Annotated in this window: 195 protein-coding genes, 3 tRNA genes and 1 pseudogene (1 of these 199 running past the window's edge); 74 read left to right on the forward strand and 125 right to left on the reverse strand. The window is 74.6% G+C overall.

The annotated features are described in order from the left end of the window. A protein-coding gene (gene nhaA / locus WJX68_RS04615; protein ID WP_340286328.1) for a Na+/H+ antiporter NhaA crosses the window boundary here: on the reverse strand, nt 1-1279 show its 5' portion. 62 nt of this gene lie to the left of the window's left edge; 1279 of the gene's 1341 nt are visible here — the first part of the coding sequence; its start codon is at nt 1277-1279; its stop codon lies off the left edge, out of view. Between the two features lie 22 nt (nt 1280-1301). On the opposite strand from nhaA, the gene WJX68_RS04620 reads away from it, so the two are divergent. Next, complete coding sequence (locus WJX68_RS04620) at nt 1302-1850, forward strand: DsbA family protein (RefSeq protein WP_340286329.1); 549 nt, start codon at nt 1302-1304, stop codon at nt 1848-1850. On the opposite strand, the gene WJX68_RS04625 is transcribed toward WJX68_RS04620, so the two are convergent. Then, nucleotides 1840-2697, reverse strand: a complete 858-nt coding sequence (locus WJX68_RS04625) for a universal stress protein (protein WP_340286330.1) — start codon at nt 2695-2697, stop codon at nt 1840-1842. The two genes, WJX68_RS04620 and WJX68_RS04625, sit on opposite strands and share 11 nt — an antisense overlap. Nucleotides 2698-2889: 192 nt before the next feature. On the opposite strand from WJX68_RS04625, the gene WJX68_RS04630 reads away from it, so the two are divergent. Further along, nucleotides 2890-4338 carry a flavin-containing monooxygenase gene (locus WJX68_RS04630; protein ID WP_340286331.1) on the forward strand — a complete coding sequence of 483 codons (1449 nt, stop codon included), beginning with the start codon at nt 2890-2892 and terminating at the stop codon, nt 4336-4338. 72 nt (nt 4339-4410) lie between these two features. Here the strand turns inward: WJX68_RS04630 and WJX68_RS04635 are convergent, their stop codons facing one another. Both WJX68_RS04635 and WJX68_RS04640 read right to left on the reverse strand, forming a co-directional pair. Next, on the reverse strand, nt 4411-4701 hold the full coding sequence (locus tag WJX68_RS04635) for a hypothetical protein (protein ID WP_340286332.1): 291 nt from the start codon (nt 4699-4701) through the stop codon (nt 4411-4413). Nucleotides 4702-5068: 367 nt separating this feature from the next. Continuing rightward, complete coding sequence (locus WJX68_RS04640; protein WP_340286333.1) at nt 5069-5992, reverse strand: LysR family transcriptional regulator; 924 nt, start codon at nt 5990-5992, stop codon at nt 5069-5071. A gap of 141 nt (nt 5993-6133) precedes the next feature. Here WJX68_RS04640 and WJX68_RS04645 point away from each other — a divergent pair, with 141 nt between their 5' ends. The 3 genes from WJX68_RS04645 to WJX68_RS04655 are packed head-to-tail and all read left to right on the forward strand — an operon-like array spanning nt 6134 to nt 9599. Next, nucleotides 6134-7471, forward strand: coding sequence for an MFS transporter (locus WJX68_RS04645; RefSeq protein WP_340286334.1), 1338 nt, complete (start codon nt 6134-6136; stop codon nt 7469-7471). Continuing rightward, nucleotides 7468-8940, forward strand: a complete 1473-nt coding sequence (locus WJX68_RS04650; RefSeq protein WP_340286335.1) for an AMP-binding protein — start codon at nt 7468-7470, stop codon at nt 8938-8940. Before WJX68_RS04645 ends, WJX68_RS04650 begins: the two co-directional genes overlap by 4 nt. A 5-nt stretch (nt 8941-8945) precedes the next feature. Further along, the gene (locus WJX68_RS04655; protein ID WP_340286336.1) at nt 8946-9599 is read left to right on the forward strand and encodes an RraA family protein; all 654 of its coding nucleotides are present in this window, start codon (nt 8946-8948) and stop codon (nt 9597-9599) included. A 7-nt stretch (nt 9600-9606) separates the two neighbouring features. Here WJX68_RS04655 and WJX68_RS04660 read toward each other — a convergent pair whose 3' ends face one another. From WJX68_RS04660 to WJX68_RS04675, 4 genes are read right to left on the reverse strand one after another with little or no spacing between them, the layout of a single operon-like run. Further along, nucleotides 9607-9756, reverse strand: a complete 150-nt coding sequence (locus WJX68_RS04660) for a hypothetical protein (protein WP_340286337.1) — start codon at nt 9754-9756, stop codon at nt 9607-9609. 45 nt (nt 9757-9801) lie between these two features. Continuing rightward, complete coding sequence (locus tag WJX68_RS04665) at nt 9802-10542, reverse strand: HAD-IIA family hydrolase (RefSeq protein ID WP_422785658.1); 741 nt, start codon at nt 10540-10542, stop codon at nt 9802-9804. A gap of 48 nt (nt 10543-10590) precedes the next feature. Further along, nucleotides 10591-11406 carry an Fpg/Nei family DNA glycosylase gene (locus WJX68_RS04670; protein WP_340286338.1) on the reverse strand — a complete coding sequence of 272 codons (816 nt, stop codon included), beginning with the start codon at nt 11404-11406 and terminating at the stop codon, nt 10591-10593. 9 nt (nt 11407-11415) lie between these two features. After that, entirely contained in the window at nt 11416-11886 is a 471-nt protein-coding gene (locus tag WJX68_RS04675) for a ribose-5-phosphate isomerase (protein WP_340286339.1), read from the reverse strand. Between the two features lie 18 nt (nt 11887-11904). On the opposite strand from WJX68_RS04675, the gene WJX68_RS04680 reads away from it, so the two are divergent. Both WJX68_RS04680 and WJX68_RS04685 read left to right on the forward strand, forming a co-directional pair. Next, the gene (locus WJX68_RS04680; protein WP_340286340.1) at nt 11905-12579 is read left to right on the forward strand and encodes a DUF429 domain-containing protein; all 675 of its coding nucleotides are present in this window, start codon (nt 11905-11907) and stop codon (nt 12577-12579) included. Nucleotides 12580-12596: 17 nt separating this feature from the next. Next, on the forward strand, nt 12597-13328 hold the full coding sequence (locus WJX68_RS04685; RefSeq protein ID WP_340286341.1) for an MBL fold metallo-hydrolase: 732 nt from the start codon (nt 12597-12599) through the stop codon (nt 13326-13328). Between the two features lie 17 nt (nt 13329-13345). On the opposite strand, the gene WJX68_RS04690 is transcribed toward WJX68_RS04685, so the two are convergent. Next, the gene (locus WJX68_RS04690) at nt 13346-14794 is read right to left on the reverse strand and encodes an MFS transporter (RefSeq protein ID WP_340286342.1); all 1449 of its coding nucleotides are present in this window, start codon (nt 14792-14794) and stop codon (nt 13346-13348) included. Nucleotides 14795-14963: 169 nt separating this feature from the next. On the opposite strand from WJX68_RS04690, the gene WJX68_RS04695 reads away from it, so the two are divergent. Then, a complete protein-coding gene (locus WJX68_RS04695; RefSeq protein WP_340286343.1) occupies nt 14964-17537 on the forward strand; it encodes a glutamate--cysteine ligase in 2574 nt (857 codons plus the stop codon). A 7-nt stretch (nt 17538-17544) separates the two neighbouring features. On the opposite strand, the gene WJX68_RS04700 is transcribed toward WJX68_RS04695, so the two are convergent. Continuing rightward, a complete protein-coding gene (locus WJX68_RS04700; protein ID WP_340286344.1) occupies nt 17545-18705 on the reverse strand; it encodes an ROK family protein in 1161 nt (386 codons plus the stop codon). 4 nt (nt 18706-18709) lie between these two features. Continuing rightward, nucleotides 18710-19879 carry a xylose isomerase gene (gene xylA / locus WJX68_RS04705; RefSeq protein ID WP_340286345.1) on the reverse strand — a complete coding sequence of 390 codons (1170 nt, stop codon included), beginning with the start codon at nt 19877-19879 and terminating at the stop codon, nt 18710-18712. A 165-nt stretch (nt 19880-20044) separates the two neighbouring features. Here xylA and WJX68_RS04710 point away from each other — a divergent pair, with 165 nt between their 5' ends. The 3 genes from WJX68_RS04710 to WJX68_RS04720 are packed head-to-tail and all read left to right on the forward strand — an operon-like array spanning nt 20045 to nt 24616. After that, nucleotides 20045-21823 carry an N-acetylglutaminylglutamine amidotransferase gene (locus WJX68_RS04710; RefSeq protein ID WP_340286346.1) on the forward strand — a complete coding sequence of 593 codons (1779 nt, stop codon included), beginning with the start codon at nt 20045-20047 and terminating at the stop codon, nt 21821-21823. A gap of 2 nt (nt 21824-21825) precedes the next feature. Further along, a complete protein-coding gene (locus WJX68_RS04715) occupies nt 21826-23688 on the forward strand; it encodes a S9 family peptidase (RefSeq protein WP_340286347.1) in 1863 nt (620 codons plus the stop codon). Next, entirely contained in the window at nt 23681-24616 is a 936-nt protein-coding gene (locus WJX68_RS04720; RefSeq protein WP_340286348.1) for an alpha/beta hydrolase, read from the forward strand. Before WJX68_RS04715 ends, WJX68_RS04720 begins: the two co-directional genes overlap by 8 nt. Here WJX68_RS04720 and WJX68_RS04725 read toward each other — a convergent pair. The 3 genes from WJX68_RS04725 to WJX68_RS04735 all read right to left on the reverse strand — a co-directional run bounded on the left by WJX68_RS04725 (nt 24603) and on the right by WJX68_RS04735 (nt 28149). Beyond that, complete coding sequence (locus tag WJX68_RS04725) at nt 24603-26129, reverse strand: serine/threonine-protein kinase (RefSeq protein ID WP_340286349.1); 1527 nt, start codon at nt 26127-26129, stop codon at nt 24603-24605. The two genes, WJX68_RS04720 and WJX68_RS04725, sit on opposite strands and share 14 nt — an antisense overlap. A 139-nt stretch (nt 26130-26268) precedes the next feature. Further along, nucleotides 26269-27429 carry a transglycosylase family protein gene (locus WJX68_RS04730; protein ID WP_340286350.1) on the reverse strand — a complete coding sequence of 387 codons (1161 nt, stop codon included), beginning with the start codon at nt 27427-27429 and terminating at the stop codon, nt 26269-26271. Between the two features lie 93 nt (nt 27430-27522). Further along, a complete protein-coding gene (locus tag WJX68_RS04735) occupies nt 27523-28149 on the reverse strand; it encodes a mycothiol-dependent nitroreductase Rv2466c family protein (protein WP_340286351.1) in 627 nt (208 codons plus the stop codon). A 98-nt stretch (nt 28150-28247) separates the two neighbouring features. Here WJX68_RS04735 and pepN point away from each other — a divergent pair, with 98 nt between their 5' ends. Further along, nucleotides 28248-30950 (forward strand): aminopeptidase N, encoded by a 2703-nt coding sequence (pepN, locus tag WJX68_RS04740; protein WP_340286352.1) that lies wholly within the window; start codon nt 28248-28250, stop codon nt 30948-30950. A gap of 351 nt (nt 30951-31301) precedes the next feature. Here pepN and WJX68_RS04745 read toward each other — a convergent pair whose 3' ends face one another. The 6 genes from WJX68_RS04745 to WJX68_RS04770 all read right to left on the reverse strand — a co-directional run bounded on the left by WJX68_RS04745 (nt 31302) and on the right by WJX68_RS04770 (nt 37300). Beyond that, a complete protein-coding gene (locus WJX68_RS04745; protein ID WP_340286353.1) occupies nt 31302-32858 on the reverse strand; it encodes a sensor histidine kinase in 1557 nt (518 codons plus the stop codon). Between the two features lie 100 nt (nt 32859-32958). Beyond that, complete coding sequence (locus WJX68_RS04750) at nt 32959-33630, reverse strand: response regulator transcription factor (RefSeq protein ID WP_340286354.1); 672 nt, start codon at nt 33628-33630, stop codon at nt 32959-32961. Between the two features lie 154 nt (nt 33631-33784). Continuing rightward, entirely contained in the window at nt 33785-34264 is a 480-nt protein-coding gene (locus WJX68_RS04755; protein WP_340286355.1) for a DUF5130 family protein, read from the reverse strand. Further along, on the reverse strand, nt 34251-34505 hold the full coding sequence (gene ctaJ, locus WJX68_RS04760; protein ID WP_340286356.1) for an aa3-type cytochrome oxidase subunit CtaJ: 255 nt from the start codon (nt 34503-34505) through the stop codon (nt 34251-34253). Before ctaJ ends, WJX68_RS04755 begins: the two co-directional genes overlap by 14 nt. Before the next feature lie 11 nt (nt 34506-34516). Next, entirely contained in the window at nt 34517-35947 is a 1431-nt protein-coding gene (locus WJX68_RS04765; RefSeq protein WP_340286357.1) for a DUF2252 domain-containing protein, read from the reverse strand. 9 nt (nt 35948-35956) lie between these two features. Beyond that, on the reverse strand, nt 35957-37300 hold the full coding sequence (locus WJX68_RS04770) for a UDP-glucose dehydrogenase family protein (protein WP_340286358.1): 1344 nt from the start codon (nt 37298-37300) through the stop codon (nt 35957-35959). A gap of 115 nt (nt 37301-37415) precedes the next feature. On the opposite strand from WJX68_RS04770, the gene WJX68_RS04775 reads away from it, so the two are divergent. Further along, a complete protein-coding gene (locus WJX68_RS04775) occupies nt 37416-38087 on the forward strand; it encodes a GPP34 family phosphoprotein (protein ID WP_340286359.1) in 672 nt (223 codons plus the stop codon). A gap of 13 nt (nt 38088-38100) precedes the next feature. Here the strand turns inward: WJX68_RS04775 and WJX68_RS04780 are convergent, their stop codons facing one another. After that, nucleotides 38101-38700 carry a dTDP-4-dehydrorhamnose 3,5-epimerase family protein gene (locus tag WJX68_RS04780; RefSeq protein WP_340286360.1) on the reverse strand — a complete coding sequence of 200 codons (600 nt, stop codon included), beginning with the start codon at nt 38698-38700 and terminating at the stop codon, nt 38101-38103. Continuing rightward, entirely contained in the window at nt 38697-39671 is a 975-nt protein-coding gene (rfbB, locus tag WJX68_RS04785; RefSeq protein WP_340286361.1) for a dTDP-glucose 4,6-dehydratase, read from the reverse strand. The genes WJX68_RS04780 and rfbB overlap by 4 nt, the downstream gene beginning before the upstream one ends. Nucleotides 39672-39758: 87 nt before the next feature. Here rfbB and rfbD point away from each other — a divergent pair, with 87 nt between their 5' ends. Both rfbD and rfbA read left to right on the forward strand, forming a co-directional pair. Continuing rightward, on the forward strand, nt 39759-40592 hold the full coding sequence (gene rfbD / locus WJX68_RS04790; RefSeq protein ID WP_340286362.1) for a dTDP-4-dehydrorhamnose reductase: 834 nt from the start codon (nt 39759-39761) through the stop codon (nt 40590-40592). Continuing rightward, entirely contained in the window at nt 40589-41476 is an 888-nt protein-coding gene (gene rfbA, locus WJX68_RS04795; protein ID WP_340286363.1) for a glucose-1-phosphate thymidylyltransferase RfbA, read from the forward strand. The genes rfbD and rfbA overlap by 4 nt, the downstream gene beginning before the upstream one ends. Here rfbA and WJX68_RS04800 read toward each other — a convergent pair. Then, the gene (locus WJX68_RS04800; RefSeq protein ID WP_340286364.1) at nt 41461-42294 is read right to left on the reverse strand and encodes a glycoside hydrolase family 16 protein; all 834 of its coding nucleotides are present in this window, start codon (nt 42292-42294) and stop codon (nt 41461-41463) included. The genes rfbA and WJX68_RS04800 overlap by 16 nt on opposite strands. A 204-nt stretch (nt 42295-42498) precedes the next feature. Here WJX68_RS04800 and WJX68_RS04805 point away from each other — a divergent pair, with 204 nt between their 5' ends. Further along, nucleotides 42499-43176 carry a GOLPH3/VPS74 family protein gene (locus WJX68_RS04805; RefSeq protein ID WP_340286365.1) on the forward strand — a complete coding sequence of 226 codons (678 nt, stop codon included), beginning with the start codon at nt 42499-42501 and terminating at the stop codon, nt 43174-43176. Here WJX68_RS04805 and WJX68_RS04810 read toward each other — a convergent pair. The 3 genes from WJX68_RS04810 to WJX68_RS04820 are packed head-to-tail and all read right to left on the reverse strand — an operon-like array spanning nt 43173 to nt 47967. Further along, nucleotides 43173-44180 (reverse strand): glycoside hydrolase family 6 protein, encoded by a 1008-nt coding sequence (locus tag WJX68_RS04810; RefSeq protein WP_340286366.1) that lies wholly within the window; start codon nt 44178-44180, stop codon nt 43173-43175. The two genes, WJX68_RS04805 and WJX68_RS04810, sit on opposite strands and share 4 nt — an antisense overlap. A gap of 14 nt (nt 44181-44194) precedes the next feature. Further along, nucleotides 44195-46144 carry a radical copper oxidase GlxA gene (glxA, locus tag WJX68_RS04815; RefSeq protein ID WP_340286367.1) on the reverse strand — a complete coding sequence of 650 codons (1950 nt, stop codon included), beginning with the start codon at nt 46142-46144 and terminating at the stop codon, nt 44195-44197. Then, nucleotides 46141-47967 carry a glycosyltransferase family 2 protein gene (locus WJX68_RS04820; protein WP_340286368.1) on the reverse strand — a complete coding sequence of 609 codons (1827 nt, stop codon included), beginning with the start codon at nt 47965-47967 and terminating at the stop codon, nt 46141-46143. The genes glxA and WJX68_RS04820 overlap by 4 nt, the downstream gene beginning before the upstream one ends. A 522-nt stretch (nt 47968-48489) precedes the next feature. Here WJX68_RS04820 and WJX68_RS04825 point away from each other — a divergent pair. From WJX68_RS04825 to WJX68_RS04870, 10 genes are all read left to right on the forward strand, one after another. Further along, nucleotides 48490-49599, forward strand: a complete 1110-nt coding sequence (locus WJX68_RS04825; protein WP_340286370.1) for a glycosyltransferase — start codon at nt 48490-48492, stop codon at nt 49597-49599. A gap of 407 nt (nt 49600-50006) precedes the next feature. After that, complete coding sequence (locus tag WJX68_RS04830; protein WP_340286372.1) at nt 50007-51455, forward strand: sugar transferase; 1449 nt, start codon at nt 50007-50009, stop codon at nt 51453-51455. A gap of 38 nt (nt 51456-51493) precedes the next feature. Then, the gene (locus WJX68_RS04835; protein WP_340286374.1) at nt 51494-52342 is read left to right on the forward strand and encodes a glycosyltransferase; all 849 of its coding nucleotides are present in this window, start codon (nt 51494-51496) and stop codon (nt 52340-52342) included. After that, complete coding sequence (locus tag WJX68_RS04840; RefSeq protein WP_340286376.1) at nt 52339-53463, forward strand: glycosyltransferase family 4 protein; 1125 nt, start codon at nt 52339-52341, stop codon at nt 53461-53463. The genes WJX68_RS04835 and WJX68_RS04840 overlap by 4 nt, the downstream gene beginning before the upstream one ends. Next, the gene (locus WJX68_RS04845; RefSeq protein ID WP_340286378.1) at nt 53460-54608 is read left to right on the forward strand and encodes a glycosyltransferase family 4 protein; all 1149 of its coding nucleotides are present in this window, start codon (nt 53460-53462) and stop codon (nt 54606-54608) included. The genes WJX68_RS04840 and WJX68_RS04845 overlap by 4 nt, the downstream gene beginning before the upstream one ends. Further along, complete coding sequence (locus WJX68_RS04850; RefSeq protein WP_340286380.1) at nt 54605-55942, forward strand: lipopolysaccharide biosynthesis protein; 1338 nt, start codon at nt 54605-54607, stop codon at nt 55940-55942. Before WJX68_RS04845 ends, WJX68_RS04850 begins: the two co-directional genes overlap by 4 nt. Continuing rightward, entirely contained in the window at nt 55939-56943 is a 1005-nt protein-coding gene (locus tag WJX68_RS04855) for a CgeB family protein (protein ID WP_340286382.1), read from the forward strand. Before WJX68_RS04850 ends, WJX68_RS04855 begins: the two co-directional genes overlap by 4 nt. Before the next feature lie 48 nt (nt 56944-56991). Beyond that, nucleotides 56992-58383 (forward strand): hypothetical protein, encoded by a 1392-nt coding sequence (locus WJX68_RS04860; RefSeq protein ID WP_340286384.1) that lies wholly within the window; start codon nt 56992-56994, stop codon nt 58381-58383. Continuing rightward, the gene (locus WJX68_RS04865) at nt 58380-60038 is read left to right on the forward strand and encodes a Wzz/FepE/Etk N-terminal domain-containing protein (protein WP_340286386.1); all 1659 of its coding nucleotides are present in this window, start codon (nt 58380-58382) and stop codon (nt 60036-60038) included. The genes WJX68_RS04860 and WJX68_RS04865 overlap by 4 nt, the downstream gene beginning before the upstream one ends. A 32-nt stretch (nt 60039-60070) precedes the next feature. Continuing rightward, complete coding sequence (locus WJX68_RS04870; protein ID WP_340286388.1) at nt 60071-61420, forward strand: glycosyl hydrolase family 28-related protein; 1350 nt, start codon at nt 60071-60073, stop codon at nt 61418-61420. 16 nt (nt 61421-61436) lie between these two features. Here the strand turns inward: WJX68_RS04870 and WJX68_RS04875 are convergent, their stop codons facing one another. Continuing rightward, nucleotides 61437-61886 carry a hypothetical protein gene (locus tag WJX68_RS04875; protein ID WP_340286389.1) on the reverse strand — a complete coding sequence of 150 codons (450 nt, stop codon included), beginning with the start codon at nt 61884-61886 and terminating at the stop codon, nt 61437-61439. A gap of 289 nt (nt 61887-62175) precedes the next feature. Between WJX68_RS04875 and WJX68_RS04880 the strand changes: the two genes are divergently transcribed. Next, the gene (locus WJX68_RS04880; protein ID WP_340286391.1) at nt 62176-63678 is read left to right on the forward strand and encodes a sugar transferase; all 1503 of its coding nucleotides are present in this window, start codon (nt 62176-62178) and stop codon (nt 63676-63678) included. Nucleotides 63679-63696: 18 nt separating this feature from the next. On the opposite strand, the gene WJX68_RS04885 is transcribed toward WJX68_RS04880, so the two are convergent. From WJX68_RS04885 to WJX68_RS04910, 6 genes are all read right to left on the reverse strand, one after another. Then, nucleotides 63697-64980, reverse strand: a complete 1284-nt coding sequence (locus tag WJX68_RS04885; RefSeq protein WP_340286392.1) for an NAD(P)H-dependent oxidoreductase — start codon at nt 64978-64980, stop codon at nt 63697-63699. Continuing rightward, the gene (rfbC, locus tag WJX68_RS04890; RefSeq protein WP_340286394.1) at nt 64980-65552 is read right to left on the reverse strand and encodes a dTDP-4-dehydrorhamnose 3,5-epimerase; all 573 of its coding nucleotides are present in this window, start codon (nt 65550-65552) and stop codon (nt 64980-64982) included. The genes WJX68_RS04885 and rfbC overlap by 1 nt, the downstream gene beginning before the upstream one ends. A 57-nt stretch (nt 65553-65609) precedes the next feature. Then, a complete protein-coding gene (locus WJX68_RS04895; protein WP_340286396.1) occupies nt 65610-66149 on the reverse strand; it encodes a DUF4232 domain-containing protein in 540 nt (179 codons plus the stop codon). 67 nt (nt 66150-66216) lie between these two features. Then, on the reverse strand, nt 66217-66852 hold the full coding sequence (locus WJX68_RS04900) for an arsenate reductase/protein-tyrosine-phosphatase family protein (protein ID WP_340286398.1): 636 nt from the start codon (nt 66850-66852) through the stop codon (nt 66217-66219). A 166-nt stretch (nt 66853-67018) separates the two neighbouring features. Further along, nucleotides 67019-68371, reverse strand: coding sequence for an HNH endonuclease signature motif containing protein (locus WJX68_RS04905; RefSeq protein WP_340286400.1), 1353 nt, complete (start codon nt 68369-68371; stop codon nt 67019-67021). Between the two features lie 74 nt (nt 68372-68445). After that, a complete protein-coding gene (locus WJX68_RS04910; protein ID WP_340286402.1) occupies nt 68446-68958 on the reverse strand; it encodes a hypothetical protein in 513 nt (170 codons plus the stop codon). Between the two features lie 416 nt (nt 68959-69374). Between WJX68_RS04910 and WJX68_RS04915 the strand changes: the two are divergent. Then, nucleotides 69375-69935, forward strand: a pseudogene (locus WJX68_RS04915) (sugar transferase); the annotation flags it as partial. A 233-nt stretch (nt 69936-70168) separates the two neighbouring features. On the opposite strand, the gene WJX68_RS04920 reads toward WJX68_RS04915, so the two are convergent. The 8 genes from WJX68_RS04920 to WJX68_RS04955 form a co-directional block, all read right to left on the reverse strand. Continuing rightward, nucleotides 70169-71182 carry a hypothetical protein gene (locus tag WJX68_RS04920; protein ID WP_340286404.1) on the reverse strand — a complete coding sequence of 338 codons (1014 nt, stop codon included), beginning with the start codon at nt 71180-71182 and terminating at the stop codon, nt 70169-70171. Between the two features lie 1060 nt (nt 71183-72242). Beyond that, nucleotides 72243-72998, reverse strand: a complete 756-nt coding sequence (locus WJX68_RS04925; protein WP_340286406.1) for a hypothetical protein — start codon at nt 72996-72998, stop codon at nt 72243-72245. Nucleotides 72999-73738: 740 nt separating this feature from the next. Beyond that, the gene (locus WJX68_RS04930; protein ID WP_340286408.1) at nt 73739-74524 is read right to left on the reverse strand and encodes a glycosyltransferase family 4 protein; all 786 of its coding nucleotides are present in this window, start codon (nt 74522-74524) and stop codon (nt 73739-73741) included. Between the two features lie 271 nt (nt 74525-74795). Then, on the reverse strand, nt 74796-75854 hold the full coding sequence (locus WJX68_RS04935) for a glycosyltransferase (RefSeq protein ID WP_340286654.1): 1059 nt from the start codon (nt 75852-75854) through the stop codon (nt 74796-74798). A gap of 11 nt (nt 75855-75865) precedes the next feature. Next, complete coding sequence (locus WJX68_RS04940) at nt 75866-77035, reverse strand: glycosyltransferase (RefSeq protein WP_340286410.1); 1170 nt, start codon at nt 77033-77035, stop codon at nt 75866-75868. Continuing rightward, entirely contained in the window at nt 77028-78119 is a 1092-nt protein-coding gene (locus WJX68_RS04945) for a hypothetical protein (RefSeq protein WP_340286412.1), read from the reverse strand. The genes WJX68_RS04940 and WJX68_RS04945 overlap by 8 nt, the downstream gene beginning before the upstream one ends. Before the next feature lie 248 nt (nt 78120-78367). Then, nucleotides 78368-79681, reverse strand: coding sequence for an oligosaccharide flippase family protein (locus WJX68_RS04950; protein WP_340286656.1), 1314 nt, complete (start codon nt 79679-79681; stop codon nt 78368-78370). Between the two features lie 22 nt (nt 79682-79703). After that, nucleotides 79704-81245 (reverse strand): tyrosine-protein kinase domain-containing protein, encoded by a 1542-nt coding sequence (locus tag WJX68_RS04955; RefSeq protein WP_340286414.1) that lies wholly within the window; start codon nt 81243-81245, stop codon nt 79704-79706. A gap of 265 nt (nt 81246-81510) precedes the next feature. Here WJX68_RS04955 and WJX68_RS04960 point away from each other — a divergent pair, with 265 nt between their 5' ends. From WJX68_RS04960 to WJX68_RS04975, 4 genes are all read left to right on the forward strand, one after another. Continuing rightward, complete coding sequence (locus tag WJX68_RS04960) at nt 81511-81804, forward strand: hypothetical protein (protein WP_340286416.1); 294 nt, start codon at nt 81511-81513, stop codon at nt 81802-81804. 277 nt (nt 81805-82081) lie between these two features. Beyond that, a complete protein-coding gene (locus tag WJX68_RS04965) occupies nt 82082-83095 on the forward strand; it encodes a cupin domain-containing protein (protein ID WP_340286418.1) in 1014 nt (337 codons plus the stop codon). After that, on the forward strand, nt 83092-83976 hold the full coding sequence (locus WJX68_RS04970) for a sucrase ferredoxin (RefSeq protein WP_340286420.1): 885 nt from the start codon (nt 83092-83094) through the stop codon (nt 83974-83976). The genes WJX68_RS04965 and WJX68_RS04970 overlap by 4 nt, the downstream gene beginning before the upstream one ends. 116 nt (nt 83977-84092) lie before the next feature. Beyond that, on the forward strand, nt 84093-84839 hold the full coding sequence (locus tag WJX68_RS04975; protein ID WP_422785654.1) for a sugar transferase: 747 nt from the start codon (nt 84093-84095) through the stop codon (nt 84837-84839). Here the strand turns inward: WJX68_RS04975 and WJX68_RS04980 are convergent. Genes WJX68_RS04980 through WJX68_RS04990 form a run of 3 tightly spaced genes read right to left on the reverse strand, consistent with a single transcriptional unit; the run spans nt 84833 to nt 87923 of the window. Continuing rightward, nucleotides 84833-85966 (reverse strand): lipid II:glycine glycyltransferase FemX, encoded by a 1134-nt coding sequence (locus WJX68_RS04980; RefSeq protein ID WP_340286422.1) that lies wholly within the window; start codon nt 85964-85966, stop codon nt 84833-84835. The two genes, WJX68_RS04975 and WJX68_RS04980, sit on opposite strands and share 7 nt — an antisense overlap. Further along, the gene (locus WJX68_RS04985; RefSeq protein WP_340286424.1) at nt 85963-86652 is read right to left on the reverse strand and encodes a class I SAM-dependent methyltransferase; all 690 of its coding nucleotides are present in this window, start codon (nt 86650-86652) and stop codon (nt 85963-85965) included. Before WJX68_RS04985 ends, WJX68_RS04980 begins: the two co-directional genes overlap by 4 nt. Next, the gene (locus tag WJX68_RS04990) at nt 86649-87923 is read right to left on the reverse strand and encodes a nucleotide sugar dehydrogenase (RefSeq protein ID WP_340286425.1); all 1275 of its coding nucleotides are present in this window, start codon (nt 87921-87923) and stop codon (nt 86649-86651) included. The genes WJX68_RS04985 and WJX68_RS04990 overlap by 4 nt, the downstream gene beginning before the upstream one ends. 90 nt (nt 87924-88013) lie before the next feature. Between WJX68_RS04990 and WJX68_RS04995 the strand changes: the two genes are divergently transcribed. Continuing rightward, entirely contained in the window at nt 88014-89042 is a 1029-nt protein-coding gene (locus WJX68_RS04995) for a right-handed parallel beta-helix repeat-containing protein (protein ID WP_340286427.1), read from the forward strand. A 24-nt stretch (nt 89043-89066) separates the two neighbouring features. On the opposite strand, the gene WJX68_RS05000 is transcribed toward WJX68_RS04995, so the two are convergent. From WJX68_RS05000 to WJX68_RS05035, 8 genes are read right to left on the reverse strand one after another with little or no spacing between them, the layout of a single operon-like run. After that, the gene (locus WJX68_RS05000; protein WP_340286428.1) at nt 89067-90125 is read right to left on the reverse strand and encodes a GNAT family N-acetyltransferase; all 1059 of its coding nucleotides are present in this window, start codon (nt 90123-90125) and stop codon (nt 89067-89069) included. Next, nucleotides 90122-91096 (reverse strand): glycosyltransferase, encoded by a 975-nt coding sequence (locus WJX68_RS05005; RefSeq protein ID WP_340286430.1) that lies wholly within the window; start codon nt 91094-91096, stop codon nt 90122-90124. Before WJX68_RS05005 ends, WJX68_RS05000 begins: the two co-directional genes overlap by 4 nt. Further along, nucleotides 91093-91734: a sugar transferase gene (locus WJX68_RS05010; protein WP_340286432.1), complete on the reverse strand. Its 642-nt coding sequence runs from the start codon at nt 91732-91734 to the stop codon at nt 91093-91095. Before WJX68_RS05010 ends, WJX68_RS05005 begins: the two co-directional genes overlap by 4 nt. Then, nucleotides 91712-93121, reverse strand: coding sequence for a hypothetical protein (locus tag WJX68_RS05015; protein ID WP_340286434.1), 1410 nt, complete (start codon nt 93119-93121; stop codon nt 91712-91714). The genes WJX68_RS05010 and WJX68_RS05015 overlap by 23 nt, the downstream gene beginning before the upstream one ends. Next, complete coding sequence (locus WJX68_RS05020; RefSeq protein ID WP_340286436.1) at nt 93118-94656, reverse strand: lipid II flippase MurJ; 1539 nt, start codon at nt 94654-94656, stop codon at nt 93118-93120. The genes WJX68_RS05015 and WJX68_RS05020 overlap by 4 nt, the downstream gene beginning before the upstream one ends. A 41-nt stretch (nt 94657-94697) precedes the next feature. Next, complete coding sequence (locus WJX68_RS05025; protein ID WP_340286438.1) at nt 94698-95507, reverse strand: YveK family protein; 810 nt, start codon at nt 95505-95507, stop codon at nt 94698-94700. Continuing rightward, the gene (locus WJX68_RS05030) at nt 95504-96652 is read right to left on the reverse strand and encodes a DegT/DnrJ/EryC1/StrS family aminotransferase (RefSeq protein ID WP_340286440.1); all 1149 of its coding nucleotides are present in this window, start codon (nt 96650-96652) and stop codon (nt 95504-95506) included. The genes WJX68_RS05025 and WJX68_RS05030 overlap by 4 nt, the downstream gene beginning before the upstream one ends. After that, nucleotides 96649-97704 carry a Gfo/Idh/MocA family protein gene (locus WJX68_RS05035; protein ID WP_340286442.1) on the reverse strand — a complete coding sequence of 352 codons (1056 nt, stop codon included), beginning with the start codon at nt 97702-97704 and terminating at the stop codon, nt 96649-96651. Before WJX68_RS05035 ends, WJX68_RS05030 begins: the two co-directional genes overlap by 4 nt. A gap of 659 nt (nt 97705-98363) precedes the next feature. Here WJX68_RS05035 and WJX68_RS05040 point away from each other — a divergent pair. Beyond that, nucleotides 98364-99161 carry a glucose-1-phosphate cytidylyltransferase gene (locus WJX68_RS05040; RefSeq protein WP_340286444.1) on the forward strand — a complete coding sequence of 266 codons (798 nt, stop codon included), beginning with the start codon at nt 98364-98366 and terminating at the stop codon, nt 99159-99161. Nucleotides 99162-99350: 189 nt separating this feature from the next. Then, nucleotides 99351-99644 carry a hypothetical protein gene (locus tag WJX68_RS05045; RefSeq protein ID WP_340286446.1) on the forward strand — a complete coding sequence of 98 codons (294 nt, stop codon included), beginning with the start codon at nt 99351-99353 and terminating at the stop codon, nt 99642-99644. 99 nt (nt 99645-99743) lie between these two features. Here the strand turns inward: WJX68_RS05045 and WJX68_RS05050 are convergent, their stop codons facing one another. The 9 genes from WJX68_RS05050 to WJX68_RS05090 all read right to left on the reverse strand — a co-directional run bounded on the left by WJX68_RS05050 (nt 99744) and on the right by WJX68_RS05090 (nt 109422). After that, a complete protein-coding gene (locus WJX68_RS05050; protein WP_340286448.1) occupies nt 99744-100844 on the reverse strand; it encodes a class I SAM-dependent methyltransferase in 1101 nt (366 codons plus the stop codon). Beyond that, nucleotides 100841-101437, reverse strand: a complete 597-nt coding sequence (locus tag WJX68_RS05055) for a dTDP-4-dehydrorhamnose 3,5-epimerase family protein (protein ID WP_340286450.1) — start codon at nt 101435-101437, stop codon at nt 100841-100843. Before WJX68_RS05055 ends, WJX68_RS05050 begins: the two co-directional genes overlap by 4 nt. An 88-nt stretch (nt 101438-101525) precedes the next feature. Continuing rightward, nucleotides 101526-102596: an LCP family protein gene (locus WJX68_RS05060; protein ID WP_340286452.1), complete on the reverse strand. Its 1071-nt coding sequence runs from the start codon at nt 102594-102596 to the stop codon at nt 101526-101528. A gap of 62 nt (nt 102597-102658) precedes the next feature. Then, nucleotides 102659-103990 (reverse strand): AAA family ATPase, encoded by a 1332-nt coding sequence (locus tag WJX68_RS05065; RefSeq protein WP_340286454.1) that lies wholly within the window; start codon nt 103988-103990, stop codon nt 102659-102661. Nucleotides 103991-104109: 119 nt separating this feature from the next. Then, entirely contained in the window at nt 104110-105111 is a 1002-nt protein-coding gene (locus tag WJX68_RS05070; RefSeq protein ID WP_340286456.1) for a hypothetical protein, read from the reverse strand. A 1030-nt stretch (nt 105112-106141) separates the two neighbouring features. Then, nucleotides 106142-106888 carry a class F sortase gene (locus tag WJX68_RS05075; RefSeq protein ID WP_340286458.1) on the reverse strand — a complete coding sequence of 249 codons (747 nt, stop codon included), beginning with the start codon at nt 106886-106888 and terminating at the stop codon, nt 106142-106144. 12 nt (nt 106889-106900) lie between these two features. Beyond that, nucleotides 106901-107821, reverse strand: coding sequence for a DUF4397 domain-containing protein (locus WJX68_RS05080; protein WP_340286460.1), 921 nt, complete (start codon nt 107819-107821; stop codon nt 106901-106903). 268 nt (nt 107822-108089) lie between these two features. Further along, nucleotides 108090-108836 carry an SDR family NAD(P)-dependent oxidoreductase gene (locus tag WJX68_RS05085; protein WP_340286462.1) on the reverse strand — a complete coding sequence of 249 codons (747 nt, stop codon included), beginning with the start codon at nt 108834-108836 and terminating at the stop codon, nt 108090-108092. 91 nt (nt 108837-108927) lie between these two features. After that, nucleotides 108928-109422, reverse strand: coding sequence for an HNH endonuclease (locus tag WJX68_RS05090; protein ID WP_340286464.1), 495 nt, complete (start codon nt 109420-109422; stop codon nt 108928-108930). Between the two features lie 299 nt (nt 109423-109721). Here WJX68_RS05090 and WJX68_RS05095 point away from each other — a divergent pair, with 299 nt between their 5' ends. Beyond that, nucleotides 109722-110720 (forward strand): glycosyltransferase family 2 protein, encoded by a 999-nt coding sequence (locus WJX68_RS05095; RefSeq protein WP_340286466.1) that lies wholly within the window; start codon nt 109722-109724, stop codon nt 110718-110720. On the opposite strand, the gene WJX68_RS05100 is transcribed toward WJX68_RS05095, so the two are convergent. The 3 genes from WJX68_RS05100 to WJX68_RS05110 are packed head-to-tail and all read right to left on the reverse strand — an operon-like array spanning nt 110707 to nt 113603. Continuing rightward, nucleotides 110707-111822 carry a cystathionine gamma-lyase gene (locus WJX68_RS05100; protein WP_340286468.1) on the reverse strand — a complete coding sequence of 372 codons (1116 nt, stop codon included), beginning with the start codon at nt 111820-111822 and terminating at the stop codon, nt 110707-110709. The two genes, WJX68_RS05095 and WJX68_RS05100, sit on opposite strands and share 14 nt — an antisense overlap. A 9-nt stretch (nt 111823-111831) precedes the next feature. Next, on the reverse strand, nt 111832-112887 hold the full coding sequence (locus tag WJX68_RS05105; RefSeq protein ID WP_340286470.1) for an NAD(P)H-dependent glycerol-3-phosphate dehydrogenase: 1056 nt from the start codon (nt 112885-112887) through the stop codon (nt 111832-111834). Continuing rightward, nucleotides 112884-113603, reverse strand: coding sequence for a lysophospholipid acyltransferase family protein (locus WJX68_RS05110; RefSeq protein ID WP_340286471.1), 720 nt, complete (start codon nt 113601-113603; stop codon nt 112884-112886). The genes WJX68_RS05105 and WJX68_RS05110 overlap by 4 nt, the downstream gene beginning before the upstream one ends. Nucleotides 113604-113739: 136 nt before the next feature. On the opposite strand from WJX68_RS05110, the gene cofC reads away from it, so the two are divergent. The 3 genes from cofC to WJX68_RS05125 all read left to right on the forward strand — a co-directional run bounded on the left by cofC (nt 113740) and on the right by WJX68_RS05125 (nt 117846). Continuing rightward, complete coding sequence (gene cofC, locus WJX68_RS05115) at nt 113740-114468, forward strand: 2-phospho-L-lactate guanylyltransferase (RefSeq protein WP_340286658.1); 729 nt, start codon at nt 113740-113742, stop codon at nt 114466-114468. Between the two features lie 63 nt (nt 114469-114531). Next, nucleotides 114532-116904: an RNA degradosome polyphosphate kinase gene (locus tag WJX68_RS05120; RefSeq protein ID WP_422785655.1), complete on the forward strand. Its 2373-nt coding sequence runs from the start codon at nt 114532-114534 to the stop codon at nt 116902-116904. Then, nucleotides 116905-117846 (forward strand): NUDIX hydrolase, encoded by a 942-nt coding sequence (locus WJX68_RS05125; protein WP_340286473.1) that lies wholly within the window; start codon nt 116905-116907, stop codon nt 117844-117846. It abuts the gene before it with no gap. A 43-nt stretch (nt 117847-117889) separates the two neighbouring features. Here the strand turns inward: WJX68_RS05125 and WJX68_RS05130 are convergent, their stop codons facing one another. From WJX68_RS05130 to leuC, 3 genes are all read right to left on the reverse strand, one after another. Then, entirely contained in the window at nt 117890-118312 is a 423-nt protein-coding gene (locus WJX68_RS05130) for an HU family DNA-binding protein (protein WP_340286475.1), read from the reverse strand. A gap of 138 nt (nt 118313-118450) precedes the next feature. Then, the gene (gene leuD, locus WJX68_RS05135; protein ID WP_340286477.1) at nt 118451-119041 is read right to left on the reverse strand and encodes a 3-isopropylmalate dehydratase small subunit; all 591 of its coding nucleotides are present in this window, start codon (nt 119039-119041) and stop codon (nt 118451-118453) included. Further along, entirely contained in the window at nt 119041-120468 is a 1428-nt protein-coding gene (gene leuC, locus WJX68_RS05140) for a 3-isopropylmalate dehydratase large subunit (protein ID WP_340286479.1), read from the reverse strand. The genes leuD and leuC overlap by 1 nt, the downstream gene beginning before the upstream one ends. A gap of 53 nt (nt 120469-120521) precedes the next feature. On the opposite strand from leuC, the gene WJX68_RS05145 reads away from it, so the two are divergent. Together WJX68_RS05145 and WJX68_RS05150 are read left to right on the forward strand one after the other, a co-directional pair. After that, complete coding sequence (locus WJX68_RS05145; protein WP_340286481.1) at nt 120522-121226, forward strand: IclR family transcriptional regulator; 705 nt, start codon at nt 120522-120524, stop codon at nt 121224-121226. An 85-nt stretch (nt 121227-121311) separates the two neighbouring features. After that, nucleotides 121312-123066: an Hsp70 family protein gene (locus WJX68_RS05150; protein ID WP_340286483.1), complete on the forward strand. Its 1755-nt coding sequence runs from the start codon at nt 121312-121314 to the stop codon at nt 123064-123066. Nucleotides 123067-123212: 146 nt separating this feature from the next. On the opposite strand, the gene WJX68_RS05155 is transcribed toward WJX68_RS05150, so the two are convergent. The 4 genes from WJX68_RS05155 to gltX all read right to left on the reverse strand — a co-directional run bounded on the left by WJX68_RS05155 (nt 123213) and on the right by gltX (nt 125069). After that, a tRNA-Glu gene (locus WJX68_RS05155) sits at nt 123213-123285 on the reverse strand. Between the two features lie 45 nt (nt 123286-123330). Beyond that, nucleotides 123331-123406: transfer RNA gene (locus WJX68_RS05160), tRNA-Glu, on the reverse strand. A 57-nt stretch (nt 123407-123463) separates the two neighbouring features. Further along, nucleotides 123464-123535: transfer RNA gene (locus tag WJX68_RS05165), tRNA-Gln, on the reverse strand. A gap of 55 nt (nt 123536-123590) precedes the next feature. Continuing rightward, a complete protein-coding gene (gene gltX, locus WJX68_RS05170) occupies nt 123591-125069 on the reverse strand; it encodes a glutamate--tRNA ligase (RefSeq protein ID WP_340286484.1) in 1479 nt (492 codons plus the stop codon). 131 nt (nt 125070-125200) lie between these two features. Between gltX and WJX68_RS05175 the strand changes: the two genes are divergently transcribed. After that, entirely contained in the window at nt 125201-125509 is a 309-nt protein-coding gene (locus WJX68_RS05175; protein ID WP_340286485.1) for an EthD family reductase, read from the forward strand. A gap of 59 nt (nt 125510-125568) precedes the next feature. Here WJX68_RS05175 and WJX68_RS05180 read toward each other — a convergent pair whose 3' ends face one another. Continuing rightward, on the reverse strand, nt 125569-126609 hold the full coding sequence (locus tag WJX68_RS05180; protein ID WP_340286486.1) for a 3-isopropylmalate dehydrogenase: 1041 nt from the start codon (nt 126607-126609) through the stop codon (nt 125569-125571). Between the two features lie 245 nt (nt 126610-126854). Between WJX68_RS05180 and WJX68_RS05185 the strand changes: the two genes are divergently transcribed. Beyond that, a complete protein-coding gene (locus tag WJX68_RS05185) occupies nt 126855-127889 on the forward strand; it encodes an LLM class flavin-dependent oxidoreductase (RefSeq protein ID WP_340286488.1) in 1035 nt (344 codons plus the stop codon). A gap of 13 nt (nt 127890-127902) precedes the next feature. Here the strand turns inward: WJX68_RS05185 and WJX68_RS05190 are convergent, their stop codons facing one another. The 5 genes from WJX68_RS05190 to WJX68_RS05210 form a co-directional block, all read right to left on the reverse strand. Further along, entirely contained in the window at nt 127903-128163 is a 261-nt protein-coding gene (locus tag WJX68_RS05190; protein ID WP_340286489.1) for a hypothetical protein, read from the reverse strand. Between the two features lie 80 nt (nt 128164-128243). Further along, entirely contained in the window at nt 128244-129854 is a 1611-nt protein-coding gene (serA, locus tag WJX68_RS05195; RefSeq protein ID WP_340286491.1) for a phosphoglycerate dehydrogenase, read from the reverse strand. Between the two features lie 267 nt (nt 129855-130121). Beyond that, the gene (gene ilvC / locus WJX68_RS05200) at nt 130122-131126 is read right to left on the reverse strand and encodes a ketol-acid reductoisomerase (RefSeq protein WP_340286493.1); all 1005 of its coding nucleotides are present in this window, start codon (nt 131124-131126) and stop codon (nt 130122-130124) included. Between the two features lie 52 nt (nt 131127-131178). Further along, a complete protein-coding gene (gene ilvN, locus WJX68_RS05205) occupies nt 131179-131688 on the reverse strand; it encodes an acetolactate synthase small subunit (RefSeq protein ID WP_062397155.1) in 510 nt (169 codons plus the stop codon). Beyond that, the gene (locus tag WJX68_RS05210; protein WP_422785659.1) at nt 131685-133481 is read right to left on the reverse strand and encodes an acetolactate synthase large subunit; all 1797 of its coding nucleotides are present in this window, start codon (nt 133479-133481) and stop codon (nt 131685-131687) included. Before WJX68_RS05210 ends, ilvN begins: the two co-directional genes overlap by 4 nt. 416 nt (nt 133482-133897) lie before the next feature. Here WJX68_RS05210 and WJX68_RS05215 point away from each other — a divergent pair, with 416 nt between their 5' ends. From WJX68_RS05215 to WJX68_RS05235, 5 genes are all read left to right on the forward strand, one after another. Next, entirely contained in the window at nt 133898-134452 is a 555-nt protein-coding gene (locus WJX68_RS05215) for a PH domain-containing protein (protein WP_340286505.1), read from the forward strand. A 193-nt stretch (nt 134453-134645) separates the two neighbouring features. Continuing rightward, on the forward strand, nt 134646-136487 hold the full coding sequence (gene ilvD, locus WJX68_RS05220; RefSeq protein ID WP_340286507.1) for a dihydroxy-acid dehydratase: 1842 nt from the start codon (nt 134646-134648) through the stop codon (nt 136485-136487). After that, a complete protein-coding gene (locus WJX68_RS05225) occupies nt 136484-136954 on the forward strand; it encodes an SRPBCC family protein (RefSeq protein ID WP_340286509.1) in 471 nt (156 codons plus the stop codon). Before ilvD ends, WJX68_RS05225 begins: the two co-directional genes overlap by 4 nt. A gap of 21 nt (nt 136955-136975) precedes the next feature. Next, a complete protein-coding gene (locus WJX68_RS05230) occupies nt 136976-137971 on the forward strand; it encodes an aldo/keto reductase (protein WP_340286511.1) in 996 nt (331 codons plus the stop codon). Nucleotides 137972-138015: 44 nt separating this feature from the next. Beyond that, the gene (locus tag WJX68_RS05235) at nt 138016-139398 is read left to right on the forward strand and encodes an NAD-dependent succinate-semialdehyde dehydrogenase (protein ID WP_340286513.1); all 1383 of its coding nucleotides are present in this window, start codon (nt 138016-138018) and stop codon (nt 139396-139398) included. Here the strand turns inward: WJX68_RS05235 and WJX68_RS05240 are convergent. Further along, nucleotides 139358-139999 (reverse strand): VC0807 family protein, encoded by a 642-nt coding sequence (locus tag WJX68_RS05240; protein WP_340286515.1) that lies wholly within the window; start codon nt 139997-139999, stop codon nt 139358-139360. The genes WJX68_RS05235 and WJX68_RS05240 overlap by 41 nt on opposite strands. Before the next feature lie 93 nt (nt 140000-140092). Here WJX68_RS05240 and WJX68_RS05245 point away from each other — a divergent pair, with 93 nt between their 5' ends. Beyond that, nucleotides 140093-140956 (forward strand): hypothetical protein, encoded by an 864-nt coding sequence (locus WJX68_RS05245; RefSeq protein WP_340286517.1) that lies wholly within the window; start codon nt 140093-140095, stop codon nt 140954-140956. On the opposite strand, the gene WJX68_RS05250 is transcribed toward WJX68_RS05245, so the two are convergent. From WJX68_RS05250 to WJX68_RS05260, 3 genes are read right to left on the reverse strand one after another with little or no spacing between them, the layout of a single operon-like run. Then, entirely contained in the window at nt 140934-141833 is a 900-nt protein-coding gene (locus WJX68_RS05250) for an aminoglycoside phosphotransferase family protein (protein ID WP_340286518.1), read from the reverse strand. The two genes, WJX68_RS05245 and WJX68_RS05250, sit on opposite strands and share 23 nt — an antisense overlap. Further along, nucleotides 141830-142432: a DoxX family membrane protein gene (locus WJX68_RS05255; RefSeq protein WP_340286520.1), complete on the reverse strand. Its 603-nt coding sequence runs from the start codon at nt 142430-142432 to the stop codon at nt 141830-141832. Before WJX68_RS05255 ends, WJX68_RS05250 begins: the two co-directional genes overlap by 4 nt. 25 nt (nt 142433-142457) lie before the next feature. After that, entirely contained in the window at nt 142458-143378 is a 921-nt protein-coding gene (locus WJX68_RS05260) for a 2-hydroxyacid dehydrogenase (RefSeq protein ID WP_340286521.1), read from the reverse strand. A 55-nt stretch (nt 143379-143433) separates the two neighbouring features. On the opposite strand from WJX68_RS05260, the gene WJX68_RS05265 reads away from it, so the two are divergent. Then, a complete protein-coding gene (locus WJX68_RS05265; RefSeq protein WP_340286523.1) occupies nt 143434-144528 on the forward strand; it encodes a PQQ-dependent sugar dehydrogenase in 1095 nt (364 codons plus the stop codon). A 52-nt stretch (nt 144529-144580) separates the two neighbouring features. Here WJX68_RS05265 and gatB read toward each other — a convergent pair whose 3' ends face one another. The 3 genes from gatB to gatC are packed head-to-tail and all read right to left on the reverse strand — an operon-like array spanning nt 144581 to nt 147908. Continuing rightward, entirely contained in the window at nt 144581-146086 is a 1506-nt protein-coding gene (gene gatB, locus WJX68_RS05270) for an Asp-tRNA(Asn)/Glu-tRNA(Gln) amidotransferase subunit GatB (protein WP_340286525.1), read from the reverse strand. Beyond that, nucleotides 146083-147582, reverse strand: coding sequence for an Asp-tRNA(Asn)/Glu-tRNA(Gln) amidotransferase subunit GatA (gene gatA / locus WJX68_RS05275; protein WP_340286527.1), 1500 nt, complete (start codon nt 147580-147582; stop codon nt 146083-146085). The genes gatB and gatA overlap by 4 nt, the downstream gene beginning before the upstream one ends. After that, complete coding sequence (gatC, locus tag WJX68_RS05280; protein WP_340286528.1) at nt 147579-147908, reverse strand: Asp-tRNA(Asn)/Glu-tRNA(Gln) amidotransferase subunit GatC; 330 nt, start codon at nt 147906-147908, stop codon at nt 147579-147581. Before gatC ends, gatA begins: the two co-directional genes overlap by 4 nt. Before the next feature lie 320 nt (nt 147909-148228). On the opposite strand from gatC, the gene WJX68_RS05285 reads away from it, so the two are divergent. Then, nucleotides 148229-148885, forward strand: a complete 657-nt coding sequence (locus WJX68_RS05285) for an ACT domain-containing protein (protein ID WP_340286529.1) — start codon at nt 148229-148231, stop codon at nt 148883-148885. Nucleotides 148886-149033: 148 nt separating this feature from the next. Here the strand turns inward: WJX68_RS05285 and WJX68_RS05290 are convergent, their stop codons facing one another. Then, nucleotides 149034-149753 carry a 3-keto-5-aminohexanoate cleavage protein gene (locus tag WJX68_RS05290; RefSeq protein WP_340286531.1) on the reverse strand — a complete coding sequence of 240 codons (720 nt, stop codon included), beginning with the start codon at nt 149751-149753 and terminating at the stop codon, nt 149034-149036. Between the two features lie 259 nt (nt 149754-150012). After that, on the reverse strand, nt 150013-152445 hold the full coding sequence (gene ligA / locus WJX68_RS05295) for an NAD-dependent DNA ligase LigA (protein ID WP_422785656.1): 2433 nt from the start codon (nt 152443-152445) through the stop codon (nt 150013-150015). Between the two features lie 118 nt (nt 152446-152563). Here ligA and WJX68_RS05300 point away from each other — a divergent pair, with 118 nt between their 5' ends. From WJX68_RS05300 to WJX68_RS05310, 3 genes are read left to right on the forward strand one after another with little or no spacing between them, the layout of a single operon-like run. Then, nucleotides 152564-154195, forward strand: coding sequence for a peptide chain release factor 3 (locus WJX68_RS05300; RefSeq protein ID WP_340286535.1), 1632 nt, complete (start codon nt 152564-152566; stop codon nt 154193-154195). A gap of 4 nt (nt 154196-154199) precedes the next feature. Beyond that, on the forward strand, nt 154200-155078 hold the full coding sequence (locus WJX68_RS05305; protein WP_340286662.1) for a DMT family transporter: 879 nt from the start codon (nt 154200-154202) through the stop codon (nt 155076-155078). Nucleotides 155079-155106: 28 nt separating this feature from the next. Beyond that, nucleotides 155107-155343, forward strand: a complete 237-nt coding sequence (locus tag WJX68_RS05310) for an SRPBCC family protein (protein WP_340286537.1) — start codon at nt 155107-155109, stop codon at nt 155341-155343. 162 nt (nt 155344-155505) lie between these two features. Here the strand turns inward: WJX68_RS05310 and WJX68_RS05315 are convergent, their stop codons facing one another. The 4 genes from WJX68_RS05315 to WJX68_RS05330 all read right to left on the reverse strand — a co-directional run bounded on the left by WJX68_RS05315 (nt 155506) and on the right by WJX68_RS05330 (nt 157502). Beyond that, the gene (locus WJX68_RS05315) at nt 155506-155901 is read right to left on the reverse strand and encodes a VOC family protein (protein ID WP_340286539.1); all 396 of its coding nucleotides are present in this window, start codon (nt 155899-155901) and stop codon (nt 155506-155508) included. Between the two features lie 106 nt (nt 155902-156007). Continuing rightward, nucleotides 156008-156565 (reverse strand): FumA C-terminus/TtdB family hydratase beta subunit, encoded by a 558-nt coding sequence (locus WJX68_RS05320; protein ID WP_340286541.1) that lies wholly within the window; start codon nt 156563-156565, stop codon nt 156008-156010. Further along, nucleotides 156562-156909, reverse strand: coding sequence for a fumarate hydratase (locus WJX68_RS05325; protein ID WP_340286543.1), 348 nt, complete (start codon nt 156907-156909; stop codon nt 156562-156564). Before WJX68_RS05325 ends, WJX68_RS05320 begins: the two co-directional genes overlap by 4 nt. 191 nt (nt 156910-157100) lie before the next feature. Next, a complete protein-coding gene (locus tag WJX68_RS05330; RefSeq protein ID WP_340286545.1) occupies nt 157101-157502 on the reverse strand; it encodes a hypothetical protein in 402 nt (133 codons plus the stop codon). A gap of 104 nt (nt 157503-157606) precedes the next feature. Here WJX68_RS05330 and WJX68_RS05335 point away from each other — a divergent pair, with 104 nt between their 5' ends. Continuing rightward, nucleotides 157607-158386 (forward strand): isocitrate lyase/PEP mutase family protein, encoded by a 780-nt coding sequence (locus tag WJX68_RS05335; RefSeq protein WP_340286547.1) that lies wholly within the window; start codon nt 157607-157609, stop codon nt 158384-158386. Nucleotides 158387-158441: 55 nt separating this feature from the next. Here WJX68_RS05335 and WJX68_RS05340 read toward each other — a convergent pair whose 3' ends face one another. Genes WJX68_RS05340 through WJX68_RS05360 form a run of 5 tightly spaced genes read right to left on the reverse strand, consistent with a single transcriptional unit; the run spans nt 158442 to nt 165448 of the window. Further along, nucleotides 158442-160094: a GMC family oxidoreductase gene (locus tag WJX68_RS05340; RefSeq protein WP_340286549.1), complete on the reverse strand. Its 1653-nt coding sequence runs from the start codon at nt 160092-160094 to the stop codon at nt 158442-158444. An 11-nt stretch (nt 160095-160105) separates the two neighbouring features. Then, on the reverse strand, nt 160106-160735 hold the full coding sequence (locus tag WJX68_RS05345; protein ID WP_340286551.1) for a gluconate 2-dehydrogenase subunit 3 family protein: 630 nt from the start codon (nt 160733-160735) through the stop codon (nt 160106-160108). Nucleotides 160736-160765: 30 nt separating this feature from the next. Continuing rightward, nucleotides 160766-162289 (reverse strand): aldehyde dehydrogenase family protein, encoded by a 1524-nt coding sequence (locus tag WJX68_RS05350; RefSeq protein ID WP_340286553.1) that lies wholly within the window; start codon nt 162287-162289, stop codon nt 160766-160768. A gap of 46 nt (nt 162290-162335) precedes the next feature. Next, complete coding sequence (locus tag WJX68_RS05355) at nt 162336-163730, reverse strand: phenylacetate--CoA ligase family protein (protein ID WP_340286555.1); 1395 nt, start codon at nt 163728-163730, stop codon at nt 162336-162338. Beyond that, nucleotides 163730-165448, reverse strand: a complete 1719-nt coding sequence (locus WJX68_RS05360; RefSeq protein WP_340286557.1) for a thiamine pyrophosphate-binding protein — start codon at nt 165446-165448, stop codon at nt 163730-163732. Before WJX68_RS05360 ends, WJX68_RS05355 begins: the two co-directional genes overlap by 1 nt. Before the next feature lie 160 nt (nt 165449-165608). Here WJX68_RS05360 and WJX68_RS05365 point away from each other — a divergent pair, with 160 nt between their 5' ends. Next, on the forward strand, nt 165609-166295 hold the full coding sequence (locus tag WJX68_RS05365; protein WP_340286559.1) for a GntR family transcriptional regulator: 687 nt from the start codon (nt 165609-165611) through the stop codon (nt 166293-166295). Between the two features lie 103 nt (nt 166296-166398). Next, on the forward strand, nt 166399-167727 hold the full coding sequence (locus WJX68_RS05370; protein ID WP_340286561.1) for an MFS transporter: 1329 nt from the start codon (nt 166399-166401) through the stop codon (nt 167725-167727). A 185-nt stretch (nt 167728-167912) separates the two neighbouring features. On the opposite strand, the gene WJX68_RS05375 is transcribed toward WJX68_RS05370, so the two are convergent. The 9 genes from WJX68_RS05375 to WJX68_RS05415 form a co-directional block, all read right to left on the reverse strand. Beyond that, complete coding sequence (locus WJX68_RS05375; protein WP_340286664.1) at nt 167913-168947, reverse strand: uroporphyrinogen decarboxylase/cobalamine-independent methonine synthase family protein; 1035 nt, start codon at nt 168945-168947, stop codon at nt 167913-167915. Nucleotides 168948-169147: 200 nt separating this feature from the next. After that, complete coding sequence (locus WJX68_RS05380) at nt 169148-169591, reverse strand: nitroreductase/quinone reductase family protein (protein ID WP_340286563.1); 444 nt, start codon at nt 169589-169591, stop codon at nt 169148-169150. A 44-nt stretch (nt 169592-169635) separates the two neighbouring features. Then, nucleotides 169636-170091, reverse strand: a complete 456-nt coding sequence (locus tag WJX68_RS05385; protein ID WP_340286565.1) for a nitroreductase family deazaflavin-dependent oxidoreductase — start codon at nt 170089-170091, stop codon at nt 169636-169638. 95 nt (nt 170092-170186) lie between these two features. Further along, on the reverse strand, nt 170187-171269 hold the full coding sequence (gene mnmA / locus WJX68_RS05390; RefSeq protein WP_340286567.1) for a tRNA 2-thiouridine(34) synthase MnmA: 1083 nt from the start codon (nt 171267-171269) through the stop codon (nt 170187-170189). Nucleotides 171270-171272: 3 nt separating this feature from the next. Next, nucleotides 171273-172481 (reverse strand): cysteine desulfurase family protein, encoded by a 1209-nt coding sequence (locus WJX68_RS05395; protein WP_340286569.1) that lies wholly within the window; start codon nt 172479-172481, stop codon nt 171273-171275. A 67-nt stretch (nt 172482-172548) separates the two neighbouring features. Then, nucleotides 172549-173550: a lysophospholipid acyltransferase family protein gene (locus WJX68_RS05400; protein ID WP_340286571.1), complete on the reverse strand. Its 1002-nt coding sequence runs from the start codon at nt 173548-173550 to the stop codon at nt 172549-172551. Beyond that, the gene (locus WJX68_RS05405; protein WP_340286666.1) at nt 173547-174314 is read right to left on the reverse strand and encodes a GNAT family N-acetyltransferase; all 768 of its coding nucleotides are present in this window, start codon (nt 174312-174314) and stop codon (nt 173547-173549) included. The genes WJX68_RS05400 and WJX68_RS05405 overlap by 4 nt, the downstream gene beginning before the upstream one ends. Nucleotides 174315-174509: 195 nt before the next feature. Then, nucleotides 174510-175457: an electron transfer flavoprotein subunit alpha/FixB family protein gene (locus WJX68_RS05410; RefSeq protein ID WP_340286573.1), complete on the reverse strand. Its 948-nt coding sequence runs from the start codon at nt 175455-175457 to the stop codon at nt 174510-174512. Nucleotides 175458-175502: 45 nt separating this feature from the next. After that, nucleotides 175503-176288, reverse strand: coding sequence for an electron transfer flavoprotein subunit beta/FixA family protein (locus WJX68_RS05415; RefSeq protein WP_340286575.1), 786 nt, complete (start codon nt 176286-176288; stop codon nt 175503-175505). A gap of 397 nt (nt 176289-176685) precedes the next feature. Between WJX68_RS05415 and WJX68_RS05420 the strand changes: the two genes are divergently transcribed. Continuing rightward, nucleotides 176686-176976, forward strand: coding sequence for a hypothetical protein (locus WJX68_RS05420; RefSeq protein WP_340286577.1), 291 nt, complete (start codon nt 176686-176688; stop codon nt 176974-176976). Between the two features lies 1 nt (nt 176977). On the opposite strand, the gene WJX68_RS05425 is transcribed toward WJX68_RS05420, so the two are convergent. From WJX68_RS05425 to WJX68_RS05435, 3 genes are all read right to left on the reverse strand, one after another. Next, nucleotides 176978-178390: a phytoene desaturase family protein gene (locus tag WJX68_RS05425; protein ID WP_340286579.1), complete on the reverse strand. Its 1413-nt coding sequence runs from the start codon at nt 178388-178390 to the stop codon at nt 176978-176980. Between the two features lie 48 nt (nt 178391-178438). Next, complete coding sequence (locus tag WJX68_RS05430; protein ID WP_340286581.1) at nt 178439-179209, reverse strand: SDR family NAD(P)-dependent oxidoreductase; 771 nt, start codon at nt 179207-179209, stop codon at nt 178439-178441. A 100-nt stretch (nt 179210-179309) separates the two neighbouring features. Next, entirely contained in the window at nt 179310-181130 is a 1821-nt protein-coding gene (locus tag WJX68_RS05435; RefSeq protein WP_340286583.1) for a DUF3556 domain-containing protein, read from the reverse strand. A 278-nt stretch (nt 181131-181408) separates the two neighbouring features. On the opposite strand from WJX68_RS05435, the gene WJX68_RS05440 reads away from it, so the two are divergent. Continuing rightward, entirely contained in the window at nt 181409-182632 is a 1224-nt protein-coding gene (locus WJX68_RS05440; RefSeq protein ID WP_340286585.1) for a PucR family transcriptional regulator, read from the forward strand. 9 nt (nt 182633-182641) lie between these two features. Here WJX68_RS05440 and WJX68_RS05445 read toward each other — a convergent pair whose 3' ends face one another. Together WJX68_RS05445 and WJX68_RS05450 are read right to left on the reverse strand one after the other, a co-directional pair. Next, the gene (locus WJX68_RS05445) at nt 182642-182854 is read right to left on the reverse strand and encodes a hypothetical protein (RefSeq protein ID WP_340286587.1); all 213 of its coding nucleotides are present in this window, start codon (nt 182852-182854) and stop codon (nt 182642-182644) included. A 172-nt stretch (nt 182855-183026) separates the two neighbouring features. Then, complete coding sequence (locus WJX68_RS05450; RefSeq protein ID WP_340286589.1) at nt 183027-183230, reverse strand: hypothetical protein; 204 nt, start codon at nt 183228-183230, stop codon at nt 183027-183029. A gap of 131 nt (nt 183231-183361) precedes the next feature. Between WJX68_RS05450 and WJX68_RS05455 the strand changes: the two genes are divergently transcribed. From WJX68_RS05455 to WJX68_RS05465, 3 genes are all read left to right on the forward strand, one after another. Beyond that, a complete protein-coding gene (locus WJX68_RS05455; protein ID WP_340286591.1) occupies nt 183362-184102 on the forward strand; it encodes a class I SAM-dependent methyltransferase in 741 nt (246 codons plus the stop codon). After that, complete coding sequence (locus WJX68_RS05460) at nt 184099-185598, forward strand: 1,4-alpha-glucan branching protein domain-containing protein (RefSeq protein ID WP_340286593.1); 1500 nt, start codon at nt 184099-184101, stop codon at nt 185596-185598. The genes WJX68_RS05455 and WJX68_RS05460 overlap by 4 nt, the downstream gene beginning before the upstream one ends. A gap of 67 nt (nt 185599-185665) precedes the next feature. Continuing rightward, the gene (locus WJX68_RS05465) at nt 185666-186934 is read left to right on the forward strand and encodes a glycosyltransferase family 4 protein (RefSeq protein ID WP_340286595.1); all 1269 of its coding nucleotides are present in this window, start codon (nt 185666-185668) and stop codon (nt 186932-186934) included. A 122-nt stretch (nt 186935-187056) separates the two neighbouring features. Here WJX68_RS05465 and WJX68_RS05470 read toward each other — a convergent pair whose 3' ends face one another. Further along, on the reverse strand, nt 187057-187776 hold the full coding sequence (locus WJX68_RS05470; protein WP_340286597.1) for an acyltransferase: 720 nt from the start codon (nt 187774-187776) through the stop codon (nt 187057-187059). Between the two features lie 81 nt (nt 187777-187857). Between WJX68_RS05470 and WJX68_RS05475 the strand changes: the two genes are divergently transcribed. Together WJX68_RS05475 and WJX68_RS05480 are read left to right on the forward strand one after the other, a co-directional pair. Next, nucleotides 187858-188058, forward strand: a complete 201-nt coding sequence (locus tag WJX68_RS05475) for a hypothetical protein (protein WP_340286599.1) — start codon at nt 187858-187860, stop codon at nt 188056-188058. Between the two features lie 34 nt (nt 188059-188092). Continuing rightward, nucleotides 188093-189025 (forward strand): nucleoside hydrolase, encoded by a 933-nt coding sequence (locus WJX68_RS05480; RefSeq protein ID WP_340286601.1) that lies wholly within the window; start codon nt 188093-188095, stop codon nt 189023-189025. 13 nt (nt 189026-189038) lie between these two features. Here the strand turns inward: WJX68_RS05480 and WJX68_RS05485 are convergent, their stop codons facing one another. The 9 genes from WJX68_RS05485 to WJX68_RS05525 all read right to left on the reverse strand — a co-directional run bounded on the left by WJX68_RS05485 (nt 189039) and on the right by WJX68_RS05525 (nt 196982). Beyond that, entirely contained in the window at nt 189039-190517 is a 1479-nt protein-coding gene (locus WJX68_RS05485) for a serine hydrolase domain-containing protein (RefSeq protein ID WP_340286603.1), read from the reverse strand. 11 nt (nt 190518-190528) lie between these two features. After that, a complete protein-coding gene (locus WJX68_RS05490; RefSeq protein ID WP_340286605.1) occupies nt 190529-191023 on the reverse strand; it encodes an ArsR/SmtB family transcription factor in 495 nt (164 codons plus the stop codon). Nucleotides 191024-191065: 42 nt separating this feature from the next. Next, complete coding sequence (locus WJX68_RS05495) at nt 191066-191728, reverse strand: helix-turn-helix transcriptional regulator (RefSeq protein WP_340286607.1); 663 nt, start codon at nt 191726-191728, stop codon at nt 191066-191068. An 89-nt stretch (nt 191729-191817) separates the two neighbouring features. Further along, on the reverse strand, nt 191818-192423 hold the full coding sequence (locus WJX68_RS05500) for a DedA family protein (protein ID WP_340286609.1): 606 nt from the start codon (nt 192421-192423) through the stop codon (nt 191818-191820). Between the two features lie 130 nt (nt 192424-192553). Continuing rightward, nucleotides 192554-193207, reverse strand: a complete 654-nt coding sequence (locus tag WJX68_RS05505) for a response regulator (protein ID WP_340286611.1) — start codon at nt 193205-193207, stop codon at nt 192554-192556. Beyond that, nucleotides 193204-194379 carry a MacS family sensor histidine kinase gene (gene macS / locus WJX68_RS05510; protein ID WP_340286613.1) on the reverse strand — a complete coding sequence of 392 codons (1176 nt, stop codon included), beginning with the start codon at nt 194377-194379 and terminating at the stop codon, nt 193204-193206. The genes WJX68_RS05505 and macS overlap by 4 nt, the downstream gene beginning before the upstream one ends. Beyond that, nucleotides 194376-195332 (reverse strand): class I SAM-dependent methyltransferase, encoded by a 957-nt coding sequence (locus WJX68_RS05515; RefSeq protein WP_340286615.1) that lies wholly within the window; start codon nt 195330-195332, stop codon nt 194376-194378. The genes macS and WJX68_RS05515 overlap by 4 nt, the downstream gene beginning before the upstream one ends. Nucleotides 195333-195412: 80 nt before the next feature. Further along, nucleotides 195413-196192 (reverse strand): enoyl-CoA hydratase/isomerase family protein, encoded by a 780-nt coding sequence (locus WJX68_RS05520; RefSeq protein WP_340286617.1) that lies wholly within the window; start codon nt 196190-196192, stop codon nt 195413-195415. Between the two features lie 19 nt (nt 196193-196211). Next, entirely contained in the window at nt 196212-196982 is a 771-nt protein-coding gene (locus WJX68_RS05525) for an ABC transporter ATP-binding protein (RefSeq protein WP_340286668.1), read from the reverse strand. Between the two features lie 100 nt (nt 196983-197082). Here WJX68_RS05525 and glgX point away from each other — a divergent pair, with 100 nt between their 5' ends. Genes glgX through WJX68_RS05540 form a run of 3 tightly spaced genes read left to right on the forward strand, consistent with a single transcriptional unit; the run spans nt 197083 to nt 199881 of the window. Continuing rightward, nucleotides 197083-199101, forward strand: coding sequence for a glycogen debranching protein GlgX (glgX, locus tag WJX68_RS05530; protein ID WP_340286619.1), 2019 nt, complete (start codon nt 197083-197085; stop codon nt 199099-199101). A gap of 31 nt (nt 199102-199132) precedes the next feature. Continuing rightward, nucleotides 199133-199366: an FmdB family zinc ribbon protein gene (locus WJX68_RS05535; protein WP_340286621.1), complete on the forward strand. Its 234-nt coding sequence runs from the start codon at nt 199133-199135 to the stop codon at nt 199364-199366. Continuing rightward, complete coding sequence (locus tag WJX68_RS05540; RefSeq protein WP_340286623.1) at nt 199363-199881, forward strand: hypothetical protein; 519 nt, start codon at nt 199363-199365, stop codon at nt 199879-199881. Before WJX68_RS05535 ends, WJX68_RS05540 begins: the two co-directional genes overlap by 4 nt. A gap of 10 nt (nt 199882-199891) precedes the next feature. Here the strand turns inward: WJX68_RS05540 and glgP are convergent, their stop codons facing one another. Continuing rightward, complete coding sequence (gene glgP / locus WJX68_RS05545) at nt 199892-202423, reverse strand: alpha-glucan family phosphorylase (RefSeq protein ID WP_340286625.1); 2532 nt, start codon at nt 202421-202423, stop codon at nt 199892-199894. A 269-nt stretch (nt 202424-202692) separates the two neighbouring features. Here glgP and WJX68_RS05550 point away from each other — a divergent pair, with 269 nt between their 5' ends. Continuing rightward, nucleotides 202693-204684: an alpha-1,4-glucan--maltose-1-phosphate maltosyltransferase gene (locus WJX68_RS05550; protein WP_340286627.1), complete on the forward strand. Its 1992-nt coding sequence runs from the start codon at nt 202693-202695 to the stop codon at nt 204682-204684. Between the two features lie 81 nt (nt 204685-204765). On the opposite strand, the gene treS is transcribed toward WJX68_RS05550, so the two are convergent. Next, nucleotides 204766-207099 (reverse strand): maltose alpha-D-glucosyltransferase, encoded by a 2334-nt coding sequence (treS, locus tag WJX68_RS05555; RefSeq protein ID WP_340286629.1) that lies wholly within the window; start codon nt 207097-207099, stop codon nt 204766-204768. A gap of 335 nt (nt 207100-207434) precedes the next feature. On the opposite strand from treS, the gene WJX68_RS05560 reads away from it, so the two are divergent. The 6 genes from WJX68_RS05560 (at nt 207435) to glgB (ending at nt 215453) form a co-directional block, all read left to right on the forward strand. Then, the gene (locus WJX68_RS05560) at nt 207435-208802 is read left to right on the forward strand and encodes a maltokinase N-terminal cap-like domain-containing protein (protein WP_340286631.1); all 1368 of its coding nucleotides are present in this window, start codon (nt 207435-207437) and stop codon (nt 208800-208802) included. A gap of 163 nt (nt 208803-208965) precedes the next feature. Beyond that, nucleotides 208966-209613 carry a DedA family protein gene (locus tag WJX68_RS05565; RefSeq protein ID WP_340286633.1) on the forward strand — a complete coding sequence of 216 codons (648 nt, stop codon included), beginning with the start codon at nt 208966-208968 and terminating at the stop codon, nt 209611-209613. Continuing rightward, entirely contained in the window at nt 209601-210848 is a 1248-nt protein-coding gene (locus WJX68_RS05570) for a glycosyltransferase (RefSeq protein WP_340286635.1), read from the forward strand. The genes WJX68_RS05565 and WJX68_RS05570 overlap by 13 nt, the downstream gene beginning before the upstream one ends. After that, the gene (locus WJX68_RS05575; protein ID WP_340286637.1) at nt 210845-211693 is read left to right on the forward strand and encodes an alpha/beta fold hydrolase; all 849 of its coding nucleotides are present in this window, start codon (nt 210845-210847) and stop codon (nt 211691-211693) included. The genes WJX68_RS05570 and WJX68_RS05575 overlap by 4 nt, the downstream gene beginning before the upstream one ends. Beyond that, nucleotides 211690-212790, forward strand: coding sequence for a glycosyltransferase family 4 protein (locus WJX68_RS05580; protein ID WP_340286639.1), 1101 nt, complete (start codon nt 211690-211692; stop codon nt 212788-212790). The genes WJX68_RS05575 and WJX68_RS05580 overlap by 4 nt, the downstream gene beginning before the upstream one ends. Nucleotides 212791-212891: 101 nt before the next feature. Then, nucleotides 212892-215453, forward strand: a complete 2562-nt coding sequence (glgB, locus tag WJX68_RS05585; RefSeq protein ID WP_340286670.1) for a 1,4-alpha-glucan branching protein GlgB — start codon at nt 212892-212894, stop codon at nt 215451-215453. 41 nt (nt 215454-215494) lie between these two features. On the opposite strand, the gene WJX68_RS05590 is transcribed toward glgB, so the two are convergent. From WJX68_RS05590 to WJX68_RS05605, 4 genes are all read right to left on the reverse strand, one after another. Then, a complete protein-coding gene (locus WJX68_RS05590; RefSeq protein WP_340286640.1) occupies nt 215495-215626 on the reverse strand; it encodes a hypothetical protein in 132 nt (43 codons plus the stop codon). 6 nt (nt 215627-215632) lie between these two features. Continuing rightward, nucleotides 215633-216892: an MFS transporter gene (locus tag WJX68_RS05595; protein WP_340286642.1), complete on the reverse strand. Its 1260-nt coding sequence runs from the start codon at nt 216890-216892 to the stop codon at nt 215633-215635. Nucleotides 216893-216935: 43 nt separating this feature from the next. Continuing rightward, nucleotides 216936-218144 carry a glycosyltransferase family 87 protein gene (locus tag WJX68_RS05600; protein WP_340286644.1) on the reverse strand — a complete coding sequence of 403 codons (1209 nt, stop codon included), beginning with the start codon at nt 218142-218144 and terminating at the stop codon, nt 216936-216938. Nucleotides 218145-218211: 67 nt separating this feature from the next. Further along, the coding region (locus WJX68_RS05605; RefSeq protein WP_340286646.1) for a tetratricopeptide repeat protein at nt 218212-218610 on the reverse strand (399 nt) is incomplete at its 5' end.

Below are 218610 nucleotides of genomic sequence, written 5' to 3' on the forward strand. Positions count from 1 at the left end.
CGCCCCGCTCCCCCGCCAGCCGGAACACGAGCCACCCCGACACGGCCGCGAGCACCGACCCCGTCAGGATCCCGATCTTCGCCTCGGCGATCAGCAGCTCGTCGGTCAGCGCCAGCTCGGTCACGAACAGCGCCACGGTGAACCCGATGCCCGACAGCGCCGACCCGCCCAGCAGCTGGCCCCAGCGCAGCGTGTCCGGGACCCGGCCGAGCCCCGTGCGCAGGGCCACCCACGTCCCGGCGGCGACGCCGATCGGCTTGCCGACCACCAGGCCCAGCACGATCCCCCAGGTCAGCACGGAGGTCGCCGCGGCGGACAGGGTCTGGGCCGACAGCACCACGCCGGCGTTGGCGAGCACGAACAGCGGCACGATGACGTAGCTGCTCCACGGCTGGATCGCCTGCTGCAGCCGCTCGTTCGGCGACACGGCGGCGACGGCGACGGCGCGGGCGGTGCGGGCCCGCTCGGGGGTCGGGTCGAGCAGGAAGTTCTTCCCGATCCGCACGGCCTCGACCATCTCGGTGCGCCGCGGGGCGTAGGCGTTGACCAGCAGCCCGAGCGCGACGCCGACGACGCTGGGGTGGATGCCCGACCGCAGCACGGCGAGCCAGCAGAGCACGCCGACCACGGCGTAGAACGGCGTCCGCCAGAAGCGCACCCAGCGCAGCGCCAGCAGCCCCGCGAGCAGCACGAGCGCGACGACCATCGCCACGACGTCGACCTCGTCGGTGTAGAACAGCGCGATCGCGGCGACGGCGCCGATGTCGTCGACGATGGCCAGCGCCAGCAGGAACACGCGCAGCTGGTCCGGGCAGCGCGGGCCGAGCAGCGCCAGCACCCCGAGCATCACCGCGGTGTCGGTGGAGATCGCGATGCCCCAGGCGTTCGCCGCCTCGCCGCCGGCGTTGAGGGCCAGGAACACGAGCGCGGGGGCGACGAGCCCGCCGACCGCCGCGGCGGCCGGAGCGGCGAGCGCACGGAACCCGCGCAGCTCCCCGAGCGTCGTCTCGCGCGCGATCTCCAGGCCGACCGACAGGAAGAACAGCACCATGAGGCCGTCGTTGACCCAGTGACGCAGGTCCAGGTCGAGCGCGGTGCCGCCGAGGGAGACGGCGAGCCCGGTGTGCCAGAACGACTCGTAGCCACCGCCCAGGTTGGCCCACACCAGGGCGACGACGGCCGCGCCCACCAGCAGGACCGCCGATCCCGACTCGGTGCCGAGGAACCGCCGCGCGGCATCGGAGAGGTCGCCGCGCTCGGCTAGGGTCACCACCGCCATGCGCTGATCCTGCCCGGTCCCCGTGGCCCACGAGAAGGAGGCCGCCATCAGCCTCGATCCGCCGGTCGGACCGTACGACCACGTCCTGGGCCCGCCCGAGGCGGAGCTGACGCTGGTGGAGTACGGCGACTACGAGTGCCCGTACTGCCGCGACGCCGCGCCCGTCCTCGGTGCGGTCCGGGAACGCTTCGGCGACCGGCTGCGGTTCGTGTTCCGGCACTTCCCGCTGCACGAGGTGCACCCGCACGCGATCGCCGCCGCGCTCGCCGCGGAGATGGCGGGCTTCGAGGGGCGGTTCTGGGAGATGCACGAGTCCCTCTTCGCCCCCGGGCCGCCGCGGCTGGGCCAGGACGACCTGCGCGCGCACGCCGCCACCGCCGGGGTGCGCCCGGAGCGGGTCGTGTGGCCGGCGACGCGGCTGGCCGAGGACCGGGTGGAGGCCGGGTTCAACGCGGCCGTCCGCTCGGGCGTGCGCGGCACGCCGACGCTGTTCGTGGGCGGCGAGCGCTACCGCGGCGACGTCTCGGTGGAGGCGCTGAGCGCGGCGCTCGATCCGGCGCTCAGGCCGTGACGGACGGGCCGACCAGCATCACCGGGCACCCGGCGCGCTGGATCAGGCCCAGCCCCGTCGAGCCGAGCAGCAGACCGGAGAAGCCGCCCCGGCCCCGCGTCGCGACGACGACCAGGCGCGCCCGGGCGCTCGCCGCGGCCAGTGCCCGGCCGGGCTCGTCCCGTTCGACCGTCCGCTGCACGGCGACGTCGGGATAGCGCTCCGACCAGCCCGCGAGCCGCTCGGCCAGCGCCCGCTCCTCGGCCGCGCGCAGCCGCTCGAACGCGCCGGCCGCGGCGAGCGCCGGGGAGCGGCCGTCGTGCCAGGCGGACAGGGCGTGCAGGCCGGTGCCGTGCTCGGCGGCCGCGGCGAAGGCGTGCTCGAGCGCGACGTCGGACAGCGGGCCGCCGTCGACGCCGACCAGCACCGGCCCGTCCGACGCGGTCCCGCGCACCACGACGACCGGACACGCGGCGTGCGAGGCGACCGACAGCGTCACCGACCCGAGCGCGGTGCCCAGCGCGCCCCGCCCGGCCGAGCCGAGCACCAGCAGTTCGGCCGTACGCGACCGCTCGACGAGCGCGAGCGACGGCGCCCGCCGGTCCTCGGCGACGTCCACCGCGACCCCGGGGGCGGACTGCGCGGCGACCGTGCGGGCCGCCTCGAGGATCTCGCGGGCCTCGGCCCGGATCGACTCCTCGACGTCGTCGAGCAGGGGTGCGACGGCGGCGTCGGCGTAGAGCCCGGCGACGTCGAAGGCCTGCAGGATCATCAGGTCGGCGCCACGGGCGGCGGCCTCGCGGGCCGCCCACGCGACGGCGTCGCGCGCCGCGTCCGAACCGTCCACGCCGACGACGACGGTGCTCATCGTCCCGCTCCCTCCCCGGCCGGCCCCGTGTCGGCCGTGCACCCTCCACTGTGCTCCCGGCCGGGCCGCGTCGCGGCGTCGTCGGGGTGTGAGATGGGAGACCGCCGGCGGCCGTCGGCCCGCGCGGGCCGGGACGGGCACCCGGGGCCCCGGCGGTGATCGCTACGGTGACGCCGGCGACAGGGAGGTCCCATGCACGCACCGAGCGTTCTCATCGTCGGCGCCGGCTTCGGCGGGATCGCCGCGGCCATCGAGCTGCGCGCCCACGGCATCCGCGACGTCACGATCGTCGACGCCGCCGACGGCATCGGCGGCACCTGGCTGCACAACACCTATCCCGGTGCGGCCTGCGACGTACCGAGCCACCTGTACTCGTTCTCCTTCGCCCAGCGCACCGACTGGTCACGGCTGTGCTCCCCGCAGCCGGAGATCCTGGCCTACCTGCGCGGCGTCGCGGCCGAGTACGGCGTCGACGAGCTCGTCACGACCGGCGTCCGCATCGTCGACGCCCGCCGCGACAGCGCCGACGGGCCGTGGACGGTCACCGCCGAGGACGGCCGCACCTGGACCCCGGACGTGCTGGTCGTGGCCACCGGGCAGCTCAACCGGCCGGTGACCCCGGACATCCCCGGCGCGGACACCTTCGCCGGGCACGCGTTCCACTCCGCGCGCTGGGACCACGACCACGACCTCGACGGCCGTCGTGTCGCCGTGATCGGGACCGGGGCCAGCGCGGTCCAGTTCGTCCCGGCCATCGCGCCGCGCGTCGGGCGCATGACGGTGTTCCAGCGCTCGGGCAACTGGTTCCTGCCGCGGCGCAACCGCGAGTTCCCGGCCTGGTGGCGCACGGCGATCGCGCGCGTGCCCGGCCTGCAGCGGTGGCGGCGGCGCTTCATCACCGAGTACTGCGAGTCGCTGACGCTGATGATCCGCCACCCCGCCACCTGGGGACGGCTCGGACGGCTCTACGCGACGCTGTTCATGCGGGCGCAGCTGCGCGACCCCGAGGTCCGGCGCAAGGTCTGGCCGGACTACACCTTCGGCTGCAAGCGCATCCTGTTCAGCTCGCACTGGCTGCCGGCGCTGCAGCGCCCGAACGTCGAGGTCGAGACGTCGCGGATCGCGGCGATCGAGCCGCAGGGCGTGCGCACGCAGGACGGCACGCTGCACGAGGTCGACACGATCATCTGGGGCACGGGTTTCGCGACGACCGACTTCATGTTCCCGATGGAGATCACCGGGCCGGGCGGGCGCTCGCTGCGCGCGGAGTGGTCCGGCGGCGCGCACGCCTACCTGGGCATGACCGTGCCCGGCTTCCCGTCGCTGTTCGTGCTCTACGGCCCGAACACCAACACCTCCGGCGGCTCGATCATCCGCTACCTCGAACACCAGGTCCGCTACGTCCGCGAGGCGCTGCAGGAGGCGGCCCGGCGCGGCGCGACCGGGGTGGAGGTGCGCCCGGAGGTCGAGAAGGCCTACGACGAGCAGCTGCAGGCCCGCTTCCCCGGCACGGCCTGGACCCGGTGCGACTCCTGGTACAAGGACGAGAGCGGGCGGATCGTCACCAACTGGCCCGGCTACATGCGCGAGTACGACGAGCGCACCCGCCGGGTCGAGCCGTCGGAGTACGTCTTCCACTGAGCCCGCACGCGGAACCGCCCTCCGCAGCCCGTGGCGGCGGGGTGCGGAGGGCGGAGGTCACCGCGGGCGGTGTCAGTCGCAGCTGGTGGGGTTGTCGCGGTTCTGCGCCGCCCCGCCACCGAGGATGCCGAGCACGTTGCCGAGGGCGGCGTTGACGCCCGGGCAGATGTTGGCGTTGTTGAGCACGTTGACGTCGTCGAGGTTCACCAGGCCGAACTGGTCCCCGCGGGTGTTGCCGACGTCCTGGACGAACGAGTCACCGTCGTCGTCGATGTCCGGCGCCGGCGCTGCCGAGGCCAGCGGGCTGAAGGCGAGCATGGTCGCGACGACGGCGGCGCCGGTGACGGCGAGCTTCCTGCGCATGTCTTTCTCCCCGATCGTGTCCGGTGGGACGGACGTGCCTCACGAGTCTCGTGTGCACCACCGGGACGCCTGTGCGTCGCGGCAAGCGGACAGTAGGCAGTCGCTCACCAGCGGGGATACGCGGACGACACCAAAGGGTGACGTCGTGACCGCCGGTACCGAACGGGTGGTGTGAAACGGGTGCGGCCGGTTCCCGCAGGACACCGGACACCGAGCGTGGACGTCCCCGGGGCGACGGTCGCGATGCGTCACCGGTCGACCGGACGGGCACCGGGGGCCGACCACCCGCCGGAGTGAAACCGTGACCGGCGTGTCGCGGGTCGCGGCGTGTCGCGCCGGCACCGGACGGTCCGGGGACCGCGGCCCATCATGCCGTCGCGCCCCCGCCGGGCGGCGACGGGACCCGGCCGTCCGGCCCGTCGACCCCCGCCGCCTCCAGCAGCGCCGGCAGCACCGGGTTGGCCGCATCGCGCTTCCACGCCAGCGCCAGCGGCACGACCGGCGGGTCGCTCAGCGGCACCAGCACCACCCCGGGGGTGCGCAGCTCCGCGGTCGCCTCCAGGGCCAGCCCCACCCCCACCCCGGCGCCCACCAGCGACAGCAGCGTGTGCGTCTCGGGCGCCTCCTGCTCGATCCGGGGCAGGAACCCCGACCGCAGGCAGGCGGCGTCGACCGAGGTCCGCATGACGGCCATCCGCTGGGACGGGTAGGCGACGAACGGGTCGTGCGCGAGCTCGGCGAGGCCGATCTCCGTACGCCCGGCGAGCGGGTGCTCCTCGGGCAGGGCGGCCACCAGCCGGTGCCGCGCGATCTCGCGGACGGCCAGCCCGTCGTCGTCGACGGGGGTGCGGATCAGGGCCGCGTCGACGCGGTCGGCCCGCAGGTCCTCGGCCAGCTCCCCGGAGAACCGCCCGGTGACCAGCACCAGCCGCGCCCGCGGACGGCGGGCCCGGAACCGGCGGGCCGTGCGGTACAGGAACGTGTTCGAGCTCGGCCCGGCGAACCCGAGCCGGACCGAGCCGGTGCTGCCCTCGGCGGCCTCGCGGGCCGCGACGGCGGCGTCGGCCGCCGCGGCGAGTGCGCGCCGGGCCCGCGGCAGGAACGCCTCCCCCGCCGCGGTCAGGGCGACGGCGCGGGTGTGCCGGTCGAACAGCGTCGCGCCGACCTCGCGTTCGAGGCGGCGGATCTGCTGGGACAGCGGGGGCCCGGACACCTGCAACCGGGCGGCGGCCCGGCCGAAGTGCAGCTCCTCCGCGACGACCACGAACGACTCCAGCTGCCGCAGCTCCACCGCCACATCATGTCGCCCGTCCGACAGGAACGGAAGCAGATGCGTCCCGATGACGACACGATGTTGTTCTACCGTTGCGTGGTGGCGGTCACGACAGCGTCGTCGGGGCCGCCCTCTCCGATCGTGCAAGGGAGCACCGGGTTGACCACGAGCACCCCCATCAGCACACCGTCGATGCGGCGCAAGGCCGGGATCGCCTCGTTCGTCGGCACCACCATCGAGTGGTACGACTTCTACATCTACGGCACCGCCGCCGCGCTGGTGCTGGGCCCGCTGTTCTTCCCGAACGCCTCCCCCGCCGCGGGCGTGCTGGCGTCGTTCGCGACGTTCTGGGTCGGGTTCCTCGCCCGCCCGATCGGCGGCATCGTCTTCGGGCACCTGGGCGACCGGCTCGGCCGCAAGACCGCCCTGGTCGCGACGCTGCTGCTGATGGGCGTGTCCACGCTGGCCATCGGCCTGCTCCCGGTCTACGACGACATCGGCGTCCTCGCGCCGGTGCTGCTCGTCGTCGCGCGGCTGGTGCAGGGCCTGGCCGTCGGCGGCGAGTGGGGCGGCGCGGTGCTCATCGCGTCCGAGCACGCGTCGAAGAACCGCCGGATCCTCTACGGCGCGTTCGCCCAGCAGGGCAGCCCGGCCGGGCAGATGCTCGCCACCGGCTCGTTCGCGCTCGTCGCGATGCTGCCGGAGGAGGCGTTCCTGTCGTGGGGCTGGCGGGTGCCGTTCCTGGTGTCCGCGGCGCTGGTCGTCGTCGGCCTGGTGATCCGGCTGCGGATCGAGGAGAGCCCCGCTGTGGTCGCGATGCGCTCGCGCGGCACCACGTCCCGCTTCCCGCTCGCCGAGCTCTTCCGGGAGCGGACGATGCTGGTCGTGGTCTCGGTCGGGGCGTGCGCGCTCGTCGCCGCCGCCGCGTACTTCAAGAACACCTTCGCGCTGTCCTGGGCGGTCAACGACCTGGGCTTCGACCGCCAGGTGTTCCTCAACGTGGTGCTGATCAGCTCCACCGTGCAGTTCTTCACCCAGCCGCTCGGTGCGTTCATGGCGACCTGGTGGAACCCGCGCAAGGTCGTCACGGCCCTGCTGCTGATCGAGCTGCCGCTGTTCCCGGTGATGTTCTGGCTGATCTCCAGCGGCAGCTTCGGGCTGGCCGCGCTGGGCATGGCGCTCGCGACGCTGCCGCACACCATGTACTACGCGATCCTGGCCGGGATGCTGGCCGAGGCGTTCCCGGCGCGGATGCGCTACACCGCGATCTCGCTGTCCTACGCGCTGGCCGGGACCCTGTTCGGCGGCACGGCCCCGCTGATCGGGCAGTCGCTGCTGGCCGCGACCGGGTCGATCGTGCCGGTCGTCGCGTACTCGCTGCTCATCGTGGTGGTCTCGCTGCTCTCGGCCCGCTGGGTGCTCGCCCGCGGCCCGGTGCCCGACGACGAGCGCGTCCCCGCCCCGGCCGGCAGCGCCGCCACCGGGAGCACCGCATGAGCCTGCCCGAGCCCGAGGTCCCCGCCGTCGCGACCGCGCTCGCGGCGCGGCTGCGCGAGCTCGTCGCGGCGGACCCGCACCGGCCGATGGTCACCGAGGACCCGGGCGGCGCCACCGCGACCCGTGCGGAGTTCGACGCCCGCACGAACCGGCTGGCCCGCGCGTTCGCCGCACGCGGGGTGGGCCGCGGCGACCTCGTGTCCATCGCGCTGCCGAACACCGCCGCGCACCTGGAGTGCTCGGTCGCGGCGTGGAAGCTGGGCGCCGTGCCGGCGCCGCTCTCGGCGCGGCTGCCCGCCGCCGAGCGGGACGCGGTGCTCGCCGTCGCGGCGCCGGCGCTCGTCGTCGACGGCGCGCTCCCCGACACCTCCGGGTTCGGCGACGGCCCGCTGCCCGACGTCGTCGGGCCGTCCTGGAAGGCCCCGACCTCCGGCGGGTCCACCGGCACGCCGAAGGTGATCGTCGCGGGCCAGGCCGGCTGCGTCGAGCACGTGCTGGCCCGGGCCGACGGGCTGCGCATCGACCGCGACGGCGTCTTCCTGTGCACCGCGCCGCTGCACCACAACGCGCCCTACATGTTCTCGCTGATGGCGCTGCTGCAGGGCCACCACGTGGTGCTGATGGGCCGCTTCGACGCCGCCCGCACCCTCGAGCTGGTCGGCGCGTACGGCGCCACCTGGCTCTACGCGGTGCCGACGATGATGGGCCGGATGCTGCGCCTGCCCGAGCAGGACTGGGCCGCGGCCGACGTGTCGAGCCTGCGCACCGTCCTGCACGTCGGGGCGCCGTGCCCGCCGCAGGTCAAGCGCGGCTGGATCGAGCGGGTCGGCGCCGAGACGGTGTTCGAGATCTACTCCGGCACCGAGTCCCAGTCCGGCACGGCGATCGACGGCCGCGACTGGCTGGCCCGCCCCGGGTCGGTCGGGCGCGTCGTGCGCGGCGAGATGCGGGTGTGCGACGACGACGGGCGCGAGCTCGGCCCCGGCGAGACCGGCGAGATCTGGATGCGCTCGGGCGGCGCGCCCACCTACCACTACCTCGGCGCCGAACCCCGCGAGCGCGACGGCTGGGAGTCACTGGGCGACATGGGCTCCTTCGACTCCGACGGCTACCTCTACCTGGCCGACCGCCGCTCGGACATGATCCTCGTCGGGGGCGCGAACGTGTACCCGGCCGAGGTGGAGGCCGCGCTGACCGCGCACCCGGGGGTCCGCGACGCCGTCGTCGTCGGGCTGCCGGACGCCGACTACGGCTCGGTGGTGCACGCGGTGGTGCAGGGCGACCCGGACGTCGCGGCCCGGCTGCCCGCGTTCCTCGACGACCGCCTCGCCCGGGCCAAGCAGCCGCGCAGCATCGAGGTCGTCGACCACCCGCTGCGCGACGACGCCGGGAAGGTCCGCCGCTCGGAGATCGCCGCGCGTGCCGCCGACGCCGCACGGCGCGCGACGACCGGGCGTGCGACAGGATGATCCCCATGACCGAGCTCCTGGCCCGCCTGCGGGACCTGCAGGTGTCCTCCCTCTGCGACGCCGACAAGTCGCTGCCCGTCGTCGACCCGCGGATCCGGGCACTGGTCCCGGACGTGTCGATGGCCGGCCCAGCGGTCACGGTGTCCTGCGTGGACGACCACCTGCCGATGTTCGCGGCGCTGGCCGCGGCCGGGCCGGGGTCGGTGCTCGTCGTCGCGGGGGCCGGGGGTCACCGCGCGGTGTCCGGTGAGCTGTTCGCGACCGAGGCGCACCGGCGCGGTCTGGCCGGGATCGTCGTCGACGGGCTGGTCCGCGACGTGCGCGGGCTGCGCGCCATCGGGCTGCCGGTCTTCGCCCGCGGCACCTGCCCGGCGTCGGGCAGCACCCGCGACCCGGGGACCGTGGACGAGCCGGTGTCCTTCGGCGGGCTGGTCGTGAGCCCGGGCGACCTCGTCTGCGGCGACGACGACGGCCTGCTCATCGCCCCGCCGGACCGGCTCGCCGGGATCGTCGACACCGCCGAGGGCATCGAGGCCGCCGAGCGGGCGCTGGTCTCGGCCATGCGCAACGGCCACGACCTGCACTCGCTGACCACGGTGGCCGAGCACGTCGCCGCGCTGCGCCGGGGCGAGCCCAGCGCGCTCGGCTTCAAGGTCTAAACGGCGCTCAGGCCGCGGACTCCCAGCTGAACTCCTCGGCCATCGCGCCGGCGCAGTCCGGGCACGGCACCGCGACGCCCGCGGTCTCGTCCCCGGGGAGCTCGGCCTGCGCGCCGCAGCCGGCGCACCGCTGCCAGGACACCAGTTCTCCGTCCATGTAATCGAGGGTGAACCACAACCGTGTAGTTCGCAACCCCGCAGGTCAGACGTCGTCGACGAGGTCCGCGACCGAGGAGACCACCCGGGTGGGGCGGAACGGGAACCGGTCGATCTCGTGCTCCTTGGTGATGCCGGAGAGCACGAGGACGGTGCGCATGCCGGCCTCGAGCCCGGCGAGGATGTCGGTGTCCATCCGGTCGCCGATCATCACCGTGGACTCCGAGTGCGCCCCGAGCCGGTTGAGCGCGGCCCGCATCATCAGCGGGTTCGGCTTGCCGACGAAGTAGGGCTCCACCCCGGTGGCCTTCGAGATCATCGCCGCGACCGAGCCGGTGGCGGGCAGGATCCCCTCCGGCGACGGGCCGGTGGCGTCGGGGTTGGTCGCGACGAACCGCGCACCCTGCTCGACCAGGCGCATCGCCGTCGCGATCGAGGAGAAGCTGTAGGTGCGGGTCTCGCCGAGCACGACGTAGTCGGGGTTGCGGTCGGTGATGACGTAGCCGATGTCGTGCAGCGCGGTCGTCAGCCCGGCCTCGCCGATGACGTAGGCGCTGCCCTGCGGCCGCTGCTCGCCCAGGAACGCCGCCGTCGCCAGCGCGGAGGTCCAGATGGCCTCCTCCGGCACGTCCAGCCCGGTCGCCTGCAGGCGGTGGCGCAGGTCGCGCGGGGTGTGGATGCTGTTGTTGGTCAGCACCAGGAACGGGATGCCCTTCTCCCGCAGGCGCGAGAGCAGCGCGTCCGCGCCCGGGACGATGCTGCCCTCCCGGACGAGGACGCCGTCCATGTCGGTCATCCAGCACGCGATCGGCTTCTGATCCACCACGCCGCGACCCTATCCCCGCGACGGTTGGCAGGCCGGGCACCAGAACAGGTTGCGCGCCGCGTGCTCGCGGTGGCGCACCCCGGTGCCGCAGACCAGGCAGGGCAGGCCGGCGCGCCGGTAGACGTAGACCTCGCCGCCGTGCCGGTCACGGCGTGCGGCCTGCCCGCGCCGGCGCGGGTCGTGCTCGGGCGCGACGGTGTCGATCCGGTTGCGCCGCACGCCGTCGCGCATGAGGACGACGAGGTCGGCCCACATCGCGTCCCAGGTGGCGCGGTCGAGCTCGCGGCCCGGCAGCTGCGGGTCGAGACCGTGGCGGAACAGCAGCTCCGCGCGGTACACGTTCCCGACCCCGGCCAGCACCTTCTGGTCCATCAGCAGCGTCGCCAGCGGGCTGCGCGAGCGCGACACCCGCTCCCACACCCGCTCCGGCTCGGCGTCGGGGCGCAGCGGGTCCTCCCCGAGCCGGGCCCGCAGCGCGCGGGCCTCGGCCGGGGTGATGAGCTCGCACGCCGTCGGGCCGCGCAGGTCGGCGTAGTGGGTCTCGCCGACCAGCCGCATCCGCAGCTGCCCGACCGGCTCCGGGGCCGGCAGCGGGTGCTCGACGAACGTGCCGTACAGCCCCAGGTGGACGTGCACGACGCGGTCGCGGCCGTAGCGGTGGAACAGGTGCTTGCCGTGGGCCTCGGCCCGGGTGAGCACCGCGCCGTCGAGCAGCGCCGCGGACTCGGCGAAGCGGCCCTGCGGGCTGGACACGCCGACCGGCCGGCGGGCGAACAGCTTCTGGTGCAGCCGCGCCAGCCGGTGCAGCGTGTGCCCCTCGGGCATGTCAGGCCGTCACTGCTTCGGCAGCTCGATCTCGCCGGTCCGCTCGTAGTCCAGCATCTGGTCGATGCGCCGCTGGTGGCGCTCGTCGCCGGAGAACGGGGTGGCCAGGAAGGCGTCGACGATCGCGACGACCTCGGTGAACGAGTGCTGCCGCGCGCCGACGCCGATGACCTGGGCGTCGTTGTGCTCGCGGGCAAGCTTCGCGGTGGCCTCGTTCCACGCCAGCGCGGCGCGGATGCCGGCCACCTTGTTCGCGGCGATCTGCTCGCCGTTGCCGGATCCGCCCAGCACGATGCCCAGCGAGTCCGGGTCGGCGACGACGCGCCGCGCCGTCTCGATGCACCAGGCGGGGTAGTCGTCGAGGGCGTCGTAGGTCGGAGCCCCGACGTCGACCGCCTCGACACCCTGCTCGGTCAGGTACTCGACGAGCTTGCCCTTGACCTCGAAACCGGCGTGGTCACTGCCCAGGTAGACGCGCACGGGGCACGATCCTCCCCCATGCGGATCAGCGGCGTGGACGGGGTCCCGGGTGGCTGGGTGGTGTGCGTGCTCTCCGGCACCGGACGGGCACGCGAGGTGAGCTGGACCGTGGTGCCCGACGCGGCCGCGGTGCTGGTCGCGACCGCCGGGTGCGACGCCGTCGGGGTCGACGTCCCGCTGTCGGTCCCGGCCGGTGCGGACCGGCGCGAGGCCGAGCGGCTCGCCGCCGCGCGCCTCGGCCGGGCCCGGTCGTCGCTGTTCCCGACCCCGCCCGCGGCCGTGCTCGGCGCCGGGTCCTACGCCGAGGCCTGCGCCGCCGCGCAGGCCGTCACCGGGAGGAGGATCAGCCTGCAGACCTGGTACATCGTGCCGAAGATCGCCGAGTTCCAGCGGGTGGCGCTGCCGGCGTCGGTGGTCGAGGCGCACCCGGAGCTGACCTTCCGCACGATGGCGCCCGGCGTCGCGTTCGCGTCGAAGAAGACCGCGCGCGGGGCCGGGCAGCGGGTCGCGGCGCTGTCGGGCTGGGTCGCGGTCGACGGGCTGCTCGGCGACCTGCCCGCCGCGGCCCGCCTCGACGACGTCCTGGACGCCGCCGCGTGCGCCTGGACCGCGGAGCGGGTGGCCCGCGGCACCGCCGAGCTGCTGGGCCCCGGGACCGACCGGCTCGGCCGGTCGACCGCGATCGCGGTCTGACCGGCACCCTGGTCGTCGTGGACGGACGCTGGACCGGGCTCGCCGACGGGGTGCTGGCCCGCCGGCACGACGAGCTGGACCTGACCACCGGGCTGGTCCTGGGCTGCACGCGGGCGCTGGTCGTCGACACCCGCGGCGACGAGGTGCAGGGCGCCGAGCTCGCGGCGGCCGTGCGCGCGGTGACGGACCTGCCGGTGACGGTCGTGCTCACCCACGCCCACTTCGACCACTGCTTCGGGACGGCGGCGTTCCCCGGCGCGCCGGTGTACGCCCAGGCCGGCTGCGCGGGCGCCCTGCTCGCGACGACGGCGGCGCAGCGCGCGTACTGGGTGCGGCACTACCGCGACGCCGGCACGACCGCCACCGCCGCCGCGCTCGCCGCGACCACCCCGGTGCTCCCCGACCGCCCGGTCTGCCCCCGCCCGGGCGACCGGCACGTGCTCGACCTGGGCGGGCGCACCGTCGAGCTCGTCCACCCCGGCCCCGGGCACACCGGCCACGACCTCGCCGTGCGGGTGCCCGACGCCGGCGTCCTGTTCGCCGGGGACCTGCTGGAGAACGGTGCGCCGCCCTCGGCGGGCCCGGACGCCTGGCCGCGGCGCTGGCCGGACGCGGTCGCGCTGCTGCTCGGCACCGGACCGCGGGTGCTCGTGCCCGGGCACGGCGACCCGATGACGGCCGGGCAGGCGGCGGACCAGCACGCGGAGCTGGCGCGCGCGGCCGGCGGCGCCGGGCGGGACCGGCCCTGACCCGCCCGCGCGGCCCCTCACCGGGCCGGCCGGTCGGTCGGTCCGTACGCCGGGCGGGCCGGGGCACCGGGCGCCCGTGCGGGCAGCGCGCGGGCGACGCGGTCGGCGAAGCCGGACGGGTCCGGGCCGGGCCGCGCCGCCCGGCGCAGCCGGTAGAGCTCCACGGTGGGCGCGCCGTCGCGGGCCGGGAGCGCGAGCGGGGCGGTCCGGGCGTCGTCCGGCGCGGCCCGCCGCAGCTCGACCGTCGGCGGGTCCACCGGTCCGGGCCCCCGACCGGCCGCGACGGCCGCGGCCACCGCGGGAGCGGGCAGGTGGCGGCGCAGCGCGAGGACCGCGGGCAGGCCCAGTGCCGGCCCGGCCGCCAGCACGACCAGGGCGCCCCGCCACCCGGCCAGGTCCGCGACGAGCGGGACCGTCGCGATCGCGGCGACGGTGAGCAGGAAGCCCAGCGCCGTCTGCACGGTCAGGGCGGTCCCGGTGTAGCGCGGGTCGGCGATCTCGATGGTCGCCGTCGTCAGGACCGCGGAGTCGGCGACCGCGGCCGCGCCCCAGAGCGCGCAGAACGCCGTCGTCACCGCCGGGGCCGCGCCCAGCAGCAGCGGCGACACCGCGCAGCACAGACCGCTCAGCGCCAGTGCCGCGGCGACGACCGGGACGCGGCCGACGCGGTCGGCGGCCCGGCCGCCGAGCACGCAGCCCGCCGCGCCGCCGAGCCCGGCCGCGACGAACACCGTGAGGTGCTCCGCCGGGCCGGGGTCGCCGCCGGCGAGCGCGGCGCCGAGCCAGGTCCACAGCGCGTACAGCTCCCACATGTGCCCGAGGTAGCCCAGCACGACCAGCCGGGGCCCGGGCTCGCGCAGCAGCCGCAGCGCGTAGCCGGTGTCCGGCGGCGGGGCGGGCGCGAGGGCCGGGCCGGGTCGCACGCACCACCACGCCAGTGCCGCGGCGACGGCGCCGCACAGCGCGGCCCCGGCCAGCACGCCGCGCCACGGCAGCCCCGGCAGGCCCCCGATCAGGTGCGGCAGCGCCGAGCCGACGGTCAGCGCGCCGACCAGCACGCCGAGGTCGCGCGCGCGGCGCGACCCGTCCGACCACGACGTCATGATCTTCATGCCGACCGGGTAGACCAGCGCCAGGAACACCCCGGTCAGGGTGCGCAGCACCAGCGCCGCGACCGGGCCGTCGGCCACCGCGGCCAGTGCCAGCGTGCAGGCCGCCGCGGCGGCGGCCCCGCCCGCGAGCAGGCGGTGCGGCGCGACCCGGTCGGCGAGGGTCAGCACCGCCGACACGACCGCGCCGGCGGCGAAGCCGAGCTGCACCGACGTCGTGAGCCACACCCCGGTGGCCGTGCCGAGACCCCACCGGGCGCGCAGCTCCGGCTGCACCGCGGACGCGGAGAACCACACAGCGAGCCCGAGCACCTGGACGAGCGCGACCAGGGCCCGCGCCCGGCGGCCGGCGGACATGGGCGGCTCCCGGGGTCGAGGGTCGGGAGACCGTAGCGGGAACACCAGGTGGGAACCGGTCCGGACAGACGCAGGGATGCCGCCGTACGGCGCAGCGACGGGTGTGGGCTCGGCAGGCGGGCGCTGCGCGACACGTGGGCGTAACAGCGGGCACCTAGCGTCACCGCGCGTGGGGGACGTGCCGCTGGTGGGTGTCGAGGAGGAGTTCCACGTGGTCGGCCTGGCCGACCGCCGGGCCGCGCCGGACGCGGAACGGCTGCTGGAGCACCTGGACGGTGAGGAGTTCTTCCCCGAGCTGCAGCGCTCGCTGGTCGAGACCAACTCACCGGCGACCGCGTCGCTCGACGAGCTCCGCACCCACGTGCGACGGCTGCGTGCCCGGCTCCGCGAGGCCGCGCAGCCGCTGGGGCTCGGCGTCGTCGCGTCCGGGACGGTGCCGCTGGTCGACCTGACCGGCGACGACGTCTCCGCGGGCGCCCGCTACGAGCGGATGCAGCACGAGTACCAGATGCTGGTGCGCGAACAGCACATCTGCGGGGTGCAGGTGCACGTCGACGTCCCCGACCGGGACACCGCCGTGCAGGTCGCGCGCCGGGTCGCCCCCGCGCTGCCGACGCTGCTCGCGATCACCGCCAGCTCGCCGTACTGGCGCGGGCACGACACCGGCTACGCCAGCTACCGCAGCATGATCTGGCAGCGCTGGCCCACCGCGGGCCCGCCCGGCGCCGTCACGACGGCCGCCGAGTACGACGCGATGGTCGAGGAGCTGATCGCGTCCGGGACCATCAGCGACGCCGGGATGCTCTACTTCGACGTCCGGCCCAGCGCGCACCTGCCGACCGTCGAGCTGCGGGTGTGCGACGCCTGCCCCGAGGTCGACGACGTCGTGCTCGTCGCGGGCCTGTTCCGGGCACTGGTCGGGCGGGCCCGCGCCGACACCGAGGCGGGACGCCCGCTGCCGCGGGCCCGGCACGAGCTGCTGCGCGCCGCCGGGTGGCGGGCCGCGCGCTCCGGGCTGGAGGGCGACCTCGTCGACGTCGGCGGCGCGCCGACGCTGGCGCCGCCCGCGGTGCAGCTGCGCGCCCTGGTCGAGGACCTGCGCCCGTGGCTGGAGGAGGTCGGGGACCACGAGCAGGTCGCCGAGCTCACCGAGGCCGTGCTGGCCCGCGGGTCCGGCGCGGCGGCCCAGCGGCGCGCGTTCGGGCGCCGCGGGCAGCTGACCGACGTCGTCGACGACCTGCTGGCCCGCACCCAGGGCGAGGAGCCCGCGACCACCCCGCCGCTGACGGTGCCGGTCGCGCCGGAGCTGCTGCGCGGCTACGCCCCGCCCCGCTACGACGAGGCCGTCGGCGACGACGGCTCCGTCCGGCCCGCCTACGGCTGGCTGTTCCGCTCGCTGGACCGGCTCGGGCCGCGCGGCCTGGCCGCCGCGCAGAACGCGCTGCGCACCGAGCAGCGTGCCCGCGGGGTCACCTTCCCGGTGCCCGGCGTCGAGCCCGGACCGGACGGCGAGCGCCTGTTCCCGCTGGACCTGGTCCCGCGGATCATCGAGGCGCACGACTGGGCCCACCTCTCCGCCGGGCTGGCGCAGCGGATCCGGGCGCTGGAGTGCTTCGTCCGCGACGTCTACGGCCGCCGCGAGATCGTGCGCGACCGCGTCGTGCCCGCGCCGGTCGTCGACCGGGCCCCGGGCCGCACCCGCTCCGGCGCGCTCGTCCCGCCCGACGCGGTCCGCATCGCCGTCGGCGGCATCGACCTGGTCCGCGACGCGGGTGACGGCTGGGTCGTGCTGGAGGACAACCTGCGGGTGCCGTCGGGGATCGGGTTCTCGATGATGAGCCGGCGGCTGATCCGCAGCGTGCTGCCCGACCTGGAGTCGCCCGCGGAGGTGCACAACCTCGACGACGTGCCCGAGCGGCTGCGGGCCGCGCTGGCCGCCGGGGACCCGGACGGCCCCGACGGGGAGGCCGCGCTGCTGTCGGCGGGCGAGGCCGACCCGGCGTACTTCGAGCACCGGCTGCTGGCCGAGGCCATGGAGGTGCCGCTGGTGACCCCGGCCCGGCTGCAGGTCACCGACGGCGCGCTGTTCCTGGTCGGGGGCGGGCGCCGGCGCCGGATCACCACGCTCTACCGGCGGATGGACGAGCACGAGCTCGCCACCGCCCGGGGTGCCGACCACCGCCCGCTGGGACGGGCGCTGTGGGCGGCGATGGCCCGCGGGCGGGTCGCGCTGCGCAACGCGCCCGGCAACGGCGTCGCCGACGACAAGCTCGTCTACGCCTACGTGCCCGAGATGATCCGCTACTACCTGGACGAGAAGCCGCTGCTCGCGTCGGTGCCGACGCTGCCCTGCGTCGACCCGGCGGCCCGCGAGCAGGTGCTGGACCGCCTGGGCGAGCTCGTGCTCAAACCGGTCGACGGGTACGGCGGCGCGGGCATCGTCATCGGCCCGCACGCCGCGCCCGCCGAGCTCGACCGCCTCGCCGCGGAGGTCCGCGACCGGCCCGCGGCGTGGGTCGCGCAGGACCTCGTCGGGATCTCCACCCACCCCACGTTCACCGACGGCGCGCTGCAGCCCCAGGCCGTGGACCTGCGCGTCTTCGCGGTGCAGTCCCCCGGCCACGGCCCGGCACCCGAGGTCGACGTGCTGCCCTCGGCGCTGTCGCGGGTCGCCCCGCCCGGCGGGATGATCGTGAACTCCTCGCGGGGCGGCGGCGCGAAGGACACCTGGGTGCTGGCCTGAGCGGGGCTCAGCCGGCGAGCAGCAGGTCCGGCTCGGCGAGCGCCCGGTCGGCGACGGCGCGGGCGGTCCCGGTGACGGTGGCCGCCCGGCCGTGCGGGGACACCAGCACGCTGCGCCGCGCGCCGGCCGTGAGCCCGCGCCGGTCCATCTCGGCGTGCACCGCGGGGACCAGCCAGGTGCCCAGCCCGGCGTAGCCGCCGCCGAGCACGACGGTGCCGACGTCGACGACGTGCACGACCGAGGCCAGCGCGGTCCCGAGCGCGGACCCGGCCCTGGCCAGCGCGCCGGTCGCGGCGGTGTCCCCGGCCAGGGCCGCGGCCCGCAGGGCGGCGACGTCGGGCAGCCCGGCGTCGGCGAGCAGCGCGGTGAGCCCGGCGTAGGCCTCGACGCAGCCGGTGCCGCCGCAGCCGCAGGGCCGCCCGTCGCGCTCGATGACGACGTGCCCGACCTCCCCGGCGACGCCGCGCGCGCCGGGCAGCACCCGCCCGTCCACGACGATCCCGCCGCCGATCCCGACGTCGGCGGAGACGTAGACGAAGTCCTCGGCCTGCCCGAGGTGCGCGAGCGCGCCGAGCGAGGCCTCGTTGCCGACCAGCAGCGGCACGTCCGCGAGGGCGGCCGCGTGCTCGGCGGGGCGGCAGCCGTCGAGGCGGGGCAGGTTCGGCGCCTGCAGCAGCACCGCGCCGGCGTCGGAACCGCGCACCGGGCCGGGGACGGCGATCCCCGCCCCGGCGAGCGGGCGGCCGGTGCCCGCGGCCAGCGACCGTGCGGTACGAGCCGCCCGGCCGAACACCTCGGCCGGGTCCCGGTCGCGGTGCACGCGCCGGTGCCGCGCGCGGCGCACCACGCGGCCGTCGAGGCCGGTCACCAGCGCGGCCAGCCCGTCCACCTCGACCGAGACGGCGACGACGACCGGCCCGCTCCCGGCGAACCCCAGCGGGGTGCCCGGCCGGCCCACCCCGCCGCGGTCCGGCTCGCCCTCGGCGAGCACCCCGGCCGCGACGAGCGGGTCGAGCAGCCCCGCCACGGTCCCGCGGGTCAGCCCGGTCGACGCGGACAGCGCCGCCCGCGACGACGGCCCGTCGCGCAGCGCGCCGAGCAGCAGGGCGAGGTTGTGCCGGCGCACCTCCGGGGCGCGCGCCGGCGTCACCGGCGGACGGGGGGCCACCGCGTCATCGTGCCCCGGTGAGGTGCTCCAGGGCGAGCTGGTGCAGCCGGACGTAGCCGAGCCCGCGGCGCCCGAGCGCGTCCGGGTCGACGGCGTCGAGCGCGGGGTCGGCGAGCAGGGAGGCGGCCGTCTCACCGGGCGACAGGGTCGGCTCGGCGAGCGCGGGCACCCCCGCCTCGGCCAGCACGGCGACGACCTCGGGGTCGGCCCGGAACGCGGCGGCCCGCTCGCGCAGCAGCAGGTAGGTGCGCATGTTCGCCGCGGCGCTGTCCCACACCCCGCGCCGGTCCTCGGTGCGCGAGGGCTTGTAGTCGAAGTGGCGGGGACCGTCGTACCCGGCGGTCTCGAGCAGGTCGACCAGCGCGAGGGCGTTGAGCAGGTCGCCGTGGCCGAACACCAGGTCCTGGTCGTACTTGACGCCGCGCTGGCCGTTGAGGTCGATGTGGAACAGCTTGCCCGCCCACAGGGCCTGCGCGACGCCGTGCGCCACGTTCAGCCCGGCCATCTGCTCGTGGCCGACCTCGGGGTTCACCCCGACCAGCTCCGGGTGCGCGAGCCGCTCGACGAAGGCCAGCGCGTGCCCGACGGTGGGCAGCAGGATGTCGCCGCGGGGCTCGTTCGGCTTGGGCTCGATGGCGAACCGCAGGTCGTGGCCCTGTTCCAGGACGTGCGCGCAGAGCAGGTCCATCGCCTCGCGGTAGCGGTCCAGCGCGGCGCGGACGTCCTTGGCGGAGTCGTACTCCGAGCCCTCGCGCCCGCCCCACAGCACGAACGTGCGGGCACCGAGCTCGGCGGCCAGCTCGATGTTGCGCAGCACCTTGCGCAGCGCGAGGCGCCGCACGGTGCGGTCGTTGGAGGTGAACCCGCCGTCCTTGAACACCGGGTGCGAGAACAGGTTCGTGGTGACCATCGGGACGGTCGTGCCGGTCGCGTCGCACACCGCCCGCAGGCGCGCGACCTGCCGGTCGCGGTGGGCCGGGTCGGGGTCGAAGCCGAACAGGTCGTCGTCGTGGAAGGTCAGGCCCCACGCGCCGCGCGCGGCGAGCTCCTCGACGGCCTCGACGACGTCGAGCGGCTCGCGGGTGGGGGCGCCGAACGGGTCGGCGGCGGTCCAGCCGACCGTCCACAGCCCGAAGGAGAACCGGTCGGCGGGGGTGGGGGCGGGCACGGTCATCGGGCGCACTCCTGTCGGGTCGGACGGACCTGTCCGACCCTGCCCGACGGGAGGTAGTTTGTTCGTCTTCCGAACGAATGAATCCGCGCGGGCGCCCGTCGCATGTCACCTCGCGGAAACGCCCCGGGTCTTGCGGGCGGGCCCGCGTCCACGTGAGGTGGATCCATGTGCGGCATCGCGGGCGAGATCCGGTTCGACGGCCGTGGGGTCGACGCCGCCGCCCTCGCCGCGATGACCGACGCCCAGCACTCGCGCGGCCCCGACGGGCACGGCCTGCACGTCGCCGGCGCGGTCGGGCTGGGCCACCGGCGGCTGCGGGTCATCGACCTGTCCGAGCGCGCCGCGCAGCCGATGAGCGACCCCGAGCTCGGTCTGACGCTCGTCTACAACGGATGTCTGTACGACCACCGCGCGCTGCGCGCCGAGCTGACCGGGCTGGGCTACCGGTTCTTCTCCACCTCCGACAGCGAGGTGGTGCTCAAGGCCTACCACCGGTGGGGGACGGCCGCGGTGCACCGCCTGACCGGCATGTTCGCCTTCGCCGTGCACGAGCGCGACACCGGCCGGGTCGTGCTCGTCCGCGACCGGCTCGGGATCAAGCCGCTGTACTGGACGCGCGACGCGCACCGGCTGCGGTTCGCCTCGACCCTGCCCGCGCTGCTGGCCGGGGGCGGGGTGGACACCGCGCTGGACCCGGTGGCGCTGCACCACTACTTCACCTTCCACGCCGTCGTGCCGCCGCCGCGGACCGTGCTCGCCGGGGTGCACAAGCTCCCGCCCGCGACGGTCCGCGTCGTCGAGCCGGACGGGCGCCACACCGACACCGTCTACTGGCGACCGTCCTGGACGCGGCGTCCCGAGCTCGCCGGGCTCGACGCCGGCGGGTGGGCCGAGCTGCTGCGCGCGCGGCTGCGCACCGCGGTCCGCCGGCGCACCGTCGCCGACGTGCCGGTCGGGGTGCTGCTCTCGGGCGGTCTGGACTCCTCGATGGTCGTCGCCCTGCTCGCCGAGCTCGGCGCGGCGCCGGCCACGTTCTCCGTCGGCTTCCCCGACGCCGGCGGCGAGTCCGGCGACGAGTTCGCCTTCTCCGACCTGGTCGCGCGCGAGTTCGGCACCGACCACCACCGCATCACCGTCGACGCCGCACGGCTGCTGCCCGCCGTCGACGCCTGCGTCGCGGCCATGCCCGAGCCGATGACCAGCCACGACTGCGTCGCCTTCCACCTGCTCGCCGAGGACGTGTCCGCGCACGTGCCGGTGGTGCTCACCGGCCAGGGCGCCGACGAGGTGCTCGCCGGGTACTCCTGGTACCCGCCGCTGCGCGACGTGCCGCGCGCCGACGCCGCCGCGGCCTACGCCCGGGTGTTCTGCGACCGCTCCCACCACGACCTCACCGCGCTGCTCTCGCCCGCCCACCTCCCGGCGGGCGACCCGTCGCGGGCGCTGGTCGCGGAGCACATGGCCGCGCCCGGCGCGGACACCGCGCTGGACGCGGCGCTGCGCCTGGACACCCGGGTGATGCTGGTCGACGACCCGGTGAAGCGGGTCGACGCGATGACGATGGCGTGGGGCGTGGAGGCGCGCGTGCCGTTCCTCGACCACGAGCTCGTCGAGACGATGGCGGCCTGCCCGCCCGGGCTCGCACTGGCCGGCGGCGGCAAGGGCGTGCTGAAGGCGGCGGCCCGCGGGCTGGTCCCGGACGCCGTGATCGACCGGCCCAAGGGGTACTTTCCCGTACCGGCCGTGCGGCACCTCTCCGGAGGGCTGCTCGACCGGGTCCGCGACGCGGTGACCGACCCGAGGGCCCGCGCGCGCGGCCTGCTCCGGCACGGCGTCGCCGACCGGATGCTCGCGGCGCCGTCCGCGGGCCGCACCGCGCTCGGCGCGAACGCGTTGTGGCAGGTGGCGGTGCTGGAGATGTGGCTGCAGGAACGGGGGATGTGAGGGTGGACGGCGCACGGGCCGAGCGGACACTGCCCGCCCCCGGCCACGACACGCACGACACGCACGGCGCCGACCCCGGGGACCACTCGCCCGCCGTCTCCCCCGACGGCACCCGGCTCGCCTGGATCTCCGACCGCACCGGGCGGCCGCAGGTGCACCTCGCCGCCCTGCCCGCCGACGGGCCGGTCGACCCGGACTCCGCGACGGTGCTGCCCGCGCCCGGCCGGCACGCCGACGTGACCGCGCTGTCCTGGTCGCCGGACGGGAGCCGGATCGCGGTCGAGATCGCGCCGTGCGGCGGTGACCGCACCCGCGTCGCGCTGCTCGACCCGGCGGGCGGGCCCGCCACCGGCATCGCGACGCACGCCACGGCCGTCGTGCTCGGGGCGTGGGCGCCGAGCGGGCGCGCGCTCGGCGTCACCGTGCTGTCCGGCGCGCGCGGCCCCGGCACGCCGGGCGACGGCACCGCCTGCCTGGTCGACGTCCGCGACGGCTCCTCCACCGTCCTCGGCGCCGGGCAGTCCGCGGTCGTGCAGGCCGTCTCCGCCGACGGCCGGCGCGTCGTGCTGCGCACCGGGCGGCGCGGCGAGCGCGCCCTGGAGCTGGTGGACCTGCACCGCGGCACCCGGGACCGGGTCGTCGGCGGGCCCGGCGGCGCGCTCACCGCCGCCGCCCGCTTCGGCACCTCCCCCGGCACGCTGTGGGTGCACACCGACGCCGACCGGGAGCACGCCGCGCTGCTCGCCGTCGCGCTCGGCCCCGCCGGGGAGGGCCGGATCGCCCCGGCCCGCCCGGTCGCCGTGCGCCCGGGTGCGGACCTGGAGCTCGTCGCCCTCGACCCGGCCGGCCCGCGGGCGGCGCTGGTGTGGAACTCCGGCGGGCGCAGCCAGCTGGAGATCGCCGACCTGCGCGGCGGCCGCCCGCAGCGGCTGCCCGCGCCGTGCGACGTCGTCACCGGGGTGTCCTTCGCCCGCGACGGCGCGTCGCTGCTGGTCGCGGGCCACTCGCCGGGCACCGCGCCGTTCGTGGCGCGGATGCCGCTCGACGGCAGGCCCGCGACCCCGCTGCTCGGCGGCACCCCGGTGACGCCGCGGCCGCCGCGCCCGGAGGCCGTGACCTTCCCCGCCGAGGACGGGCTGCGCCTGGGCGGGTGGCTGCACCGGCCGGCGTCGCCGTCGGGGGTGGGGTTCCTGTGGCTGCACGGCGGCCCGGAGTCCGAGGAGCGGCCCGGCTGGGCGCCGTTGCTGCACGCGCTGGTCGCGGCGGGCGTCACCGTCCTGACGCCGAACGTGCGCGGGTCCTCCGGGCGCGGGCGGGCCTTCGCCCGCCTCGACGACGGCCCGCTGCGCCCGTCCTCGATCACCGACGTCCGGGCCGCGACGCGGCTGCTGGCCGGGGTCCCCGAGGTCGACCCGCGCCGGGTGGTGGTCGGCGGCCGCTCCTACGGCGGCTTCCTCACCCTGGCCGCGCTGACCCGCTTCCCCGAGATGTTCGCCGCGGGCGTCGACGTGTGCGGCATGTCGGACCTGACCGCGTTCTACGCCGACTCCGAGCCGTGGATCGCCGGCCCCGCCGTCACCGAGTACGGCGACCCGGTGCGCGACCGCGCCCTGCTCGAGGAGCTGTCCCCGCTGCGCGCCGCCGACCGGGTCGAGGCGCCGCTGCTGGTGGTGCACGGCGAGCACGACACGAACGTCCCGCTGTCGCAGGCGCTGGCGATCCACGCCGCGCTGGCCGCGCGGGGCGCCCCGGTGGAGCTGCTGCGCATCCCCGACGAGGGGCACGAGGTGCGCGACCGGCACACCCGGGCCGCGGCGAACGGCCGGATCGTGCGGTTCGTGAGCGGGGTGGCGCGCCGTGGCTGACCGGGTCCCCCGGCCGGGACTGTCGGTGGCCGCGCGGGCGCTGCTCGGCGTCGTCGCCGCGGTCGTCGCGGGCGCGATCGCGGTGGTGGACGGCGCGGTGCTCGCCGCCGGGCACCCGGCGCTGCCGGTGCTGCTGGCGGTCCTGGGCGTGGCCGGGCTGGTGCTCGCGGTCCGCTCGGCCCGCCCGGCGCGGCGCGGCCGGCTGCGCACCGCGGGCCGCTGTGCCGCGGCGCTGCTGCTCGTGGCGCTGGTCGCGGCCGCGGTCTGGCTGCGCCCCTACCCGGCCGGCGCGACGGCCGTCGCCGCCGCGGACACGACGGCGCCGGGCCCGGTCGCGGTGGTGCACACGGCGACGACGTGGGAGCTGCGCCCGGCGTCGCCGTCCGGGACCGGGTTCGTGTTCGTCCCCGGCGCGCTGGTGGACCCGCGCGCCTACCTGCCGCTGCTGCAGCCGCTGGCCGAGCGGGGCGTGCGGGTGGTCGTCACCGCCCCGCCGCTGGGGTTCGCCCTGGCCGACCCGGGCGCCGTGGCCCGCGCGGTCGCATCGGCCCCCGAGGTCCGGACGTGGGCGGTCGGCGGGCACAGCCTCGGCGGCGTCGCCGCGGCGCAGGCGCTGGACGTACCCGGGGTGCGGGGCCTGGTGCTGTGGGCGTCCTATCCGGCCGGTGACGTGTCGGGGGCACCGGTGACGGCGCTGTCGGTGTCGGGCTCGGACGACGGGCTGGCCACACCGGACGCGATCGCCGAGTCCTGGACGCGGCTGCCGCCGGGCAGCCGGTTCGTCGTCGTCCAGGGCGGGGTGCACGCCTTCTTCGGCGACTACGGACCGCAGGCCGGCGACGGCGTGCCCGGTGTGGACCGGGCGAGCGCGCAGCGGCAGATCACCGGCGCGACGGTGCTCTTCGTGACCGGGCTCAGGCCGGGCTGAACGACTGCAGTATCTGGCGGCCGCCGTCGTCGGTGCCGACGACGAACCGGTAGTTCTCCCGGCTGGTCGACCCGTCGGTGCGCATGAACACGATCGTCGCGGTGACGGTGTCCGGGCCGGCGTTGCGCAGGTTCTCCGCGTAGACGGTGCGCATGCCGCCGTAGAACTCGCGGTAGCCGCTGATCCCGCGGGACTGGGCCTGGGCCTGCGGGCTGAGCATCGCGAACGCGCCGTCGATGTCGCCGGGCAGCATCCGGTAGTAGTTCTGCACGAACGCCACCGGGTCCTGCACCTCACCCGCCCCGGAGCTCGGGGTGGGGGTGGTGGTCGGGGCCGCCGACGTGGTCGGCGCCGTGCTGGTCGCGGGGGCCTGCGTGGTCGTCGGTGCGGCCACCGCGGGCGGGGTCTCCTGCTGCTGGTTGCTCGACAGCACCCCGAACGCGACGCCGCCGCCCACGACGAGCAGCACCGCCACCGCGCCGAGGACGACCGGGGTGCGCCGCCCGCGCCCGCCGCCCGCGGGGCGGCCGTTGCGCCCGCCGCCACCGGGGATGACCTGCGGCGCGGGCACGGCCGGTGCGTCGACGACGGTCCCGCCGTCCTGCGCCGCGCCGACCTCGGCCGCGTCCCCGGCGTCCATCACCGCGGTCGCCGTCGCCGGGGTCGCCAGGCCGGCGACGGACCGGCCGGCGGCGATCCGGGCGAGCGCGTCGCGGGCCTGGGCGGCGCTGGGGCGCTCGGCGGGCTCGTTCGCGAGCAGCCGCATGAGCAGCGCGGTCAGCGGCCCGGCCTCCGACGGCGGCGTGATCGCGCCGGTGGCGACCTTGTGCAGCAGCGCGTAGGCGTTGTCGTCGAGCCCGAAGGGCGGCTCGCCCTCGACGGAGGCGTAGAGCATCGCGCCGAGCGCGAACACGTCCGAGGCGGCGGTCGGCTCCTGGCCGCGCGCGACCTCGGGGGCGAGGAACGCCGGGGTGCCCGCGATGACGCCGGTGCGGGTGAGCTGCACGTCGTCCACGGCGCGGGAGACGCCGAAGTCGGTGATCTTGGCCCGGCCGTCCTCGGCGATCAGGACGTTGCCCGGCTTGATGTCGCGGTGCACGACGCCCGCGGTGTGCGCGGCGGCCAGCCCGTCGGCGACCTGGCGGCCGATCGCGGCGGCCTCCCGCGGGGGGATCGGGCCCTTCTCCGCGAGCACCGCGGCCAGCGAGCGCGACGGCAGGTACTCCATGACCAGCCACGGACGGTCGTCGTGCACGACGACGTCGAACATGCTGATCACGTGCGCGTGCTGCAGCCGAGCCCCGATGCGGCCCTCGCGCAGGATCCGCTGCCGGGACTCCTCGAGCTGGTCGGCGGACGGCAGCGCCGCCGCGAGCAGCTCCTTCACCGCGACCGTGCGGTTGAGCAGCTCGTCCGTCCCGCGCCACACGGCACCCATCGCACCGGCACCGATCCGCTCGTCGAGACGGTAGCGGTTCCCGATCCGGTGGGCGTCGGGGGTGGGCGAACTCATGAGGTCCAAGGGTAGGGAATCGGGGCGGGAGGGCCGTCGGCAGGGCACCTGCCCCGGGGGGCCGGGAGAGGGACCACGAACCCTACGCGACCACCCGTTGCGCAGCCAGGCACAGTACGCCACACCACAGGCCCGACGATCACCTCGGAAGGCCCAGCTTGGTGGCACACGCCGGCCACGATCCGTAACCGCCGCGGGCGTCGCGGACCTTGGTGGCGATCTCGATCTGCTCCTCGCGGGTGGCCCCGTCGGCCGTGGGCGCGTACTCGGTGCCGCCGAAGTCGCTCCAGGTGCCCTTGTCGAACTGCAGTCCTCCGTAGTAGCCGTTGCCGGTCGAGATGCCCCAGTCCCCCGAGGACTCGCACTGCGCCAGCCGGTCCCACGCGGGGTCGGCCGACCCGCCGGACGATCGGTCCGGTCCGGACGACGGGGTGGGCTCCTTCTTCTCCTCGGAGGTGGGCGGGTCGGCCGTGGGGGCGTCGTCCCCGGAGCCGCCGGTGTCGGCGCGGTCCTCGGGCTCGATGCCCGAGGCGGGGCCGTCCCCGGCGCTGCCGGAGCCGTCCTGCGGGTCGGGACCGTCGTCGGGGTCCGGGCCGCCGCCGTCGGAACCGCCGGAAGAGTCGTCCTCGGACCCGGCGGGCGGGTCGTCCCCGGACCGGGCGGCGTCGCCGGAGCCGCGGTCCGCACCGGAGCCGCCGTCCGGGCCGGTCGCGGAGCCGGGGCCCGGGTCGTCGGCGCCGGACCGCCCGTCACCCGGGGAGTCGGAGGAACCGCTGCCGCTGCCGGTGCCGGACGCGGAGGCCGCGGACCGGGCCCGCTCCCGCACGGCGGCCGCGATCGCCCCGGCGTCGGGCGCGCCGTACCCGGCGGCGTCGTCGTCGACCACCAGCACCCAGTCCCGCCCGCCGCCGGACGGGACCGGGAAGCGGGCGATCCCCGCGCTCGCGATCCGGGCCAGCTCCAGTGTGGTGCCGGTGGCGGGCTCGACCCACCACGGGCGGGCGGTCTCCCCGCTGAGCAGGTCGAGGTCGAGCACCACGTCGGCGCCCGCCGGGGTGTGCCCGAGCACGTAGGAGCCGTCGTCCGCGCCGGTCACCGACACCCGGCCGTCCACCGCGGCGGCCCGCACCGTGTACGCGCCGTCGGAGTACGCGCTCAGCGCGGTCCGCGGCACCGCGGCCGCGAGCGCGCCGCGCTCGAGCACCGCACCGACCGCGAGCTGCCCGCCCGCCAGGGTGCCCGCGAGCAGGGCGGCCGCCCCGAGCACCGACGTCGTCCGCCGCGAGAACCAGGTGTCCACGGCCGGGCACTCTGGCGCCCGGCCGCGTCCGGCACGGCCGAACCGGCGATCCCGTTCGCGATCGCGAGCGGGGACCGCCGGCGGTCACCGCGCTCAGTAGTCGAAGCTCGGGTCCTCGGTGCGGGTCCGCTTGAGCTCGAAGAAGTGCGGGTTCTCCGCCATCAGCCGCGCGCCGTCGAACAGGCGGCCGGCGTCCTCGCCCTTCGGCACCTGGGAGATGACCGGCCCGAAGAACGCCACGCCGTCGACGTGGATGGTCGGGGTGCCGACGTCGAGGCCGACCGGGTCCATGCCCTCGTGGTGGCTGGCGCGCAGCTTCTCGTCCCACTCGGTGGAGTGCGCGGCCCCGGCCAGCGACGCCGGCAGGTCGAGCTCCTTCAGCGCACCCGCGACGACGTCGTCGAAGTCCTTGTTCTGCTGGTCGTGGATGCGCTCGCCGAGCGCGGTGTAGAGCGGCGCGAGGACCTCCGGGCCCTTCAGCTCGGCGGCGGCGATGCACACGCGCACCGGGCCCCAGCCCTTGGTCATGAGCTCGACGTACTGCTCGGGCAGGTCGCGGCCCTCGTTCAGCACGGACAGGCTCATGACGTGCCAGGTGACGTCGACGTCGCGGACCTTCTCCACCTCCAGCACCCAGCGGGAGGTCAGCCACGCCCAGGGGCACAGCGGGTCGAACCAGATGTCGATACGGGCCTTGCCGTCGGCAGCAGCGGTCGTCATGTACGGCGCAACGCACGCGGCCCGTCCCGGATTCCACGGGCCGCGCCCCATCCACCGTGATTGGATGCCCGACGACACCACCCCCGGAGAGGACCTACGTGACCCCGCCCAATCTCACCCGCGCCCAGGCCGAGGAGCGCGCCGCGCTGCTCGACGTGTCGACCTACGACGTCACGATCGACCTGACCGACGGCGCCGGTGCACCGTCCGAGCGGACGTTCGCGGTGACGACCACGGTGCGCTTCACCGCCGCGGAGCCGGGCGCGAGCACCTGGATCGAGTGGGTCGGCGACTCCGTCACCTCGGCCACGCTGAACGGGACCGAGCTGGACGCGGGGAGCTGGACCGAGTCCGACGGCCTCGCGCTGCCCGGCCTGGCCGCCGAGAACGAGCTGACGGTCGTCGCGACCGGGCTCTACACCAACACCGGCGAGGGCCTGCACCGCTTCGTCGACCCGGTCGACCAGGCCGTCTACCTGTACTCCCAGTTCGAGACGGCCGACTGCAAGCGCCTGTTCCCCTGCTTCGACCAGCCCGACCTGAAGGCCCGCTACACCCTCACGGTGACCGCGCCGCAGGACTGGAAGGTCATCTCCAACTCCCCCGCCGCCGTCGCGGACGGGGTGCACTCCTTCGAGACCACCGAGATCCTCTCGACCTACCTGGTCGCGCTGATCGCGGGCCCGTACGCGAGCTGGCACGACACCTACCGCGACGAGCACGCCGAGATCCCGCTGGGCATCTTCTGCCGTGCCTCGCTGGCCCCGCACATGGACCACGAGCGGATCTTCACCGAGACCCGCCAGGGCTTCGACTTCTACCACCGCAACTTCGGGGTCACCTACCCGTTCGGCAAGTACGACCAGCTCTTCGTGCCGGAGTTCAACGCGGGCGCGATGGAGAACGCCGGCGCGATCACGTTCCTGGAGGACTACGTCTTCCGGTCGCGGGTCACCCGCACGCTCTACGAGCGGCGCGCCGAGACGATCCTGCACGAGATGGCGCACATGTGGTTCGGCGACCTCGTGACCATGCGCTGGTGGGACGACCTGTGGCTCAACGAGTCGTTCGCGACCTGGGCCAGCGTGCTGTGCCAGGCCGAGGCCACCGAGTACACCGGCGCGTGGACGACGTTCGCGAACCTGGAGAAGTCCTGGGCCTACCGCCAGGACCAGCTGCCCTCCACCCACCCGATCGCCGCGGACATCCCGGACCTGCAGGCCGTCGAGGTGAACTTCGACGGCATCACCTACGCCAAGGGCGCGTCGGTGCTCAAGCAGCTCGTCGCCTACGTCGGGCTCGAGCCGTTCCTGGCGGGGCTGCGCGACTACTTCGCCGCCCACGCCTGGGGCAACGCGACCTTCGACGACCTGCTGGGCGCGCTGGAGAAGGCGTCGGGCCGGGACCTGTCCGACTGGGGCGCGCAGTGGCTGCGCACCACCGGGCTGAACCTGCTGCGCCCGTCGTTCCAGGTCGACGACGCCGGCCGGTTCACCTCGTTCGACGTCGTGCAGGGCGGTGCCCGCCCGGGGGCCGGCGAGCTGCGGACCCACCGGATCGCGGTCGGCGTGTACGACGACGACCCGGAGACCGGCAAGCTCGTCCGCACCCGGCGCGTCGAGCTGGACGTGTCCGGCGAGCGCACCGCGGTGCCCGAGCTCGTCGGGCTGCCGCGCGGCAAGCTCGTGCTGGTCAACGACGACGACCTCACCTACTGCGCGCTGCGCCTGGACCCGGGCTCGCTCGCGACCCTGGTGGACCGGATCGGCGACATCGCCGAGTCGCTGCCGCGCACCCTGTGCTGGTCCTCGGCGTGGGAGATGACCCGCGAGGCCGAGCTGAAGGCCCGCGACTTCGTGACCCTGGTGGCCGGCGGGTTCGACACCGAGTCCGAGATCGGCGTCGTGCAGCGGCTGCTGATGCAGGCCCAGACGGCGACCTCGTCCTACGCCACCCCGGAGTGGGCCACCGGGCGCGGCTGGCCCCTGCTGACCGACGCGCTGCGCTTCCGGCTCGACACCGCACCGCCCGCATCGGACATCCAGCTGGCCGTGGTGAACGCGCTGACCGCGTCGGTGCTGCCGGAGAACACACTGGACCGGATGAAGGGCTGGCTGCTCGACATCGACGTCCCGGACGGGCTCACCGTGGACGCCGACCTGCGCTGGCGGCTGCTGCACGCGCTCGTCGCGCACGGGAAGGCCGGCGAGACCGAGATCGCCGAGGAGGCCGAGCGCGACGCCACCTCCACCGGCGCGCGGCAGGCCGAGCGGGCCCGCGCGCTGATCCCGACCGCGGAGGCCAAGGAGCGGGCCTGGCAGCGCGCCGTGCACGACGACTCGCTGCCCAACGCGATCAACGAGTCGGCGATCTCCGGCTTCTCCCACCCCGCGCAGAAGGGCCTGCTCGACGGCTACGTGCAGCGCTACTTCGACGAGATCGACGGCGTGTGGGCGCGCCGCACCTCGGAGCTGGCGCAGAACGTGGTGGTCGGGCTGTTCCCGTCCTGGGCGGTCGAGCAGCCCACGGTGGACGCCGCCGACGCCTGGCTGTCCGACGGGTCGAAGCCGGCCGCGCTGCGCCGGCTGGTCTCCGAGGGCCGCGCCGGGATCGTGCGCGCGCTCGCCGCCCGGGAGTTCGACGGCCAGCCCGCGCCGTCGTGTGTCGTGGGCGGGTGCCGTGGGGGTCAGCGGCGGCGCAGCCACCGCCCGATCCGGCCGCGGGGCTCGCGCTCGCCCTCGGGGCGGAACCCGGCGCAGGCCGACGCGCCGCAGGCGCCGCAGTCGGTGCCGGGGCGGTAGTGCTCGTGGACGTCCTCCGGGTGCCCGCACGCGCAGAGCCGCAGGGCAGGGCCGGCGGGCGGGAGCGGCGTGATCGGTTCCGGCGGCTCGGACGGGGTCCGCTGCAGCGGCACCGCCGGGACGGCCGTCAGCCCGGTCGGCGGGGTCAGCACCGCGGGTCCCTCGGTGCCGGTGTGGTCGTGCGCCATGGTGACCTCCTTCGTGCCGACGGCGGTGGTGCACGCGGAGCGTCGTCGCCCCGTGCCGTCGCGGCACCAGTATGGGATCACGTGATGCGCGTGGGAATGGGCATCACACCTCGATGTGGCCGTCCGTGGGTGGAACCGCAGGTAGCGGACACCGACCACCCGATCAGCGGGCCACCGGAAGTGTGAGCACGGCGAGGCACCCGCGTGGCCGGTCGACCGTCCGGAGTACCAGCGTGCCGCCGTGCCGCTCGGCCAGCTGGGCGCTGATGTGCAGCCCCAGCCCGGACCCGCCGGCGGACTCGTCGTGGCGGCCGCGGGCGATCGTGAGCTCGGCCTGGCCGCCGGGGAGCCCGGGGCCGTGGTCGCGGACCTCGACGGCGACCAGGCCGGGCTCGTCGGCCAGGCGGGCCCGCACGACGACCGGGGTGCGCGGGGCGTGCCGGTCGCAGTTGGCGAGCAGGTTGGTCACGACCTGGCGGGTCAGCGACTCCGGCGCCGCCACCCGGGGCAGGCCCGCGGGGGTGTCGAGGGTGATGCCGCGGCCGTCGCGCAGGTCGACCAGCGTCCGCAGGGCCGCGCCGACGTCGTGCTCGGCCTCGGCGGGACCGTCGCCGGCGGCGCCGTCCGCGGCCGCGGGGCTCCAGTCGAGCAGCGCGGCGTCGCGGTCGTCGACCAGCGGGTCGGTGCCGGTGACGGGCACGGCGAGCGGGTTCTGCAGCATCCGGCGCAGCCGGTCGAGCTCGGCCAGCACCGCCTCCCGCATGCGGACGACCTGCGGGTCGTCCCCGGGGCGGGCCAGCAGCAGCTGCGCGGCGCCGGCCAGGCCGGCCAGCCCGTTGCGCAGCTCGTGGTCGCGTTCGGCGGCCTGGTCGGTGGCCCGGTCGAGCAGCGCCGACGCCTCGCCCAGCGTCTCCTGCAGCTGGTCGTACTCGTCCTGCAGGGTGGTCACCGCGCGCAGCGCGACGGTGAGCAGCGCGGAGAGCACGACGGCCATCCCGAGCACCCGCAGCGACGGGTAGACCAGCCCGATCGTCGGTTCCTGGCCGGGGACGATCGCCCGGTAGAGCTGCGACACCGCGACGACGAGCAGCCCCAGCCCCAGCCGGGACCGGATCCGGCTCTGGCGCCGGTAGCCGTCGAGCAGGAACAGCACCGCGACCAGCGCCCAGCCCGCCTGCACGATGATCGAGTACAGCGGGCCGGCCGTGAGCATCCGGGTGAACGGGCTCTCGGCCTGCACCGCGACGAGGGCACCGACCAGCAGCGCCACCCCGGCCAGCGCCCAGCCGCCCCACGCACCCAGGCGCGCCGGCGGACGCAGCGCGGTGACCAGGATGCACAGGCTGACGAGCAGCATCGACAGCACCGCCAGCCGCGGGGTGCCTCCCGGGTACTGCGGGAGCACCAGTGCCGACAGCGGCAGCAGGACCACGCCGTAGAGCAGCAGCGCCGCACCGAACCAGGACGGCCGCGGGTCGCCGGTGAGCCGCCCGGTCACCAGCGCGATGATCGCGGCGGCCGAGCCGATGGCGGCGGCGACGAGCGTCAGGACCGCGGTGGCGTCGGCCGTGTCGATCCGGCCGGCGACGACCGCCGGGCGGCTCGCGGCGACCACGAGGGCACCGAGGACCACCACGACCAGCATGTCGGTGAGATGGCCCGCGAGGAACCGGACCCGCCGCTGGGGACCGAGGACCCCGCTCAGGACGCCGGACGCCATGTCACCTCCGCTGCGCCGATCTCGTCGGACTGATGCGTGAGCGATGATAGATCCCGTCGTTCTCGATCACGGACGGTGCCCGCGCCGTGCCCCGGACGGGTCAGATCCCGGCGGCCTTGCGGTAGAGCGCGACGGCCTCCAGCTGCGAGCCGACCTCGAGCTTGGTCAGGACGGCGCGGATCTGGGTGCGCACGGTCGCCAGCGACACGACGAAGTGGTCGGCCACCGACTGGGCGCGCTTGCCACCCGCCAGCAGGGCCAGCACCTCGCGCTCGCGCTGGGTCAGCTTCGCGAGCTTCTCGTGGAGGTCGCGGCGCTCGTGCTCGCGGTCACGGTGCAGCTTGATGAACTGCTCGCGCCGCCCGGGCGGCATGATCGAGCGGCCCGCGTGCGCCTCCCGGATGGCGCTCAGCAGGGCCGGGAAGGGCGCGTTCTTCGGGACGAAGACGAACCCGCCGGCGTCGAGCGCCGCGCCGACCCGGCCCGCGTCGGAGCTGCCGGACAGCACGACGACCCGCCAGCCGGCCTCGCACAGGGGCCCGACGAGCCGGACGCCGTCGATGCGGTTGCCCTCGCCGTCGCGGCCCAGGTCGAGATCCAGCACGATCAGCCCGGCCGGGATCCGCCGGACGTGCTCGAGGACGGCGGCGGCGGACCGGACGGGCAGGAACGTGGCGTCCTCGCCCTCCGCGCGCAGGTTGAGGGCGAGGGCGGACCCGACCAGCTCGTGGTCGTCGACGATGAGGATCGGGCTACCGGTCGGTCCGGTCACCGCTCGGTCCTCCCGGGGGAACGCGACATACCGACACCTTAGAACGGTTGGGCCGTTCGTGGTGCCCGCCGGGCGGTGGACACGCGACGGCCGGACCGTCCACGGACGCGTCCGGCTGTCCGCGCCCCGCGTCCACGACCGGGGAAGGGACAGGTCAGGGACGGCTGCCGGCCTGGTCGGCCAGCATCCGCAGCCCGGACAGCAGTCCGCCGAACAGGTCACCCTCCTTGAAGGACGCGACCATGCTCATGAGAGCGAGCTTGGCTCCCCGGTCGGGGAGGCGGACCTTCGCCTCGGCGCCGGTGACGATCTCCAGCAGCCGCTGCTCGGGGCTCACGGCGACGAGCACGGCGTCGTCGTGGCCCTCCACGCGCCCGTGCAGGTCGACGGCGGTGGCCCGCGCGTCGGCGCCCAGGTCGCCCAGGTACAGCGCGAACCGCAGGCCGGTCTCGCGGCTGGTGAGGGTCAGCGCCTCGTCGAGCCGGGTCAGCTGCACCGGGGTGAACGGGTGCTGCGCCGCGTCGGGCTCGTGGAACTCCTCGGCCACCGAGAGGCGCCCGGAGTTCGTGACGACCGACCCCGCGGGCAGGTCCTCCTCGTTGCCGGTGAAGACGGCGAGGTCACCACTTGCCACCGGTACCTCCTCGGGTGTCGGCGCCCTCGACGTGGGCGGGGGTGCCGTGGCCGGCGTGCGCGGCGTGGTGCCCCGCGGCGGACGGCTCGGCGATCCAGAACAGCGGCTGGTACGGCCAGGGGTCACCCGCGTTGTAGCGGGGGCGGTTGCTCCGGTTCCGCACCGCGATCAGGCCCCAGATCGCGAAGTACAGGACAGCCGGCGCGACCACGAAGACCAGCAGGGTTTCGACGACGGTCACGGGGCCAGAACCTAGCCGATCGCCCTGCCCGGCACCTGCTCAGGTGTCCGATCCGACAGGCGTCCGACGCGGATCGCGCGCAGCAGCGCGTCGTGGTCGGCCTCGGTCTGGTCGGCGTAGGCGCGGGCGAAGGCGCACAGCGCCTCGGCGACCTTGCCGCCCTTGCCCAGGTAGCCGGCGATCATGGAGGCCCCCGAGGTGCGGGCGTGGCCCTTGGCGAGCAGCTTGCCGCAGACGTCGGCGTAGTCGGCGAGGGCGGGCGCGTCGAGCCGATCCGGGACGATCGCGCCCTTCATGTCGCGGAACTGGCGGACGTAGTACTGGCGCCCGTTGATCGTCGTCCAGCCCAGCAGCGGGTCGGAGACGGTCTGCAGCGCCTGCTGGTACTCCACGACCCGCTGCCCCTGGTGGGCGTGCCAGGCCTCGCCGCCGTGCACGTACGGCGCGACGACCGACCGGCGGGCCTGCTTGAGCTGCAGGAACAGCACGTCGTCGGGGTTGGAGCCCTCGCACAGCACGAGGTAGGCGCGCAGCCCGACCGAGCCGACGCCGACGACCTTGTGGGCGACGTCGACGGCGTGGTAGCCGCCGAGGATCCGGCTCCAGTGCGGCGGCAGCGTGGCCAGGTACTCGTCGAGCGCGGCGAGGATGCGGGCGGTGTGCACCTCGTCGGGGTGGGCGATCAGCGGCGGCTCGGTGACGATCCGCCGCGCCCCGCCCTCCTCGGTGACGAAGCGGGGCAGCGCGCGGTCGCTGGTGCGCCGCCGCGCCCGCTCCGCGGCCTTGTCGATCACCCGCCGCGAGGTCTTGTGGTCGGCGTCCGAGCGCAGGGTGTCGACGTCCATGATGTCGAACGAGCGCGCCAGCAGCGGCTCGTCGGCGAGGTGGCGCAGGTGCTCGGCGTAGGACCGCACGCAGCGGGTGACGGCCTCCCCGCACTGCTCCTCGCTCGCCCCCGAGTCGCGCCCGGCGACCCAGGCCGAGGACACCAGCCGGCGCAGGTCCCACTCCCAGGCGCCGGGGTGGGCCTCGTCGAAGTCGTTGAGGTCGAACACCAGCTCGCGCTCGGGTGAGGCGTAGAAGCCGAAGTTGCCCAGGTGGGCGTCGCCGCAGATCACCGGGTGCACCCCGGTCTCGGGCAGCAGCGAGAAGTCCGCGGCGTGCAGCGCCGCCGCCCCGCGCAGGAACGCGTGCGGCGAGGCGCTCATCCGCTGGATGCGCAGCGGCACCAGCTCGGGGACGCGGCCCGCGTTCTGGGCCTCCACGACGTCGACCGGGTCGGCCGCGCGCAGCGCGGGCGTCCAGCCGGCCAGCGACGACCGCGGCGTCACCTTCCGCAGCCCCTTGCCGATCCGGTAGCGCTCGGACCGCGGGGTGGAGGCGCGCTGCATCGAGCCGAACGCCTCGCGGTCCGATCCGGCGAGGACGGGGTGCGAGGTCACGGTGGGTTCCTACACGTTCCGGCGGCCCAGCGCACGGTAGGTCCAGCCGGCGGCCTCCCAGCTCTCGCGGTCCAGGGCGTTGCGGCCGTCGAGCACCCGGCGGGTCCGCACGACCTTCCCGAAGGTGGCCGGATCCAGCTCCTTGTACTGGCGCCACTCGGTCAACAGCAGCACCGCGTCGGCGCCCTCGGCGGCCTCCTCCGGGGTGTCCACGCAGTCCAGCTGCGCCCAGTGCCGGCGCACGTTCGGCACCGCGGCCGGGTCGGTGACCCGCACGTTCGCGCCCTGCAGCTGCAGCTGCGCGGCCACGTTGAGCGCCGGCGAGTCGCGGATGTCGTCGGAGTCGGGCTTGAACGCCGCCCCCAGCACCGCGATCCGCTTGCCCAGCAGGGAGTCGTCGCAGACCTGCCGGGCCAGCTCCACCATCCGGATCCGGCGCCGCATGTTGATGTTGTCGACCTCGCGCAGGAAGGTCAGCGCCTGGTCGGCGCCCAGCTCACCGGCCCGCGCCATGAACGCCCGGATGTCCTTGGGCAGGCAGCCGCCGCCGAAGCCCAGCCCGGCGTTGAGGAACTTGCGCCCGATCCGGTCGTCGTGCCCGATCGCGTCGGCCAGCTGCTTCACGTCCGCGCCGGTGGCCTCGCACAGCTCGGCCATCGCGTTGATGAAGGAGATCTTGGTGGCCAGGAACGAGTTCGCCGCGGTCTTGACCATCTCCGCGGTGGCGTAGTCGGTGACGACCTTCGGCGTGCCGTCGGCGACGATCCGGGCGTAGACGCCGTCGAGGACCTTCTCCGCGTCCACCGGCGCGTCGGCGGCGTCGGCGACCCCGTAGACCAGCCGGTCGGGGTGCAGCGTGTCCTGCACCGCGAAGCCCTCGCGCAGGAACTCCGGGTTCCACGCCAGCGCCGCCTCCGGCACCCGCGCCGCGACCTGCTCGGCCAGGCGCGCCGCCGTCCCCACCGGGACGGTGGACTTGCCGACGACCAGCTCGCCCGGCCCCAGCACGTCCAGCAGCGACGCCGTCGCCGCCTCGACGTAGGTCAGGTCCGCCGCGTACTCCCCGCGCCGCTGCGGGGTGCCGACGCACACGAAGTGCACCGCCGCGCCGCGCGCCGCGGCCATGTCCGAGGAGAACGACAGCCGCCCCGAGTCCAGCGAGCGGCGCAGCAGCTCCTCGAAGCCCGGCTCGAAGAACGGCACCCGGCCCGCCGCCAGCGACTCCGCCTTCGCGACGTCGACCTCGATCCCGACGACCTCGTGCCCCAGCTCGGCCATCGACGCCGCGTGCACCGCGCCCAGGTACCCGCACCCGATGACCGACAGCTTCAGCGGGGTGGAAGTTTCCGACATGGGCGGAGGCTATCTCCCCGTCCGGGTGGCGGTTCGCGCCCGTCGGGGAGCCGGCACGGGGGTGACGCCCCGGTGGACGGCCGGTGCCGCCACCCGGGCGATAGCGTCGGCGCCCGTGAGGACGCTCCTGCTCGCCGAGGACCTGCTGCTGCTCGGGCTCGACCGCACCGCCGGCCGGGTCGGCGACCGGTTCGACGGCCGGACGCTGCCCGTCGCGCTGCTGCGCGACCTGGTCGACACCGGGGCCCTGTACCTGGAGGTCGGCGCGGCGGGCGGGGACGGCGACGCCACCGTGACGCCGTCGGGCGCGGAGCCGGAGCACCCGGCGCTGGCGGCGGCGCTGGCCGCGGTGACCCGCGACGGCACCGACTCCTCCGCGCGCCCCCTCGCCGCGGCCGCGGTGCACCTCGCGCGCACCCCGGCCGGGTCGGCGGGCGGCGCCGTCGCGGCGCTGGTCGGGGACGGCGTGCTCGCCGCGCAGGAGTACCGGCGCTTCGGGCTGCTGCGCCGGGTGCACCTGAGCGAGACCGACCCCGGTCCGGCCCGCGCGCTGCGCACCCGGCTGGCCGCGGCGCTGGTCACGACGTCCCCGCCGGACGGGCGCGACGGGCTCCTGCTGGTCCTGCTGACGCTGTCCGGCCTGGCCGGGGACGTGCTGCCGCCCGAGATCGACGCCGGCACCCGGGAGGAGGCGCGGCGGCGCGCCGACCTGCTCGTCGAGGGGGCGGCGCGCGACCCGTTCGTCCGGGCGTACTTCGCGGTGCGCTCGGGGTGGGCCGGGAACTGACCGCGCCGGGGTGTCAGCCGTGCAGCCGGGCGAGCCGGTCGCGGCAGGCGTCCCAGGTGGGCAGCGCGCCGGCGGCGCGGGCCCGGGCCAGGGTGGGCGCGGCGCGGTCCTTGTCCGACAGCACCGGCTCGACGTCGTCGAGCCAGGGCAGCGCGAGGTCCGGGTCGAGCGGGGTGAGGCCGTGCTCGGCCGCCGGGTCGTAGGGCGCCGAGCACAGGTACCCGACGACCGTGGAGTCGGCGAGCGCCTGGAACGCGTGCCCCAGCCCCTCGGACAGGTAGACCGCCCGCAGCGGCTCCGCGGCGAGCTCCACGACCTCGACCCGGCCGAAGGTGGGCGAGCCGACCCGCAGGTCGACGACCACGTCGCGGACGGCGCCGGCGGCGACCCACAGGTACTTGGCCTGCCCCGGCGGGACGTCGGCCCAGTGCACGCCGCGGACCACCCCGCGGTGCGACACCGACCGGTTGGTCTGCGCGACGATCAGGTCGAATCCGAGCGCCTCGCGGAACGCGGAGCCCTGGAACGGCGCGACGAAGGACCCGCGGTGGTCGGGGAAGGTCGTCGGCTCGAACAGCCACGCCCCCGCGATGCCCAGCTCGGTGGCCCTCACCGCAGCCCCTCCCACCAGTCGCGGTGCTCCCGGTACCAGGCGACCGTGCCGGCGAGCCCCTCGTCGAACGCGACCTGCGGGGTGTAGCCGAGCTCGTCGCGGATCTTGGACCAGTCCACCGAGTAGCGGCGGTCGTGGCCCTTGCGGTCGGGGACGTGCTCGACGCGGTCCTCCCCCGCCCCGACGGCGGCCAGCAGCCGGGTGGTCAGCTCCCGGTTGGTGAGCTCGGTCCCGCCGCCGATGTTGTAGACCTCCCCGGCGCGGCCCTTCGTCGCGGCGAGCGCGACGCCGCGGCAGTGGTCGGTGACGTGCAGCCAGTCCCGCACGTTGCGGCCGTCGCCGTAGAGGGGCACCCGGCCGCCGTCGAGCAGCCGGGTCACGAACAGCGGGATCACCTTCTCCGGGAACTGGTGGGGGCCGTAGTTGTTCGAGCAGCGGGTCACGACGACGTCGAGGCCGTGCGTGCGGTGGTAGCTGCGCGCCAGCAGGTCCGAGCCCGCCTTCGCCGCGGAGTACGGCGAGTTGGGCTCCAGCGGGTGCTCCTCGGGCCAGGACCCGGAGTCGATGGAGCCGTACACCTCGTCGGTGGAGACGTGCACGAACCGGCCCACCCCGCCGTCGAGGGCGGCCTGCAGCAGCACCTGGGTGCCGACGACGTTGGTCGTCACGAAGTCCGCCGCGCCGGTGATCGAGCGGTCCACGTGGGTCTCGGCGGCGAAGTGGACGACGAGGTCGACCCCGCCGTCGCCGACGACCTCCGCGACGCGGCGCGGGTCGCGGACGTCACCGCGCTCCACGCGCAGCCGCGGGTCGTCGCGGACCGGGTCGAGGTTCTCGATCCGCCCCGCGTAGGTGAACGCGTCGAGCACGACCACCTCGGCCCCGGCCAGCCCCGGGTGCTCCCCGGCCAGCACGGTCCGCACGAAGCAGGAGCCGATGAACCCGGCTCCCCCCGTCACCACGATGCGCACGTGTCCTCCCCGCTCGACGCCCGGCCCGGCCAGCGTGTCAGAGTCGCCCCGACGCCGAGGAGCCGGAGGTGGGCGGTGCGCGCGTGCGTGCTGGGGGCGGACGGACAGCTCGGGCGGGCGCTGGTGGCGGCGCTGCCCGGCGCGGTGGCCGTGGACCGGGCCGGTCTGGACGTCGGCGACGCCGCGGCCGTCGCGGCGTTCGGCTTCGGCGGCGCCGACGTGGTCCTCAACGCGGCCGCCTACACCGCCGTCGACCGGGCCGAGACCGAGCCCGCCGCGGCCTGGCGGGCCAACGCCGCGGGCCCCGCGCACCTCGCCGCGGCCGCCCGCGAGCACGGGTTCCTGCTGGTCCACGTGTCCACCGAGTACGTCTTCGACGGCACCGCGACCGGCCCGGTGCCGGAGTGGGCGCCGCTGTCCCCGCTCGGGGTGTACGGGGCGTCGAAGGCCGCCGGAGAGCTCGCGGTGCGCGCGGCGCTGCCGGAGCGGCACGTGGTCGTGCGGACCAGCTGGGTCGTCGGCGACGGCGCCAACTTCGTCGCGACGATGGCGCGGCTGGCCCGCGACGGGGTCCGGCCCGCCGTCGTCGACGACCAGGTGGGACGCCCGACCTCGGCCGCCGACCTCGCGGCAGCGCTGGTCGTGCTGGCCGGGTCCGGGGAGCACGGCACCTTCCACGTGACCGGCGGCGGCGAGCCGACGAGCTGGTGCGGCCTGGCCCGCGAGGTGTTCGCGCGGTGCGGGCGCGACCCCGGCGACGTCCGCGCCGTGTCCACCGCCGAGTACGCCGCGGACAAGCCGCACCTGGCGCGCCGGCCCGCGAACTCGGTGCTCGACCTGTCGCGCGCGACCGGCGCCGGTGTCGTCGTGCCGCACTGGCGCGACGGGCTCGACCGCTACCTGCCCGCGGTGACCCGGTGAAGGGGATCGTGCTGGCCGGGGGGACCGGCAGCCGGCTGTTCCCGCTGACCGCGGCGGTGTCCAAGCAGCTGCTGCCGGTCTACGACAAGCCGATGATCTACCACCCCCTGACCACGCTGATGCTGGCCGGGATCCGGGAGATCCTGCTCATCTCCACCCCGCGCGACCTGCCCGGCTTCCAGCGCCTGCTCGGCGACGGCACCCACCTCGGCCTGGAGATCACCTACGCCGGGCAGGAACACCCCAACGGCCTCGCCGAGGCCTTCGTCATCGGCGCCGACCACGTCCGCGGCGGCCCGTCGGCACTCGTGCTCGGCGACAACATCTTCCACGGCGCCGGGTTCGGCGACCTGCTGCGCACCCGCGCCGCCCAGGTCGCCTCCGGCGAGGCGGGCTGCGTGCTGTTCGGCTACCCCGTGCGCGACCCGCAGCGCTACGGCGTCGGCGAGGCCGACGACCGGGGCCGCCTGCTGTCCATCGAGGAGAAACCCGCACACCCCCGCTCCGACCGCGCGATCACCGGCCTCTACCTCTACGACCACCACGTCGTCGACGTCGCCGCCGCCGTCACCCCCTCCGCCCGCGGCGAGCTCGAGATCACCGACGTCAACCGCGCCTACCTCGACCAGGGCCGCGCCCACCTGCAGGACCTCGGCCGCGGCTTCGCCTGGCTCGACACCGGCACCCACGAGTCGCTCATGGAGGCCGGCCAGTACGTCCGCGTCCTGGAGAACCGCCAGGGCGTGCGCATCGCCTGCGTCGAGGAGGTCGCCCTGCGCATGGGCTACATCGACGCCGACACCTGCCACGCCCTCGGGGCGCGGCAGGCCGGCTCGGGCTACGGCGAGTACGTCATGGCCGTCGCCGATCAGTTCAGGTCGTAGACGCGGACCCAGTCGACCTCGTAGGTCGCGGGCTGCATCCGCGAGCCGTAGAAGTTGTCGAGCTGGATGGTCAGGTGCCCGCTGGGCATGTCCTGGATGTTGCGGCGCACCGAGTTCGCCCCGCCCGACCAGCGGAACCACTCCTTGCCGTCGACGAAGCCGCGGACCCAGGACGGGGTCCACTCGACCGCGACGGCGTGCCACTGGCTCAGCGCCGCGCCGCAGCCGGTCTCCTTGGCGTACTGCTGCTGGACCTGGATCCCGGCGTTGTGCGGGTAGTGGGTGAAGCTCTCCGCACACGCGGCGCCGGGACGGCCGTTCTCCAGGAAGTCGTACTCGCCGTCCTGGGGCCAGCGGTCCGAGGTCGGCCACACGATCAGCAACGGGTGGTAGGTGCGCGTGCTCGACGCCGATCCGGTCGCGTAGGAGCGCACGCGGGCCTCCCAGCGGCCGTAGCGGCGCTCGGCCCGGCTCGCGAGCCAGGCGCTGTCGCCGCCGGCGAGCCCGGTCTGGACCAGCGCGGAGCCGTTCACGGTGGACCGCGAGGCGCACCGGCGGCCGTTGCCGGCGTGGCCCGGCCAGCACTCCCCGGCCCTCGTCCACCTCGCCGGGTCCGGGGCGCCGGTGTAGTCGAACTCGTCGGAGCCGGTGGTGGGGGTGCCCCACCCGTAGGTCTCCGCGGCGGTGGTGGGGGCGGCGGCCTGTGCGGCCCGGGGGGCGGGCGACGCGGTGGCCGCCCCCGTCCCGGCCAGGGCGGGGGCGAGTGCGGTGACCGCGGCGACGGCGAGCAGGACCAGGCGGCGGCTGGATGTGGGCATGCGTGATCGACCGTTCCGTGACGGGTGGAGGTGCGGGGCGTGAGTCGATTGCGCGCGATCGACGATCACAGTAGGGATCACCGGCGGTTCGCGACAGGGTCTCTGCACAGAACTGCGTACGCCTTTCCGACGATCTCGTGCGGCGGCGGTCCTCCTCCCCGCGCAGGAGGTGGCGGGCCGGCCGGGCCGCTAGCGTCGTGGCGCATGGGGGATCTGCTGCTGTCCGAGGAACTGCTGCTCATCGGCCTGCACGACGACACCGGCAAGCCCGCGGGGTGGTTCGACCCGCAGCGGCTGCACGGGGCGCTGCTGTGCGACCTGATCGAACGCGGCGCGGTGACCGTCGACGAGCGGAAGAAGGTGCACCCGGCCGCCGTACCGGAGCATCCGGCGCTGCGCGCGGTGTACGACACGGTCGCGGGCTCGTCGGCGCCGCGCTCGGTGGCGCACTGGACCTCCACGCTGCCGTGGAAGCACACGAAGCCCGCCGAGCTGGTCGCCGGGCGCCTGGTGGAGCGCGGCGTCCTCGCCCGCGAGGAGGGCCGGGTGCTCGGCCTGTTCCGCACGACCCGGCTGCCCGAGGCCGACCCCGGTCCGGAGCGTGCGCTGCGCGAGCGGCTGCGCGCGGTGCTGGTCACCGGCACGACGCCGACGGCGCACGACGCCCTGCTCGTCGCGCTGCTGCACGGCACGCACCAGGTGCGGGCGGCGCTCGACGGCGTGGACGGCCCGCAGCGCCGGGCCGGTGAGAAGCGGGCGAAGGAGATCGCGAAGGGGCTGCAGGACGACCCGGTGCTGAAGGCGCAGTACGACGCCGCGGTGCTGGCCGCGGTGATGACGACGGTGGCGACCACCGTCGTCGTCACCGGCGGGTCGAACTAGCCGGCCTGCCGCTGGGCGAGCCCCAGGGCGTACTCCGGGTACCACTGCCCCGCCGCCGGCTCGCCCGGGCGGCAGGCGCCGTCGGACTCGCCGGGGCGCTTGACCCACAGCAGGGCGTCCACGCGGGGGGAGCCGGTGTCGGTGGTCGGCGCCGCGCCGAGCCCGCGGCCGGGCGGGTTGCAGAACGCGGGCACCCCGCCCAGGGACGCCTCGTCGGCGACGCCGCGGCCGTTGCGGCTGGTGTCGACCACGAAGTGCGTCCCGCCGAGCACGTCGGAGATCCGCTCCCCGAACGCGACGACCTCGGGGGTCGGGTAGAAGTTCGCGACGTTGAGCGCGAAGCCGTCGGCCCGCCCGACCCCGGACCGGCCGAGCGCGTCGGCGAGCGCGCCGACGTCGCTGATGAAGCCGGGGTTGCCGGCGTCGACGTAGACGGTCGCGCCGGCGCCCTTCAGCGCGGTGACCGCGTCGGACAGCAGCTGGTAGCGCTCGTCGCGCAGCGCGCCGTCGACGCAGCCGGACAGCTCGTGCGGCACCGCGTCCGGCTCCAGCACGACCGTCGCCGGGCCGCCGCCGAGGCCGCGCACGATCTCGGTGACCCAGTTGCGGTAGTAGCCGCCGTCGGGCGCGCCGCCGCCGGAGAAGCTGCCGCAGTCGCGGTGCGGGACGTTGTAGGCGACCAGCAGCGGCGTGGCGCCGGCGGCGCGGGCCCGGTCGACGTAGTCCTTCGTGTCGGCCTGGGCGGCGGCGACGTCGCCGGTCACCCAGTGCGGGAACGGCTGCGCGGCGATCTTCTCGATCTGCGCGGCGTCGTCGTCGCGGCCCTCGGCCCGCCACTGCGCGACCTGCGCGGCCGCCGCGCTGGTCGGGTCGACGAAGTAGCCGGTCGGGCTCGGCGGTGCGGTCGCGGGCGCCGCGCCCGGCGGTGCGACGCCCGACCCGCAGGAGACGAGGACGACGGCGGCGGCCAGGGCACCGGACACGACGGCCAGCAACGTGCGCACGAGGAGGGAGTGTGTCACCTGACGTGCACCCAGGTCGCCGTCGACGGCACACCGGCGTCGTCGAGCAGGAACAGCATGTACCAGCCGGGCGGGACGAGCGCCGGTTCGCCGGGCACCCCCAGGCGCAGCGAGCCGTCCGGGCCGCGGGCGAGGTCCAGGCGCACCGAGCGCTGGTCGATGTCGGTGGCGTGGGTGACCGCGCTGGGCCGGATCAGCCGCGCTCCGGTGACCCGGGCCGCGTCCGGGCTGGTCACGGTCATGGTGGCGCCGAGTGCGACCTCCTTCGGCGCCGTCGCGATCACCGGCGCCGGGCCGTGGAACCGGTACGGCGGGGTGTAGATCTCCAACCGCTGCTCGAACGGCGCGGGCTTGGTGTTGTCGACGTTCTTGAACAGCGAGTTCCCGCCCGCGGTGAGCACCTGGCCGTTGGGCAGCAGCAGCGCCTCGGCGTGGTAGTCGCGCCCGACGGCCGGGTCGGCGACGGCGGTCAGCGTGTTCGTCCCGGGGTGGTAGAGGTTCGCCTGCAGGACGTCGGAGTTGCCCTTGCCCCGGTAGTCGGCCGAGCCGCCGGTGATGAGCAGGTCGTCGGTGGGCAGCTGCACGACGCTCGGGTAGCGGGTCGGGGTGCGCAGGTCCGGGCCCGGGGTGAACGCGGGCGCCGGGTCGTCGAGGTCGATGCGGTCGATGCGGGCCGAGGACACCGGCGACTCGCCGACCCCGCCGCCCCCGACGACGACCAGCCGCTGGTCCTGCACCGGCCCGGCCCACGACGACCCGGAGGTCTCCATCAGGTCCGGCCGGCGCAGCCCCGGTACGGGTGCGAAGGAGTTGTCGGCGAGGTTCCAGAAGCCCGGCGTGCGCCCGGCGTCGGCGGGGCCGTAGCCGGCGTTGGAGCCGGAGTAGAACAGCTGCCCCTGCCGGCCGGTCTGGAAGATCGCGGGGTAGGTCGGGAAGTAGCGGAACAGGTCCGGGCGGTCGGTCCAGCGCTTGGTGGCGGGGTCGTAGATCTCGTTCTGGCCGGGCAGGATCTGCCCGGTGCCGTCGAGGCCGGAGGTGGCGAGGACCTGGCCGTCGGGGAGTCCGGTGAGCGTGGGGTACCAGCGCTTCTGGGTCATGTCGCCGACGCGGACGTAGGTCTCGGTGAACGGGTCGAACTCGTAGGAGTCCGCGATGCCCTGGAAGTCCTGCTTGTCCATGGTCATCTTCTCGCCCATGCCGTAGACGTTCGCGGCGTCCTCGGGCGACAGCGACGGGATCGTGTACTGGGCGGGGGTGTCGGTCACGCCGGCGGTGCCGTCCTCGGTGGACTCGACGAAGCCGACCGTCTCGCTCGCGGTGACGACGGTGCCCTCGCCCTCGCCGGTCTTGGTGGCGGCCATGACGTGCGCCGGGCTGGTCAGCACGTAGGTGCGCCCGTCCGGGGCACGGAACCCGGTGCCCTTGTCCAGGTGCAGCTCGCGGTCGGGGTTCTCGTTGCGGATGCGCATGGCGCCGGCGGCGCGCTGCACGAAGCCGTCGAGCACCTCGTAGCGCTGGGTGCCGCCGGCGACGAGCAGGTTGCCGTCGGACAGGAAGGTGTGGCCGCCGCAGAACAGGTCCGAGGGGGTGTCGACCTCGTTCGTGTCGCCGGTGGCCGGGTCGTAGACCAGGGTCCGGAAGGTGCCGGCGTCGAACTGCTCCTGGTCGTTGCCCGAGCCCGCGACGAGCAGGACCTTGCCGGTCGGCAGCATCGCGGCGTGGATGGCGTTGATCCGCACGTCCTCGGGCAGCTCGACGACGTCCCAGCGGCCGTGCGCCGCGGTGTACTCGGCGCTGTGCAGCCACGCCTCGTGGCGGACCTCGGAGATCCAGGCGAAGGCGGGCGGCGCGTTGACGGCCAGCAGCACGGCCGGCACGCCGACCATCGCGATGACGCGGCGGCGGGCGAGGACGGCGCGCGCCGCCCGGGAGAGCAGGCGCTTCACGCCACGGCTCCGATCGTCTCGTCACGGGGTTCGGGCAGCTCGATGTCGGGGACCAGCTCGACGAGCTCGGCGGCGGTGACGACCGCGCCGCGGTCGCGCCAGAGCCCGCCCAGCCAGACCAGCATCGGCACGAGCGAGATCAGCAGGGCAAGGGCGGGCCACATGAGCACGTCGAGGTTGGCGTAGCCGAGGGCGAACGAGGCCGCGATGGCCGCCGCGAGGAACGCCGACCAGCGCAGGTGCCGGGCGAAGGTGACGAGCCGGTCGGGGCTGGCCGCCTCGGCCTTCGGGGTCACCACGAACCGCGCCGGGCGCCGCAGCACGGTCGCGACCAGCGAGGACGCGTAGATCGGCGCGGACAGCACCGACATCGCCATCCCGTGGATCCCGCTGGAGTTCTCGTTCTCGTAGGGGCTGACGTTGTAGCGGCGGTTGCGCACGTAGACCCACAGCTGGAAGGCGGTGGCGTCGACGTAGAGCGCCAGCCACAGCGCCGGCGGGACGACGATGCCCGACACGCCGAACGCCAGGTAGAGCGAGGCGTTGACCGCCCCGAGGACCCAGCCGACGGCCATCGACGGGTAGAAGGTGGTGATCAGCAGGTAGTGCAGCATCCGCGGCGGGGAGAGCCGGCGCAGCCGCCGCAGGAAGACACCCTGCAGGATCTCGAAGGTGCCCCGCGACCAGCGCAGCTGCTGGGAGAAGTAGTCCGTCCAGGACGACGGGCCCTCCCCCACCGCGACGACGTCGGGGGTGTACACCGAGCGCCAGCGCGCGCCCGTCCACGGGTTGCGCCGGGCGTGCAGCGCGAGCCCGGTGGCCATGTCCTCGGTGATCGAGTCGTGCAGGCCGCCGACCGTGAGCAGCGCGTCGATCCGCACGGCGTTGTTGGTGCCGACCAGCATCGGGATGCCGTAGGCGTTCGCGGCGCGCTGGATCAGCGAGTGGAACGGGAACTGCTGGGACTCCGCGGCCCGGGTGACGAAGGTGTCGCAGTTGGCGTAGCACTGGGGGCCGACGACGAAGGCGACGTCGGGGTCGCGGAAGTAGCCGAGCATCCGCTCGGCGTAGTTGGGCAGCGGCACGTGGTCGGGGTCGACCGAGAGGAACACGTCGTAGCGGTGGCCCTCGGCGTGCACCCAGGCGTTGTAGTTGCCGTGCTTGGTGCGCGCGGCGAAGAAGCCGCCGTCGGTGTTGTACCCGGCGGTCCCCTTGCGCGAGAAGTGCCGCACGCCGATCTCGGCGCACATGCGGCGGACGTCGGCGTCGTCGCCCTCGTCGAGCAGCCAGACGTCGAGGGTGCCGGCGTGCCGGATCCGCCGCGCGGCCTCGAGCGTGGCCCGGACCATCTCGACCGGCTCCTTGCCGGGGACGATCGTGGTCAGGAACGCGACCCGCAGCGCGGGGTCGGGCCGCACCGGGACCGGGTCGCGGGCGAGTACCGAGGCCAGCGACAGCGAGAACACGTTGACCAGGCGCAGGCCCTCGACCAGCGCGATCGAGCCGATGACGAAGACGTTCGCGGCCTGGATCCACCAGCGCTCGTCGACGTCGGGGTGGTGCGAGGGCTGCAGCAGCCAGACGACGAACAGCACCTCGAACGCCACGTTCGCGCCGATGATGGCCAGCGTCCGCACCCAGCGGGAGCGGCCCTGCCCGTCGTGCAGGTTGCGGTAGCGGACGCGGTGGACCGTCCCGTCGGCGGGGGGCTCGGTGATCTCGCCGGAGATCCGGCTGAAGTCGTGCAGCGACCGCGCCCCCGCCAGGGGCGGGGCGATCCCCGGCGGGTCCTGCGACGTGCCGGGCGCGGGTGACGCGGTCACCGGCGTACCTCCTGCTGGGCTCGGGTCCGGCGGCGCGTGGTGGGAGCGCCGCCGTGTGCGCCCTGCATCGACGCTTTCCGAGACCCCGTTACCCACCGCGCCCGCCGGGGCCGTCCGGCCCGGTGACCGACCGCCGTCGGCCCGAGATCGAATCGTGATCGAGATACCGTGTCAGCAGCAGGAGGTCCGGATTTCTTGATCCTGATGGCAGCAGTAGGACAGGGCCGTTCGGCGTAGTGGCCCGGCACGGACCGTCACCAGGTCATCAACACTGATGATCCGGACCGGGATGTCCGGGACGTCCGTTTCCCTCCCCCGTTCTGATGACGCCGCCCGGCCCGGCGGCGGCGCGCGGGTCGTCCGGCCGGGCGAACGGACCGTCCTCGCACCGGGGCCGGCCGACCCGCCGGTGTAACCTCCGCGCACACCCGAGTGAGGCCGTGCCGCGACGCCGTCCCCCGCCGCGCCGGACGCCTCACGGACTCCCCACCGCCCCGGCGGCCCCCCGGAGGACAGCACCCCATGAGCGCGCGGATCGCCCTGGTCCACGAGCGGTTCACCGAGATCGCAGGATCCGAGCACGTCGTCGAGCAGCTCGCGCGCGAGTGGCCGGACGCCCCGGTGCACGTCCCGGTGAGCCGCCCGGCGGGGGTCCCGCCGGGCCTGGAGGGACGGCTGCACACCAGCGGGGTCGACCATCTGTACCGGCTCACCGGTGGCCGCACCTACGCGCCGCTGACCCCCCTGTTCCCCCGGGCCTTCCGGCGGATGCGGCTCGACCCGGCCGACGCCGTGGTCATCAGCCACCACGCGTTCGCCACCCAGGCGGCGTTCGCCACCGCGGCGCCGACCGTCGCCTACGTGCACAGCCCGGCCCGCTGGGCCTGGGAGACCGGGATGCGCGCCGGCGAGGCGAGCGGACGGCTCGGCTCCGCCGCACTCGACGCGCTGGCCCGCATCACCCGCCGGGCCGAGCTGGCCGCGGCACCGCGCCTGACCCGGATCGTCGCCAACTCCCACGAGGTCGCCCGGCGGGTCCGCGCCTGGTGGGGACGCGACGCCGAGGTCGTGCACCCGCCGGTGGACACCGAGGCCTTCACCCCCGACCCCGGCACCGACCGGGAGGACTTCTTCCTGCTCGCCGGGCGGCTCGTGCCCTACAAGCGCCCCGAGATCGCGATCGAGGCCGCCCGCGAGGCCGGGGTGCGGCTGGTCGTGGTCGGCGAGGGGCGCGGCGAGCAGGCGTGCCGCCGCGTCGCCGGCCCGGACGTCCGCTTCCTCGGGCGCGTCCCGCACCGGGAGCTCCTGGCCCTGCACCGGCGGGCCCGCGCGGTCCTCATGCCCGGCGTCGAGGACTTCGGGATCGTCCCGGTCGAGGCGATGGCGTGCGCGACCCCGGTCGTCGCGCTCGGGCAGGGCGGCGCGCTGGACTCGATCGCCCCGGGGGTCACCGGGGTCCTCGTCCCCCCGGGCGACGACGAGTCCGTGGTCGCCGGCTTCGCCGAGGCACTGCGCGGGTTCGACCCCGGCGCGTTCGACCCGGCGGCGGTGCGGCGCCACGCCGAGAGCTTCTCCCGCGCGCAGTTCCGCAGCCGGATGCGCCGGATCGTCGACGACACCGCCGGCGTGTAAGTCTCGCCACATCGGACGGACGACCCCGCACCATCGTGTCGGACAGTGGTCGTCGCGGTGACATCGTGGTGACCTCGTCGGACACATCGTGTCCGGACGATCACGCACGGCACGATCTTGTGACCGACGTCGCGGTGCGGATGACCTTCGCCGTGTTGCCTTGCGTTCGCAACTTTGTTACCCACCGTGCGGCGATCGGCCCCGAACAGCCCAATTTGGGCCCGATTCGCTTCTGCGACAACGAATGTGGCCACCCTGGGTAACACCCTCCGGGACAGTGGCGACTCTGCAGGCGGCGGATGATCCGCCATCCGTACTACGTGCTGTGACTCCCCGGATCCGATGACCGGCCGTCACGACCGACGTGCGGAGGAGCAGTGACGTCGGGTGAGGTGGACGTGGAGACCATGCAGCAGTCCGGAACGGTGTGCGACACCGATCGACCGGCCCGCACGCGCCCACGGCAGGACCCCGGTCCGGACGGCACGGAGACGGCCCCCGGGGGCGGCCCACCGGTCGAGGTGCGCCCGCTGCTCGGCATCCGCTCGGCGCGCCGGCTGCAGGCGTGGATGATCGTGCTGCCGGTGGACGCCCTGATGCTGGCGGCGCCCGCCCTGTGGACGCCGAAGCACTGGAAGGGCTTCCTCGCCCTGTCACTGGTGGCGCTGCTGTTCCTCACCGAGGGCGGTCGCTACCGGGCGCGCCTGCACATCAGCGTGCTCGACGAGCTGCCGCGCCTGCTCACCCGGGTGCTCGCCGCCGGGGCCGTCATCGCGACCGTGTTCGCAGTGCGCCACGACGACCTCGAGGTCACCTCCATCCTCGCCGGGCTGCTCGCCGGGATGGGCCTGTTCGTGCTCGGCCGCGTACTGACCAACCGGATCATCCTCGTCGGACGGCGGCGGCGGATCGTCGCGCACCGCACCCTGATCGTCGGCAACGGCGCGCTCGCCCGCGAGCTCTGCACCCTGCTGCGCCGCTATCCCCAGTACGGGCTGCTCCCGGTCGGCTTCGTCGACGGCGACCCGGACCGCGACGAGGTCTGGCACGCCGACCAGCTCGACGAGGCCGTCCGCCGCACCGGCTCCGACGTGATCGTCATCGCGGACGGCGAGCTCACCGAGTCCCAGGTCCTCGACGTGCTGCGCCACCCGTCCTGCGCCCAGTGCGACGTCATGGTCGTGCCCCGGCTGCACCAGTTCTGGCAGCAGTCCGGTACCGGCGACCACATCGGGTCGGTCCCGGTCATGCGGGTCCGGTCGGCCCGCATGGACGGCCCCCGCTGGTTCATCAAGCGCAGCTTCGACATCGCCGTCAGCAGCGTCACGCTGGTGCTGCTGTCCCCGCTGCTGCTGGTCTGCGCGGTGGCGGTCAGCCGCGAGACCCGTGCCGCCGTGCTGTTCCGGCAGGAACGGATCGGGCGCGGCGGGCGGCCGTTCGTCTGCCTGAAGTTCCAGACGATGAAGCCGGCGACCAGCACGGAGGGCGCGACGCGGTGGTCCATCGCGCACGACACCCGGGTGGGCCGGGTCGGCCGGCTGCTGCGCCGCACCGGCCTCGACGAGCTCCCCCAGCTGTGGAACATCCTGCGCGGGGACATGACGCTGGTCGGGCCGCGCCCGGAGCGGCCGTTCTTCGTCGACCGGTTCTCCCAGCAGTGGCCGCACTACTCCCACCGCCACCGGGTCCCGGCCGGGCTCACCGGCCTCGCCCAGGTGTCCGGGCTGCGCGGCGACGTCCCGATCTCCGACCGCGCCCGCTTCGACAACTACTACATCGAGAACTGGTCGCTGTGGCTGGACGTGAAGATCGTCCTGCGCACGTTCGCCGAGGTCCTGCTCGCCCGCGGCCGCTGACCCGCCCCCGCCCCGCCCCTCCGATCCCGAGGAACGAGATGTCGTCCCCGACGCGCGCCCCGATCTCCGTCGTCGTCCCCGCCTACAACTCCGCCCGCACCATCGCCGAGACCCTGCGCTCGGTGCTGGCCCAGGACGTCGACATGGAGGTGCTGGTCCTCGACAACGCCAGCACCGACGGGACCGGCGACATCGTCCGGTCCGTCGGGGACCCCCGCGTGGTCGTGCACCGCAACGAGGCGCTGCTGCCGCTGGGCGACAACTGGAACCGCGCCGTCCGGCTGAGCCGCGGCGAGCTGGTGAAGCTGGTCTGCGCCGACGACCTGCTCGGGCCCGGCACCGTGGCCGAGCAGGCCGACGTGCTCGCCGACCCCGGCGTCGCGCTCGTCGCGTCGCGCCACGAGGTCATCGACGAGTCCGGCCGGGTCCTCGGCCGCGACCTCGGGCTGGGCGGGCTGCTGGGCCGGGTGCCGTCGCGGCGGCTGGTCGCGACGCTCGTGCGCCGCGGCCCCATCGACTTCGCCCCGACCGCCGCGACCATGTGGCGGCGCACCGGCTTCGACCGCGCCGGCGGGTTCCGCGGCCGCTACGTGTTCTGCATGGACGTCGACCTGTTCGCCCGGATCATGCGCTACGGCGAGTTCGTCGGCACCCCCGGGCACGGGGCGTCGTGGCGGGAGTCGCGCTTCAACGTCAGCCGCACCCGCTCCTCGCTCAGCAAGCTCAGCGAGATGCGCAGCAGCAACTACCAGCTCCGCCGCGACCTGCCCGGCCTCGTCGGGCGCTCGGACCTGCTCGCGGGTGACGTCCGGCTGGTCCGGGCCGGCCTGGAGCGCGTCCGCGTCCGCTCGCTGGCGACCGTCCGAGCCCGCCCGGAGGTCGTGTGAGCACCCTGCACCACGCGGACGCCCGCGACGGCGGGACCCGGCCCGGCACGGTCCCCCGGGTCCACATGACCGGGTCGGAGTGGTTCGCGACGAACGCCGGCGGGCTGAACCGCTACTTCACCGACCTGTTCACCGCGCTGCGCGACCTGCCCGGCGTGGACGTCACGGCCGCCGCGCACGGCGAGCCGCCGCGCGGGGGCAGCTCGTGGGGACCGTTCGCGGGCGGCACCCGGGCCCGGGTGGCGCGCTCGCTCGCGGCCGCGCCGGGCACCCGTCCGCGCGTGCTCGACCGGCACTACTGCCTCTACGGGCGCCCGGCCCGCGACCGGCACGGCGCGCAGTCGCTGGTCGTGCACTTCCACGGCCCGTGGGCCGCGGAGAGCGCCGCCGCCGGGGCGGGCGGGCTCGCGGTGCGGGCCAAGCGGCTGGCCGAACGGGCCCGCTACGCCGGGGCCGACGCCTACGTCGTGCTCTCCGAACGCTTCCGCGACCTGCTCGCCGCCGACTACGGCGTGCCCGCCGGCCGGATCCGGGTGGTCCCGCCGGGCGTCGACCTCGGCCGGTTCACCGCGGCCGCGGAGCCCGCCGGGCCCCCGACCGTGCTGTGCGTGCGACGCCTGGAGAACCGGATGGGCGTCGACGTGCTGCTCGACGCGTGGCGCGCGGTCGCCGCGGCCCGCCCGCAGGCCCGCCTCGTCGTGGTCGGCACCGGCTCGGCGGAGGCGGGCCTGCGCGCCCGCGCCGCCGCCGGTGACCTCGCCGGGTCGGTGAGGTTCACCGGCCGCGTCGGCGACGACGCGCTCGCCCGGCTCTACGCCGGCGCCGCGCTGACCGTCGTCCCCTCGGTCGCGCTGGAGGGCTTCGGCCTGATCGCGCTGGAGTCGCTGGCCGCCGGGCGGGCGCCGGTCGTCACCGACTGCGGCGGCCTGCCCGACTCGGTGCGCGGGCTCGACCCGTCGCTGGTCGTCGCCCCCGGCGACCCCGAGGCGCTGGCCGCCCGGCTGCTCACCGCCCTCGACGGCGACCGTCCCGGCCCGGGCGCCTGCCGGGCGCACGCCGAGCGCTTCTCCTGGCGGGCCGCCGCCGAGCGGCACCGCGACCTGTACCGCGAGCTCGCATGACCAGGGCCCTGTTCGTCACCCACACCGCCGCGCCGTCCGGCGCGGAGCTCGCGACGCTGCGGCTGATGCGCGCCCTGCCCGGCGCCGGGGTCGAGCCCGTCGCCGTCTACGCCGCGGCCGGCCCGCTGGTCGCGACCACCCGGGCCTCCGGGATCGCCACCGACGTGCTCGCCGAGGAGCTGGGCCGCGACGTGCGCATCGGCAGCCGGGACCCGCTGCGCTTCGCCCGCGGCCTGGCCGCGCTGGCCCGGCTGGGCCGCGACCTCGGTGACGTCGCGGTGCGCCGGCGCGCCGACGTGGTCGTCGCGACGACCACGAAGGCGCTGCTCATGGGGGCGGTCGCGGCCCGGCGCGCGCGGCTGCCGCTGGTCTGGCAGGCCCACGACCGCGCGACGGCGGAGTTCTTCGGGCCGGTCGTCGCACCGGCCGTGCGCGCCGTCGGACGGGTCGTCCCCGACGCCTACATCGCCAACAGCCGCTCCACCCTGGAGACGCTGCGCACCGGGAACCGGCCGGTGCTCGTCGCCCACCCCGGCGTCGAGCCGGGCCCGGCGCCGCGGCGCGACCCGCAGCGGGCCGCCGCCGACGCGGTCGTCGTGCTGGTCGGGCGGCTCACCCCGTGGAAGGGGCAGGACGTGCTGCTGCGCGCCCTCGCCGCCGCGGCGCACCGGCCCCGCCGGATCCTGCTGGTCGGGGGCACCTTCTTCGGCGAGGAGGGCTACCGCGCCGGGCTGGAGCGCCTCGCCGCCGAGCTGGGGCTGCCCGTCGAGCTCACCGGCCACGTCGACGACCCGGGCGAGCTCATGCGCGGCGCCGACGTGCTGGTGCACTGCTCGACGACCGCTGAGCCGTTCGGGCAGGTCGTGGTCGAGGGCATGCAGGCCGGCTGCGCGGTCGTCGCGTCCCGGCCGGGCGGGCCGTCGGAGATCGTCACCGACGGCGTCGACGGGCTGCTCGTCGACGGCGGCGACGTCGCCGCACTCACCGCGGCCCTGGACCGGCTGCTCGCCGACCCCGCCGAGCGCGAGCGCCTGGCCGCGGCCGGGCAGCGGACCGCGGGCCGGTTCGGCGTCGACCGGACCGCGGCCGACGTCGCCCGCTTCCTGGCCGGTGTCGTCGGCGAGCGGCGGGAGGTGCTCCGGTGAGCGTCGAGGACGCCCGCTCCATGCGCCCGCTGACGGTGCTGCGCGACATCGGGTTCGTCAGCTTCGGCAAGTACGGGCAGTACGTCGTGACCGCGGTGACGGTGCCGCTGAGCGCGCGGCTGCTCGGCACCGAGGGGGTCGGGCACCTGGCCGTCGGGATGTCGGCGTACTTCATCGGGTCGCTGCTGGTGGACATGGGCATCGCCCAGTTCCTGTCGGCCGAGGTGCCCCGCGGCGACGTCCGGCGGCTGCGCGGCACCTATCTCGCGATCCGTTCCACGATCCTGTCGGTGCTGCTCGCCGGGCTGGCCGCCGGGCTTCTCGCGGGCGTCCCCGAGCTCGCGCTGATGGTGCTGCTCGGACTGGTCGCGGGTGGCCTGTTCGCCATGTCCGACGACTGGGTGCTGATCGGGCAGGGCCGTTTCGGCACGTCGATGGCCTACCAGGCGGTGGGCCGGGCGCTCTACCTCGTGCTGCTGGTCGGGCTGCTCCCGCACTTCCCCTACGCGTGGGTGGCGCTGCTCTGCCTGCTGGTCTCCTCGTTCCCGGCGATCGTGCTGACCTGGTGGACCAGCACCCGCACCTACGGCACGCCGGGCCGGCCGTCCGGCGTCCGCGCGGTGCTGCGCCTGGGCGGTCCGGTGCTGACCAGCCGGCTGCTCATCGCCAGCTACGGCCAGGGCTCGGGCACCGTGTACGCCTCGGTGCTCGACGCCGCCTCGCTCGGGCTGTTCTCCGCCGGGGACCGGATGGTGCGCGCCCTGCAGTCGCTGCTCGACCCGATCGGCTTCGCCCTGCTGCCGCGGATGGCCCGGGTCGCCGACGGCGACCGCTTCTGGCCGCGCGCGGTGAAGGCGCTGGCGGCGACGACGGCGGTCGCGCTGCTGGTCGCGGCCGCGCTGTGGCTGGCCGCGCCGCTGCTGGTGCGGGTGGTGTTCGGGCCCGCGTTCGGCGAGGCGGTGCCGCTGCTGCGGCTCGAGGCGTTCATCCTGCCGTTCACCTCGGTCACCTCCTTCGTGACGACGGCGGTGCTCACCGTGCGCCGCGACACCACCGGCGTGCTCGTCGGCGCGGTGCTCGGCACCGTCGTCGCCGCCGGGTTCCTGCTGCTCGCCCTGCACGCCCGGTCGGTGTGGGTGCTGGTGTGGGGCACGCTGGCCAGCGAGGCCACCGCCGCGCTGTGGTACGCGGCCCGGATGCGGGTGCTGGCCGCCCGCGACGCCGCGGGCGAGCTCCCGCCCGCCGCCCCCGGCGCCGCGGCGGTGCTGCCGGCCGCCGCCCCCGCGCCGCCGGCCGCGGGCCCCGGCCCCGGACCCCGGGGAGGACCGGAGTGAAGGTCCTGTTCGTGGGCGACGACTGGACGGGCAGCAACGCCCGCTCGCTCGCCGACGGGTTCCGCGAGGCGGGCCACGACGTCGTCGTCGTCGACTCGACGCCGGTCACGCTGCCGCGGCGGCTGTCACCGCCGTGGCTCTACAAGCGGGCCACCGGTCGCCGCGCCCCGTGGGACGTCGAGGCCGTGCACCGCCGGGTCGAGCAGGCCGCGGCGGCGCTGCGCCCCGACGTGCTCCTCGCGTTCAACGCGATGCACCTCGACCAGGCCCGGCTGCTCGCCACCCCCGCGGGACGGCACGTGCACTACAGCCCCGACGACGTCTCCAACCCGGTCAACACCTCCCCCGCCTACCTGCGCCACGAGCGGGAGTGGGACCTCGTCGTCACGACCAAGCGGCACAACGTGGCGGAGCTGACCGCGCGCGGGGTCGCGCGGGTGCTGTTCGTGCGCAGCGCCTACGACCCGGCCTGGCACCGGCCCGTCGCGCGCCGGGAGGACCGCTGCTACCTCGTCGGCTTCGTCGGCGCGCTGCGGCCGGACCGGCGCGACTCCACGGTCGCACTGGCGCGGCGGCACGGCGGGCGGATGCTCGTGCGCGGGCCGGGCTGGCGGGCGGTCCCGGAGCTGCGCGGCACCGGCGCGACCGTCGCCGGGCCGGTGTACGGCGAGCGGTTCTCCGCGGTCGTCGCGCAGGTGCGGGCCAACCTCGTGCTGCTCAACTCCGACAACCGCGACACCCACACCTGCCGCACGTTCGAGGTCCCCGCGGCGGGCGGGCTGTTCGTCGGGGAGCGCACCGACGAGCACGCCGAGCTGCTCGACGACGGGTCGGAGTGCTTCCTGTTCTCCTCCCCCGGGGAGCTCGAGGCGATCCTGGCGCGCTGCGCGGAGGACCCCGGCGGCGTCGCCGAGGTCGCCCGGGCGGGACACCGCCGGATCACCGGCGGCGGGCACCGCTACCGCGACCGCGCCCGGGAGATCACCGACGCGCTCGCCTGAGCCCGCCCCCACCGCCCACCCGCCCCGACCCGCCCGAGAGGAGACACCGTGCCGGACGCCGTGCTCGCCGTGACCGCCGCCGCGGCGGCGCTCGCCGTGCTGACCGCGGCCGCGCTGCTGCTGCGCGGCATCCCGCGGGTGCTGGTGCTCGCCCAGGTCGCGTACTGGGCGCTGTCCTACGTGCTGCGCCCGGCGGTCCTGCTGTGGGTGCAGCCGGTCCCGACCTACGGCGACGACGTCGCCGACCCCCGCCTGTACTCCATCGGCTACCCGCACGGCATCGCCGAGGCGATGCAGCCGGTGGTGTACGGCCTCTGGCTCTACGCCCTGCTCGCACTCGGCTACGCGTGCCGGGCCCGCGGGCGGCCGCCGCGGCCCCCGGTGCGCACCGACCCCGACCTCGTCGCGACCCTCGTCGTGGTCTGGGTGGTCGGCTGCGCCGGGCGCGCGGCCGCGTACCTCACCGGGTCGGTCGGCGGGGCCGGCGACGTCACGAGCGCGAACCCCGTGCTCGACCTCGTCGCGTCGCTCGCCGGCATCGGCGGCGCCGGGCTCATCCTGTTCCTGCGCCCGGCGACCCCGTCGCGCGCGGCGGTGGTGATCGGCGGGCTGCTGGCCGTCGAGCTGGGCTGGGCGATCGCGTCGGAGTCCAAGAGCCCGGTGATGGCGGCGGCGCTGGCCGTGGCGATCCGGTTCGCGCTGCTCGGCTGGAGCCGCCGCCGGACCTGGGGCGTGCTGGGCCTCGCCGCAGGCGGCATCGCCGGTTTCGGCTGGCTGCAGTCGTTCAAGCTCAGCGGCGACGCCGCCGCGGCCGCCGCCGAGGTCGACTCCCGCTATCCGGGGGTGGTCCGGCCGTTCCTGCCGATCGTGCGCCGCTTCGACCTGCTGCAGGCCGCGACGGACGCGTACTACATGAGCGGTCGCACCTGGCTGACGCCCGGCCAGGTCGTGACCGCGATGGCGCAGAGCTTCGTCCCGTCCGGCGTGCTCGGCGGGGAGAAGCTGCACTCGGGCACCGCGTGGGCGTTCCAGGTCCGCGGGTCCTCGGTCGACATGCGGTCGGTGTCGGTCGCCCTCGCCGACGGCTCGATCAACGAGGGGCAGGTCCTGGGCGGCCTGCCCGGCGTCACCGTCGGCGCCCTGTTCACGTTCGGGCTGCTGCTGCTGGCCGTGCGCTGGCTGCACTCCCGCCACGTCGTCGCGATCTCCCTCGGGATCATCGTGACGACCTCCCCGATCCTCGACGAGCGCGGGATCCTCGGCAGCACCGAGGTCGTCGGCAAGGGCCTGCAGGCCGCCGTCGTCGTGTGGGTGGTCGCCGTCGTCGTGACCCGCCTGCGCCGCCGCGCCCGTCCGGGCCCGTCCGGGCCGCCCCCGCCCCCGCCCCCCGCCGACGTGCGGGCACCCCGATCCGATCCGAAGGTGGTCAGCACGACATGAGTGTCATGGGCCTCGTCGAGATGCTCCGGCGGCGCTGGCGGACGGCGCTCGCCGTCGCCGTCGCCGGCATCCTCGCCTCCGCCGCCTACGCCTCGCAGCTGACGCGCACCTACGAGGCGTCGTCCACGCTGTACGTGTCGATGGCCACCGGGACCTCGGTCAACGACGCGTACCAGGGCGGGATGGCCGCGCAGCAGCGCGTCACGTCCTACACCCACGTCGCCGACGACTCGACCGTCGCCACCCGCGTGGTGCAGCAGCTCGGGCTCGCGATGAGCCCGCAGGAGCTGCAGAGCCGGATCACGGTGTCCTCGCCGCCGGCGACGACCCTGCTGTCGATCACGGTGTCGGACCCCTCGCCGGAGGAGGCGCTGCGCCTGGCGACGGCGGTGACCGGCCAGTTCCAGCGCCACGTCGGCGAGATGGAGACCACCGTGCGGGGCGCCGCGCCCGCGGCGCGGGTCTCGGTGATCGAGCCGGCGCGGCTGCCCGACGCCCCCACCGGGCGTTCGCCGGTGGAGGTGCTCGCCGCGGGCCTGCTCGTGTCGCTGCTGCTCGGGGCGGGTGCGGCGTTCGCCCGCGACCGTCTCGACGACCGCATCCGCACGCCGCAGCAGCTGTCGGAGCTCACCGGGGTGCGCGCGGTGCGGATGGGCCGACGACGCGACGGGCAGGCCGCGACCCTGCTGCGCCGGTCGCTGACCGGCCCGCACGGGCGCACCGGCACCACGGTCGTCGCGGCGGTGTCGCCGCGCTCGCTGCCGGGCGTCGCGGTGCGCCTGGCCGAGTCCTTCGCCGCGTCGGGCGTCCCGGTCGCGATCGTCGACGCCGACCTGGGCGGGCGCGGTGTGACCGCCGCGCTGGGCCTGACCGGCGACGACGGGCTCGCGGACTGGCTGCGCAGCCCGCACGTGCCGCTGGACTCGGTGCTGTGCCCGGTCGGCCCCCGGCTCTCGGTGGTGCGCCTGGGCCAGGCCGACGACCTGACCTCGGAGCTGCTGGACTCGGCGCGGTTCACCGACCTGGTGACGGCGCTGCGGATGCGGTTCGCGCACGTGCTGGTCGACCTCGGCCCGTCCGGGACCGAGATCGTGCCGCTGCTGCGGTCCTGGTCCCCGGACGCGGTGGTGCCCGCCGCCGAGCTGGACCGGGCGTCGGAGTCGGTGGTGCGCACGGTGGTGGCCCGGCTGGGCGAGGCCGGTGTCCCGGTCACCGTCGCGGCGGCGGTCTCGCGCTCGACGCTGCGGGCGGGCACGGTCGAGTACGAGCCCGACGCGGCCGCCGACCCGGTCCCGCCGGTCGCGCCGGCCCCTCCGGTCGCGCCGGCCGCGCCGGTCGAGGCCCCGGCGCCGCGCGACGGTGCGGCCGCGCTGTCGGAGACCGCGCCGTTCCCGACGACCGTGCTGCCGGTGCGGCCCGCCCCGCGCGGTCCGGCGCCGTCGGGCCCGGGCCGGGAGCCGCAGTCGTCCCCGGCGCGGCCGGCCGCGGGCGGGCCGGCGGTCGCCGCCGCCCCGTCGGACGACGGCGCGGAGGCGACCGGGGAGGGCGCGGACGCGCAGGCCGACGCGGCGGCCGGTGCGCGGCGCGGCGCGAAGCGGAAGGTCACCCGCGAGCGCGGACGGGCCCCGCACCGCGATACTCGACCCCGGCGCTGACCCGCGCGCACCGCACGTCCCCGGGGGAACCCATGTCCGCCTCGCTGTCCCGCCGCCGGATGCTGACCGCGTCCCTCGGCGCCGCCGCCGCGTCGCTGGGGGGCTGCACCTCGGCCGGGACGGCGGGGTCGGACGCCGCCCGCGCCCTGGACGTGCCCGCCTCCGCCCGGGACGTGCGCGCGTTCGGCGCGGTCGGCGACGGCGTCGCCGACGACACCGCGGCGATCGCCCGCGCGGTCGCCGACGCGGACGGCCCGCTCGCGCTGTACCTGCCGGCCGGGACCTACCGCGTGACGGGCTGGCCGGAGCTGCCGGACTACTCCGCCGTCGTCGGGGAGGGGTCGGACCTGTCCACGGTCGTCCACCAGGGCGACGGGCCGCTGTGGGACCTGCGCGACCGGCACCGCGTGGCGTTCGCCCGGCTCGGTGTGTACGTGACGGCCGAGGGCGGGTCGGCGGCCCGGCTCAGCGGCTGCTTCCGCTGCTCGTTCGACACCGTGCTGTTCCGCGGGGAGCACGGCGCGGGGAGCCACCCGCGTTTCGTCGGGCAGCGCGGGGTGGAGCTGCGCGACAACACCGGCGGCACCACGTTCGTCAACTGCGACGTCAACAACTTCGGCGTCGGGCTGGTCGCCTCCAGCATCCAGAACTACGTGACGGCCTCGAAGTTCACCAGCAACTGGATCGGGGTGCTCGGCACCGGCCCGGACTACGCGCCGGGCCTGTCGGTGGTCAACTCCGAGTTCGTCTCCGACACCGACCCGGCGACGACCACCCGCCACGTGCTCGTCGACGGCCCGGCCAACGACTGGTGGTTCACCAACGTCTGGTTCGAGGGCGCCGACGTCGCGGTGCAGGCCGGGGTCGCCGGGCGGGGCGGGCCGTCGCAGCTGGGGCTGGTGAACTGCAAGGTGGCCGCCCGCACCGTGCTGCTGGACCTGCAGAGCTGCCGCCAGCCGCACCTGTCCAACGTCATCCTCGACCCGGACCCGGGTGCGACGCCGGTGCCGCTGCGGATCGACCCGGTGCACTGCCCCGACGGCACCGCGGTCAACCTGGTGTCGGGCACCGCCGCCGACGTCGACCTCGCCGCGTTCCCCCCGCGCTGGCACGTCGTCGGCCGCGGCGTGGTCAGCGGCGCCGAGCACGCGGGGCCCCTGGTGGTGCGCCCCGGCCGCGACGCCGCCGCGGACCTGGTCCAGGCCCGGGCCGGGGACGGGACGGTGGTGTCGGCGGTGCTGCCCAGCGGCGCGTTCCTGTCCGAGCGGGCCGAGGCCGGTGTGGTCCTGCGCGACGACGACGGCGGCTACTGGCGCCTGCAGGTCGGTCCGGACGGGGCGCTGCGCACCGCGCGGCTGGGGACCGGGCGCCCCGCGGGCTGAGCGCCGCGGGTGGCGCTCAGCCGGGGAGCAGGCCCGTGCCGGCGGCGTAGCCGAGCACGAGGGCCGCGGTGACGAGCACCGTCGCCGCCGCCAGCAGCAGCCGCGACCGGCGGGGCGCCGGGGCCGCCGCCGGCGACGGCGGCACCGGCGTCGCCGGGACACCCGCGGTCCAGGGGCCGGTGCCGTCGTGCTCGAGGCGGGCCGCGCCGTAGAGCGCCGCCGCCCGGTCGCCGGTGCCGGGCCGGGTCGGCCCCAGGGCCGCCAGCAGGTCGCGGACCTGCTGCTCGTCGGCGGGCAGGGCGGTGCCCCGCGCGATCAGCTGCACCTGGGCCACCGGCACCCGCGACGACCGCGCGACCGACCGCGCGGACCGGCAGCCGGACCGCACGTGGGCGTCGTCGAGGAGGTCGAGCAGCTCGCGGTGCGGGCCGTGCTCGGGCCAGCTGCTGCGGTCGAAACGGCGCACCGGACGGGGCCCCCTCACTCTGGATGATCGCTCGATCACCTGTCGCGCGCGACGGCGGCCGCGTTACTCACTTCTGATGAGAACCGGTGCGGCCCTTCGGCGCAGGGCCGATCACGGCCTGCGACGAACGGAGCAATTGCGCGGGCGGGTCCCCGGAGGGCGCTAACAGCGGGCGAGCCGTTGGCGACATCCGGTTCAGTCGGCGGTGCCTGATTCGGCGCCGCCGGGGACGACGCCGACCCCAGCGGCCCCGCCCCCCGTTCCCCGCCCCGAAGGAGCCCCCCGTTCCGTGAGCATCCACGACGTCTCGCACGAACCGGAGCGCACCGTCCCGGGTGCGGGGACTCCCGCCGTGGTCCCCGCGCAGCGGCGGCGCGCCCCGCTGGTCGACAGCCCCCGCTGGCAGCGCCGGTTCACCGCGATGGTCGTGCTCGGCGACCTGGCCACGATCGCGGTCGTCACCACGGCGGCGGTGCTCGTCGGGCTGACCGGGTCCGGGGCCGCGGACCGCGCGCGGATCGGGTCGGGCCTGATCGCGGCGCTGCTGCTCGCCGTCGCGCTGCCGGTGTCGCGGGCCTGGGACGGCCGCCTGCTCGGCGCCGGTCCGGGCGAGTTCGTCCGGCTCGGGCGGGCGGTGCTGCTGGCCGACGTCGTGCTCGCGCTCGGCGGGCTCGCCCTGATGGTGGACTCGTCGCGGGAGTGGGTGTTCCTGCTCGTGCCGCTGATCGGGGCGGCCGTGATCGCCGTCCGGTTCGGGCTGCGCAAGGCCCTGCACCTGCAGCGCGGCCGGGGCCGCGGGCTGGCGCCCGTGCTCGCGGTCGGCGAGGAGTCCTGCGTCGCCGACCTGATCCGGCGCACCCGTCGCGACCCGTACTTCGGGTGGCGGGTGACCGGGGTGTGCACGCCGACCGGCACCGGCACCGGCGGCGGCCACCTGGTCGACGGGGTGCCGGTCGTCGGCGACCTGGACGCGGTGACGGGGCTGGCCCGCGAGGGCGGGCACCGGGTCGTCGCGATCTGCCGCTCCCCCGGCTGGGGGCCGGCGCGGCTGCACCGCCTGGCGTGGGACCTGGAGGGCTCGGCCACCGAGCTCGCCGTCGACCCCGGTCTGATGGAGATCGCCGGCCCCCGGATGCACATCACCCCGGTGGACGGGCTGCCGCTGCTGCGGCTGTCCGAGCCGCGGTTCAGCGGGGTCTCCAAGATCGTCAAGTACGTGGCGGACCGGGTCGTCGCCGGGCTGCTGCTGCTCGCCGTCGCCCCGGTGTTCCTGCTGCTCGCGGCCGCGGTCAAGCTCGGCGACGGCGGCCCGGTGTTCTTCCGGCAGGAGCGCGTCGGGACGAACGGGCGCACCTTCGGGATGCTGAAGTTCCGCTCCATGTGCGTCGACGCCGAGGCGAGGCTCGCGAGCCTGCGCAACGACCACGCCGACGGCCCGCTGTTCAAGATGGCCCGCGACCCGCGGGTGACCCGGGTCGGCGCCATCCTGCGCCGCTACTCCCTCGACGAGCTCCCGCAGCTGCTCAACGTCCTCGGCGGCTCCATGAGCCTGGTCGGCCCCCGCCCGCCGCTGCCCCGCGAGGTCGCCACCTACGGCGCCGACGCGCGCCGCCGGCTGCTCGTCAAGCCGGGCATGACCGGGCTCTGGCAGGTCTCCGGACGGTCGTCGCTGACCTGGGAGGAGTCGGTGCGCCTCGACCTGCGCTACGTCGAGAACTGGAACGTCGCGCTGGACCTGCTGATCCTGTGGAAGACGGTGGGGGCGGTGCTGCGCAGCCGCGGCGCCTACTGAGCCGCGGCTGCGGCCCGCTCACGCGAACAGCTTCTGCTGCTCCTCGCGCAGGGCGTCGACGAGCCGGCCCGGGGGCAGGGTCACGTCGTCGTAGGTGAGCACCGCGTCCTTGGCGACGTCGCGGACGAGCGTGCAGTGCTCGGCGACGCCCATCGGCAGCAGGTTCTCCGCGCGGGTCGCGGCCGAGGACTCGGCGACGCCGTAGGTGTCGTAGCCGCCGAGGCCGTCGAGGGTGTGCCCGGCGCGCAGGTCCTGCTTGGCGGTGGCGACGACGTCGACGTGCGCCCCGGCCGGCGGGGTGAGCGCGGCGTCGGCGAAGTCCACGGCCCGCACGATGGTGTTCGGCACCTCGAAGTGGCACAGGTGGTAGGGGGTGTAGAAGCTGTACAGCGGGCCCTCGCCGAGCTTGTACAGGTTCAGGTAGTGCCGCTGCTTCGGGTCGTCGTGCGTGCCGAGCACGTAGATCCCCGGCCCCGGCTTCGCGCCGACGACGTAGTCGACGACGCCGCCGAGCGCGCGCAGCTCGTCGACGTCGTAGCTCTGCGTGAGCTCGTCGACGTGCCCGGCGTGGTCGCGCCCGTACATGCCGCGCCGGCCGACGGTGAAGCCGAACGCGTTGGCCACGATGGCCTGCTCGAACGACACCTTGGTGCCGTCGGCGAAGCTGGTGACCATGTAGGGGTCCTGGCCCCACTTCTCGGCGAACGCCTGCTGCGTGGTGGGGGTGCGGTACTCGTCCTGCAGGCCCTTGATGTTGCCGGCGACGAGCGGGGTGACGCCGATGCCGCGCACGAAGCGCAGCAGGTTGGCCTGCACGCCCGGCTGGTCGCCGTCGGCGCCGGTGAGCACGACGCCGGCCGCGCGGGCGCGGTGCGCGAGCAGCGGGCCGACGGTGCCGTCGAGCTCGGCGTTCATGGTGACCACGGGCAGCCCGCGCTCGATGGCGGCGACGGTGACCCGGGCGCCGAACTCGACCGCGCCGGTGACGTCGACGAGCACGTCGATGTTCTCCGCGGCGAGCAGCGCGAACGCGTCGTCCAGCACGGCCGGGACGCCCGTGGCCACCATGGCCTCGACCTGCGCGGTGGTGGACACCTCGACCGGTTCGAGCCCGGCCTCGGTGTAGGCGCGCACGGCGGTGGCGACGGTGCGGTTGGCGATCGCGACGACGTCCATCCCGGGGGTGGAGTTCACGATCTGGTTGACCAGGCCGCGGCCCATGAACCCGGCGCCGACGAGGCCGACCCGGATCGGGCGGTCCTCGGCGGCGCGCTTCGCGAGCGCGGTGTCGAGGATCAGCATCAGCGGGCCGCCGATCCGGCGACGACGGTGGGGAAGTCGGCGTTGTCGGCCAGCAGCGGCCAGCTCGCGTCCTTGCCGGAGACGTGGAGGACCTCGTGCGGCCAGGCGACGTCGAGCGCGGGGTCGTCCCAGCGCAGCCCGCGCTCGGCGCCCGGGGTGTAGGGCGTGGAGACCTGGTAGATCGTCGTCGCGTCCGGGGTGAGCGTGAGGTAGGCGTGCGCGAAGTTGCGCGGCACGTACATCGCGGTGTGGTTGTCCTGGGACAGCTCCGCGCCGAACCACTGCAGGTAGGTGTCGGAGTCCGGGCGCAGGTCGACGATGACGTCGTAGACCGCGCCGCGGACGCAGCGGATGACCTTGACCTCGGCGTTCGGCTCCAGCTGGTAGTGGAAGCCGCGCAGGGTGCCCGCCTCGTGGTTGTACGAGAGGTTGCACTGCGTGATCGTCGGGTCGAGCCCGGCGTCGCGGAACTCCTGCTCGCAGAAGGCACGGGCGAAGAAGCCGCGGTCGTCCTCGAGACGCTTCAGGTCAATGAGCGCCGATCCGGGGAGCGGGGTCGGATGGATGTCCATGTCCCCCTTGTACGTCACGGCGGCGAGTTCGTTAACCGTCGGGGTGACCGACGGTGGTCACACCGAGCCGGGTGCCACCGGATGGATGAACGTGCCGGGGCGGGTCGCGCCGTCCTGGCGCAGCACCGGGCCCTGCTCCCAGCGCAGCGTGGTCGAGGTGGTCTCGTCGGGCGCGGTGACGACGACGTCGGCCGGCGTCCAGTCGGTGCCGGGCAGCCAGGTGATCACGGTGTGGGCGGTGCCGCCGGGCTTCACGGTCACCGTGGTGGGCTCCTCGCTCGACCGCGGCAGCGAGTAGGCGGGACCGGACCCGCGCAGGTCGACCCCGCCGAAGCCGGTCATGGTGCACGCCCGGTCGGAGGTGTTGCGCCAGACGATCGTGGTGTCCTTCTGGTCGTCGCCGAGCGTGGTGCCGACGCTCGCCTGCAGCGACGCCGCGGTGCAGCGGCCGACGCGCGCGGTGTCGGGCTGCCGGGCGGTGTCCGGCGCGGCGGCCGGTGCCGTGGACAGCGCGGCGGGCGTCCCGCCGCCGCCACCGCAGCCGGCGCAGAGGAGCAGCAGGAGACCGGCGGCGAGGGTGGCGCGGCGCGTCGTCATGCGCGACACCGTGCTCCCCCGGGCCGGATCCCGCTGCGCGACACGGGGAGGACCACCCGGCCGTGGGTCAGCGGCGCACCGCCGCGCGGGGCGCGAGCTCGTCGACGATCCCGCGCACGGCGCCGAAGACGCGGTGCACGGCGTCGCGGTGCGCGGCGTCCGGTCCGCCCATCGGGTCGGGCACGGTGTCGTCGGCCGGGGGGATGGTGCCGCGGGTGGCGCGGGCGAGGTCGACCAGCGCCCGGCCGCGCTTGACCAGGTCCGGCGGCAGGACGGTGGTGTCCGCGGCCGCGGTGAGGCGGGCGAACTCGCGCAGGGCGAAGGTGCGGTCCAGCAGGTGCGGGTGGCGCTCGAGCACCGTGGAGCGGTGCCGCACGTTGGCGCCGAGGACGAGATCGACCCCGTCGACGACGGCGTCGTCGAGCTGGCGCGCCCGGAACCCCTCGGCGCGGTCACCGTCGAGCCCCCAGGGCGCGAGCTGGGCCCGCGACTGCGGGTGCATCCCGGCCCCGACGACGGCGGCGACCCCGGCGCTCGACACCTCGACCCGGGCCGCCTCCCGGCCCCCGAGCCGCCCCACCAGCAGGTGGCGCAGCAGCAGCTCCGCGGCGGGCGAGCGGCAGATGTTGCCCGTGCACACGACCAGCACCCGGAACCGGTCGTCCGGTCCCGCCTGCGCGGTGGCCTGCGGCGGGCGTGCCATCGCCCCAGTGTGCGGCGCGGCAGCACGCTCGGCCAGCATGGTCATGGTGGGCCCTCCCCCGACGGTCCGTCCTCCGTTCAGTCGTGTGCGTCGGGCCGCCCATTTCCGCCGATCGGCCGCGGGCCGCGGAGATCACCACGATTGATGACGACATGTGGCGTGGGCCTCACGACACGGCCGCGACGGCGCCGACCGGCACGGCGGCGGCCGACACGGAGCCGGCCAGGACGGTGTCGAGCGGGACGGGTTCCGCGGGTGCGCCGCCGGGTGGTCGCGGCCGGGGCCGGTCGGGCCGGTGCAGCGGGTTGGTGCGGGGCCCGCCCGGGACCCAGCCCGGTGGGGTGATCACCGGGAAGCCGTCGCGGATCTGCACGCTCCAGCCGTCGCGGTGGACCATCCGGTGGTGGTGCGGGCACAGCAGCACCAGGTTGTCCAGGTCGGTCGCGCCGCCCGCGGCCCAGTGGGTGCAGTGGTGGGCCACGCACCACTGCGGCGGGGCCTCGCACCCGGCGAAGGCGCACCCGCCGTCGCGCTGGGCCAGTGCCAGGCGCTGCGCGCGGGAGGCGAGGCGCTGCTCGCGGCCGAGGAACAGCGGCTCCCCGCTGCTGGCGAGCACGACCGGCACGACCCGCGCGTCGCAGGCCAGGCGCAGCGCGTCCCCGGCCGCGACGGCGGCGGCGAGCCCGCCCTCGCCGAACCCGAGCAGCGCCGCCCCGGTGCCGCTGGTGAGTGTCTCGATCGGGACGGTGACCGTCAGCGTGACGGGCCGGCCGTTCTCGACGCCGAGCGCGCCGACGGCGAGCAGCCGCCGCGCCAGCTCCACCAGCCCGTCGCCGGTGCGCTCGGCGGTGGAGCGCTCGTCGCGCGCGGGCGCGGACCCGGCGGTCCCGGCGGGCGGGACGGGCGCGGTCAGCGGGGACAGGGCGGTGCGCAGGATCGCCGCGGACTCGGTGTCGAACCAGCCCCGCGCCTCGTACCCGGCGCCCTGCGGGCGCAGCACGAACCGGGTGCGCGACGGCTTCGGCTCCCGCGGGCGCGGCCCGTCGGGGTCCAGCAGCGCGATCGCACGCCGGCCGAGCTTCTCCACGGCGTCGGGGTCCAGCGTGCGGGCGTGGTGGACCAGGTCGGCCTCCAGCACCGGGCGGTGCTCGTGCAGGTGCGGCGGCAGCGTCGCCAGCACGCGCAGGATCACCCGCACGTGCCCGTCGCCGACCGCGCCCTGGGCGAACGCGGCGGCCAGCTCGGGCAGCTCCGCGTCGACCCGCTCCCCCGTGATCAGGTGGAGCGGGGACAGCATCCGCGCGGCGTCGACCCGGGCGCGGGCGGTGGAGCGCGACACGTTCTGCACGGTGCGCAGCAGCTCCGCGGTGTCGCGGAACCCCCGGCCCTCGGCGAGCCCACGGATGGCGATCTCGGCGACCAGCGCGACCAGCGACGCGGACTCGCGGTTGATCCGCTCCTGGACGTCGGCGACCGCGAGGAGCAGCTCCTCGTCACCGGCCTGCCAGACGTCGTCCATGCACCCCACTCTACTCGACCACATGTTCGAATAGCAGGGGTTGAGCTGGGCGGATACCCGGCAGCGGCGAGCGGTCAGCCGGTGAATCCGTCCATGATCCCGTCGCCGTCCAGGTCGGACCCGCAGGCCGCGGTCCCGTAGTAGCCGCTGGTGGGGTCCGAGCACGCGGACTCCAGCCCGTCCCCGCCGGCGTCGCGCTCCTCGGCCTGCAGCTGCTCCAGGTACTCGCGCTGCGCCCGCTCCTTCGCCGCGATCAGGTCCGGGCAGTTCTTGTTGGTGATGTAGTGCGGGTGGGCCGGGTCCTCGAACTCCGGGTCCGCCGTCGGCTCGCAGGTGTAGAGCACCGGCTCCGGCTCGTCCTCGACGAACGACGAGAGCGGCACGTCCGGCACGACCCCCGGCACGAGCGGCGCCGGGAACTCCCGCGCCACCACACCGGGCCCCGCGGGAGCCGGGGCCGCGACCGCGACCACCGGCTCCGCGGAGGCGACGGACGCGACGCAGAGCGCGGCCGCCGCCGCCGCCGGCACCAACCCGGCCAGCAGGGCGCGGGACACGGAACGGCGTGGGCGGCGGTGCGAGGTCATCGTGCGGTCCCCCCGATCGGACGGGCCGCCCGGCGCGGCCCTCACCCCCGCCGGATCGCTCCGGACCGACCAGGCCGTTATCGGCCGCCCCGGCGGTTCATCGGAAGTGACGAGACGCCCCGGAGGCACGCCGTGGCACCCCCGCTCGTCACTACTGATGAACCGGTTGTGCACGAGCTAATAGGCCGTTCGGCCCACCCGATGCGGGTGTCAGAACGGTCCGAACGGCCGCGTCACCCCAGGAGAGCCACACCATGACCACCACGACGATCCCGATGCCGACCCCGTCGACCCGCGTCGCCGCCGACCCGGTGCGCGAGGCCGACGCCGCCACCGCGGCCGCCGCCGTCGCGCTCGGCGAGGCCGAGTCGGTCGTCGCCGCCCGCGCGGCCCGGCGCCCCGGCACCGGCTACGCGGTGCTCAACACCGTCGCCGCGCTGGTCCTGATCGTGCTGCTCTCCCCGCTGATGCTCGTCGTCGCCGCGACGGTGCTGCTCGACGGCGGCCCGGTGTTCTTCCGCCAGACCCGCGTCGGCCGCGACGGCGCCGAGTTCCGGATGATCAAGTTCCGCTCGATGGTCGTCGGCGCCGAGGCCCGTCTCGCCGCCCTGATGGGCAGCAACGAGGGCGCAGGCCCGCTGTTCAAGATGGCCCGCGACCCGCGGATCACCCGCGTCGGCCGGTTCCTGCGGACGTTCTCGCTCGACGAGCTGCCGCAGCTGTTCAACGTCGTCGGCGGCTCGATGGCGCTGGTCGGGCCCCACCCGGCCCTGCGCCGCGAGGTCGACGCCTACTGCCCGCTCGCCGCCAAGCCGGGCCTGACCGGCCTGTGGCAGGTGTCCGGGCGCAGCGACCTGAGCTGGGAGCAGTCGATCCGGCTCGACGCCGGGTACGTCGACCGCTGGTCCCCCGCCCTCGACCTGTCGATCCTGTTCCGCACGGTCGGCGTGGTCGTGCGCGGCGGCGGGGCGTACTGAGCCCGACGGACGACGTTCGCGAGCAGGTCCCGTAGACGGCAGCGCCCCGGTCCTACCGACGGTTACCGGTGCCGTTGCAGACGAAGCACTTCCCGTCCCCGCGGCAGTTCGGGCAGTTGACGGGCAGCATCCCGCCAACGAGGCCACGGCCGTTGCACTTGGGGCATCGTCCCTTGCCGCGGCAGGTTCCACAGTCAGCCATCGTCGTTCTCCTTCGTTCGATGTGTCGCAGGTCAGGGCTGGGACAGTGTTCCGGCGATCAGTGCGACGATCGCCGGCCGGCCGTCGGGAGTGGTCTCCAGCAGGATCGCCCGGGCCCGGAAGTACAGGTCCTGCAGATGCGGGACGACGCCCGGATCCCAGACGGCGAGGGCCCGCAGAATCACATCCGGATCGGATGTCCGGTGCTCCTCGGCGAACCTGGCGGCGAGGGTGGCGTCCCGCACGGCCAGGAACTGGCCGGCCCGACCCAGAACCATGCGCTGCATCCGTTCCCCGACGTCGGCGAGCCCGGCTGGTTCGACGGGGAGGCCTGCTGCGGTCAGGATGTCGGGAACGAGACCCGGAACTGGCCGGGGCGGCAGGAGGCCGTACGTCCCGGCGTCGAGCGTCCCGATGGAGCCGAGCGAGGTGTCGATCTGCTTCCAGTGCCCGATGAGCGGGATGATGAGGCGATCGGGGCCGTCGTCGACCGGGTACAGGCCGAAGACGGTCCGGTCCGGTTCCGGCCAGAACGCCGCAACGATCACTGTCCCGCCCGCCGTGAACGACACCGAGGCCTCGGGAGCGGGCGCGTCGTCGCGCCACTGCCACGTCGCGGGCAGCACAGGCGGGATGCCGGGGCGGGGAGGGTCGGCGAGCTGTTCGAGCAGGGCGAGACAGCCCGGCAGGTCCAGCATGGTGCGCAGCCGGCGGCCGGACCCCAGGACGGCGACACCGGTATCGGCCGGGTCCTCACCGCCAGGAGCCTGTGGCGGGGCCCCGGCGAGCCGCTCGGCCTCCTGGCGGCGGCGCGCGGCCTTCTCGTTGAAGACGATCCGCGGCTCGGGTCGGTCGTTGAGGAGCCAGTACGCGAGGACCACCGGCCAGACGAAGGTCTTTCCGACTGTGATCAGAGTCCATTCGACGCCAAGCCCGCCGTCGCCGAGCATTCGATAGCTGGACCACATCCCCAGTCCGGCACGGACACGGAACGCCATTCCCGCGATCAGTGCGCCGATGAACCAGAATCCGATGAAGGTACCCAACGCAGACCTCGATTCCGGAGACCCGATCGGTCTCCGACGGCAGAGCATTCACCACGGACATCGATCCGACGAGTGACCGGGGAGCCGTGTCGGCATCGTGTGGACACCTGGACAGGGTGCGATCCGGGGCCCTCGCCGTCCGGGACAGCCCACCGAACTGGGAGATCGTTCACCCAGGCGCAACCACGTCCAAGCAGCTGACGAGCTGTCCATGGAGCGGTCGCGGTGGACAACAGATCATCTGAGTTGACGATGCCGACCCGATTCCCGCGGCGCGGCAGGACCCGGTCTCCACGGCTCCGGAAAGCGAAACCTGCTCGTCACTGAGATCTCGACTCCGTCCGGTAACGCCACCGCACGCCGACTCGAATTCATCCGGGCGGGCCGACACTGAAACCGGTTCCGCCGTGGCGACGACGGGAGTGTCGATGTCGAATTGTGCGGATTGTGAGCCGTCGACCTCGGCACCCACGCAATTCTGCGGGGTGTGCGGGGCGTCTGACCTTTCCGGGAACGTGCCGTGGTACCTGCGGACGGACCCCCCCGGACCGGTCCCGTACCGGCTCCCGAGTCCGGGCAACTCGTCCGCCGCCGACGACGAGCCGCCGGAGCAGGTGAAGGATCTCCGCCGCTGTTTCGCCTCGGTGGTGATGGCGACGGTGGGGGCCGCTGCGCTGGTCGCCGCCGGTGTGGCGGGCGTGGCGGCGTGGCTGCCCTCCGTCGAAGTCGACGGCAACGCCGCCGTGGCTCCGGCTGCCGTCCCTGACCCGACGTTCGGCTCAGCACAGGCACCGCCGTCCGGGGGCCCGGTCGAGGACCAGTTCGACGGCGGTGGGACGGCACCCGCGTCGCCGTCGTCGGGTGCCGGCTACCTGGCCGGGCGTGCGGACCGGGACCGGGCGGCAATCGCCTCGTTGGAGGGAGCCTGGGTTCCGCAGATCTCGTCGAAGCGGTCGGGGATGACCGTGGGCGGCACGCTCTACGACGACGTCGCCATCGCCGACCATGTCGCCGAGCTCACCGTGCGCTACCCGGGTGCGCTCCTCGTGAGCTCGTCGGACTACGCGAGCTTCACCACGCCCGGTTTCTGGGTCGTCCTGGTCGGGCCCGGGTTCACCACCGCAGACGGGGCGAACTCCTGGTGCGACGCGGAGGCGCTCGGCACCGACGACTGCTTCGCCAAACGGCTGGCCCAGGACGGGCCGTCCGGCAACACCGTGCACCGCGAGGCGTCCTTCAGCGCGCCGGTGACCACGCCGCCGGCGGCGACGATGGACGCCTCCGGCACGTCCGCACCGGGCAGGAGCACGCATCGGCTGGTGACCATGCCGTAGCGGCGGACGACGACCGGGCTCGAGGACTGCCGCAGCGTCTCGGTGTTCATCGCGTGGGTCTGCACGAGGCTGAGGAAGCCCGCGATGATGCCGAACTCCTCCAGCGTCAGCCGGTCGGACAGGTCGAGCACGTGCATGTAGGTGATCAGCGAGCCGCGCTCCATCACCAGCGACGGGTCCCGGCCGGGCGTCTCGAACGCGGTGGACTCGGCGCGGACGCCGGTGATGAGGTTCAGCGACCCGATCGTCGCCTCGGGTCCCATCCGGACCAGCCGGCAGCCGCGCAGCACGGTGAGCCCGCCGATGCGGGCGTGCTCGTCCATCTCCAGCTCGCCGACGTCGACGAACGCGCGGCCGATGACGGCCGCGGGGTGCAGGCGGTAGCCGAGCAGACGGGTGTGCGCGGCGCGGCGCAGGCGCCCCGGGAGCAGGACGGCGACCGCGGCCACGAGGGTGCGGGAGCGGCGGCTGCGGAGCTTCATCGACGGGGTCTCCGGGGGATGCGGACGACGGCTGAGAGCAGTGGCGTGATGGTGTCAGGAATCCGCGTGCAGCCGATGGACGCAGGTGGGACGGCCGCGCCCCGGTCGCGCGTCCACCGTCCGTGCACATCGGGGCCGACAGCGATCAAGGCCGGGCGGGGACTCGCCCGCTCGGACTCCGCCGTCGCGTGGTGATCACCTGCGCGCAGCAGCGTCCGTCACGGTGAGTCGGCGATGCGCGGTCGGCGACAGCACTCCGATGTGGGATCACGAACGGGTGATGGCCGGGCGGCCGAGCCCGCGGTCAGGGGCCGAACAACGTCATGACCAGGTCGGTGATCTGCGCGATGTTCCGCCCCCGTCCCCAGCGCGGCGGCCGCGCGAGTCCGCAGGGGGCCCATCGGCGCCAGACGCACGGCGGACCGGTCGGGGTGCGGGCCTTGAAAGTTCCCGATTGGTAGTGACCGGCTCCCGTCCACCGCGGCGGGCGCTGGCCCGGTCGTGACCTTCACGTCCGGCCAGATTGCAAAGTCGACAAGTGCGGCCCACGGACGTCGGAGATCAGAGACAAGGCCTCCTGGAGCTCGACGGCCGGAGCGGCCGAGTCGTTGCCGTGTCCGCCCCATTGGTTAGAGCGGCAACGAGTCCGGGCGCCAACTTCGACGCGTCCTTCCGAGACTTCCTGGCGACACCCACAACCGCGCAAGAGCTTTACGGGAACCATGGAGTGGCTGCAATCTTCATCCCAGTACGGCGTCCCGATATTCCGCAGCTACGGCACCCGGGCTTCGATCCCGTTCAATCGATACCCTTCCCGCATCACCCAGATTGCTTCGCAGGGCAGCATCTTCAATCAGACAAAGTATCCGATCGGCCATTGCTGCGGAGTCTCCAGCCCTATAGTGAAGCCCAGATAGACCATCGACGACATACTCGGCGGCACCGCCCGCGTCAGGCACAAGAACAGGCACGCCGACAGCTTGAGCTTCACCGACCGTTCGACCACTTGGCTCTCTATCGTTTGCAACCACCACCAAGTCGAGGCCATCGTAAAGAACATCTAGCGGCAACTTCCCAGTGAATACAAATCGGCCCGAACCGAGCACCTGTTCTGCATATACTTCGAGTCGCCGCGAGTACGAAGCCACATCTACGAAGCTCTCGCCGCGAACCTCAATCCGAACATCTGCCGAAAGTTGGGCAACTGCATCAACTGCGATTTCAATTCGCTTAATCGGATCGACCCGTCCCACGATACCGACGACGAACGGGCGACCCGAGTCAGAAGACGGCCTCTTTACACCAAGCTCGATCGGACGATTGATTACACGAGCTTTCTTGGCCGGAACAAACCTGGCAATAAAAGTAGATATACATACAACGCGGGAACAGAGCAAACTTGAAACGTACACTATCATCTTGGTGATGGACGATCGAGGGGCATCGTGTAGATCCAAAATAAATCGAGTACGCCAACTAAGAAGGCGCAGTAGAACGATAGGAGCTAGGTCGAGACTGAAGATCACGTAAGTCTCGTTACGCCAGTTTGCTGTCCGAAGAATACTCCAACCAAAGATAAGAAGTGTACGGAGACGCGACAAACTAGAAGTGCAACCACGAAGGATAATGACGTCAGCTCCGGGCACGTTCGCCAGCCACTGCCTACGTAGCTCGTCACTGCAACACAATAGGAATACGTGCGTGCCAGTTTCGTTTAGATGACGAGCGAGCAGCATCAGGCTGTTCTCTGCGCCCCACGATCCTCGCGCACAGCTTATGAATCGCACCTCAAGCTCCCTATACTGCCTCGAGGACAGCATTCATCTTAGATACAAAAGACGCTTCTGAGAATCTCTTAGAGTACTCGACAATGTACTCGTTCTCGAAACTCATCGCCATAAATCTGCCGATGCATGCCCGGAGAGACTCTATCGTCTGCTGCTGGAAGAAGACCCCAGTTTCCTGATCTATGACCGTCTCCAACGCACCGCCTCCGCCATACGCAATTATCGGAGCGCCGCAGCGCATAGCTTCGACAGGAATCAATCCGAAGTCGTCCTCGCTCGGGAACACAACGGCCCGGGCGAACGAATAGATTGTCGATAGCTCCTCCGCGTTTTTTTTTCCAACAAAAGTGACGTTGGGGCTGGCCGTCGACTCGAGTCGCCGCCGATCTCTGCCGTCACCAACGACTATGAGTCGATACGGAAGATCCTTGAAAGCCTCCAATACCAGACCCAGCTTCTTGTAGGGCTCCACGATTCGACCTGCCCAGACGAAGTCGTCCGTCCGCTCCGAACCAGACCACGCGAAATCGTTCGATACTGGAGGGTACACTACGGGCACTTCTGCCAGTCCATAGAATGACGCAATACGATCACGTACTGCATTACTGTTCGCAATATACAGATCAGCGGATCTGGCAACTTCACGATCCAACCGACGCAGATGCGCACCCACCGCTGCAGCCGCGCCTCTATAGAAGGCATGATGCTGCGAGTACATCTGCAATCCGCTCCATATCTGTCTTAGCGGCGAATGACAATAGACGACCTTACTTCCAGTGCATCTGAAGTGGTGCGCGAACGCATACGATGAACACAGCGCATTGCCATCTATCGCCGCATGTCTCGCTACGGCATAGGGGTAGGCAAAGCTCATCTGGCGGTAGGTTCTTTTGGAGATCCGGGGGAATAAAATGTGCGTTTTGCCAAGTCCATCTCGAGCAAGGGATTCTTGATCTCCAGCGATAACCGTAAGGTGGTGACTGGAAGGCAATGCTTGCTGCATGACTCGAGTGACCCGCTCTGCTCCTCCCCGGTCGAACCAAAAATCATGCGTAATGGCCCACTTCATATCGGTGTCCTTCACATCTCTTCGCGGGACAGTAGGGCCGCCACACGCGACTTCATCTGCAAACTAATATTATCAATCGAATACGCGCCTCCTGCGTGGGTCAGTGACGCGCTGGATTCGATCCAATAAGTATCTGATGTGAGCAGCCTATCAATTTCGCCAGCCTGCTCATCTGCACTGTCAGACTGAAATATTGCATCCCTCAATTTGTCGAGCCCTCTCAGTCCAAGATGAGTTGTCACGACTGGAACACCGACTTCGATCGGGAGACCCATCTTCATGTTAATCCCACTGCCAGAGAAGACAGGATTAATGTAAACACGGTGACTCCTTACAAACGCTCTCGCATCGTCTACCTCGCCAACATAGACGACATTCTCCGTCCGCTTGATAGTATCGAGCAGACCCTTTGGAGCGCGTCGGCCGCCGACATATAGGGTGCAATCCGGCCGCAAACGTACGACCACCGGCAGCACATTCTTGATAAACCATTCGAGGCCATCTACTGCGTGTGCCATGTCCAACGATCCTAGAAACGCAAGGCTCCGCTTGGGCGGAAGCTGAGTTCTCCGTTCGGGGCGACCCGCGATTAGCGCTGGGGGCAAGATCTCCACGTCACGTAAACGCGAGAACGCAGATTCTCTATCCATATTTGTGAGCGCCCAGACATCGTCGGCGCTTGCGGCATGATTTGCGAGCTGCTGACGTGACATACGAAGCATTTCGAGTAAGTAGTATGCACGACGCCACCCTCGACTAGACGAGCGTAAGGACGAGAAGAACGAGTACTCGTCGTTGTGACTTCGGAGAACAATTTTCGCATTTCGACACCAGTGTTCTCGAATTTTAAGTGCGAGCGGTATCATCCACTCATGATGACAGATAATCAATGCGCATGGCTTCAATTCTCCTAGCCTCCTACGCACTAGAGGCCAAATTGCTCGACTGCTGAACTGATAGCTTGATAACGGATCTAAGAGCATCCCCCGCATAAGAGATTTCCGCGGAAAAACGAGCGTGTCGGCCGGCGCAGACGAATTGTCGGAATCTTGTCTAGTGCAGATAAGAACCTGCACATCGAATAACATCTGCAATGCGGAAATCTCGTGGGCGATCAACAACTGACCGCCGCTTCTAACTGGGAAGATTTGCTCGTCGGCTAGTACCAGAGCCCTAGACATCGTCGTTTTCCTTTACCTGCGAACTTAGAGCCAGGAGTGCCCCCAGAATGAGCGGCTGCTCCCAGCTAAACGGACTAGTAAAGTAGCTTGAGCTAATCAGCAGGAAGATGATGGAACTAAGCGCTGCACCCCGGAACTCTCGAGTGAACAGATTCGCCGTGACTCGGCTGACTGAAAAGACCATCGCCACTACAGCGGCAACTCCTGCAACTCCAAACCAAGTGGACAGGATCGCCGGCAGTGTCTTTGGAACCAGCGCGTTATCGTTGTTGCCAGAGGCAAGAATCGCGCTTTCCTCTAGATCTCGCAATCTAAACGCCGAACCAAGCTCACGAATTTCGTCTGCGAGCATGATCGGCAATATTTCGAACCCTCCCACGTAGCCTTGCCCAAGGGGGTACTGCAGAACGGACTTCCATCCGACTGCTGCCCAAATAGAACGTGTCGCGTCCGAAGTCTCTGCACTGAATCCAGCCCAGAATGGTGATGTCACGACGTACGCGAGCCCAAATGACAATACTAGAGTTACAATAGTCGCCCCGATAGCCGTGCTACGGAAAAATGCTCGGGACATTCGAAGCTCTTTGCACAGCAAAATAGCCGCAGTTATTGTCGAGACGGCATACATGGTGATTAGTGTGCCGCGTGACTGGGTAACGAGCACCGCCAGCCACACGACTAATACGCAGCCCATGAGTACGCTCTTTGAGCGAACTTGTAACGCGAAAATCCCAAAGGCAACTAGCATGCCTGCTCCGAGCGAGGACGGCTCGAATCGAGTTCCTCGGATTCTCTGCGCATAGTCTGGAGTGGCGTGCAGAAGCGAGACGGCCTGTAGGTCGACGTAGGAATAGGCTTGGAGAACCCCTCCGAGCACAAGAATTGCGAAAGCAAGGATCCCGACGGCCGCCAAAGTTCGAGGAATCAGACGTAAAGCACGGAATCCGGTGTCGAGAACGAGGATCCATAGTAGTACGAAGATTGTTACACGAGCCGACTTCGCCAGAAGTAGTTCTCCACGAATACTCTCAGGAAGTAGCCATAATGACGCCACTGTGAGACCTATTCCGTAGAGCCAAACCACCCAAGCCCATCTAGTTGGGTCATGGCCACACCTGGAGGCTTCGGGAAGCGTTCGTAGAAGTAGTCCGGCAAGAACGATGGGGAACCATGCTGGACTTCGCCCTACCCCCCCTGCAGACGCCAGGAAACCAACGTCATCGAACGGAATTAGAAGCCCGCCCAAGAGAAGGAGCAACTTACTTGCTTCACGGCGTATGCGCACGGAATTGGGCGGCATTTCTTCAACACTGCCCAGAATAGGTGCCGGCGTCATGTTCTCACGCCTGCATCTGCACGTGCATTACAGAATTCGGCATTGTTGGAGTTGATAGAGAAGAGTCTGCTCAAAAGCAGAACGACAAGGCATCCTATCAGGTATCCGATCGAACACCCTACGGGCCCAAACGGCAGCATGATCAAGGTGCTCGTCAACAGAATTGAGACATTCAGAGACTGAAAAGTCAATGCACGACGACCACCTCGAAGCACAAAGAGCATTGAGTATCGAAGCCAGTAAGCAGACTGGACGGCGCCGCCCGCCAGTAGAAAAAGACAACAATATCCTGCTAGCGTCCACTGCTCACCAAGGATTCTTGGAATCAGGACCATCCCAACGACTCCGGCAATCGCGAAAATAGGTCCTGCGATCAGTGTAAGCTTTCGCTCAGCGCGCCTCGCAATTTTCACGGCTTCGCCACGAGACGCTGCATGCGCGTTGGCAACTCGTGACAGGGAAACCCGCTCTACAGGGTGAAGAAGAACTTCCGTGAGAGTGGTCAGTGCGCGATAGCCGAGGCTATACTGCCCAAGAGCTGATGCTCCCAAAGCAACGCCGAGGACGACGTCGTCTGCTCGCCTCCCGACAATGCCAATGACATTTGCACTTAAGGCGAGGGCGGCTCGTCTGCGCACTTGGCGTGCTTCGTAAAAGTTTATGGAAGGCCTAATCCGGGTCTCAGGATGAATAATTATCAAGATGCCAGCCATTGTTACAACAAGCCAAGATTGAACAATTAGCGCCCAAACTCCCGCGCCAACTATGAAGATTGCTAAGCCGACGATAAGAGATATTACGCCACTAAGGATTTGGCGACGAGCGATCGCTGAGAACTTCCCTAACCGTTGCAAGCGCCCAAGACTTGGCGCTGCTACCGAGTATGTGACAGTAGACGATCCGAGAAGCGCGGATATTGCAAAGACTTGAGCTAAACTTGGAAGCAACGCCACAAGCGCACTGACCAGAAGAATCAGGAGATACACGACCATGCCAAAAACAGCCGCTAGCGAGACCGATGCTCGCTCTTCTTCATGAGATATCTCCGCCATCGCTGTTGTCGCCTGTATTAGCCCACCTTCTGCACAGAGGACGCCGATCGCGACTATCGCACTGGCCATAGCAAACTGCCCATAGCTAGCCGGGTCAATTGTGGCCAAAGTTATGGCAAGCAAGCCGATCTGAGAAACACGAACCGCAGCGTTTCCAGCCGATAGCGACCCAACCGCTCGGACACCGCTCTGGTTCGCTTTACGAAAGAGATTCCCGAGCGCACAAGCAGGGCGACTGCCGAAAAGCGACTTGATCACCAACTCAGACCACCCTCAGGTCTCACAAACCATGACCGCCGAGAGACGGCGGCCCTTTCGGTCCTGCGCCAGGTTGATTCTTGAAGTCGGTGGAAGGATGCCGATCAGTTATCGATACCGCCTGGTTTGATCGACCGTTCCGAGTTCGGTCGTGTGCGGGCTTGCGCTGCGAACTGTCTCGTCCAGCACTGGACGGAAAATTGTACGCTGAGTGGTCAGATCGATACGAGTACGAGTATTCGGCCGTTCGACCTCGGACCGGCTCCATGGTCAAGACGGTTCCGATTGGCTCTACACCAACGCGCCGAAGCGACTCGCAGGCCTGACGCACCTGAGTCGTTGATATGGCATTGAAGCGACATGCTAGAACGACGCCATCTACTTTCGGCGCCAACGCCGCAGCATCCGTTACCGGAAGCAGCGGCGGGGTGTCGATGAGAACAATGTCGTACAGTTCTCGAGCTTCCGCGAGAAAGCGATCCATTTGGGCTGACGACAACAGCTCACTAGGATTGGGCGGAATTGGGCCACTGGCGAGCATATCGACGATTCCACCGTTCCACGGCTGTGTGGCCTGGTGTCTTGCTACCCGACCGGACAATACACTTGTTAAGCCGACCGAGCGGTCCAGACCGAGTAGGGCGGACAGCCGAGGTCGACGCAAATCAGCCTCCACGAGCAGCACCTTCATCCCAACCGAGCTCATAGCTTCGGCCAGATTTGCAGTGAGCGTCGTCTTACCTTCGGCTGGAACGGAACTTGTGATCGCTATAATTTTGTGTGGCTTGTCCGCATTGACAAACTGTAGATTGGTTCTGACGTGTCTCACGCTCTCGGCTCGTACACCCTGCAAGTCACTAGCAAAGGCAAGAGGCTGATTGCGTGCATCTGCATCGAAAGGGGTGACGCCAAGATTCGGAACACCCGAACTTTCCTGGAGGCGCTCCACTGAGCTGACAGTCGTGTCCAAGGCGTTTCTCGCAAATGCTGCGGCTATTCCAAGAAACATGCCGGACAGAAGGCCAACGATGACGGTAGCTAATAGACTGCTCGAGCTTGGTTCGGTCGGAGCTTCGGCTGGCTGAACGACACGAATAGCAACCGGTGCGACACCAACAGGTGAGGCTGGCCGCTCAAGTTGATCGACAACGTCCGCGGTCACCAGGGCCGCAGTATTCGATAAAGCCGCGGCTGCTTCAGGGCTCGCGTCGATTGCACTTACGTTGATAATGACCGAATCAGGCGCACTCGTCGCAGAAATCTTCGACGCAAGCTCGTCCCGGGTGCTGGTAAGGCCAAGGCGTCTAGCCGTATCAGTCAAGGTTCGGTCGCTTGTGACCAGTTCGCTATACGATTTGACCCGCTGCTCCGAAAGCTGGGCCCCTTGGTATGCCTGTTGCGGATTGTCACCGACTTGCGCGGACACAAAGAGGTCCGTTGTGGCAGTGTACTCGGGAGGGCGAACAATGAATGCAATGATACTAGCCGCGATCCCCAATAAAGTGAAAGCCAGCGCCAGCGTCCATCTAGTTCGAACTATCCGTAAAGCCTCTTGGAGATTCATCCGGTTAGCCTCTCCCGACTAAAGGGTCTAGATCTTCTTGACGGTGTGCTCTATGCCATACCGTCGACTCTCGATGCCCACTCGACCACGGCCTGGGGCCATTCAGGGTCGAAGGATTACGAGCAATCCTTCAATCGCGGTGCCCACCACCGTCTGGCGTCTCGATGTCGGGATCGTCGCTTGCCTGGAGGGAACGAAGGCATGCATGAAGCTCGAGCTTCCGGGGTAGGTGATCCTCCCAGTCCCAATCGACGGAGGTCATCTCATGACTCTGAACGACGACGACATCACCACCTCCGACTCCACCGGCCCCGAAGGCCCCGCCGACTCCGGCGCCAGCCAGGGCACCCCCGGCCAGCACGACGGGGGCGCCGACGGCGGTGCCGACTCGGGCGCCGAGGGCCCGGCCGACTCGGGGGCCGGCAGCGGCACCCCCGGCCAGCACGACGGTGGGGCCGACGGCTCCGCCGAGGGTCCGGCGGACTCGGGGGCCGGCGGCGGCACCCCGGGACAGCACGACGGCGGCGCCGACGGTGGCGCCGACAGCGGTGCGAACTGAGCTCACCGAGCCGACGGCCGGTGTCGGGGCGTCCTCCCAGGAGGGCATCCCGGCGCCGGCCGGCGCACGTGGCGCCCTCGGGGGTGGCGCGCTGACGCGACTCGTCGGCTCGGACCTGGATGCCTTTGCTGGGGAGCACTGGGGCACCGCGCCACTGTTCCATGCGAGAGCCGATTGCAAAAGGTTCGCCGATCTGCTCGATCTCGACGCGGTCGACGAGCTGTTGTCCGCCAGGGGATTGCGTACTCCGTTCCTGAGGCTCGCGCGTAACGGCTCAGTGACCGGCTCCACAGACTTCACCGGCCCCGGTGGTGTCGGGGCCGAGATCGCCGACCAGGTCCGCGACGACCGCGTCGCCGCGCTGTTCGCCGACGGCAGCACCGTCGTCCTGCAGGCGCTGCACCGCACCTGGCCCGCGGTCATCGACTTCTGCACCGCGCTCGCCGAGGACCTCGGCCACCCGGTGCAGGCCAACGCTTACATCACTCCCCCGCAGTCGCAGGGCTTCTCCGCGCACTACGACGTGCACGACGTCTTCGTCCTGCAGCTCGCCGGGCGCAAGCACTGGCGCGTTCACGAGCCCGTCCTGACCGACCCGCTGCGGTCGCAGCCGTGGGCGCAGCACGGCGACGCCGTCGCGGCCCGCGCGCGGGACGACGAGCCCGTCATCGACCGGGTCCTCGAACCCGGAGACGTGATGTATCTGCCGCGCGGCTGGTTGCACTCGGCAACGGCGCTGGGGAGCGTCTCGGCACACCTGACCATCGGTGTCCACGTCGTCACGCGTTACGCCCTCGCGGAATCGATCCTGCAGATCCTCGCTTCTGATGAGCGGCTCCGCGCGACGCTGCCGCTGGGGATCGACGTCGCCGATCCCGAGCAGCTCGCACCGCACGTCGACGCCGTCCGGGACGCGCTGGTCGCGGCCCTGGGCGATGTCACCCCCGGCGCGGTCGCCCGCCGCGTCCGGGGCCGGGTGTGGACCGGGGGCCGCCCCGAGCCCGTCGGGCCGGTCGCGCTGGCCGCGTCCGCCCGCGACCTCGCCCCCGGCGACGCCGTGCGCCGCCGTCTCGGCGTGCACCACCGCCTCGTCCCGGGTGATGATCAGGTGGTGCTGGAGCTGGCCGAGAAGACGCTGACGCTGCCCGCCGTCGTCGCACCCGCCCTGCGGGCCGTGCTCGCCGGCGGGACCCACGCCGTCGGGGAGCTGCCCGGGCTCGACGCCGACGACCAGGTCGTGCTCGTCCGCCGCCTGCTGCGGGAGGGCGTGCTCGTCCCGGCGACGGCGTGACCGGCACCCGGGTGTTCCAGCGCTGCGCCGAGCTCGCCGAGACGGCCGGTGACCCCGGTGAGGGCACCGCGCCGCCGGCGCAGCAGTGGTTCCTGGTCGAGCACCGGGGCGCCTGGCCGCGGCTCGCGCTGCAGGCGCTCGACCCCGATGCCGCCACGGCGCTCGGGGAGTGGGCGGCCGGCACGGGCGCGCGGATCGTGCTGATCCGCCGCCCCGGGCGGCGCGGCCGCGACACCGACGGGCTGCGCTGGTTCCGCGTCGACGCCCGGCCCGGGCACGAGAGCGTCCGCACCGGTACCTGGGGCGGCCCCGGCGACCTCGCCGCCGCCGTCACCGCCGAGGGCGAGCCCCACGACGCCGGCCTCACCCTCGTCTGCGCCCACGGGCGCCACGACGCCTGCTGCGCCGTGCGCGGCCGCCCGCTCGCGGCCGCGCTCGCCGCCGACGACCCGGACGGCACCTGGGAGTGCAGCCACATCGGCGGCTGCCGCTTCGCCCCGGCGATGGTGCTGCTCCCCCACGGCTTCACCCACGGCGGCGTCTCCCCGCTCGGGGCGCCGTCGATCGTGCGCGCGCACCGGCGCGGGCTCGTCGCCCCCGCGACGCTGCGCGGGCGCTCGTCGCTGCCGCCCGCCGTGCAGGCCGCGCAGCACCACGCCCGCCTCGCGACCGGGGCGCACGGCGTCGACGACCTGCGCGTCGCCGCCGTCGAGTCCGACGGCGCGCCGGCCGGGAGCACCGGGTGGCGGGTGCGGTTCACCGGACCGGACTGCGTCGTCGAGCTGCGGGAGCGGTTCGTCGGCGTCGACCGGCCGCTGACATGCGCAGCCCGCCCGGCCGGGCGGATCCGCGTGTTCGACGCGCTCGACGTCCGCCGCTGACGGGCCTACCCAAGATTGCCGATCTCCACCTCTGATCGTTAATGAGGGGCTCTCACTGATCGACACCCCGTCCGAGGACAGGGCCGGACGGCCCGAACCGGACAGGGGAGCACGCGATGACCGCACCGACGGACAAGCGCACCGGGCAGCCGCTCGGCGCCGACCCGGTCGCCGAGGCCACCCGTGCGACCGAGGCCGCGGTGGCCGCGTTCGACGCCGCCGTCGACACCGTAGAGTTCGCCGCCGTCCCCGCCGCCCCGGCCCGCACCGCCGGGCGCGCCTACACCGCCCTCAACGCCGTCGCCGCCCTGCTGCTCATCCTGCTGCTCGCCCCGGTCATGCTCGCCGTCGCGGTCGCGGTCAAGCTCGACGGCGGCCCCGTGTTCTTCCGCCAGGCCCGCGTCGGCAAGGGCGGCACCGAGTTCGGGATGCTCAAGTTCCGCTCCATGGTCGTCGACGCCGAGGCCCGCCTCGCCGCACTCGCCGCCCGCAACCAGGGCGCCGGCCCGCTGTTCAAGATGTGCGACGACCCCCGCGTCACCCGCGTCGGCGCCGTCCTGCGCCGCTACTCCCTCGACGAGCTGCCCCAGCTGTTCAACGTCGTCGCCGGCACCATGCACCTCGTCGGCCCGCGCCCCGCCCTGCGCCGCGAGGTCGACGCCTACTGCACCACCGCACGGCGCCGCCTCGCCGTCAAGCCCGGCCTCACCGGGCTGTGGCAGGTCTCCGGCCGCAGCGACCTGAGCTGGGCCGAGTCCATCCGCCTCGACGCCGAGTACGTGCAGCGCTGGTCCCCGCTGCTCGACCTGTCGATCCTGGCCCGCACCGCCGGCGCGGTCACCCGCGGCGGCGGCGCCTACTGACCTGCCGACCCACCGCCCACCCCGGCGCGGACCAGCGCCGCGGCCCGCGACAGCGCGTCCCTCCCCCGCCGTGACGAGCGCACCCCGTCGTAGACCGTCCGCACGACCCGGCCCGGGACCAGCTCCACCGCGGGCGGGCGGCGGTGCAGCTCCCCGCCGTAGCGCAGCTTCGCCCGGTCGACGTCGGCCACCTCGTCGCGGCAGAGCGCCGGACCCGAACCGATCGCCGCCGCCGTCTGCGGCCGCACCCCGCCCAGGTCGAACCAGCGCAGCCCGGCGGCGCGCGCCCACAGCATCGAGTCCCACCGCACCGCCGCCGTCACGTTGAGCGCACCCGCAGGCCCGGACAGGTCGCTGCCGACGAACCGCACCGTCGCCGACCCGCCGCACACCGTCAGCACGTCCACCGCGGCAGGCACCCCGCCGGCCTCGCCGATCCGGATCACCGCATCGCCGTGGGCGACGAGCTCCGCGCACAGCGCGCGCAGGTACCCCTCCCCCACGGCGCGGAACCCCTGGCGCCGCGCCGTCCCGGCGAGCAGCCGGGCCACGGCCGCCAGGTCGTCCCCGGTCGCGGTCCGGACGGTGACCCCGCGCTCGGCCCACCGGTTCGTCCAGGTCCGCAGCCGCTTGCTCAGCCCCGCCCGCAACGCGGCCTCGTCGCGGGTCAGGTCCACCCGGACCGAGGCCGCCGGGGCGACCGTGGTCGTGGCCGGGCGGAACCCGCGCTCGCGCAGCGCCGCGCTGACGTCGTCCGCCCCGTACGGCGGCTGCACGACGAGCATCGCCGCCCGCCGCCGGGCGTACCCGGCCAGGGCGTCGGCCAGCGCGGCGACCTGGGCCGCCCGGTCCGCCCCCGCGGGCGCGACGACCGGGCCGCCCGACACGTAGGCGGCCGGCCCGAGCAGCGGGATCCGGCGGGACAGCACCATCACCCCCGCCGGCCCGTCCGCGCCGGCGGGGCCCGGCAGGTGCTCGGCGCGGTGCCCGGCCAGCGCCCGCAGCCGGGCCCAGCCGGACAGCTGGGTGACGTCGGCGTCCGGGGTGCCACGCACGGTGTCGTCCCAGCCCGGCGGGCAGAGCGGGCCGTCCGGGCGCGCCCGCGCCACGACGTGCGCCGGGGTCACCCCCGCTCCCCGGCCGGACGGGGCAGCACCTCGTAGAGCCGCCACGAGTTGCTCCGCGACCACTCCCGGCCGGGGCGCAGGCCCGGCAGCGTCCGCACCGGCCGGCACCGGCCCGTCGCCAGCAGCGCCTCCTCCTCGCGCGGGTTGCCGTACACGATGCGCAGCCGCCGCGGGTTGCGGTCGACGGACTCGACGAGCCGGTCGACCACCGTCCGGAAGATCGACCCCAGGAAGGGGTTGTAGAGGAACGCGACGGTGACGTCGTCGGGGATCTCGAAGTCCAGCACGTCGGCGTGGACCAGGCTCACGTCGCGGCCGGCGAGCCGGTGCCGGTTCGCCGCGATGTTGGCCTCGGCGATCCGGTGCAGGTCCCCGGCGATCTCGACGCCGAGGACCCGGCGGAACGGGTACATCATCGCCGCCTGCAGCACGACCCGGCCCATCCCCGAGCCGAGGTCGACGAACACGTCGTCCGCGGTCACCGTGCGCCGCGGCAGGATCGCGCGCAGGGTCAGCCAGCCCGTCGCGCCGTAGCGTTCCCGCTCGGCGTGCTCCAGGCCGAACGCGTCGAGCGGGACGACCTCGTCGGTGCGCACGCCGTAGCGGCGCTCGAACAGCACCGCGGTCGCCGTGCGACGCACCGACCGGTAGGCGGGCCGGACGAGGCCGGCGAAGACGCCGCTCACAGCCGCTCACACCCGGCGGCGCCGAGCCGGTTGCGGGTGTCGAAGACGCGCTCCGCGTACCGGCCGACCAGCTCCCAGTCCAGCACGTCGTGGTCGGTGAGGACCACGACGAGGTCGGCCGCGGCGAGCTCGTCGTCCGTGCAGCCGACCATCGTCACCCCGGGTGGCACGTGGTCGGGGTCGATCAGCGGGTCGACGGCGTGCAGCACCGCGCCCCGGTCGGCGAGGCGGCGCGCGACCGAGATGGCCGGCGAGTGCCGGGCGTCGCCCGAGTTGCGCTTGTAGGCCAGCCCCAGCAGCAGGATGCGGCTGCCGTTGACCGGGCGGCGGTCCCGGTTGAGCCGCGCCGCGACCCGCCCGACGACGTGGTCGGGCATGTGGTCGTTGACGTCGTTGGCGATCTCCACGAACCGGAACGTCTGCCCCAGCGAGCGCCGGACCTGCCACGACAGGTACGACGGGTCGATCGGCAGGCAGTGCCCGCCGACACCGGGGCCCGGCCGGAACGGCATGAACCCGAACGGCTTGGTCGCCGCGGCGTCGATCACCGACCACACGTCGACGCCCAGGTCGTGCCCGAGCACCGCCAGCTCGTTGACCAGCGCGATGTTGACGTGGCGGAACGTGTTCTCCAGCAGCTTCGCGAGCTCGGCCTCCCGGGTGCCCGCGACCTCGACGACCCGCTCGACCAGGGTCCGGTAGAACGCCGCGACCGCCTCCCGGGACGCGGCGTCGACCCCGCTGACGATCTTCGGTGTGGTGCGGAAGGTCCAGTTCCGGTTGCCCGGGTCGATCCGCTCCGGGCTGTAGCCGACGTGGAAGTCGCGGCCCGCCCGCCACCGGCCGGCCGACTCGAGCAGCGGCACGAACTCGTCCTCGGTGGTGCCCGGGTAGGTCGTGGACTCCAGGACGACGGTGCAGCCGGGACGCACGTGCCGGGCCAGCAGCAGCGCCGCGTCGCGGACGTGGCCGAGGTCCGGTGCGCCGTCGCGCAGCGGCGTCGGGACCGACACAACCGCCACGTCGAAGCCCGCCAGGTCGGCCTCGTCGCCGGTCGGGTGGAAGCGGGCCGTGTCGAGCACCCGGCGCAGGTCGTCGTCGGTGACGTCGTCGACGTAGCTGCGGGCCCGGACCAGGCGGTCGACCCGCGCCTTGTCCACGTCGAACCCGACGACGTCGTACCCCGCCTCCACCGCGCGGGTCGCGACGGGGAGACCGACGTAGCCCTGCCCGAGGACGGCGACGCGGCAGGGAGGTGCGATCACATCCATGGTGCTGCTCCTGGTGTCTCGACGGGGGCACCGGGACCGGCCGGCGCCGTAGGCTGTGCCCGGTCGGAGACCGGGACCGGGGGCGGTGCGATGAGGCGTGCGACCGGGGCCGTGCTGCTCGCGCTCGCGCTCGTCGCCGGCTGCTCGCCCGCGACCGGGCCGGGGCCGGCCGCCGCCCCCGGGTGCGCGACGGTGGCCGAGGACGCGGACGGCGCCCAGGCCGCCCTCGACGCCGTCCCGCCCGGCGGCGTGGTGTGCCTGCGCGGCGACGGGATCGCCGGCGCCGACCTGCGCATCGGGCGGTCCGGCGCCCCCGGCGCGCCGGTCGTGCTGGACGGCGGCGGCGCCGCGGTCCGGTCGGTGACGGTCGCGGCCGACCACGTCGTCGTCCGGGGGGTGCGCACCGTCGCGGGCGGGGCGGGCATCGACCTGACCGGCACCGACCTCGCGGTGCTCGACTCGCACCTCGACGGCCCGGAGCTCGACGGCGTCTCCTGCGTCGGCTGCACCGACGCGGTGATCCGCGGCACCACCGTCGACGGCGCCGACGGCAGCGGCGTCCTGGTCGAGGGCACGCGGATCCAGGTGCTCGACAACACCGTCCGGGGCTCGGTGCGGCGCCGGGCCACCGACGCCGACGGCATCCGGTTCTTCGGCACCGCGCTCACCCTGAGCCGCAACGAGATCAGCGACATCGGCCACGGCGGGTACACCGACGCGCCGCCGCACACCGACTGCTTCCAGACCTTCGACAACTCCCGCCCGCCGACCCGCGACGTGACGATCAGCGACAACGTCTGCCGCGACGTCGCCGACCAGTGCCTGATCGCGACCGCCGAGGTCTCGGGCGCCGAGGGCGACGTCGGGCGCTCGCGCGACATCCGCTTCGTCGGCAACCGGTGCGACGTCGGCGCGGCGCAGGCGGTGCTGGTGCGGTGGGTCCCCGGCGTGGTGATCACCGGGAACGTCCTCGACGGTCCGGGGCTGGACCGCGGCGCCTACCTGGGCGACGGCTCGACCGGCGCGCGCTTCACCGGCAACACCACCCCACCCGGGGTGCGGCCGGTGCAGGCCGACGCGTCGTCGCAGGCCGGTCTGGTCTCCGACCGGCCGGAGTGAGCACGGGGGCGTCATCGCCGGCCCTCAGCAGAAGTACCGGTAGAGCAGCCCACCGGCGGAGTCGGTGACGTGGTCGGGCACGTCGGGGCCGGCGAGCAGCGCGGTCAGGTCGGCGAGCAGGTCGTCGGCCGGGCCCCGCGGCACGGGGTCCGCCCCCGCCGGGCGCAGCGTGCGGATGCGCCGCTCGTGGGTGCCCCAGCCGCGCTTGAAGCGCACCAGGCCCGGCTGGTCCAGGTCCGAGAGCCCCCAGTCCAGTGCGGACAGTCCCCGCCCGGCGGCCCAGCGCAGGCAGGCCCAGTGCAGGGCCTCGTTCGGCCGCGACGACAGGTGCTCGGGGTCCGAGGCGCCGAACTTGTAGTAGACGGTGTCGCCCCAGACCAGGTAGACGGCACCGGCCACCGGCGGGCCGCCCGCGTCGACCAGTCCCACGCGGACCGCACCGGCGGCGGCGAACTGCTTCCAGACCTGCTCGAAGAAGCTGAGCGGCTGGGCGAGCAACCCGTACTTGTCCTTGCGCAGGCGCAGGTGCAGCCGGTGGTACGCCGCCACCGCGGCGAGGTCGTCGCGCAGCACGACCCGCAGCCCGTGGCGGGCGGCGGTCGCGATGTTGCGGCGCACCGCGGACCGCAGCCGGCGGTGCATCGTGTCCGGGTCGGTGACCGGGGTGACGTGCCAGGCCGCCTCGCCGGCCGTCGCGAGACCGGGGTCGCCCGCGGCGACGGAGGTGTCGAGGCAGCGCAGCGTGAACGGGGTGCCGCCGGGCAGGTCCGCCGTCACCGCGGCCGCCAGTGCGGCCCACGCGGCCGCGGGGTCGGCGAGCCCCGGCCGCACGACGGGGTCGCCCCGGTCGCTGAACGGCAGGGCGAGCCGGCGGCGGCCGCGCACGTCGTCGACGTCCACCCAGGCCAGCCCGGCCGCCGGGACGCCGTCCGGGTCGCGCAGCACCGCCGCCCGCGCGGCGAACCCGTAGTGGTCGCAGACCGCCGAGAGCCAGGGCGGGGAGGTGAACAGGTCGCCGTGCGCGGCCAGCTCGCGCCACACCGGGCTGGTGCGGGGGTCGACCCGCTCGACCGTGGCGGTCACGACGCCAGCTCGAACGCGGGCGGTGTGCCGGGGCGGTGCACCCCGCGCTGCAGAGCGTCGAGCAGCGACGCGGCGGTGACCGTCGCCGGGTCGAGGACCGTGGCGAGACCGCGCCGGGACAGCTCGGCGGCCAGCTGCACCTGGTGGTCGTCGCCGGCCTCCCCCTCGCGGGCGCGGCGCACCGCCAGCACCGGGTGCCGGCCGGCGGCCAGCGCCCCGAGCACCGACCCCGCGCCGGCGTGGGAGATCACGAGGTCGGCGTCGCGCAGCGCGGCCGCCAGCGCGCGGGCCGGGAGGAGGCCGACGGCGTCGACGCCGAGCCCGTCCACCGGGGTGCAGCCGGTCTGCCAGAGCACCCGCACCGGCCGGCCGCAGCGGCGGGCGAGCTCGCCGCCGGGGGCCAGGACCGGGGCCAGAGCCCGGACCAGCCGGGCGAACGGGAACTCCGCGGCCGTGCCGACGGTGACCAGGACCCGCAGCGGCCCGGCGGTCCGCGGTGCGCCCGGGCACGGCCGGAAGCTGTCGAAGACGCTGCCCGCGAACCGCCACCGGCGCCCGCTCCACGCCTCGTGCTGGGTGTAGCGGCGGATGCCCGGCACCCGGTCCAGCACCCGTCCGGTGAGCGACGGGCCGGCGACCCGGGCGACGCTCTCGACGTAGTGGCACTCGACCCCGCGCGCGGCGAGGTAGGGCAGGTAGCCCAGGGCGATGCCCGACCCGGTCGAGACGACCCGGGTCACGCCGGCCCGCCGCCAGACGCGGTGGGCGTGCGGGACGCAGCGGGCCACGTCGGACAGGGCGCGGACGCCGACGTAGGGCACGAACTCGACCTCGCGCCCGGCCAGCAGCGACGTGCTCTGCGCATTGGCGTGGGTGACCCACACCCGCCGGCCGGGGCCCGGGATGCGGGCGGCGATGTCGTCGAGCTGCTCGAGGTGACCACCGGTGGTGGCCAGGAACAGGGTGGTCACCGCGCACCGTCGCGGCGCAGCAGGGCCGGCACGGTGGCCAGCAGGATCGCGAGGTCGCGGTCGAGACGCCGGCCCCGTACGTACTCGCGGTCCAGCCGCAGCATGTCCAGCGTGCCGAGGGTGCTGCGGCCGCGCACCTGCCACAGGCCGGTGAGCCCGGGGCGCACCGCGAAGCGCGACGCGTACTCGGCGGGGAACAGCTCCGCCTCCCAGGCCAGGCACGGCCGCGGCCCGACCAGGGTCATCTCGCCGCGCAGCACGTTCACCAGCTGCGGGAGCTCGTCCAGGCTGGTCCGGCGCAGCCACGCGCCGACCCGGGTCACCCGCGCGTCGCCGTCGATCTTCCAGCTGCCGCCCGAGGAGGTGTCCTCGCCGCGCAGCTCGGCCGCGATGAGCGCGCGGTGGGCGCGGTCGTCGCAGCCGGGGTGCATCGTGCGGTACTTGAGCAGCACGAACGGCTCCCGGTCCCGGCCCAGGCGTTCCTGCCGGAACAGGGCGGGTCCGCCGGACTCCCACCGCACCGCCGCCGCCAGCGCGGCCAGCAGCGGCGCGCCCAGCACCAGGCCGCCGCCGGCGACCACGACGTCGAGCACCCGGCGGGTGTCCCACCGGCGCTCACCCCTGCACACGGTCGTCATCGACCGGCCTCCCCACGATCCCGAGCAGCACGAACAGGACGTCCCCGGTCCCGCGCAGCGTGAGGTGGATGTCGATCACCGAGAGGATCAGGACCACCCACCACGCCGCGAGGACCGCCGTCGCCGCGACCCCCACCTCGCCGGGGTCGTGCACGAGCACGGCGCAGCGGCGCACGACGTGCCACGACAGCACCGCGAAGGCCGCCGGCAGCGCGACACCGCCGACCCACAGCAGCTGCAGGTAGCCGAACTCCAGGTAGATCTGCTCCCGCCAGGTCTCCGGCGCCGGCAGCACCGAGTTCGGCGAGATCCCCAGCAGCACCGCGGACAGGTCGATCCGCGGCAGGTAGAACGACGTCAGGTTGTCCCAGCGGCCGAGCCAGCTGCGCGGCACGCCGAACTCGCCGCCGAACTCCGACAGCCGGGTCAGCACCGCGGGCGCGCCGACCGCGACGAGCAGCAGGACCGCGGGCACCAGCCGCGACGCCCGGGGCCACCGGGGCGGGTACCGGCGCACCAGCACCACCCCGGCGACGGCGGCCGCGGCCCAGCTGGAGAACTGGCCGGTGGCCAGGATCCCGGCGGCGAGCACGGCGCCGGTCGCGACCGCCGTACGGCGCCCGACCATCCCCCGGGCGGCCGCCCCGACCAGCAGCGCGACCGCCAGCACCAGGTGGTCCCCGGTCGCGATCGACGACGCGAACATCGTCGTGCCGCGCTCGCTCATGTCGACCGGGCTCTCCGAGGAGGTCCACAGGGTGCCCAGCAGGTGCAGCACCGGCGGGAACCCGAGCGTCTGCAGGACGGCGACGACCGCGACCACGACGGCGGAGCCGACCACCACCCGGAACAGCCACCGCCGCTGCGACGGCGTCACCACCGTCGTGCGGGCCAGCAGGAGCAGCCCGGTGAGCTTGACCAGCGGGAGCAGCGCCGCGAGGTCGCCCGCCGACGGGTCGTGCCCGCGCAGCAGCAGCGACACCGGCGGCCACACCGTCCCCACGACGAGGAACAGCGCGAGCGGGGCGTCGAGCGGCCCGAACCGCAGCCGCAGCGGGACGCCCCGAAGCCGGCGCAGGTAGGCACCGGCCAGCACCCCGGCCACCAGCAGCACCAGCAGCGCCTCGTTCGGCCGGACCAGCGGGACGAGCCGGCCGCGGTCGATCCCGGACAGGAAGGGCAGCGCGCCGAGGTAGATCCACGTCGCGGCCGCGGGCACCCGGGCCGTCAGGACGAGAAGGCCGAGCGCCGCCGCGACCGCGGGCGCCACCGGCCCGACCAGCGCCCCCGCGGCGGCGACGACGCAGACGGTGCCCGCCGCCGCGGCCACCAGCCGCCGGTCGGCCGGGTCGAGCAGTCGCGCCGGGTCCTCGCGCAGCACGGTCATCGTGCCGCCCCCACCGCGGCGCCGGCCCGCACGACGGGCACGCCCACGACCAGCACGGCCCCGAGCAGCCCCGCTCCGGCCAGCACGGCCAGGTCGTGTGCCCGGCCGCCGCCGGCGAGCAGCGCACCGCCGGCCGCGACGGGCAGCACCGCGGCCGCGGCCAGCAGCGCCGTGACGGTGCCCGCCCGGTCCGCGATCCGGGCGGGCCGCAGCGCCGCGCGCAGCCGCGCGAGCACCGCCGTCGCCGCGGCACCGTCGGCGACGAGCACCGCGACCGCGATGCCGATCAGCCGGGCCCCGCCCGCCGGGACGAGCAGGGTCCCGCAGCCGCACACCACCGAGGTGACGGCCTGCAGCAGGCCGATCCGCCGCGCGCCGCGCACGTCCAGCCGGGCGAACAGGGCCTGCCGGCCGATCTCGTGCAGCCCGGCGGGCACCTGCGCCACCGCGAACACCCCGACCACGGCCGCCAGCACCGCGACATGGGTGCCCGTCGCCAGCGCACCGGCCGACAGCTGCCCGGCGACCGGCACGGCGAGCACCGCGAGCGCGCACCCGGCGGGCAGCGCCGCGAGCAGGGTGAGGCTCAGCGCCCGGTGCCAGGCCGCGACGAACCCCGGACCGTCACCGGCCGCCGCGGCCGCCGCGAGCCTCGGCTGCACCGCCGTGGTGACCGCGCGGGCGCCGAGCGCGGCACCGAACGCGTAGACCGACCACGCGATCTGCAGGACCAGCGCCCCGCCCGCGACGGTCGAGGCCAGCACGACGAGGACGAGGTACGCCGAGGCGGGCAGCGCCGCCACCGGCACCGCGGCCCGCATCCGGGCCACGAACGGGCCGGTGCCCTCGACCTCGCGCGGGCGGGCGAGCGGGCGCAGCGGCAGCCCCGCCCGCCACGCCCCCACCGCCTGGACCGCGGCGTGCAGGCCGACCGACGCCGTCGCCCCGGCACCGAGCAGGACGACGAGCCCGAGCGGCACCTCGCCGACCTCGAGCCCCGGCGGGTAGGCCACCGCCGCCGTGCCCAGCACGACGACCATGCCGGTGTTCTCCAGCGCCGGGGCGGCCGCGGCGAGGGCGAAGCGCCCGCGCGCCTGCAGGACCGCCGCGCCGAGCGCGGCCACGGTGTAGAGCACGACCTGCGGGGCCACGACCAGCACCAGCAGCGCCGTGAGCAGCTGGGCGCGGCCGCGGCCGGCGTCCGGCACGCCCGCGGTGAGCGCGGCGGCCAGCACCGGCGAGGCGACGACCAGCGCGACCGCCACCGCCGCCGACGCGGCCAGCAGCACGGTGGTCGCGGAGCGCACCAGCCGCCGGGCGCCGTGCTCGCCCCGCTCCGCCAGCGCGCCGAGCACGGCGGGGACGGCGACGAGACCGAGCACCGGGCCGGCGACGGCGGAGTACACGACGTTCGGGACGACGTTGGTCGCCAGGAACGTGTTCGCGAAGAACGTCGGGCCCAGCACGGCCCCGGTCGCCACCACCCGCAGCAGCCCGCTGGCGCGGCTGAGGAGCGTCCACGCCGACACCGTCACCGAGCTCCGCGTGAGGCCGGCCGCGCCGCGCCCCGCCGCGCTCATCGCCGCGACGCGCCGCGCCGGGCGAGGACGGCCACGAGGACCAGGGCGACCAGGAGCCCCGACGCCGCCCCCGTGCCGACGGCCCACGCCCGGTCCGGCGCCACCGGGTCGGGCTCGACCCAGGCCGGGACCAGCACCGACGCCGCCGGACCCGCGATGTCGGTGACCGCGAGGTCGTCGAGGCGCCCGCGCAGCTCCTGCTCGCGGTCCACCAGCGGGGCGCGCTCCCGCGAGTCCGCCGCCGGGATCGCGTCGAGCCGGGCCAGCACCCCGCGCAGCTCCCCGTCGAGGTAGTTCTGCACCCCGCCGCGGGCACGGTCGCTCGACACCTGCAGGTAGCGGGCGGTGAGCGCCTGCACGAGCTGCAGGGCGCGGTCCGGGGAGGGGTCGCGCACCTCCACCGAGATGACCTCGCTCTCGGGGACCAGCGTCACCGTCGTCCGGGCGGCCAGCTCCTCGGGGGTCAGCCCCGCGGCGACCGCGACCGGCTCCACGACGGTGCGGCTCTGCAGCATCACGGTCTGGGTCGTGAGGTTACGGTCCTCCCGCAGGAAGCCGGTCGGCTGCTCGCGGGTGATCACGTAGAGCAGGTCGCTGCGGGCGGCGAACTGCGGGGTGACCAGCAGGCTCGCCAGGAACCCGGTCCCGGCGCCGAGGATCACCAGGACCAGGGCGAGCAGCCCCCAGAGCTGCAGCCGCCGGGCGTCCGGCCCGCGGGTGGCGGCGTCCGCCGGCGGGGCGGACCCGGTGAGCGGGTGCGACCCGTTGCGACCGGGCGGGACGAGGGTGGTGTCGTTCTCGGTCATCGCGATGCCCTCCCCAGGGCCGTGCAGACCCGGTCGATCTGCGTCGAAGTCGTCGTCGGGGACAGGGGGAGCGACAGGATCCGGGCGGCGGCGTCCTCGGCGACCGGCAGCGGGCCCCGCGACCACCGCCGGAACGCGGGCTGGCGGTGGCACGGCACCGGGTAGTGCACGCCCCAGCCGATGCCCGACCGGTCCAGCACGCCGGTGGCGGCCGCCCGGTCCGGCACCCGGACGACGAACAGGTGGTGGGCCGAGCGGGCCGACGGGTGGACCGCCACCGGGTGCACCGTGCCGGGCAGCGTCTCGCGGTAGCGGCGGGCGACGGCGGCGCGGCGCGCGTTGTCGGCGTCGAGGTGCGGCAGCTTCACCGCCAGGACGGCCGCCTGCAGCGCGTCGAGGCGGCTGTTGCGCCCGGCGAGGACGTGGCGGTGGCGGTCCCGGCCGCAGCGTCCGTGGTCGGCGAGCCGGCGCACCCGGTCGACCAGCGCCGTGTCGTCGGAGACGACGGCGCCGCCGTCGCCGAGGGCACCGAGGTTCTTGCCCGGGTAGAAGCTGAACGCCGCGGCGTGGCCGAGGCTGCCGGCCCGCCGGCCGTCGAAGGTCCCGCCGTGGGCCTGGGCCGCGTCCTCGACGACGGCGAGCCCGTGGCGCGACGCGACCGCGGACAGCTCCCCGACGTCGACGACCTGGCCGAACAGGTGCACGGCGAGCACCGCGGCCGTCCGGTGGGTCACCGCGGCCGCCGCCGCGGCCGGGTCGATCAGCAGCGTGTCCGGGCGGACGTCGACGAACACCGGCCGCGCCCCGGCGGCCCGGACCGCCTCCGCCGACGCGACGAACGTGTTCGCCGGGACGAGCACCTCGTCGCCCGGGCCGATCCCGAGCCCGGTGAGGACGAGCTCCAGCGCGTCGGTCCCGTTCGCCACGCCCACGCAGTGCCGGGCCCCGCAGAACGCGGCGAACGCGGCCTCGAACGCGTCCACCTCGGGCCCGCCGACGAACCGGCCGTCGGCCAGCACACGCGCCCACGCCGCGTCGAGCTCCGGGCGGAGCCCGGCGTGCACCCCGGACAGATCCAGGAACGGCACCGGGGCGCCGGCGGGTGCGGGCGGCACCGGCCCGGCCGGCCGGTCGAGGACGCTCACGACGCGGCCAGCCCGACGGGGGCGGCGCCGACGCCGGCCGGCGCCCCGCTCGCGGCGGCACGGCCGGCCGCGTCGAGGACGCGGACGACGTCGAGGCCGCGGCGGCCGGGGGTCAGGCACCGGGTGCGGCCGTGGATGCAGTCCACGAAGTGCCCGTCCTGCAGCGCGAGCGGCTCCTCGAAGGCGATGTAGGGCGAGGTGATGTCGCCGGTCCGGTAGGTCATCGGGACGGCGTGCGCCCCGTCGCCGTCGTCGACCGTCGCGGGGTCCACCCCGATGTCGTAGATCCGGATGCGCTCGTTGTCGGACATGTCGTCGTAGACCGCCATCCGGCGGGTCCCGACCACGGTGACCGTGCGCACCTTGCGCGGGCTCAGCCAGCTGACGTGCAGGTAGGCCGTCACCCGTGAGCCGGGGAAGTCCAGGCGCAGGTGCGCCACGTCGTTGTGCCGGATCCCGACGTTGCGCTGCGCCCACACCGACGTGCTGGCCGGCATCTCGTCGAGGAGGTAGGAGACGATCGAGATGTCGTGCGGGGCGAGGTCCCACACCACGTCGACGTCGGGCTGGTAGCGCCCCAGGCTCAGCCGCTGGGCGTCGATGTAGAGGGTGCGCCCGAGCGCGCCCGACCGGACGATCTCGCGCAGCTTCCGGACCGCCGGGTTGTACTCGAAGGTGTGCCCGGTCATGAGGTGGACCCCAGCGCGACGGGCGAGGTCGACGAGCCGTTCGGCGTCGGCCACCGAGGTGGTCAGGGGTTTCTCCACCAGCACGTGGCGGCCCGCGCACAGCGCCTGCGCGGCGACCGCGGCGTGGCTGCCCGCGGGCGTCGCGACGACGACGCCCTCGACGTCGTCGAGCACGTCGGCGAGCCCGCGGTGCAGCTGCACACCCGGATGCCGCGCCGCGGCCTCGGCGAGCCGCCGCTCGTCCTGATCGACGACGGCGACCGAGACCCCCGCCGTCGCGCTGAGGACGCGGACGTGCTTGGACCCCCAGTAGCCGTAGCCGACCACGGCGACACGGGTCACGGGACCACTGACGACGGTCATGCGAGCTCCCTCCGCGGGCGGTGCCGCGACCTCGGGCCGGCTCCCACCGGACGGTGACCGGACGTGATGTGCGGAGGTTCTCGACACCCGAGTACTTGGTGTTACGCATCACAGAGGACGCCCGCGGTGATTTTCCACAGAATCAATGAATGACGTCGCCGAAGATCGGAGTAGCGACGGAGCGACAGGGCCGAAAGGCCCTCGACAAGCCTTTCATCAGGGAGAACGCAGCCCGTTCGACATTTCCCGCACCACTCGACACGACCGTGTCGAACATTGTCCGGACCCTGTCGCGAATGGCTGCGCAATGGATCAGCGCACCGTCGGCACCTGATTACCCGGAGCAACCACCGGTCCGGTCACGCGAGAGGTGTCCCCCGCTCCGGCGGCCCCGGTCCCCTCGCCGCGGCGTGATCGTTTCCAGATCGGAAACGATCACCGGATCCCGTGCGCACAGCGGATTCCCAGGTGAACACCCGGTGATCTCACCCGGAGTCCACGGAGCGTGACCAGGAGTGCCCGTTTCCGCCCGTTGTGAGGCGAGAAACAGACACGGACGGATAACACTGCGGTAGTGGTGAACGGTTCAACCACTACCCGGCGACACGGCGACACCGCCCACCGCCACACGCTCCCCACGAAGGATCGGACGAACCCCCATGGACCCCCAGACCCCCGTCGTCATCCTCTGCGGCGGCAAGGGCACCCGCATCCGCGAGGCGTCCGAGAGCCTGCCGAAGGCGATGGTCGAGATCGGCGGCCGGCCGATCGTCTGGCACATCATGAAGACCTACCGCGAGCACGGCTTCCGCCGCTTCGTGCTGTGCCTGGGCTACAAGAGCTGGGCCATCAAGGAGTACTTCCTCGACTACCGCGCGCGCTCCGCGGACTTCACGCTGTCCATGTCCGACCGGCACCGGATCGACTTCCACAACGGCGTCGACGAGGACTGGGAGATCACCTTCGCCGAGACCGGCCTCGAGACCGCCACCGGCTCGCGGGTGCGGCGCATCGCCCCCTACGTCGACACCGAGCACTTCTTCCTGACCTACGGCGACGGCGTCGGCACCGTCGACATCACCGCCCTGGCCAAGGAGCACGAGCAGTCCGGCAAGACCGGCACCGTCACCGGCGTCCACCCGACCTCCAAGTTCGGCGAGATGCAGGTCGACGGCGACCGCGTCGTCGAGTTCAACGAGAAGCCCACCCAGGTCACCGGGTTCGTCTCCGGCGGGTTCTTCGCCTTCCGCCGCGAGTTCCTCGACACCTACCTCGGCGGCCCCGGCGACGACGACGTCTGGCTCGAGCACGAGCCGCTGCAGCGCCTGGCCCGCGACGGCCGGCTGAACGTGCACCGCCACGAGGACTTCTGGTCGGCCATGGACACGTTCAAGGACTACGAGCACCTCAACAAGCTCTGGGCGCGCGGCGAGGCGCCGTGGCGCATCTGGGAGTGACCCGCACCCACCGACGGTGACGAACAGCGCTGGTCAGGGGCTCAGCGGCCACACAGCGCAGCCACAGGCGGATGGGGTGTCATCAGATGTGGGGAACCGATGGCCCTCTCGCTAATGCTCCACCCGGAGCACGCGAACTCCCGGGCAGAACGGCCGCACGGCCGTCGCGGACCGAAGGAGCTTCCTGACATGAGCGTCACCCCGGAGACCCCCGCCACCACCACCGCCCCCGCCGTCGCCGTCCCGGCGCCGCGCGCCGCGGCCGAGAACGGCGCGCTGCCGCCCGTCGCCGTCACCCCGGCCGCGGTGGACCTGTGCCGCTGCGGCCACGAGCGCGACGCGCACGAGCACTACCGCCCCGGCACCGACTGCGGGGTCTGCGGCGCCACGTGCCGTGCCTTCCACGCCCGCACCGGCGCCGCCGCCGGCCGCTCCGCCGGTCGCGCCGCGCGCCTCACCTCGGCGCTGCTGCGCCGTTCCTGAGCCCCCGGGCCCGTCCCCGGACGGTCCGCCCGGGGACGGCACGCGAACGCCCCCGTCCCTCCCGCTGCGGGAGGGACGGGGGCGTTCGTGCGTGGTGGGTCAGGCGCGGGTGGGCACCGTGTCGGGCAGCAGCCACGTGCCGCCGCCCGCCTCGACCTGCGGCAGCGCGCGGCGCACCTCGGGCAGCAGGTCGTCGACGAACAGCAGGACCGACCGCGGGGCCGCGGCCAGCAGGTCCTCCGGCGCCACGATCGGGATCGCCGAGCCGGGCGTGCGGCGCCCCTGCTTGGCCGGTGAGCCGTCCGCGATCGCCGGGAGCAGCTCCGGCCCGATCCCGGCCCGGGCCAGCAGCGGGATCGCCCGGGAGGCGGCGCTGTAGCCCCACACGGGGCGCCCGGCGTCACGCTCGTCGCGCAGGAAGTCGCGGATGCCGCCGGTGACCCGGTCCGCCGCCCGCTGCAGCGACGACAGCGTGGCCGCGTCGCGCATCCCGGCCCGCTCCTCGGCCTCCACGAGCTCGCGCACGCTCGCCCCGGGCATCCCCGACGCCCGCGCCGTGAGCAGCACCGTGCCGCCGTAGAGCGGGAACCACCAGGCGCGCAGCGCGGTCATGCCGCACTCCTCGAGCATCCCGGCCAGCGCCGAGGTCGAGTAGTAGGCGAAGTGGCCGTGGCGCAGGTCGTTCCACTGCCCGCCCTCGACGACGGCCTGCAGCGAGTGGTAGCCGAACACCAGCGTGCCGCCCGGGCGCAGCCGCGCGACCCGCTCGCGCAGCGCGGCGGCCTGGTCGGCGTCGTGCATCATGCCCAGGTTGTCGACGACGACGTCGACGGTCTCCCCCGGCCCCGCAGGCACCGCGCCGGTCGCGGCGAGCCCGGCGACCCAGCTGCCGCCGTGCGGGCTGCCGTACTCGGTGAAGGTGACCCCCGGCCCGACGACGCCCGCCGCGGCCAGCTCGGCGACCGCGGCGCGGCCCTGCTCGACCAGCGCCACCGGCTCCAGGCCGACGACCTCCTCGGCCCCGCCCGGGTCCTCCGCGAGCTGGGCGAGCCCGCAGCCCGCGCACAGCCACATCCGCAGCGGGAACAGCGGGTCGGGGCCCGGGTCGCCGGCGGCCGGGAACGCCGTGCCGGCGGGCTGCTCGCCCAGGTCGAGCACGACGTCGCCGCGGGTGCCGCGGCAGAACCGGCAGGCCGTCACGACGGGTCGACGCGCAGCTCGCCGCCCCGCGGGGCCGGCACCGGCGCGCCGTCGAGGGTGCGCAGGTAGTCCCGCCAGGACGGGGCGACGGCGTCGCGCGCGCTCACCGTCGTCGGCTCCATCGGCCACTCGATCCCGAGGTCGGGGTCGGCGTAGTGCACCGAGACCGCCTGGATCGGGTCGTGCACCCGGTCGATCTGGTAGCAGACGTCGGCGACCTCCCCGACGACCTGGAAGCCCACCAGCATCCGGCGCGGCACCCGGATCGAGAGCAGGTCGCGGTCGTCGATCCGCACGGCGACGTGGCGCCCCAGCGTCGGCGACTCCAGCCGCCCGTCGACGACGACGAGGTGGACCGCGCCGTGCGCGACCCGGATGATCTTGCCCTCGCCGCCGCCGTTGCGCCCGTGCAGCCCGCGCAGCACGCCGTGCCCGGAGCGGGACTGGCTGTCCTGCACGTACTCCGCGCGGTGGACGCCGTGCCCGGCCGCGACGTGCACGTCGAAGGTCCGGCTGAAGAATCCCCGTTCGTCGCGGAACGGCGACGGGCGGAACAGCAGGACTCCGGCGAGCGAGGTCTCCTCGACGTCCACGGGCAGCTCCCGACGATCCAGGCGATGGGCCGATCGGCTGACCGGCCCGCCTGAGACTCGCCCGAACGCCGCGACCCGTTACGGCTGGTCAGGACGGTGTGTCGGACAACGCGTCGCTGGGATACCGATCGGCGTACGCGGGGACGGTGCCGTTGCGCACCGCGGCCCACAGGTCCGCCCCGCGGCCCCGGTCGAGGTACACCACCGACTGCGCGCCCTCCCGTCCGAGACCGCTCACCGGGGCGGTCACGAACGCCATGTTCCCGGCCCGCAGGTCGCGCGCCTGCAGCGCGAGCTGCACCAGACCGGTGTTCGAGAGCGAGTCGTCGACGCTCACCGCGTCGCCGACGCTGGTCGCGAAGGCGTAGAGCGCGGCCGGGTCGGTGCGCGCCGTGTCCTGCACCCGGTCCAGCAGCGCCTTGATCGCGTTCTGCTGGCGGGCGGCCCGGGACAGGTCACCGCCGGGCAGGTCGTAGCGCTGGCGGACGTAGGCCAGCGCCTGCGCGCCGTCGAGGTGGTTGGGCCCGGCGGCGAAGTCGACGCCGGCGTTGCTCGTCGCCTGCGCGACCGTCACGTCGATGCCGCCGACCGAGTCGACGAGCGAGGTGAACCCGGCGAAGTCGACGACGCCGAAGTGGTCCACCCGCACCCCGGTCAGCTCCTCGACCGTCGCGATCAGCAGCGGCGCCCCGCCGTAGGCGTACGCAGCGTTGATCTTGTTCATGCCGCGGCCGGGGATGTCCACCCAGGAGTCACGCGGGATCGAGACGACCGATGCCGTGTGCCCGTCCGGCGCGATCGTCCCGAGCATGATCACGTCCGAGCGCTGCGAGCCCGCGTCCACACCGGCCGCGGCGTCCGTGCCGGTGGTCGGCTCGTCGGCGCGGGTGTCCGTGCCCACCAGAAGGAACGTCGTGCCGCCGAAGCCCGCGGGGCGCGCGGAGGCGTCCAGCCCGCGGAAGGCGTCCGGGATGCGGCCGATGTCGCCGCCGATCGACGACGCCAGCCAGGCGACCACGCCGGCCGCGCCGAGGAGCAGCACCAGGACCACCGCGAGCAGCGCCACCAGCACGCGCCGGCCGCGGCGGGGCCGCCGCCCGGGGTGCAGTCCGGGGACGACGTCGCCGCCCCGGGTGGGTGGGGGTGTCGCATTGCGCATCGGGTGTCCTCCGGGGGACGGGCGGGGGGCGTCGATGATGTGTCGCGCTGCGCCCGCCGCCGTTACGCCGGGGTGTCCGCGCCCACCCCGTCCGACCTGAACAGCGCCGAGCGGATCTGGCCGTTGCGCACCTGCGGCACGGCGCCGAAGCGGCCCTCCAGGTAGCGCTCCTGGACGTTGATCTCGGAGCGGATCTCGAACTCGTCGAGCGAGTACAGCACCGACGCGCCGTCGGACTGCTTCTCGGTGAACCAGACCTCGTCGCGGGCCAGCGCGTCGCCCAACAGGCTGCCGAGCAGCGCGGTGTCGTGCGTGGTGAGCACCAGCTGCCCACCGGTCCGGTTCAGCTCCGGGTCCTTGAAGATCGTGATGAGCTCGCGGGTGAGCACCGGGTGCAGGTTCGCGCCGACCTCGTCGACCAGCAGCGTCTTGCCGGTCGCGAAGGCGTGCAGGGCGGGCACGACGACGGCCAGCCAGGCCACCGTCCCGTCGCTCTCGCGGCTCAGCGGGAACGACACCGGCCACCGCGGGTCCGACGACGCGTGCTGCAGCTGCAGGGTGTACTCGGCGTCGGAGAGCAGCTCGGACAGCGACACCGGGTCCGGCCCGGTCGCGAGCCGCTCGTGCGCGGCGACGAGCCGCTCGACCTCGCGCGGGCCCAGCTCCTCGCGCTGCAGCGAGATGCCGGTGATGCCGAGGTCGGCGTTGCGGATCAGCACCTCGACCCGGCCGCGCAGCTCGTCGTCGACCAGGGCGTGGCGCAGCCACGCGAGCTGCTCGGCGCGCCCGGTGCGCGCGACCTCCGACAGCGAGAGGCCCTCGACGAGATGGTCGCGGATCGCGAGCAGGTCGGCGTGGCCGACCAGCGGGGCGCAGGACAGGAGCAGGGTGGACGGCGACGCCGTCGCCAGCAGACCGGCGTTCGGCCCGCGCAGCCCGCGCCCGAAGGAGGTCTCCTCCAGCACCTCGCCGCGCTCGAACAGCGCCCGCCGCTTCCCGCTGGGGTAGGAGTACAGGTACTCCTCCAGGATCCGTCCGAGCAGCACCTCGAAGCCGTACTGGTGGCGGACGCCGTCGATCACGAAGTCGATCTCGTAGAGCGAGGGCCGCGACCGCGACCCGGCATCCAGCAGGTACGGCTGCACCGGGAAGGCCGCACCCGGCGAGTGACCGTGCGCGGCCGGGCGCTCGACGGCCTGCTTGAGGAAGCTGACCGCCCTCAGCAGGGTCGACTTGCCCGACGCGTTGGGCCCGTAGACCGCCGCGACCCGGTTGGTCGCGCCGACCCAGTCCCCGTCCGGCGGGGTCTGGGTCTTCAGGCTCGCCCGCACCAGCGACAGCTCGGTCTCGTCGCGCAGCGCCTCGTGGTTGATGACCCGGAACCTGAGGAGCACCGTCCCACCCCCGTCCTCATCGGACCCCGCCCCGCGAGGCCCTGTCGCTTCCGCGAGTCTAGTGTGATCGACGCCCACGACGGCGCCGACGACGGCGTGATGCGGACCGCCCGGCCGGCTCAGCGCACGACGACGGCGAGCAGCCGGTCCTGCTCGGGCAGCGCCGCCAGCGCACCGGCGAGCGCGGAGTGCCCGGCCGCCGGGTCGCCGTCGACGACGACGAGCACGTCGTGCCCGCCGTCCCCGCCGGGGCCGCCGGGGACCTCGCTCCGCAGCCGCGCCGCGAGGTCGGCGACGCCGTCGGACCCGGCCAGCACCCGGACCCGGCGGGCCGTCGCACCGGCCAGGAGCCGGGCCTGCTCGGCCAGCCGCGGGTCACGCCCGTCGAGCAGGGTGGCGCTGCGCCCGGACCGGGACAGCGCGCGGCGCACCCGTCGCCGGACCAGGATCCGCCGGTGCGGCCCGGGCAGCACCAGCGCGACGACGGCGGCCACCACCAGCCCGGCGACCAGCGCGAGCAGCAGCCCGGTTCCGGCCCGCGGGGCGACCTGGTCGACCTGCGCCCGGTCGTCGAGGGGGCGCAGGACGCCGGCCGCGCCGAGCACGTCGGACGCGGCGACCCGCTGGGCGACGGCGGCGCTCAGCGCCCCGGCCAGCTCCGGCGAGCCGGCTCGGACGCTCACCTGCACGACGCCCGCGTCGGCGGGCACCTCGGCGCTCACCGCCCCGGCGAGGTCCGCGGCCGTCGGCGCGCCGGGCACCGCCGCGGACACCGCGTCGAGGGTGGCGGGCGCGGTCGCGACCTGGGCGGCGGCCGGGAGCCCGAGCGCGACGACGTCGCGGTAGCTGGTGCTCACCCCGGACGTCGTGAGCAGCGTCGACCCCGCCGCGCCCGTCGGCTCGGCGAGCACGGTGGAGCGGGCGTCGAAGCGGGCGGGCTGCAGCGCGAACGCGGCCAGGACCAGCGCGAACGCGAGCAGGCCCGCACCGGCGATCGCCGCGGCCCGGGAGCGGGGTGGCGGGGTGCCGCGGGACGGTCCGGACGCGGCCGCCCTCGCGACGGGCGGCTTCGTCACGGGCGGCTTGGTCGCGGACGGCTGCGTCGCGGACGGCTTCGTCACGGGCGCCTTCGTCGCGGACGGCTGCGTCACGGGCGCCTTCGTCGCGGACGGCTGCGTCGCGGGCGCCTTCGTCACGGGCGCCTTCGTCGCGGACGGCTGCGGCGTCGCCGTGGGTGCGGGGGTCGCTGCCGTGGGTGCAGGGGTCCGGGTCCGGGACACCGTGGACGCGGGCGTCGCGGGCCCGGGCGTCGCGGTCCCGGTCCTCGCGGCCCCGGGCGCCGGGGACGTGGGAGCTGTGGAGGTGCGGACCGTGGGTGCGTCCGGTGTGGACGCCGCCGGGCCCGGGGCACCGGGTGCCGGGTCCCCGGACCCGGCGGCACCGGACGCAGCGGCACCGGCCCCGGCGGCACCGGCCCCGGCGGCGGGCCGCCGCCTCGGCGCCCGGGGGCTCGTCGCCGCTGCGGGGGGCGTCGTCGAGGCCGGCGTCGACGGGGCGGCCTTCCGCCTCGGCGCCCTCCGCGTGGCCGGCGCAGCCGGCGGGGCCTCCGCCGGCGACGCGGTACCGGCCGCCGGGGTGGCCTCCGCCTGGTCCGTGGCCGTCGTCCGCGGCGTCACCGTCGACCGCGCGGTGGCCGTCGACCGCGGCGTCCTGGCCCGTGGCGTGGCCGTCGACCGTGACGCCGGCCGGACGGTGGCCGGGGCAGGGTCCGTGACCGGAGCCGTGGGCCGGGCCGCGGCCGGAGCCGTGGCCGGGTCGGCGGCCGGAGTCGCGGGCCGGTCGGCGGCCGGACCGGCTGCGGGGCCCGTGGCCGGGCCGGCGGCCGGGTCCGGCGTCGGATCAGCGGCGGGACCCGTGGCCGGCGCGGGCCTGCGCGCCTGCGCCCCGCCCGGCCGGGCCCGGCCCGCCCCCGGCGCCGCACGCCGTCGGGTGATCTCCTCCGAGGCCGCCCGCCGCGTCCGACGCGGACGCTCCGCGGAGCCGTCGCCGCCGGAGGTGCTCCCCCCGGGCGCGGTCGTGCCGTCCGCCGTGCCGGTGCGCTCCCCGGTGTCCCCGGGCCTGCTGTCGCTCACGGTTCTCCTCCTCGCCCCGTCAGTGCACCGACGCGAACACGACGACGTTGTCGTCGTAGGAGCGCGCGGCGTGGTCGAACGCGCCACCGCAGGTGATGAGGCGCAGCTGCGCGTTCGCGGTCGCGCCGTACACCTCGTCGGACGGGAAGCGGTCCTTCGGGTAGGTGCGGACGGCGTCGACGGTGAACGTCGTCGACCGCCCGTCGGAACGCGGCACGACGACCGTCGCGCCGACCGGGACGTCGCGGAGCCGGAAGAACACCGCGGGCCCGCGCCAGGAGTCGACGTGCCCGACGATCACGGCCGGGCCCGCCTCCCCCGGCTTCGGCCCGCCGGTCCACCAGCCCGTGCGGGCGAAGTCGGCCGGGGCGGGCAGCACGCCGTCGGCGTCGAGTGCCAGCGGCTCGGGCTCGCCCACGGTCAGGCCGATCGACGGGATCGACAGTCCGGTGGGCGGCGCGACCGGCCGCGCCCCACGCGCCCCGGCGGGCGCGGCCGGTGCGGCGCGGAACGCCGCGGGCACCGGGGGCAGGCCCGCCGACGCCGTCTCCGCCGGCGGGTCGCCCGGGTCCAGCGCCGCCGTCGTGACGACCGGGACCAGCAGCACCGCCGAGACGGCCACGGCGCGCAGCGTCGGGTAGAGCGGCCGCGGGTCCGCCGCCAGCCTCGCCCGCGACGCCCGCAGCGCCGCCCGGCGGCGGTCGCGGCGGTCGCGCCGGACCGCCGCCCGGTAGCCGGGCGGGCGGTCGAGGGGATCCAGGAACACGGCGGCCCCCGCTCAGGCTCCGCGCCGCCGGGAGCGCGCCGCGGTCAGGCCGAGCACCAGCAGCGGGGCGCCGGCCAGGGCGAGGACCAGCGGGAGCGCCGACCCGCCGGGCGCGGTGCCCCCGGCCCCCGCGGGCACGCCGCCCTGCGGGACCTGCCGGGGCGGGGCCGCCGCCCCCGCCGGGGTGGACGCGGCGCCGGCCGGGCCGGTCGCGCCGGCGGCGGGGCGGCCCGCGACGTCGGTGAGCGGGGTGACGGCCAGCGCGCCCGCGGCGTTGCGTGTCACGACGACGGTCGTCACCGACCCGGCGGTCACGGCGAGCGGCGCGGCCGCGGTGACCGCGCCCGCGCTGAGCCGGACGTCCCACGTCCGCGCGCCGACCGGCGCGTAGCCGGTGACGGTGCCGTAGCCGAGGTCGGTGCCCAGCCGCGGCCCGTCGACGGCGAGCGCCTGCAGCGGCGCGGTCCCGCCGGCCGCCTGCACCAGCCGGACCTTGCCCTCGCCGGCCGGAGGGGCCGCGAGGTCGTCGGCGACGAGCTCGCCGCGGGGCTGCCCGCCCGGGCCGCTGTCGAAGAAGAACAGCGACTGCGCCGAGCCCGCACCCACGTCGAGCCCGGCCGACAGCGGCGCCGGCAGCGACGGGTCCGACCCGGCCGGGCGCATGACGATCGCGTAGCGCCCCGGGGCGAGGTCTAGGTAGCCGGTGACCGTGCCGTAGGTGGCGGAGGCGACCCGGCGGCTCGTCGAGGACGGGCCCTCGGGGCCGACGATCTCGGCGTCCACCGCGTGCGTCGACGGGGACAGGTGACCGAGGCGGAGCTTGCCGACCGGCTGGGCCGCGACGGCCGGTGACGCGACGGCGAGCAGGGCGGCGCAGGCGAGCAGCACCAGGCCGGCGAGCCCGGAGGCCCGACGGGCACGCGATGCGGTCATGGCTCTCCCCTCGGACGGCCCGACCTCCACCCCGCTGCCGTGATGCTCCGTGATGTCGATCGAGAACGACGGGGACATACTACCCCCGATCGGGGTACGGAGCGACGACCGGGGCGGACGACCTCGACATCGCCGGATGATCCGGGCACCGGCTCCGAGCTGCGCGGAGAGGTCGACCCTGACTCCCGGACGATCTCGCGACAACCTGTCGCACAAGGGTTGACGCACCGTCACCGGCGGGTCGCGGCCCACCCGGTCCCGGCCGCCGTCACATCCGGACGCCGAAGGGGCGCAGGAGCCGTCGCAGCACCCCGCGCACGATCCGGTTCGTCACGTTCTGCAGGCGCCGGTCCGGGATCCGGACGAGCACCCGGCCGCGGTCGTGCCCGTCCAGCGCGGCGCGCGCGACCCGCTGCGGGCTGACCCACTCCCGCTCCGGGACGGCCGAGACGTCCTCCCCCTGGCGCTCGTGGAACGCCGTGCGGGTGTAGCCGGGACGGACGACGGTGATCCGCACGCCGCGGCGACCGACGTCGGCGCGCAGCGAGCGGGCCAGCGCCTCGGTGCCCTCCTTGGTCGCGGTGTACACCGGGATGTGCGGCGTGGGGTGCGGCACCGCCGAGCTCGACACGAACACCACCCCGCCCGTGCCGCGCTCGAGCATCCCGGGCAGCGCGGCCGCGGTCAGCTGGGCGACCGCCGTGAGGTTGACGCGCACCTGCTCGGCGATCGCGGCCGGGGCCTGGTCCTGCAGCGCGCCCAGCCCACCGGTGCCCGCGTTGTTCACCAGCAGCGACACCGGCCCGGCGGTGAGCTCGGCGCACACCGCGGCCACGCCCTCGTCGGTGGACAGGTCCGCGACGAGGGTCGAGCCACCCGGGACGCGGGCCGCGACCTCGGCGAGCCGGGCGGCGTCGCGCCCGACGAGCAGCACCGGCGTCCCGCGGCGGCCGAGCTCCTCCGCGAAGGCCGCGCCGATCCCGCTCGACGCTCCCGTGACGACCGCACGCACCATGGGGACGCTCCTCCCGGGCGCCGCCGCGACCGTCGGGCGGGGCCGGGCGCACCATAGTGGGGCGGCCCGGCCGCCGGGAACGCGACGACCGTCAGGCGGCCGTCAGCCAGGGTTCCCACGCCGGCAGCGGCTCCACGGCCAGCACCAGGACCCCGGCGCCGGTCCGCGCCGGCGGCCCGGGTGCCACCCGCAGCGTCCAGCCGATCTCCTCCAGCAGCCGGTCGGCCTTGCGGGAGTTGCACGCGCGGCAGGCGGCGACGCAGTTCTCCCAGCTGTGCGCACCGCCCCGGCTGCGCGGGACGACGTGGTCGATGGTGTCGGCGCGGCGCGCGCAGTAGGCGCAGCGGCGGCCGTCGCGGCGCAGCACGCCGGCGCGGGTCATCGGGACGGCCCGCCGGTAGGGGACGCGCACGTAGCGCGACAGACGCAGGACCGACGGCGCCGGGAGCGCGAGGCTCTCCGAGCGGAACGACGCGCCCTCCAGCGCCTCCTGCAGACACTCGGCCTTGCCGGAGAGCAGCAGGCAGATCGCCCGTTTCGAGGTGACGACGGCCAGCGGTTCGAAGCTGGCGTTGAGGAGCAGCACCCGGGACCCCGACGGCACCGCGGCCGGGTCCGCGGCGGTACCGGGTGCCGGATGCGGGTCGTCGTCGGGGAGCGCTCTCAGATCGGGGACGACGCCACTCCCGGCACCAGTGGGGACGGGTTGTCGGTACGGCACGCGACCACCTCCGCGACGCTCGGAGTCCGTGATGTAGTCGACCATACGGAAGGCGGGTTACGCGAGTGTGATAACGAGACCGACGGCCGGTGTCGCGACACCCCCGTAACACCACGGCCGCGCCGCCGACTCCCCTGCCGACGATCACCGGCGAGGAGGACGGCGTGGCACCCCGGTTCAGCTTCCTCACCACCGCCCACCGCACCGAGCACGTCATCGGGGCGACCGTGCGGTCGGTGCAGGCCCAGACCGACCCCGACTGGGAGCTGGTCGTGGTGGACAACGGCCCGTCGGACCGGATGGCCCGCACGGTGCGCCGGCTCGCCGCCGCCGACCCCCGGATCCGGCTCCTGCGCCGGGAGAACGACGGCGTCGTCGGCGGGATCCGCGCGGCCGCCGGGGCCGCCCGCGGCCGCTACCTCGCCCAGCTCAACTCCGACGACCTGCTGCACCCGCGCTGGGCCGAGCGGCTCGGCGGCGTCCTGGACGCCCGGCCCGAGGTCACCGCGGTGAGCTGCGACGCGTGGCGTTTCGACGACGTCACCGGCCTGCCCCTGCCCGGCTCCTACGACGAGGTGTGGGGCGCCGCCCGCTCCGGCCCGGACACCGCGCTGACCCTCGCCGACCTGGTCGAGCGGATGTGCCCGTACTACACGGCGGCGGTACGGCGGGAGGCGTGGCCGTTCACCGGGCTGCACCAGCGCGACGCCGTCGTCACCGACATGGTGGTCTTCCTGCGCCTGGTCACCGGGGGCGGGACCGTGGTCTCGCTGCCGGAGCGGCTCGCCGGGTACCGGGAGGCCTCGTCGTCGCTGTCGCGCGGGCCGCACGCCGAGCTGGCCGTCGAGCGGGCCCGCGCCCGGGTCCTCGCCGCGTTCGTCGAGCGCCACGGCGGTCCGGCGGAGAAGGCCGCGCTGGACCGCGAGCGCGAGCGCAGCCGCTACCGCCAGGGCGTCGTCGGGTCGCGCAGCGCGCTGCTCGACGGCGACCGGGCCGGGGCACGGCGGGCGATCCGCGAGGCGCTGCGGCTGCGCCGCGACCGCCGGACCCTCGCCGTCGCGGCGGGGGTGCACCTGGCCCCGGCGATCGTGGGGCGGCTCGACCGCGGCTACCGCGACGGGACGCTGGCCCGCCGCTTCCCGGCCGCGGTCACCGGCCGCTGAGCGCGCCCACCACGTCCTCGACCAGGTCGGCGGTGTCCTCCACCCCGCAGGACAGCCGGACCAGCCCGTCGGGCACCGCGTCGCCCCACCGGGCGCGGCGGTCGGCGGCGGTGCGCAGGCCGCCGAAGCTCGTCGCCGAGTCCACCAGCGTGCTGCGGGCCAGGAGGCCCGACACGGCGTGCACGTCGGGCAGGGTGAAGCGCAGGACCCCGTTCCAGCGCCGCATCTGGGTGCGGGCGAGCGCGTGCGACGGGTCGTCGTGCAGCCCGGGCCAGCGCACGTCGCGCACGCCCGGGACCTCGCGCAGCGCGAGCGCGAGCGCACGGGCGTTGTCCGCCTGGCGGGCCAGGCGCAGGTCCAGCGTGCCGAGCCCGCGCAGCGCCAGCCAGGTCTCCATCGGCCCGGCGATCGCGCCGCCGCGGGTGCGGAACCCGCGGATCCGCTCGTGGTGCACCGGGTCGGCCGCGGACACGTGGCCGAGCAGCAGGTCGCCGTGCCCGGACAGCGCCTTGGTGTCGCTGGCGACGGCGAGGTCCGCGCCCAGCTCCAGCGGCCGCTGCCCGAGCGGCGTGCAGGTCGTGTTGTCGACGGCGACGACGGCCCCCGCGGCGTGTGCGGCGGCCGCGACCGCGCGCACGTCGCAGACCTCCAAGCCGGGGTTGGAGGGCGTCTCCAGCATCACCAGGCCGGGGCGGTGCGCGGCGATCGCGCGGGCCCAGTCACCGGCGGTCGCGCAGTACGCGACGGGCACGCCGAGCGGGGCCAGCTCCTCGTCGGCGAGCAGCCGGGCGACGTAGTAGCCGTCGCTGGGCAGCAGCACGCCGCGCTCGCGCCCGGCGAAGGCCCGCAGCACCGCCGCGACCGCCGCCATGCCGGAGGGGAACACGGTGCACTCGCCGCCGTCGAGCGCCCCCACCGCGGCCTCGAACTCACGCCAGGTCGGGTTGTCGGCGCGCGCGTAGAAGTCCGTGCCCGCCTCGGCCTGCTCCGGCCGTCCGAGATGGAACGTGCTGGTCAGGACCGGTCCACGGTGGACCGGCTCGCCCACCGCGGGCTCGTCGTGCCCACCGCCGCGTACGCACCTGGTCCCGTCGCCGATCATGGCCGCACGCTACTCCGGCTTCGGCGCCCGGGAGATCAGCTCCTTGGCCATCTGGTGGGCGGTCATGCCCTCGTGGCACACCCGGCGCACGGCGTCGGCGATCGGCAGCTCCACCCCGGCCCGCTGGCCGAGCTCACAGATCGACAGGCAGGACTTGACGCCCTCGGCGACCTGGCCGTTGTTCGCCTTCTCCGCCTCGACCAGGCTCGCGCCGCGGCCGAGCTGCTCGCCGAAGGTGCGGTTGCGCGACAGCGGCGAGCTGCACGTCGCCACCAGGTCGCCCATCCCGGCCAGTCCGGCGAAGGTCAGCGGGGAGGCCCCCAGCGCCATCCCGAGCCGGGACATCTCGGCCAGCCCGCGGGTGATCAGCGACGCCCGCGAGTTGTCGCCCAGCCCCATCCCGGACGCGACGCCGACGGCCAGCGCGATGACGTTCTTGCCCGCCCCGCCCAGCTCGGCCCCGACCACGTCGGTGTTGGTGTAGGCCCGGAAGTAGCCGGTCGCGCAGGCGGTCTGCAGCTCCACGGCGCGGTCGTGGTCGGCGCAGGCGATCACGGTGGCGGTCGGCTGCTCATGCGCGATCTCCGCGGCCAGGTTCGGCCCCGAGACGACGGCGAGCCGGTCGGTCCCGACGCCGGTGACGTCGTCGATCACCTCGGTCATCCGCTTCAGCGTGCCCAGCTCGACGCCCTTGGCCAGGCTGGTGACGGTGACGCCGTCCGGGATCAGGTCCCGCCACCGCTCCAGGTTGGCCCGCAGCGACTGCGAGGGCACCGCGAGGATCACCGCGTCGGCCCCGCCGAGGGCCTCGGCGGCGTCGTGGGTGGCCCACAGCTTGTCCGGGAGCGCGACGTCGGACAGGTAGTCCGGGTTGTGCCGGCGGGCGTTGACCGCCTCGGCCACCTCCGGGCGGCGCGCCCAGAGCCGCACCTCGCGGCCGGCGTCGCCGAGGACCTTGGCGAAGGCGGTGCCCCAGCTGCCGGCCCCGAGCACGGCGACCCGCTGGATGGAGTGGACGGGCTCGTTGACCGGGCGCTCGGCGCCGTGTCCGGGCAGCGCGCTCATCGGCCGGCCTCGCTCTCGGGACGGCGGCGGAAGAACTCGGCCGGTGCCTGCTCCGCGCGGACCTCGGCGAGCAGGTCCCGCACCGCGCTCATGATCAGGTCGGTGACCTCGCGCAGGACGGCGGCGTCGAGCGGGCGGCCGCGGTAGGCGCTCAGGTCCACCGGGTCGCCGGCGCGCAGCACGACGTCGGTGCGCGGCAGCGGGCGGAACTTCTTGTTGTAGCCGTCGAGGACCTCGCGGGTCCCCCAGTGCACCATCGGGATGACCGGCACGTCCGAGGCCAGCGCCATCCGCGCGACGCCGGTGCGCGAGCGCATCGGCCAGCCGTCGGGGTCGCGGGTGATCGTGCCCTCCGGGTAGATGATGACGATCTTGCCGTCGGCGAGCGCCTGGGTGCCCGCGGCCAGGCTCTGCTGGGCGTCGGCCGAGTCGCGGAACACCGGGATCTGGCCGGAGCCGCGCAGCACCGCGCCGAGCACCGGCACGTTCCACAGGCTGCTCTTGGCCAGGAACCGTGGCACCCGCCCGGCGCTGTGGACGTAGGTCCCGGTGTGGATCGGGTCGAGGTGGGAGACGTGGTTGCCCACCAGCAGCGCGCCGCCCCGGGCGGGCAGGTGCTCGCGTCCCTCGTACCGCGGCCGGCCGGTGAGCCAGCCGATCGAGTAGAAGAACGGGACGGCGAACCCGACCCAGAAACCACCCTTCTCGCGTGCCACCGGCGGCCTCCTCCCGCCCGCGCCGGGCGCGGGTCGCAGGCGTCGTCGCGGATCGGGATGATCCGGATCTGTTCCGTGGAGTGTCCCCACTGCGGACCCACGCTGTCACGTGGGGTGCCAGACTGTGACCGTGACCCTGCGGGTGGACCTGGTCGTACCGGTGAAGCCGCTCCCGCGCGCGAAGACCCGGCTGCGCGGCGCCGCGGACGGCGGGGTGGGCGAGCAGGCGGCCCACCAGCACCTCGCGCTCGCGCTGGCCCGCGACACGGTGGCCGCGGCGCTGGCGGCGCCGTCGGTCCGCCGGGTGCTGGTGATCTCCTCCGACCCGGCCGTCGCGCTCGAGGTCGGCGTGCTCGGCGCCGACGTCGCGACCGACCCCGGCCGGCGGCTGAACGGGGCGCTGCGCCACGGTGCCGCGCTGCTGCGCGCCCGCGACCCCGGCGCCGCCCTCGGCGCGCTGCAGGCCGACCTGCCCGCGCTGCGCCCCGCCGAGCTGGACGACGCCGTCGCCGCCGCCGCGGCGCTGTTCGACGGCGGGGCGACGCGGGCGTTCCAGCCCGACGCCCCCGGCGACGGCACGACGCTGCTGCTGGCCGCGCCGGGACACGATCTCGACCCGCACTTCGGGCGGGGATCGGCCGCCCGGCACGCGGCGTCCGGCGCGGTCGCGCTGCCCGGCGGGCGGCCCGGCCTGCGCCGCGACGTCGACACCGCCGCGGACCTCGCCGAGGCCGTCGCGCTCGGGGTCGGCGAGTGGACCGCGCGGATCGTCCCCGCCGCCCCGGCCGTTGCGACACCCTGTCCACCACCGGTTCCCCCGCCCGGGGGCCCCGTCGCCCGGCGGTGTGGCGCACGCCGGACGTGACGTCGTGCGCACCGCGCCGTGTCGACGTGGACGCGTTGCACGACGGTAGGAAACAATCGTGGCGTGAGCGACGACTCGACGCCCCAGGACGGCCGCAACGGCTCCGCGCACCCGGGGTCGCGGCCCCGCTCGGGCGCGCGCCGTGCGCCCCGGCCCGCGTCGCGCCGCCTGCACACCGCGAGCCGGGCGGTCGCCGACCAGGCCCCGGCGGCGGAGATCCCCGCCCAGCAGCACTCCACCGCCCGGCCGCCCGCCCCGCCCGCGCTGCCGGCGTCGGCGCCCACGCAGGGCGCCGCGCCGATCGCGCCGCCCGCCGGGGCGACCGCGCCGGCCTCGGCGATGCCCGAGCTGCTGCCCGAGGACCGCTACCTCAACCGGGAGCTGTCCTGGCTCGACTTCAACGCCCGGGTGCTGGCCCTGGCCGAGGACGCCAGCCAGCCGCTGCTGGAGCGCGCCAAGTTCCTGGCGATCTTCGCGTCGAACCTGGACGAGTTCTACATGGTCCGCGTCGCCGGGTTGAAGCGCCGTGACGAGACGGGCCTGTCGGTCCGCAGCGCCGACGGCCTCACCCCGCGCCAGCAGCTGGCCCGCATCACCGAGCGCAGCCGCGCGCTGTCCCGCGCGCACGCCGAGGTGTTCATGGACGAGCTGCTGCCCGAGCTGGACGCGGCCGGCGTCCACCTGCGCAGCTGGGACGACCTGACCGACGCCGAACGGCTGCGCCTGAGCGACTACTTCACCGAGACGGTCTTCCCGGTGCTCACCCCGCTCGCGGTCGACCCGGCGCACCCGTTCCCCTACATCTCCGGGCTGTCGCTCAACCTGGCGGTGACCGTGCGCGACCCCGAGGGCCGCACCGAGCGCTTCGCCCGGGTGAAGGTCCCCAACAACGTGCCGCGGCTGGTGTCGGTGGACCCGCCGGACACCGACACCCGCGCGGGCAACAAGCAGTGCACGTTCCTGCCGATCGAGGACCTGATCTCCGCGCACCTCGGTGACCTGTTCACCGGCATGGAGGTCACCGAGGTCCACCCGTTCCGCGTCACCCGCAACGCCGACCTGGAGGTCGAGGAGGACCGCGACGAGGACCTGCTGCAGGCCCTGGAGCGCGAGCTGGCCCGGCGCCGGTTCGGGCCGCCGGTGCGCCTCGAGGTGCTCGACACGATGTCGGAGCACGTGCTGGAGCTGCTGCTGCGCGAGCTCGACGTCGACCCGAACGACGTCGTCACCGTGCCCGGGCTGCTCGACCTCACCGGGCTGTGGCAGGTGCACGGGGTCAACCGCCCCGACCTGAAGGACGAGCCGTTCCGCCCGGCGACGCACCCGGCCTTCGCCGAGCGGGAGACCCCGCGCAGCGTGTTCGCCACCCTGCGCGAGGGCGACGTGCTCGTGCACCACCCCTACGACTCGTTCTCCACCAGCGTGCAGCGCTTCATCGAGCAGGCCGCCGCGGACCCGAACGTGCTCGCGATCAAGCAGACGCTCTACCGCACCTCCGGCGACTCCCCGATCGTCAACGCGCTGATCGACGCGGCCGAGGCGGGCAAGCAGGTCGTCGCGCTGGTCGAGATCAAGGCGCGGTTCGACGAGCAGGCCAACATCCGCTGGGCGCGCGAGCTGGAGAAGGCGGGCGTGCACGTCGTGTACGGCCTGGTCGGGCTGAAGACGCACTGCAAGACCTGCCTGGTCGTGCGCCAGGAGGGCTCGGAGATCCGCCGCTACTGCCACATCGGCACCGGCAACTACAACCCGAAGACCGCGCGGCTCTACGAGGACGTCGGCGTGCTCACCGCCGACCCGACGATCGGCGCGGACCTCACCGACCTGTTCAACTCCCTCACCGGCTACTCGCGCCAGACGTCCTACCGGAGCCTGCTCGTCGCGCCGTACGGCATCCGCCGCGGGATCGTCCGGCGCATCGACGACGAGATCGAGGCCCACCGGTCCGGCGAGCCCGGGGCGCGGGTCCAGATCAAGGCGAACTCGCTGGTCGACGAGGCCATCATCGACGCCTGCTACCGGGCGTCGCAGGCGGGCGTGCCGGTCGACATCGTGGTGCGCGGCATCTGCGCGATCGTCCCGGGCCGCCCGGGGCTGAGCGAGAACATCACCGTCCGCTCGATCCTCGGACCGTTCCTGGAGCACTCGCGGGTCCTGCACTTCGGCGCCGCCGACGAGTACTGGATCGGCTCGGCGGACATGATGCACCGCAACCTGGACCGCCGGGTCGAGGTCATGCTGCGGGTGGCCGACCCGAAGCTCGCCGACCAGCTCGGGGAGATGTTCGACTCCTGCCTCGACCCGGCCACGCGCTGCTGGACGCTCGGACCGGACGGGACCTGGTCGCCGTCGCCGGCACCGGGCTCGGAGAACATCCGCGTCCGCGACCACCAGGTCGAGATGATGAACTCCCGGCGCGCGATCAGCGAGGACTGAGTGCTCTCCCAGCTGCGTACCGACGGGGCCGAGGCGGACCCGGCCGGGCTCGCCGACGTCGTCGCCGCCGGCACCGTGCCGTGGCGGCGCGCCGCAGGCGGCGGCGTCGAGGTGGCCCTGGTCCACCGCCCCCGCTACGACGACTGGTCCTGGCCCAAGGGCCACCAGGACCCGGGTGAGCCGCTGACGCTCACCGCGCTGCGCGAGACCGCCGAGGAGGCGCACCTGCAGTGCCGACTCGGCGCGCGGCTCGGGCACACCGCCTACGACGTGCCCGGCCGCGGCCACAAGGTCGTCCACTACTGGGCCGCCGAGGTGACCGGCGACCCCGGGTTCACCGCCACCGACGAGACCGACGAGCTGCGCTGGCTGCCACCGGACGGTGCCGCGGCGCTGCTCAGCCGCGCCGGCGACGCGGCCCTGCTCGACCGGCTCGCGGCGGCGGGGCCGCCGTCGTCGACGGTGGTGCTGGTGCGCCACGCCAAGGCGGGCAGCCGCACCGCCTGGGACGGCGACGACGACCTGCGACCGCTGTCGGGCACCGGGTTCACCCAGGCCGACCGGCTCGCGGAGTTCCTGCCCCGCTTCGGGCCGGACCGGCTCGCGACGGCCCCGCCGCTGCGCTGCGGGCAGACCATCGAGCCGTTCGCGCAGAAGAGCGGCCTCGGCGAGCCCGTCGTCGAGGAGCTGCTCGGCGAGCACGGCTACTGGGCCTCCCCCGCCGACGGCCTCGCCCGGCTGCGCGAGCTCGCCGCGCGGCCCGGGGTGACGCTGCTGTGCAGCCAGGGCGGGGTGATCCCGGACGTGCTGGGCCACCTGCTCGCCGCGGCGGGGCACCCGGCCGACACGGTGCCGTCGCACAAGGCGAGCACCTGGGTCCTGGGGTTCGACGGCGACGGCCTGCTGCTCTGGGCCGACTACTACCGCCGCCCGCCCGCCTGACCCGTCGCCGCCCTGATCCGGAGCCGGCCGCGCCGCGACCCGGCTACTTCTTCGCGGTCGCCCTCCGGCGGACCGGTGTGCGCGCCACGGCGCCCTCGGGCGGGATGGTCTTGCGGGTGGCGGTCGTGCGGCCGTTGGTCGCCGGACGGTCGGCGCGGCGCGGCGCGCTCGTCGCGTTGGCGGCGGCGGCCTCGCTGGCCGCGACGCGTTCCTTGAACGCCGCACCCGGCCGGAACGACGGCACCACGGTCTCCCCGACCGGCACCGTCTCCCCCGTGCGCGGGTTGCGGGCGGTCCGCGGCGCCCGTCGTCGCGGCTCGAACACCCCGAACCCGGTGAGGGTGACCGTGCCGCCGCTCCCGACGGTGTCCACGATCACCTCGACCATCGCGTCCACGGCGGCCATGGCGGCACGCCGGTCCCCGAGCCGGGCGGTCAGCGCATCGACGAGCTGAGCCTTGTTCATGGTCACGAAAGGTAAGGCTGCCGCCCTGCCCCGCACCAGATCCGGAGGCGAGTCCAGGTCGCATACCGTCCGGAGGTTCAGGTCCGAACGGGTGATCACCACGACACCTGTCGGGGACTGGTGACCACCCGTCGCCGTTCAGGCCAGAGTGCGTGGCATCCGGGCGGGCCGCGTTCCCTCGAACGCGGTGATGGCGTCGGCGTGGCGCAGGGTGAGGTCGACGTCGTCGAGACCCTCCAGGAGCCGCCACCGGGCGTAGTCGTCGATCTCGAACGACACCGTCAGGTCGCCGGCCTGCACGGTCTTCTCGCGCAGGTCGACGGTCACCTCGGTGCCCGGCTCGTTCTCCAGCTTCTTCCAGATCAGCTCGACGTCGGGCTGCTCGACCTGGGCGGCCACCAGGCCCGCCTTGGCCGAGTTGCCGCGGAAGATGTCGGCGAAGCGCGAGGAGATCACGGCGCGGAAGCCGTAGTCCATGAGCGCCCAGACGGCGTGCTCGCGCGAGGAGCCCGTCCCGAAGTCCGGCCCGGCGACGAGCACCGACCCGCGGTCGTAGGGCTCGTTGTTGAGCACGAACGACGGGTCCTGGCGCCAGGCCGAGAACAGGCCGTCGTCGAAGCCGGTGCGGGTGACCCGCTTCAGGTAGACGGCCGGGATGATCTGGTCGGTGTCCACGTTGGACCAGCGCAGGGGCACGCCGATGCCGGTGTGGGTGGTGAAGGCGTCCATCAGTCCAGGTCCTCCGGCGAGCTCAGGGTGCCGCGCACCGCGGTCGCGGCGGCGACCAGCGGCGACACCAGGTGGGTCCGGCCGCCCTTGCCCTGGCGGCCCTCGAAGTTGCGGTTCGAGGTGGACGCGCAGCGCTCACCGGGGGCGAGCTGGTCGGGGTTCATGCCCAGGCACATCGAGCAGCCGGCCGAGCGCCACTCGGCGCCCGCGTCGAGGAAGACCTTGTCCAGCCCCTCCTCCTCGGCCTGGAAGCGCACCCGCATCGAGCCCGGGACGACGAGCATCCGCACGCCGTCGGCCACCCGGCGCCCGCCGAGGACCTCGGCGACCGCGCGCAGGTCCTCGATCCGGCCGTTGGTGCAGGAGCCGACGAACACCGCGTCGACCCCGACCTCGCGCAGCGGGGTGCCGCCGGTCAGCCCCATGTAGTCCAGGGCCTTCTCGACGGCGGCGCGCTCGCCGTCGTCGGTGATGGCGGCCGGGTCCGGGACGGACTCGCCCAGCGGCAGGCCCTGCCCGGGGTTGGTGCCCCAGGTGACGAACGGGGTGAGCTCGTCGGCGTCGATGTGCACGACGCGGTCGAACTCGGCGCCGTCGTCGGTGCGCAGCGAGCGCCAGTCGGCGACCGCGTCGTCCCAGTCGGCGCCGGCGGGGGCGTGGTCGCGGCCCTTCAGGTAGGCGAAGGTCGTCTCGTCCGGGGCGATCATGCCCGCGCGGGCGCCGGCCTCGATCGACATGTTGCAGATCGTCATCCGGGCCTCCATCGAGAGGTTCTCGACGACGTTGCCCCGGTACTCCAGCACGTGGCCCTGCCCGCCACCGGTGCCGATCCGCGCGATGACGGCGAGGATGACGTCCTTGGAGGTGACGCCCGGGCGCAGCGTGCCGTCGGCGCTGGTCACCTCGATCGCCATCGTCCGGAACGGCTTGAGCGGCAGCGTCTGGGTGGCGAGCACGTGCTCGACCTCGGAGGTGCCGATGCCGAACGCCATCGCGCCGAACGCGCCGTGGGTGGAGGTGTGGGAGTCCCCGCAGACGACGGTCGTGCCCGGCTGGGTCAGCCCCAGCTGCGGGCCCACGACGTGCACGATCCCCTGCTCGGGGTCGTTCATCGGGTGCAGGCGGACACCGAACTCCTCGCAGTTGCGGCGCAGCGTCTCGACCTGGGTGCGGGAGACCTCGTCCGCGATCGGCGCGAGCACGTCGAGGGTCGGGACGTTGTGGTCCTCGGTGGCGATGGTGAGATCGGGGCGGCGCACCGGGCGGCCGGCGAGCCGGAGCCCGTCGAACGCCTGCGGGCTCGTGACCTCGTGCACCAGGTGCAGGTCGATGTAGAGCAGGTCCGGCTCGTCGCCCTCGCCCTTGCGGACGAGGTGACGGTCCCAGACCTTCTCGGCCAGCGTGCGGGGACCTGTCGGCTCGGTCACTCCGCCTCCCAACGTGGTGGACTTCCCAGAATGTGGAAAGCTAGTATCGGAACGTGGGACAGTCTAGCGGGATCGGCGTGCTCGACAAGGCGGTGGGGGTTCTCCGCGCGACGGCGGAGGGTCCGTGCGGGCTGGCCGAGCTGTGCGAGCGCACCGGCCTGCCCCGGGCGACGGCGCACCGGCTCGCGGTCGGGCTCGAGGCGCACGGGATGCTGCTGCGCACCCCCGACGGCCGGTGGCACCCCGGCCCCACCCTCGGCCAGCTCGCCGGCGGGCGGCCGGACCCGCTGCTCGACGCGGCCGCCGCCGTCCTGCCGCGGCTGCGCGACATCACCGGCGAGAGCGTGCAGCTCTACCGCCGCGACGGCATCCACCGCATCTGCATCGCCCACGCCGAGCCGCCCTCCGGGCTGCGCGACACGGTCCCGGTCGGCTCCCGGCTCCCGATGACCGCCGGGTCCGGCGCCAAGGTGCTCGCCGCGTGGTGCGACCCGACCACCCAGCGTCACATCCTCGCCGACGCGACGTTCTCCGAGCGCGTGCTGGTCGACGTCCGCCGCCGCGGCTGGGCCCAGAGCGTCGCCGAGCGCGAGGCCGGGGTCGCGTCGGTGTCGGCACCGGTGCGCGACGCGGCGGGCCAGGTCGTCGCCGCCGTCTCGGTGTCCGGGCCGGTCGACCGGATCGGGCGGCGGCCCGGCGTGCGGTGGGCGGCGGACCTGCTCGCCGCGGCCGACGCGCTGCAGCACCGACTCGCCTGAGGTCCCCGCCGCGGGCTCCACTACCGTGTGGTGGTCCGGCACCGGGCCGGGCCCCTTCGGGAGTGGTCTGCATACCGGGGAGACGATGGGTTACCTGCTGGGCATCGACGTCGGGACGACCAGGACGGCCGCCGCAGTCATCCGCTCCGGCACCACCGAGATGGTCACTCTCGGTGATCATTCGGTCGACATCCCGTCCGTGGTGTACGCGGCGCCCGACGGCGGCCTGCTGTTCGGCGAGGCCGCCGAACGCCGCGCGCTGACCGAGCCCGACCGCGTCGCCCGGGAGTTCAAGCGCCGCATCGGCGACCCGACGCCGATCCCGCTGGGCGAGCAGGCGTTCGCCCCCGAGCAGCTGTCCGCGCTGCTCGCCGAGCACGTCGTCGACATCGTCGCCCGCACCGAGGGCGGCGTCCCGGACCGCGTCGCGGTGACCCACCCCGCCTCGTGGGGCAGCCACAAGTGCGACCTGTTCGCCGCCGCGCTGGCCGAACGCGGCCTGACGGTCACCTTCCTCACCGAGCCGCAGGCCGCCGCCCTGCACTACGCGACGAACGAGCGCGTCGAGCCGGGCGCGACGGTCGCCGTCTACGACCTGGGCGGCGGCACGTTCGACGCCGCCGTCGTCCGCAAGGAGAGCGCCGGGTTCACGCTGCTCGGGCGCCCCGAGGGCGTCGAGCAGCTCGGGGGCGCCGACTTCGACCAGGCCGTCGTCGACCACGTCCGCGACGCCGTCCCGCAGGCCTTCGAGGGCCTCGACGAGTCCGACCCGAACGTCCTGTCCGCGATGGCCCGGCTGCGCCGCGACTGCCGCGAGGCCAAGGAGGGGCTCTCCGCCGACACCGAGGTGTCGATCCCGGTGTGGCTCGGCGAGGTCCGTACGACGGTGCGGCTGCACCGCAGCGACTTCGAGGAGCGCATCCGCCCGCGGGTCGAGGAGTCGGTCGAGGCCCTGACGCGGGCCATCGCCTCGGCCGGGCTGGCCGCGTCCGGGCCGTCGGTCGTGCTGCTCGTCGGCGGGTCCTCGCGGGTGCCGCTGGTCGCCGAGCTGGTGTCCTCCGGCCTGGGCCGGCCCGTGCAGGTCGACGCCGACCCGAAGAACGCCATCGCCAAGGGTGCCGTCGCCGCGCTCGGCCCGGACGCCGTCGGCGGCTCCGGTCCGCTCGCCCCGGTGTCGGCGAGCGGCGGGATCGCCCTCGCGCCGGACCCGGGCCCGCTGCCGTGGGAGACGCCCGACCCGGTCACCGACCGGATGCCGACCGGCGACACCCGCACGGCCTACCTCGACGCCGACCGCACCGCCTACCTCGACGGCGCCCGTGCCGACCCGCCCACCGACCGGTTCCCGGCCGTGCCCGCGATGCCGATGGGGCACGAGGGCACCGCCGTGCACGGCTACGGCGGCTACGACTCCTACGACGACGCCACCACGCTGGCCCCCGGCGGCGGCACCGCACCGGCACGCCGCTCCCCCGCGCTGCTCATCGGCGCCGGCGGGGTCGTCGCGGCGCTGGCCGTGCTGGGGACGGTGTTCTTCTGGCCGCAGGACCGGACGATCAGCAACGCGACCCCCGAGCTGCCCGCGATGCCGACGACGACCGCGGCCCCGCCGCCGACCACCGTCGTCGACGACCCGGTCCAGGCTCCGCGGACGACCCGGGAGCGCCCCGACCCGGTCCCGACGACGACGGACGCCCCGGCCCCGATCCCGCCGCCCGTGGTGACGACCCCGTCGGACCCGCCGGACCCGTCGACCGATCCGTCGACGCCGCCGTCCTCCCCGTCGTCGCCTCCCTCGTCGCCGCCGTCGTCGCCGAACGAGAACCCGCCGCCGCCCTGATCCCGGGACCGCCTGGAGATCATCGGTCGGGGAGCGTGGAGCCCGCCTGACGCGCGCCCCGCTCCCCGACCGATGATCACGCCGGCGCGCGACCGGCCCCGGACACGACGAAGGCCCCACTCCGTGTGGAGCGGGGCCTTCGTGAGTAGTCCCGACGGGATTTGAACCCGCGCTACCGCCTTGAGAGGGCGGCGTCCTAGGCCGCTAGACGACGGGACCAGGACATCGGCTCGATCTCGTGATCGGACTCCGCGAGGGGGTCCGTGGTAGTCCCGACGGGATTTGAACCCGCGCTACCGCCTTGAGAGGGCGGCGTCCTAGGCCGCTAGACGACGGGACCTGGACGAGACCGTGCCGATTGTCAGAAATCAGATCTCGAAGGAGATCGCGATTTCCGCTGGGGTACCAGGACTCGAACCTAGACTAACTGAACCAGAATCAGTCGTGCTGCCAATTACACCATACCCCATCGAAAAGCGGGCCCCGTTCCGGAGCGAGGCCCGCTCTCCGTTGATGTACGTACTCTAACCCATGCCCTGGGAGCGCCTGACACCGGCCCCCAGCCGGGCGAGCGACCGCTCGCGGCCCAGGAGCTCCATGCTCTCGTACAGCGGCGGGGACACCGTGCGGCCGCTGATGGCCACCCGGACCGGGGCGAACGCCTTCCGCGGCTTGAGCTCCAGCCCGTCGACGAGCGAGGTCTTCAGCGACTCCTCGATCGCGGCCGCCGACCATTCCGGCAGGTCCGTGAGCCCGGCCACGGCCGCCTCGAGCACCGGGGCCGCGTCGGCACCGAGGTTCTTCGCGGCGGCGTCGGGGTCGGGGGCGAAGGTGTCCTCGTCGCGGAACAGGAACGCCAGCATCCGGGCCGCGTCGGACAGCACCTGGCTGCGCTCCTGCACCAGCGGCGCGGCGGCGGCGAGCACGGCGCGGTCGGGGTCGGTGACGCCCTCGGCCGCGAGGTGGGGCAGGAGGCGCTCGGCGAAGTCCCCGGGCTCCAGCATCCGCAGGTGCGCGGCGTTGATGGCCTCGGCCTTCTTCAGGTCGAAGCGGGCGGCGTTGCCGGAGACGCGGGAGACGTCGAAGGCGGCCACCATCTCGTCGAGGGAGAAGACGTCGCGGTCCTCGGCGATCGACCACCCGAGCAGCGCCAGGTAGTTGAGCAGCCCCTCGGGCACGAAGCCGCGGTCGCGGTAGTGGAACAGGTTCGACTGCGGGTCGCGCTTGGAGAGCTTGCGGTTGCCCTCGCCGGTGACCAGCGGGAGGTGGCCGTAGACGAAGGGGCCGTTGCCGATGCCGACCCGCTGCAGGGCCTCGAGCAGCGCGATCTGGCGCGGGGTGGAGGCGAGCAGGTCCTCGCCGCGCAGGACGTGCGTGATCTCCATCAGCGCGTCGTCGACCGGGTTGGTCAGCGGGTAGAGCGGCGTGCCGTCACCGCGGGCGAGCACGAAGTCCGGCACCTGGCCGGCCCGGAACGTGATCTCGCCCCGGACCAGGTCGGTGAAGGTGATGTCGTGGTCGGGCATCCGCAGCCGGTAGACCGGGGCGCGGCCCTCGGCGCGGAACGCGGCCCGCTGCTCGTCGGTGAGGTCGCGGTCGGCGTTGTCGTAGCCGAGCTTGGGGTCGCGCCCGGCGGCCCGGTGGCGGGCCTCGATCTCCTCGGCGGAGGAGAAGGACTCGTAGACCTCGCCGCCCTCGACGAGCCGGCGCAGGGCGTCGGCGTAGATCCCGCCGCGCTCGCTCTGCCGGTACGGGCCGTGCGGGCCGCCCTTCTCGACGCCCTCGTCCCAGTCCAGGCCCAGCCAGCCCAGCGCGTCGAGCAGTGCGCGGTAGGACTCGTCGGAGTCGCGGGAGGCGTCGGTGTCCTCGATCCGGAACACCATCGCCCCGCCGTGGTGACGGGCGTGGGCCCAGTTGAACAGGGCGGTGCGGATGAGGCCGACGTGCGGGGTACCGGTCGGGGACGGCGAGAACCGCACCCGGACCTGGGCTGGAGTACTCATGGTGGGCCCAGCCTAGCCAGCCCGCGCCGACCCTCCGGAGGGGTAGTGCACGACAGGCTCACGTGGGCCAGGGTGGAGGGTGCCGCGGCGCAGCGAGGCGCCGCTCGACGATGCATCGGGAGGGAACACCCGTGTTCCAGCTGACCGCCCTGTACAACCACCCCGAGGACGCCGCCGCGTTCGACAAGCACTACGACGAGGTGCACGCACCGCTGGCGAAGAAGATCCCCGGGCTGCAGCGCTTCACCGTCTCGCGCCCGGCCGCGGGTCCCGACGGCGCGCAGCCGCCGTACCACCTCGTCGCCGTCCTGGAGTTCCCGGACGCGTCGGCGTTCCAGGCCGGCATGGGCGGCGCCGAGGGGCAGGCCGCCGTCGCCGACCTCGACAACTTCGCCGGGGCCGGGGTCACCCTGCTGACCGGGCCGACGAACCAGGTCTGACCCCCGTACGACGAGGGGCGGCCACCGGGTCCGGTGGCCGCCCCTTCGTCGTGTCCGGGTCAGTTCGTCGCGACCTCGCGGCTGGACACCAGAGCGGCCAACCGGTCACCGATCGAGGATGTGTTGCCGGTCGCCGCGTGGTCGCGGGTGGCCAGGTCGAACGCGACCGCGGCCTCGATCCGGCGGGCCGAGTCGGACTGGCCCATGTGGTCGAGCAGCAGCGCGACCGACAGGATCGCCGCCGTCGGGTCGGCGATGCCCTGCCCGGCGATGTCCGGCGCGGAGCCGTGCACCGGCTCGAACATCGACGGGTTGGTCCGGCTGGCGTCGATGTTGCCGCTGGCCGCGAGGCCGATGCCGCCGGTGACCGCGGCCGCCAGGTCGGTGAGGATGTCGCCGAACAGGTTGTCGGTGACGATCACGTCGTACCGGCCCGGGTCGGTGACCAGGTGGATCGTGGTCGAGTCGACGTGCTGGTAGGCCACCGACACCTCGGGGTACTCCAGCGACACCTCCTCCACGATCCGCGACCACAGCGCACCGGCGAAGGTCAGCACGTTGGTCTTGTGGACCAGCGTCAGGTGCTTCTTCGGGCGCCGCTGGGCGCGCGCGAACGCGTCCCGGACGACCCGCTCGATGCCGAACGCGGTGTTCTGGCTGACCTCGGTCGCGATCTCGTGCGGGGTGTCCTTGCGGAGCAGGCCGCCGGTGCCCACGTACGGGCCCTCGGTGCCCTCGCGCACGACCACCAGGTCGATCTCCGGGTTGCCGGCCAGCGGGCCGCGCACCCCCGGGTAGAGCCGCGCCGGGCGCAGGTTCACGTGGTGGTCGAGCTCGAACCGCAGACGCAGCAGCAGGCCCCGCTCGAGGATGCCGCTGGGCACCGACGGGTCGCCGACCGCGCCCAGCAGGATCGCGTCGTGCTGCTTGATCTCGGTCAGCACGGTCTCCGGGAGCAGCTCGCCGGTGGAGTGCCACCGGGCGGCGCCGAGGTCGTACTCGGTCGTCTCCACGTCGCGGGCGACCTCACCGAGGACCTTCAGTGCCTCGTTGATCACTTCCGGGCCGATGCCGTCACCGGGGATGACCGCAAGGCGCATGACCTCGTCCTCTCGTCGTACTGCTGGGCGCACGCTACCGCCTGCCGACGCAGGGTCATCGTTCGGCCACCCGGTGGGGTGGTCACGTCCGGGTGAGCCGTGCGCCCCGCGCGGTCGGAGTACCCGCGACACACGGCCGTTCCGGGGATCCGGGTCCGTCCCGCGGGGTGGGACGGGCGGCGCCGCCGTCACCCGTCCGGGGGGTCCGCGCGGAAGAAGCACGGCCGCCCGGGCGTTGAGCGGGCGTGCCCACGCCTGACCGGCCGCTGCGCCGTCTCGGTTTCCTCACCATCGGCTCCTTCGAGGGCGACGACCCGCGGCCCGGCCACGAGACGACGCTGGAGATGATCGCGCTCGGCGAGCGGCTGGGCTACGACAGCGCCTTCGTCCGGCACCGGCACCTGCAGTTCGGGATCTCCTCCCCGGTCGCGGTGCTGGCGGCGGCGACGCAGCGGACGTCGCGGATCGAGCTGGGGACGGCCGTCGTCCCGCTCGGCTGGGAGAACCCGCTGCGCCTGGCCGAGGACCTCGCGACCGTCGACGTCCTGTCCGGCGGCCGGCCGAACCCCGGCGTCTCGGTGGGCCCCCCGATGCGGTGGGACGACGTGCGCGCCGCCCTCTACCCCGACACCGCCGAGGTCGAGGACTTCGGTCGCGAGCGGGTGGCGCGGCTGCTGCGGTTCGTCCGCGGGGAGCCGGCGAGCGCGTTCTCCGGGACCGTCGGGATCGAGACGTTCTCCGACCGGGTGCAGCCGCACTCCCCCGGTCTGGCGGGCCGCATGTGGTACGGCGCGGGCAGCGAGTCCTCCGCCGTCTGGGCCGGTGGGCAGGGGCTGAACCTGCTGACCAGCAACGTGGTGCGCGCCCCCTCCGGCGGGGAGGGCTCCGGCGCGGCGGGGACCGGCTTCGCCGAGATCCAGGCCCGCCAGATCCGCGCGTACCGGGCGGCGCACCCGGCCGGACGGGTGTCGCAGGGCCTCGTCGTCGTCCCCACCGACTCCGCGACGCGCGCCCAGCGCGAGCGCTACGCCGCCTACGCCCGCGGGCGCGACGCGCGGGTCGGCGTCCCGCAGGGCCCGGCCGGGCTGCTGTTCGCCCGCGACCTCGTCGGCACCTCCGCCGAGATCGCCGAGCGGCTGTGGTCCGACGCCGGTTTCCGCGAGGTCGACGAGGCGGTGTTCGCGCTGCCCTTCGGCTTCCCGCACGAGGACTACCTGCAGATCGTCACCGACATCGCCGGCGCGCTCGGCCCGGCGCTGGGCTGGGCGCCACGCGGCTGAGCCCGCCGGGCGGTCAGTGCCCGCCGCCGGGCAGCGCGCGGCGCGCCCGCAGCCGCGCCGGCACCTCGAACAGCGCGACGAGCGCGGCGAGCACCACGAGCATGCCCGGGCCGACCGTCATCGTCGCCGACGGCGGGCCGGTCACGATGGCCATGACCGACACGACGTAGGGGACGCCGATCGACAGGCCGGTGACGAAGCCGATGCCCAGCAGCACCAGACACGCCACACCGACCGCCGTCACGGCCAGGGCCACGGCGCGCACCCAGCTCATCACCGACCTCCTCCGCGGGCGAGCAGACACGATCCCACGCCGCGACGCGCCCCGCATCCGCCCGCGGGAGGAGGTCGCGCTCAGTCGTCGAAGGAGATGAGGCGGATCGTGCGCGCGCCGACCGACGCGCCGATCGGCTCCAGCACGGCCGGGTCGATCTGGCGGTCCACCCGCAGCAGCATGATGGCGTCGGTGCCGTCGGTGGTCTGCGAGATCTGCGCGGCCTCGATGTTCACCGCGGCCTCGCCGAGCAGCGACCCGACCCGGCCCATCACGCCCGGGCGGTCGGCGTACTCCAGCAGCACGACCTCGCCCTCGGCACGCAGGTCGAAGTGCCGCCCGTTGATCTCGACGAGCTTCTGCACCTCGGCCCGGCCGGTCAGGGTGCCGGACACGGTGACCTTCTCGCCGTCGGGCATCGCCCCGCGCAGCTGCACGACGCTGCGGTGGTTCGCGCTCTCCGGCGAGGTCGTGATCTCGACGCCGACACCGCGCTCCTCGGCGAGCTGCGGCACGTTGACGAAGGTGACCTGGTCCTCGACGACGTGGGTGAACACCCCGCGCAGCGCGGCGAGGCCGAGCACCTGGACGTCCTCGTTCGCGAGCTCGCCCGCGACGTCGACGGTGACCGAGGTCGGGGTGCGCCCGGCGACGGCGTGCAGGGTGGTGCCGAGCTTCTGCACCAGCGTCAGCCAGGGGCGCACCTCCTCGCCGACGGCGCCGTGGATCTGCACGTTGACGGCGTCGGGCACGAACTCCCCGGCCAGCGCCAGCTGCACCGAGCGGGCGACGTCGGTGCCCGCGCGGTCCTGCGCCTCGGCGGTGGAGGCGCCCAGGTGCGGGGTGACGACGACGTTCTCCAGCTCGAACAGCGGGCCGGCGGTGGTGGGCTCGGTGACGTAGACGTCGATGCCGGCGCCCCCGACGTGCCCGGAGCGGACGGCCTCGGCCAGTGCGTCCTCGTCGACCAGACCGCCGCGCGCGGCGTTGACCACGAGCACGCCCGGCTTCGTCAGTGCCAGCTGGTCCTTGCCGATGAGCCCGAGGGTCTCCGGGGTCTTCGGCAGGTGCACGGTGATCATGTCGGCGGTGCGCAGCAGGTCGTCGAGGCCCATCAGCTCGATGCCGAGCTGCGCGGCGCGCGACGGCGCGATGTAGGGGTCGTAGGCGACCAGCGTCATCCCGAACGCGGCCAGGCGCTGCGCGACGAGCTGGCCGATCTTGCCGAGCCCGACGATCCCGGCGGTCTTGCCGTTGAGCTCCACGCCGCCGTAGGACGAGCGCTTCCACTCCCCCGCGCGCAGGCTCGCGTCGGCGGCCGGGATGTGGCGCGCCGTGGCCAGCAGCAGCGCGACCGCGTGCTCGGCGGCGGAGACGATGTTCGAGGTCGGGGCGTTGACGACCATGACCCCGCGGGCGGTGGCCGCCGCGACGTCGACGTTGTCCAGGCCGACCCCGGCGCGCGCGACGACCTTGAGCCGGACGGCCGCGGCGAGCGCCTCGGCGTCGACGGTGGTGGCCGACCGGACCAGCAGCGCGTCGGCGTCGGCGAGCGCCGCCAGGAGCGCGGGGCGGTCGGTGCCGTCGACGTGGCGGATCTCGACGCCGTCGCCGAGCAGGTCGACCGCGGAGGGCGCGAGCTTCTCCGCGAGCAGGACGACGGGACGGTGGTCGGTGGCTGCGGTGCTCACGGTGTGCGAGTGCTCCCCGGGTCGGTGCGCGAACGCCGACCATCCTAGGACCGCGGGCGCCCGCACGGGCCCGCACGCGCGTCGCGCGTCGGTGCGCGGTACCCCGCACCGGGCCCGGACGCGCGGAACCCCCGCCCGATGGTGACGGGCGGGGGTTCCACGATGCCTGCTCCGGGTGGGTGCGCCCGGCGGCCAGGCAGGCACGGACCGACTGGGTCCGTGGGCCCTCAGTGTGCCGGACGGCGCCGGCGGTGGATCATGCGGAGGTCACTTGGCCTTCTCGCCGACCCAGCTCATCAGGCCGCGCAGCTTCTCGCCGACGACCTCGATGGGGTGCTCGGAACCCTGCTGCTGCAGCTTGGTGTAGTTCGCGCGGCCGGCCTCGTCCTCGGCGACCCACTCGCGGGCGAAGGTGCCGTCCTGGATCTCGCCGAGGATCTTCTGCATCTCGGTCTTCACCGCCGGCGTGATGACGCGCGGCCCGCGGGTCAGGTCGCCGTACTCGGCGGTGTCGGAGATGGAGAAGCGCTCGTTGGCGATGCCGCCCTCGTACATGAGGTCGACGATCAGCTTGAGCTCGTGCAGGCACTCGAAGTAGGCGATCTCCGGGGCGTAGCCCGCCTCGGTCAGCACCTCGAAGCCGGTCTGGACGAGCGCGGCGGCACCGCCGCAGAGCACGGCCTGCTCACCGAACAGGTCGGTCTCGGTCTCCTCCTTGAAGGTGGTCTCGATGACGCCCGCGCGGGCGCCGCCGATCCCGGCCGCGTAGGAGAGCGCGAGCGCCTTGGCGTTGCCCGAGGCGTCCTGCTCGACGGCGATCAGGGCGGGGACGCCCTTGCCGTCGACGAACTGGCGGCGGACCAGGTGGCCCGGGCCCTTCGGCGCGACCATGGCCACGTCCACGTTCGCCGGGGGCTTGATCAGCTCGTAGCGGATGTTGAAGCCGTGGCCGAAGAACAGCGCGTCGCCGTCCTTGAGGTTGGGCTCGATGTCCTGGGAGTAGATGAAGCGCTGCTTGGTGTCCGGCGCCAGGACCATGATCACGTCGGCCCAGGCCGAGACCTCGGCCGGCGTGCCGACCTCGAGGCCCTCGTCGGCGGCCTTCTGCCGGGACTTCGACCCCTCGGGCAGACCGATCTTCACCTCGACCCCGGAGTCGCGCAGCGACAGCGAGTGCGCGTGCCCCTGGGAGCCGTAGCCGATCACGGCGACCTTGCGGCCCTGGATGATCGACAGGTCGGCGTCGGCGTCGTAGTAGATGTTGACACTCATGGCTCTGGGACGGTTCCTCTCAGGGGGTGTGTAGCTGAACTGCGCGGTCTGTCTAACGGACGGCCGCGGCGGTGATGGACCGGGGCCCGCGGCCGACGGCCACCATCCCGGACTTCACCATCTCGCGGATCCCGTAGGGCTCCAGCATCCGCAGGAGCGCGTTGAGCTTGTCGGCCGAACCGGTGGCCTCGACCGTGACGGCCTCCGGGGAGACGTCGACGACCTTGGCGCGGAACAGCTGCACGGTCTCGACGACCTGGCTGCGCACCGTCGCGTCGGCCCGCACCTTGACCAGGAGCAGCTCGCGCTGCACCGAGGCGTCCGGCTCCAGCTCGACGATCTTGATGACGTGCACCAGCTTGTTGAGCTGCTTGGTGACCTGCTCCATCGGGAGCTCGTCCACCTCGACGACGATCGTCATGCGCGACACGTCGGGGTGCTCGGTCGGGCCGACCGCGAGCGAGTTGATGTTGAACCCGCGCCGCGAGAACAGCCCGGAGACCCGGGCCAGGACACCCGGCTTGTCCTCGACCAGGACGGAGAGGGTGTGGAGCTCGCTCACTTCTCGCCCTCCAGGGCCTGCTCGGTCACGCCGGAGACCTCGTCGACCGACGCCGCCAGCTCGTCGTTGTCGAACTCCGGCCGGATGTCGCGCGAGACCTTGATCTCGTCGTTGCTGGTGCCCGCGGCGACCATCGGCCACACCTGGGCGTCGGCGCCCACGACGAACTCGACCACGACCGGCCGGTCGTTGATCTCCATCGCCTGGTGGATGATGCGGTCGACGTCCTCCTTCGACTCGACCCGCAGGCCCACGCAGCCCATGGCCTCGGCCAGCATCGGGAAGTCCGGGATGCGCAGCTTGTGGGTCTTGAGGTCGGTGTTGGAGTACCGCTCGCCGTAGAACAGGTTCTGCCACTGCCGGACCATGCCGAGGTTGCCGTTGTTGATGACGGCGACCTTGATCGGTATGCCCTCGATGGCGCAGGTGGCGAGTTCCTGGTTGGTCATCTGGAAGCAGCCGTCGCCGTCGATGCACCAGACGACGGTGTCCGGCTCGCCGACCTTGGCGCCCATCGCGGCCGGGACCGCGTAGCCCATGGTCCCGAGCCCGCCGGAGTTCAGCCAGGTCCGCGGCTTCTCGTAGCGGACGAACTGCGCGGCCCACATCTGGTGCTGGCCGACGCCCGCGGCGTAGATCGCGTCCGGGCCGGCGATGGCGCCGATCCGCTCGATGACGTACTCCGGCGACAGCGCGCCGTCGGCCGGCTCGTCGTAGCCGAGCGGGTAGCGCTCGCGCAGCCCGCCGACCTGCTTCCACCAGGCCGTCAGGTCCGGCTCGCCGTGCTCCTCGCGGTCGGCGCGCACCGCCTCGACGAGGTCGGTGAGCACCTCCTTGCAGTCGCCGACGATCGGCACGTCGGCGCGGCGGTTCTTGGAGATCTCGGCCGGGTCGATGTCGGCGTGGACGACCTTCGCGTGCGGCGCGAAGCTCTCCAGCTTCCCGGTGACCCGGTCGTCGAACCGGGAGCCGAGCGCGACGAGCAGGTCGGCCCGCTGCATCGCCGCGACGGCGGCGACGGTCCCGTGCATGCCGGGCATGCCCAGGTGCAGCGGGTGGCTGTCCGGGAACACACCGCGCGCCATCAGGGTGGTGACGACGGGCGCGCCGGTCAGCTCGGCCAGCTCCTTGAGCTCCGCGGCGGCCTCGGCCTTGAGGACGCCGCCGCCGACGTAGAGCACCGGCTTGGACGACTCGCGGATGAGCCGGGCGGCCTCGCGGATCTGCTTGCCGTGCGGCCGGGTCGTCGGCCGGTAGCCGGGCAGCTGCAGCTCCGGGGGCCAGGAGAACGTGGTCTGCTCCTGCAGCACGTCCTTCGGGATGTCCACCAGGACCGGGCCGGGCCGGCCGGTGGCCGCCAGGTGGAAGGCCTCGGCGATCGCGCGCGGGATCTCCGTCGCGTCGGTCACCAGCATGTTGTGCTTGGTCACCGGCATGGTGATGCCGGTGATGTCGGCCTCCTGGAAGGCGTCGGTGCCGATCAGCGGGCGGGTCTGCTGACCCGTGATCGCGACCATCGGCACCGAGTCCATGTGGGCGTCGGCGATCGGGGTGACCAGGTTGGTCGCCCCGGGGCCCGACGTCGCCATGCAGACCCCGACCTTGCCGGTGGCCTGCGCGTAGCCGGTCGCGGCGTGCCCGGCGCCCTGCTCGTGACGGACGAGGATGTGGCGCACCTTCGTCGAGTCCAGCAGGGGGTCGTAGGCGGGCAGGATGGTGCCGCCGGGGAGCCCGAAGACGACCTCGCAGCCGATCTCCTCGAGCGAGCGCACCAGGGACTGGGCGCCGGTCATGGGCTCGTCCACGATGCGCGGGCCGGGCACGGTGGTCTCACCGGCCGCCGGGGCCGCGCTGCGGGACGCGCCGGCGGCCGCGGACCGGCCGGGGGGCGGGCCCGGCTTCGGGCCGGGCGAACCGGACTTGGAGGGGGCGGTGGTCATCTGGGTCTGCCTCGCTGGAGATCGTGTCGATCAGATGCCGGACATGGAACTGGACATGAAAAAACCCCCGCCGCCCGGTCTCCGGGCGCTGCGAGGGTGAGCGCGTCGTCGTTCGAGTACGTCGAACTCAGGCGACGACGCGCCCAAGAAGTACGAGAATTCGAACGGCGAACATGGGTCCGACGCTAGCACGCGTCCCACGCCGGGAGTCAAACGACCCCACCCGTCCGGGCCGTCGCGCGGGCATCCGGATTTGTCACACTGGGTCCGTGAGCAGCACCGACGATCGTGAGCCCGCCGACCCGGCCCGGACGGCCGCCCCGCCCGCGACGGCGGGGCCGTCCCACCAGGTGGACAGCGAGCTGGCGTGGACGCCGCGGGTCCGCGACGAGGGCCGCAAGGTCCGCGAGGGCTCGCGCGCGCTGGTGTTCAAGCCGAGCCGCCTGACCATCTTCGCGATCCTGGTCGCCGTGGTCGGTGCCACACCGCTGGTGTTCAGCGTGCCGTGGTTCTGGCTCGTGCTGGTGCTCCCGGCGGCGGCGATCGCCTGGATCCTGCGGGTGCGCACGACCGTGGACCCGCAGCGGCTGACCGTGCGGGGTGCGACCGGTTCCCGCTCCGTGGACTGGGACGCCGTGCGCGGCCTGCGCATCGGGAAGCGCTCGCAGGTCCGCGCGGTGCTCGACGGCGACGAGGAGCTGGCGCTGCCCGCCGTCCACGTCCGGGACCTGCCCGCGCTGTCGGTGGCCAGCGGCGGGCGGTTCACCGACCCGGCCGCGCTGACCGACCCGGCGGACCCGGCCGATCCCGCCGCGACGGCCTGACCGGTCCGGCCGAGCGGGACCGCGCGTGCCCGCGGGGCGTACGGTTGTCCGCGACCGGTGCGACCGCCGGCGGGACGCCGACCCGGCCCGCCGCCGTCGCACCGCACCGGGCGGCTCGCGCCCACCACCTCCGCGACGCGCCCACCCGGTCCCTTCACGACCCATCACGGAAGACCCGGCTGGAGACGACCACATGCCCGCCCTGCGTTCCCGCGTCACCACCCACGGCCGCAACGCCGCCGGAGCGCGCTCGCTCTGGCGCGCGACCGGCATGGGCGACGACGACTTCGGCAAGCCGATCGTCGCGATCGCCAACTCCTACACCCAGTTCGTGCCCGGCCACGTGCACCTCAAGGACATGGGTGACCTCGTCGCGGGCGCGATCAAGGAGGCGGGCGGGGTCGCCAAGGAGTTCAACACGATCGCCGTCGACGACGGCATCGCGATGGGCCACGGCGGGATGCTCTACTCGCTGCCCAGCCGCGAGATCATCGCCGACGCGGTGGAGTACATGGTCAACGGCCACGCGGCCGACGCCCTGGTGTGCATCTCCAACTGCGACAAGATCACGCCGGGCATGCTGAACGCCGCGATGCGGCTGAACATCCCGACCGTGTTCGTCTCCGGCGGGCCCATGGAGGCCGGCAAGGCGGTCGTCGTCGGCGGGGTCGCGCAGGCACCCACCGACCTGATCACCGCGATCTCGGCGTCGGCGTCGTCCGAGGTGGACGACGCGGGCCTCGCCGAGGTCGAGCGTTCGGCCTGCCCGACCTGCGGGTCCTGCTCCGGGATGTTCACCGCGAACTCGATGAACTGCCTCACCGAGGCGCTCGGGCTGTCCCTGCCGGGCAACGGCTCCACCCTGGCCACGCACGCCGCGCGCCGCGAGCTGTTCCTGAACGCCGGGCGGACCGTGATGGACCTGGCGACCCGCTGGTACTCGGACGACGACGCGTCGGTCCTGCCCCGCAACATCGCCACCCGCGAGGCCTTCGAGAACGCGATGGCGCTCGACGTCGCGATGGGCGGCTCGACCAACACCGTGCTGCACATCCTGGCCGCCGCGCAGGAGGGCGAGGTCGACTTCGACCTCGCCGCCATCGACGCGATCTCGCGCCGGGTGCCCTGCCTGAGCAAGGTCGCGCCGAACTCGGACTACCACATGGAGGACGTCCACCGGGCCGGTGGCATCCCCGCCCTGCTGGGCGAGCTGTGGCGGGCCGGGCTGCTGAACGAGGGCGTGCACACGGTGCACTCGCCGTCGCTGGAGCAGTGGCTCACCGAGTGGGACGTCCGCTCGTCGGCGCCGTCGCAGACCGCGGTCGAGCTGTACCACGCCGCACCCGGCGGGGTCCGGACCACGCAGGCGTTCTCGACGGAGAACCGCTGGTCGAGCCTCGACACCGACGCCGCGGGCGGCTGCATCCGCGACCACGCGCACGCCTACTCCGCCGACGGCGGGCTCGCCGTGCTGCGCGGCAACCTCTCCGTCGACGGCGCCGTCATCAAGACCGCCGGCATCCCGGAGGACATCTGGGAGTTCGAGGGCCCGGCCGTGGTCCTGGAGAGCCAGGAGGACGCGGTCTCGGCGATCCTCAAGAAGGAGATCACGCCCGGCGACGTGCTGGTCATCCGCTACGAGGGCCCGTCCGGCGGGCCGGGGATGCAGGAGATGCTGCACCCGACCGCGTTCCTCAAGGGCGCCGGGCTCGGCAAGGTGTGCGCGCTCATCACCGACGGCCGGTTCTCCGGCGGGTCGAGCGGCATCTCGGTCGGGCACGTCTCCCCCGAGGCCGCCGCCGGCGGCACGATCGGTCTGGTCGAGAACGGCGACCGGGTCCGGCTCGACGTCCGTGCCCGCTCGCTGGAGCTGCTGGTCGACGACGCCGTGCTGGCCGACCGCCGCGCCAAGATGGAGGCGAGCGAGCGGCCCTGGCAGCCCAAGGACCGGCAGCGGACGGTGTCGAAGGCGCTGCGCGCCTACGCGCACATGGCGACCTCGGCCGACACCGGCGCCGTGCGACGGATCCCGTGAGCGGGGAGTACACCCACCGCGAGTCGGTCTCGGTCGCGGCGACGCCGCAGGCGGTCTACGACGTCGTCTCGGACGTGACGCGCACCGGTGAGTGGAGCCCGGTGTGCGCGCGCTGCGAGTGGGACGCCGGCGACGGCCCGTGGGTCGGCGCGCACTTCACCGGGTTCAACGTCAAGCCCGACCGGGAGTGGCAGACCCGCAGCGAGGTCGTCGTCGCCGAGCCGGGCCGCGCCTTCGCCTGGGAGGTCAACGGCGGGCTCGTGCGCTGGGGCTACGAGCTGGAGCCCGAGGCGGACGGCGCCGGGACGCGGCTGACCGAGACCTGGGAGTTCCGCCCGGCCGGGCGGGACTTCATCCGCGACAAGTACGGCGACGACGGCGAGCACCAGATCGCCGTCCGCGTGCAGGACGCCCGCACCGGGATCCCGGCCGGGCTGGCACGCATCAAGCAGGTGCTGGAGGGCTGACCCGGCGCTAGGTTGGTTCGCATGGCTACCGACACCGGTCCCGGAACGCGGCAGCTGGGCGACCTGACCGTCTCGGCGCAGGGCCTGGGCTGCATGGGCATGTCCCAGAGCTACGGCTCCGGGGACGAGGCCGAGTCGATCGCGACGGTCCACCGCGCGATCGACCTCGGCGTCACCCTGCTCGACACCGCGAACGTCTACGGCGACGGCGCCAACGAGGAGCTCGTCGGCCGGGCGGTCGCCGGCCGCCGCGACTCCGTCGTGCTGGCCACCAAGTTCGGCATCGTCCGCGACGCCGACGGCAGGCAGGGCGTCCGGGGCGACCCCGCCTACGTGCGGCGGTGCCTGGAGGAGTCGCTGCGCCGCCTCGGCGTCGACCACGTCGACCTCTACTACCAGCACCGGGTCGACCCGGACACGCCGATCGAGGAGACGGTCGGCGCACTGAAGGAGCTCGTCGACGCGGGCTCGATCCGCCACTACGGGCTGTCGGAGTGCAGCGCGGACACCCTGCGCCGCGCGCACGCGGTGCACCCCCCGGCCGCGGTGCAGTCGGAGTGGTCGCTGTGGACCCGCGACATCGAGGACGCCGTCGCCCCGGCCTGCGCGGAACTCGGCGTCGGCGTCGTGCCGTTCTCCCCGCTCGGGCGCGGCTTCCTCACCGGCACGATCACCTCGGCCGGCCAGCTCGGTGAGGGCGACATGCGCCGCGGGCTGCCGCGCTTCGCCGAGGACAACCTCGCCGCCAACCTCGCCGTCGTCGACGCGCTCGGCGTGCTCGCGCAGCGGCGCGGTGTGACGGCCGGGCAGCTCGCGCTGGCCTGGGTGCAGAGCCGCGGCGAGCACGTCGTGCCCATCCCGGGGACGAAGCGGCGCGGCTACCTGGAGCAGAACGTCGCGGCCGCGACGCTGGAGCTCTCGGGCGACGAGCTCGCCGAGATCGAGGCGGCCGCGCCGGCCTCGGCGGTCGCGGGCGCGCGCTACCCGCAACACCTGCAGCGCAACGTCGGCCGCTGACCGGGCGATGTTTGCCCGCTCGCGCGGGCGGACACCCGCCGGGCATGACCTCCTACGTCACCACCAACCCCGCCACCGGGACGACCGAGAAGGAGTTCCCGGAGCTCACCGACGACCGGGTCGGCGAGGTCCTGGCCCGGGTCTCCGACGCCTACCCCGGCTGGCGCGCGACCCCGGCCGCGGACCGGGCGCAGATCCTGGTCCGCGTCGCCGAGGCCTACGACGCCCGCCGCGACGAGCTGGCCGCGCTCATCGCGACCGAGATGGGCAAGCCGGTCCGCGAGGCCGCCGGCGAGGTCGGGCTCGCCGCGTCGATCTACCGCTGGTACGCCGAGCACGGCCCGGACCTGCTGGTGCAGGAGACGCTGGACCCGCAGGGCGCCGCCGAGTCGCTGGTGCAGACCGAGCCGGTCGGGCCGCTCGTCGGCGTCATGCCGTGGAACTTCCCGTACTACCAGGTCGCCCGGTTCGTCGCGCCGAACCTGCTGGTGGGCAACACGATCGTCCTCAAGCACGCGCCGATCTGCGCCGCGTCGGCGCAGGTCATGGCCGAGATCTTCCACGCCGCGGGGGTCCCGGAGGACGTCTACGTCAACGTCTACGCGACCAACGAGCAGATCGCGCAGATGATCGCCGACCCGCGCGTCCAGGGCATCTCGCTGACCGGCAGCGAGCGGGCCGGGGCGTCGGTCGCGGAGACCGCGGGGCGCAACCTGAAGAAGGCCGTGCTGGAGCTGGGCGGCTCGGACGCGTTCATCGTGCTCGACGACGCCGACGTCGCGCAGACCGCGAAGGTCGCCGCCCGGGCGCGGCTGATGAACGCCGGGCAGGCCTGCAACTCGCCGAAGCGGATGATCGTGCCGTCGGGCTCGGTCGAGGAGTTCGTGTCGGTGCTGGTCTCGACGTTCGAGGCCACGGAGCCGGGCGACCCGGTCGACTCCGGCACCCGCCTCGGCCCGCTGTCCTCGGTCACCGCCCGCGACGGCGTCGTCGAGCAGGTGCGCCGGGCCGTGGAGCAGGGCGCGACGCTGCACACCGGCGGCGAGGCGGTCGAGGGCCCCGGCGCGTTCATGCGCCCCGCCGTGCTGACCGGCGTCACGCCGGAGATGGACGCCTACTCCGAGGAGATCTTCGGCCCGGTCGCGGTCGTCTACGGCGTCGACTCGGTCGACGAGGCCGTCACGCTGGCCAACGACGTCAGCTTCGGGCTCTCCGGCTCGGTGTGGAGCGGCGACATCGACCGCGCCCAGGAGATCGCCGACCGGCTCGACGTGGGCATGGCCTACGTCAACGAGCACGGCACCACGCTGCCCGGGCTGCCGTTCGGCGGCGTGAAGCGCTCCGGGTTCGGACGCGAGCTGGGCCGCTGGGGCATGGGCGAGTTCGTCAACACCCGGCTGCGCCGCACCGCGAAGCCGCGGGGCTGAGCCCGCGCCGCTCCCCCGCCGCCTGCGCCCGCCGCGCGTAGACCACGGTCCACGTGACCAGCACGGCGAGGACCGCGAACGGGGCGACCGCGTTGACCACCACCATCGTGGCCGTGGACAGCACGAACGTCAGCGCGATCCGCACCGCCGCCTCGACCAGCAGCACGGTGCCCCACACCGCGGTCAGCACGACCTGGGTGCGCCGGAAGCCGGGGAAGCGCCACAGGTCGTTCCACCACGCGACGCGGCCGGGGTCGCCGCCGGTGGCGAAGCGGCGCCCGAAGTAGAACATCAGCGGCCGCGGCATCACGACCAGCGACCCGAGCAGCAGCAGGCCCATGGCGCCGGTCGTCGCGGACTCCTTGAGCAGCAGGACGCGCGGGTCGGCGAGCAGCAGCCCGAGCACCGCGCCGACGGCCAGGAACACGAGCACCACGACCCCGAACTCGTCGACGCGGCGGTGGCGCACCAGGCCGATACCGACGTCGAGCAGCGGGCCGATCCCGCTCGCCAGCAACGCGGGCACCGCACCGACCCCGCGGTCGGTGAGCACGTCGTAGACCACGATCGGGACGACGACGCTCAGGCCGATCGTCTGCACCCAGGCCAGTGCCTGCGCGACACCGCTCCTGCCCGTCCGACCTTCCGCACCTACCATGGGTCCCCCTCGGACATGACGAAGTGGTGCACGACCGTGAGTAGAAGTGTAGAGCTCGATCGCCTCGTCGCACGACGGGATCCGGCGAGCGGGGCGGTCGCGTCGCTGTTCCGGACCGCGGGCCGCGACGAGCTGCCCGCCGTCGTGCTCGTCGCCCTGCTCGGCGACCTCGGGACGCGGGAGGCCGCGGCGCGGCGCCTGCTGTCCCGGATGCGCGACGACGGCCGGCTCGCCGCGCGCCGCGACGGCCGCGCCGTGCACCTGCGGCTGCACGGCGCGTTCGGGGCGAGCGTGCAGCGCGTCGGCGACGGCCTCGGCGCGCGCCCCCCGGAGTGGACCGGCGCCTTCGAGGTCCTGCTGCACGCCGTGCCGGAGTCCGAGCGCGCCTACCGGGACCGCCTGCGCCGCACCGCCGTGCTCGCCGGGTACGGAGTGCTCCAGCCGGGCGTGCTGATCGCCGCGACCGACCGGAGCGCGGACCTGGCCGGGGTGCTCGACGACGTGCCGCCCGGCGCCCGGGTCACCCGCGGGTCCCTCGCCGTGGACACCGCGGAGGCCGGCCGGATCGCCGCCGAGGCGTGGGACCTCGACCGGGTCGCCGCCGTGCTGGCCGGGCACGCCGACCGCCTCGCCGCGATGGCCGAGGGCGACGGCGCGCCCCCGCCCGCGGCCGACGCGGCCACCCTGCGGCGGCTGGTGGAGTCGACCACGCCGGTGTTCGTCGACCTGCTGCGCGCCCCGGCGCTGCCCGCGCCGCTGCTGCCCGCCCACTGGCCGGTCGCGCGCCTGGCCGGCGGGTTGTCGCGCGTCCTCGCGCGGTACGTCCCCCCGGCGCGCGCGCACGTGTCGGCCCGGCTGGCGGGCCACGGGACCGGCGTCAGCCCGCCCGGGCTGCGCTGAGCAGACCGCCCAGCTCGTCGAGCGCCGCCGCCGCGACCCGGACCATCGAGCCGGTCCGCGCGGTGTCCTGGTGCTCGGCCGCGAACGGCAGGTACTGCACGTGCGCCTGCACCCGGGCCCACGCCGTCTCGACGGCGATCATCGCGGGCGGGTCCGGCGCCCCGAGCGCGGCGTGCAGGGTGTCGCGGTAGAGCGCGGGCACCGGCGACGGCGGCGCGTCGGCCGGGCCGTCGGCCGGCGGCGCGCTGAGCACGACGACGTCCAGCGTCCCGGGCGCGACACGGGCGTTGCCCCAGTCCAGCAGCACCGCCCCGGCCGGTCCGGTTAGCACGTTGCCGCGGTGGGCGTCGCCGTGGCACAGGGTGCGCGGCAGCGCCCGCAGCGCGGTCCGGACGCGCTCGTCCCCGGCCCAGCCGCCGACGGTGGCCGCCGCGGCGGACCCGGCGGCCGCGAGCCGATCGGCGGCGAGCGCGCACAGCCGCGACCAGCGGTCGTCGTCGACGAGCGGGACGCCGCGCGGGCGGTTGCGCCGCCAGTGCGCGTGGGTGCGGGCCAGGGTGACCCAGACGTCGTCGGGCACCGGATCGCCGGGAGCGAGCGTCGCCCCGGGCTCGTGGGCGAGCAGCACCCAGCCGTCGCCGGGGACGAGCAGCCGCGGGACCCGCACCGGCCCGGTGACGACGGCGGCCGCGCGCAGCGCCGCGACCTCCGCGGTGCCGGCCCGCTTCAGCACGACGGCGGTGCCGTCGTCGAGGTCGATCCGTTCCACCGGGCCCGAGGCGTGCCCGCCCGTCAGCGGCACCCGCCCGGTGACGACCGGGGTGCGGCGCAGCCGGCGGGCCAGCGGGGCGAGCCAGGCGTCGTCGGGGACGCTCACCGGCGCAGCACGAACAGCACCAGCAGCGCGACCGCGACCCCGACGACCAGCGACAGCACCGCCCACGGCAGCGGGCGGCGCTGGTAGGTGCGCCCGGCGTCGAGCGCGATCCGCCCGGCCCCGGCGAACACCAGCGCGGCCGCGCCCGCGCCGAGCAGCACGTCGAACTCCACGGAGTTGACGCCGTCCGCGGCGAACAGCGGCGCGCTGGGCACCGGCACGAACGCCACGACGACGGCGGCGATCTTCGTCGCGAGCAGGCCGGCCGCGGCGAACGGGGTGAGCAGGCCCAGGACCAGCAGCACGCCCAGCACGAGCTGCCCGACCGCGAGGACCCAGGCCAGCGGCCCGGCGAACGCGGCGAACCCCAGACCGGCCAGCGCGGCGGCGACGACGTCGGTGCCGGGCCCGCCGGCGAGGCCGAACAGCGTGCGCGCCCCGGCCGCGGCGAACGACGCCCCGACCGCCAGGCGCAGCACGAGCAGCCCGATGTCCGACGACACGTGCGCCGGGACCGGCATGCGCTCGGGCCGCGTCGCCTCCCGCGGCTCGTCGCCGGAGAGGTTGCCCCAGTCGTAGTGCTGCGTGGGCCCGCTCATGGGCCGGACAGTACCGGCGCGGACCTCAGTAGGCGCCGGTCACGAGGTTCGACGGCGAGTCCCCGGCGGCGAAGGCGCCCAGCTGCTGCGCCGCGACCTCGTAGGCACGGCGCATCGCGAGCGGCACGCTGCCCCCGACGTGCGGGGTGAGCAGCAGCCCCGGCGCGGAGAACAGCGGGTGCCCGTCGGGGAGCGGCTCGGGGTCCGTGACGTCCACGGCGGCCCGGATCCGCCGCGAGGTCAGCTCCGCGAGCAGCGCGTCGGTGTCCACCACGGGCCCGCGCGCGCCGTTGACCAGCAACGACCCGTCGGGCATGGCGGCCAGGAACGCGGCGTCGACCATCCCGCGGGTCTCGTCGGTCAGCGGGACGATCAGCACGGTCGCGTCGTGCCGGGGCAGCAGTGCGGGCAGCTCGTCCCAGCCGTGGACGCCGTCGCGGGCGGTGCGCCCGACCAGCGTGGTCTCCACCTCGAAGGGCTCCAGCCGGGCCCGGGTCTTCTGCCCGACGTCGCCGGCCCCGACGATCAGCACCTTCTTGCCGGCCAGCTCCTCGGTCTGGTGGTAGTCCCACACCCCGCGGTCCTGGGCCCGCACGAACCGGTCGAGGTGGCGGTACACGGCGAGCAGGACCGCCACGACCCACTCCGCGGTGGCGCCGCCGTGCGCGCCGCGCCCGTCGGACAGCGCCACGCCCTCGGGCAGGTTCCCGATCCACGCCTCGGCCCCGGCGGTGAGCAGCTGCACGAGCTCCAGGTCCGGCATCTGCTCGGTCATGGCGACCGCGTCGGACGTGGCGAGGAACGGGGCGACCAGTGCCCGGGCGTGGGCGGCCTCGTCGGGGAGCGGCTTCTGCGGGTCGTAGACGACCGGACGCAGTCCCTCCACCCCGGACAGGATCTCGGCTCCCAGGTCGTGCGGCACGAGGACGGTCACAGGACTGCTCATGGCGTCCGACCGTACTCACCGGGCGCTCACCTCGCGGGCCCTAGCCTGGCCCATCGTGACCACCCGGCTGCTGCTCGTCCTCGCCGCGCTCGTGGTGCTGGTGAGCGGCTGCGCCACCTTCCCCGACGCCGGCTCGCGCGAGTGGCGCCCGCAGGCCGAGGGGTCCGGCGAGCTGGGCGGCCCGCCTCAGGTCGCGCCGGAGGAGACGGCCCCGCCGTCGACGCCCGCCCCGCCGCAGCAGCCCGGCTCCCCGGCCGCACCGCAGCCGTGCGTCGACCCGGACCCGCAGGTCGTCGCGGCCTGCCTCGGCCCGGTCGGCGCCGTCGCGGTGCTGCCGCAGCCCGACCGCGCGCTGGTCGCCGAGCGGCGGACCGGGCGGGTGCTCGAGGTCCGCCGCGACACCGAGCCGCGCCCGGTCACGACCGTCCCGGTGGACCCGGCGGGCGGCCTGACCGGGCTGGTGCTCTCGCCCGGCTACGCCGAGGACCGGCTGCTCTACGCCCTCGCCGACGGGCGGGTCTGGCGGATCGCGCCCGGCGAGGCCCCGAAGCCGGTGCTGGAGGGGCTGCCGCCGGGCGGCGCATTGGCCGTCGACGCCGACGGCTCGTCGCTGCTCGTCGCGACGCCCGCCGGCGCGGGCCCGCTGGCCGGGGCGGTGCTGCGGGTCGACACCCTCGGCCGGCCCGCCCGCGGCAACCCGGACCCGGCCTCACCCGTCCTGGCGCGGGGGCTGACCGCTCCCGGCGGGGTGTGCGTCGACCCGGCCGCGCGGACCACCTGGGTCACCGACCGCACCGCGACCCGCGACGTCCTGCACCGGGTGTCCCCCGGCGCGCTGGGCGCCCCGGCGTGGACCTGGCCGGAGCGTCCGGGGGTCGCGGGGTGCACGGTGCTGCCGGGTGCGGTCGTCGTCGCCGAGAGCGGCGGGAAGGCGCTCTACGTGCTCAACCCCGGCCGGGACGGCACGTTCACCGGCGACCCGAAGCCGGTGCTGGAGGGCACCTACGGGCGGATCGGCCCGGTCACCGTCGCCCCGGACGGGCTGCTGTGGCTGGGCACCGTCAACCGCGACGGGGGCGCCCCGGGACGCACCGACGACCGCGTCGTGCGGATCCAGCCGCCGACCGGGGGCGGCGCCAGCGCGATCTAGACGGCTCGTGGGCGGTCCCCGGTGCCGCGGCACCGGGGACCACCCACGGACGTCAGGCGCCGACCCGCTCCACGACCAGCTCCCGGACGCGCTTGGCGTCGGCCTGGCCCCTGGTCGCCTTCATCACCGCACCGACGATCGCGCCGGCCGCGGCCACCTTGCCGCTGCGGATCTTCTCCGCGACGTCGGGCTGCTCGGCCAGGGCCGCGTCGACGGCCGCGACGAGCTCGCCCTCGTCGGACACGACCTTCAGCCCGCGGGCGGCGACGACCTCGTCGGGGCCGCCCTCGCCGTCGAGCACGCCGTCGACGACCTGGCGGGCGAGCTTGTTGGTCAGCTCGCCGGCCGCGACCAGCTCGATCACCCGGGCCACCTGCTCCGGGGTGATCGCCAGGCCGGTGAGCTCCACCCCGCGGGTGTTGGCCTGCTGGGCGAGGTAGGAGACCCACCACGAGCGGGCGTCCTGCGACGGCGCGCCGGCCGCGACGGTGGCCTCGACCAGGTCGAGCGCGCCGGCGTTGACCAGGTCCCGGATCTCCTCGTCGGAGATCCCCCAGTCGGCCTGGATGCGCCGGCGGCGCTCCCAGGGCAGCTCCGGCAGGGTGCCGCGCAGCTCCTCGACCCACTCCGCGGACGGGGCGATCGGGACCAGGTCGGGCTCCGGGAAGTACCGGTAGTCCTCCGAGGTCTCCTTGCGCCGCCCGGCGCGGGTGTGGCCGGTGGCCTCGTCGAAGTGCCGGGTCTCCTGCACGATCTCGCCGCCCGCGTCGAGGACGCCGGCCTGCCGGCTCATCTCGTGACGGACCGCGCGCTCGACCGACCGCAGCGAGTTGACGTTCTTGGTCTCGGTGCGGGTGCCGAGCGCGCCGCCCTTGGGCGAGAGCGACAGGTTGACGTCGGCGCGCATCGAGCCCTGGTCCATCCGGACGTCGGAGACGCCGAGGGAGTGGATCAGGTCGCGCAGCGCGGTGACGTAGGCGCGGGCCACCTCGGGCGCGCGGGCCCCGGTGTCCGGGATCATCTTCGTGACGATCTCGATCAGCGGGACGCCGGCGCGGTTGTAGTCGAGCAGCGAGTGGTCGGCACCGTGGATGCGGCCGTCGGCCCCGCCGACGTGCAGCGACTTGCCGGTGTCCTCCTCCATGTGCGCGCGCTCGATCCCGATCCGGACGACCTCGCCGTCGTCGAGGGTCAGGTCCAGGAACCCGTCGACGGCGATCGGCTCGTCGTACTGGGAGGTCTGGAAGTTCTTCGGCATGTCCGGGTAGAAGTAGTTCTTCCGGGCGAACCGGCCCCACGGGGCGATCGAGCAGTTGAGCGCCAGCCCGATCCGGATCGCGGACTCGACCGCGGCCCGGTTGACCACCGGCAGCGCGCCGGGCAGGCCGAGGCACACCGGGCAGACCTGGGTGTTGGGCTCGGCGCCGAACTCGGTCGGGCAGCCGCAGAACATCTTGGTGTTGGTCGACAGCTCGACGTGCACCTCGATGCCCATGACGGGGTCGAAGCGGGCGACGACGTCGTCGAACTCGACGAGCTCGGGCTCGGTCGTGGTCACCGGGTCACCTCCGGAACGCGGGCGATCAGCGGGCCGCCCTCGTCGGCGTCGCGGGCGGCCTCGAACGCCGCCCCGACGCGGTACATGACGGCCTCGCCCAGCGCCGGGGCCATGATCTGCAGGCCGGTCGGGAGCCCCTCGGAGATCCCGTTCGGCACCGACATCCCGGCCACGCCGGCCAGGTTCGTCGGGATGGTCGCCAGGTCGTTGAGGTACATGGCCAGCGGGTCGTCGACCTTGTCCCCGATCGGGAACGGCACCGTCGGCGCGGTCGGGCTCACGAGGACGTCGGCCTGGGCGAACGCCGCGGCGAAGTCCCGGCTGATCAGCGTGCGGACCTTCTGGGCCTGGCCGTAGTAGGCGTCGTAGTAGCCGCTCGACAGCGCGTAGGTGCCGAGCATGATCCGCCGCTTCACCTCGGGGCCGAAGCCCTGCTCGCGGGTGTTGGCCATGACCTCCTCGGCGCTGCGGCCCTCGGCGGCGCGCAGGCCGTAGCGCATGGCGTCGAACCGCGCGAGGTTCGACGACACCTCGCTCGGCAGGATCAGGTAGTAGGCGGCCATGCCGTACTCGAAGTGCGGGCAGGACACCTCGACGATCTCGGCGCCCAGCTTCTCCAGCCGGCGCAGCGACGCGTCGAAGGCCGCGCGCACGCCCGGCTGGTAGCCCTCGCCGCCGAGCTCGCGCACGACACCGACCTTGAGCCCGGACAGGTCGCCGCTCGCGCCCTGGCGCGCGGCCTCGACGACGGCCGGGACCGGCCGGTCGATCGAGGTCGAGTCGCGCGGGTCGTGGCCGCCGATGACCTCGTGCAGCAGCGCCGCGTCGAGCACGGTGCGCGCGCACGGGCCGCCCTGGTCCAGCGACGACGCGCAGGCCACCAGCCCGTAGCGGGAGACCTGGCCGTAGGTCGGCTTGACGCCGACGGTGCCGGTGAACGCGGCCGGCTGGCGGATCGAGCCGCCGGTGTCGGTGCCGATCGCCAGCGGCGCCTCGAACGCGGCCAGCGCGGCCGCGGAGCCGCCGCCGGACCCGCCCGGCACCCGGGTGGTGTCCCACGGGTTGCGGGTGACGCCGTACGCGGAGTGCTCGGTGGAGGAGCCCATCGCGAACTCGTCCATGTTCGTCTTGCCGAGGATGGTGATCCCGGCGGCGCGCAGGCGCTGCGTGACCGTCGCGTCGTAGGGCGGCTGCCAGCCCTCGAGGATCCGCGACCCGCAGGTCGTGGGCATGTCCGAGGTGGTGAAGACGTCCTTGAGCGCCAGCGGCACCCCGGCCAGCGGGGACTCCGGCGCCTCGCCGGCGGCGATGCGCTCGTCGACCAGCGCGGCGTTGGCCAGCGCGGCCTCGGTGCCGACGTGCAGGAAGGCGTGGACCTCGCCGTCGACGGCGGCGATCCGGTCCAGGTGCGCCTGCGCGGCCTCGACCGCGGACACCTCCCGGGAGTGGATCTTCCCGGCCAGCTCCGCGGCGGTGAGACGGATCAGCTCGCTCACTGCTCCTCCCCCAGGATCCGCGGCACGCGGAAGCGGCCGTCCTCGGCCGCCGGGGCACCGGCGAGGGCCTGCGCCTGGTCGAGGCCGGGGCGGCGCTCGTCCGGGCGGAAGACGTTCTCCAGCGGGACGGCGTGCGAGGTCGGCGGGATGTCGTCGGCGGCGACCTCCCCGACCCGGGCCACCGACCCGATGATCACGTCGAGCTGGGAGGCGAAGGTGTCCAGCTCGGAGTCGGTGACGGCCAGGCGGGCCAGGCGGGCGAGGTGTGCGACCTCGTCGCGGGTGATGACCCCGCCCGTCCGCTCCTCCGCGGAATCGGCGGTCATGCCCCTCCTCTTCGGGTGGTGTGTCGGGTGGCGGCGTCGGCGACGGTGCCGGGCGACGGTGCGCAGGCACCCTCCGGGTACCGGCACGACCGGGCCGCGTGGCGCGCGTGCCGGTCTGCGCACGAGTCTATTCCCGCCGGTCCGGCGGCCGGTCGGCGCCCGGTGACCGGCCGCGCACACGGCGCGGTGGGTGGAGGGTGACCCGCGGGCGCCCCGGGTGGCAGGATCATCGTTCCCGCCCGGAACCGCTCCCCGCGCACTCCGGTGCGGTGCCCGCGCGTCCCGAGGAGGCGCCCGAGTCGAGGGAGAGGATCCACCCCGTGTCGTTCCTGCTCCGGGTCGTCCTCCCGGACAAGCCCGGCAATCTCGGTGCCGTCGCCTCCGCCCTCGGCGGGGCCGGGGCGGACATCCTGAGCGTGGACGTCGTCGAGCGCGGCGACGGGCAGGCGGTCGACGACATCGCCGTGGAGCTGCCGACCAACCGCCCGCCGGACGTGCTCATCACCGCCGCCGAGTCGGTGCCGGGGGTGACGGTGGAGTCGGTGCGCCCGCACACCGGCCAGCTCGACACCCACCGCGAGCTGGAGCTGCTCGACGAGATCGCCGGCGACCCCGGACACGGCCTGGACCTGCTCGCCGCGGAGGTGCCGCGGCTGTTCCGCGCCGGGTGGGCGCTGGTGGCGGTCAGCGAGGACGGCCGCTCCTACCGCATCGCGGAGAGCGCCGCCGCCCCCGAGACGCGCACCGGGGACCTGCCCTGGCTGCCGCTGGACCGGGCGATCGCACTGGAGGACCGCCACTGGGTCCCCGAGCCGTGGCGGGCGATGGACACCGAGCTGGCCGCCGCGCCCTTCGGGACCGGGGCGCCGCCGAAGACGCTGGTGGTCGGGCGGCCGGGCGGGCCCGTCTTCCGGCCGTCGGAGCTGGCCCGCCTGGCCCACCTCGCCGGGATCGTGGCGACGGTGCTGAAGGCCTGATCCGCCCCGCCCCGCGCCTCCCGCCTGGCCCCGCGCCTCCCGCCCCGCGCCTCGTGCACCCCGGGCGCTGCTCCCAGGGGCACCCTCGTAGCGCTCTAAGCCACGAGGGTTCCCCTGGGAGCAACCCGGGGGGCCGGGGGGTGGTCGGTCAGACCCGGATCGACAGGGCGGTGCGGACGAGGTCGTCGTTGCCGGTCGCGAGCCACCCGTCCGGCCGGACGAGGACGTCCTCGAAGCCGATCCGGGTGTCGATGTTGACGCGGGTCGCGTACTCCAGCACCGGCCAGGCACCCTCCTCCTCGCCGTGCAGCAGCACGGGGACCGGCGGCTGGCCCAGCGCGCGCAGGATCCGGATGCCCTCGGCCACCGCCGTCTCCGGGTCGACGACGGTCGACTCGGCGATCACCCGCCGGGTGCCCGGGGGCAGCCCGTTCTGGCGGAGGGTGACGGCGTCGCCGCTCGTCCAGACACCGAGCTCGACGGCGATGCCGACCGACCACGCGGCGTGGCAGACGTCGGTCCAGCCGAGCTCGTGCACGTTGACCCCGCACACGTCCGGCTTGCCCGAGCCGAGCCGGCCCCACGCGAGGACGGTCTCCACGCGGTCGCGGGGGTCCGGCTGGATCCAGCGCCCGGTGGGGACGCCGATCTCGAGGCCGGGGGCCTCCTGGCGGATGAGCGACACGACGTCGCCGACGACGGCGGGCTCGATCGACTCCGCTCCGGTCTCGTCGCGGGGGTGGACGTGCACCGACGTCACGCCGAGACGGGCGACGGCCCGCGCGTCGCGGGCCAGGTGGCGGGCCAGAGTGGGCAGCGCCGGGTGCGCGTCCGCCGGTCGTGACCCGTTGAGCGCCGCCTGCAGCACCGTGACGTCCCCGATTCCGTTGTCCTCCCGGCCGGGACTCTCCCGGTGGGTCTCGACCGAGAGTAGGCGGTGATCGGCGGGGTGCCTGCGGCGGGAGCACGCGCGCCGTGCCGGCGTCGGCGTCCGGACGACCGGCCGCGCCGGACGCCGGACACGCCCGGTGAACGGTCGCTCACGGTCGGCGTGGCGCCGCACGGCGACCCGACCGGCCGGGCGTCGGCGGCGCGCCCGCGCCCGCGCGCGGGCCGGACCGGCCGGGTCAGGCGTCGGCGGCGGCCTCCCGGGCCGCGTCGGGCCCGCGGTCGAGCAGCACCGAGAACCCGGCCTCGTCGAGCACCGGGATCCCGAGCTCGACGGCCTTGTCGTACTTCGAGCCGGGGGCCTCCCCGGCGACGACGAACGCCGTCTTCTTCGACACCGACCCGGCGGCCCGGCCGCCCCGGGCCATGATCGCCTCCTTGGCCTCGTCGCGCGACCAGTTCTCCATCGAGCCGGTGACGACGATCGACAGGCCCTCCAGGAACCGGGGAGTCGAGTCGTCGACCTCGTCCTCCATCGCGACGCCCGCGGCCCGCCACTTCGCGACGACCTCGCGGTGCCAGTCGACCGAGAACCAGTCGCGGACGGCCGCGGCGATGGTGGGGCCGACGCCGTCGACCCCGGCGACGGGCGCGAGCGCCTCGGCGACGGCCTTCGCCCGGGCCCGGGCGGCGGCGCGGTCCTGCTTCGCCGCCTCCGCGGCCGCGGTCTCCGCCGGGTCGTCGGACGCGTCCCCGCCCGCGGGGTCGGCCGCGGGCTCCGCGGCGGAGTCGTCCGCGGACCCGGTGGCGGAGTCGCCCTCGGCCGCGGCGACCGCCCGCTCGGCGGTCTCGGCGTCGCCCTTCGCCTCGGCGGCGGCCGCCTCCGTGCTCACGACACCGGCCGCGTCCTCCTCGCCCGCGGTGCCGTCGGAGACGATCGCGACCCCGGCGGCCTCGGTGCCGGCCAGCGCGTCCGCGGCGGCGCGTTCCAGCGCCGACATCGACCGGAACTCCCGCGCCAGCGCCTGCGCCGCCGTCGGCCCGACGTGGCGGATCGACAGCCCGACCAGCACCCGCCACAGCGGGCGGTCCTTGGCCGCCTCCAGGTTGGTGAGCAGCTTGCGGCCGTTGACCGTCAGCTCGCCCTCCTTGTTGCGGAACAGCTCGGTCCGCAGCAGGTCCTCGGCGGTGAGGGCGAAGACGTCGCCCTCGTCGGTGATGACCCCGGAGGTGAGCAGCGCGACCGCCGCCTCGTAGCCCAGGCCCTCGATGTCGAACGCCCCGCGGCCCGCGACGTGGAACAGCCGCTCCCGCAGCTGCGCCGGGCAGGACCGCGCGTTCGGGCAGCGCCGGTCGACGTCGCCGGCCTTCTGCTGCACGAGCGCGGTGCCGCACTCGGGGCAGTGCGTCGGCATCACGAACTCGCGCTCGGACCCGTCGCGCACGTCGGTGACCGGCCCGAGCACCTCGGGGATGACGTCGCCGGCCTTCCGGATCACGACCCGGTCGCCGATCAGGACGCCCTTGCGGCGCACCTCGTCGGCGTTGTGCAGGGTCGCCATCTCCACCGTCGACCCGGCGACCTTGACCGGCTCCATCACGGCGAACGGGGTGACCCGGCCGGTGCGCCCGACGTTGACGCGGACGTCGAGCAGCCTGGTCGTCGCCTGCTCCGGCGGGTACTTGTAGGCGATCGCCCAGCGCGGGAAGCGGGAGGTCGCGCCGAGGCGGCGCTGCAGCGCGACCTCGTCGACCTTCACGACGACACCGTCGATCTCGTGCTCGACGTCGTGGCGGTGCTCGCCCCAGTGCTCGACGAACTCGACGACCTTCTCGATCCCGCGCAGCACCGTGGTGCGCGGGGAGATCGGCAGGCCCCACGCGACCAGCGCGTCGTAGGCGTGGGACTGGGTGTCGGGGGTGAACCCCTCCCGCTTCCCGAGGCCGTGGCAGATCAGGCGCAGGTTGCGCGAGCCGGTGACCCGCGGGTCCTTCTGGCGCAGCGAGCCCGCCGCGGTGTTGCGGGGGTTCGCGAACGGGGCCCTGCCCGCGTCGACCAGCGACGCGTTGAGCTTCTCGAAGTCCTCGAGCCGGAAGTAGACCTCGCCGCGGACCTCGACGAGCCGCGGGACGGGGAACTCGTCGGTGCCGGTGAGCCGTTCGGGCACCTCGGCGAGGGTGCGCATGTTGAGCGTGATGTCCTCGCCGGTGCGCCCGTCGCCGCGGGTGAGGGCGCGGGTGAGCCGCCCGTGCTCGTAGAGCAGGTTCACCGCCAGCCCGTCGATCTTGAGCTCGCACAGGTAGTGCAGGTTCTCCCCGACCTCCCGCGTGACCCGCTCCTGCCAGGTCCGCAGGTCGTCGGGCGAGAAGGCGTTGTCGAGCGAGAGCATCCGCTCGAGGTGGTCGTGGGCGGTGAACTCCGTGGAGAAGGTGCCGCCGACGCGCTGGGTCGGCGACTCCGGCGTGACCAGGTCGGGGTGCGCCTCCTCCAGCGCGAGCAGCTCGTGCCACAGCTCGTCGAACTGGCCGTCGGAGACGACCGGTGCGTCCAGCACGTAGTAGCGGAACTGGTGGTCGGCGACCTCGGCCGCGAGCTGCGCGTGTCGCTCGCGGGCCTGGCGGGCGTCGGTCTCGGAACTCACGAGGCGCAGGTTAGCCGCGACCCCCGACACTCGTGCGTGGCCGCGGGATCCCGTCCGGGTGGCGGGGTCCGCGCCGGGCCGCGCCCGGGTGGACCGGCGGGGGACGCCGTCCTCGGGAACCGTCGGTGGCGACGCCTAGAATGCGGGCGTGACCACCACCGAGGACGACACCCGGCCGACCGGGACCGCCACCGACGCGCGCGTCGTCGGCGAGACCGCCCGCCGGCGCACGTTCGCGGTGATCTCCCACCCCGACGCGGGCAAGTCCACGCTGACCGAGGCGCTGGCCCTGCACGCCGAGGTCATCGACTCCGCGGGGGCGGTGCACGGCAAGTCCGGCCGCAAGGGCGTCACCTCGGACTGGATGGAGATGGAGCGCGCCCGCGGCATCTCGGTGTCCTCGGCGGTGCTGCAGTTCGCCTACCGCGACTGCGTCATCAACCTGCTCGACACCCCCGGCCACGGCGACTTCTCCGAGGACACCTACCGGGTGCTCGCCGCCGTCGACGCCGCGGTCATGCTGCTCGACGCGGCCAAGGGCCTCGAGCCGCAGACCCTCAAGCTGTTCGACGTCTGCCGCTCGCGCGGGGTCCCGATCGTCACCTTCGTCAACAAGTGGGACCGGCCCGGCCGCGAGGCCCTGGAGCTGCTCGACGAGGTCGAGCAGACCATCGGGCTGCGGCCGATGCCGCTGACCTGGCCGCTGGGCATCGCCGGCCAGTTCAAGGGCCTGATCGAGCGCGCCACCGGCGAGTACACCGCGTTCACCCGGGCCGCCGGCGGCGCGACGAAGGCGACCGCCACGGTCGTCGACGCCGCGACGATCGCCGCGCAGGAGCCCGAGTACTGGCAGAACGCGCAGGACGAGCTCGGACTGCTCGACGAGATCGGCGCCGGGTTCGACGACGAGGGCTTCCGCTCCGGTGCGGCCACCCCCGTGCTGTTCGGCTCGGCGCTGTCCAACATCGGCGTCGCCCGGCTGCTCGACACCCTCGTCGACCTCGCACCGCCGCCCGCGGCGCGCCCCGACGTGAAGGGCGAGGCGCGCCCGCTCGACGCCCCCACCGCCGGGCTGGTGTTCAAGGTGCAGGCCGGCATGGACAAGGCCCACCGCGACCGCATGGCGTTCCTGCGGATCTGCTCGGGCCGCTTCGAGCGCGGCATGGTGCTCACCCACGCCGCGACCGGCAAGCCGTTCGCCACCAAGTACGCCCAGTCCGTGTTCGGCGCCGAGCGCCGCACGGTCGAGGAGGCGTTCCCGGGCGACATCGTCGGCCTGGTCAACGCCACCGCGCTGCGCCCCGGCGACACCCTCTACGCCGCCGAGCCGGTCGAGTTCCCGTCGATCCCGGCGTTCGCCCCGGAGCACTTCGCCGTGATCCGCGCGAAGGACGCGGGCAAGTACAAGCAGTTCCGCAAGGGGATCGAGCAGCTCGGCAACGAGGCCGTCATCCAGATCCTGCGCTCGGACCTGCGCGGCGACCAGGCCCCCGTGCTGGCCGCGGTCGGGCCGCTGCAGTTCGACGTCGTCACCACCCGGCTGGAGACCGAGTTCAACGCCCCGGTCACGCTCGACCGGCTGCCCTACGGCATCGCCCGCCTGGTCGACGCCGAGGCCGCGGAGAAGCTCGCGGGCCAGTCCGAGTGCGAGGTCCTGCGCCGCGACTCCGACGGCGAGTACCTGGCACTGTTCACCAACAAGTGGCGGATGGACATCATCGAGCGCAAGTTCCCCGACCTGCGGTTCGAGGCCATGCCCGCCGGGTCGTCGGTCTCCTGATCCGCTGAGCACCACCGCGGCGGTCGCGGCCGCGCTGCTCGCGGCGCTGCTGTTCGCCGTCGCCGCCGTCGCCCAGCAGACGGCGGCCGCGGCGGACCGGCACGACCGGGGCCCGCGGATGCTGCTGCGCCTGGCCCGCGACCCGCGCTGGCTCGCCGGGGCCCTCGGCGACACCGCGGCCTTCGTGATGCAGGCGGTCGCGCTGGGGTTCGGGTCGCTGCTGCTGGTGCAGCCGCTGATCGTGACCCAGCTGGTGTTCGCGCTGCCGCTGGCGGCGCGCTGGGCGGGACGGCGGCCCGCGCGCGCCGAGCTCGGCTGGGCGGCGGTGCTCGTCATCGCGCTCGTGCTGTTCGTGACCGTCGGCGCACCGACGGCCGGCGCCGACCGGGCCACGCCCGCCGCGTGGGCACCCACGGGCTCGGTGCTGCTCGTGCTGTTCGCGGGCTGCCTGCTCGGGGCCCGCCGGGCCGCGGGCACCACCCGCGCGCTGCTGCTCGCGGCGGCCACCGGGATCGCCTACGGCGTGGTCGCCGCGCTCACCCTCGGGGTGGTGGACGCGCTGTCCGGCGGGCTCGTCGCGCTGCTGAGCGCGTGGGAGACGTGGGCGCTGGCGGTCGCCGTCGCCGGGGGGACGCTGCTGCAGCAGGCCGCGTTCCAGGCCGGGGCGCTGGCGGCGTCGCTGCCCGCGGTGGTCGTCGGCGAGCCGGTGGTCGCCGCCCTGGTCGGGGTGACGGTGCTGGGCGAGCGGCTGGCCACCGGCGGTGCCGGGGCGGCGGTCGTCGCGGTGCTGGTGGTCGTGCTCGTCGTCGCGACGGTCGCGCTCGCCCGGGCCGGCGCCGGGGCCCGCTCAGGCGTCCTCGAGTCCGGCGACGAGGCGTCGTAGCAGGACGTCGAACGACCACGGCGCGATCGTGGTGGGGCACGAGGCGACGCTCGACGCGCCCGCCGCCGACGCGTGGGCCGTGGTGGCCGGCTACCGGCGCGACGTGCAGTGGCGCCACGGGGTGCGGTCGATGGTCGCGGCCCCCGACGGCACGGTCCGGCCCGGGACCCGGACCCGGCAGGTGCTGCGCGCCGCCGGCCGCACGACGGGCAACGACGGCGGGCGTCGTCGCCGAGGGGTCCCGCGAGGTGGTCCCGCTCGGTGACGACGCCTGCCGGGTGCGGCTGCAGCGGCGCGTGCGGCCCCCGGGTCCGCTGCGACTGTGCGCGCGGCCGCTGCGGCGGGTTCTCGCCCGGGGGCTGCGGCAGGACCTCGAGCGGCTGCGGACGCTCGTCGAGCCCGGGTCACGGTCCCGGCCCTGAGGAGCTCAGGCGGCGAGGACGAAGAACTCCAGCGCGTTGCCGTCGGGGTCCTTGAACGACAGCGCCAGGCCGTACTCGGCCTCGACGATCCCGTCGTGGGCGATCCCCACCGCGTCGAGGTGGTCGCGCCACTGCTCGATCCCGGCGCGGTCGGCGACCCCGAAGCCGACGTGGTCCATGCCGGGCCGGTTCGGCGCGAAGGCGTCACCCGTGTCGACCGAGTCGTGCCGGGTCAGCCCGAGCAGCTGCCCCGACGGCAGCGCGAACACCCGCCGGTGGAACGGGCCGTCGGACAGCGTCATCGCGGGCTCGGCCCCGATCAGCTTCGTGTACCACGGCTCGCTGACCTGCAGGTCGGTCACGGACAGCGCGAGGTGGTGGATCGCGGGGAACTCGGGCATCGGAACCTCCGGCTGGATTCTCATAGCGGGTCGTGCATGACCGGGGTTCCCGTCCCGCGCCGGGATCAATCGCACACGACCGACCGCCGGGGCCGCCACGCATCCCCTACCGGCTGCGCCGCCACCGGGCCGGGCCCTCGTCGTAGAGGTCGCCGCCGTGCAGGTCGTTCACGACCAGGACCGGGAAGTCGCGCACCACGATCCGGCGCACGGCCTCGGTGCCGAGGTCCTCGTAGGCCACCACCTCGGCGGCCGTGACGCACTGCGACAGCAGCGCGGCGGTCCCCTCGACCGCGCCGAGGTAGACGCAGCCGTGCTCGCGCATCGAGGACTTCACCTCCTCCGAGCGACGGCCCTTGCCGACCATCCCGCGCAGGCCCCGCTCGACCAGCAGCGGCGAGTACGGGTCGCAGCGCGACGCCGTCGTCGGGCCGGCGGAGCCGATCGGGTGGCCGGGGCGGGCCGGCGTCGGGCCGACGAAGCAGATCGTCGCGCCGTCGACGTCGACGGGCAGCTCCTCCCCCGCCCGGATCGCCGCGGCGAAGCGGGCGTGCGCGGCGTCGCGGGCGGTGAGCATCTCCCCGCTCAGCAGCACCGAGTCCCCCGACCGCAGGTCCGGGAGCACGGCGTCGTCGAGCGGGAGGGACAGGGGGCGCGGGCTCACAGGGTCACCTCGCGGACGCGGTGGGAGTGGCAGTCCAGGTTGACCGCCACCGGGAAGGCCGCGATGTGCGTCGGGAACGCCTCGACGTGCACCGACAGCGCGGTCACCGTGCCGCCGAACCCGGCGGGACCGATGCCGGTGGCGTTGACGGCGTCGAGGATGTCGCGTTCCAGCTCGGCGACCGCCGGGTCCGGCGACGGCGACCCGGTCGGGTGGCGGGTCAGGGCGCGCTTGGCGAGCACCGCGGCCCGGTCGAACGTGCCGCCCATCCCGATGCCGATCGTGACCGGTGGCGACGCCGACGGCCCGGCCCTCTCGATCGTCTCCACGACGAACCGGCGCATACCCTCCACCCCCGCCCGAGAACCTCGCGCCCGGTGGGCGACTCCTCGGCGTCGCGGGCGCGGCGCAGCGCGGCCACGTGGTCGTCGCGCAGCTCGTGGTTGGCCTCGACGCAGAGCCGCCGGACGGTGTCGGCGACGACGCCGATCTCGCGCATGCCGACATGATCGGCCCTGCGGGCGGGTCGTGCCGGTCAGGGACCCGGGCAGACGACCGGTGCGCAGGCCGGGGCGGTGTCGAGGGACCCGGCCGGTGCGGGGACGGGCCCGGTGAGCGCCAGGATGACGAACGCCGCCATCCAGATCAGCCCGCCGGCCAGCCCGGCGACCGACAGCCCGGCCCCCGACATCGCCGTGCGGGACGGCCCGGGGCGGGCGCGCACCGCGCCGAGTGTCCCGAGCACGAGACCGGCGGCGGCGAGCACCACCCCGGCCGAGACCAGCGCGAGCCCGGTGGTGGTCAGCGGCGCGACGGCCGAGGACGCGACGGCGACGGCGACGAACGCCGTCGCCAGCCCCCCGAGCACGAGCGCGGACACGCCGAGCCCGTCCCGCGCCGGAACGCGGGACGTGGTCTCGGTGTGGTGTCGGAGCACGGCACCAGGATCGGGGTCCGCCGCCCCGTCCGCCGTCGCTGACACGACAGATCCCCAGTTCTGGGTACGCGGCGGCGCCGCGCCGTGCGCCCTACGGTGATCACATGACTTCCACCGCCGAGAAGGCCACGAAGCTGCAGGAGCTGCACGCCGCGCCGGAGCTGCTGCTCGTCGTCAACGTGTGGGACGCGATCACCGCGAAGGTCGTCGCCGAGACCCCGGGCACGACGGCACTGGCCACCGCGAGCCACGGTATCGCCGCGTCGCGGGGCTACGAGGACGGCGAGAACATCCCGCGCGACCTCATGATCGCCGAGGTCGGGCTGATCGCGGAGGTCGCCGGCGACCTGCCGGTCACCGCGGACCTGGAGGCCGGCTACGGCGACCCGGGCGGCACCGTCGCCCGCGCCATCGACGTCGGCATCGTCGGCTGCAACCTGGAGGACCAGGTCAAGCCGCTCGCGGAGTCGGTGAAGGCGGTCGAGGCGGTCGTCGCCGCGGCGGAGTCCGCGGGCGTGGACTTCGTGCTGAACGCCCGCACCGACGCGTTCCTCAAGGCGGGCGACAAGGATCCCGAGGCGGTGCTGGCGGACGCGATCGAGCGCGGCCGGGCGTACCTGGACGCGGGCGCGTCCAACTTCTTCGTGCCCGGCAGGCTCGACGAGACCCAGGTCGGGCGGCTGGTCGAGGCACTCGGCGAGCGGAAGGTGAACCTGATCGGGATCCCCGGGTCGATCCCGCTGGAGCGCGCGCGGGCACTCGGCGTCGCCCGCGTCTCGTACGGCCCGTGGAGCCAGAACGTCGCACTGACCGCGCTGGCGGAACTGGCCACCGACGTCTACGCCGGCGGCGGGCTGCCCGGGGGCACGCGCAAGCTCAACTGAGCCCCGGGTCGGTGACCGGGCCGGCGCCACGCTGCGCCGGCCCGGTCACCGGGTCTCACATGTCCGGCGCGTCCGCGTTGGACGGCGTCGTCGTCTGCGCGACGAGCGCGTCCCAGTTGCGCAGGATGTACTCGCCCGTGCGCTGGGACAGCGCGCCGATCGTGGACGTCGGGTTGACCGCGGCCCCCGTGGTGAGGGTGCTGCCGTCGCAGACGAACAGGTTCGGCACGTCCCAGGTCTGGCACCACTTGTTGAGCACCGAGTCGCCGGGGTTGTTGCCCATGCGGCAGGTGCCCATCAGGTGCCAGGCCGGCGGCGGGTAGAGCACGCCGGTGTCGTTGGTCTCCACCGCCCCGACCGCGCGGGTGGCCTCGAAGATCTTGTCGATGCCGTACTTCGCCAGCGCGATGTCGTTGGCGTGCAGCTCGTAGTTCACGTGCGCGGCCGGCAGGCCCGAGCTGTCGGTGACGTCGTGGTTCAGCGTGACGGTGTTCGTCTCCACCGGCAGGTCCTCACCGAACATGAAGACCATCAGGTGGTTGGCGAAGTGGCCGTCGAAGAACTCGCGGTGCTTCTCCCCCCACGGCGCGGTGTAGCCGGTGTGCGTGCCCATCGCGGCGTAGGCCGGTCCGAAGCTGCGCGCCACCTGCATGCCGAAGCCGTTGACGAATCCCCGGCTGACGTCGGTGTGGTAGAACTCGTGGCTGTACAGGGGCGCGCCGAAGCTGCCCTTGTAGCCCTCGATGGGCTCGTCGAACCACGAGTCGCAGAACGCGAAGACGTGGTGCATCAGGTACTTGCCGACGATCCCGTTGGAGTTCGCCAGCCCGTCCGGGTGCCCCTTCTGCGCGCTCTGCAGCAGCAGCCGCGGCGACCCGATGCCGTTGGCCGCGAGCACCACGATCTTGGCCCGGACCTCGTGCCGGTCGCCGGTGTTGCGGTCGATGTAGGTCGCACCGGTGGCCTTGCCGTTCGACGCGTTGATCTGCTCGACGCGCGCCATCGTGCGCAGGTCCGCGCCGTGGCGGATGGCGTAGGGCCAGTGCGCGTTGGCCGGGGTGGACAGCGAGCCGGTCGGGCTGCCGGAGAGCTCGTTGCCCATGGCCTGGTCGGCCTGCCGGTTCTCCCGGTCCCGGGTGATGATCGCGTTGTCCGACGGCCACCAGTGCCAGCCCAGGTCGCGCGAGGCCTTCGCGTACTTCAGCCCGAGCTTGCCGGGCAGCACCTCCGGGTCGCGGACGGCCTGCTTGCGGTCCGGGTAGGACGGGTCGCCGACGCGGCCGGAGATGCCGTAGATCTCGTCGTTCTCGTCGTAGAACGGCGCGAGGTCCTCGTAGCTGATCGGCCAGTCGATCGTGCCCTCGAGGCCGTGCTCGGTGCCCTTGCGGAAGTCGACCGGCTTGTAGCGCGGCCAGTGGCCGGCGTAGTGCATCGTCGAGCCGCCGACGTTGTTCATCATGTACGGCGTCGTGACGCCGGTGACCGGGTAGTCCTCGGGGAGCTGGCGCACGTTGGGGTCGTAGGCCCAGCCGCGCTGCTTCTCCAGCTCCCACTCGTCGTGGTAGTGCGGGTGCTCGCGCGGCGTGACCCAGGGGCCCTGCTCCAGGCACACGACCTTGACGCCGGCCTTGGCCAGCTTGAGCGCGATCCCGGCCCCGCCGGGACCGGCTCCGATGATCAGGACGTCCGTCTCGGTGTAGGCAGCCATGACGTGCCTCCTCACTTCGTCCAGGACAGCTGGGACAGGTCGACGCGCACGACGTCGTCGGTCTCGAGGTAGGAGCCGTTCTCCTGGGCCTGCGTCAGCAGGTCCTCGTCCCAGGGCTCGGTGGTCTGCAGGTAGCCGTAGGGCAGCGGCGGGCCGTGGTAGTCGCGCCCGGCGGGCAGGTTCCTGTTGATCGCCAGCGTGACCACGGGCCGCGAGTAGTAGCCGTAGTAGACGAGTGCCCGCAGCTGCTCGAACAGCGGGTCCTCGGCCTTCTCCAGCGCGCTGATCGCCTCGGTCCGGGCGGCGACGTCACCATCCACGAAGGACTGGCCGAGCCGGTCGAGGCCGGCCTTGAACGCGTCCTCCTCGGCGAACGGGAAGTGCTTGTTCCGGTACCCGGACGGCGTGACGTAGCGGCCGACGAAGGTGACCAGGTCGACCTCGCTCGCGGTCGGCCACGCCGGGTCCGGCGGGATCAGCGTGTCGGCGACCGCGTTCAGCACGGCCGTCTGGGTCCCGTCGAACCGGATCGGGTGCAGCAGGCCGCCGATGCGCGGCCGGCCGGTCTCGAAGAAGCCGCCGGCCTCACCGGGGCTCGCGGTCTCCGCGGGTGCTCCGAAGGGAGCGGGTGCGTCGTTCATCGTGGTTCTCCTCTCGATGAGAACGGGCGGCTACAGCGGCGCGCCGGCCCAGTCCGACCCCGCCCGCAGCGACGGGTCGAGGTTGACGCTGACGTGCTTGACCTGCGTGTATCCGTGGACGGCCTCGATGCCCTCCTCGCGCCCGGTCCCGGACTGCTTGTGCCCGCCGTGCGGGGTCATCGGCAGCTCCCCGAACCAGTCGTTGATCATCACGCCGCCCACCTGCAGCCGGCGCGCGGTGGACAGCAGCTTCTTGATGTCGCTGCCGAGCAGCACCGCGAACAGCCCGTAGATGGAGTCGTTGACGGCCTCGACGAGCTCGTCCTCGGTGCTCCAGGAGTGCACGGACGCCACCGGGCCGAAGATCTCCTCGCGGGCGATCCGGGCGTCGTGGGCGACGTCGACGAACACCGTCGGCTCGACGAAGTAGCCGCCCTCGGGCGCGCCGGCGGGGCGGCCGCCGCCGTAGTGCAGGGTCCCCTCGGTCTTGCCGATCTCGATGTAGTCGCGGACCCGGTCGTACTGCTTCTGCGAGACCAGCGGGCCCATCTGGGTGCCGTCGGCGAACCCGTCGCCGACCTGCGTCTGCTCCAGGCGCGCGGTCAGCTTCTGCAGGAACTGCTCGCGCACGTCGGCGTGCACGAACAGCCGGGTCCCGGCGACGCAGACCTGCCCGGTGTGCGAGCAGAAGCCCTGCACGGCGGCCTCGACGGCGTCGTCGAGGTCGGCGTCGGGGAACACGATCGTCGGCGACTTGCCGCCGAGCTCCAGGTTGACCTGCGCGACGTGGTCGGCGGCCAGCTTGGCGACGGTCTTGCCGGTCTCGGTGGAGCCGGTGAAGGTGATGCCCGCGACGTCGGGGTGCGCGGCCAGCGACGCCCCGGCCTCGGTGCCGAACCCGGTGACGACGTTGAACACGCCGTCCGGGAAGCCCGCCTCCTTGACCAGCTCGGCGAACTTCAGCGCCGACAGCGAGGTGTCCTCGGCCGGCTTCACCACGCAGGTGTTGCCGAGCGCCAGCGCCGGGGCGCAGGACCGCACCATGATCAGCAGCGGGTAGTTCCACGGCACGATGTGCGCGGTGACGCCCAGCGGCTCGAGCAGGGTGAAGGACAGCTTGTTGCCGGGCACCTCGATGGTCCGCCCGCCGACCTTGTCGGCCAGGCTCGCCCAGTAGTCGAGCCACAGCGGGATGGCGCCCATGAGCTCGCTCGCCTTGGCCAGGTAGTGCCCGGAGTCGAGCGCCTCCAGCCGGGCGAGCTCGTCGGCGTGCTCGGTGACCAGGGCGGCCAGGTTGCGCAGCAGCGCGGCGCGGGCGATCGCGTCGGTGAACTGCCACTCGACGGCGACCCGCTTGGCCGCGGCGACGGCGCGGTCGACGTCGGTGCCGTCGGCCCGCGGGACCTCCGCGATGGTGCGCCCGGTGTTGGGGTCGACCGTCGGGAAGGTCGCACCGGCCGCGGCCGGGACGAACTGCCCGTCGACGAACATCGCCACCTGGTCGGCGGTGCGCGCGTCGGCGTCGAGGGTCAGTGCATGGGTGGTGACGGACATGCTCGGTGGCCTCCTTGCCACTGGTGGGTCTGGGGGTCGTCCCGGGTCAGGGACGCTTCGTGTGCTCGCGCTCGTCGACGACGCGGCGGGCCTTGTGCTCGCTGCGCTCGAAGGTGTCGGGGGCGACGACCTCGACCCCGACCCGCAGGCCGACCACACGGTGCAGCCCGCTGCCGGCGGCGCTCTCGAAGCGCTCGGCGTGCTCGGGCGCGCACTCGGCCCGGACGACGATCTCGTCCATCGAGCCGGTGCGGGTGACGTGCACGCGGTGCTCGCCGCCGTAGCCCTCGATCTCGCGCAGCACGTTGTCGATCTCGGTGGGGTACACGTTCTCGCCCCGGATGTGGATCATGTCGTCGATCCGGCCGTAGACCCCGGCGGGCAGCCGCGGATAGGTGCGCCCGCAGCCGTTGGTGCCCATCTCCCAGCGGGTCAGGTCGTTCGACGCGAGCCGGATCATCGGCTGCGAGGTGCGCTCCAGGTGCGTGTAGACCGGGGTGCCCTCGGAGCCGTACGGGACGGTGCGGAAGCTGTCCGGGTCGCAGACCTCGTGCCAGACGATGTCCTGCCAGAGCAGCATCCCCTCCGGGGTGCCCTCGGTCGCCGACGCCGACATGAACGGCGTCATCTCCGCCATCGTCCCGCAGTCGACGACGCGCGTGCCGAACGCGTCCTCGATCGCCTTGCGCACGGTGGGCACCGAGGCACCGGGCTCGCCGGAGAAGAACATGACCTCGATGCCGAACTCGCGCGGGTCGACCTTCTCCTGCTCGGCGACCTCGGCCAGGCGCAGCGCGTAGGACGGCGTGGAGTAGAACGCCTTCGGACGGGTGCGGGTCAGCCACTGCACCGCCCGCGCGGTCATGCCCGAGGCGCCCGCGCCGTAGGGGAACACCTTGCAGCGCAGGCGCTCCGCCCCGCTCATCGCACCCCACGACCCGAGGTAGAGCGAGAACAGCGCGGAGACGAACACGGTGTCGCCGGGCCGCACGCCCATCCCCCACAGGATGCGGGCGTGGTTGTCGGCGATGACCTCCCAGTCCCGGCGGCCCATCGCGAACGCGGTCGGGGTGCCGGTGGTGCCCGACGTGCCGTGGATGTGGTGCAGCTCGGCGTCGTCGACGCAGACGTAGTCGCCGAAGGGCGGCGCGTTCTCCTGCGAGGCGCGCAGCTCCTGCTTGGTGACGACCGGGACCTGCTCGAACGCCTCCCAGGTGGTGACGTCACGGACGTCGAGCCCGGCCTCGTCGTACTTGCGCTTGTAGAACGGCGAGCTGTCGTAGGCGTAGCGCAGCACCTCCTGCAGCCGGACCAGCACCGCGGCGTCGCGCTCGGCCGGGTCCATCGTCTCCCGGTGGGGGAACCAGTACGGGCTGTCCGGGTCGGGCAGGTAGCTCTGGTCGTAGCCCGCCGGGAAGTGCCACTCCTCCATCTGTCCCATCAGGACTTCCTCCGCTCGATCTCGGCGTCGTTCCAGGGGGTGAGGGCCTGGTAGTCGGGAACCCAGCCGAGGCCCTTGCCCGCGTCCGGGGACGGGGCGTCACGGCTGGTGACGACGTCGATGACGGCCGGGGCGTTGGCCAGCGCCCGCTTCAGCGCGTCGGCCATCTGGCCGGGTTCGGTGACCCGCTCGCCGTGCGCACCGAGGCCCTCGGCGAGCTTCGCGTAGTCGTTGTCCTCGAGTTCGGTGCCGACGACGAGGCCGTAGTTCTCGGCCTGGTCGTAGCGCTCGATGTTCCAGGCGGCGTTGTTGGAGACGATCACGACGATCGGGGCGCCGTGGCGCACCGCGGTGTTGACCTCCATGGCGTTGATGCCGAACGCACCGTCGCCGGTGACGGTGATCGCCGGGAACCCGGGGCGGGCCAGCGCCGCGGCGATGGCGAACGGCACGCCCACACCGAGACAGCCGAACGCGCCGGCGTCGAGGTAGCGGGCCTGCGGCGGGACACCGAGCCGGGCGAAGGACAGCAGGTCCCCGCCGTCGGCGACGACGGTCGCGCCGTCGAGGTCGATGTCGTGCAGCGCGGCGAAGATGTGGTTGGGGTGCATCCGGCCGTCGTCGCCGGGCGGGGTGGACGCGAGCTTCTCGCGGTAGCCCGACGAACGCTCCAGGTGCGCCTCGCGCAGCCCGTCGCGCCAGGCACCGGTGCCCGCGGCCGTGCGGGCGAGCTCGTCGAGCGTGGACGCGACATCGGCGAGGATCTCGACCTCGCCGCGGCGGTTGTCGAACAGCTCGCTCGCGGTGTCGGAGATCCGCAGCCAGCGGGCCTCCGGGAACGCGGCGGGCGAGCCGAAGCCGAGCTGGTAGTCGAGCTGGCGCCCGACGGTGATCACGAGGTCGGCCTCGCGCATGGCCCGGCTGCGCAGCGCCCCGACGACGGCCGGGTGGTCCTGCGCGACCAGGCCGCGCCCCTCCTGGGTGTCGAGGTAGGCGGCGCCGGTCGCGTCGAGGAACCGGACGAGGGCCTCCGGCGCGGTGCGCGCACCCCGGCCGGTGATCACCAGCGGGCGCTCGGCGGCGCCGATCAGCTCGGTGGCGGCCATGACGTCGGCCGGGTGCGGCACGGCGCGGCGCGGCGCGGGCGGGCGCAGGTGCTCGTCGAGCACGACGGCGGGCGGCACGGTCTCGCGCAGCACGTCGGTGGGGACCTCCAGGTACACCGGGCCGGGCTCACCGGCGTCGCCGAGGGCGCGCGACCAGCCCTCGTCGAACTCGCGCAGGACCTCGTCGGCCACGCGCAGGGTGCGGCTCTGGCGGGTGACCGGCGCCAGGATCGCGGTGTGCGCGATGTCCTGCAGCGGGTGCTTGTTGGCCTGCGGCCGGGGCGGGCAGCCGCCGATGAGGATCAGCGGGATCCGCGAGACCGACGCGTTCGCCACCGCGGTGACGGTGTTGGTGACGCCGGGGCCCGCGGTGGCGAGCGCGACGCCCATCTCGCCGGTCAGCTCGGAGTGGGCGTGCGCCATGTGGACCGCGGCGGCCTCGTCGCGGACGTCGACGATCGCGACGCCGAGCCGCGCGAGCTGGTCCCAGATCGGCTGGATGTGGCCGCCCTGCAGACCGAAGACGCGGCGCACACCGCGCCCGTGCAGGAACCGGGCCACCAGCTCGGCGGCGGTGCGGGCCGAACGGTCGGGCAGATCGTGCTCGGGCATCGAGCGGGCCTCCTCGGGCGACGACGACCGGGTGACGTACGACACCGACTGTGGGCATACTGAATTCAGAAGTCAACCGGAAGCAGGGACTCGGAGGGACTTGGGTAAGCTCGGATCGGTTGTCCCACGGGACATCCCACGGCGCGAAAGGACCGGCTCGATGACCGCCCTCCCGGCCCCGCCCTCGCGGGTGCAGCAGGTCTACGACGCGATCGTGGACGACATCTGCACCGGAAAACTGACCCCCGGCACCCCGCTGCGCCAGGAGCAGCTGGCCGAGCGGTTCCACGTCTCGCGCCAGCCCGTGCAGCAGGCGCTGCTGCTGCTGCGCAACCAGGGGATGCTGCGCGACTTCGGCAGGCGCGGCCTGGAGGTCGCCCCGGTCGACGCCGAGTTCGTGGGCCACCTCTACGGGCTGCGCGCCGTGCTCGACGGCTACGCCGCCCGCAGCGCCGCCGGCCGCCTCACCGCCGACCAGGCGTCGCACGGGTTCTCGCTGGTCGCAGCCGGTCAGCGGGCCGAGGCCGAGAAGAACTACGCGGGCATGGTCGCCGCCGACATCGACTTCCACCGGTTCATCACCGACCACTCGGGCAACCCGCTGCTGATCGAGAGCGCGGCGGTCATCTGGCGCAACGTGCAGCGGGTCATGGGCGAGCTGCTGTTCCGCGGGAGCGCGCCGCGCTGGGTCTGGGAGGACCACTCGGCGATCTTCGCCGCGGTCGTCGCGGGGGACGCCGACAAGGCCGAGTCGCTCGCCCGCCGGCACGCCGAGCACGGCGAGGAGCTGATCCTCGCGGCACTGGCCGCGGACGGCTCGGACGAGGCCGACACCGCGGCCTCCTAGGCCCCGGCGGAGGGCGACCGGCAGCGCCTTCCGGTTGACTTCTGAATTCAGAATGCCGGAAGGTGTGTCGCGTCGAGTCCCCTCAGCGTCGAGGAGCACGCCGATGGCAGCACAGTCCGACCCCACCCGCATCTCGGGACGCGCACAACGCGACAGGGTCTACCGAAAGGTTGCAGCACGGCTCGTCCCCCTGCTGTTCGTCTGCTACGCCGTGTCGTACCTGGACCGCGTGAACGTCGGTTTCGCGCGCCTGCAGATGGACGACGAGCTCTGGTTCTCCGACGCCGTCTACGGCATCGGGGCCGGGGTCTTCTTCGTCGGCTACATCCTGTTCGAGGTGCCCAGCAACGTCGTCCTGCACAAGGTCGGCGCCCGCCGCTGGATCGCGCGGATCATGCTCAGCTGGGGCGTGATCTCGGCGATGATGGCGCTCGCGAGCTCGCCGGCGTCGTTCTACACGCTGCGGTTCCTGCTCGGGGTCGCCGAGGCCGGCTTCATCCCCGGCATCCTGCTGTACCTGACCTACTGGTTCCCGGCCGCACGGCGCGGGCGGATCACCGCGCTGTTCCTGGCCGCGATCCCGGTGGCGACGATCGTCGGCGGCCCGCTGTCGGGCTGGCTGATGCAGGCCTTCGACGGCGTCGCCGACCTGCGGGGCTGGCAGTGGATGTTCGTCGTGGAGGCGGTGCCGGCCGTGCTGCTCGGCCTGGTCGTGCTGCGCAGGCTCGACGACCGCGTCGCCGACGCGACCTGGCTGACCCCGGCCGAGCGCGACCTCGTGACCGCCGACGTCGCCGCCGAGGACGACGCCAAGGCCGGGGCGCACGCCTCGGTGCGCGACACGCTGCGCAGCGGCTCGGTGTGGCTGCTCGGCGGGATCTACTTCGCCGTCGCGCTCGGGATCTACACGATCAGCTTCTGGCTGCCGACGATCATCTCCCGCTCGGGCGTGGAGTCCCCGCTCGCCGTCGGACTGCTCGCCGCGGTGCCCTACCTGGTCGCCGTCGTCGCGATGGTGGCCGTGGCGACCCACGGCGACCGCTCCGGCGAGCGGCGGTGGCACACCGCGGTGCCGACCGTCGTCGGCGGGATCGGGCTGGTCGCCGTCGGGCTCACCCAGTCCTCCACGGTGTGGGCGCTGCTCGCGCTCACCGTCGCCGCGGCGGCGGTCTCCAGCGCGCAGGCCGCGTTCTGGAGCCTGCCCGCGGCCCTGCTGTCCGGCGTCGGCGCCGCCGCCGGGATCGCGCTGGTCAACTCCATCGGCAACGTGGCCGGGGCGGTCAGCACCTCGCTGGTCGGGATCGTCGCCGACGCGACGGGGTCGACGGCGAGCAGCCTCTACCTGTTCGGCGCGGTCCTCGTCGCGGGCGGGCTGCTGGTGCTGACGGTGCGGCCGGAGCGGGTGGACGAGGAGCGGACACCGGCACGCTGAGCCGACGCCCCAGGGCCCCCGGTTCGCGCGGTGATCCCCGGTTCGCTCACTGATCCGGAGACCGCGCATGCTGCTGCACGCGCGAACCGCGGATCAGCGCGCGAACCGCGGATCAGCATGCGGGCCGCGGATCAGCGCGGGCCGCGGATCTGCGCGCGGGGACGGACCTCGTGGACGGGCCGTGGTCAGTGCTCGTCGGCGGGCGGGACCTCGTCGGGGTCGGCGAAGGCCTTGCCCAGCTCGCGCGAGAGGGCCAGCGCGCGGCGGGCCCAGGCGGGCGTCGCGCCGGCGAGACCGCAGGCCGGGGTGGGAACGGCCAGGCGGGCCAGCCGCGGCCGGTCGAAACCGAGCCGGTCGGCCAGGTCGTAGCCGGCGCGGGCGAGGTCGCCGATGGCCGGCTCACGCGCGGGCGTGGTGCCGGGCAGCAGGCCCAGCAGGAGGGGGACGCCGTCGTCCCAGGTCTCGCCGATGGCGTCGAGGGCGCGGGGCTCAGCGGTCGGCCCGGTGAAGGCGGGGCGGGTCGCGTCGATCCCGACGGCCGCGGCGCCGGTCCCGGCGAGCAGCCGGATCGGCGGGCGGTCCGCGCAGCAGTGCAGGACGACCGGCGCGTCGATCCCGGCGATCAGCTCGCGCAGCAGGTCCTGGGCGTCCGGGGCACGCACCGCGCGCACCGTGCCGTAGCCCGAGGCCGTCGGCAGCGACCCGGCGAGCACCGCGGGCAGGCCCGGCTCGTCCAGCTGGACGACGACCGTCGCCCCGGTCCGCGCGGCCACCTCCGCGACGTGGGCACGCAGGCCCTCCCCCAGGCTGGCCGCGAACTCGCGGACGGCACCGCGGTCGGTGAGAACGCGGTGCCCGGCGGCGAGCTCGACCGAGGCCGCGAGCGTCCAGGGCCCGGTCGCCTGGATCTTCACCCAGCCGGGCCGGACGCGGTCGCAGGCGTCGTCGAAGGCGTCGAGGTCGCCGGCCATCAGGTCGCGGGCGCGGCGCAGGTCGCGCCCGGGCCGGGCGGTGACCCGCCAGCCGGTCGGGACGACCTCGACGGCCAGGTCCACGAGCAGCCCGGCGGTGCGCCCGACCATGTCCGCGCCGACGCCGCGTGCGGGCAGCTCGGGCAGCGCCGGGAGCTCCGGGGTCTCACCGGTGACGAGCGCGGCGGCCTCGCGCACGTCGGTGCCCGGCAGCGAGCCGACCCCGGTGCCGATCCCCTCCGGCCACAGCGGGCGGGCGGCCGCGGGCTCCTCCGGCCCGTCGGCGACGACCTCGATGCGCGGGGCGGGCGGGCGGCTCTCGCCGGGACGCACGTCGCCGAGCCCGGCGGCGGCCAGCGCGGCGGCCAGCGGGTCGGTGGGGTCCGGGGTGCTCACGCCCCCAGTCTCCCCCGCACCGCACCGGGGGCGCCCCGCGGCCCCGGACGGGCTCAGGCCAGGGCGAACACCGGGTGCCGGGGCGCCGCGGCGGCCAGCTCGGCGTCGCTCGCGCCGGGGGCGACGTCGTCGAACAGCACCGCCGCGGCACGCCCGAGGCCGTCGAGGTAGGCGCGCAGGACCGGGACGGCCGCGGCGGTGTCCAGCTCGGTGGCGGCGACCGGCTCGGTCCGGCCGCCGGAGCGCAGCTCGGCGGCACCGCCCGCGGCGCGCAGGTTGCGCACCCAGTCCGTCTCGCCGCGCGGGGAGATCAGGTGGCGGGTGCCGTCCACCTCCACCGGGGTCAGCGGGGTGGTGTGCAGCGTCCCGCTGCGCCGGCCGCGCACCGCGAGCACCGCGGTGTCGCCGGGCGCCAGGCCGCGCCGGGCGAGCGCTCCGACCAGCGGGTTCAGCACGCGACGGACCAGCGGGCCCGGCGCGCGGTAGTCACGGCTCATGGCCCGCACCCTCCCACCGATCATCGTGCGCGTCCGGGTGGAGCTCACCCGCCCAGGACGAAGACCGGGTGACGGTGCAGGACGGCGGCGATCTCGTCGTCTGCCGCGTCGGCGCCGACGCCGTCGAAGAACGCGCCGACCTCCCACGCCCAGCGTCGCAGGTAGTCCCGCAGCACGGGGACCGCGACGGCCGGGTCGACGACCTCGGTCGCGGTGACCCGCTCGGTGCGCCGCCCGACCGTCAGCTCCGCCTCACCGGCGACCCGCAGGTTGCGCACCCACTGCGTCTCGCCGCGGGCAGCGACCAGGTAGCGGGCGCCGTCGAGGTGCAGGGGGTTGACCGGGGTGGTGCGGACCTCGCCGGAGCGACGGCCGCGCACACCGAGCACGGCGGACCCGGCGAGCGGGAGCCCGAGCCGGGTGAGGCCGGCGACGAGCGGGTTCATCACGAGCCGGGTGAGACGACCGGGGACGACGTAGTGCGAGCGCTGCTTCGACATGAGAGCAGTGTTCACTCAGGCGGGACGAAAAACAAGAGCACTGCTCTCATACGTGGCGGGGATGCGGCTCGGGGCGGGACGCGGAGGGACCGCGGTCAGGCGGTGCGGGTGATCGTCGCCGAGCCGAGGACGACGTCGCCGTCGTCGTCGGGGCGGTAGAAGGCGACCGCCTGCCCCGGTGCGACGCCGCGCAGCGGCGCGTCCAGGGCGACCTCCACGCCGTCGTCGGCGGGAGTGACGGTGGCCGGGGCCAGCCCGCCGTGCGCCCTGACCTGCACGGTGGCGGCGAATGGCCCCTGCGGCGCGACCCCGCTGGTCCACACCGGACGGCGCGCGGAGACCGCCGTGACCTCGAGCGCGGCCTCCGGCCCGACCCGGACGGTGCCGCTGACCGGCTCGATCCCGAGCACGTAGCGGGGACGGCCGTCGGCGGCGGGGCGGTCGACGCCGATCCCCTTGCGCTGGCCGACGGTGAACCCGTGCACGCCGTCGTGGGTGCCGAGCACCTCGCCGGAGGCGTCGTCGACGATCGGGCCGGGCGAGGCCGCGATCCGCGACGACAGGAACCCGCGGGTGTCGCCGGTCGGGACGAAGCAGATGTCGTGGCTGTCGGGCTTGCCCGCGACGCGCAGCCCGAGCCGGGCGGCCTCCTCGCGGATCTGCGGCTTCGCCGTGTCGCCGACCGGGAACATCGCGTGCCGCAGCTGGTCGGCGCGCAGGACCGCGAGCACGTAGGACTGGTCCTTGCCGTCGTCGACGGCGCGGCGCAGCACCGGACCGGACGGGTCGAGACGGGCGTAGTGCCCGGTGCAGACGGCGTCGAAGCCCAGGGCGAGCGCCCGGTCCAGCACGGCCGCGAACTTGATCTTCTCGTTGCAGCGCAGGCAGGGGTTGGGGGTCTCGCCGGCGGCGTAGGCGGCGACGAAGTCGTCCACGACGTCGCGGGCGAACTCGTCGGACAGGTCCCAGACGTAGTACGGGATGCCGAGCACGTCGGCGGCGCGGGCGGCGTCGCCCGCGTCCTCCTTGGAGCAGCAGCCGCGCGAGCCGGAGCGCATCGCGTCGCGGGTGCGCGAGAGCGCGAGGTGCACCCCGACGACGTCGTGCCCGGCGGCGACCGCCCGCGCGGCGGCGACCGCGGAGTCGACGCCGCCGCTCATCGCGGCGAGGACCCGCACGGCTCAGCCCGTGACCGACGCGGGCGTGCGGTTCCCGGCGCGCCGCGCCCGCTCCACGACCGAGCCGATGGCCTCGGCGACCGCGGTGACGTCGGCGGCGGTGCTGGTGTGGCCGAGCGAGAAGCGCAGCGACCCGCGGGCGGTGCACTCGTCGGCGCCCATCGCGAGCAGCACGTGGCTGGGCTGCGCGACGCCGGCGGTGCACGCCGAGCCGGTCGAGCAGTCGATGCCGTGCGCGTCGAGCAGCATCAGCAGGCTGTCGCCCTCGCAGCCGGGGAAGGACAGGTGCGCGTTGCCGGGCAGCCGGCCGGGGCCGCCGTCGACGCGGGAGTCGGTGCGGTCGCCGTTGAGCCGGGCGTCGGGGACCTCGGCGCGCACGGCGCGGACCAGCTCGTCGCGCAGCCCGGCCAGGTGCACGCGGCGGCGCGGGGCGTCGGCGACCGACTCGACGACGGCGGTGGCCAGCCCGGCCAGCGACGGCACGTCGAGGGTGCCGGAGCGGACGTCGCGCTCCTGCCCGCCGCCGTGCAGCAGCGGGGTGCAGGCGACCTCGCGGCCGAGCAGCAGCGCGCCGGCCCCGTACGGGCCGCCCAGCTTGTGCCCGGTCAGGGTGAGCGCGTCGGCACCGCTCGCGGCGAAGTCGACGTCGAGGATCCCGACGGCCTGCACGGCGTCGGTGTGGAACGGGACGCCGAACTCGTGGGCGACCCCGGCGAGCTCGCGGACCGGGTTCACGGTCCCGACCTCGTTGTTGGCCCACATGACCGAGACCAGCGCGTTCGCGTCGGGGTCCTCGGCCAGGGCCGCGCGCAGCGTCTCCGGGAGGACCCGGCCGGCCGCGTCGACCTCCAGCAGCCGCAGCCGGGCGCCCTCGTGGGCGGCCAGCCACTCCGCCGCGTCGACGACGGCGTGGTGCTCGACCGCGGAGACCAGGACCCGGGTGCGGCGCGGGTCGGCGGCCCGGCGCGCCCAGTACAGGCCCTTCACCGCGAGGTTGTCGCTCTCGGTGCCGCCGGTGGTGAACACGATCTCCGACGGGCGGGCGCCGACGGCCTCGGCGATCCGCTCGCGCCCCTCCTCGACCTCGCGCCGGGCGCGGCGGCCCGACGAGTGCAGCGACGACGCATTGCCGGTGCGGCCGAGCGCCTCGCTCATGGCGGCGACGGCGGCGGGCAGCATCGGGGTGGTCGCCGCGTGGTCCAGGTACGTCATCGGCCTCCAGGATAGACCCCGCCGCGGGCGCGGGCGGCGGCGAACCCGTCGTGGACGGGCGTCCGTCTCACCCGGCCGTGCCCGGCGGGACCGGGCGCGGGCGCCGGACGCGGTCGCGGGCCCGCTCGGCGAGCGCACGCCGGTCGGTGCCCGGCCCGGGCTCGACGAGCCCGCCCACGGTGACCTCGCAGACCAGGCCGGGCAGGCGCAGCACCCGCCCGACGGTGTCGCCGAGGGTCTGCTCGCCGACGAACGACGCGGCCGTCGTCGGCCTGCCGTCCGGGGTGGTGATCGACACGGTGACCGGGCGCACGGGCGCGCCGGCGTCGATCGCGGCCTGGAACGGGGCCCGCCGGTAGGGCCCCGACACCGCGCCGCACCACGTCGTCGCCTCGGGGAACACGCCGACCAGCGTCCCGGCCCGCAGCGCGTCGGCGCAGGTCGCGACGGTCCCCGGCAGCCGGGACAGTCCCTCCCGGTGGACGAACAGGGTGCCGGTGCGGGCGGCCAGCGTGCCGATCAGCGGCCAGTCGCGGACCTCGCGCTTGGCCAGCATCGTGACCGGGCCGATCGCGCCGAGCGCGGGGATGTCGATCCACGAGGTGTGGTCGGCGACGACGAGCGCGCCGCGGCCGTCGCCGGGGGCGAGCGGACCGCCGCGCACGACGAGCCGGACGCCCGCGGCCCGCAGCACCGCACGGTGCAGGCCCCGCAGGACGGGGTCGAGCACGCGGCGGCCGAGCAGCGCCGCCACCGGGACGACGGCCGCGGCGAGCGCCAGCACCGCCAGCAGGGACGCGGTGCGGCGGGCCAGGCGCAGCCCGCCGGTCGTCGCCCGCGGGGGGCAGCACTCCTGCGGGGTGCAGGGCGACCAGGCCGCCCAGGGCCCGCCCGGGCGTCGCGACGCCGGGGGTGCGGGCGGGTGCGTCGGGTGGTCGACGGCCGGGGGCGCCGGCGCCGGGACGACCGGCGGGACCGGGTCGCGCAGGGCGGCCCGGGCCGGATGGGGTGCCGCGGCCGACGCGCCGGGGGTCGGTGCGCCGTCCTGCGGTCCGGTCGCGAGGGTCATGCCCCGGTCACCCCGGCCGCGTCGTCGCCGAGGAAGAAGCGCAGGTAGCGCTGGTCGATGTGGTCCATGCCGAGCAGCACCGGGAAGTCCGCGACGCCGAAGTCCGGGTCGTGCGCGGGCGGTCCGCACACCCAGGTGTTCAGGCGCAGGTAGCCGCGCAGCAGCGGCGGGATGCCGCCGCCCCGGCCCGCGGGCGCGCCCGTCGGGTCCCAGGGGCGGTGCGGCACGGTGCGGTACTCCTCGGGCGCGAGGTGCTTCGCGCGGACCCGGTCCCAGACCGCGGCGGCCTGGGTGCCGCCGTCGGCGAGGGAGACGCTGGCGCAGCCGATCAGCCAGCGGTGCCCGGTGAGCAGCATGTACCGGGCGAGCCCGGCCCACACCAGCCCGACGACGGCGCCGCCGCGGTGGTCGGGGTGCACACAGGAACGCCCGGTCTCGACGATGCCCGGGCGCAGCGGGTCGAGTTTCGTGAGGTCGAACTCGCCGTCGGCGTAGAGGCCGCCCGCCGCGCGCGCCCGCTGCGGCGGGAGCATCCGGTAGGTGCCGACGATCTCGCCGGTGGCGTCCTCGCGGACCACGAGGTGGTCGCAGAAGGCGTCGAAGCGGTCGACGTCGCGGCCGGGGACGGGGCTGTCCAGCCGCGCGCCGAGCTCGCCGGCGAACACCCGGTGGCGCAGCGCCTGCGCGGCGGCGACGTCGGCGTCGTCGGTCGTGAGGAGCAGGGAGTACCGCCGGGCCGCGGTCTCCGGGGTCGAGACGATCACCTGGTTCACACCGGGGTTGGTACCGGCCGGGTGCGACGCCCCGACGGTTCCGCGACGACACGTCGATGGCATCGGGGTGAACGGACCCGGACAGGTGTCGTCGCAGGCAGGAGCGGGTGAACAGGCCCCGCACACACGTCGACGCCCGGGTGCACGCGGCACCCGGGCGTCGACGCGGTGGAGGACCGGAAGGGGTCAGCCCTTGCGCTTGGCCACTTCCTCCTGCAGCTGCGGCGCGACCTTGAACAGGTCACCGACGATGCCGAAGTCGGCGATCTCGAAGATCGGCGCCTCCTCGTCCTTGTTCACCGCCACGATCGTCTTCGACGTCTGCATCCCGGCCCGGTGCTGGATCGCACCGGAGATGCCCAGGGCGATGTAGAGCTGCGGCGAGACCGACTTACCGGTCTGCCCGACCTGGAACTGCGGCGGGTAGTAGCCCGAGTCGACCGCCGCGCGCGAGGCGCCCACGGCCGCACCCAGGGAATCGGCCAGGCCCTCGACGACGGTGAAGTCGTCGGCCGAGCCCACACCACGCCCACCGGACACGATCACGGTCGCCTCGGTCAGCTCCGGACGCGACCCACCCGCGATCGGCTCACGACCGGTCACGGTGGCCGAACGCCCCGACGGGGCCGGGACCTCGACGGTCTCGCGCGCACCCGCACCCGCGGCCGCGGAGATCTCGATCGAGCCCGGACGCACCGTGATGACCGGGTGCTCGGTGTTCGCCTTCGCCTCGGCGGTGTAGGCCCCACCGAACACCGAGTGCTGCACGCCGTCGGCGCTCACGCCGACGACGTCGGACAGCAGCCCCGAACCCGTGCGGATCGCCAGCCGCCCGGCGATCTCCTTGCCGTTGCCGGTCGCCGAGAGCAGCACCGCGGCCGGGGACACCGACCCGACCAGCGACTCCAGCACCGTGGTCTCCGGGGACAGGAAGTCCGTGGAGTCGGTCTCCGCGGCGTAGATCTTCTCCGCGCCGTGCTCGGTCAGCCCGTCGGCCAGCTTGTCCGCCGTGCCCGCGGCACCGACGACGACCGCCGACGGCTCACCCAGCGCGCGGGCGGCGGTCAGCAGCTCGTAGGTGGTCTTCTTGATGTCACCGTCGACGTGGTCGACCAGGACCAGAACCTCAGCCATGATTCTCTATCTCCAAACGAAGAGGGAAGCCAGGAAGAACCGGGATCAGATCAGCTTCTGCCCGACCAGGAACTCGGCGATCTTCGCGCCGCCGTCGCCCTCGTCGGTGACCTTCTCCCCGGCCTGCTTCGGCGGCTTCGGCGACGCCGAGACCACCGAGGTCAGGGCGTTGGCCAGACCGACCTCGGACGGGTCGATCCCCGCACCGGCCAGGTCGAGGGTCTGCACCGGCTTCTTCTTCGCCGCCATGATCCCCTTGAACGAGGGGTAGCGCGGCTCGTTGGACTTCTCCCCGATCGACACCACCACCGGCAGCTCCGCGCTCAGGTGCGTGACACCCTCGTCGGTCTCCCGCTTCGCGGTCACCGTCGAACCGGAGACCGACAGCTCGTTGGCGTGGGTCAGCGACGGCACCTCCAGCAGCTCGGCGATCATCGCCGGGACCGCACCGATCTGGCCGTCGGAGGCCGAGTTGCCCGCGATGACCATGTCCCAGCCCTCGACGGTGCCGATCAGCTTCGTCAGCGCCTTCGCGGTCTGCACCGCGCACGAACCGTGGATCGCCTCGTCCGACAGGTGCACCGCGGAGTCCGCGCCCATCGACAGCGCCTTACGGATCGCATCCGTGGCCCGGTCCGGGCCCATGCACACCACGACGACCTCCGAGCCGTCGTTCGCCTCCTTGAGCAGCAACGCCTGCTCCACCGCACGCTCGTTGATCTCGTCGATCACCGCCTCGGCACCCTCACGGTCGAGGGTGTGGTCGGAATCGGACAGCGTCCGCTCCGAGTAGGTGTCGGCCACCTGCTTCACCAGGGTCACGATCTTCATAGGACCTCTTCGACCTCCTGCCGCGGCGGCCTGCGCCCACGCGCACACCGCGTCCGTCGTCGTACGCGATCCGCGTCCGGACTCTCCGGGGCGGACCCTCTCGCGTCACCGTGACGAGGCTGCGCCGCGCGCTCTCGCAGGAGCGGGGGTGGGCCGCGGCGTCGCGCCCGTCGTGTCCGGTGATGGTGCCAGCAGTGCCACCGTAATGGCACGCCGTGCCACTGTGACGTTCATTGTTACCAGCGGGTAGCCACTGGCACATCCCGGCTCGACGTGACGGTACTCACGCGCGGGGCTCGTCACCTGCTGCAGGCGCGACGTCACACCACGCCACCCCTGATCGGGGGGCGGGTTTCGCTACCGTCGGCAGCTCACGCACCGGCAGGAGGGAGCCACCGTGCAGGTCACGGGGTTCGACGACCGTCTGGGCACGGGCTACGTGCTCAGTACGGGACCGCACGCCGACGAGGACGTCCCGGGCAGCCGGACCGTGGAGCACGGCGGGCTGACCGTGCGCGCCACCGACGGGCTGGCCGCGATGCTGGAGGACGCGCTCGCGCACCGGCCGACCACCCGTCTGGGGTGGGGCGGCCCGGAGGTGCCGCTGACGCTGGAGGACGCGACGCTGCTCGCCTGGCTGCGCCAGGACATCGGCGGCGTCGTCGCGGTCTCCGGCGAGCCCGTCTGACTCAGCGGCGCAGGTGGGCCAGCGCCCGCCGGGCCGCGTGCGCGCCGCACATCCCGTGCGCGCCCGGCCCCGGCGGGGTCGCCGCCGAGCACAGGAAGTGCCCGGGTGCACCCGTGTCGTAGGGCTGCAGGGTCGTGCGCGGCCCGAACACGAGCCGGCGCACGTCCTTGGACCCGGTGAGGATGTTGCCGCCCACGAAGTTGGGGTTCGCGGCGAACTGCGCCGGGTCGGTCGTCAGCGTGCCGACGACGCGCTCGCGGAAGCCGGGCGCGAAGCGCTCGATCTGCGCGGTCACCGCCGCGGTGGCGTCCCCGGTGTAGCCGTACGGGACGTGCGCGTAGGCCCACACCGGGTGCACGTCGCCGGCCGAGCGGGTCGGGTCGGCCAGGTACTGCTGCCCGACCAGCACGAACGGCCGCTCCGGCATCCGGCCCGCGTGCACCTCCCGCTCGACGTGGGCGGTCTCCGCCGCCGACCCGACGACGTGCAGCGTGCCCGCGCGGCGGGCGGCCGGGTGGGTCCACGGGACCCCGCCCGCGACCGCGTAGTCGACCTTGAAGGCGGCCGGGCCGTGGCGGAAGCGGCGGTAGGCCCGCGCCACCCGGGCGGGCAGCCGGTCCCCCAGCAGCGCCGGGAGCCGGTCCGGTCCGACGTCCCACACCACGACGTCCGACGGCGGCAGCTCGTCCGCGGAGCGGACGTGCACCCCGGTCCGCACCGTCGCGCCGTGCTCGGCCAGCACCGCGACGAGCGCGTCCGCGACGGCCTGCGAGCCGCCCTGCGCCACCCCCCAGCCGTGCCGGTGTCCCGCGGTGAACAGGCCCAGCCCGATCGCCGAGGTCAGCGGCCGGTTCAGCGGGCGGAACGCGTGCGCCGCGGACCCCAGGAACAGGGCGCGGCCGCGTTCGGTGCGGAACGCGCGCGCCAGCACCTCCGCGGGCAGGACCGTCGGCGCCCCGAACCGGGCCAGCAGCAGCGGGTGGCGCGGGATGCGGACCAGCGGCCCGAGGAAGTCCGGCGAGTAGGTGTCGTAGTTCCGCACCGGCCCGGTGAACAGGGCCCGCCACAGCGGCCCGTCGGCGCCCAGGCCGGCCGCGGTCTCCTCGACCGAGCGGACCAGCACGCCGGCGTCGCCGCCGTCGAGGGGGTGGACGCAGTCGACCTCCGGCAGCCGCCAGCGCAGACCGTGCCGCTCCAGGCCCAGCTCGGCCAGCACCGGCGACCCGACGGCCATCGGGTGCACGGCGGAGCAGTGGTCGACCAGCAGGCCGGGGACGATCGCCTCCGCGGTGCGGGTGCCGCCGCCGACGGTGTCCGCGGCCTCCAGGACGGTGACCGCGACACCCGCGCGGGCCAGCACGGCGGCGGCGACCAGCCCGTTGGGGCCGGAGCCGACGACGGTGGCGGTGGTCATGGGTCCTCCGTGGGGCTGGGGTGGCGGGCCCTGTCTACCGGTCCCCGGTCAGATCAGCGACGCGTCGAGGCCGCCGTCGAGGACGAGGCCGCTGCCGGTGCAGAACGCGGACCGCTCGCCCGCGAAGAACAGCACGGCCTCCGCGACGTCCTCCGGGGTCCCGTAGCGGCCCTGCTTCTGCGCGATCAGCGCGTCGAAGCCGCCCGCGGGCAGGCCGAGCGCGGCCTCGAAGTCCGGCCGGGCCCCGGTGACCAGCTCGGTCTCGACGAACCCGGGCAGGACCGCGTTGACCCGTACGCCGTGCGCGCGCAGCTCGGTCGCGGCCGTCTTGGTCAGGTTGACCACCCCCGCCTTGGCCGCGGCGTAGTGGCCGATCAGCGGGGAGCCGGTCGTCGCCGACACCGAGGCGACGGTGACGATCGTGCCGCCGCCGGAGGCGATGATCGCCGGCGCGGCGTGGCGGATGGACAGGAAGACGCCGTCGAGGTTGACCGAGGTGACCGCGCGCCAGGCCGCCAGGTCCATCTCGAGCAGCGGCATCGCGTTGCCGACACCGGCGTTGGGCACCATGACGTGCAGCCCGCCGTGCCGCTCGACGGTGTGCGCGACGAGCTCCTCGACCTGCGCCTCGTCGCGGACGTCGCAGGACAGGTGGGTCGCGTCGGGGATACCGGCCGCGGTCCGCTCCGCGGCGGCGCCGTCGATGTCGGAGACGACGACCGTCGCCCCCTCCGCGCCGAGCCTGTGGGCGATCGCCCGGCCCAGGCCCCGGCCGGCGCCGGTCACGATCGCGATCCGGCCGGTCAGTGCGTCGCTCATGTCGTCTCCTCGTCGAGATGCGGTCGGGATGCGGTCGGGATGCGGGCCGGGTGGGGACGGCGGGGCGGGCGGGCCCGGAGCACCGCCCGCCCCGCCGGGCTCACGGCGCCGCGGCGCCGGCCACGTCGCCGTCGGTGATCTCCGCGGCGGTCGGGGCGCCGCCCTCCGGCGCCCGCCAGGTGACCGTCAGCGGGATCGGGCCGTTCGGCAGCCAGGGCTGCTCGGCCACGGCGTCGGCGACGACCCAGTACCCGGTCTCGACGACGCCGAGCGCGGCGTCGATCAGCTTGTAGTGCTGGACCGTCGAGTGGATGGCCTGGGACTCGACCCAGGCCACGACCCACTCGCCGGGGGCGAACCCCACGCGGCGCTGCACGGCGGCGATCAGGCGCTCGTCGTGCAGGTGGCCCTCGCCGAAGTTGAAGCCGATGACGGAGTTGCAGCCGAACTCGGCCTCGCGCACGGTCCGGGTGTCGAGGTCGTCGAGCCGGGCGGCCAGCACCGAGAACAGCCCGCGGCCCTGGGAGTGCATCGACCGCCAGGCGATCGTCTGCTGCATGGTGATCTCGGCGACGGCGGGCGGGTAGCCCATCGCCTGCAGCTGGTCGACCTGGTTCGTGGTCGGCCGCGGCGTCAGCGTGTTCAGCTTCGCCTCCGCGCCGGGGGTGAAGGTCCACAGCGCCGAGGCCCAGTTGCCGGCGTACTGGCGCATCGACGGCAGGAACGACACGAGGTCCGGGCGCAGGTTGCCCAGCACCGGGAAGAACACCAGCCCGGCGACGATCGCGAGGGCGAGCGCCGGGGAGGACATGTCGGTGACGCCGTAGCCCTCGCCGTTGGGGAAGCCCAGGAACAGGAACACCGTCAGGTAGCCGAACAGGATGTTCCACTCCAGCGGCACGGCCAGCGGGAACGTCGAGGTGATGAACAGGTGGAACACCACCATGAGCACCACCGCGGCCAGGGTCAGCCAGCGGTTCGTGGAGAACAGCAGCACCAGCGGGGTGACGATCTCGACCGTCGAGCCGCCGACGTGGGCCAGGACCGTCGCGACCCGCGACGGGCGGATGTCGCGCGGGAAGTCGCGGTAGTGCGCGCGCTTGACCCACCGCGACGGGACGCACGGGCTGTTGGACACCATCGGCGGGATGACGTGGGTGAAGTGGCGGCCGAACTTCGACACCCCGGCGCAGATCCAGACGATGCAGATCAGCAGCTTCGCCGCGACGATCATGTCGACGAACGGAAGCACCGCGAAGAACACCAGCGCGGGCGCGTACTGCTCGCTGCGGGCCGCCAGGAAGATCGTCTTGTCGCGCAGGCCGACGAGCACCAGCAGCACGAGCGGCGCCACCATCAGCCACGGGGCGACCAGGCCGGACGTGGCGCCGGGCACGGCCGCCGACAGCGACGCGCTCGGCACGCCCGGCAGCACGACGGCCGCCAGCAGCCCGGCGAGGAGGCCGAGGTAGAGCACGACGTCGAGCACCGTGCGGGTGTCGCCGGCGGTGCCGGGCACCGCCCGCCACGGGGGGAGCCGGATCGTGCCGGGGCGGGCCCAGAACAGGATCCCGCCGGTCATCGGCCGGAACTTGCCCGCGATCGGGCCCCACGACCCGGCGACGCCGACCGCCTCGAGCAGCATCGTCCAGAGCACGAACTTCTGGTAGACGACCGGCTCGTCCCACCAGCCCGCGACGTCCCAGAACGGGCCGGCGCCGGAGGTCCAGGTGATCAGGGCCGCGCCGCCCAGCACGTAGAGGAACAGCAGCTTCAGCACGTAGACGGCCGGGATCATCCTCGGCGACCCGAAGCCGTACTCCACCCAGTGCAGGGCCAGGGCCCGCGTCCGCTCGGACAGCGGCCTGTCCAGGAACGTCCCGGTGTCGACCGGGGGGAAGTTCCCCGTGGTGAACCCCATCGTCCACTCCTCTCGGTGGTGCCTCCGGTGGCCGTCCGCGACTGCGGGCAGGACGGCTCGCCCGCCGGACCGGTGGTCGGCGGGACGGGTGTGCGGTGACCCGGCCGGGAGCGGGCTGCGGGGCCGTGGCCACGGCGCCGCCGGCGTCGGATCGGTGTGCAGGCGAAACTAGGACCGCGGTGTGACGGGCGCCATGTACCTCGATCACGAACCGCGGGCGGCCCGTTGTGCCGGGGGCACAACCGCGTGCGGGCCGGGGGCCGCTAGCGTCCGGGCCCATGTCCGCCGACGTCGACGAGGTCGTCGCGGCCGTCGCCCGCGACCTCGAGGCCCGGCTGCCGGAGCTGACGACCGTGATGACCGACTGGTTCGTCGAGGCCATCCCGGAGTTCCGGCACGACGAGACGCTGCGCAGGCTGATGGTCGCGAGCACCTCGGCGAACCTGGCCGCGATCGTGGACGTGCTCGTCCACTCGATCCCGCTGGACCGGATCACCGTGCCGCCGGCGGCCGCGGAGTACGCGCGCCGGTTCGCCCAGCGCGACCTGTCGCTGGAGGCGCTGCTGCGGGCCTACCGGCTCGGCGAGCAGATGTTCGCGCAGCGGGCGCTGGACGTGCTGCGGTCGGGCCCGCACCGCGGCCGTCCCGACGTCCTCGACGCGGTGTCGGTGCTCAGCGACCGCACCAACCGCTACATCGACCAGGTCATCTCCGGCCTGATCGACATCTACGAGGCCGAGCGACGGCGGTGGAGCACCCGGTCCGGCGCGGGGCTCGCGACGCGGGTCCGGATGGTGCTCGACACCGACCCGCTGGCCGACGCGGCGGCCTCGGAGCTGCTGGGGATCGCGGTGACCGCCCGGCACACGGCCGCGGTGGTGTGGACGCCGGCGTCCGGCGGCGCCGCCGCGGACGGTCACGCGCTGCAGGCCGGGGCCCGGCTGCTCTACGAGGCGTCCGGGCGTTCCCCGCTCACGGTGCTCGCCGACAGCCGGACGCTGTGGGCGTGGCTGTCCGGGCCGGAGACGGTGCCGCTGGACACCGGCCTGCTGCGTGACCGGCTGCCCGACGGGCTGCGGGTGGCGATCGGCGGGTCGGCGCCCGGCCTCGACGGGTTCCGCGGCTCGCTGGCCGAGGCGCAGCGGGCGCGGGCCGTCGCCGAGGGCGCCGGGGACCGGCCGTCGGTGACCCGGTTCGACGACGTCGCCGTCACCGCGCTGCTCACCGACCGTTCCGAGGACCTGCGCCGCTGGGTCTCGCGGGTGCTCGCCGGGCTCACCGCCGACGAGCCGGGCACCGACCAGCTGCGCGAGACGCTGCGGGTGTTCCTGGCGGTGGGCGGCAGCTACACCCAGGCCGCGGCGCGGCTGCACCTGCACAAGAACACCGTGCACTACCGGGTACGCAAGGCCGAGGAGCTGCTCGGACGCCCGGTCGGCGAGGACCGGCTGCAGGTGGAGGTGGCGCTGCTGGCCGCGGCGCAGCTGCGCGGGCAGACCTGACCGGGCGGCTCAGCCGGCGCGGCGGCCCGACGGCGGGTCCGCGGGCGCGGGCGGGCGGTCCTCCTCCGGGACGACCAGCGACAGGACCTCGCCGAGTGCCTCGTCGTCCATCGCGCGGGGCTCCACCGGCTCGTCCCCGAGCACGCCGGACACCACCCAGGAGCCGGACCGCCCGGTGATGGTGAGCGACAGCGTCTCGTCCTCGTGCGCCGGATCGTTCATCCTGGGCTCCTCTCGGCGCGACGCCGTCGGCGTCGCCCACGGCCCACGTGGGCCGGGACCGGGGACTACCCGCCCGGGGCACGACGATGCCCACCGCGGCGCCGCCCGCACGCCGACCGGCAGGAACGGTGCGCCGACCGCGATACCGGACGTGCACGACCGTCCGGACGGGTCAGCGGTCCGGACGCCGGCAGGGCGCGGGGCGCGGCGGCGGCGCCACCGGCAGCATCGCCCAGAGCATCTCGGCCAGCGCACGGTCGTCCAGCCCCTTGAGCGGCAGCTGGTCCTGGCCGAGGACGCCGGACACCAGCCACGAGCCGGAGCGGCCGGTGATCGTCAGGGTCACCGTGTCCTCGTCGGTCGCGGTGTCGGTCATAGGTCCCCCTCCGTCGGGCTCCACCTGTTCCGACGTCCGCGACGCCGTCCCGTTGCCCGTCCGCGACGAGCGGTAGCGCCCGCGAGGGGACCGGTGGGCGGGGGCGCCGGTCGTCGTGATGAGGTCGGGAGGTGAGCAGCAGCCTGCCCCTCACCGGGGAACGCACCGTCCCCGGCATCAGCCGGGAGAACTACTGGTTCCGCCGCCACGAGGTCGTCTACGCGGCCATCGCCGCGGACTGCTCGGGTGCCGTGGTGCTGGAGGCCGGATGCGGCGAGGGCTACGGCGCGGACCTGCTCGCCGGCACCGCACGGTCGGTGCTGGCCCTGGACTACGACGTGACGACCGTCGGGCACGTGCGCGTGCGCTATCCGCGCGTCGCCGTCGCGCGGGCCAACCTGGTGGCGCTGCCGGTGCCCGACGCCGCGGTCGACGTCGTGGTGTCGCTGCAGGTCATCGAGCACCTCTGGGAGCAGGAGCGGTTCCTGCGCGAGTGCCGGCGGGTACTGCGCCCCGGTGGACGGCTCATGGTGTCGACGCCGAACCGCATCACCTTCTCCCCCGGCCGCGACACCCCCCTGAACCCCTTCCACACCCGCGAGCTCGACCCGGGCGAGCTGGCCGGGCTGGTCGGCGACGCCGGGTTCGACGACGTCGTCGTGCAGGGGCTGCACCACGGGCCCCGGCTGCGCGGGCTCGACGACCGCCACGGCGGCCTGATCGAGGCCCAGACCGAGCTGGCGCTCTCCGGTGCGCCGTGGCCGGCCGCGCTGGCCGCCGACGTGGCCTCCGTGCGGTGCTCGGACTTCGTGCTGCACGGCGCCGACCCCGGCTCCTCGCTCGACCTGCTGGTCACCGCGAGCCGCCCGTGAGCGCGGCGCCCGTCGGGACGTTCTGCCTGGTCCTGCACTCGCACCTGCCGCTGCTGGCCCGGCACGGACGCTGGCCGGTCGGCGAGGAGTGGCTCTACCAGTCCTGGGCGCACTCCTACCTGCCCGTCGTCGCGACGCTGCGCGAGCTGGCCGCCGAGGGGCGCACCGGGCTCGCCACCCTGGGCGTGACCCCGGTGCTGGCCGCCCAGCTCGACGACCCGCACTGCCTGCGCGGGGTGCACGACTGGCTGGGCGGCTGGACGCTGCGGGCGCACTCGGCGGCGTCGCGGCTGCCCGACCTGGCCGCGCACGAGCACCGGGTGTCGACGGCGGCGACGGCGGAGTTCGAGCGGCACTGGCGCCACGGCGGCTCCCCCGCCCTGCGGGCCCTGCGCGACACCGGCGCCGTCGAGCTGCTCGGCGGGCCGGCCGCGCACCCGTTCGGCCCGCTGCTCGACCCGCGGGTGCGGGCGTTCTCGCTGCGCGCCGGCCTCGACGACCACGCGCTGCGGCTGGGCGCGCGACCGGCCGGGATCTGGGCCCCGGAGTGCGGGTTCGCCCCCGGCATGGAGACCGGCTACGCCGACGCGGGGGTGCGCCGCTTCCTCGTCGACGGCCCGGCGCTGCGCGGGGACACCGCGTTCGCCCACCCCGTCGGGGACTCCGACGTCCTGTGCGTCGGACGCGACCTGGAGGTCACCTACCGGGTGTGGTCGCCGCGCAAGGGCTATCCGGGCTCGGCGGAGTACCGCGACTTCCACACCTGGGACCACGAGTCCGGCCTCAAGCCGGCCCGGGTCACCGGGCGCCGGGTGCCCACCGGGCGCAAGCGGCCCTACGACCCCGCGCTCGCCGCGCGCGCCGTCGAGCGGGACGCGGCGGACTTCGTCGCCACCGTGGCCGCCCGGCTGGCCGCGCTGCGCGCGCGCCACGGCCGCCCGGCGCTGACCGTGACCGCGTTCGACACCGAGCTGTTCGGGCACTGGTGGCACGAGGGCCCGGCCTGGCTGGCCGCGGTCCTGCGCCGGCTGCCCGGGGCCGGGGTCGCGGTCCGCACCCTGGGCGACGCCGTCGCCGACGGGCTGGTGGGCGACCCCGTGACACTGCGGGAGTCGTCGTGGGGCTCGGGCAAGGACTGGCGCGTGTGGGCGGGCCCGCAGGTCACCGACCTGGTCGCGACGAACGCGCGGGTGCAGGACGACCTGCTGGCCGCGACCGCCGGGCTGCGGCGCGACGTCCGCGACCCGCTCGCCGACCTGCTCGCCGACCAGGCGCTGCACGCGCTGTCGAGCGACTGGGCGTTCATGGTCAGCAAGGACTCCGCCGCCGGGTACGCCCGGTCGCGCGCGGCCCTGCACGCGGGCCGGGTGGCGGAGCTGTCCGGGCTGCTGCGCGCCGGGCGACGGCGGGCCGCGCAGCGCCGGGTCGCGGCCTGGACCGACGCCGCCCGGCCGGCGTTCGGCCACGTCGACGCGCGGGACCTGGGGCGGGTCTGAGGGTCCGGCCCACCCGCGTCCGCGCCCCGGGGGTTACCGCCGGTCCGGCGTTTGTCAGGATCTAGCGATGCGGGTGCTGATGGTCAGCTGGGAGTTCCCGCCGGTCGTCGTCGGCGGGCTGGGCCGGCACGTCCACGCGCTGTCGCGCGAGCTCGTCGCGGCCGGGCACGAGGTCGTCGTGCTGTCCCGGGCCCCCACCGGCACCGACGCCGGGACCCACCCGACCGCCGACGTGACCGTCGACGGGGTGCGCGTGCTGCGCGTCGCGGAGGACCCGCCCGAGCTGGAGTTCGCCGCCGACCTCGTCGCGTGGACCCTCGCGATGGGGCACGCGATGCTGCGCCACGCGCTGACCGCGCTGCTGCCGGGCTGGCGTCCGGACGTCGTGCACGCGCACGACTGGCTCGTCGCGCACCCGTCGATCGCGCTGGCCGACGCACTGGGCGTCCCGCTGGTCGCCACCGTGCACGCCACCGAGGCGGGGCGGCACTCGGGCTGGCTGCCCGGCCCGCTGAACCGGCAGGTGCACTCCACCGAGTGGTGGCTCGCGCAGCGCGCCGACGAGATCATCACCTGCTCCGGCGCGATGCGCGCCGAGGTCGCCGCCCTGCACGACCTGGACCCCGGCGCGGTGCACGTCGTGCACAACGGCATCGACCCGCGCCGCTGGCGGGCCCGCTCCGCCGCGCCCGCCCCGGCCGCCGGCGGGCCGCGGATCGTGTTCTTCGGGCGCCTGGAGTACGAGAAGGGCGTGCAGGACCTGATCGCGGCGCTGCCCGGGATCCGGCGCCGCCACCGCGGCACCCGGCTGCTCGTCGCGGGCACCGGGACGCAGCGCGAGATGCTCGGCGAGCGCGTCGCGCGGCACCGGGTGAAGGGCGCCGTGCGGTTCCTCGGGCACCTGCCCGACGGCGAGCTGACCGCGCTGCTGCGTGCCGCCGACGCCGTCGTGCTGCCCAGCCGCTACGAGCCGTTCGGGATCGTCGCGCTGGAGGCCGCCGCCGTCGGGGCGACGCTCGTGGCCTCCACCGCGGGCGGGCTCGGCGAGCTCGTCCGCGACGGCGAGACGGGCCTGGGCTTCGCCCCCGGCGACGTGCCCGGCATCGCCGACGCCGTCGACCGCGCGCTCGCCGACCCGGCCGCCGCGCGCCGGCGGGCCCGGGCGGCCCGGGCCCGGCTGCGCACCGACTTCTCCTGGCCGGTCATCGCCGCGCAGACGGCGCGCATCTACGCCGGCGCGGTCCCCGGCGGGCCGCGGGAGCTCCCGCGCCCCAAGATCCCCACCGGGAACCTGTTCGCGACCCACCCCCCGGTGCTCCCAGGGGCACCCTCGTAGCGCTCTAAGCCCCGAGGGTTCCCCTCGGAGCACCCCCCGGGGGTCTGCCGGGCCGGGGCGCTGTCCGGGGGCCGGGGCGTTGCCGAGGGGTGCGCGGGGCCTGCCGTGGGGTGCCGGGGCGGTCAGGCGCGGTCGAGGCGCGCCTGCAGGGCCCGGTCGGCCTTGCGGGCCATGTCCGCGACGGCGGCGCGCTCGGCCGCGGCGGCCTCGTAGTCGGCGCGCCGGTCGCGCACCACCCGCGCCGGCGTCCCGACGGCGATCGACTCGGCCGGGATGTCCCCGCGCGCCACGGCGTGCGCGCCCAGCACCGAGCCCGGCCCGATCCGGGTCCCCCGCAGCACCGAGGTCTTCACCCCGAGCCAGCAGCCCTCGCCGATCCGCACCGGCGACTTGACGATCCCCTGGTCCTTGATCGGGCGGGCCACGTCGGCGGTGCGGTGGTCGAAGTCGGTGACGTAGACCCAGTCGGCGACCAGCGTCGTCGCCCCGATCTCGACGTCGAGGTAGCAGTTGACGGTGTTGTCGCGGCCGAACACGACCTTGTCGCCGATCCGCATCGAGCCCTCGTGGCAGCGCAGCGCGGTGCCGTCGCCGATGTGCACCCAGCGCCCGATCTCCAGGCGTCCGAACCCGGGCCGGGCCTCGATCGTCACGCCCTTGCCGAGGAACACCATCCCGCGCAGCACGACGTGCGGGTGGCGCAGCCGCAGCATCGCGAGGCGCCAGTAGCGCCGCAGGTACCAGGGGGTGACCGCGCGGTGGCGCAGGATCCAGCGCAGCGAGGTGAGCGTGAACAGCCGCGCCTGCGCCGGGTCGGTGTCGGGGGTCAGCGGGCGTCGCACCGGGCCGAGACTAGGCGTGTGCGCCCCGTGGTCCGCGGGTACCTCCGTCCGGCACGCCCGTCCCGACCGAGAGGCACCCGAGTGACCGAGCACCGCGCTCCCGACGACGGCACCGACGTCGGCACCGACGAGCTGACCGCCGCCGGTGGCGGCACCGCCCGCCACCTGGACCGCGACGGCGGGCCGCGGCCGGCCGCCGGTACCGACGACGCGGGCGTCACCGGCGCCGCCGCCCGCGAGCTCGACGCCGAGAACGAGGACGAGCCCACCCGCAGCGAGTGAGGTCACCGGGCGGGGCGTCCGTAGGCTCACCCCCGTGCCCCGCCCGCTGATCATCGACACCGACCCGGGTGTCGACGACGCCGTCGCGCTCGTCCTCGCCCTGCGCAGTCCCGAGGTGGACGTCCGCGCCGTCGTCGCCTCGTTCGGCAACGTCGGTCCCGACGCGACGCTCGCGAACGCCGGGCGCCTGCTCGCCCTGACCGGCCGCACCGATGTCCCGCTCGGTGCGGGTGCGGCCCGGCCGCTGGTGCACCGGCGCGAGCAGCGGGCCGGCCACGTCCACGGCGACGACGGCCTCGGCGGGCGCGCGTCGTCGCTGCCCGACCCGGTCGCCCCGGTCCCGGGCTCGGGCGTCGCACTGATGGCGCGGGTGCTGGAGGAGGCGGCGGAACCGGTCACCATAGCCTCGATCGGCCCGCTCACCGACACCGCGATCCTGCTGGCCGCCCGCCCGGACCTGACCGGGCGGATCGCGCGCGTCGTCGTCATGGGCGGGGCGATCGGGGGCGGGAACGTCACCACCTCGGCCGAGTTCAACGTGCACGCCGACCCGGAAGCCGCGCACCGGGTCCTCACCCAGGACGACGTGCCCGTCGCGCTGGTGCCGCTGGAGACCACGCTGGGCTGCGCCGCCGGGCCGGAGTGGCTCGCCGCGCTGCACGACGCGGACCCCGTGTGCACGGAGCTCGCCGCGATGATCGCGCCGTACCGGGACTTCTACCGGGGCCGCTACGGCCGCGACGCGGTCGCGCTGCACGACGCGACCGCCCTGCTGGAGGCCGTCGCGCCCGGGTCGCTCACCGCGACGCCGACCCCGCTGACCGTCGAGTGCGGCTTCGGCCCGGCCCGCGGCGCCACCGTCACCGGGCCGGGCGGCGGGGCCGGTGCCCGGCCGGTGGACGTGCTGTCCGCGCCGGACGTCCCGGCGGTGCTCGACGCCGTCCTGCGTCGGCTGACCTCGGCCTGACCGCCGGCCGGGCTCAGCCGGCCACCAGGGCCGCCACGACGAGCGCGCCGGTCACCACCGGCCCGGACCACGCCACCACCGGGCCCCGCCCCGCCGGGCGCAGCGGCAGTCCCCGCGCCCGGAGCAGCGCGACCACCAGCGCGGCCGCGACCGGCGCGGCGGCCAGACCCCACGCCCACCCGCCGACCGACGCCCACGGCCCCCGGTTCCACAGCAGGACCAGCCCGAACAGCGCGGTGAGCAGCCCGTCGGCCATCGGCAGGAGCGCCGCGGACCGCACGGCCCGGTGCAGGGCCAGCAGCGAGAACAGCGCCGCGATCCCGAGGACCGCCCAGGCGCCGACGCCCGCCCCGCCGTCGGGGACCCCGGTGCCGTGCAGCAGCGCCGTCGCGACCCGTTCGACGCCGACCGCCGTCGTCCCCAGCACGACGACGGCGCGCTGCTGCGCGCGGTCGATCGCGAGCATGCTGCTGAACCCTGCGGTGCCGCCGTTGTGCCAGGTGTGGGTCCGCACGGCCCCGTCGGGGCCGGTGGTCCGGTCGGTGATCCAGATCCAGCCGATCGACCGGTCCGGCCCGTCCGGCACGGCCGGGTCGAGCGCGGCCGTGCCCGGGGCGGCACCGGTGAGCTGGGCCTGCGCCCAGCGGGCCGTGTCGCCGATCGTCGAGAACGTCGACGTCCCGGCGGGCAGGTAGCCCTCGCCGGACCAGCGGACAGCGGGCCGGCCGTCCTCGCGGTAGCCGGTCAGCGCCTGGTCCGGCACGTCGGCGGCGGTGGGGGCGAACGTGGTCGCGGTCATCGCGAGCGGTCCGGTGACCCGGTCGCGGACCAGTGCCGGCAGGTCGGGCGCCCCGGTGGCGCGCACCAGGGCGGTCCCCAGCAGCGCGACGCCGAAGTTGGAGTACACCGAGCCCTGTCCGGGGTCGACCGCGACCTCGCGGGCGTCGTCGAGCAGCCGGGCGGTGGTCGTCGTCGCGTACGGGTCGCCGCGCAGCAGGGTCACGGCGAGGGCGCGGCCCGCGGCGGTCGGGCCGAGCCCGGGCAGCCCGGAGCGGTGCCGTGCGAGCGACCCGAGCGTGACACCGCCCGCCGGGGTGCCGGCGAGCTCGGGCAGGTGCCGGTCCAGACGGTCCTCGGCGGTGACCTCGCCGCGGGTGAGGGCGTCGGCGAACAGCGCGGCGGTGAACGTCTTGGTGAGCGAGCCGATCTCGAACCGGTCGCCGGGCCCGGGGGCACCTCCGCCGGGGCCCGCGGGGCCGAGCCCGGCCGTGCGCACCGACCCCGGGGTGACCTCGGCGACGGCGAGGGCGCGCAGGCCGTCGCGGTGCCCCGCGACCGCGCGGACCTGCTCGGCCAGGGCCGGGTCACCGGAGGTCTGCGGGCCCAGACGCAGCCGGTCGGGGCCGAGCAGCGCGCCGGCGAGGACGGCGAGGACCGCGGCCGCCGCGGCGGCGACGGCGACCACGCGGCGGGCCGGGACGGGTTCGGGCACGGCGGTTCCTCTCAACGGCGGGACGCGAGGACGGTGACCAGCAGCGGGACGACCCGGGCCACGGGGATCTCGTAGTGGCCGCGCCGGGTCGAGGCGAGCCAGCCCGCGGCGACGAGCTGGCGCAGGTGGTGGTGCAGCTGCCCGGTGGTGCCCACCGAGGGCTGTTCGAGCAGCTCCGCGGTGGTGGCGGTCCCGGTCAGCACGTGCCGCAGGATCGCCAGCCGCGCCGGGTGGGCGAGCGCGTCGAGCACGGCGGCCGCGCCGTCCCAGTCGCCGTCGACGAGGTCACCGGCCGGGCGGGCGTACTGCCAGCGCACCGGCCCGTGCCCGGCGACCTCGACGCTGCCGGTCAGCAGCACCGAGCCGGGCGCGCGGGCCTCCAGACCCGTCAGCGCCCACAGCGGGTCGTCGGGCTCCGACGGCGGCGCGGCGGGTCCGGCGGCCGCGCGCAGGCCGGCGACCGCCTCCTCCAGGGCACGCAGGCGCGCCTCGACGTCGTCGCTCACACCCGCAAAGTACGGAAGTACGTGTCAACGTACAAACGCTGGTCAGGCGAGCCCGAACTCGATCGCGTACCGCACCAGGGCGCCCCGGCCGGGGACGTCGAACTTGCGGAGCAGCCGCTGCACGTGGTTCTCCACCGTCCGCGGCGACAGCACGAGCCGCGCCGCGATCTGCCTGGCGGTGAGCCCCTCGACCACGAGCCGCAGCACCTCCGACTCCCGCGGGCTCAGCTCCGGGACCGCGTGCGCGGGGGCCGCGACCGACTCCAGGACGACGCCGGCGAGCCCGGGGGTGAACGCCGGGCGTCCCGCGGCGGCCGCCCGGGCCACCGCGGCCAGCTCGGCCGGGTCGGTGCCCGCGGCCACCCCCGTCGCACCGGCGCGGACGGCGTCGAGCACCCGGGCGTGGTCGGGCCCGGCACCCGCGACGGCGAGCACCGCGGCCCCGGGCACCCGGGCCAGCACCGCGGTGATCACCGCGGGGGCCGTGTCGGGCGGGCCGGTCAGCTCGACGAGCACGAGGGCGGGCCGGACCCGCTCGACGGCGGCCGCGGCGGCCTCGGCCGGAGCGGGAGCGGCCCGCGCGAGGACCTCCGTCCCGGGGGGCAGCGCCGGTGATCCCACCACCACGGCGGTGATCCGCTCGCAGTCGTCGTGCACGTCGTCCTTCTCCCACGTCCCGATCGTCCGGACGGACCAGCTTGCCATGCGCGCGAACGGATCGGGCCGTACGGAGGGAGAGGGCACGCCGGACCCGCGCGGGTTCGACGCGATCGGGTGGGGCGGGCGGGGCGGGGTCAGACGGCGGGCAGCACGCGGCGCAGGCGCAGCAGCGCCCGGGCCGCGGCGGCCGCGGTGGCCACCAGTGCGGCGAGGACGAACCCGGCGAGCACCGACATGAGCGGGTCGCCGTGGGTGATCGGCCCCACGAGCACGCCGATCCCGGTCATCCAGGTGCTCCACACCAGCGCGCTCGCCACCGTCGCGGGCAGGAACGCGCGCAGCGGCAGCCGGACCCGGCCCGCGGCCGACACGCTCGCGAGCCGGCCGCCGGGCAGCAGCCGCGTCGCCACCAGGGCGGTGACCGGGCGCCGGTGCAGGTGGCGCCGGACGAAGGCCCCGACGCCGTCGCCGCGGCGGGTGCCGCGCACCAGCGAGTTCGACGTGCGCCCCGCGCCGTAGAGCAGCGCGTCGCCCAGCAGGGACCCGACGACCGCGGCCCCGAACAGCGCCGCGATCCGCCACCGGTCGCCGTCGGCCAGCGCCGCGGCGGTCGCGCTGAACAGGACCGGCTCGCTGGGCAGGAACGGGAACGGCCCGTCGCACATCACGGCGACGGCCAGCAGCGGCACGAGCCAGGGGCTCTGCAGCAGGAACCCGATCAGGGCGGCCGGGTCGGTCACAAGCGTCTCCGTGGGTGGAGCGTCCGGGGGCGGGTCCGAGTGTGCCCGGCTCCGTGACCTGTTCGTGATGGGGGTGTCCCCCGTTACGGTCCGGGTCCGTTCACCGCAGCGGCGGTACCGCCCCCGGGACTCAGTCCGCGAGCCCCTGCTCGATCGCGTACCGGACGAGCTGGCTGCGGTTGTGCAGCTGCAGCTTGCGCAGGGTGTTCTGCACGTGGCTCTCCACCGTGCGGTGCGAGACCACCAGCTTCGCCGCGATCTGCTTGGCCGTCATGCCCTTGGCGACCAGGCGCAGCACCTCGGTCTCGCGGTCGGTCAGCGCCGGGACCGCGGGCGCGCCGTCGGCCGGGCGCGGGGCCTCGGCGAGGCGCCGGTACTCCCCCAGCACCAGGCCGGCCAGGCCCGGGGTGAACACCGCGACGCCGTCGGCGGTGCGCCGGACCGCGTCCAGCAGCTCCTCCACCCCGGCCGACTTGACCAGGTAGCCCAGCGCCCCGGCCTTCACCGCCTCCAGCACGTCGGCGTGCTCGCCCGACGCCGAGAGCACCAGCACCCGGCTGTCCGGGCTCTTCTGCCCGATCGCGGCGATCGCCTCGACGCCCGAGGTCGCGCCGAGGTTGAGGTCCATCAGGATCACCTCGGGCCGCACGGCGGTCGCGATCCGGACCGCGGCCGGCGCGTCGGCGGCCGTCGCGACGACGTCGAGGCCCCGCTCGGTGAGGTCGCGGGCGACCCCCTCGCGCCAGATCGGGTGGTCGTCGACGACCATCACCCGCACGCTCATGAGCCCTCCCTGGGGATCCGTATGACCCATTCGGTCCCGGTGTCCGGTCCGGTGTCGAGGGTCAGGGTGCCACCGGCGTCGGCGACGCGGCCGCGGATCGAGCGCGCCACGCCCATCCGGCCCTGCGCCTGCGCCTCGGCGAGCCGGCCGTCGGGGATGCCGGGGCCGTCGTCGCGCACGCTGACCTCGACCGCGCCGGGCACGTCCTCGAGCAGCACCCAGGCCCGCGCGGCGGGGCCCGCGTGCAGCGCGACGTTCGCCAGCGCCGCGCGGACCGCGCCCTCGACCTCGTCGACGACACCGGCGCCCAGCTCGACCGGGTGCGCCGGCGCGGCGACCGTGACCCGGTCCGAGGCGAGGATCCGCAGCGCCGCGGCGAGGTCGCGGCGGCCGGACGCGTCGGTCGTCCCCGGGCCGGACAGCAGCGCGCGCAGCGCGGTCTCCTGCTCCCCGGCGAGCACGCCGAGCTCGGTCGCGCCGCCCCCCAGCTCCGCGCCGCGGCGCTGCACGTGCGCGAGGACCTGCAGGACGCCGTCGTGCACGGCCCGGGTGAGCCGTTCCCGCTCGGCCGTGGCGGCCTGCTCGGCGGCCAGGCGGCGCAGCCGGGCCGCGGTGCGCTCCAGCACGTGCGCGGCGAACCCGACGGTCAGCCCGGCCAGCACCAGCAGCTGGATGTCGCCGAGCTCCAGCACCCCGAAGCGTTCCTTGGACAGCACCAGCGCCGCAGAGACGACCAGCGCCGCCGCGAGCCCGCCGCGGATGCGGTGCGCGACCGCGCAGGCCAGCACCGCGCCGGAGGTCCAGATGGAGCCCATGCCGGGGCCGCCGTCGTCGAGGTGGGCGGTGGTGACGATCCACGGCGTGGTCGCCATGACCGCGACGCACACCGCCAGGTCGGCGACGGCGAGCCCGCCCCGCCGGTCCGGGGCGCCGGGCAGCCCGCCGAGGTAGCCCCACGACGTCACCGCGGTCCAGACCGCCATCGCGCCCAGCACGGCGAGCGCGCCGAGCGGGCGCTCGTAGCCGGTGCGCAGGTGGTAGAGGGTCACCCCGGCGACGGTCACCAGGGTCAGCAGGCGGTAGGCGATGACGCCGCGCCAGAACGGCTCCAGCGGGTGCTCCACGTCGTCGATGCTGACCGACAGCGCGCCCCGCCGGGGCCGAATGCTCATCTCGGCTTCGTCCCGGTGATCAGCGCGTTGTAGAACCAGCTGCGCGGCACGACGTGGGTGAGCAGGTGTTCGTCGAGCCAGGACAGCCGCTGCCAGCCGTGGTAGGCGAACATCGCCCAGTTCCAGCCCAGCTTCCCGGGCGGGACGGCGGCCTCGAAGGTCCGCACCGGCCAGCCGAGCATCGCCGCGGCGAACTCCTCGGTGTGCGCGGCCACGCCCTGCGCCCCGGCCCGGCGCGCGGTGCGCTCCAGCTCGGCCGGGTCGAAGGTGTGGATGTCGACGACCGACTCCAGCGCGGCCGCCCGGGAGGACTCGTCGAGCTCGTGCTGCGGGCGGCGCCAGCCCCGCAGCGGCCCGAGCCGCGTCAGCGTGGTGGTCGCCTTCCAGGTCCACTGCCCCAGCGTGCGGGCGTAGGCGTCGCCGACGGTGGTGGGCTCCCCGGCGAAGACGAACCGGCCGCCCGGCTCCAGGACGCGCAGGACCTCGCGCAGTGCGGCCTCGACGTCGGGGATGTGGTGCAGGACCGCGTGCCCGACGACGAGGTCGAAGCTGTCGTCGGGGAACGGGATGTGCTCGCCGTCGACGACGGCGCCCTCCACCTCGAGCCCGAGGTGCTCGGCGTTGCGGGTCGCGGCGGCGACCATGCCGGGTGAGAGGTCGGTGACGACGCCGCGCTCGGCGACCCCGGCCTGCATGAGGTTGAGCAGGAAGAACCCGGTGCCGCTGCCCAGCTCCAGTGCGCGCAGGTAGGGGCGGCCGTCCCACGGGGCCGCGGCGCGGAAACGGCCGGCGGCGTAGTCGATGCAGCGCTCGTCGTAGCTGATCGACCACTTCTCGTCGTAGGTGCCCGCCTCCCAGTCGTGGTAGAGCACGTTGGCGAGCTTCGGGTCGTGCCAGGCCGCCTCGACCTGCTCGGCGGTGGCGTGCGGGGTGGGCGCCGGGTCCGAACTCATGAGTAGGAGTTTCGCAGAACACACCACCGCGCCCGCTCCCCGCCCGGGCCCGTCGCGCGGGCGGGCGGGGGCGGGACCGCTCAGCGGCCGGTGAAGGTGGCCTTGCCGGGGCCGTTCTCGACGAAGCTGGCCATGCCGGCCTTCGCGTCGTCGGTGGCGAACACGCCCGCGAACAGCTCGGACTCGATGTCCAGGCCGGTGCGCAGGTCGGTGTCGAGACCGTTGTCGATCGCCTTCTTGGCGGCGGCGTAGGCCAGGGCGGGCCCCGAGGTGAACTGCGCGGCCCACGCGACGGCGCGGGCGTGGACCTCGTCGGCCGGGACGACCTCGTCGACCAGGCCGATCGCCAGCGCCTCGTCGGCCTTGACCATGCGGCCGGTGTAGATCAGGTCCTTCGTGCGGCTCGGGCCGATCAGGCGCGCGGCGCGCTGGGTGCCGCCGCCGCCCGGGAAGATGCCGAGCAGGATCTCGGGGAAGCCGAGCTTGACGTTGTCGCCGGCGATGCGCCGGTCCGCGCCGAGGACGACCTCGAGGCCGCCGCCGAGGGCGTAGCCGGTCACCGCGGCGACGGTCGGCTTCGGGATCGTGGAGATCGCGCCCAGCCCGGCGGAGAGCCTGCGGGCCTGCGGCGCCATGTCGGAGTACGACATCGACGCCATCTCCTTGACGTCGGCGCCCGCGGCGAAGGTCTTCTCCCCGCCGTACACGACGACCGCGCGCACGTCGGCGCGGGTCGACGCCTCGTCCGCCACCTCCAGCAGCTCGCCCTGGATCTGGCGGTTCAGGGCGTTCATCGGCGGGCGGTCGATCCGGATCGTCCCGACGCCGGCGTCCACGGACAGGCTCACGAATTCGGTCACGACGCGGACCCTAACCCGATCAGTCGCGCCGGTAGGCGGTGAACCGGCCGCCCGCGCGACGCTCCACGGTCAGCGGCAGCCCGAACGTCTCGCTCAGCGGCCCGGAGGTCATCACGTCGTCGAGCAGCCCGGCGGCGACGACCCGGCCGTCGCGCAGCAGCATGCCGTGGCTGTAGTTCGGCGGGATCTCCTCGACGTGGTGGGTGACCAGCACCGACGCCGGGGCGTAGGGGTCGTCGGCGAGGTCGGCGAGGCGGGTGACCAGGTCCTCGCGCCCGCCCAGGTCCAGGCCGGCGGCGGGCTCGTCGAGCAGCAGCAGCTCGGGGTCGGTCATCAGGGCACGGGCGATCAGGGTGCGCTTGCGCTCGCCCTCGGACAGCGTGCCGTAGGCGCGGCCGGCGAGCGGGCCCATCCCGAGCTGGCCGAGCAGGTGCTCGGCGCGGCCGGTGTCGTCGCCCTCGTACTCCTCGCGCCAGCGGCCGAGCACGCCGTAGCCGGCGGAGACCACGACGTCGGAGACGATCTCGTCGCCGGGGATGCGGACGCCGAGGTTGGCCGAGGTCAGGCCGATGCGGGTGCGCAGCTCGAAGATGTTGACCCGGCCCATCCGCTCGCCGAGCACGTACACCGTGCCCGAGGTCGGGTGCAGCTCGGCGCCGGCCAGGCGCAGCAGCGTCGTCTTCCCGGCGCCGTTCGGGCCGAGCACGACCCAGCGCTCGTCGAGCTCGACCCGCCAGTCGACGGCGTCGAGAAGCGTGGTGTCACCCCGGCGGACGGTCGCGGCGTCCATCCCGACGACCAGGTCCTCGTCGTCGATCGGGGTGAGCGGCGATGTGACACCGGGCGCGGCGGGGGTTCGGGGCGAAGTCACCCCCCTATCCTGGCCGACCGTGCCTGTCTTCCCGCTCGGTGCCCACCCCGACGACCACGGGACCCGCTTCGCGGTCGCCTCGACCAGCGCCGAGACGGTGGAGGTCTGCCTGGTCGACGGCCCGGACGGCGGGGACGGCGCGCTGACCGAGCGCCGCGTCGAGCTCGCCGAGCACACGTTCGGCGTCTGGCACGGGCACGTGCCCGGGGTGCGTCCCGGCCAGCGCTACGGCTACCGGGTGCACGGGGAGTACCAGCCGTTCCGGGGGCTGCGCGCCAACCCGCACAAGATCCTGGTCGACCCCTACGCGGCGCGGGTCACCGGCACGGTCACCGACGTCGTCGCGGCCCGTGGCTGGCACGGCGACCCGATGTCCGGGCAGCCCTCGACCGTCGACTCGCTCGGCGCGGTGCCGCTGTCGGTGGTCACCTCCACCGACGCGGCGCCGCGCCCGCCGCGCCCGGACGTGCCGTGGTCGGAGACGGTGGTCTCGGAGATCCACGTCCGGGGCTGGACGATGCGCCACCCGGAGGTGCCCGAGGCGCACCGCGGGACCTACCTCGGGCTCGCGCACCCGGTGGTGATCGCGCACCTGCAGCGCACCGGCATCACCGCCGTGGAGCTGCTGCCGGTGCAGGCCAACGCACCGGAGCCGCCCCTGCTCGAGCGGGGCGCGACGAACTACTGGGGCTACGCGACGCTGGCGTTCCTCGCCCCGCACCCCGGCTACGCCTCGGTGCCCGGCAACGAGGTCGCCGAGTTCCGCTACCTCGTCGACACCCTGCACGCGGCCGGCATCGAGGTGGTCCTCGACATCGTCCCCAACCACACCTGCGAGGGCGGGGTCGGCGGCACGACGCTGTCCTACCGGGGGCTGGACGCGCCGGCGTACTACTCGCTGGGCGGGTCGGGGCACGACGCCGACATCACCGGCACCGGCAACACCCTGGACGCCGGCTCCCCGACGGTGATCCGGCTGGTCTGCGACGCGATGCGGCACTGGGTGCACGCCTACGGCGTGGACGGCTTCCGCATCGACCTCGCCTCGGTGCTGGGCCGTCCCCGCTCGGGCCCGTTCTCGCCGGACTCCGCGCTGCTCACCGCGATCGCCCAGGACCCGACGCTGTCGACCTGCAAGCTCATCGCCGAGCCGTGGGACGCGACCGGCGAGGGCTACCGGGTCGGCGGGTTCGGCGTGGCCTGGTCGGAGTGGAACGGCCGCTACCGCGACGCGGTGCGCGACTTCTGGCGCGGGCACGGCGGCGTCGCCGAGCTGGCGTCGCGGCTGACCGGCAGCTCCGACATCTACCAGCTCTCCGGGCGCCGGCCGTGGGCCTCGGTCAACTTCGTCACCGCGCACGACGGCTTCACCCTGCGCGACCTCGTGTCCTACGAGCGCAAGCACAACGAGGGCAACGGCGAGCAGAACCGCGACGGCACCGACGACAACCGCGCGCAGAACCTCGGCGTCGAGGGCGAGACCGACGACGCGGGCGTCCGTGCCGCCCGGCTCGCGACCGCCCGGGCGATGATGGCGACGCTGCTGCTGTCCATCGGCACCCCCATGATCACCGGCGGCGACGAGCGCTGGCGCACCCAGGGCGGCAACAACAACGCCTACTGCCGCGACGACGAGACGTCCTGGGTGGACTGGACGGCCACCGACGAGACCGCCGCGATGGAGGCCTTCACCGCGAAGGTCACCGCGCTGCGGCGGGAGTCGCCGGTGCTGCACCGCGACCAGTTCTACGTCGACGGCGAGGTCCTGTGGTGGGACCCGTCGGGACGGCCGATGGAGCCGCACGACTGGCACGACGGCGGGCGCCGCACCCTGGTCGTGCTGCTCGCGGACTACTGGCTGCTGCTGCTGCACGCCGGGGACGCGCCCGCGGACTGCGTGCTGCCCAGCGAGCACGGGTTCACCCCGGTGCTGGACTCCACGACCGCCGACGGGACGCCCGCCGACCCCGCCCCCGTCGAGGCCGGCGCGACCCTGGTGCTGCCGCCCCGCTCGGTGCGCCTGCTGCGGAGCCGCTGACCCGGGTCCCGCTCGGCGTACGCTGCGCGCCATGCCGCGTTACGAGTTCCGCTGCCGCAGCTGCGCGACGACCTTCGAGGTGGACCGGCCGATGGCCGCGTCGTCGGAGCCCGCGGACTGCCCGCAGGGCCACGGCGACACCGTCAAGCTCCTGTCGACCGTCGCGCTCGGCGGCCGCGCCGGGGGCGGCGCACCGCGTCCGGCCATGGCCCCCGCCGGCGGCGGGGGCTGCTGCGGCGGCGGATGCTGCGGCGGCCGAGGGTGACCACGACGGGGCGCGCGGCCGCGGTCGTGCCGGCCTGCCTGCTGGCCGTCCTGACGGCGGCGTGCTCGGCCGCGGCCCCACCGGCCCCGGTGCGCGACGCCGGAACGGTCCCGGCCCCCACCGCGTCCGCCGTCGCGTCGGCCACCGCGGCCGCCACCACGGACGCGGCCGACGGCCGGGTGATCGTGCTCGGCCGCCCCGGCGGCCCGTACGCGCGCGGGCTCGGCACCGCCCGCCCCGCGCTGGTCGACCTCGGCGGGGCGAGCTCGACCGGCATCGTCGAGGGCCTCGCCTGGGACGACTGGGGCGGCCCGACGGCCACCGGCACGGGTACCGCGGCCTACGCCGCGCCGGGGCAGGCGCTGGCCACCGCGACCCGCGAGCGCGCCACCGTCGTCGCCGCCGACCCGGGCGACTGCGGCGGGCGGCTCGCCTACCGCACGCTGACCTGGTACTTCCCGCAGCACCACGAGGTGCCCGGCGCCCACACCCCGCTGGACGTCTGCGGGCCCTGAGCCGCGCCCGCTACCCGGCCAGCACGATCCGGCCCAGCTCCACCGACGACGCCAGCTGCGGGTGCTGCGGCAGCACGCGGACCGTGTAGCCGGTCAGCCCCGCGTGCGGCAGCGGCACCGCGACCTCCCAGGTCCCGTCTCCGCGGTGCTCCATCGCGACGGTGACCGGGTCGGCGAGCTCGTCGGTGTCGTCGACCCGCCCGACGACGGCCTCGACCGTCACGTCCGACGGGTCCAGACCGGCCAGCTCCACCCCGGCGCGCACGGTCATCGGCGACCCCACGACGGGCGTGTCCGGCAGCCCGGTCGCGTCGACGCCGGTGATCCGCACGTGGTTCCAGGCCTTGTTCAGCCGGGCCCGGAACTGGGCGATGTCGCGGGCCGCGGCGTAGTCCCCGGCGGCGGCGGCCGCGGCCGCACCGGCGGCCGGGACGTACCAGTCCTGCACGTACTCGCGCACCATCCGGGTGGCCTGCACCTTCGGGCGCAGCGTGGTCAGCGTGTGGCGGACCATCTCCACCCAGCGGTGCGGGACGCCGTCGACGCGGTCGTAGAACGCCGGGCCGACCTGGGTCGCGATGAGCTCGTAGAGCGCGTTGGCCTCCAGGTCGTCGCGCCGGGTCGGGTCCTCGACGCCGTCGGCGGTGGGGATCGCCCAGCCGTTGGCGCCGTCGTAGAACTCGTCCCACCAGCCGTCGCGGATGGACAGGTTGAGCCCGCCGTTGAGCGCGGACTTCATGCCCGACGTGCCGCAGGCCTCCAGCGGGCGCAGCGGGTTGTTGAGCCAGACGTCGCAGCCCCAGTACAGGTAGCGGGCCATGGACATGTCGTAGTCGGGCAGGAAGACGATGCGGTGGCGCACGCCGGCGTCGTCGGCGAAGCGCACGATCTGCTGGATCAGCGCCTTGCCGCCGTCGTCGGCGGGGTGCGACTTGCCCGCGACGACGAGCTGCACCGGCCGGTGCGGGTCGAGCAGCAGGCTGCGCAGCCGGTCCGCGTCGCGCAGCATCAGGGTCAGCCGCTTGTAGGTCGGCACCCGGCGTGCGAAGCCGACGGTGAGCACGTCGCGGTCGAAGACGTGGTCGGTCCAGCCCAGCTCCGGCTCGGACGCGCCGCGCTCCAGCCACGCCGCGCGCACCCGGCGGCGCACCTCGTCGACCAGCCGCGAGCGCAGGGTGTTGCGCAGCGCCCACACGTCGGCGTCGGTGACCTCGCGGGCCGGGCCGTCCGGCGAGCCGACCAGCTCCGCGACCTGGCCGGCCTCCCAGGTGGGCCCGTGGACACCGTTGGTGACCGACCCGATCGGCACCTCGTCGCGGTCGAAGCCGGCCCACAGCCCGCCGAACATCTCGCGGGACACGATGCCGTGCAGCTGCGAGACGCCGTTCGCGCGCTGGGCCAGGCGCAGGCCCATGTGCGCCATGTTGAACGTCTCGGGGTCCTCCTCCGCGCCGAGCGCGAGCAGCCGGTCGGTCGGCAGGCCCGGCAGCAGCCGGTCGGTGAGGTAGTGCCGGACGAGGTCGAGGCCGAAGCGGTCGATGCCGGCGGGCACCGGGGTGTGGGTGGTGAACACGGTGCCGGCGCGGACGGCGGCCAGCGCCTCGTCGAAGTCGAGCCCGCCGCCGTCGTCGGTGCACAGCTCGCGGATCCGCTCGCAGCCGAGGAACCCGGCGTGTCCCTCGTTGGTGTGGAAGACCTCCGGCACCGGGTGCCCGGTGACCCGGCAGAACGCGCGGACCGCGCGCACGCCGCCGACGCCGATGAGGATCTCCTGCTGGATGCGGTGGTTCTGGTCGCCGCCGTAGAGGCGGTCGGTGACCCCGCGCAGGTCGGTCCCGCCGTCGGCGCCGGCGTTCTCCTCGATGTCGGTGTCGAGCAGCAGCAGCGGCACCCGGCCGACCGAGGCCTGCCAGATCCGCGCGTGCAGGGTGCGGTCGCCGGGCATCGCGACACCCACGAGCTCGGGGGCGCCGGAGTCGTCGGTCAGCAGCTGCAGCGGCAGTCCCTGCGGGTCGATCGCCGGGTAGTGCTCCAGCTGCCAGCCGTCGAGCGAGAGCGACTGGCGGAAGTAGCCCGACCGGTAGAGCAGGCCCACCGCGACCAGCGGCACGCCCAGGTCGGACGCGGCCTTGAGGTGGTCGCCGGCGAGCACGCCGAGTCCGCCGGAGTAGTTCGGCAGCACCTCGGAGACGCCGAACTCCATCGAGAAGTACGCGATGGCGCCGGGGCCGGCGGGCCCGCCCTGCTCGGCCTGGTACCAGCGCGGCTCGGACAGGTAGGTCGCCAGCTCGTCGGCCCGCTCGGCGACCTCGGCGGCCACCGACTCGTCGGCGGCGAGCTCGGCCAGGCGCGCGGTGGGGATCTCCCCGAGCAGCCGGACCGGGTCCTGGCCGCTGGCCTCCCAGGCGCGGGGGTCGAGCGAGGCGAACAGGTCGCGGGTCGGGGCGTGCCAGGTCCACCGCAGGTTCGTCGCCAGTGTCTGCAGCGGCGCGAGCGGGGCGGGGAGCTGGGCACGGACGGTGAAACGGCGGAGGGCTCTCACGGCGGCGAGGGTAGCCGGGAGGGGCGACACGCGTGCGGTGTCCCGACCGGCCCGGACCGGGTGTCACCGGTAGGGTCGTGCTGCCGCGGGTCCGACCGGGTCCGTGCACGTCGGATCGGTTCCGTACCGGTCGGGCACGTGCCCGTCCCGGTCCGTTCACACCGATGGTCCCGCGGGTGTGGCGGCACGTGGCGTGGCGGCGTCAGACTGACCGTCCCAGCTCTCGCGAGACTTCCTACCGACGGTGACAATTCCTGGGGGTGCAGCCGATGACCGGTCGGCTCGGAATCGACGACGTGACCCCGTTCGTGGAGAGCGGCGACCCGGCCAAGGCCGTGGTCGGTGAGGTCGTCCCGATCCGGGCGACCGTGTGGCGGGAGGGGCACGACGCCGTCGCGGCGAACGTGGTCTTCACACCGCTCTCCGCCGACGGGACACCGGGCGACGCGCAGTACGTCCGGATGCAGCCCGACGGGGCCGGCACCGACCGGTTCGTCGCCTGGGTCCGCCCGGACGCCGAGGGCCGCTGGAGCTTCCGCGTCGACGCCTGGAGCGACCCGTGGGCGACCTGGCGCTCGGGCGTGGAGAAGAAGATCGCCGCCGGGCAGACCGCGGAGGAGCTGGCCAACGACCTGGAGGTCGGCGCGCGGCTGCTCGCCCGCGTCGGGCGCCGGCCCGCCGAGAAGGACAGCCGGGACCTGCTGCTGGGCGCCGCGAACACCCTGCGCGACACGGCGCTGCCGCTGCGCGCGCGGGTCGCCCCCGCCCTGTTCGACGCCGTCGTCGCGATCATGACCGAGCGCCCGGTGCGCGAGCTCATCACCCGCGGCCCCGAGCGGACGATCTTCGTCGACCGCACCCGGGCGCTCTACGGCTCCTGGTACGAGTTCTTCCCCCGCTCCACCGGCGGCCGCGACGAGACCGGCCGCCCGGTCCACGGCACGCTGGCCACCTCGACCAAGGAGCTCGACCGCGTCGCGCGGATGGGCTTCGACGTCGTCTACCTCCCGCCGATCCACCCCGTCGGCACGGTGCACCGCAAGGGCCGCAACAACTCCACCCACGCCGAGCCGGGCGACGTCGGCTCCCCGTGGGCGATCGGCTCCGCCGCGGGCGGGCACGACGCCATCGACCCCGAGCTCGGCGACTTCGACGACTTCGACGCGTTCGTCGCCCGCGCCCGCGACCTCGGCCTGGAGGTCGCGCTGGACCTGGCGCTGCAGTGCGCGCCGGACCACCCGTGGGTCACCCGGCACCCGGAGTGGTTCACCGTCCGCCCCGACGGCACCATCGCCTACGCGGAGAACCCGCCGAAGCGCTACCAGGACATCTACCCGCTCAACTTCGACCGCGACCCGGCCGGCATCTACGCCGAGTGCCTGCGCGTCGTCCTCAAGTGGGTCGAGCACGGCGTCACGATCTTCCGGGTCGACAACCCGCACACCAAGCCGCCGAACTTCTGGCACTGGCTGATCTGGGAGGTCAAGCGGACCCACCCGGAGGTGCTGTTCCTGGCCGAGGCGTTCACCCGCCCGGCCCGGCTGTTCGGGCTCGCGCGGCTGGGCTTCACCCAGTCCTACACCTACTTCACCTGGCGGACGGAGAAGGAGGAGCTCGCCGACTTCGCGACGATGCACGCCGAGCACGCCGACGAGTGCCGCCCGAACCTGTTCACCAACACCCCGGACATCCTCCACGAGTCGCTGCAGACCGGCGGCCCGGCGATGTTCGCCATCCGCGCGACGCTGGCCGCGACCATGGCCCCCACCTGGGGCGTCTACTCCGGCTTCGAGCTGTACGAGGGCACCCCGGTCAAGCCGGGCAGCGAGGAGTACCTCGACTCGGAGAAGTACGAGCTGCGCCCGCGCGACTTCTCCTCCGCCCTCAACCAGGGCCGGTCGCTGGAGCCGTACCTGACCCGGCTCAACGAGATCCGGCGCGCGCACCCGGCGCTGCAGCAGCTGCGCGAGATCCACTTCCACGAGGTCGACAACGACCGCGTCATCGCGTTCTCGAAGCTCGACCCGGCCACCGGCGACCAGGTCCTGGTCGTCTGCACGCTGGACTCGTCGTCCCCGCAGCAGGGCACGATCAAGCTGGACATGCCGGCGCTCGGGCTGCGCTACACCGACGTCGTCGAGGTCCACGACGAGGTGTCCGGCGAGACCTACCGCTGGGGCGAGTACAACTTCGTGCGCCTCGTGCCGACCGACCACGTGGCGCACGTGATCACGCTGCCGCGGCGCGAGCCGCTGGTCTGAGTCCCGCCCGCACGACCGGGCCCCCCGTACGGACGGTGCGTACGGGGGCCCGTCCGTGTGCCGGGGCGGCGGGGCCGTCCGTCAGCCGGCGGCGGGCTCCTCGGCCTCGGGGGCCTCGAGCATCACGGCGGTCGCGCGGAACGGGGGCATGTCGATCCGGAACCCGTTGAGGTCGTCGACGGTGCCGAGGACCTCGCCGGAGAACAGGTCGGTCACCGTGGAGCCGGGCGGCAGGTGCTCGGAGCGCACGAACGCGTCGACGTGCTCGTCGGCGAAGTTCAGCACGGTCGCGCTGGTCCGGCCGTCGTCGAGGGCGTGAACCATGACGAGCAGGCCGCGGTGCGACACGTCGGGCACGTCGACCTGGCGGGCGGTCGCGACCCCGCAGCGCTTGCGGACGGCGAGGATCGCCTGCATCTGCCGGACGAAGCTCGTCTCGTCGGTCAACTGCTCGGGCAGCGGGCCGTAGAGGCTGCGCCCGCGCGGCATGCCCGACGACGACCGGGTCGCCTCGGGCCGGTGGCCCATCAGGTCGTGCGCGGGCCGCGATATCCACCGGGTGTCGCCGGAGGCCAGCAGGTCGCTCACCGCGTCCGGGGGCAGCGTGAGCATCCCGAGCAGGTCCCAGCCCGACAGCGCGAACACCCCGGGCTGGAACGCGTTGAACATGACCAGCAGCAGGTGCACCCGCCGGATCCGCTCCACCTCGGCCGGGCCGATGTCGTCGAGCGCGGAGATACCCAGCGACGCCGCGATGACCGTCGCGCTGGTGCAGGCGATGCCGTTCGTGGTGAAGATCAGGTTGTACGGCGCGTCCGGGCCGGTCAGCGTCTCGCAGAGGTCCCGGCGGATCGCGTCGGCGAGGTCGCCGCCGCGCACGTCCTCCCCGCGGAAGTGGAACAGCTCGTCGGTGTGCCCGGCCGTCCAGTGCACCAGCTCGTAGGTGAGCTCGTCGTGGTTCTGCAGGGCGTGCACCAGCGACGCCGGGTCGACGCCCAGGTCCAGCGCGGTGCGCAGGGTCAGCCGCAGGAACTCGGTGTCCGAGGTCGCGAGCGCGTGGTGGTAGGCGGGACGGTTGATGAAGTCGTAGGACAGGTCCGCGCCGGCCTCGGAGGTGACCTTGATGTCGTCGACGGTCAGGTTCAGCTCCTGGAAGGTGAACCCGCCGACCTTGCGCACCATGCTGGCGATGAGGTGGTTCGCCGCCTCGGACAGCGGGTGGCCCTCCGACCAGCCGGGCATCCCGCCGCCCGCCTTCTCGACGCCGAGGAAGCCGTTGGCGTCCAGGCGCAGCGCGCCCGAGCCGAGGTCGGCCAGCGAGTGCAGCGCGTCGCCGATGACCATCCGCATCCCGGCGAAGGTCGGGTCCAGCCAGTTCACCGACGGCTGGCCGTCCTTGAAGTAGTGCAGGTAGACCCAGCGCCGCACGACCCCGTCGACGCCGGTGACCTCGCAGGTCGCCGACCAGTTGGTCTCCTTGACGCCCTCCCGGTAGAAGATCACCCGCTGCAGCCGGCCGACGATGTAGCCGGCCTTCTCCAGGGCCTCCTCGGTGGTGGCGTCGAGGTTGACCGAGTCCTTCCCGGGCGGGACGTCGGGCAGCATCCCCCAGTCGGACTGCTCGATCTCGACCATGTGGTAGATGCCGGGGTAGTCGCCGTAGGCGAGCTCGGCGAGCCGGAAGTCCGGGCCCTTGCCGGTGTGGCCGGGCACGATGTCGTCGATGATCGTGCCGCCGTGCCAGGTGGCGGTCGCGCACATCGCCCGGAACTCGTCCTCGGTGCCGAAGGCCGGGTCGAGCTCGTTGGAGATGCGGTCGAAGTGGCCGTCCACACTGGGGGTCGGCTGCCAGCCGGACAGCCCGCCGGCCTTCTTCACCGGTCCGGTGTGGACGCCCTCGATGCCGATGGTCTCGAACGCCTCCCACAGCGACTCGTCGCCGAGCGCGCCGAGGAAGGACTCCCCCGACGCGGTGATCAGCGAGATCGGGTAGGCGGTGAACCACACCGACGCCGTCTCCACCGCGTGCCGGGGGCCGGGGCTGGCGAACGGGTTCTGCCACATCGAGCCCTGCCCGGAGAACTGGCGGGACAGCTCGTCGGCGTGGCCGAGCATCGACTGCGACAGCAGCCAGGACACGTAGACCGGGTTCTCCCCCGACGCCGGACCGTCCTGGGACACCGAGCGCCGCCGCACCGTGGACCGCACCCGGGCGCGGTGGCGCAGCGTGCGGGGGCGGGCCTCGTGGAAGTACTCGGCGAAGTTGACGTCCGGCGGGTCCGGGACGTGCTCGGCCTCGGCCGGTACGGGTTCGACGGCGGCGAGCGGGTCGGCCGGGGGCACCCGGGGCGGCGCCGGTGCGGCCGCCTCCGGGATCGTCGGGGGGATCTCGGCCATCGGCTCTCGCTCGGTCACGCCGCCGGTCCTCCGGGTCGCAGTCGGGGCAGGTGGGGGCGCACGGCACGGCGCCCGCGAGCACCGCACGCAGTGCGTACGGCACCGTCGCGGATGCGCGCGGCACCGCGTCCAGTATGGGTTTCCGGGCACCGGGATGCCCGGCGGAGTGTGGTCACCGCCCGTGACCAACGGGTGGTCGGACCGACACGGACAGTACCAGCGGCGCGCCGTCACACCCGGCCGGGTCGCGGGCCCGGGGATAGGGTTCGGCGCATGCCGATCGTGCGGCGCCGACCGGCGTCGCGGCGGCATGTCGGCACCGGGCGGACGTCCCGGTGGGAGGGGGACGACGCGTGCGGCCGAGCGGGGCATCCGACGACCTGGCCGAGCTCGGGGACCTGCTGCGGGGCTGGCTGCCCGGGCGTCGCTGGTTCGCCGAGAAGGGCCGCCCGCTGACCGGTGTCGCCCCGGCCGCCCGGCACCCGCTGCCGGTGCCCGAGGGCCTGGCCGCACTGGAGCTGCTCGTGCTCGCCGTCTCCTTCGCCGACGGCCCCGACCGCCACTACCAGCTGCTGCTCGCCCGGGCCGGGCACGCGCCGGTGGGTGCGGTGCCGATCGGCGAGCAGGACGGCACCGTCCTCTACGACGGGCTGCACGACCCCGCCGTCACCGCGATGCTGCTGCGGCTGATCGCCGAGGGCGCGACGCGGGGCGCGCTGTCGTTCGTGCCCGAGCCGGGCGCGCGGCTGCCGCTGGACGAGACCGGGCTGGTCGTCGACGCCGAGCAGTCCAACACCTCCGTGCGCTGGGGCGAGCGCTCGATCCTCAAGGTCTACCGGCGCCTGACGCCCGGCCCGAACCCCGACCTGGAGCTGCACCGGGCGCTGCGGGCGGCCGGGTCGACCTCGGTCGCGGCGCTGCAGGGCGGCATCGAGGGCGTCCTCGACGGCGAGCCCGCCACCGTCGCGCTGCTGCAGGAGTTCGCCGCCGGCTCGCACGACGGCTGGGAGCGCGCCACCGACGCCGTCCGCTCCGGGACCGGCTTCACCGGCGAGGCCCGTGCGCTGGGCGAGGCGCTGGCCGACGTGCACGTCGCGCTGCGCGAGCAGCTCGGCTCCGCCGAGGCCGACCCGCGCGCGCTGGCCGCGTACTGGACGGGGCGCTGCGAGTCCGTCGCGGCGCAGGTGCCGGTCCTCGCCCCGCACGTCCCGGCGATCCGCGCGGTCTACGACGAGGTCGCCGCCCTGGGCGCCCCGGTGCGGGTGCAGCGGGTGCACGGCGACCTGCACCTGGGCCAGACCCTGCGCCGCCCCGACGGCCGCTGGCTGATCATCGACTTCGAGGGCGAGCCGGCCGCGACGCCGGCCGAGCGCCGGGCACCGGACTCGGCGGTCCGCGACGTCGTCGGGATGCTCTTCTCCTTCGACTACGCCGCGTTCCACCACCTGCTGACCCGCTCGGGCGGCGGCGACACGCCCGGCGCAGATCTCGGTTCGGACACCGCCGAGGCACGCCTGGCTCACGACTGGTCGGCCGCGAACCGCGACGCGTTCTGCGCCGGCTACGCCGCCCGCGCCGGGGAGGACCCGCGCGCGCACGCCGCGCTGCTGCGCGCCTACGAACTGGACAAGGCCGTCTACCAGGTGCTCTACGAGACCCGCAGCCGTCCGACCTGGCTGCCGATCCCGCTCACCGCGATCGAGCGGGCCACCGCGCCGTAGCACGTCCGGGCCGCCGGGGACACCCGGTGGTCACCGGAGCTTCCGCCCGTCGACGCCGGGGCGACGCCGGACTCCCCGGGCGGCGGGCCGCGGGATCGTGGAATCCTCCCGACCAGGAGGACACCGTGAGACCACGCCGCAGCGCGCACCGCCGGGACCAGCCGTGACGGCGACCGGTGTGCTCGGGCTGGACGGGCTCGACGGCGTCCTGGGCCTCGCCGCGCGCCCCGACGGCGGCACGGTCGGCGTGACGCTGGCCGTCATCGCGCTCGGGGTGCTCGCCGAGGGACCGGTCGTGACCGTGATCGCCGGCTCGCTGGCCGGGGCGGGGCTGCTCGACTGGTGGCAGGTGTGGCTGGTGGCGTGCGCGGCCGACGTCGTCGCCGACACCGTCTTCTACGTCCTGGGCCGCGGAGGGCGCCGGCCGCGGATCGCTCCGCTGCTGGTCCGGCTGGGTCTGACCGAGCGCCGGTGGGCGCTGCTGCGCGCGAAGGTGGGGGGCCGTCCGGGGCGCGTGGTGCTGGGCGCGAAACTGGTCGACGTCGGCGCGATCCCCGCGTTCCTGGCCATCGGCCTGGCCGGGGTCCCGTACCGGCGGTTCGTGGCCTGGGTGGTCCCGCTGACCGCGGCGCGCGCCGCGCTGCTGGTGGGCATCGGCTGGGTGGTCGGGGGCCGGTTCACCGCGGAGCTGGTCGACCGGCCGTGGATCATCGTGGCGGTGGGTCTGGGCGTCGGCCTGGTGCTCGTGGCCGGGCGCGCGCTGTGGCAGCGCGCGACCACCTCGCGGAAGGAGAACGTGTGCGCGTCCTGATCGGGGCCGACACCTGGGCACCGGACGTCAACGGGGCCAGCTACGCCGGGCAGCGCCTGGCCGCCGAGCTGGCCGCCCGCGGGCACGAGGTGCACGTCGTCGCACCGGCCCGCGGCCTGCGCAGCCGTCCGGCGCGCCGGGTGGGGCCGGTGACCGAGCACCGGGTGCGGTCCTGCCGTGTCCCCAAGCCGCCGGACTTCCGGCTCTGCCCGCCCCCGGGCCTGCGGCAGACCTGCCGGGCGATCCTGCGCCGGGTGCGGCCCGACGTCGTCCACGTGCAGAGCCACATGGTGCTGGGCCGGATGCTGCTCACCGCGGCCGCCGACCTGGGCATCCCGTCGATGGCGACCACCCACATGATCCCGGAGAACATCATCCCGGCGATCAGCTTCCTGCACCTGCCCGAGTCCGGGCTCAAGAAGCTGTTCTGGTGGGACGCGGTACGCGTGCTGAGCCGGGCCGGGCTGGTCACCGCACCGACGCCGCTGGCCGCGTCGATGGCCGAGCAGGGCGGGGTCCCCGGCCCGGTGCTGCCGGTCTCCAACGGCCTGGACCTGTCCCGTTTCCGCCCCGACACCACCGGCCGTGGTCCCGCGTTCCGCGCCCGGCACGGCATCGCCGCCGACGTGCCGCTCGTCGGCTTCGTCGGGCGGCTGGACCGGGAGAAGCACGTCGAGGAGATCGTGCGGGCCACGGCGCTGCTGCGCGCCGGTGCAGTCCCGGACGCCCGGCTGGTCGTCGTCGGCGACGGCGAGGAGCGGGCCCGGCTCGGTGCACTGGTCCGCGACCGGCACCTGGAGCACGCGGTCACCTTCACCGGCCGGCTCACCGACGACGAGATCCCCGACGTCTACCCCGCGCTGGACGTGTTCGTGAACGCCGGGACCGCGGAGCTGCAGAGCCTGGTCACGCTGGAGGCGATGGCGACCGGCAAGCCGGTCGTCGCGGTCGACGCGGGCGCGCTGCCGCACCTGGCCCGCCCCGGCGAGAACGGCTGGCGCTACCCGCACGGCGACGTCGCGGCCCTGGCCGACCGGCTGGCCCGGGTGCTGACCGACCCCGAGGGTGCCGTCGCGCTGGGCGCGGCGAGCCTGCGGATCGCCTCGGAGCACTCGCTGGCGACGACGGTGGACACCTTCGAGGAGCTGTACCGGACGAAGGCCCGCCCGGTCGTCCCGGTCCGGGCGTTCCGGTCGGCGCGCCGGGCCCGCCGGCACGCGGACGCGCGGCGGTGACCGCGACGCTCGCCGCGGGCCGCGAGGAGCTCGTCGACGGCGCCCGCACCGTCGTGCACACCCTCGGCGACCCCGGCGGGGCGCCGCTGCTGGCGCTGCACGGGCTGCGCGGCAGCCACCACGGGCTCGCCCCGCTGGCCTCGCACCTGGCCGGCTACCGGGTCGTCGTGCCGGACCTGCCCGGGTTCGGGGCGTCGCCGCCGTTCACCGACCGCCGCCACGACGTCGACGGCTACGCCCGCTGGGCCGCGGCCCTGCTCGCCTCGCTCGGTCCGGGCACGGTGCTGCTCGGGCACTCGTTCGGCTCGGTCGTCGCGGCCGCCGTCTGCGCCGCGGCCGCCACCACCCCGCGGGCGCTGGTGCTGGTCAACCCGATCGCCGAGCCCGCGTCGGCGGCCGGCGGCGTCACCGGCGCCGGGACCGCGGCCACCGCGCTGCTGCACTCCGGCGCGGCCCGCCTCGGCCTGGACGGGGTGCTGCGCAGCCGGCTGCTCGCCGACGCGGCGACGCTGTCGATGACCACCACCCGCGACCCGGCGCTTCGGCGCTGGATCACCGCCGAGCACCGGGCGCACTTCGGCACCTACGCGACGACGGAGTCCCTGCTGGAGTGCTTCCACGCCGCCGGCTCGGGGTCGGTACGGCCGTGGGCACCGCGGATCACGGTGCCCACGCTGCTGCTCGCCGGGGCCCGCGACCGGGTCGCGCCGCCCGCGGGGCAGCACGCGCTGGCCGCCGCGTTCGGCGACGCCCGGCTCGTCCTGCTGCCGCGCACCGGGCACCTCGTGCACTACGAGGCCCCGGCGTGGGCGGCGCGCGAGATCCGCGGTTTCCTTCCCCGGTGAGGGTGCTCGTCGACTGCCGCTACATCCGTCCCGGACGCCCGGACGGCATCGGCCGCTACACGACCGGGCTGGTCCGCGCCCTGGACCGGATCACCCCGGTCGAGCTGCTCGTGTCCGACCCGCGCCAGCGCGACGGGCTGCCCGACCGGCCCGCGCACACCCTGCCCGCCCCGACCGGGGCCGGGGAGCCGCTGGTGGCCCGGCACGTGAACCGGATCGTCGCGGGGTCGCCCGATGCGGTCGTCTTCACCCCGATGCAGACGATGGGCACGCTGCGGCGCCGCTACGCCGTCGTGCTGACCGTGCACGACCTCATCTACTACCGGCACCCGGCGCCGCCGCCGTGGCTGCCCGCGCCGGTGCGGGCGGTGTGGCGGGCCTACCACCTGTCCTGGTGGCCGCAGCGGCTGCTGCTGGCCGGGGCCGACGTCGTCGCCTGCGTGTCGCGCGCGACCGCCGGCCTGCTCGCCGAGCACCGGCTCACCCGCCGCGCGGTCGCCGTCGTCCCCGACGCCACCGACTTCCACCTGCCGCCCGGGACGCCGTCGCGGGCGCGCCCGCCGGGGAACCGGATCGTCTACGCGGGCTCGTTCATGCCCTACAAGGACGTCGCGACCCTGGCGCGCGCCGCGGCCCGGCTGCCCGGCCACGAGCTGCACCTGGTCTCCCCCGTCCCGCCGGGGGTCCGCGCGGAGCTGGAGCGCCTGGCCGCCCCGGCGCGCCCGGTCTTCCACGACGGCGTCGACGACGACGGCTACCGTGCCCTGCTCGACGGCGCCGTCGCGCTGGTCTCGGCCTCGCGCGACGAGGGCTTCGGGCTGCCGGTGCTGGAGGCGATGGCGCGGGGCTGCCCGGTCGTCGTGTCCGACATCCCCGCCTTCCGTGAGGTCGCCGGCGGGGCGGGCGTGTTCGTCGCACCGGGTGACGACGCCGGGTTCGCCGACGCCGTGCGCGGGCTCGACGAGGGCTGGGCGGCCCGCTCGGACGCGGTCCGCGCCCGGGCCGCGGAGCAGACCTGGGACGCCTCGGCGGCGGCGCTGCACACCGTCCTGGAGCGGGCGTCGGACCGGCACCGGGGCCGTCGCGGGGCCCGCTGAGCAGGCCCACTCACGCTCGACTGCGATCCGGCAACACTGTGCGACCGCGCGCGGCGGGCGACGGTCACGCGCAGTACGGTTCCGCGGTGACCTCCGATGAGCTGGCAGCGGACCGAGCCGCCCCCGCCGATGCGTACGCACCGGACCGGGCGACGACCGACCGGCTCCTGGGCGGTGCCCACCACGACCCCCACTCGGTGCTCGGCGCGCACCCGCACGCCGACGGCACCGTGGTCCGTGTCCTGCGGCCGCACGCCGTCTCCGTGGCCGTGCTGCCCAACGGCGACCGCGACCTGGCCTGCGAGCTGACCCGGGTGCACGACGCCGGGCTGTTCTCCGGCCTGGTCCCCGGCTCCGGCGGCGACTACCGGCTGCTCGTGACCTACGGCGACGGCGCCGGCGGCACGACCGAGCAGACCGTGGACGACCCGTACCGCTGGCTGCCGACGCTCGGCGACATGGACCTGCACCTCATCGGCGAGGGACGCCACGAACGGCTGTGGGACGTGCTCGGCGCACACGTCCGGGACTACGACACCGCCTCCGGGCCCGTCTCCGGGACCAGCTTCGCCGTGTGGGCGCCCAACGCCCGCGGCGTGCGCGTGACCGGTGACTTCGACGGCTGGGCGGGCTGGGCGCTGCCCCTGCGCTCGCTCGGCGGATCGGGCGTGTGGGAGGTGTTCCTGCCCGGCGTCGGCGTCGGCGCCCGCTACAAGTTCCGCATCCTCGGCCCGGACGGCCGCTGGCGCGACAAGGCCGACCCGATGGCCTTCGCGACCGAGATCCCGCCGCAGACGGCGTCGGTGGTGACCCGCGACGTCCACGAGTGGTCCGACGGCGAGTGGATGGAGGCCCGCGCGCGGCGCCGCCCGCACGAGGAGCCGATGAGCGTCTACGAGCTGCACCTCGGCTCCTGGGTGCCCGGGCTGGACTACCGCGAGATCGCCGAGCGCCTCGTCGCCTACCTGGACACCACCGGGTTCACCCACGTCGAGCTGCTGCCGGTGGCCGAGCACCCGTTCGGCGGGTCGTGGGGCTACCAGGTGACCTCGTACTACGCGCCGACCTCGCGCTTCGGCACCCCGGACGACTTCCGGTGGTTCGTCGACCGCCTGCACCGCGCCGGCTACGGCGTGATCGTCGACTGGGTGCCCGCGCACTTCCCGCGCGACGAGTGGGCGCTGGCCCGCTTCGACGGCACCGCCTGCTACGAGCACGCCGACCCGCGCCGCGGCGAGCAGCCCGACTGGGGCACGCTCGTGTTCGACTTCGGCCGCAACGAGGTGCGCAACTTCCTCGTCGCGAACGCGCTGTACTGGCTGGAGTCCTTCCACATCGACGGGCTGCGCGTCGACGCCGTCGCCTCGATGCTCTACCTCGACTACTCGCGCGCCGACGGCCAGTGGCTGCCGAACGTCCACGGGGGCCGCGAGAACCTCGACGCGGTGACGTTCCTGCAGGAGATGAACGCGACGGTCTACCGGGAGCACCCCGGCGTCGTGACCATCGCCGAGGAGTCCACCGCCTGGCCCGGCGTCACCCGGCCCACCTACATGGGCGGGCTCGGCTTCGGCCTGAAGTGGAACATGGGCTGGATGCACGACACGCTCGACTACACCGGGCGCGACCCCGTGCACCGCAGCTACCACCACAACCAGATGACGTTCTCGCTCATGTACGCCTTCAGCGAGAACTACGTCCTGCCGATCAGCCACGACGAGGTCGTGCACGGCAAGGGCTCGCTGTGGACGCGGATGCCCGGCGACGACTGGAACAAGGCCGCCGGGGTCCGGGCGCTGCTCGCCTACATGTGGGCGCACCCGGGCAAGCAGCTGCTGTTCATGGGCGGCGAGTTCGGCCAGCCCCGCGAGTGGTCCGAGCAGCGGTCGCTGGACTGGCACCTGCAGGCCGAGGACCCGCTGCACGGCGGGATCACCACGCTGGTCGGGGACCTGAACCGCACCTACCGCGCGCACTCCGCGCTGTGGTCGCGCGACACCACCCCGGAGGGCTTCGCCTGGATCGACGCCAACGACGCGCAGGGCAACGTGTTCTCGTTCCTGCGCCAGGGCGTCGACGCCGAGGGCCGTCCGACCGTGCTGGCCTGCGTCGCGAACTTCTCCGGCGCCCCGCGGGAGGACTACCGGGTCGGGCTGCCGTTCGCCGGGAACTGGACCGAGGTCGTCAACACCGACGCCTCGGCCTACGGCGGGTCCGGCGTGGGCAACCTGGGCCGGGTGCGGGCCGAGCAGGTCATGTGGCACGGCCAGCCGGCGTCGGGGGTGCTGCGGCTGCCCCCGTCGGGCGTGCTGTGGCTGGTCCCCGAGGACAGCGGCGGGCCGGTGCTGTCCACCCCGGCCGAGGACGCGGTGCCCACCGGGTCGGTCCCGCCGCCGCTGCCGACGGCCGCGCTGCCCGCCGAGCCGGAGGACACCGACGTCGAGGCGCCGGTGACCCCGGACGACGACCTGCGCGTCTCCGCCGCCCCGGTCACCGTGACCGACTCCGGTGCCGACTCCGGGACCGACGACACCGGGCCGGTCACGACCTCGGTCGCGCCCGCACCGGGCTCGGTCGGCACCCGTGCGGTGCGGACCGGGTCGTTCGTCACCGGCACCTCGGGCACCGGCGGCTCCGACACCGGGACGACCGCGCGGGACTGAACGCCCTGACGGCCCGCCGCGCCGTGCGGCGGGCCGGGCCGTCAGGGGCGGTCCTGCGGGTCCTCGGTGTCACGGACCGGCGGACCGGCCGCGTCGCCGTCGGGCGGCGGCACGGGGCGCGGGTCCGGGGCGGGGCGGGCGGGCTCGTCGTCGGCGACCCAGACGCGTGCCACCGCGGGTCACCCCGCGTGGCGCCGGTCGCCGGGCACGGCCAGTACCGCCACCGCGCCGAGCGCGGCGACCGCCCCGAAGGCGAAGAAGCCCCAGGGGTAGGCGATCCCCGCGGTCAGCAGCGCCCCGCCGAGCAGCGGGCCGCTGATCGCACCGAGCCGCCCGATCCCGCTGGCCGCGCCGAGCGCCGAGGCCCGCGCGTGGTCGGGGTAGTGCCGGCTGACGAAGGCGTAGACCAGCACCTGCGAGCTGAACACGAACACCCCGGCCAGCAGCACGCTGACGTAGATGCCGCCGCCGGGCAGCGGCACCGCGAGCAGGGCCAGGAACACCGCGGCCGCGGCGAACCAGCCGACGGTCGCGCGGCGCAGCCCGATCCGGTCCGCGATCCGCCCGGCGACGAGCAGGCCGGCGATCGCACCGAGGTTCAGCACGAGCAGCTGGGCCAGCGCGGCGTCGAGGCCGTAGCCGGCGACCCGCATGATCTGCGGCAGCCAGGTGTTGAGGCCGTAGACCAGCAGCAGGCCCATGAACGACGCGACCCAGAACGCCACCGACGCGCGCAGGTAGCCGTCGCGCACCAGCTGCGCGACCGGGTTGCGCGAGCGGGTCCGGTCCGGCGCCGGGTCCCGCGGGGCGGCGGGCGACGGCGCGGTGTCGGGCAGGTGGCGGGCGAGCAGCGGGACCAGCGCCAGCGCCGGGAGCGCGCCGAGCACGAACATCGGCCGCCAGCCCCAGTGGGGGATCACGAGGATCCCGAGCAGCGAGGTGGCGACGGCGCCGACGTGGTAGCCGGTCATCAGGATCGTCGTCGCGCTGCCCCCGCGGCCGGGACGGCTGTGCTCGTTCACCATCGCCAGCGCCACGGGCAGCACGCCGCCCAGGCCGAGGCCGGCGAGGAAGCGCAGCGCCCCGAAGGTCCACGGCCCGGTCGCGACCGCGCACAGCAGGGTCAGCACGGAGAACGAGACGACGGTCGCGAGCATCGCGCGGCGGCGGCCGACGAGGTCGGCGAGCGGGCCCGCCGACAGTGCACCGGCCATCACGCCGAGCAGCCCGGCCGTCGACACCAGTGAGGCCGACGCGGGCGTCAGGCCCCAGGCGGGTTCGTCGAGCAGCGACGGCAGCACCACGCCGAGGACGACGAGGTCGAAGCCCTCGAGGGCGACGGCAGACCAGCAGAGCGGGGCGACCCAGCCGGACCGGGGAGCGGGTCCGGTGGTCGCGGTGGGTCCGGGAACGGCGTCGGGTGAGGACGTGTCCGCCATCCGGGAGCCTCCTTGGATCTCGGGTGGCGCGGAGTGTGGGGGCTCAGACCGGAGCGCGGTGCAACTCTTCCGCAGAGCGGAAGGCCCTCCCGGGAACCGGCCCGACGGCGGGCCGCAGCAGCGACCACCACGTCGCCAGGAGCACCACCGTGTAGAGCGCCCGGCCCAGCGGGGTGGGCCACGCCCCGTCGGCCCACAGGTCCGACCAGCTCACCGGGACGACCGCGACGCACAGGATCGCGGCGACGACCCGGCGCCGGGTGTCGCCCGCCCGCCCGGACGCGACGAGCAGCAGCAGCCCCGGCCACAGCAGCAGCAGGTAGTTGTGCCAGGCGATGGGCGCGGCGAGCAGGCCGGTCGCGAGGACGGCGAACAGCGCGGTGCCGTCGGGGGCGGTGCCCGCGGCGGCGGTGGCCCCGTGGCGGGCGGTGCGCCGGGCCAGGTGGACGAGCGTCCCGACGAGCAGGACGGCGCCGACGGCCGTCCCCAGCCCGGTGGGGATGCCCCAGCGCAGCGCCTGCCCGGGCAGCGAGGCGTTGTCCGGGGTCGGCCCGACCGGCTCGGACAGGGCCATGACCAGCCACTGGGTCGCCGTCGGCCAGCCGGCGACGGCGACGCCGGCGAGGGTCGCGAGCGCCGCGGCGACGATCCCGGTCACGAAGGGCCGCACGCGGCGCTGCGCCAGTGCCAGCAGCAGCACCGGTGCGAGCGAGGGCTTCAGCGCGACGGTGACGCCGAAGCACGTGGCCGCGAGCAGCGGGTGCCCGCGGCGCTCGGCGAGCCAGCTGGCGGTGAGCCCGGCCAGCAGGAGCGGGTAGATCTGGCCCAGCAGCAGGGTGCCGTGCAGCGGCGACGACGCGAGCACCGCACCGAGCCCGGCGGCGGTCCAGCGCGGGCCCAGCCGCAGCTCGCGGCACACCAGCAGCACGGACCCGGCGACGAGCAGCACCGACAGCGCGGTCAGCACGCGGTAGCCGGTGACCGGGTCCAGCAGGCCCAGCGGCACCAGCAGCACCGACAGCAGCGGCGGGTTGAGGTTGTGCAGCGCCGCCCCGGTGTCGTAGATCGCCGCGCTGCCCGGCCCGCGCACCGCGAGCGCGTGCGCCGAGCGCCAGAAGGTGTCGAAGTCGACGTGCATCCGGGCGACGTCGGTCGCCGGGATCCAGCGCAGCAGCGGCGGCCCGCCGAGGACGAACAGCAGCGCCGCCGTCACCAGCGAGGCGACGGCGACGACCGGCGCCGCGGTGCGCACCGCACGACGGAGGCCGGCGGCGCGGAGCCCGGCCGCGGGCCGGCCCCTCATCGGCTGGCGGTCCGGCTCAGAACAGGGCGCGGGCGAGCGCGCGCCGGGCCGTGCTGACCCGCGGGTCGTCGGCCGGGAACAGCTCGAACAGCCCGACCAGGTGCTCGCGGGCGCGGTCGCGGTCCTCCCCCGCGGTGCGGGCGACGGTGTTCACGAGCCGGCTGAAGGCGGCCTCGACGCGGTCGCCCGCCATCTCCGCGTCGGCGGCGGCGAGCTGGGCGTCGACGTCGTCGGGCGCGGCGTCGGCCCGGTCGATCGCCGACGGGTCGGCCTGCTCGGCGCGGGCCAGGAAGCGGACCTGGGCCAGCGCGGCCTTCGCCTGCTCGTGGGCGGGCTCGGCGTCCTGGACGGCCTGGTAGGCGGCCTCGGCGGCCGCGTAGTCGCCCTGCTCCAGGGCGTCCTCGGCGGCGGTGAA

It is taken from the genome of Pseudonocardia spirodelae, assembly GCF_037727765.1.
GTDB lineage: Bacteria > Actinomycetota > Actinomycetes > Mycobacteriales > Pseudonocardiaceae > Pseudonocardia > Pseudonocardia spirodelae.

Coding starts and splice junctions, on each gene's coding strand:
- WJX68_RS04660 (WP_340286337.1), bottom strand. CDS start 9,756: ATGGACGGAGAACTGGTGTCCTGGCAGCGGTGCGCCGGCTGCGGCGCG.
- rfbC (WP_340286394.1), bottom strand. CDS start 65,552: ATGGACATCCATCCGACCCCGCTCCCCGGATCGGCGCTCATTGACCTG.
- WJX68_RS05340 (WP_340286549.1), bottom strand. CDS start 160,094: ATGGCTGCCTACACCGAGACGGACGTCCTGATCATCGGAGCCGGTCCC.
- WJX68_RS05060 (WP_340286452.1), bottom strand. CDS start 102,596: ATGCGCAATGCGACACCCCCACCCACCCGGGGCGGCGACGTCGTCCCC.
- WJX68_RS04655 (WP_340286336.1), top strand. CDS start 8,946: ATGACCGAGCTCCTGGCCCGCCTGCGGGACCTGCAGGTGTCCTCCCTC.
- WJX68_RS05505 (WP_340286611.1), bottom strand. CDS start 193,207: ATGAGCGTGCGGGTGATGGTCGTCGACGACCACCCGATCTGGCGCGAG.
- WJX68_RS05345 (WP_340286551.1), bottom strand. CDS start 160,735: ATGAACGACGCACCCGCTCCCTTCGGAGCACCCGCGGAGACCGCGAGC.
- WJX68_RS05360 (WP_340286557.1), bottom strand. CDS start 165,448: ATGCCCGAGCACGATCTGCCCGACCGTTCGGCCCGCACCGCCGCCGAG.
- WJX68_RS05400 (WP_340286571.1), bottom strand. CDS start 173,550: ATGACCCTCGCGACCGGACCGCAGGACGGCGCACCGACCCCCGGCGCG.
- WJX68_RS04650 (WP_340286335.1), top strand. CDS start 7,468: ATGAGCCTGCCCGAGCCCGAGGTCCCCGCCGTCGCGACCGCGCTCGCG.
- WJX68_RS05105 (WP_340286470.1), bottom strand. CDS start 112,887: ATGAGCGCGCTGCCCGGACACGGCGCCGAGCGCCCGGTCAACGAGCCC.
- WJX68_RS05365 (WP_340286559.1), top strand. CDS start 165,609: ATGACCGCCCTCCCGGCCCCGCCCTCGCGGGTGCAGCAGGTCTACGAC.
- WJX68_RS04770 (WP_340286358.1), bottom strand. CDS start 37,300: ATGTCGGAAACTTCCACCCCGCTGAAGCTGTCGGTCATCGGGTGCGGG.
- WJX68_RS05210 (WP_422785659.1), bottom strand. CDS start 133,481: ATGACCGGCGCCCAGTCCCTGGTGCGCTCGCTCGAGGAGATCGGCTGC.
- xylA (WP_340286345.1), bottom strand. CDS start 19,879: ATGACCGTGCCCGCCCCCACCCCCGCCGACCGGTTCTCCTTCGGGCTG.
- WJX68_RS04625 (WP_340286330.1), bottom strand. CDS start 2,697: ATGAGCACCGTCGTCGTCGGCGTGGACGGTTCGGACGCGGCGCGCGAC.
- WJX68_RS05535 (WP_340286621.1), top strand. CDS start 199,133: ATGCCGCGTTACGAGTTCCGCTGCCGCAGCTGCGCGACGACCTTCGAG.
- WJX68_RS04935 (WP_340286654.1), bottom strand. CDS start 75,854: ATGAAGTGGGCCATTACGCATGATTTTTGGTTCGACCGGGGAGGAGCA.
- WJX68_RS04900 (WP_340286398.1), bottom strand. CDS start 66,852: ATGGCACGCCCGCCGCAGGCCACCGCGCAGGCGGGACCGGACGACCGG.
- WJX68_RS05380 (WP_340286563.1), bottom strand. CDS start 169,591: ATGAGCCGTGACTACCGCGCGCCGGGCCCGCTGGTCCGTCGCGTGCTG.
- WJX68_RS05415 (WP_340286575.1), bottom strand. CDS start 176,288: ATGAAGATCGTGACCCTGGTGAAGCAGGTGGCCGACACCTACTCGGAG.
- WJX68_RS04630 (WP_340286331.1), top strand. CDS start 2,890: ATGCACGCACCGAGCGTTCTCATCGTCGGCGCCGGCTTCGGCGGGATC.
- WJX68_RS05235 (WP_340286513.1), top strand. CDS start 138,016: ATGACCTCCTACGTCACCACCAACCCCGCCACCGGGACGACCGAGAAG.
- WJX68_RS04895 (WP_340286396.1), bottom strand. CDS start 66,149: ATGACGACGCGCCGCGCCACCCTCGCCGCCGGTCTCCTGCTGCTCCTC.
- gltX (WP_340286484.1), bottom strand. CDS start 125,069: ATGAGTACTCCAGCCCAGGTCCGGGTGCGGTTCTCGCCGTCCCCGACC.
- WJX68_RS05255 (WP_340286520.1), bottom strand. CDS start 142,432: ATGAGCGGGCCCACGCAGCACTACGACTGGGGCAACCTCTCCGGCGAC.
- WJX68_RS04865 (WP_340286386.1), top strand. CDS start 58,380: ATGAGTGTCATGGGCCTCGTCGAGATGCTCCGGCGGCGCTGGCGGACG.
- WJX68_RS04845 (WP_340286378.1), top strand. CDS start 53,460: ATGACCAGGGCCCTGTTCGTCACCCACACCGCCGCGCCGTCCGGCGCG.
- WJX68_RS05410 (WP_340286573.1), bottom strand. CDS start 175,457: ATGGCTGAGGTTCTGGTCCTGGTCGACCACGTCGACGGTGACATCAAG.
- WJX68_RS05260 (WP_340286521.1), bottom strand. CDS start 143,378: ATGAGCAGTCCTGTGACCGTCCTCGTGCCGCACGACCTGGGAGCCGAG.
- WJX68_RS05025 (WP_340286438.1), bottom strand. CDS start 95,507: ATGACCGAGAACGACACCACCCTCGTCCCGCCCGGTCGCAACGGGTCG.
- WJX68_RS04805 (WP_340286365.1), top strand. CDS start 42,499: ATGGGGGATCTGCTGCTGTCCGAGGAACTGCTGCTCATCGGCCTGCAC.
- WJX68_RS05385 (WP_340286565.1), bottom strand. CDS start 170,091: ATGTCGAAGCAGCGCTCGCACTACGTCGTCCCCGGTCGTCTCACCCGG.
- WJX68_RS05440 (WP_340286585.1), top strand. CDS start 181,409: ATGTCCGCCGACGTCGACGAGGTCGTCGCGGCCGTCGCCCGCGACCTC.
- WJX68_RS05335 (WP_340286547.1), top strand. CDS start 157,607: ATGACTTCCACCGCCGAGAAGGCCACGAAGCTGCAGGAGCTGCACGCC.
- WJX68_RS04830 (WP_340286372.1), top strand. CDS start 50,007: ATGCAGCAGTCCGGAACGGTGTGCGACACCGATCGACCGGCCCGCACG.
- WJX68_RS05045 (WP_340286446.1), top strand. CDS start 99,351: ATGAGCGTCACCCCGGAGACCCCCGCCACCACCACCGCCCCCGCCGTC.
- WJX68_RS05010 (WP_340286432.1), bottom strand. CDS start 91,734: ATGACGACCGTGTGCAGGGGTGAGCGCCGGTGGGACACCCGCCGGGTG.
- WJX68_RS05395 (WP_340286569.1), bottom strand. CDS start 172,481: ATGACGTACCTGGACCACGCGGCGACCACCCCGATGCTGCCCGCCGCC.
- WJX68_RS05035 (WP_340286442.1), bottom strand. CDS start 97,704: ATGACCGTCGTCAGTGGTCCCGTGACCCGTGTCGCCGTGGTCGGCTAC.
- WJX68_RS04735 (WP_340286351.1), bottom strand. CDS start 28,149: ATGACGACCGCTGCTGCCGACGGCAAGGCCCGTATCGACATCTGGTTC.
- WJX68_RS04670 (WP_340286338.1), bottom strand. CDS start 11,406: ATGCCCGAGGGGCACACGCTGCACCGGCTGGCGCGGCTGCACCAGAAG.
- WJX68_RS04990 (WP_340286425.1), bottom strand. CDS start 87,923: ATGGATGTGATCGCACCTCCCTGCCGCGTCGCCGTCCTCGGGCAGGGC.
- WJX68_RS04745 (WP_340286353.1), bottom strand. CDS start 32,858: ATGGCGTCCGGCGTCCTGAGCGGGGTCCTCGGTCCCCAGCGGCGGGTC.
- WJX68_RS04680 (WP_340286340.1), top strand. CDS start 11,905: ATGCGGATCAGCGGCGTGGACGGGGTCCCGGGTGGCTGGGTGGTGTGC.
- leuD (WP_340286477.1), bottom strand. CDS start 119,041: ATGGACGCCTTCACCACCCACACCGGCATCGGCGTGCCCCTGCGCTGG.
- WJX68_RS04905 (WP_340286400.1), bottom strand. CDS start 68,371: ATGGACGACGTCTGGCAGGCCGGTGACGAGGAGCTGCTCCTCGCGGTC.
- WJX68_RS05080 (WP_340286460.1), bottom strand. CDS start 107,821: ATGACCGCATCGCGTGCCCGTCGGGCCTCCGGGCTCGCCGGCCTGGTG.
- WJX68_RS05465 (WP_340286595.1), top strand. CDS start 185,666: ATGCGGGTGCTGATGGTCAGCTGGGAGTTCCCGCCGGTCGTCGTCGGC.
- WJX68_RS05595 (WP_340286642.1), bottom strand. CDS start 216,892: ATGGCGGACACGTCCTCACCCGACGCCGTTCCCGGACCCACCGCGACC.
- WJX68_RS05130 (WP_340286475.1), bottom strand. CDS start 118,312: ATGAACAAGGCTCAGCTCGTCGATGCGCTGACCGCCCGGCTCGGGGAC.
- WJX68_RS04960 (WP_340286416.1), top strand. CDS start 81,511: ATGACTCTGAACGACGACGACATCACCACCTCCGACTCCACCGGCCCC.
- WJX68_RS05430 (WP_340286581.1), bottom strand. CDS start 179,209: ATGAGCGACGCACTGACCGGCCGGATCGCGATCGTGACCGGCGCCGGC.
- WJX68_RS05315 (WP_340286539.1), bottom strand. CDS start 155,901: ATGCCCGAGTTCCCCGCGATCCACCACCTCGCGCTGTCCGTGACCGAC.
- WJX68_RS04955 (WP_340286414.1), bottom strand. CDS start 81,245: ATGAATCTCCAAGAGGCTTTACGGATAGTTCGAACTAGATGGACGCTG.
- WJX68_RS05435 (WP_340286583.1), bottom strand. CDS start 181,130: ATGGGGTTCACCACGGGGAACTTCCCCCCGGTCGACACCGGGACGTTC.
- WJX68_RS05150 (WP_340286483.1), top strand. CDS start 121,312: ATGGGTTACCTGCTGGGCATCGACGTCGGGACGACCAGGACGGCCGCC.
- WJX68_RS04925 (WP_340286406.1), bottom strand. CDS start 72,998: ATGAAGCTCCGCAGCCGCCGCTCCCGCACCCTCGTGGCCGCGGTCGCC.
- WJX68_RS05445 (WP_340286587.1), bottom strand. CDS start 182,854: ATGAACGATCCGGCGCACGAGGACGAGACGCTGTCGCTCACCATCACC.
- WJX68_RS04835 (WP_340286374.1), top strand. CDS start 51,494: ATGTCGTCCCCGACGCGCGCCCCGATCTCCGTCGTCGTCCCCGCCTAC.
- ilvC (WP_340286493.1), bottom strand. CDS start 131,126: ATGAGTGTCAACATCTACTACGACGCCGACGCCGACCTGTCGATCATC.
- WJX68_RS04710 (WP_340286346.1), top strand. CDS start 20,045: ATGTGCGGCATCGCGGGCGAGATCCGGTTCGACGGCCGTGGGGTCGAC.
- WJX68_RS05495 (WP_340286607.1), bottom strand. CDS start 191,728: ATGGCAAGCTGGTCCGTCCGGACGATCGGGACGTGGGAGAAGGACGAC.
- WJX68_RS05450 (WP_340286589.1), bottom strand. CDS start 183,230: ATGACCGACACCGCGACCGACGAGGACACGGTGACCCTGACGATCACC.
- WJX68_RS05325 (WP_340286543.1), bottom strand. CDS start 156,909: ATGCGCCGGTTCGTCGTGGAGACGATCGAGAGGGCCGGGCCGTCGGCG.
- WJX68_RS04885 (WP_340286392.1), bottom strand. CDS start 64,980: ATGCTGATCCTCGACACCGCGCTCGCGAAGCGCGCCGCCGAGGACCGC.
- WJX68_RS05040 (WP_340286444.1), top strand. CDS start 98,364: ATGGACCCCCAGACCCCCGTCGTCATCCTCTGCGGCGGCAAGGGCACC.
- WJX68_RS04800 (WP_340286364.1), bottom strand. CDS start 42,294: ATGCCCACATCCAGCCGCCGCCTGGTCCTGCTCGCCGTCGCCGCGGTC.
- WJX68_RS04825 (WP_340286370.1), top strand. CDS start 48,490: ATGAGCGCGCGGATCGCCCTGGTCCACGAGCGGTTCACCGAGATCGCA.
- WJX68_RS04635 (WP_340286332.1), bottom strand. CDS start 4,701: ATGCGCAGGAAGCTCGCCGTCACCGGCGCCGCCGTCGTCGCGACCATG.
- WJX68_RS05550 (WP_340286627.1), top strand. CDS start 202,693: ATGACCGGTCGGCTCGGAATCGACGACGTGACCCCGTTCGTGGAGAGC.
- WJX68_RS05180 (WP_340286486.1), bottom strand. CDS start 126,609: ATGCGCCTTGCGGTCATCCCCGGTGACGGCATCGGCCCGGAAGTGATC.
- macS (WP_340286613.1), bottom strand. CDS start 194,379: ATGAGCATTCGGCCCCGGCGGGGCGCGCTGTCGGTCAGCATCGACGAC.
- WJX68_RS05355 (WP_340286555.1), bottom strand. CDS start 163,730: ATGGGACAGATGGAGGAGTGGCACTTCCCGGCGGGCTACGACCAGAGC.
- WJX68_RS05370 (WP_340286561.1), top strand. CDS start 166,399: ATGGCAGCACAGTCCGACCCCACCCGCATCTCGGGACGCGCACAACGC.
- gatC (WP_340286528.1), bottom strand. CDS start 147,908: ATGACCGCCGATTCCGCGGAGGAGCGGACGGGCGGGGTCATCACCCGC.
- WJX68_RS05525 (WP_340286668.1), bottom strand. CDS start 196,982: ATGGACGCCGCGACCGTCCGCCGGGGTGACACCACGCTTCTCGACGCC.
- WJX68_RS04975 (WP_422785654.1), top strand. CDS start 84,093: ATGACCGCACCGACGGACAAGCGCACCGGGCAGCCGCTCGGCGCCGAC.
- WJX68_RS04910 (WP_340286402.1), bottom strand. CDS start 68,958: ATGACCTCGCACCGCCGCCCACGCCGTTCCGTGTCCCGCGCCCTGCTG.
- ilvD (WP_340286507.1), top strand. CDS start 134,646: ATGCCCGCCCTGCGTTCCCGCGTCACCACCCACGGCCGCAACGCCGCC.
- WJX68_RS05515 (WP_340286615.1), bottom strand. CDS start 195,332: ATGAGTTCGGACCCGGCGCCCACCCCGCACGCCACCGCCGAGCAGGTC.
- WJX68_RS05350 (WP_340286553.1), bottom strand. CDS start 162,289: ATGTCCGTCACCACCCATGCACTGACCCTCGACGCCGACGCGCGCACC.
- WJX68_RS04995 (WP_340286427.1), top strand. CDS start 88,014: ATGAGGCGTGCGACCGGGGCCGTGCTGCTCGCGCTCGCGCTCGTCGCC.
- WJX68_RS04725 (WP_340286349.1), bottom strand. CDS start 26,129: ATGAGTTCGCCCACCCCCGACGCCCACCGGATCGGGAACCGCTACCGT.
- WJX68_RS04690 (WP_340286342.1), bottom strand. CDS start 14,794: ATGTCCGCCGGCCGCCGGGCGCGGGCCCTGGTCGCGCTCGTCCAGGTG.
- WJX68_RS05100 (WP_340286468.1), bottom strand. CDS start 111,822: ATGATCGGCGACGGGACCAGGTGCGTACGCGGCGGTGGGCACGACGAG.
- WJX68_RS05085 (WP_340286462.1), bottom strand. CDS start 108,836: ATGGTGCGTGCGGTCGTCACGGGAGCGTCGAGCGGGATCGGCGCGGCC.
- WJX68_RS05015 (WP_340286434.1), bottom strand. CDS start 93,121: ATGACCGTGCTGCGCGAGGACCCGGCGCGACTGCTCGACCCGGCCGAC.
- WJX68_RS04870 (WP_340286388.1), top strand. CDS start 60,071: ATGTCCGCCTCGCTGTCCCGCCGCCGGATGCTGACCGCGTCCCTCGGC.
- WJX68_RS04940 (WP_340286410.1), bottom strand. CDS start 77,035: ATGTCTAGGGCTCTGGTACTAGCCGACGAGCAAATCTTCCCAGTTAGA.
- WJX68_RS05425 (WP_340286579.1), bottom strand. CDS start 178,390: ATGACCACCGCCACCGTCGTCGGCTCCGGCCCCAACGGGCTGGTCGCC.
- WJX68_RS04665 (WP_422785658.1), bottom strand. CDS start 10,542: ATGGACGGCGTCCTCGTCCGGGAGGGCAGCATCGTCCCGGGCGCGGAC.
- WJX68_RS05190 (WP_340286489.1), bottom strand. CDS start 128,163: ATGAGCTGGGTGCGCGCCGTGGCCCTGGCCGTGACGGCGGTCGGTGTG.
- WJX68_RS05230 (WP_340286511.1), top strand. CDS start 136,976: ATGGCTACCGACACCGGTCCCGGAACGCGGCAGCTGGGCGACCTGACC.